At 43.6% G+C, this 230686-nt stretch carries 197 protein-coding genes and 6 tRNA genes (2 of these 203 running past the window's edge); 121 read left to right on the top strand and 82 right to left on the bottom strand.

Annotated features, from left to right (window positions below):
* The 8 genes from C6Y39_RS10840 to C6Y39_RS10875 form a co-directional block, all read left to right on the top strand.
* Positions 1–2112: the final stretch of an alpha-1,6-glucosidase domain-containing protein gene (locus tag C6Y39_RS10840; protein WP_167390649.1), read on the top strand. The gene continues 2217 nt to the left of window position 1, outside the view; only the last 2112 of its 4329 coding nucleotides appear in the window; the start codon falls outside the window, past its left edge; the stop codon is at positions 2110–2112.
* A gap of 177 nt (positions 2113–2289) precedes the next feature.
* Positions 2290–3150 (top strand): patatin-like phospholipase family protein, encoded by an 861-nt coding sequence (locus C6Y39_RS10845; protein WP_105931254.1) that lies wholly within the window; start codon positions 2290–2292, stop codon positions 3148–3150.
* A gap of 678 nt (positions 3151–3828) precedes the next feature.
* Positions 3829–4338: an RNA methyltransferase gene (locus C6Y39_RS10850; RefSeq protein WP_105931255.1), complete on the top strand. Its 510-nt coding sequence runs from the start codon at positions 3829–3831 to the stop codon at positions 4336–4338.
* Positions 4339–4416: 78 nt separating this feature from the next.
* Positions 4417–5340, top strand: a complete 924-nt coding sequence (locus tag C6Y39_RS10855; protein WP_240618868.1) for a PEP-CTERM/exosortase system-associated acyltransferase — start codon at positions 4417–4419, stop codon at positions 5338–5340.
* 132 nt (positions 5341–5472) lie between these two features.
* Entirely contained in the window at positions 5473–7416 is a 1944-nt protein-coding gene (locus tag C6Y39_RS10860; protein WP_240618869.1) for an alpha-amylase family protein, read from the top strand.
* A 181-nt stretch (positions 7417–7597) separates the two neighbouring features.
* The gene (locus C6Y39_RS10865; RefSeq protein WP_105931257.1) at positions 7598–9532 is read left to right on the top strand and encodes a glycoside hydrolase family 13 protein; all 1935 of its coding nucleotides are present in this window, start codon (positions 7598–7600) and stop codon (positions 9530–9532) included.
* A gap of 37 nt (positions 9533–9569) precedes the next feature.
* Positions 9570–11051 (top strand): MFS transporter, encoded by a 1482-nt coding sequence (locus C6Y39_RS10870; RefSeq protein WP_105931258.1) that lies wholly within the window; start codon positions 9570–9572, stop codon positions 11049–11051.
* A gap of 2 nt (positions 11052–11053) precedes the next feature.
* Positions 11054–12754, top strand: a complete 1701-nt coding sequence (locus tag C6Y39_RS10875) for an alpha-amylase family glycosyl hydrolase (protein ID WP_105931259.1) — start codon at positions 11054–11056, stop codon at positions 12752–12754.
* A 265-nt stretch (positions 12755–13019) separates the two neighbouring features.
* On the opposite strand, the gene C6Y39_RS10880 is transcribed toward C6Y39_RS10875, so the two are convergent.
* Positions 13020–14042: a LacI family DNA-binding transcriptional regulator gene (locus C6Y39_RS10880; RefSeq protein WP_105931260.1), complete on the bottom strand. Its 1023-nt coding sequence runs from the start codon at positions 14040–14042 to the stop codon at positions 13020–13022.
* A gap of 298 nt (positions 14043–14340) precedes the next feature.
* On the opposite strand from C6Y39_RS10880, the gene glnS reads away from it, so the two are divergent.
* Positions 14341–16008 (top strand): glutamine--tRNA ligase, encoded by a 1668-nt coding sequence (glnS, locus tag C6Y39_RS10885; protein WP_105931261.1) that lies wholly within the window; start codon positions 14341–14343, stop codon positions 16006–16008.
* 229 nt (positions 16009–16237) lie between these two features.
* Here the strand turns inward: glnS and C6Y39_RS10890 are convergent, their stop codons facing one another.
* A complete protein-coding gene (locus C6Y39_RS10890) occupies positions 16238–16981 on the bottom strand; it encodes a YciK family oxidoreductase (RefSeq protein ID WP_105931262.1) in 744 nt (247 codons plus the stop codon).
* A gap of 319 nt (positions 16982–17300) precedes the next feature.
* Here C6Y39_RS10890 and C6Y39_RS10895 point away from each other — a divergent pair, with 319 nt between their 5' ends.
* The 4 genes from C6Y39_RS10895 (at position 17301) to C6Y39_RS10910 (ending at position 24533) form a co-directional block, all read left to right on the top strand.
* Positions 17301–19898 (top strand): VolA/Pla-1 family phospholipase, encoded by a 2598-nt coding sequence (locus C6Y39_RS10895; RefSeq protein ID WP_105931263.1) that lies wholly within the window; start codon positions 17301–17303, stop codon positions 19896–19898.
* 242 nt (positions 19899–20140) lie between these two features.
* Positions 20141–22666 (top strand): acylase, encoded by a 2526-nt coding sequence (locus C6Y39_RS10900; RefSeq protein WP_105931264.1) that lies wholly within the window; start codon positions 20141–20143, stop codon positions 22664–22666.
* A gap of 117 nt (positions 22667–22783) precedes the next feature.
* Positions 22784–23806, top strand: coding sequence for a protease SohB (sohB, locus tag C6Y39_RS10905; RefSeq protein ID WP_105931265.1), 1023 nt, complete (start codon positions 22784–22786; stop codon positions 23804–23806).
* A 103-nt stretch (positions 23807–23909) separates the two neighbouring features.
* A complete protein-coding gene (locus C6Y39_RS10910) occupies positions 23910–24533 on the top strand; it encodes a TetR/AcrR family transcriptional regulator (protein ID WP_105931266.1) in 624 nt (207 codons plus the stop codon).
* A gap of 156 nt (positions 24534–24689) precedes the next feature.
* Here the strand turns inward: C6Y39_RS10910 and C6Y39_RS10915 are convergent, their stop codons facing one another.
* Entirely contained in the window at positions 24690–25025 is a 336-nt protein-coding gene (locus tag C6Y39_RS10915; RefSeq protein ID WP_105931267.1) for a hypothetical protein, read from the bottom strand.
* A gap of 231 nt (positions 25026–25256) precedes the next feature.
* Here C6Y39_RS10915 and C6Y39_RS10920 point away from each other — a divergent pair, with 231 nt between their 5' ends.
* Positions 25257–26018 carry a Nif3-like dinuclear metal center hexameric protein gene (locus C6Y39_RS10920; protein ID WP_105931268.1) on the top strand — a complete coding sequence of 254 codons (762 nt, stop codon included), beginning with the start codon at positions 25257–25259 and terminating at the stop codon, positions 26016–26018.
* A 15-nt stretch (positions 26019–26033) separates the two neighbouring features.
* The gene (locus C6Y39_RS10925; protein WP_105931269.1) at positions 26034–26777 is read left to right on the top strand and encodes a methyltransferase; all 744 of its coding nucleotides are present in this window, start codon (positions 26034–26036) and stop codon (positions 26775–26777) included.
* 106 nt (positions 26778–26883) lie between these two features.
* Here the strand turns inward: C6Y39_RS10925 and C6Y39_RS10930 are convergent, their stop codons facing one another.
* Both C6Y39_RS10930 and C6Y39_RS10935 read right to left on the bottom strand, forming a co-directional pair.
* Entirely contained in the window at positions 26884–27909 is a 1026-nt protein-coding gene (locus C6Y39_RS10930; protein ID WP_105931270.1) for a 2-hydroxyacid dehydrogenase, read from the bottom strand.
* A gap of 43 nt (positions 27910–27952) precedes the next feature.
* Complete coding sequence (locus C6Y39_RS10935; RefSeq protein ID WP_105931271.1) at positions 27953–28438, bottom strand: glutathione peroxidase; 486 nt, start codon at positions 28436–28438, stop codon at positions 27953–27955.
* 87 nt (positions 28439–28525) lie between these two features.
* Here C6Y39_RS10935 and C6Y39_RS10940 point away from each other — a divergent pair, with 87 nt between their 5' ends.
* A complete protein-coding gene (locus tag C6Y39_RS10940; RefSeq protein ID WP_105931272.1) occupies positions 28526–29401 on the top strand; it encodes an NAD(P)-dependent oxidoreductase in 876 nt (291 codons plus the stop codon).
* A gap of 74 nt (positions 29402–29475) precedes the next feature.
* Here C6Y39_RS10940 and C6Y39_RS10945 read toward each other — a convergent pair whose 3' ends face one another.
* Positions 29476–31059, bottom strand: coding sequence for a response regulator (locus C6Y39_RS10945; RefSeq protein WP_338065013.1), 1584 nt, complete (start codon positions 31057–31059; stop codon positions 29476–29478).
* A 256-nt stretch (positions 31060–31315) separates the two neighbouring features.
* Between C6Y39_RS10945 and C6Y39_RS10950 the strand changes: the two genes are divergently transcribed.
* The 4 genes from C6Y39_RS10950 to gmhB all read left to right on the top strand — a co-directional run bounded on the left by C6Y39_RS10950 (position 31316) and on the right by gmhB (position 35242).
* Positions 31316–32470, top strand: coding sequence for an acyl-CoA dehydrogenase family protein (locus C6Y39_RS10950; protein ID WP_105931274.1), 1155 nt, complete (start codon positions 31316–31318; stop codon positions 32468–32470).
* A 49-nt stretch (positions 32471–32519) separates the two neighbouring features.
* Positions 32520–33650, top strand: coding sequence for an enoyl-CoA hydratase/isomerase family protein (locus C6Y39_RS10955; RefSeq protein ID WP_105931275.1), 1131 nt, complete (start codon positions 32520–32522; stop codon positions 33648–33650).
* A gap of 156 nt (positions 33651–33806) precedes the next feature.
* Positions 33807–34682, top strand: coding sequence for a putative RNA methyltransferase (locus tag C6Y39_RS10960; protein ID WP_105931276.1), 876 nt, complete (start codon positions 33807–33809; stop codon positions 34680–34682).
* The gene (gene gmhB, locus C6Y39_RS10965) at positions 34679–35242 is read left to right on the top strand and encodes a D-glycero-beta-D-manno-heptose 1,7-bisphosphate 7-phosphatase (protein ID WP_105931277.1); all 564 of its coding nucleotides are present in this window, start codon (positions 34679–34681) and stop codon (positions 35240–35242) included. The genes C6Y39_RS10960 and gmhB overlap by 4 nt, the downstream gene beginning before the upstream one ends.
* A 108-nt stretch (positions 35243–35350) precedes the next feature.
* Here gmhB and C6Y39_RS10970 read toward each other — a convergent pair whose 3' ends face one another.
* A complete protein-coding gene (locus tag C6Y39_RS10970) occupies positions 35351–36877 on the bottom strand; it encodes a DUF3413 domain-containing protein (protein ID WP_105931278.1) in 1527 nt (508 codons plus the stop codon).
* An 8-nt stretch (positions 36878–36885) separates the two neighbouring features.
* Entirely contained in the window at positions 36886–37104 is a 219-nt protein-coding gene (locus C6Y39_RS10975; RefSeq protein ID WP_105931279.1) for a YejL family protein, read from the bottom strand.
* Between the two features lie 159 nt (positions 37105–37263).
* Between C6Y39_RS10975 and yejK the strand changes: the two genes are divergently transcribed.
* From yejK to C6Y39_RS10990, 3 genes are all read left to right on the top strand, one after another.
* Entirely contained in the window at positions 37264–38370 is a 1107-nt protein-coding gene (gene yejK / locus C6Y39_RS10980) for a nucleoid-associated protein YejK (protein WP_105931280.1), read from the top strand.
* A 66-nt stretch (positions 38371–38436) separates the two neighbouring features.
* Positions 38437–39312, top strand: coding sequence for a 6-carboxytetrahydropterin synthase (locus tag C6Y39_RS10985; protein WP_105931281.1), 876 nt, complete (start codon positions 38437–38439; stop codon positions 39310–39312).
* Positions 39313–39372: 60 nt separating this feature from the next.
* Complete coding sequence (locus C6Y39_RS10990; RefSeq protein ID WP_105931282.1) at positions 39373–40284, top strand: M23 family metallopeptidase; 912 nt, start codon at positions 39373–39375, stop codon at positions 40282–40284.
* 61 nt (positions 40285–40345) lie between these two features.
* Here C6Y39_RS10990 and C6Y39_RS10995 read toward each other — a convergent pair whose 3' ends face one another.
* A complete protein-coding gene (locus C6Y39_RS10995; RefSeq protein ID WP_105931477.1) occupies positions 40346–42157 on the bottom strand; it encodes a M61 family metallopeptidase in 1812 nt (603 codons plus the stop codon).
* A gap of 185 nt (positions 42158–42342) precedes the next feature.
* On the opposite strand from C6Y39_RS10995, the gene C6Y39_RS11000 reads away from it, so the two are divergent.
* The 4 genes from C6Y39_RS11000 to C6Y39_RS11015 all read left to right on the top strand — a co-directional run bounded on the left by C6Y39_RS11000 (position 42343) and on the right by C6Y39_RS11015 (position 45623).
* A complete protein-coding gene (locus C6Y39_RS11000) occupies positions 42343–43026 on the top strand; it encodes a PilZ domain-containing protein (RefSeq protein ID WP_105931283.1) in 684 nt (227 codons plus the stop codon).
* 69 nt (positions 43027–43095) lie between these two features.
* Entirely contained in the window at positions 43096–43557 is a 462-nt protein-coding gene (locus tag C6Y39_RS11005) for an Mpo1 family 2-hydroxy fatty acid dioxygenase (protein WP_105931284.1), read from the top strand.
* Between the two features lie 163 nt (positions 43558–43720).
* On the top strand, positions 43721–44794 hold the full coding sequence (locus C6Y39_RS11010) for a sensor histidine kinase (protein ID WP_105931285.1): 1074 nt from the start codon (positions 43721–43723) through the stop codon (positions 44792–44794).
* 1 nt (position 44795) lies between these two features.
* The gene (locus tag C6Y39_RS11015; RefSeq protein WP_105931286.1) at positions 44796–45623 is read left to right on the top strand and encodes a LytR/AlgR family response regulator transcription factor; all 828 of its coding nucleotides are present in this window, start codon (positions 44796–44798) and stop codon (positions 45621–45623) included.
* Between the two features lie 120 nt (positions 45624–45743).
* On the opposite strand, the gene C6Y39_RS11020 is transcribed toward C6Y39_RS11015, so the two are convergent.
* Positions 45744–46745 carry an ATP-dependent 6-phosphofructokinase gene (locus C6Y39_RS11020; RefSeq protein WP_105931287.1) on the bottom strand — a complete coding sequence of 334 codons (1002 nt, stop codon included), beginning with the start codon at positions 46743–46745 and terminating at the stop codon, positions 45744–45746.
* A 207-nt stretch (positions 46746–46952) separates the two neighbouring features.
* Here C6Y39_RS11020 and C6Y39_RS11025 point away from each other — a divergent pair, with 207 nt between their 5' ends.
* Complete coding sequence (locus C6Y39_RS11025) at positions 46953–47795, top strand: DUF6279 family lipoprotein (RefSeq protein ID WP_105931288.1); 843 nt, start codon at positions 46953–46955, stop codon at positions 47793–47795.
* A gap of 30 nt (positions 47796–47825) precedes the next feature.
* Here the strand turns inward: C6Y39_RS11025 and C6Y39_RS11030 are convergent, their stop codons facing one another.
* The 3 genes from C6Y39_RS11030 to C6Y39_RS11040 all read right to left on the bottom strand — a co-directional run bounded on the left by C6Y39_RS11030 (position 47826) and on the right by C6Y39_RS11040 (position 51799).
* Positions 47826–48620 (bottom strand): TIGR03915 family putative DNA repair protein, encoded by a 795-nt coding sequence (locus tag C6Y39_RS11030; protein WP_105931289.1) that lies wholly within the window; start codon positions 48618–48620, stop codon positions 47826–47828.
* A 50-nt stretch (positions 48621–48670) separates the two neighbouring features.
* Positions 48671–49912 carry a putative DNA modification/repair radical SAM protein gene (locus C6Y39_RS11035; RefSeq protein ID WP_105931290.1) on the bottom strand — a complete coding sequence of 414 codons (1242 nt, stop codon included), beginning with the start codon at positions 49910–49912 and terminating at the stop codon, positions 48671–48673.
* 246 nt (positions 49913–50158) lie between these two features.
* Entirely contained in the window at positions 50159–51799 is a 1641-nt protein-coding gene (locus tag C6Y39_RS11040) for a response regulator (RefSeq protein ID WP_105931291.1), read from the bottom strand.
* Between the two features lie 121 nt (positions 51800–51920).
* On the opposite strand from C6Y39_RS11040, the gene C6Y39_RS11045 reads away from it, so the two are divergent.
* From C6Y39_RS11045 to C6Y39_RS11055, 3 genes are all read left to right on the top strand, one after another.
* Entirely contained in the window at positions 51921–52475 is a 555-nt protein-coding gene (locus tag C6Y39_RS11045) for a VC2046/SO_2500 family protein (protein ID WP_105931292.1), read from the top strand.
* 157 nt (positions 52476–52632) lie between these two features.
* Entirely contained in the window at positions 52633–53628 is a 996-nt protein-coding gene (trhO, locus tag C6Y39_RS11050) for an oxygen-dependent tRNA uridine(34) hydroxylase TrhO (protein ID WP_105931293.1), read from the top strand.
* Positions 53629–53680: 52 nt separating this feature from the next.
* Entirely contained in the window at positions 53681–53929 is a 249-nt protein-coding gene (locus C6Y39_RS11055; RefSeq protein WP_105931294.1) for an EF-hand domain-containing protein, read from the top strand.
* 132 nt (positions 53930–54061) lie between these two features.
* Here C6Y39_RS11055 and C6Y39_RS11060 read toward each other — a convergent pair whose 3' ends face one another.
* From C6Y39_RS11060 to C6Y39_RS11075, 4 genes are all read right to left on the bottom strand, one after another.
* The gene (locus C6Y39_RS11060; protein ID WP_105931478.1) at positions 54062–54595 is read right to left on the bottom strand and encodes a hypothetical protein; all 534 of its coding nucleotides are present in this window, start codon (positions 54593–54595) and stop codon (positions 54062–54064) included.
* 235 nt (positions 54596–54830) lie between these two features.
* Positions 54831–56159 (bottom strand): DEAD/DEAH box helicase, encoded by a 1329-nt coding sequence (locus C6Y39_RS11065; RefSeq protein WP_105931295.1) that lies wholly within the window; start codon positions 56157–56159, stop codon positions 54831–54833.
* A 373-nt stretch (positions 56160–56532) separates the two neighbouring features.
* Entirely contained in the window at positions 56533–57186 is a 654-nt protein-coding gene (locus C6Y39_RS11070) for a CoA transferase subunit B (RefSeq protein WP_105931296.1), read from the bottom strand.
* Positions 57186–57893, bottom strand: a complete 708-nt coding sequence (locus C6Y39_RS11075; RefSeq protein WP_105931297.1) for a CoA transferase subunit A — start codon at positions 57891–57893, stop codon at positions 57186–57188. Before C6Y39_RS11075 ends, C6Y39_RS11070 begins: the two co-directional genes overlap by 1 nt.
* A gap of 120 nt (positions 57894–58013) precedes the next feature.
* Between C6Y39_RS11075 and C6Y39_RS11080 the strand changes: the two genes are divergently transcribed.
* The gene (locus tag C6Y39_RS11080) at positions 58014–58898 is read left to right on the top strand and encodes a LysR family transcriptional regulator (protein ID WP_105931298.1); all 885 of its coding nucleotides are present in this window, start codon (positions 58014–58016) and stop codon (positions 58896–58898) included.
* 43 nt (positions 58899–58941) lie between these two features.
* Here the strand turns inward: C6Y39_RS11080 and C6Y39_RS11085 are convergent, their stop codons facing one another.
* Both C6Y39_RS11085 and C6Y39_RS11090 read right to left on the bottom strand, forming a co-directional pair.
* Complete coding sequence (locus tag C6Y39_RS11085; RefSeq protein ID WP_105931299.1) at positions 58942–59700, bottom strand: hypothetical protein; 759 nt, start codon at positions 59698–59700, stop codon at positions 58942–58944.
* Between the two features lie 96 nt (positions 59701–59796).
* Positions 59797–60501, bottom strand: coding sequence for a sensor histidine kinase (locus C6Y39_RS11090; protein WP_105931300.1), 705 nt, complete (start codon positions 60499–60501; stop codon positions 59797–59799).
* Between the two features lie 211 nt (positions 60502–60712).
* Between C6Y39_RS11090 and cysB the strand changes: the two genes are divergently transcribed.
* On the top strand, positions 60713–61687 hold the full coding sequence (gene cysB / locus C6Y39_RS11095) for an HTH-type transcriptional regulator CysB (protein ID WP_105931301.1): 975 nt from the start codon (positions 60713–60715) through the stop codon (positions 61685–61687).
* Positions 61688–61805: 118 nt separating this feature from the next.
* On the opposite strand, the gene C6Y39_RS11100 is transcribed toward cysB, so the two are convergent.
* From C6Y39_RS11100 to pabB, 3 genes are all read right to left on the bottom strand, one after another.
* Positions 61806–63179 carry an L-serine ammonia-lyase gene (locus tag C6Y39_RS11100; RefSeq protein WP_105931302.1) on the bottom strand — a complete coding sequence of 458 codons (1374 nt, stop codon included), beginning with the start codon at positions 63177–63179 and terminating at the stop codon, positions 61806–61808.
* A 184-nt stretch (positions 63180–63363) separates the two neighbouring features.
* Positions 63364–63936, bottom strand: coding sequence for a CoA pyrophosphatase (locus C6Y39_RS11105; protein ID WP_105931303.1), 573 nt, complete (start codon positions 63934–63936; stop codon positions 63364–63366).
* 45 nt (positions 63937–63981) lie between these two features.
* On the bottom strand, positions 63982–65421 hold the full coding sequence (gene pabB / locus C6Y39_RS11110) for an aminodeoxychorismate synthase component I (RefSeq protein ID WP_105931304.1): 1440 nt from the start codon (positions 65419–65421) through the stop codon (positions 63982–63984).
* A 315-nt stretch (positions 65422–65736) separates the two neighbouring features.
* On the opposite strand from pabB, the gene C6Y39_RS11115 reads away from it, so the two are divergent.
* On the top strand, positions 65737–67266 hold the full coding sequence (locus C6Y39_RS11115; protein WP_105931305.1) for a fumarate hydratase: 1530 nt from the start codon (positions 65737–65739) through the stop codon (positions 67264–67266).
* 247 nt (positions 67267–67513) lie between these two features.
* Complete coding sequence (gene rmuC / locus C6Y39_RS11120; protein WP_105931306.1) at positions 67514–68803, top strand: DNA recombination protein RmuC; 1290 nt, start codon at positions 67514–67516, stop codon at positions 68801–68803.
* Positions 68804–68846: 43 nt separating this feature from the next.
* On the opposite strand, the gene C6Y39_RS11125 is transcribed toward rmuC, so the two are convergent.
* Positions 68847–72272 carry a S8 family serine peptidase gene (locus C6Y39_RS11125; protein WP_105931479.1) on the bottom strand — a complete coding sequence of 1142 codons (3426 nt, stop codon included), beginning with the start codon at positions 72270–72272 and terminating at the stop codon, positions 68847–68849.
* A gap of 524 nt (positions 72273–72796) precedes the next feature.
* On the opposite strand from C6Y39_RS11125, the gene C6Y39_RS11130 reads away from it, so the two are divergent.
* The 28 genes from C6Y39_RS11130 to rmf all read left to right on the top strand — a co-directional run bounded on the left by C6Y39_RS11130 (position 72797) and on the right by rmf (position 113087).
* Complete coding sequence (locus tag C6Y39_RS11130; RefSeq protein WP_105931307.1) at positions 72797–73984, top strand: thiamine pyrophosphate-dependent dehydrogenase E1 component subunit alpha; 1188 nt, start codon at positions 72797–72799, stop codon at positions 73982–73984.
* Positions 73984–74961, top strand: a complete 978-nt coding sequence (locus tag C6Y39_RS11135; protein WP_105931308.1) for an alpha-ketoacid dehydrogenase subunit beta — start codon at positions 73984–73986, stop codon at positions 74959–74961. Before C6Y39_RS11130 ends, C6Y39_RS11135 begins: the two co-directional genes overlap by 1 nt.
* A 17-nt stretch (positions 74962–74978) precedes the next feature.
* Entirely contained in the window at positions 74979–76655 is a 1677-nt protein-coding gene (locus C6Y39_RS11140) for a dihydrolipoyllysine-residue acetyltransferase (RefSeq protein ID WP_105931309.1), read from the top strand.
* 214 nt (positions 76656–76869) lie between these two features.
* Positions 76870–77760 (top strand): 23S rRNA (adenine(2030)-N(6))-methyltransferase RlmJ, encoded by an 891-nt coding sequence (locus C6Y39_RS11145; RefSeq protein WP_105931310.1) that lies wholly within the window; start codon positions 76870–76872, stop codon positions 77758–77760.
* A gap of 83 nt (positions 77761–77843) precedes the next feature.
* Entirely contained in the window at positions 77844–79718 is a 1875-nt protein-coding gene (locus tag C6Y39_RS11150; protein ID WP_105931311.1) for a protein kinase domain-containing protein, read from the top strand.
* On the top strand, positions 79711–80571 hold the full coding sequence (gene tesB, locus C6Y39_RS11155) for an acyl-CoA thioesterase II (protein WP_105931312.1): 861 nt from the start codon (positions 79711–79713) through the stop codon (positions 80569–80571). The genes C6Y39_RS11150 and tesB overlap by 8 nt, the downstream gene beginning before the upstream one ends.
* Positions 80572–80581: 10 nt before the next feature.
* Positions 80582–81106, top strand: a complete 525-nt coding sequence (locus C6Y39_RS11160) for a gamma carbonic anhydrase family protein (RefSeq protein ID WP_105931313.1) — start codon at positions 80582–80584, stop codon at positions 81104–81106.
* A 499-nt stretch (positions 81107–81605) separates the two neighbouring features.
* Positions 81606–82727: a pyridoxal-phosphate-dependent aminotransferase family protein gene (locus tag C6Y39_RS11165; protein WP_240618872.1), complete on the top strand. Its 1122-nt coding sequence runs from the start codon at positions 81606–81608 to the stop codon at positions 82725–82727.
* A 287-nt stretch (positions 82728–83014) separates the two neighbouring features.
* Positions 83015–83716 carry an SIMPL domain-containing protein gene (locus C6Y39_RS11170; RefSeq protein ID WP_105931315.1) on the top strand — a complete coding sequence of 234 codons (702 nt, stop codon included), beginning with the start codon at positions 83015–83017 and terminating at the stop codon, positions 83714–83716.
* 12 nt (positions 83717–83728) lie between these two features.
* Positions 83729–84184, top strand: coding sequence for a GAF domain-containing protein (locus C6Y39_RS11175; protein ID WP_105931316.1), 456 nt, complete (start codon positions 83729–83731; stop codon positions 84182–84184).
* Positions 84185–84186: 2 nt separating this feature from the next.
* Positions 84187–84477 (top strand): hypothetical protein, encoded by a 291-nt coding sequence (locus tag C6Y39_RS11180; protein ID WP_025255289.1) that lies wholly within the window; start codon positions 84187–84189, stop codon positions 84475–84477.
* A gap of 16 nt (positions 84478–84493) precedes the next feature.
* Positions 84494–85162 (top strand): RNA chaperone ProQ, encoded by a 669-nt coding sequence (proQ, locus tag C6Y39_RS11185; RefSeq protein WP_105931317.1) that lies wholly within the window; start codon positions 84494–84496, stop codon positions 85160–85162.
* A gap of 3 nt (positions 85163–85165) precedes the next feature.
* Complete coding sequence (prc, locus tag C6Y39_RS11190; RefSeq protein ID WP_105931318.1) at positions 85166–87208, top strand: carboxy terminal-processing peptidase; 2043 nt, start codon at positions 85166–85168, stop codon at positions 87206–87208.
* Positions 87209–87290: 82 nt separating this feature from the next.
* The gene (locus tag C6Y39_RS11195) at positions 87291–88625 is read left to right on the top strand and encodes a sodium-dependent transporter (RefSeq protein ID WP_105931319.1); all 1335 of its coding nucleotides are present in this window, start codon (positions 87291–87293) and stop codon (positions 88623–88625) included.
* A gap of 70 nt (positions 88626–88695) precedes the next feature.
* On the top strand, positions 88696–90171 hold the full coding sequence (gene nhaC, locus C6Y39_RS11200) for a Na+/H+ antiporter NhaC (protein ID WP_105931320.1): 1476 nt from the start codon (positions 88696–88698) through the stop codon (positions 90169–90171).
* A 47-nt stretch (positions 90172–90218) separates the two neighbouring features.
* Entirely contained in the window at positions 90219–92828 is a 2610-nt protein-coding gene (gene pepN / locus C6Y39_RS11205; protein WP_105931321.1) for an aminopeptidase N, read from the top strand.
* Positions 92815–93057, top strand: coding sequence for a DUF2835 family protein (locus C6Y39_RS11210; RefSeq protein WP_105931322.1), 243 nt, complete (start codon positions 92815–92817; stop codon positions 93055–93057). Before pepN ends, C6Y39_RS11210 begins: the two co-directional genes overlap by 14 nt.
* A gap of 332 nt (positions 93058–93389) precedes the next feature.
* A complete protein-coding gene (locus C6Y39_RS11215; RefSeq protein ID WP_105931323.1) occupies positions 93390–95450 on the top strand; it encodes a DUF1302 domain-containing protein in 2061 nt (686 codons plus the stop codon).
* A gap of 11 nt (positions 95451–95461) precedes the next feature.
* On the top strand, positions 95462–96829 hold the full coding sequence (locus C6Y39_RS11220) for a DUF1329 domain-containing protein (protein ID WP_105931324.1): 1368 nt from the start codon (positions 95462–95464) through the stop codon (positions 96827–96829).
* 79 nt (positions 96830–96908) lie between these two features.
* Complete coding sequence (locus tag C6Y39_RS11225) at positions 96909–97955, top strand: WD40/YVTN/BNR-like repeat-containing protein (protein WP_105931325.1); 1047 nt, start codon at positions 96909–96911, stop codon at positions 97953–97955.
* Positions 97956–97970: 15 nt separating this feature from the next.
* Positions 97971–100289 (top strand): efflux RND transporter permease subunit, encoded by a 2319-nt coding sequence (locus C6Y39_RS11230; protein ID WP_105931326.1) that lies wholly within the window; start codon positions 97971–97973, stop codon positions 100287–100289.
* A gap of 196 nt (positions 100290–100485) precedes the next feature.
* Positions 100486–105324 (top strand): NAD-glutamate dehydrogenase, encoded by a 4839-nt coding sequence (locus C6Y39_RS11235; protein ID WP_105931327.1) that lies wholly within the window; start codon positions 100486–100488, stop codon positions 105322–105324.
* 165 nt (positions 105325–105489) lie between these two features.
* Entirely contained in the window at positions 105490–106497 is a 1008-nt protein-coding gene (gene pyrD, locus C6Y39_RS11240) for a quinone-dependent dihydroorotate dehydrogenase (RefSeq protein WP_105931328.1), read from the top strand.
* Positions 106498–106571: 74 nt separating this feature from the next.
* A complete protein-coding gene (gene rlmKL / locus C6Y39_RS11245) occupies positions 106572–108671 on the top strand; it encodes a bifunctional 23S rRNA (guanine(2069)-N(7))-methyltransferase RlmK/23S rRNA (guanine(2445)-N(2))-methyltransferase RlmL (RefSeq protein ID WP_105931329.1) in 2100 nt (699 codons plus the stop codon).
* Complete coding sequence (locus C6Y39_RS11250; RefSeq protein ID WP_105931330.1) at positions 108668–108901, top strand: glutaredoxin family protein; 234 nt, start codon at positions 108668–108670, stop codon at positions 108899–108901. The genes rlmKL and C6Y39_RS11250 overlap by 4 nt, the downstream gene beginning before the upstream one ends.
* Positions 108898–110838: an ATP-binding cassette ATPase Uup gene (uup, locus tag C6Y39_RS11255; RefSeq protein WP_105931331.1), complete on the top strand. Its 1941-nt coding sequence runs from the start codon at positions 108898–108900 to the stop codon at positions 110836–110838. The genes C6Y39_RS11250 and uup overlap by 4 nt, the downstream gene beginning before the upstream one ends.
* A 12-nt stretch (positions 110839–110850) precedes the next feature.
* Positions 110851–112608 carry a DUF3466 family protein gene (locus C6Y39_RS11260; RefSeq protein WP_105931332.1) on the top strand — a complete coding sequence of 586 codons (1758 nt, stop codon included), beginning with the start codon at positions 110851–110853 and terminating at the stop codon, positions 112606–112608.
* Positions 112609–112910: 302 nt separating this feature from the next.
* Positions 112911–113087, top strand: coding sequence for a ribosome modulation factor (gene rmf / locus C6Y39_RS11265; protein WP_105931333.1), 177 nt, complete (start codon positions 112911–112913; stop codon positions 113085–113087).
* A gap of 103 nt (positions 113088–113190) precedes the next feature.
* Here the strand turns inward: rmf and fabA are convergent, their stop codons facing one another.
* On the bottom strand, positions 113191–113709 hold the full coding sequence (fabA, locus tag C6Y39_RS11270; protein ID WP_105931334.1) for a bifunctional 3-hydroxydecanoyl-ACP dehydratase/trans-2-decenoyl-ACP isomerase: 519 nt from the start codon (positions 113707–113709) through the stop codon (positions 113191–113193).
* A 206-nt stretch (positions 113710–113915) separates the two neighbouring features.
* Between fabA and C6Y39_RS11275 the strand changes: the two genes are divergently transcribed.
* The gene (locus C6Y39_RS11275) at positions 113916–114203 is read left to right on the top strand and encodes a hypothetical protein (protein ID WP_105931335.1); all 288 of its coding nucleotides are present in this window, start codon (positions 113916–113918) and stop codon (positions 114201–114203) included.
* Here C6Y39_RS11275 and C6Y39_RS11280 read toward each other — a convergent pair.
* On the bottom strand, positions 114200–115852 hold the full coding sequence (locus tag C6Y39_RS11280) for a cryptochrome/deoxyribodipyrimidine photo-lyase family protein (RefSeq protein ID WP_240618873.1): 1653 nt from the start codon (positions 115850–115852) through the stop codon (positions 114200–114202). The genes C6Y39_RS11275 and C6Y39_RS11280 overlap by 4 nt on opposite strands.
* Positions 115843–117150, bottom strand: coding sequence for a DASH family cryptochrome (locus tag C6Y39_RS11285; protein ID WP_105931336.1), 1308 nt, complete (start codon positions 117148–117150; stop codon positions 115843–115845). The genes C6Y39_RS11280 and C6Y39_RS11285 overlap by 10 nt, the downstream gene beginning before the upstream one ends.
* A 110-nt stretch (positions 117151–117260) precedes the next feature.
* Between C6Y39_RS11285 and C6Y39_RS11290 the strand changes: the two genes are divergently transcribed.
* The 7 genes from C6Y39_RS11290 to C6Y39_RS11320 all read left to right on the top strand — a co-directional run bounded on the left by C6Y39_RS11290 (position 117261) and on the right by C6Y39_RS11320 (position 126153).
* Complete coding sequence (locus C6Y39_RS11290) at positions 117261–118685, top strand: cryptochrome/photolyase family protein (RefSeq protein WP_105931337.1); 1425 nt, start codon at positions 117261–117263, stop codon at positions 118683–118685.
* A gap of 3 nt (positions 118686–118688) precedes the next feature.
* On the top strand, positions 118689–120227 hold the full coding sequence (locus C6Y39_RS11295; RefSeq protein WP_105931338.1) for a cryptochrome/photolyase family protein: 1539 nt from the start codon (positions 118689–118691) through the stop codon (positions 120225–120227).
* Entirely contained in the window at positions 120214–120360 is a 147-nt protein-coding gene (locus C6Y39_RS11300) for a DUF2256 domain-containing protein (protein WP_105931339.1), read from the top strand. The genes C6Y39_RS11295 and C6Y39_RS11300 overlap by 14 nt, the downstream gene beginning before the upstream one ends.
* A gap of 134 nt (positions 120361–120494) precedes the next feature.
* Complete coding sequence (locus C6Y39_RS11305) at positions 120495–121793, top strand: DUF2254 domain-containing protein (protein ID WP_105931480.1); 1299 nt, start codon at positions 120495–120497, stop codon at positions 121791–121793.
* Between the two features lie 80 nt (positions 121794–121873).
* A complete protein-coding gene (locus tag C6Y39_RS11310) occupies positions 121874–122626 on the top strand; it encodes a sporulation protein (RefSeq protein ID WP_105931340.1) in 753 nt (250 codons plus the stop codon).
* A 1742-nt stretch (positions 122627–124368) separates the two neighbouring features.
* A complete protein-coding gene (locus C6Y39_RS11315; protein ID WP_240618874.1) occupies positions 124369–125571 on the top strand; it encodes a tyrosine-type recombinase/integrase in 1203 nt (400 codons plus the stop codon).
* A 231-nt stretch (positions 125572–125802) separates the two neighbouring features.
* A complete protein-coding gene (locus C6Y39_RS11320) occupies positions 125803–126153 on the top strand; it encodes a hypothetical protein (RefSeq protein ID WP_105931341.1) in 351 nt (116 codons plus the stop codon).
* A gap of 30 nt (positions 126154–126183) precedes the next feature.
* Here the strand turns inward: C6Y39_RS11320 and C6Y39_RS11325 are convergent, their stop codons facing one another.
* Both C6Y39_RS11325 and C6Y39_RS11330 read right to left on the bottom strand, forming a co-directional pair.
* Positions 126184–126540, bottom strand: coding sequence for a diacylglycerol kinase (locus tag C6Y39_RS11325; RefSeq protein ID WP_105931342.1), 357 nt, complete (start codon positions 126538–126540; stop codon positions 126184–126186).
* 95 nt (positions 126541–126635) lie between these two features.
* On the bottom strand, positions 126636–127058 hold the full coding sequence (locus tag C6Y39_RS11330) for a universal stress protein (protein ID WP_105931343.1): 423 nt from the start codon (positions 127056–127058) through the stop codon (positions 126636–126638).
* 192 nt (positions 127059–127250) lie between these two features.
* Here C6Y39_RS11330 and C6Y39_RS11335 point away from each other — a divergent pair, with 192 nt between their 5' ends.
* Positions 127251–127724, top strand: a complete 474-nt coding sequence (locus C6Y39_RS11335; RefSeq protein ID WP_420808460.1) for a c-type cytochrome — start codon at positions 127251–127253, stop codon at positions 127722–127724.
* A gap of 71 nt (positions 127725–127795) precedes the next feature.
* On the opposite strand, the gene C6Y39_RS11340 is transcribed toward C6Y39_RS11335, so the two are convergent.
* A complete protein-coding gene (locus tag C6Y39_RS11340) occupies positions 127796–129427 on the bottom strand; it encodes an FMN-binding glutamate synthase family protein (RefSeq protein ID WP_105931344.1) in 1632 nt (543 codons plus the stop codon).
* Between the two features lie 355 nt (positions 129428–129782).
* Between C6Y39_RS11340 and C6Y39_RS11345 the strand changes: the two genes are divergently transcribed.
* The 3 genes from C6Y39_RS11345 (at position 129783) to bfr (C6Y39_RS11355) (ending at position 132431) form a co-directional block, all read left to right on the top strand.
* Positions 129783–131354, top strand: a complete 1572-nt coding sequence (locus tag C6Y39_RS11345; protein ID WP_105931345.1) for a cation:proton antiporter family protein — start codon at positions 129783–129785, stop codon at positions 131352–131354.
* Positions 131355–131487: 133 nt separating this feature from the next.
* A complete protein-coding gene (bfr, locus tag C6Y39_RS11350; RefSeq protein ID WP_105931346.1) occupies positions 131488–131964 on the top strand; it encodes a bacterioferritin in 477 nt (158 codons plus the stop codon).
* On the top strand, positions 131964–132431 hold the full coding sequence (bfr, locus tag C6Y39_RS11355; RefSeq protein WP_105931347.1) for a bacterioferritin: 468 nt from the start codon (positions 131964–131966) through the stop codon (positions 132429–132431). The genes bfr (C6Y39_RS11350) and bfr (C6Y39_RS11355) overlap by 1 nt, the downstream gene beginning before the upstream one ends.
* Positions 132432–132652: 221 nt before the next feature.
* Here bfr (C6Y39_RS11355) and C6Y39_RS11360 read toward each other — a convergent pair whose 3' ends face one another.
* Positions 132653–133132, bottom strand: coding sequence for a hypothetical protein (locus tag C6Y39_RS11360; protein ID WP_105931348.1), 480 nt, complete (start codon positions 133130–133132; stop codon positions 132653–132655).
* Positions 133133–133360: 228 nt separating this feature from the next.
* Here C6Y39_RS11360 and ccoN point away from each other — a divergent pair, with 228 nt between their 5' ends.
* The 12 genes from ccoN to C6Y39_RS11420 all read left to right on the top strand — a co-directional run bounded on the left by ccoN (position 133361) and on the right by C6Y39_RS11420 (position 144555).
* Positions 133361–134794: a cytochrome-c oxidase, cbb3-type subunit I gene (ccoN, locus tag C6Y39_RS11365; RefSeq protein ID WP_105931349.1), complete on the top strand. Its 1434-nt coding sequence runs from the start codon at positions 133361–133363 to the stop codon at positions 134792–134794.
* Between the two features lie 15 nt (positions 134795–134809).
* Entirely contained in the window at positions 134810–135415 is a 606-nt protein-coding gene (gene ccoO / locus C6Y39_RS11370) for a cytochrome-c oxidase, cbb3-type subunit II (protein WP_014949590.1), read from the top strand.
* Position 135416: 1 nt separating this feature from the next.
* Positions 135417–135578, top strand: coding sequence for a cbb3-type cytochrome oxidase subunit 3 (locus tag C6Y39_RS11375; protein ID WP_012518547.1), 162 nt, complete (start codon positions 135417–135419; stop codon positions 135576–135578).
* A 16-nt stretch (positions 135579–135594) separates the two neighbouring features.
* Entirely contained in the window at positions 135595–136548 is a 954-nt protein-coding gene (ccoP, locus tag C6Y39_RS11380) for a cytochrome-c oxidase, cbb3-type subunit III (RefSeq protein ID WP_105931350.1), read from the top strand.
* Positions 136549–136763: 215 nt separating this feature from the next.
* Entirely contained in the window at positions 136764–137243 is a 480-nt protein-coding gene (locus C6Y39_RS11385) for a FixH family protein (RefSeq protein ID WP_105931351.1), read from the top strand.
* Positions 137243–139672 carry a heavy metal translocating P-type ATPase gene (locus tag C6Y39_RS11390; RefSeq protein WP_105931352.1) on the top strand — a complete coding sequence of 810 codons (2430 nt, stop codon included), beginning with the start codon at positions 137243–137245 and terminating at the stop codon, positions 139670–139672. The genes C6Y39_RS11385 and C6Y39_RS11390 overlap by 1 nt, the downstream gene beginning before the upstream one ends.
* A 1-nt stretch (position 139673) precedes the next feature.
* Positions 139674–139904 carry a cbb3-type cytochrome oxidase assembly protein CcoS gene (ccoS, locus tag C6Y39_RS11395; protein ID WP_105931353.1) on the top strand — a complete coding sequence of 77 codons (231 nt, stop codon included), beginning with the start codon at positions 139674–139676 and terminating at the stop codon, positions 139902–139904.
* Entirely contained in the window at positions 139891–140550 is a 660-nt protein-coding gene (locus C6Y39_RS11400; protein WP_105931354.1) for a sulfite exporter TauE/SafE family protein, read from the top strand. The genes ccoS and C6Y39_RS11400 overlap by 14 nt, the downstream gene beginning before the upstream one ends.
* A gap of 46 nt (positions 140551–140596) precedes the next feature.
* The gene (gene fnr, locus C6Y39_RS11405; RefSeq protein ID WP_105931355.1) at positions 140597–141337 is read left to right on the top strand and encodes a fumarate/nitrate reduction transcriptional regulator Fnr; all 741 of its coding nucleotides are present in this window, start codon (positions 140597–140599) and stop codon (positions 141335–141337) included.
* A 235-nt stretch (positions 141338–141572) separates the two neighbouring features.
* Positions 141573–142502 (top strand): universal stress protein UspE, encoded by a 930-nt coding sequence (gene uspE / locus C6Y39_RS11410; RefSeq protein WP_105931356.1) that lies wholly within the window; start codon positions 141573–141575, stop codon positions 142500–142502.
* 73 nt (positions 142503–142575) lie between these two features.
* A complete protein-coding gene (gene ttcA, locus C6Y39_RS11415) occupies positions 142576–143529 on the top strand; it encodes a tRNA 2-thiocytidine(32) synthetase TtcA (protein WP_105931357.1) in 954 nt (317 codons plus the stop codon).
* A complete protein-coding gene (locus tag C6Y39_RS11420; RefSeq protein WP_105931358.1) occupies positions 143530–144555 on the top strand; it encodes a patatin-like phospholipase family protein in 1026 nt (341 codons plus the stop codon).
* 17 nt (positions 144556–144572) lie between these two features.
* Here the strand turns inward: C6Y39_RS11420 and C6Y39_RS11425 are convergent, their stop codons facing one another.
* The 22 genes from C6Y39_RS11425 to C6Y39_RS11530 all read right to left on the bottom strand — a co-directional run bounded on the left by C6Y39_RS11425 (position 144573) and on the right by C6Y39_RS11530 (position 161681).
* A complete protein-coding gene (locus tag C6Y39_RS11425) occupies positions 144573–145220 on the bottom strand; it encodes a DUF2987 domain-containing protein (RefSeq protein ID WP_105931359.1) in 648 nt (215 codons plus the stop codon).
* Complete coding sequence (locus tag C6Y39_RS11430) at positions 145217–146008, bottom strand: glucosaminidase domain-containing protein (RefSeq protein ID WP_105931483.1); 792 nt, start codon at positions 146006–146008, stop codon at positions 145217–145219. Before C6Y39_RS11430 ends, C6Y39_RS11425 begins: the two co-directional genes overlap by 4 nt.
* Positions 146001–146732, bottom strand: coding sequence for a stress protein (locus C6Y39_RS11435; RefSeq protein WP_105931360.1), 732 nt, complete (start codon positions 146730–146732; stop codon positions 146001–146003). The genes C6Y39_RS11430 and C6Y39_RS11435 overlap by 8 nt, the downstream gene beginning before the upstream one ends.
* Before the next feature lie 80 nt (positions 146733–146812).
* Positions 146813–147439, bottom strand: coding sequence for a LysE family translocator (locus C6Y39_RS11440; protein WP_105931361.1), 627 nt, complete (start codon positions 147437–147439; stop codon positions 146813–146815).
* 10 nt (positions 147440–147449) lie between these two features.
* Positions 147450–148175, bottom strand: a complete 726-nt coding sequence (gene cobB, locus C6Y39_RS11445; RefSeq protein WP_105931362.1) for a Sir2 family NAD+-dependent deacetylase — start codon at positions 148173–148175, stop codon at positions 147450–147452.
* Between the two features lie 86 nt (positions 148176–148261).
* Positions 148262–149098 (bottom strand): sulfurtransferase, encoded by an 837-nt coding sequence (locus C6Y39_RS11450; protein WP_105931363.1) that lies wholly within the window; start codon positions 149096–149098, stop codon positions 148262–148264.
* 150 nt (positions 149099–149248) lie between these two features.
* Positions 149249–149746 carry a thiol peroxidase gene (tpx, locus tag C6Y39_RS11455; RefSeq protein ID WP_105931364.1) on the bottom strand — a complete coding sequence of 166 codons (498 nt, stop codon included), beginning with the start codon at positions 149744–149746 and terminating at the stop codon, positions 149249–149251.
* 74 nt (positions 149747–149820) lie between these two features.
* The gene (locus tag C6Y39_RS11460; RefSeq protein WP_105931365.1) at positions 149821–150513 is read right to left on the bottom strand and encodes a tRNA-uridine aminocarboxypropyltransferase; all 693 of its coding nucleotides are present in this window, start codon (positions 150511–150513) and stop codon (positions 149821–149823) included.
* 114 nt (positions 150514–150627) lie between these two features.
* Positions 150628–150714: transfer RNA gene (locus tag C6Y39_RS11465), tRNA-Leu, on the bottom strand.
* 59 nt (positions 150715–150773) lie between these two features.
* Positions 150774–150847, bottom strand: a tRNA-Cys gene (locus C6Y39_RS11470).
* Positions 150848–150888: 41 nt separating this feature from the next.
* A tRNA-Gly gene (locus tag C6Y39_RS11475) sits at positions 150889–150964 on the bottom strand.
* Between the two features lie 169 nt (positions 150965–151133).
* Entirely contained in the window at positions 151134–151706 is a 573-nt protein-coding gene (gene pgsA, locus C6Y39_RS11480) for a CDP-diacylglycerol--glycerol-3-phosphate 3-phosphatidyltransferase (protein WP_105931366.1), read from the bottom strand.
* 124 nt (positions 151707–151830) lie between these two features.
* Positions 151831–153648 carry an excinuclease ABC subunit UvrC gene (gene uvrC / locus C6Y39_RS11485; protein WP_105931367.1) on the bottom strand — a complete coding sequence of 606 codons (1818 nt, stop codon included), beginning with the start codon at positions 153646–153648 and terminating at the stop codon, positions 151831–151833.
* Positions 153649–153679: 31 nt separating this feature from the next.
* Positions 153680–154324, bottom strand: coding sequence for a UvrY/SirA/GacA family response regulator transcription factor (gene uvrY, locus C6Y39_RS11490; RefSeq protein WP_105931368.1), 645 nt, complete (start codon positions 154322–154324; stop codon positions 153680–153682).
* A gap of 192 nt (positions 154325–154516) precedes the next feature.
* Entirely contained in the window at positions 154517–155254 is a 738-nt protein-coding gene (locus tag C6Y39_RS11495; RefSeq protein ID WP_105931484.1) for a pirin family protein, read from the bottom strand.
* Between the two features lie 169 nt (positions 155255–155423).
* Positions 155424–156914: an aminotransferase class I/II-fold pyridoxal phosphate-dependent enzyme gene (locus C6Y39_RS11500; RefSeq protein ID WP_105931485.1), complete on the bottom strand. Its 1491-nt coding sequence runs from the start codon at positions 156912–156914 to the stop codon at positions 155424–155426.
* A gap of 173 nt (positions 156915–157087) precedes the next feature.
* Positions 157088–159199: a 5-histidylcysteine sulfoxide synthase gene (gene ovoA / locus C6Y39_RS11505; protein ID WP_105931369.1), complete on the bottom strand. Its 2112-nt coding sequence runs from the start codon at positions 159197–159199 to the stop codon at positions 157088–157090.
* Between the two features lie 232 nt (positions 159200–159431).
* Complete coding sequence (locus tag C6Y39_RS11510) at positions 159432–159638, bottom strand: hypothetical protein (RefSeq protein WP_105931370.1); 207 nt, start codon at positions 159636–159638, stop codon at positions 159432–159434.
* 36 nt (positions 159639–159674) lie between these two features.
* A tRNA-Ser gene (locus C6Y39_RS11515) sits at positions 159675–159766 on the bottom strand.
* 318 nt (positions 159767–160084) lie between these two features.
* Positions 160085–160176, bottom strand: a tRNA-Ser gene (locus C6Y39_RS11520).
* A 138-nt stretch (positions 160177–160314) separates the two neighbouring features.
* Complete coding sequence (locus C6Y39_RS11525) at positions 160315–161169, bottom strand: DODA-type extradiol aromatic ring-opening family dioxygenase (RefSeq protein ID WP_105931371.1); 855 nt, start codon at positions 161167–161169, stop codon at positions 160315–160317.
* A 62-nt stretch (positions 161170–161231) separates the two neighbouring features.
* The gene (locus C6Y39_RS11530; protein WP_105931372.1) at positions 161232–161681 is read right to left on the bottom strand and encodes a DoxX family protein; all 450 of its coding nucleotides are present in this window, start codon (positions 161679–161681) and stop codon (positions 161232–161234) included.
* A gap of 165 nt (positions 161682–161846) precedes the next feature.
* Between C6Y39_RS11530 and C6Y39_RS11535 the strand changes: the two genes are divergently transcribed.
* Positions 161847–162752, top strand: coding sequence for a LysR family transcriptional regulator (locus tag C6Y39_RS11535; protein ID WP_105931373.1), 906 nt, complete (start codon positions 161847–161849; stop codon positions 162750–162752).
* A 30-nt stretch (positions 162753–162782) separates the two neighbouring features.
* Here C6Y39_RS11535 and C6Y39_RS11540 read toward each other — a convergent pair whose 3' ends face one another.
* The gene (locus tag C6Y39_RS11540; protein ID WP_105931374.1) at positions 162783–164249 is read right to left on the bottom strand and encodes a DUF3360 family protein; all 1467 of its coding nucleotides are present in this window, start codon (positions 164247–164249) and stop codon (positions 162783–162785) included.
* Between the two features lie 143 nt (positions 164250–164392).
* Positions 164393–164484: transfer RNA gene (locus C6Y39_RS11545), tRNA-Ser, on the bottom strand.
* Between the two features lie 239 nt (positions 164485–164723).
* Here C6Y39_RS11545 and C6Y39_RS11550 point away from each other — a divergent pair.
* The 6 genes from C6Y39_RS11550 to C6Y39_RS11575 all read left to right on the top strand — a co-directional run bounded on the left by C6Y39_RS11550 (position 164724) and on the right by C6Y39_RS11575 (position 167669).
* Positions 164724–165389 (top strand): Bax inhibitor-1/YccA family protein, encoded by a 666-nt coding sequence (locus C6Y39_RS11550; protein WP_014949619.1) that lies wholly within the window; start codon positions 164724–164726, stop codon positions 165387–165389.
* Positions 165390–165445: 56 nt separating this feature from the next.
* Complete coding sequence (gene tusD, locus C6Y39_RS11555; protein ID WP_105931375.1) at positions 165446–165835, top strand: sulfurtransferase complex subunit TusD; 390 nt, start codon at positions 165446–165448, stop codon at positions 165833–165835.
* A complete protein-coding gene (locus C6Y39_RS11560; RefSeq protein ID WP_105931376.1) occupies positions 165835–166203 on the top strand; it encodes a DsrE family protein in 369 nt (122 codons plus the stop codon). The genes tusD and C6Y39_RS11560 overlap by 1 nt, the downstream gene beginning before the upstream one ends.
* Complete coding sequence (locus tag C6Y39_RS11565; RefSeq protein WP_105931377.1) at positions 166203–166514, top strand: hypothetical protein; 312 nt, start codon at positions 166203–166205, stop codon at positions 166512–166514. The genes C6Y39_RS11560 and C6Y39_RS11565 overlap by 1 nt, the downstream gene beginning before the upstream one ends.
* Entirely contained in the window at positions 166511–166858 is a 348-nt protein-coding gene (locus tag C6Y39_RS11570; RefSeq protein WP_105931378.1) for a TusE/DsrC/DsvC family sulfur relay protein, read from the top strand. The genes C6Y39_RS11565 and C6Y39_RS11570 overlap by 4 nt, the downstream gene beginning before the upstream one ends.
* 373 nt (positions 166859–167231) lie before the next feature.
* Positions 167232–167669 (top strand): baeRF12 domain-containing protein, encoded by a 438-nt coding sequence (locus C6Y39_RS11575; protein WP_105931379.1) that lies wholly within the window; start codon positions 167232–167234, stop codon positions 167667–167669.
* Between the two features lie 127 nt (positions 167670–167796).
* Here C6Y39_RS11575 and C6Y39_RS11580 read toward each other — a convergent pair whose 3' ends face one another.
* From C6Y39_RS11580 to lrp, 7 genes are all read right to left on the bottom strand, one after another.
* A complete protein-coding gene (locus tag C6Y39_RS11580) occupies positions 167797–168501 on the bottom strand; it encodes an SOS response-associated peptidase family protein (protein WP_105931486.1) in 705 nt (234 codons plus the stop codon).
* 102 nt (positions 168502–168603) lie between these two features.
* Complete coding sequence (gene serS, locus C6Y39_RS11585) at positions 168604–169902, bottom strand: serine--tRNA ligase (RefSeq protein WP_105931380.1); 1299 nt, start codon at positions 169900–169902, stop codon at positions 168604–168606.
* 10 nt (positions 169903–169912) lie between these two features.
* Positions 169913–170296 carry a fluoride efflux transporter CrcB gene (gene crcB / locus C6Y39_RS11590; protein ID WP_105931381.1) on the bottom strand — a complete coding sequence of 128 codons (384 nt, stop codon included), beginning with the start codon at positions 170294–170296 and terminating at the stop codon, positions 169913–169915.
* A gap of 75 nt (positions 170297–170371) precedes the next feature.
* Complete coding sequence (locus C6Y39_RS11595; protein WP_105931382.1) at positions 170372–171679, bottom strand: replication-associated recombination protein A; 1308 nt, start codon at positions 171677–171679, stop codon at positions 170372–170374.
* Positions 171666–172412, bottom strand: a complete 747-nt coding sequence (lolA, locus tag C6Y39_RS11600) for an outer membrane lipoprotein periplasmic chaperone LolA (protein WP_105931383.1) — start codon at positions 172410–172412, stop codon at positions 171666–171668. Before lolA ends, C6Y39_RS11595 begins: the two co-directional genes overlap by 14 nt.
* A 16-nt stretch (positions 172413–172428) precedes the next feature.
* Positions 172429–175191, bottom strand: a complete 2763-nt coding sequence (locus C6Y39_RS19040) for a DNA translocase FtsK (protein WP_105931384.1) — start codon at positions 175189–175191, stop codon at positions 172429–172431.
* Positions 175192–175480: 289 nt separating this feature from the next.
* Complete coding sequence (gene lrp / locus C6Y39_RS11610) at positions 175481–175966, bottom strand: leucine-responsive transcriptional regulator Lrp (RefSeq protein ID WP_105931385.1); 486 nt, start codon at positions 175964–175966, stop codon at positions 175481–175483.
* A 184-nt stretch (positions 175967–176150) separates the two neighbouring features.
* Between lrp and ald the strand changes: the two genes are divergently transcribed.
* On the top strand, positions 176151–177284 hold the full coding sequence (gene ald / locus C6Y39_RS11615) for an alanine dehydrogenase (RefSeq protein ID WP_105931386.1): 1134 nt from the start codon (positions 176151–176153) through the stop codon (positions 177282–177284).
* 183 nt (positions 177285–177467) lie between these two features.
* Here ald and pyrF read toward each other — a convergent pair whose 3' ends face one another.
* The 10 genes from pyrF to gyrA form a co-directional block, all read right to left on the bottom strand.
* The gene (gene pyrF, locus C6Y39_RS11620; RefSeq protein WP_105931387.1) at positions 177468–178166 is read right to left on the bottom strand and encodes an orotidine-5'-phosphate decarboxylase; all 699 of its coding nucleotides are present in this window, start codon (positions 178164–178166) and stop codon (positions 177468–177470) included.
* Positions 178167–178172: 6 nt separating this feature from the next.
* A complete protein-coding gene (gene lapB / locus C6Y39_RS11625; RefSeq protein WP_105931388.1) occupies positions 178173–179342 on the bottom strand; it encodes a lipopolysaccharide assembly protein LapB in 1170 nt (389 codons plus the stop codon).
* On the bottom strand, positions 179342–179599 hold the full coding sequence (locus tag C6Y39_RS11630) for a LapA family protein (protein ID WP_105931487.1): 258 nt from the start codon (positions 179597–179599) through the stop codon (positions 179342–179344). The genes lapB and C6Y39_RS11630 overlap by 1 nt, the downstream gene beginning before the upstream one ends.
* Positions 179600–179681: 82 nt before the next feature.
* Positions 179682–182024, bottom strand: coding sequence for a PilZ domain-containing protein (locus C6Y39_RS11635; RefSeq protein WP_105931389.1), 2343 nt, complete (start codon positions 182022–182024; stop codon positions 179682–179684).
* Positions 182025–182221: 197 nt separating this feature from the next.
* Complete coding sequence (gene ihfB / locus C6Y39_RS11640; protein ID WP_014949641.1) at positions 182222–182509, bottom strand: integration host factor subunit beta; 288 nt, start codon at positions 182507–182509, stop codon at positions 182222–182224.
* Positions 182510–182585: 76 nt separating this feature from the next.
* On the bottom strand, positions 182586–184256 hold the full coding sequence (rpsA, locus tag C6Y39_RS11645) for a 30S ribosomal protein S1 (RefSeq protein WP_105931390.1): 1671 nt from the start codon (positions 184254–184256) through the stop codon (positions 182586–182588).
* Positions 184257–184375: 119 nt separating this feature from the next.
* A complete protein-coding gene (gene cmk, locus C6Y39_RS11650; protein ID WP_014976668.1) occupies positions 184376–185047 on the bottom strand; it encodes a (d)CMP kinase in 672 nt (223 codons plus the stop codon).
* A gap of 169 nt (positions 185048–185216) precedes the next feature.
* Positions 185217–186500: a 3-phosphoshikimate 1-carboxyvinyltransferase gene (aroA, locus tag C6Y39_RS11655; protein ID WP_105931488.1), complete on the bottom strand. Its 1284-nt coding sequence runs from the start codon at positions 186498–186500 to the stop codon at positions 185217–185219.
* A gap of 1 nt (position 186501) precedes the next feature.
* Entirely contained in the window at positions 186502–187587 is a 1086-nt protein-coding gene (gene serC / locus C6Y39_RS11660) for a 3-phosphoserine/phosphohydroxythreonine transaminase (RefSeq protein WP_105931391.1), read from the bottom strand.
* A 144-nt stretch (positions 187588–187731) separates the two neighbouring features.
* Complete coding sequence (gene gyrA, locus C6Y39_RS11665) at positions 187732–190446, bottom strand: DNA topoisomerase (ATP-hydrolyzing) subunit A (protein WP_105931392.1); 2715 nt, start codon at positions 190444–190446, stop codon at positions 187732–187734.
* 301 nt (positions 190447–190747) lie between these two features.
* Between gyrA and ubiG the strand changes: the two genes are divergently transcribed.
* The 5 genes from ubiG to C6Y39_RS11690 all read left to right on the top strand — a co-directional run bounded on the left by ubiG (position 190748) and on the right by C6Y39_RS11690 (position 196873).
* Positions 190748–191452, top strand: a complete 705-nt coding sequence (gene ubiG / locus C6Y39_RS11670) for a bifunctional 2-polyprenyl-6-hydroxyphenol methylase/3-demethylubiquinol 3-O-methyltransferase UbiG (RefSeq protein WP_105931393.1) — start codon at positions 190748–190750, stop codon at positions 191450–191452.
* Positions 191453–191998: 546 nt separating this feature from the next.
* Positions 191999–194320, top strand: a complete 2322-nt coding sequence (gene nrdA, locus C6Y39_RS11675) for a class 1a ribonucleoside-diphosphate reductase subunit alpha (protein WP_105931394.1) — start codon at positions 191999–192001, stop codon at positions 194318–194320.
* Positions 194321–194443: 123 nt separating this feature from the next.
* Positions 194444–195574: a class Ia ribonucleoside-diphosphate reductase subunit beta gene (gene nrdB / locus C6Y39_RS11680; RefSeq protein ID WP_105931395.1), complete on the top strand. Its 1131-nt coding sequence runs from the start codon at positions 194444–194446 to the stop codon at positions 195572–195574.
* Positions 195575–195586: 12 nt separating this feature from the next.
* On the top strand, positions 195587–195859 hold the full coding sequence (yfaE, locus tag C6Y39_RS11685) for a class I ribonucleotide reductase maintenance protein YfaE (RefSeq protein ID WP_105931396.1): 273 nt from the start codon (positions 195587–195589) through the stop codon (positions 195857–195859).
* A gap of 276 nt (positions 195860–196135) precedes the next feature.
* A complete protein-coding gene (locus C6Y39_RS11690) occupies positions 196136–196873 on the top strand; it encodes an SDR family oxidoreductase (protein ID WP_105931397.1) in 738 nt (245 codons plus the stop codon).
* A gap of 76 nt (positions 196874–196949) precedes the next feature.
* On the opposite strand, the gene C6Y39_RS11695 is transcribed toward C6Y39_RS11690, so the two are convergent.
* Positions 196950–197192, bottom strand: a complete 243-nt coding sequence (locus tag C6Y39_RS11695; protein ID WP_105931398.1) for a DUF2164 domain-containing protein — start codon at positions 197190–197192, stop codon at positions 196950–196952.
* A gap of 330 nt (positions 197193–197522) precedes the next feature.
* Here C6Y39_RS11695 and C6Y39_RS11700 point away from each other — a divergent pair, with 330 nt between their 5' ends.
* Positions 197523–197837, top strand: coding sequence for a hypothetical protein (locus C6Y39_RS11700; protein ID WP_105931399.1), 315 nt, complete (start codon positions 197523–197525; stop codon positions 197835–197837).
* Positions 197838–198140: 303 nt separating this feature from the next.
* On the top strand, positions 198141–199238 hold the full coding sequence (locus tag C6Y39_RS11705) for an NADH:flavin oxidoreductase (RefSeq protein WP_105931400.1): 1098 nt from the start codon (positions 198141–198143) through the stop codon (positions 199236–199238).
* A 40-nt stretch (positions 199239–199278) separates the two neighbouring features.
* Here the strand turns inward: C6Y39_RS11705 and C6Y39_RS11710 are convergent, their stop codons facing one another.
* The 5 genes from C6Y39_RS11710 to dapA form a co-directional block, all read right to left on the bottom strand.
* Complete coding sequence (locus C6Y39_RS11710) at positions 199279–201612, bottom strand: bifunctional diguanylate cyclase/phosphodiesterase (RefSeq protein WP_105931401.1); 2334 nt, start codon at positions 201610–201612, stop codon at positions 199279–199281.
* Positions 201613–201913: 301 nt separating this feature from the next.
* Positions 201914–202786, bottom strand: a complete 873-nt coding sequence (locus tag C6Y39_RS11715; RefSeq protein WP_105931402.1) for a DMT family transporter — start codon at positions 202784–202786, stop codon at positions 201914–201916.
* A gap of 325 nt (positions 202787–203111) precedes the next feature.
* A complete protein-coding gene (purC, locus tag C6Y39_RS11720) occupies positions 203112–203825 on the bottom strand; it encodes a phosphoribosylaminoimidazolesuccinocarboxamide synthase (protein ID WP_105931403.1) in 714 nt (237 codons plus the stop codon).
* 12 nt (positions 203826–203837) lie between these two features.
* Positions 203838–204941, bottom strand: coding sequence for an outer membrane protein assembly factor BamC (bamC, locus tag C6Y39_RS11725; RefSeq protein WP_105931404.1), 1104 nt, complete (start codon positions 204939–204941; stop codon positions 203838–203840).
* Positions 204942–204953: 12 nt separating this feature from the next.
* Complete coding sequence (dapA, locus tag C6Y39_RS11730; protein WP_105931405.1) at positions 204954–205838, bottom strand: 4-hydroxy-tetrahydrodipicolinate synthase; 885 nt, start codon at positions 205836–205838, stop codon at positions 204954–204956.
* A gap of 178 nt (positions 205839–206016) precedes the next feature.
* Between dapA and C6Y39_RS11735 the strand changes: the two genes are divergently transcribed.
* Positions 206017–206580, top strand: a complete 564-nt coding sequence (locus tag C6Y39_RS11735) for a glycine cleavage system transcriptional repressor (RefSeq protein WP_105931406.1) — start codon at positions 206017–206019, stop codon at positions 206578–206580.
* Positions 206558–207022 carry a thioredoxin-dependent thiol peroxidase gene (bcp, locus tag C6Y39_RS11740; RefSeq protein ID WP_105931407.1) on the top strand — a complete coding sequence of 155 codons (465 nt, stop codon included), beginning with the start codon at positions 206558–206560 and terminating at the stop codon, positions 207020–207022. Before C6Y39_RS11735 ends, bcp begins: the two co-directional genes overlap by 23 nt.
* Positions 207023–207144: 122 nt before the next feature.
* Here bcp and C6Y39_RS11745 read toward each other — a convergent pair whose 3' ends face one another.
* A complete protein-coding gene (locus C6Y39_RS11745) occupies positions 207145–208218 on the bottom strand; it encodes an AI-2E family transporter (RefSeq protein WP_105931408.1) in 1074 nt (357 codons plus the stop codon).
* Positions 208219–208544: 326 nt separating this feature from the next.
* On the opposite strand from C6Y39_RS11745, the gene bepA reads away from it, so the two are divergent.
* A complete protein-coding gene (gene bepA, locus C6Y39_RS11750; RefSeq protein ID WP_105931409.1) occupies positions 208545–210008 on the top strand; it encodes a beta-barrel assembly-enhancing protease in 1464 nt (487 codons plus the stop codon).
* 10 nt (positions 210009–210018) lie between these two features.
* Here the strand turns inward: bepA and C6Y39_RS11755 are convergent, their stop codons facing one another.
* A complete protein-coding gene (locus C6Y39_RS11755) occupies positions 210019–210531 on the bottom strand; it encodes a TlpA family protein disulfide reductase (RefSeq protein WP_105931410.1) in 513 nt (170 codons plus the stop codon).
* 231 nt (positions 210532–210762) lie between these two features.
* Here C6Y39_RS11755 and arsC point away from each other — a divergent pair, with 231 nt between their 5' ends.
* The 4 genes from arsC (at position 210763) to C6Y39_RS11775 (ending at position 214253) form a co-directional block, all read left to right on the top strand.
* Positions 210763–211116, top strand: a complete 354-nt coding sequence (gene arsC, locus C6Y39_RS11760; RefSeq protein WP_105931411.1) for an arsenate reductase (glutaredoxin) — start codon at positions 210763–210765, stop codon at positions 211114–211116.
* Positions 211116–211718 (top strand): NAD(P)H:quinone oxidoreductase, encoded by a 603-nt coding sequence (gene wrbA / locus C6Y39_RS11765; RefSeq protein ID WP_105931412.1) that lies wholly within the window; start codon positions 211116–211118, stop codon positions 211716–211718. The genes arsC and wrbA overlap by 1 nt, the downstream gene beginning before the upstream one ends.
* Before the next feature lie 50 nt (positions 211719–211768).
* Positions 211769–212191: a DUF2069 domain-containing protein gene (locus C6Y39_RS11770; protein ID WP_105931413.1), complete on the top strand. Its 423-nt coding sequence runs from the start codon at positions 211769–211771 to the stop codon at positions 212189–212191.
* A gap of 94 nt (positions 212192–212285) precedes the next feature.
* Positions 212286–214253, top strand: a complete 1968-nt coding sequence (locus tag C6Y39_RS11775; protein WP_105931414.1) for a hypothetical protein — start codon at positions 212286–212288, stop codon at positions 214251–214253.
* 74 nt (positions 214254–214327) lie between these two features.
* On the opposite strand, the gene hda is transcribed toward C6Y39_RS11775, so the two are convergent.
* Positions 214328–215071, bottom strand: a complete 744-nt coding sequence (gene hda / locus C6Y39_RS11780; protein ID WP_105931415.1) for a DnaA regulatory inactivator Hda — start codon at positions 215069–215071, stop codon at positions 214328–214330.
* Positions 215072–215077: 6 nt separating this feature from the next.
* Positions 215078–216517, bottom strand: coding sequence for a DUF2066 domain-containing protein (locus tag C6Y39_RS11785; protein WP_105931416.1), 1440 nt, complete (start codon positions 216515–216517; stop codon positions 215078–215080).
* A 301-nt stretch (positions 216518–216818) separates the two neighbouring features.
* Between C6Y39_RS11785 and purM the strand changes: the two genes are divergently transcribed.
* From purM to fadE, 4 genes are all read left to right on the top strand, one after another.
* Positions 216819–217859, top strand: coding sequence for a phosphoribosylformylglycinamidine cyclo-ligase (gene purM, locus C6Y39_RS11790; protein ID WP_105931417.1), 1041 nt, complete (start codon positions 216819–216821; stop codon positions 217857–217859).
* Positions 217856–218506: a phosphoribosylglycinamide formyltransferase gene (purN, locus tag C6Y39_RS11795; RefSeq protein WP_105931418.1), complete on the top strand. Its 651-nt coding sequence runs from the start codon at positions 217856–217858 to the stop codon at positions 218504–218506. The genes purM and purN overlap by 4 nt, the downstream gene beginning before the upstream one ends.
* Positions 218466–219212, top strand: coding sequence for a DUF3108 domain-containing protein (locus tag C6Y39_RS11800; RefSeq protein ID WP_240618876.1), 747 nt, complete (start codon positions 218466–218468; stop codon positions 219210–219212). The genes purN and C6Y39_RS11800 overlap by 41 nt, the downstream gene beginning before the upstream one ends.
* Positions 219213–219588: 376 nt before the next feature.
* Complete coding sequence (gene fadE, locus C6Y39_RS11805) at positions 219589–222051, top strand: acyl-CoA dehydrogenase FadE (RefSeq protein ID WP_105931420.1); 2463 nt, start codon at positions 219589–219591, stop codon at positions 222049–222051.
* A gap of 97 nt (positions 222052–222148) precedes the next feature.
* Here the strand turns inward: fadE and C6Y39_RS11810 are convergent, their stop codons facing one another.
* Entirely contained in the window at positions 222149–222784 is a 636-nt protein-coding gene (locus tag C6Y39_RS11810; protein ID WP_105931421.1) for a response regulator transcription factor, read from the bottom strand.
* A 173-nt stretch (positions 222785–222957) separates the two neighbouring features.
* Between C6Y39_RS11810 and cmoA the strand changes: the two genes are divergently transcribed.
* The 8 genes from cmoA to moeA form a co-directional block, all read left to right on the top strand.
* Positions 222958–223689: a carboxy-S-adenosyl-L-methionine synthase CmoA gene (gene cmoA, locus C6Y39_RS11815; RefSeq protein ID WP_105931422.1), complete on the top strand. Its 732-nt coding sequence runs from the start codon at positions 222958–222960 to the stop codon at positions 223687–223689.
* Positions 223690–223740: 51 nt separating this feature from the next.
* Positions 223741–224739, top strand: a complete 999-nt coding sequence (cmoB, locus tag C6Y39_RS11820; protein ID WP_105931489.1) for a tRNA 5-methoxyuridine(34)/uridine 5-oxyacetic acid(34) synthase CmoB — start codon at positions 223741–223743, stop codon at positions 224737–224739.
* 95 nt (positions 224740–224834) lie between these two features.
* Positions 224835–225707 (top strand): kinase, encoded by an 873-nt coding sequence (locus C6Y39_RS11825; protein WP_105931423.1) that lies wholly within the window; start codon positions 224835–224837, stop codon positions 225705–225707.
* A complete protein-coding gene (locus tag C6Y39_RS11830; RefSeq protein ID WP_105931424.1) occupies positions 225704–226513 on the top strand; it encodes an HAD-IIB family hydrolase in 810 nt (269 codons plus the stop codon). The genes C6Y39_RS11825 and C6Y39_RS11830 overlap by 4 nt, the downstream gene beginning before the upstream one ends.
* A 12-nt stretch (positions 226514–226525) precedes the next feature.
* Positions 226526–227749: a glycosyltransferase family protein gene (locus C6Y39_RS11835; protein ID WP_105931425.1), complete on the top strand. Its 1224-nt coding sequence runs from the start codon at positions 226526–226528 to the stop codon at positions 227747–227749.
* Positions 227750–227754: 5 nt separating this feature from the next.
* Entirely contained in the window at positions 227755–229509 is a 1755-nt protein-coding gene (locus C6Y39_RS11840; protein WP_105931426.1) for a sugar phosphorylase, read from the top strand.
* A gap of 80 nt (positions 229510–229589) precedes the next feature.
* A complete protein-coding gene (locus tag C6Y39_RS11845) occupies positions 229590–230270 on the top strand; it encodes a phosphoglycolate phosphatase (RefSeq protein ID WP_105931427.1) in 681 nt (226 codons plus the stop codon).
* 151 nt (positions 230271–230421) lie between these two features.
* Positions 230422–230686, top strand: partial view of a molybdopterin molybdotransferase MoeA gene (gene moeA / locus C6Y39_RS11850; RefSeq protein ID WP_105931428.1) — the 5' portion only. 956 nt of this gene lie beyond the right edge of the window; only the first 265 of its 1221 coding nucleotides appear in the window; the start codon lies at positions 230422–230424; its stop codon lies beyond the right edge, outside the window.

Below are 230686 nucleotides of genomic sequence, written 5' to 3' on the forward strand. Positions count from 1 at the left end.
GAAGACAACTACTTTTATGGTGAAGGTTGGACCAAAATAGACCGCGGTTACGAGCAGGCGAGTCAGTTGAATATGGCCGGTACTGAGATTGGAACCTACAACGATCGAATTCGTGAAGCAATTCGCCAAGGCGCTATCTTTAGGCCGGAAGATGAAGGGCTATTAAGCGCGCAAGACCGTGTAAAAATGGGCATGATCGGAACGTTAAGAGACTATGTTTTAGAGACGTCTTCCGGCAGTGCTGGCGCAACCAGTAACTTAGGCGGCTATGCGGAAGACCCTGCTGATATCATTAACTACGTGTCTAAACACGATAATGAAACACTGTGGGACCAATTAAATTATACGCTTCCACAAGATATCACCCTAGAACAGCGGGTTCGCGCACAAAACGTCGCAATGGGTATTAACCTTGTTTCTCAGGGTATTCCATTTCTACAGATGGGCGGCGACATGCTTCGCTCAAAATCAATGGACCGAAACACCTACGACTCGGGTGATTGGTTTAATTATGTGGATTTCACATACGAGACTAATAACTGGAATGTGGGCTTACCGTTAGCACAAGACAATGAAACCCGCTGGGAAGAAATGGGGGAATTCATATATAACCCGAATCGTGCAGCGTCCACGGCAGATATTATGTTTGCCTCTGATGTGTTTGCAGAATTGCTTAACATTCGAATGACGAGCCCACTGTTTAGGTTAACCACTGCAGAGGAGATTATCGACCGTATTGGTTTCCACAACATTGGTGCACGGCAACAACGTGGTCTTATTGCGATGAGTATCGATGACGGCATTTCTGACGATAGCGAAGAGCCGCGTCAAGACCTAGACACGATGAATGATGCGGTAATGGTACTGGTTAACACGGGTTACGAAGAGAAATCGATTACAGTTAACACAGCAACTGGCTTTTCCCTTCACGCTACACAAATGAACTCAGTTGATGCTGCGGTACGCGGTGCAACCTTCGTTGAGGGTGAAGACGGTAACGGTACCTTTACCGTACCTGCGCTTACCATTGCTGTATTTGTGAAACCGCAGTCTGGAGCTCAAGGTTATGGGCTGTCAGCGTATGCCACGTCTGGCGCACCAGATGTAGTACCTTACGGCGATACCCTTGCTTACCTTCGTGGAGACATGAACGGCTGGTCAACGGATGATGTATTTACTTATCAAGGTGACGGTGTATATACGGCTACTGCTGCGCTTGAAGGCGGTGTAACTTATGGGTTCAAGTTCGCGTCTGAAGATTGGAGTACCGTTAACTTTGGTGCGGCAGATGGTGAAGAAGGTGCGGTAATTGCGGGTGAAGAAAAGGTTCTTGCGCGCACTAATACCAATCTTTCATTTACGCCAGCAACGAGCGCAACATATTTGTTCACTGTTGACGCGTCTGACAGTGAAGCGCCGATCTTAATGATTGAGAACGAGGAGCCCTTCGTTGGCACACCTGTGTATCTTCGTGGTGCAATGAACGGTTGGGGGACAGACGAGGAGTTCACTTATCAAGGTGGTCGTATCTATACCTTTGCTCGAGATATTGAGCCTGGCACTTACGAGTTTAAAGTTGCATCTGAAGACTGGAGTACAGTAAATTTTGGTGCTGTATCTGCCGATGATGCCGATCGTAATTTAGCGCCAGGTCAAACTCTTGGATTGGCTGCGACTAACGATAACCTTGTTCTAAATATTGAAACGGCCGACCGCTATGTCTTTGTGTTCAATGTAACTGACACGGATGCACCGACAATAGGTGTGTTCAAAGAAGCGTTTTGGGGTGACACTCAAGTCTATATCCGCGGTGGCATGAACGGATGGGGTGCGGTCGATATGTTTGAATATCAAGAAGAAGGTGTCTACACAGCTAACATTGAGTTGAGCGCAGGTAGCATCGAGTTCAAAGTTGCTTCTGAAGATTGGTCGACGGTAAACCTGGGTAATCCTAATGATGCCGCGAGTAACGTTGTCACGCCTGGCGAGCCAAAAATACTTGGAGGAAGCAATAACAATCTTATGATTGAAATTCCAGAATCAGGCCTTTATGAGTTCATGGTCTCAGGGCCAGATGGCAATGCTCCCACGTTAACGGTTACTAAAAAATAATCGTCTAAAGTAACACAACGTCGGTTTTTACTAACCGATTTAATAAAAACCGCGACCTAGTTCGCGGTTTTTTTACAGCGCCTAATTTTTTGGCATATCTCTTGATTCTTTGAAAGTGTTTGGCGTATAAAGGTGGTCGTACCAGATGGTTGGCGTATTTCGTAAGGAGATGAAAACATGAAAAAGGCATTAGTAGTAGAAGGTGGCGCGATGCGGGGAATTTTTGCTGCTGGGGTGCTCGATAAGTTCATGGAGCATGATTATCACCCTTTCGATTTTACACTCGGGGTCTCAGCAGGAGCGACTAATCTTTCTACCTATGTTTCGAAAATGCATGGGCTAAGCAAGACAATCATCACTCAATACGCAACAAAACGTGAATTCTTTAGTCCGCTTCGTTTCATCAAAGGCGGCCATATGACAGATGTCCATTGGTTGTGGCACCATTCAAAGCAATCAATGAATATTCCCGCTCCCGGTGAAAAGAGCAGTATGCCGCTTTATGTGGGAATAACGAATGCTGAGACAGGCGAGTGCGAATATATTCAAGCTACCAAAGATAACGTAGATGATCTTATGGTGGCCTCTTGTGCACTACCTACCGCATACAGAGACGAAATTTCAATAAATGGCGTTCGCTATTTAGATGGTGGTGTGGCTGATGCGATCCCCGCAATTCAAGCATACAAGATGGGGGCGAGGGATATTACTGTGATCCTTTCTCAGCCTCTAGGCTTCACCAAACCCGAAGTAAAGTCCGTTTGGTTAATGCAGAAAATGTATGGAGACCAGCCTGCCATACTAGACAAGATGCTTCAGCGAGCCGCCATTTATAACGAAACCCTCGATTTTCTGAATAATCCACCTGAAGATTGTACGGTTCGGGTGATTGCACCCGATGAAGCGTTCTGTGTAAAGCGCTTAACAATGGATAAGAAAAAGCTACTAAGAGGTTATGGTCAAGGAAGGCGAATGGCTAGACGCTATCTTAAAGCCGTTAAAAATACAATTGACGCCAACACCCGTAAATTTGCATAACGGTATTTACTAAATGCATATGCGCGTGTGTATGCTTTTCGCAACATCTGCGCCTATATTTAGAAATAAAAGAGACAGTTCTGACTGTGATTTAGAAAATACAGCGATTACAGTAATTTACTGTGTTACAAATAGGCAACACTTTAATTTCTTACGACTCTCCATCTTCCCCTTCGTTTTAAGAATTAATAACTATAAAAAAGTTAATAAACGTTAAGTGTATTGATAATTTTCAATCTATGAGCAGTATCATTCCTATTCTCCGTTCTTAACTCGCTGAAATATCATAACTTTCACTTTTGTCTATGATGCATCTGTAAACTTTGCAGGTAATGTGCAATATTTTCACGGTTATGGTGCGCAAATTGCTACTATTTATTTGTCGATAGTTATAAAACATAATACACAAAAAGCTAAAGCGCATATCAGAAACGGTAAATAAGATTTCACCTATACTAAAAAAGATAAAAGTGAAATCGGCTCTATTTTGCTAAAATTTGCGGCTTTTTGAATGCAAAACAAGATGTTTTGATTGAATAAAAAATAGTCGACAACGAAAAGTCTCACATTGAAATGTATATTAATTAATACTTAAGGCTATTTTTTGCTTTCGCATATAGCAGCTACTTGTCGTTCGTGTCAGTATCCGAAAATAGAAAAAACAAATAAAAATAAAACGTGAATATAGCAAAACAAAAAATTTCAATCGGGCTTGTAAACCCGAAAAATCCGGTAAATGTAGCTTCGATATTGCGCGCGGCGGGGTGCTATGGTGTCGCCAGTGTTTTTTACACTGGTGAGCGTTATCGTTTTGCGAAAGACTTCAATGCGGACACAAAAGCGTTCCATAAGGTTATTCCTACTGTCGGCGTAGATTGCTTGCGTGATGTAGTACCTGAAGGCGCGTCAGTGGTAGCGGTTGAATTAGTCGAAGGCGCAACACCTTTACCTTCGTTCAATCACCCAGAAAATGCATTTTACTTGCTCGGTCCTGAAGACGGAAGTATTGGCGAAGACGTGCTGTCATGGTGTGACCATGTTGTATATGTGCCAACTTATTCCTGTATGAACTTGGCGGCAACAGCCAATGTCTTGCTTTATGACCGATTAGCAAAGTCTGAATATATAAGCGGGGATGCGCTTATCAGACAGAGTAGAGATACTAACAATAAAACCAAAATTAGATAGACGTTAACCAAAGGCTGTCGTTGCGACCAGGAAGTTACCCACAGGCCTAATAATAATATCCAATATCAGGGGAGCTTTGTGTTGAAAACAAGAGCAATGAACACGGTTCGTGCTTTAAATAGCACCGTGTCAGATAAACTGAGACAACTGCCACGGCAGTTTACGAGACTATTAACTCGTCCACTTTCACTTGAAGAAAGCATTTCCAATTTCTTCTTTAGCCGTTATGAACTCGTGATCGCTAACGAAGAGAATGAAAAGCAGGTAAGTTATAAAACCCGTCATAAAGTGTATTGTGAAGAAATGAAGTTTGAGAAACAAAATGCGACGGCGTTAGAAAAAGATAAGTACGATGATCGTGCCATTAATTGTTATATAAAGCACAGGCCTACAGGAGAGTGTGCGGGGACGATTAGATTAGTTTTACCTACAGAGGCTGGGCTTTCACTTCCTCTTGAAGAGAAATGTGCTGAAGCGTTTGAAAACGGAGCGTTGTTACCCTCTAATCTCGACCCTCAGACGGTATGTGAGATATCAAGGCTAGCTATCCCACGAGAGTTCAGAGTGCGTCAAATGCGTACAAAAATTTTGCCTGCTGAAAAGCTAGAAAAGATTAAAAAGAAAAAAAGCACGCCCTTTAACGTAGAGCATTTTCCTTACCTTTCCATCGCACTTTACTTAATGGCAACGAGTGTTTGCCAACACCTTGATGTTAAGCATGCTTACGTGCTTATGGAGCCGAAACTTGCCAGAAGGATGAAAGCGTTCGGGATTAACTTTAATCCAGTAGGGGATGCCGTAGATTTCAAGGGCAAACGTGTTCCATACAGAGTGGCACCTTCTGTCCTGATAACTGAATTAGCTAAACCTCTGCAAGGTTTTTACGAAGCCATACATAAAGGGCTTCATGCTAAGCTCCAAGCTATCAGTGAGGTTTCAACGCCAATTGTTCACTCAGTACAACATACGCAAAAACCTTTGCGTATAGCGCAAGCTGCCTAGTGCGCAGTTGACGTTAGTTCAAACGAGCCGCCCTTACAGGCGGCTTTTTTATGTTTGAATACGTATGCATGTTTTTTAACATACATTTAACGCGTATCCTGTTGGCATTGCTTATTTTTTACAGTGAATACTATGCCAAATACAAAGTTGGGTTTTTGTCTTAAGCCTTTGTCCGTTGCTATGCTTTCATTAGGTTTAGTTGCGTGTTCTGGGCCGTCATCTTCTGTAGGTAGTCAGAAGGTTGAGGGCACACAGAATCAGCCTTCAACATCAAGTCAAAGTCGTGATATGTCACCGGTTACAGATAACATTGACAGGCAAGGTAAGCCCGTTGTTTACCAAGTTTTTACACGATTATTTGGAAATACAAATTCAAATAACGAACCTTGGGGCACGATTGAAAAAAATGGCGTAGGCAAATTTAGTGATTTCACGCCACAAGCACTCAACGCCATAAAGTCCTTGGGCACAAGCCATATTTGGTATACCGGTGTGCCACACCATGCAGTTATTAACGACTACACAAAGTACGGCATATCAAATGATGACCCTGATGTTGTAAAAGGCCGCGCTGGCTCTCCCTATGCAGTTAAAGATTATTACAACGTAAATCCAGATCTTGCCGATAATCCCGAAAAGCGATTAGAAGAGTTTGAAGCGTTAATTGAAAGAACGCACGCTGCGGGAATGAAAGTGATCATAGACATTGTGCCTAACCATGTTGCCCGTGATTACCATTCGCTTTCAGCGCCAGAAGGTGTGAGCGATTTTGGCGCTAACGATGACACTAATGTGGAATATGCCCGAGACAATAACTTCTACTATGTGGTGGGTGAGGCTTTTCAGGTGCCCAAAGCTGAAGGTTACCAACCTTTGGGCGGTGAAGTTCATCCATTATCTGATGGTAAGTTCGATGAGTATCCAGCTAAGTGGACGGGCAATGGCGCTCGTGCGGCCCAGCCAGATATAAATGACTGGTATGAAACAGTAAAGGTAAATTATGGTGTTAAGCCAGACGGAACTTATGATTTCCCGATTTTGCCTGATGAATACAGCGAAAAAACGTACGAAGAGCACGCAGCGTTTTGGGACGGTAAAGATCTCCCAGACTCGTGGTACAAATTCAGAGATATCGCTCATTATTGGATTGATAAAGGGGTTGACGGCTTCCGTTACGATATGGCGGAAATGGTTCCGGTAGAGTTTTGGTCTTTCCTAAATAGCAGCATTAAGCAGAGGGCGCCTGATGCGTTTTTGCTGGCAGAAGTTTACCAGCCAGATAAATATCGCGCTTATATCCAAAAAGGAAAAATGGACTACCTTTACGATAAAGTAGGCTTCTACGATACATTGAAAGCTATCATGCAGGGCAAGGGCGAAGTCAGTGAACTGGTAGCTGTTCATAAGGAAATCAGTGATATTGCGCCACATATGCTGCACTTTTTGGAAAACCACGACGAACAACGTATTGCTAGCCCTGACTTTGCTGGAAGTGCTGAAAAAGGCAAGCCAGCGCTTGCGGTGAGTGCGCTTATTAGTAGTTCACCTACACTTCTTTATTTTGGTCAGGACGTGGGCGAAGACGGTAGCGAAGAAACAGGGTTTGGCGACCCAACACGCACATCAATTTTTGATTACGTGGGTGTTCCTGCCCATCAGCGTTTTATGAACGGTGGCAAATTTGATGGCGGGAAGTCGACCGAAAGTGAAAAAGAATTGCACAACTTCTACAAAGACGTGATGACTATTGCTGCCACTCATCCTGCAATTACAGGTAAATATCAGAGCCTTCATGCGCTGAATTTAGGCGTAAGCAACTCAAAGTATACTGAAAAGCAGTTTGCTTTCGCACGAGTTAAAGATGAGCATGGTTTGCTGGTAATCTCTAATTTCGATGAAAATCCTACCGGTTTAATCAACCTCATCGTTCCCTCAGATTTAGTTGATGGTAGAGATGAAAGTATTGAGGTTAAAGCCTTACTTTCCCATGACGCTATAAACTTAGAAAAAGATGGCGTTAACTATCAAACAACATTGTCACTAGATGGATTAGAAACCAAGGCTTTTGCCTTCTAAATTTTCCTTTATTTACTGACACAGTAATTAACGACTTGCTTAGACTTTGTATACGCGAGGCACCCTATATTTTTCTATGGAGTCTCGTGAATACGTATGCAGACCATTGGTCAGTCAGCGCTAGCAAGGTAGTATCTCGTCATTACTTTATCTTTAACGTATTTTTAACATCGGTGTTAATGTGTTTAAAACTAACCGCGTAAGCAATGCTATCCACCTTAAGCGTAAGAACCCTCTTTTACTGTTTCTAGGCTGTGCTTTGTCACTTCACACAGTCTCTGTTTTTGCATCACAGCAGGAAGATATTAACGTCTATCCGCCTAACTGGTGGGTAGGTATGCAGCGGCCTGAGGTAGAGCTGATGATTGCAGGAGAGGATGTAGCCGACGACAAGGTTTCTGTTGCCAAAGGTAGTGTCAGAATAACAAAGTCAACGGCACTTGATAGCAATAATTACCTGTTCGTTACATTAGATACTTCAGCTGCAAAAGCGCAAGAGCTTGTACTGACGTTAACCGATGATGACGGTAGCAAACGAGATATTCGTTACTCGTTGAAAATGCGTAAAGATGGGTCCGCTGAAAGAAAAGGTTTTGGCCCAGAAGACGCCATTTACTTAATTACGCCAGACCGCTTTGCCAATGGTAACCTAAACAATGACAACGTAGATGGTTATAAAGACAAGGCTGACAGATCGTTCAAAGGAGGCCGTCATGGTGGTGATATTAAAGGCATCGCAGAAAACCTCGACTATATAAAAGAGATGGGTTTTACTCAGATATGGACAATGCCAATGCTTGAAAATGCCATGGAGAAATACAGTTATCATGGTTATTCGACAACAGATTACTATAATATCGACCCACGCTTCGGCTCTAATCAAGAATTTATCGCGTTTAGTCAGAAAGCCGACGAGCATGGGATTGGCGTGATCATGGACATGGTGCTCAATCATATTGGAAGCAATCATGCTTGGATGGAGGATATGCCCTCATCTGATTGGATTAACAACCATGGTAAGTTCGTAGGCACTACACATAAAAGGGAGTCTCTTCACGACCCTCATGCTATAGAAAGCGATGTAAAGGGCTTTAGTGACGGTTGGTTTGTGCCCACCATGCCCGATTTGAACCAGCGCAATCAGCACCTGGCTAACTACCTTATCCAAAATGCCATTTGGTGGGTGGAAACGGCAAATCTTAGCGGTATTCGTGTAGATACTTATTCGTACCCTGATAAGGCATTTTTAAGTCAGTGGACTAATCGAATCATGGACGAGTATCCGAAATTCAATATTGTGGGAGAAGAGTGGTCAGTAAACCCGGCCATTACAGCCTATTGGCAAGCGGGAAGTCAGCGCCACGACAACTATGACAGTGCGCTGCCGTCTGTTATGGATTTTCCTTTACAGGCAGCAGTGGTCGAGGCACTGAATAACGATGAAAGCTGGAATTCTGGTTTTATAAGCGTGTACGAAACGTTAGCGAGCGATTTCTTATACGGCGACCCAAATAATCTTGTTATTTTTCCAGACAACCATGATATGAGCAGGATCTATACTCAGCTTGGGCATGATAAAGAAAAGTGGAATATGGCAATGACGCTCTTACTCACCACCCGCGGTATTCCGCAAGTATTCTATGGAACCGAAATTTTAATGGGTAACGAGGGAAGCGACGATCACGGCATCATTCGTTCTGATTTCCCGGGCGGGTGGCCATCAGACAGTGCAAAGAATGCCTTTACTGGTAAAGGGCTTTCGGATGACGAACGTTGGGCACAAGACCGTATTAAAGCCCTATTAGGACTTCGTCAATCTCATCCTGAATTATTTAAAGGCGAGTTGAAACACTATGCGCCTGTTGACGGTGTTTACACTTATTTTCGCGTAGCGAGTGAATCAACTGATTCTCTAGCCGAATCTCCAGCCGACTCTTCAGCCAAAAAGCTTATGGTTGTACTTAATAAGGAGCCTGTAGATTTAAAACTAACAAAATACGCAAAGATGTTCGGTGCCAATGCTTCATTAAGACGTGTAAGTGACGGTGAAATCTTCAAAGCGTCTGATACCATAAGCCTTCCGGCAATGTCGGCGAATGTTTTCATTGTGCAATAGCCGTATTAACCAAATAAAACTATAAAAAGAGCAACATATGCAAACAACTCAACCACGCCTTTCTTTTTGGCAAATATGGAACGTCAGCTTTGGCTTTCTGGGTGTTCAATTTGGGTTTGCACTGCAAAATGCAAACGTTAGTCGTATCTTGTCCGATTTGGGAGCAGACCTTCATTCTCTCTCTTTATTTTGGCTTGTAGCGCCAATTATGGGGTTGATAGTACAACCTATTGTAGGGTCGGCATCCGATAGAACATGGAATCGCCTCGGTCGACGCCGACCGTTTATCTTAGCCGGCGCTATTGCAGCCGTACTCGGTATGATCTTGCTACCGAACGCCCCCATTTTTGTCGCATTTTTAGCGCCTATGCTGATGGGAGCATTGATGGTTGCACTTATGGATGCATCGTTTAACGTTTGCTTTCAACCGTTTCGTTCGTTGGTATCGGACATGGTTCCGCCTTCACAACGCAACGTTGGGTATTCAATTCAGTCGCTACTTATCAACATTGGTGCGGTGATAGGCTCTATACTGCCTTTTGTGCTAACCAATGTAGTTGGTTTAGAAAATACTGCGCAAATGGGCGAGGTTGCGCCTTCTGTAGTGTGGGCATTTTATATCGGTGCCACTGTGCTGCTTGGTACGGTAATTTGGACGGTAGTTCGAACAAAAGAGTACGCACCAGAGGAATACAATCGTTACAAAGGGCTCACCGATGAGGAGCCAGTGCACAAAAAAATGCCAAAGGCCCCGTTAGGTCAGCGTTTAAGCGAATTTTTCCGCCTGGTGAAGGATATGCCAAAAACCATGAAGCAGCTTGCAGTTGTGCAGTTTTTCTCTTGGTTTGCACTTTTCATTATGTGGGTTTACACCACGCCTGCCATTACACAGCATATTTGGAATGTAGATAAGCAGTGGTTTGATCCAGCTTATATTGCTGCTGCCCCTATGGTTCCTGAAGCCATAATTATGGCCAAAGGTGCTGCTGGCGACTGGGTTGGGATCTTGTTCGCCGCATATTCAGTGTTTGCGGCCATCTTCTCTATATTTCTTGCCAAATTAGCTGATAAGTTCGGTCGCAAAACGGTGTATGCCAGTTCATTAGCCCTAGGCGGCCTTAGCTATGTAAGCTTCTTACTATTCCAAGACCTGACAATGGTGAACGTAAACTTATTAATCACTGAAGTTACAGTGCCTTTAGGCGCGGTAAAATTACTTATTCCTATGATAGGTGTGGGTATTGCGTGGGCAGCGATCCTCGCTATGCCTTACGCCATGTTAGCGGGTGCATTGCCTGCTAATAAAACCGGTGTGTATATGGGAATTTTTAATTTTACCGTTGCTGCGCCACAAATTGTGTCGGGTTTGACAGCGGGCTGGATTCTAAGCAGCGTATTTGATAACGATGCTAAATACATCATCGTTGTTGCGGGCGTTTCCATGTTGATTGGCGCTGCGTCAGTATTCTTTGTAAAGGAAGCTGACAAACAAGAACTCGAAGCAGCACAAGGAGCTTAATTATGACCCTTAATCGCACTGCAGTTGCCTTAGCTATTGCCGGAATATTTTGTACGGCATGCACTAGCACATCGGCCCCCAAAATTGGCAGTACTGAAAATGCCGACAATTTCGACGTTGTGGGTACGAGTAACCCGTTCGCGAGTGAAGCGGTTTATTTTGTAGTTACCGATAGATTTGTTGACGGTGACCCTAACAATAACCATGAAAGTCAGGGGGGGGAACACCCTACGTGGCAATTGCCGCTTGAGGGCCCTGATGGCAAAAAAGCCTATGTTGGCTATATGGGCGGAGATTTACAGGGTATTTTGAATAACGCCGACTATATAAAAGACATGGGATTCACCGCAGTATGGATGACGCCAGTACACGATAATCCAGACTATGCGTTTAACGGCGATGAGCCGATTACTTACGGTGGTGCATTTAAAGACGGCGGTAAAACCGGATATCACGGCTACTGGGCAACAAACTTTTATAAAGCTGACGAGCACTTAGTTAGCGACAATTTAAGTGTAAGTGACTATACCGCGAAAATGCGTGAGCATGGTCTTAAGTCGGTATTTGATATTATAGCGAACCACGGCACGCCAAGCTTCACCATGGAAAAAGACTTACCGGGCTATGGTGAAATTTATGATAAGGATGGAAACTTAGTTGCTGACCATCAAAATCTTGCACCTGAAGATTTAGACCCTAAAAACAATCCGCTACATAGCTTTTTTCATAACTATCCAGATTTAGTAAAACTTTCTAATTTAGATGATGAGAACCCGGCGGTACGCGACTATCTCATAAACAGTTATCTGTATTGGATTTCTCAAGGTGCAGATGCGTTTAGAATAGACACTATCAGGCATGTTCCTCATACGTTTTGGCGAGAGGCATCTGACCGTATTCGTGAGCAGTACCCTAATTTCTTTATGTTTGGGGAGGCATTCGATTACGAAGCCAATAATATTGCGCAGCATACCTTACCCAAAAATGGCGGTGTCAGCGTTCTCGACTTTCCGATGCAAAAAGCCATGGTACGTGTTTTTGAAAAGCCACTAGAGAGTAATTTTGCTGACCTAGAGAAGGTACTTCACCTTACTCACGGCCCTTATCACAATGTTTATGAACTCACCACCTTCTATGATAACCACGATATGGCGCGAATGAATGCTACTGATGAAGGCTTTATCAATGCCCATAATTGGTTGTTTACGGTTCGCGGTATTCCGGTGGTTTATATGGGGTCTGAAATAGGCTTTATGCGCGGAACCGCTGAACATGCAGGCAATCGCAACTATGTGGGTCAAGAGCGCCTCGACCAAGCGAAAGATAATACTATCCAACAGGCGCTAACAAAAATTGCTAATGTTCGCAAAAAGACAGTTTCGCTGCAGCGCGGTGTTCAAGTAAATATCGAACTTAACGGCCATCGAGCGGCATTTTATCGTGTAATAGATAACGAAGATGCTCAAGAGACAGCACTAGTATTACTGAATAAAGGTAATTCACTGGAATCCTTCGATATTAGTGAATTCATGCAGTCTGGAAAATGGGTAGAACAACTAACTGGACAGACACTGACCGTGGCAAGCAGCGCTTCGTTAAAGACTACTGTTAAGCCTAACGGTGTACAGGTATGGGTGCGTCAAGGGGAAGTGGACAACCCTGATTTACTTGAACAAATTAAGTATCAGTTGGCTCGTCAATAGACATATACTTAATACAGCAAGACGGAAATTGGTTAAATATTGGACGTTGACACAAGTGTGCTTTGAACACTGAGTATAAGTGATACTTTCAAGCCAACTAAGAAATGTAATAGCTACGCGCACTTAAGTTGAAATCTGAACCTCAAAAAAAGCCCCGAATATTAGTGTTCGGGGCTTTTTCGTTGAAATGAAATTTGCTGCTTATAAAGCTTTTACTCGCTACCACAAGATTGGCGAATAATGAAATTTGCTGCTTATAAAGCTTTTACTCGCTACCACAAGATTGGCGAATAATGACATCCGCGGGCATCAAATAATCCTGAACATCTTCATTGTTGATTGCTTTTAACAGGGTATTCACCAGTAACTCGCCAGCCAGTTTAGTATTTTGCTGAACGGTAGTAAGCGATGGAGTGGTGTAGGCAGACACAGCAATATTGTCGTAGCCAACTACTGCAACGTCATCAGGAACATTCACGTTGGCTTGTCTTAGCGCTCTTAATACGCCCATGGCGATAAGATCCGATGCGCAAACAAATGCATTGGGTAACTCACCGCTTTCAAGTAATGACTTTACGGCTTGAGAGCCTGCATCCTCAGTGGATATAGCGTCTCTTTGCACGCTTGTGCTACTCAGTCCGTGCTTTTTGAGGGCGTCAAAATAGCCGTTAAATCGCGCTTTAAATTCAGGCGCGTGCTCACCATTATCGCCGATAAAAGCAAATGAACGTTTACCTAACTTTATAAGGTGTTCAGTTATGCTTTGCCCGCCTTGGTAATTATCGCAACCAATACTAATCCCTGGGTGTGCTTCATCGGGCGCTCCCCAACGGACAAAGTGAGTGCCTTGTGATTCTAATTGAGCAACTTTGTTTTGATAATCAGTGTAGTCGCCATATCCCAGCAAAATAATGCCATCCGCCTTATTCGAATCCTCATATTCGGCGTGCCAATCGTCATCTAAGTTTTGGAACGAGACAAGTAAATCGTAATTGGCATGCGCGCAGGCCCGTGTGATGCTGCCTAGCATCGCTAAAAAAAACGGATTGATCATCGAATCATCGGACGTGGGATCTTCAAATAAGAGTAGGGCAATCGTGCTGCTCTTTTGTTTTCTCAAATTACTCGCGTTCTTGTCCACTTTGTAATTGAGTTCCCGGGCAATGCGCTGAACGCGATCGCGAGTTTCTTGGTTTACCAGCGGGCTATTATTTAATGCTCGCGATACGGTTGACTGCGAAACCCCTGCCAAATGGGCAATATCAAAAGAGGTTGCTTTTTCTTTCATAAACACCATTTTTTGCTGCTACGACAATGTTGTCGCAGATTTAGGTTACCACATTTTTCGAATAAGGCGTGTTTTTTGCGTCACAGACGCACAATTGCAACGCAAAGTTAATAAACCCTGAGTCTTTATCTATATCTTTGTTTATTTGGTTTAAAGATAAAACCAGTGGTTGACAGTTGGATCGTTCTTAATTCAACCACTTGTCAGGCTTCTTTAAAGAAAACATGGTTGAAGTAATTGTGAGAGTGTTATACTCGCAAAGATTTTGAAATATTACGTGCATAAGGGGAACAAGCGAATGGCCGAGACTGAAAACCGTCCGACCAATTTTATCCGTCAGATCATAGATAAAGACCTGGCTAGTGGCTTACACAATGCTATAAAAACTCGGTTTCCGCCCGAGCCAAATGGCTTTCTTCATATAGGCCATGCTAAGTCGATTTGCTTGAATTTTGGTATTGCACAAGACTATACAGGCACGTGCAACCTGCGCTTTGACGACACTAACCCTGCAAAAGAAGACATCACATTCGTCAATTCCATAAAAGAAGACGTTCAGTGGCTTGGCTTTACCTGGGATGGCGAAGCGCGCTATTCATCAAATTATTTTGACCAGCTGCACGCATATGCCGTTGAGCTTATAGAAAAAGGTTTGGCTTACGTAGATTTTTCAGCGCAAGACGTGATGCGCGAAATGCGCGGTACGCTTAAAGAGCCTGGTCAGAACAGCCCTTATCGCGATACAGACGTTGAAACGAACCTTCGTGAGTTTGCTAAAATGACGGCAGGGGAATATAAAGAAGGTGAGTGCAGTCTGCGTGCAAAGATAGACATGTCATCGCCGTTTATGTGCATGCGTGACCCGGTTATTTATCGCGTTAAACACGCTCACCATCACCAAACTGGTGATAAATGGTGCGTGTACCCGATGTATGACTTTACCCACTGTATTTCAGATGCCATTGAAGGCATTACGCATTCGTTGTGTACGCTAGAGTTCCAAGATAACCGCCGTCTCTATGACTGGGTTATTGAGAATATTAGTATTGACTGCACGCCGCGTCAGTATGAGTTTTCACGACTAAACCTTGAGTATACGGTTTTAAGTAAACGCCGCTTAATTCAGTTAGTAGAAGAGAATCATGTGAACGGTTGGGATGACCCGCGTATGCCAACCATTGCAGGTTTGCGCCGCCGTGGCTATACACCTGGCTCTATCGTTGAGTTTTGTAAGCGGATTGGTGTAACTAAAATGGATAACATGGTTGAAATGTCCATGTTAGAAGCCTGTATTCGCGACGACTTAAACACTAATGCTCCTCGTGCCATGGCCGTTCTAGACCCCATCAAGTTGGTTATCGAAAACTATGAGGAAGGCAAGACGGAAACACTGGTTGCGCCTAATCATCCAAATGATGAGAGTATGGGTACGCGTAACATTGGATTTAGCCGCGAAGTATACATCGAAGCGGAAGATTTTCGCGAGTCAGCGAATAAGAAATTCAAACGCTTAGTGCTGGACAAAGAAGTACGCCTTCGTAACGCATATGTAGTCAAAGCTAATCGAGTTGAAAAGGATGAAGCGGGTAACGTAACAACCGTTTACTGCACATACGACCCTGAGACGTTAGGTAAGGACCCAGCTGACGGACGCAAAGTGAAAGGCGTTATTCACTGGGTGGATGCGGCAACCGCGCAGGCGGCTGAGTTTAGGCTTTATGACCGCTTGTTTAACGTACCTAACCCTGCTGCGGAAGAAAACTTTACTGACGCGATTAACCCAGAATCCCTTGAACTTAAACAAGGTTGGGTTGAAGCTGGCTTAGCGAATAATGTTCCAGAAGTAGGTGCGTGGCAATTTGAGCGCACAGGTTATTTCTGCGTTGACAACGACAGTACTGAGGATAAACCTGTTTTTAACCGTACTGTTGGCCTTAGAGACACTTGGGCAAAAATAGGCGAGTAGAGCCGGCGAGTAGGTCAGGCGTGTAAGATTACGCATACGTTAAAAAAACCGCTTAAGTGCAAGCTTAAGCGGTTTTTTATTTGGCGAAAAACTAATTTCTGTTTTGGTTAAGTGAACAGTGTTTACTCAATCGCTTACCATCATATCTAGATAGAAAAGCCAACAGCCTTCTCACAGTTCAACGTATTTCGTGCTGCTAAACTACCTTGAAGATAATCCATTTCGCTGTTTACTTTGGCTGGCAATCAAGGGACTGACCGTTTACCTTTTTGCTTTCATCACCCATTAGGTATAAGTACATAGGCATGATATCCGCTGGCGTTTTGAGTGTTTCAGGGTTTTCTGCTGGAAAAGCCTGCGCGCGCATATGAGTACGAGTACCACCTGGGTTAATACAATTAAAGCGCAGCGATTTGTTTTGATATTCATCTGCTAGGGTTTGCATGACGCCTTCTGTTGCAAATTTTGATACGGCGTAGGTGCCCCAAAACGCGCGGCCTTTTCTGCCTACGCTGGATGTTGTGAAAATCACTGAAGCATTATCGGCTTTCTCTAACGCAGGTATAAGCGCCTGTGTCATATATACCATACCATTAAGGTTTATCTGCATGACGTCTTGCCATTCCTGTGCATCAATGTCTTTAAACGCACTTAAATGACCTAAAATCCCAGCATTGTGAAGTACACCGTCTAGTCGGCCAAACTGGTCAATGATAGTTTGTGTCATTTGCTGGTAATGCGAGGGTGTTGCACCTTTTATATCAAGTGGAACAATGGCAGGCTCTTGTCCGCCTGCAGCGACAATTTCATCGTACACAGCTTCAAGCTTAGACACGGTGCGGCCCAATAATATACAAATTGCGCCGTGAGCAGCATAAGTTTTAGCTGCTTGTGCGCCTATTCCATCGCCAGCGCCTGTAATTAGAATAACTTTGTCCCGTAATAAATCAGCCGGTGCGTTATAGTCGTTCATTGTAATCCTTGAAAAGGTTAATTTTATCGCGGTGATAAGGGTGGATGTACCCATCTCAAAAATAGGAGAGAGATCATACCCAGCCTGACTCACAAGTAAATCAATGAATGAAAATTTCTTCAAACGTAAAAAAAGTTAACAAAAGTAGTTAACAAAACTTTGCAAAGTTGCAACAAAGTCAATAAGATTGAGGTAGATACAACTGGTCTAACATGTTTAAAACCATTAATTACACCTGTAAAGAAAACGCACAGCAGGCTACTTTTAAAAGAATTAGGTTTTAAACACAGAATAACAACAATGCTTGTAGGGAGTAGAGATGAGAAAACTCGTATTAAGTTCCAGTGTGGCCCTTGCGCTGGGTCTAGCAGGCTGTGGTGGCTCCGATGAAACCCTTTCCGACATTCAGGCCGAAACAGAAGTTCAAACCCCATTTTCACGAATTGTTTTTGACCCAGCAGCAGGGAACCTAAATATTCCTAACGACCTGCTTATGCTTCCGGGCGATGACGGTTTCTTCGATTACACACTAAACATTCCGGTGGCTGACCCTACCGATTTTGCAGACCCGCAAAACGCACTTAACGTTTTAGACGGTTGGTCTACGCAACATCCATTCGTTATTAACGTGGAAACACCGCCTGGTACCTCGCTTGATGAAAGTACACTAGCAGCTGGCGTATTGTTGTTTGAAGCTACTCTTGGTCTTGACCAAAGCGATCCAGACTGTGCTCAGGTTACTACGCCATCAGCGGGTTGTAAGCTTGGTGACCAGCTTACCTTTGGTGTTGATTATGTGCTTAGTCTAGCGGACAGCAACACTATTACATTTGTTCCATTAAAGCCGCTCAAATCTGCACAAGGGTACATGCTTGTCATGACCACTGATTTGAAAGATTCCTCTGGCAAGTCTGTGCAAGGTTCAACAACCTGGGACTCTGTTAGACAAGACATTAACTCCAACCCTTTATCAAGCGATGCACAGCTTCAATTGCAGGGCCTAGTAAATTCATTAGTTAATCCGGTACTTGGCGCAGGTTATGACCGTGAAGACATTACTTACGTATCTGCCTTCACAACGCAGTCAATAGCTAACTCACTTGATACGATTAAAAAGGTGATGATTAGTCGATTTGCACAACTTGCTGCCGGTGGTGACCCATCTGCACCAACAGCACTACCAGCGATTACGGTTAGCGACGCTTCTGCAGCGCCAAATGCGATGGAAGCTCTCGGATTGGTTAACGAGACGGTTGTTGCAGGCGCGGTTGAATTGGGCAAGCAAGGCTTACCTGATAATATTCAAGCTGCTATTGACGCTACTGACTTTAGCCTGTTAGAGACATGTGCAGGTCTTGCCGGCACGGCTTCTGGTCAACTTGCGTCACAGTGGGGTGCACTAAATGAATTTGCAGTTGGCGTATCTACAGGTATTTTAGCGCAAGCGGGCCCTTTTTGTGCTGCGCAGCGTTATGAAGGTAACATCGCACTGCCTTATTTCTTAGGTGTACCAAGTGCTGAAAACCCATTAGCACCGGTAAATGAATTTTGGAAAGCAGCGTGCGATAGCGGCATAGTACTAGCTGGCGCACCGCAGGAACTTCTTGCAAATGCTGAGCCTGGCCCAAATGCAGCTATGTGTTCTTCGCTAGGACTTGCTGACGTTCGAATTAATGGCGAAATGCTTGATAACGCAAGAAACATTACTAAATTTAATCCGTATCCACAGCCGACCGGTGGAAACATGGGTACAGAAACGCTAGACGTTCAGGTAACGATCCCTGATCCGGCAATTGCAGGTGCATTAGGCTTCCCGATTAGTATGCCTGAAGCAGGTTGGCCTGTGGTTATTTTAGCTCACGGCATTACTAGTCAGAAAGAAGACATGCTTGCGATTACGGGCACACTGTCTTTGGCCGGTATAGCGTCTGTGGCAATCGACCAGCCATTACACGGTAGTCGTGGTTTTGATCTTGATGGCGACGGTAATGACGACCTAAATGCAACCACGGTAAGTGCTACTCACTATATGAACCTAGCGAGTCTGCCTACTGCACGCGATAACTTACGTCAAAGCGTGTCGGATTTACTTGGACTGCGCTTAGGTCTAAACGCCGTTGTAGATACCACTGCTGCACAGAACGTAAAGTTTGATATGTCTCGTGTTTCTATTATGGGTGTATCACTTGGTGCGATTACCGGCGGCAACTTCGCGGCAGTTGCTAACACGTCGATGGGTGGTGACTTAGCGGCACTTGACGGTATGTTTGCTGTGAGACAAGCTTCTCTTGAATCTCCGGGAGGCGGCGTGGCGCAATTCTTACTTGAATCTGCTGCTTTTGGCCCACTAATTAAAGGCTTATTGTTGTCCCAGGCATCTGAGGACTTTGTAGCACTGCTTAATCAGCTGTATGAAACAACTGACGTAAGTGAAGAGCAGCTTCGCGCAGCTGTTGCAATATTCGAAGATAACTTGACGCCAGAACAAGCGGCGGCTGTAAATGCGGTGTTTGCCGAGTTTGCTTTTGCTGCACAAACAGTTATGGATGCAGGTGACCCAACAAACTATGCACAGACGTTGGGTAGCACTACGCCAGTTCACATGATGACGGTAGTGGGTGACGGTAGCGCAGAGAACTTACCTGACCAGGTGATCCCAGTTTCAACCGCACTCCCGCTTTCGGGTCAACTTCCACTTGCTTCTACCATTGGTTTAGAACAAGTGACAACCACTCAAGGTCCGGGTACAGACCCAATCAGCGGTTTGGTACTGTTCAACAGCGGCGCACATGCATCTAGCTTAAGCCCAACAGCAAGCGCGGCAGTTACCACCGAGATGCAAAAAGAAGTGGCAGGCTATATTGCTTCTGATGCATTAGCGCTTCCAATTTCGGATGAGAGCGTTATAGCAAACTAAGAAGGTATTAGTTCTGTAAAATACAATGTAACAATTGCTTACATTTAATGTTGAAAAAGCCGGCTTTTGAAGCCGGCTTTTTTTTATAAAAATTATAATGTTGTTTGAATGTTTCATGTTGTTAATGTAGTGTGAAATTCAGGTCAGATCAGTATGATTCTTGATACTCGCTTCTCAGCATAGAAAGGTTATATATGCTCAAGAGAGAAAGGCCTTTTCATTTATTACAGGGATTCAATGCGATGATAAAAAAAAATACGTTAGCTACTAAACGAACGCTTATTGCGCTTTCTTTAGCGACGCTATTGGCGGCGTGTGGAGACAACGACAACGATTTCTCAAACGTAGAGCAACCAGCACCAACTCCGCCAACTACTCCAGACCCTACACCAGCACCAATACCAGCATTTTCGCCTGACGGTTCACTCTCAGCCGATATTACATGGACAACTTACGGAGTACCGCATGTTAGAGCGGATAATTTAGAGAGTATGGCGTACGGCGTTGGTTATGCTTTTGCTCGAGATAATCTTTGTGTATTGGCAGATCAAATACTGAAATACAACTCAGAACGGGCTAAGTATTATGGACCGGATCTAAACCCCGGTAGCGGTGACTCCGAGCACCTTATTAATGACTTCGGTTTTTTGACACTGGGCATACGAGAGCTGGCCGAAGAGAATTTGCCGAGACTTTCAGCGAACTCACGCGCTATGTTTCAGGGGTATACCGCGGGCTATAACCGTTATTTAAACGAAACACCAATTGAAGACCAAGACCAAAGTTGTGCCGGGCAGCCATGGGTAACTGAAATAGATAGTGTTGATCTTTTAACCTATTCATTGGGTGTGGCGCTTCTTCCAGGGGCGGCTAATTTCCTTGGGCCAATGTTTATTGCTGCACCTGAGGGGGAAAGTTACTTGCCTACACCTGCAGCATCAACAAGCGAGATCGCTGCTTCTGTTAATATTGCGCCAACGGTCGCTTTACCTGAAAGAAATCCCCAGGAAATGGGGTCAAATGGATGGGGGCTAGGCAGTGACAAGACAACCAACGGAAAAGGTATGGTTCTTGGAAACCCACATTTTCCCCATACCGGTAACCTTCGTTTCTGGAATTTTCATGCTCAAGTACCGGGTCATTTAAATGTTACAGGTGGCTCGTTAATGGGATTGCCAGGTGCAGTTAATATTGGGTTTAATGAGAACGTTGCATGGACACATACATTCTCTACAGCCGAGCATTTTGTGGTTTATCAACTCACTCTCGATGAAAACGATGAATCTGGTCTTACCCATGTTGTTGACGGTAATAGACGAACTATTTACGAAAAACCACTGCAAATAGATGTTGCTGTAGGTGGTGGGCAGACAATTAAGCTTAATAAAACGGCTTACTACACCAACTACGGTCCTATGATAGAGGTGCCGGGTAATTTTGATTGGACAGGGAACAACGCGTTTGCAATAAAAGATGCCAACTTACCTAATTTCGATATCGTTGATCATTGGCTTGCCATGAACATGGCAACATCAATGGATGAATTTAAGCAAGCGTTTAAAGATTATGATGGCGTTATTTTTAATAACACTATGGCGGCTTCTGCTGACGGTCAGGTTTTTTATATTGATGACTCAACCGTTCCAAATTTAACTGAAACAGCGATAGAGCAGCTCACAACAAATCCGTTGCTTATTCAAACTAAAGCGGCTGCAGGCTTCACGGTTTTACCTGGAAATATTTCTCAGTTTGATTTCGAAGGGCCCGTGCCTTATGAAGAAGCGCCAAAATACGAAGGTACTGACTCGGTACAAAACTCTAATGATAGCTATTGGCTAACTAATCTCGATTCGCCTATTGTAGTCAGTAACCCGCTTTTCGGTAACGTGAACAACCAACAATCACTGCGTTCGCGCATGGGTCAACAGTTTATTGAAAATGAAGCTGGCAGTGACGGTACTTTCACGCCGGAGGAAGTAGAAGGTTTGCTGCTTAATAACAGAAGCTATTTAGCAGAAAATATTTTGCCTTCGTTACTGTCGATATGTGCAGAACAAGGTGATACACCAGTCGATGTAGACGGTACCAGTGTGGATGTGTCACAAGCTTGCGCTGCACTTGAAGACTGGGATGGCACAATGAACCTGGCAAGCACAGGGGCACATGTATTCAGAGAGTTTGCTTTTCAATTTAATCAAGCGCCACAGTGGGAAACACCTTTCTCCCTCGATGCGCCTGTCAGCACGCCATCTGGCTTGGTTAAAAACGAAGTTACTCTTCAACATTTAGCAAGAGCAACTCAGGTTATCGAGCAAGCAGGTGTTGCTTTTGATGCTCCTTTAGGCGAGGTACAGTTTGTTGAACGCAGCCTACCAAACGGTGCACCATCAGGTATTAAGTTGCCATGGGCGGGCGCGCACAACATTGAGGGCGGCTTTAATGTGTTTGACGTCATTCGAAATAGAAACGGAACACTCCTTCCACGCCATACTTATGACCCGGTTAATAGCACTACCATCATGAGTGCTGAAGCAGAGGGTTACCACATAAATTATGGCACGAGTTGGGCTATGGTTATTAACTTTACGGACAATGGACCAAAAGGGCGCGGTATATTGACCTACTCACAATCACGTAAGTATGGCAGCGAGCATTTCTTGGACCAAACCGAGCTTTATTCTGAGCAGCCAACACTGAGAGACATCTTTTTCACGGAAGAAGAAATTGAAGCCAATAAGATTGAGCAGCTTACCCTATCGTCAGACTAGCGTGAGACTGGTATTATAGCGTAATGAAAACAGCGACTTTGCCGTTAATCGGTGAAGTCGCTATTTACGTAAATGTTGTGACGTAATGTTACCCGCTTATCTTACTAGGAGTAGAGTTTGGAGTTTTTGTACGAGTACGGTTTGTTTGTTGCCAAAGCAGCGACACTGGTCATTGCTTTTGTTGTAGTGGTATCAACCATTGTTGGCGTTGCAAGTAAGCAAAAACAAGGAAAAGGGCAGCTTGAAATCGTGTCTATTTCAGAGCAATTAAAAGACATCACTAACTACGCAAAGCAGGTGTTGTTAGATAAAAATGCACTGAAAAAGTTGGCGAAAGAACAGAAAAAAGAAGCTAAAGCAAAAAGTAAAGAAAAGGGCGACGATACCCCAAAGTCTCGACTATATGTGATTGACTTTAAAGGCTCTATGGATGCAAACGAGGTTGAACACTTACGGGAAGAAATTACGGCTATTTTATGCGTAGCTAATAAAGACGATGAAGTACTGGTTCGTCTAGAGAGCGGTGGTGGTGTTGTGCACGGATACGGCCTAGCGGCGTCACAACTCCAAAGAATTAAAGAAAAAGGGATAAAGCTGACAATAGCTGTAGATAAAGTGGCCGCTAGTGGTGGTTATATGATGGCGTGCGTAGCTGACAACCTTCTTGCCTCTCAATTTGCGTATATCGGAAGTATTGGCGTATTGGCTCAACTTCCAAATTTTAATAAGTTATTAAAGAAAAACGATATCGAGTTTGAACAGCACACTGCGGGCGAATTTAAGCGCACGCTAACGGTTTTTGGCGAAAACAACGATGAAGGCCGCGCAAAGTTCAAAGAGGAAATTGAAGAAATCCATGTGCTCTTCAAAGATTTTGTGCAAAGCCAGCGCCCAGATATGAACATCGACAAGGTGGCAACCGGTGAATACTGGCCAGGTATCAAGGCTAAAGCGCTTGGCTTAGTTGACGACATTACTACATCCGATGATTACATCCTTTCTCACTATCCTGCGCGAGAAATCTTTAGCGTTAAATATTCAGTGAAAAAGAACGTTGCAGAAAAACTTGGTATGTCGGCAGCAAATGTTGTTGAGCGTGTTTTTATGAAATCTATGAATAAAGCCCGTCACTGGTTTTAATGTTAAGCACACGTCTGCGACTGAAAAAACGGAATCTCGCCTTTTTTAGTCAGGCAGGCGTGGGTTAAGTTTTTCAACTTACAAAAAAGATAATAAGAAGAATATGGCACGGCATACGAAAACCGATATATTGGATGCGGCTGAATATTTGTTTTCTCAAAGCGGGTTTACACAAACCTCGATGCGAGAAATTACCGCCAGAGCTGAAGTGAACCTTGCATCCGTCAATTACCACTTTGGCAGCAAGAAAAACCTTATTCAAGCGGTTTTTAAGCGCTATTTCGACCAGCTTATGCCGGAAGTGAAATCCTGTTTAGCGTCGCTACCGCACATAGAGGGCGTGAAAGGCGTGGAGCAGCTACTTTATTCACTTATCCCACCGATGATAAACCTTAATACGCTATCTACTCAGGGCACAGCCACCTTTGTTAAGTTATTAGGGCGAGGGTATAACGAAACTCAGGGCCACTTGCGAAAGTTTTTAATGAATGATTATGGTGATTGTATTCGTGCGCTCGTTGACGCTATAAGGCGTTGCCTTCCGGAATTACCGGAGGAGGAGCTATTCTGGCGATTACATTTTGCAATGGGAAGTTTTGTGTTTTCTATGGCGTCGAGCCAAGCTTTAACAGAGATTGCAGAATCAGATTTTCATAAGCACGTTGATATTGAAGAAGTGATTCAGCACCTTGTTCCATTTGTGGCACAAGGGCTAGCTGGCAAGTAATACCACTCCGCTTAGACAATCAAACACTTGGGTATCAGCTGCTACTATTGTTTTACGGGTGGTTACCGATTAGGTGTTTTACGTAATGAGAAGCTGGCCATGCAACTACGCATTACGTAAATCCCTTTTGTTTGGAATTGCTTTTTATTTGTTAACCTAGCGAGGAAGGGTGGCGCCAGGTGCTTCTGCATTAAGTTTTTCTGCCCAAAAGTCTTTCACAGAAAATCCTGATTTCGTGGGGCTTGTGGCTTTTTTCTTCGCTGTGGTAGTCGCGGTAGTTGTATTTTTCTTCTTTGAAGTTTTCTCAGCAGAATTCCCGTGCTGTGATTCCAATGACGCTATCATCTCTTGAAGTTGTGCGAGTCGTACGTTCTTACCACCGTCTACGCTGTACCATCCACTTTTACTTTCGATATTAGGGCTTTTACCGTTAGCCTTCTTATAAGCGTCAGTGAAAGCTGCTAACACTGCATCTTTGTGTAAGTTTGTCATGCTTTTTTGCTCTTTAATTTGTTAACATAGTGAACGATTCAAAACCTATAAAAGCGCTGTCTTAAACTAGTATTGATGTAACGCTTCACGACAAATTACCCAAGCCGACAAGGTGAACATCTGCAAATTTATAAACTACTTGTGTTTGCCCATAAGCAGTAATTTTGAATACGTTCGCGTCTTTTTATAGCGCTTTTTGGCTATTTTGTCTAATTTTCAACCGGAGGACTTGTGTCTATTACCAATCTTGAACTACAGAATTACCTTGATGGCATGCTTAGGGTCAAAGAAATAAGTGATTATTGCCCTAACGGCTTACAGGTAGAAGGCGCACGCAATATAGAAACCATCATAACGGGCGTGACAGCATCGCAAGCGTTAGTTGATGCTGCTGTAGAAAAGAATGCGGACGCTATCATTGTCCACCATGGCTATTTTTGGAAAGGTGAATCTCAAGTTATTACTGGCATGAAAAAACGACGTCTCTCAGCGCTGCTTGCTAACGATATTAATCTATATGCCTATCACCTTCCATTAGACGTACACCCAGAATTCGGCAATAACCGTCAACTTGCAGCGCTTCTAGGAATTGAAAATGTGAGCGCGGTAAGTAGCGTTAAGCCGTTGGGCGTTGTTATGCAGGGAGACCTAGTAGAGTCGGTTGACGGTCACACCCTGCAATCGAAGTTAAAAAAGCTTCTAGGTCGAGAGATTTTAATTGAGGGCCCTGTCACTAAACCCATTTCAACTATTGCTTGGTGTACGGGAGGCGGACAAGGGTTTATCGAACAAGCCGTGGACCTTGGTGTAGACGCTTTTATTTCCGGCGAGGTATCCGAGCAGACGGTACATACTGCACGAGAAATGGGGATCACCTTTTTTGCCGCTGGCCACCATGCTACGGAACGCTATGGGGTGAAATCTTTAGGTGAGCATATAGCAGAACAATTTGACGTGACTGTTCAGTTCATTGATATCGATAATCCTGCGTGATGTAGAGTAAGGTATATGAACAACGATCGTATCTTTGATGGAATCGCTGAAAAATTTTCAAATAATATTTACGGTACAACAAAAGGAAAGCTAAGGCACACCTTACTCTGTGATGTGCTTTCGCCCTATGTTGCAAAACCGCTGCGCGTCATTGAGATAGGCGGCGGAACAGGGGTTATGTCTGCCCATTTAGCGTCAATGGGGCACACTGTTACGCTAACCGACGCATCTAAAGATGTGCTTGAACAAGCTGCTACTGTTCTTAGTGCATGTGACGGCATAACGATAAGACAGCAGTACCTGCAGGCTATAGAAGACTTTGCTGACTATGACTTGGTTGTGTGTCATGCAGTGCTTGAATGGCTTGACGCGCCTTTCGATGCAATAGACTATATTTTTAACAATATGAAGAGTGGGGCGTCTCTTAGTCTGAGCTTTTTCAACCAGGATGCAAACTTATTTGCGAATGCCATTTACGGTAACTTTGACTATATCGCCAAAGGCATGAAAGTGAAAAAGCAGGTTAGGCTTAATCCTAAAAAGCCATTAAGTGCTATGCGGGTAGTGGAGCACTGTGAGGCGCTTGGTTTTCAGGTGATAGAAAAAGCTGGAATTCGATGTTTTCATGACTATATGCGCGATATAAGCCATCAGAGCAGTAAGTTCGACGAATTACTGGCGCTAGAACGTCAATATCATAAAAAAGCACCTTATATGTGGCTTGGCAAATATTTCCAATTAATACTTAAAAAACCGTAATAATATGCCTTTTTCTTTTCTCAACCGCTTACTGTGTCAAGCAGCTTAGATTGGAAAAAGGCGCGATAAGTGAGTGTATAAATAAGCCATCAAAAGCGGCTATGGGTCAGAGCCTGTTGCCGCCATACATTATATTATCTAGCGTTATCTCTCCAATTTCATGGAGGGCTTCTTGAGTAAAAAAACCTTGGTGCCCGGTTATTAAAACATTGGGAAAGGTAGTAAGCCGCTGAAAAACATCATCCTGAATAATCTCCTGAGAATGATCGCTAAAGAAGAGTTCAGACTCGCGTTCGTAAACGTCTAAGCCTAGGTAGCCGATTTTCTTCGATTTTAGGCCCTTAATGACCGCTGCATCATCAAGTAACCCCCCTCGCGACGTGTTAATAAGCATGACACCGTCAGGCATCTTGGCAATGCTGTCAGCGTTTATAATGTGCTGGCTATGTTCATTGAGCGGGCAATGCAACGTAACAATCACGCTTTTTGATAGCAGCTCGTCGAGAGAGACATATTGAGCCCCCATGCAGATAACAGAAGAGTCCTGTGTTGGGTCAAAGCATAATACATTGCACCCAAATCCGAGCAATATTCGAATGACCGCTTTGCCTATTTTGCCCGTTCCAATAACGCCAACGTTTTTTTCATGAAGCGTAAAGCCCATTAAACCTTGTAAGTTAAAGTTACCCTCTCTAACCCGGTTATAGGCCTTGTGTGTTTTTCTGTTCAATGTAAGGATAAGCGCAAGCGTATGCTCTGCAACAGTTTCAGGGCTGTAAGCCGGTACACGACTCACACTGATCCCCATTTCAGCTGCCGCGTCCACATCCACATTGTTGTAGCCAGCACAACGAAGCGCTACGTGGCTTACATTATTTTGACTCAACGCTTTAATTGTAGCTTCGCTTACATCGTCATTTACAAATACCACAACGTCAGAGAATCCTTCACAACTTAATGCTGTAGAGGGGTTTAGCGGATGCTCAAAAAATGTTGCCTCTATGGGAGAGGTTAACGTCTCATTGCGTACATTGAGCAGTTCAGTAAAGACCTGCTTTTCATAAGGCCGAGTGCTAAAAAAAGCCACATTTCTGCTAGAGCCGTCGTCTAGCGATAAACCTTTTTGTGCCATATGCCTTAATCCTTAAGCAGGTAAATAAAGTTTTTTGGAGTGATCAGTCAACAGGTAAATGCTTAATAATATCAGCTTCGATTGCCGAAGGTTTGATGGTGGGCGCGTATCGTTTTAATACCTTGCCATCAGGGGTAACAAGAAATTTTGTGAAATTCCATTTTATACGCTTGGTTCCTAATAGGCCTGGCGCTTCTTTTTTCAATGACTCAAAAAGCGGATTTGCCTCAGGACCGTTCACAATAGTTTTTTGAAATAAAGGGAAAGACACACCAAAATTTAAACTACAAAACTCTGCAATATCTTCATCACTCCCTGGCTCTTGATGACCAAATTGATCACATGGAAACCCCAGTATTTCCAGACCTTTGTCTTTATACTTTTTGTAAAGTGCCTCTAACCCTTCATATTGCGGAGTAAACCCACATTTACTGGCGGTATTGACAATGAGCAACACTTTCCCTTTGTATTGTTCAAGGGTGATTTGTTCGCCGGTATTGCGGGTAATGTGATGCGAGTAGAGTTCCAAAGTAAATTCCTATGTTTTTGTTGTTGTTAAGTCTGTTACTCTTAAGTAATCAAAACATTGATGTTTATCTTCTAGAGTATATTTTGTATGAGTAATTTGAAAGTGAGTTTTTTAGGCTTGGGTGTTATGGGTTTTCCAATGGCCGGCCATTTAAGCAAAGCGGGTTACCCTGTGACTGTTTACAACCGAACGGCGCAAAAAGCCAAAGACTGGGTAACGACTTATAATTTAGATGGGGCACAAGTTAAGGCTTGTGAAACGGTTTCTCAGGCCTGCGAAGATGCATCCATTGTTTTTATGTGTGTAGGAAATGACAACGATGTGAAAGACGTTGCCTATCAAGCACTTAAAGTGATGAAACCAGGCAGCGTTCTTGTGGACCACACTACTGCATCGGCGGATGTAGCCAGAGAGCTTTACGCCGCTTGCACAGAAAAAAATATCGGCTTTCTTGATGCACCTGTTTCGGGAGGACAGGCAGGGGCCGAAAACGGTCAACTGACGGTAATGGTTGGTGGCGATCAAGAATTTTATGATAAAGCTGAGCCAGTAATGTCTCATTACGCTCGACATAGTCAGCTATTGGGCAAGAGCGGTAGCGGTCAATTAGCAAAAATGATGAATCAAATATGCATCGCGGGTATCGTTCAAGGGTTATCAGAAGCATTGCATTTTGGCCAAAGGGCCGGATTAGATTGTAATGCTGTAATTGATGTAATCAGTAAAGGCGCTGCGCAATCTTGGCAAATGGAAAACAGAGCCAGCACAATGCTAAGCAATACATTTGATTTTGGATTTGCGGTTGACTGGATGCGAAAGGATTTAGGCATTGCGCTAGATGAAGCGCGTAAAAATGGTTCAACGCTAGCTCTTACTGCACTTGTTGACCAATATTATGCCGATGTTCAAAAGTTAGGCGGTGGACGTTGGGATACCTCTAGCCTGTTAACACGCCTCAAATAATTTTACGCTGGTAGATATTTAAACGTTAACGCTGATCCTGGTTAACAATCAGGGTCGCGTTTTCATTGATAGCTTTAAATCGATTGCTCTTGACTAGAAAGAATAAGCTGTTCAAGACGGGCTTTATTAGTTTCATTTAATTTCATCGTCGATATCTTATCGATAAGCTGTTTTAGGTTAAATTTTCGATACACGCCCGTATCTGCCTCAATCATGCATTGAAGCAGGTTTAACCCAAATGCTGGCGTTTCTTCAGAGAGGTGAAACGCGTCATAGAAGTGCTTCATTGCGCTTGTGAAACTCCCTTCAATGAATAACTGGGTGCCGGTTTGGTTGATAGCAACGGCCTGTTCATGATTTAACCCTAAACGTTCCCCACCTGAAAATATGAGTTCATCATTCATGACTTGTTCAGAGATGACCTGTAACTCAGCGTTTTTTTGCTTAGCCATCAAAAGTAGTTCACCCGCTTTACGCTCGTCGCCTAAACCGTGATGGACTTTAGCTGCAATCACTAAAATCGAAGGCTCTGTTCTCAAATAGTTGTCGATGTGATCGCCTTCAAGCAGGTGCGCCGCTTTTTCTAAATCGTTCTCAATTACTGCGCCGAAGGCAAGGAGATAATCTCGCTTTTGAAGAATTTGTGGATCACCTTGGCTTCGCCCTGCTATACCTACTAGCTTACGGGCCTGAGACAAACTCTCTGTCCGATTTGTCTTTGGGGACTCTTCCGCTAACAAAAGATAAAATTCTGCGAGTTCGAAAGTAAAGTCAACGAACCTGTCTTTAGCGCTTCTATGCATTGCTCTTTTTTTCTGAAGTAAGTCAATGGCTTCTATGACTTTATCCTGCTTCTGAAAAGCCATAGTTTTTAATTTAGCTGCGGGAAGACTGAGCTCGCTAAAGTTGATTTCGTTTAAATATTTTTCTACATCTTCAAACGCACTTTGCTCGAAGGAAATGGATGCTAACCATTCAAAGGCTTTATCGCGAGCAAGACTTGAATTAACTAAATCGCTCAAATGGTTTTTGCAATCTGGCCACTGACCTGAAGCATACTGGCACTTAATTTTACCCCATTGAGCCCAAAGTACCTTTTCCGAACGGGTTAACACATCTTCATAAATGCTTAGTGCACGGCGAATTTCTCCGCACTCGACAAGAAGACGGGCGTAAAGTTTTCTGATGTCTCCAACAAGACGAGGTGGAATGCCTTCTTTTATCTTCGCTCTAATGATATTTACTGCTCGGTCTGGCTGTTTATTATCAAGCGAATGCAACGCGTTCTTTATAAAGTCTCGGTACGTTAAGTAGTGGTTAACTTGCCGGGTCAGGGATGCGATTGTATAGGGTTTTATAAGAAGGACATCAGGTTGCAGGTCCATGATACGACCAATGATTTGAGGGGAGCGATCTGAGGTTAAAAAGATAATGCCCGTGCTTGGACGAATAAACCCCGCCTCGCGAAGATTATGAACCCATTCTACACCGTTTTTGCCTTCACCGAGGTGGTAATCCATAAGCAACAACTCAAAGTTTTGCTTTTTTAGCGCGGCCTTGAGTTCAACACCTGTAGCAAAACTACTCACTTCTAAGTTTGCAATAGACATAAGGTGCCCTCGAAGTGCAGTTCGAGCGGTGGCATTATCCTCTACAATAGCAATTCTAAATTCCACGAGTACTTAGTGTGTGATGACAAAGTAGCTAGGTTATCAGTAGCGGCATAAAAGTGCATTAGCAAATAGACCAAGATTTTATGTCGATGGAGGCGATATCCAGTAGTGACCCTCTTTTCGTCACAAAATATTTACGTCCTTTGCGACAAATTTTAAAAGAATGTTTACCTTTACGTTTACGTAAGGGGTAGCTATTGGTTATTGTTATGGAAAAGCAAATCAATTGAAGGTATGACTCATGAATTTTGATTTAACAGACGACCAATTAGCCTTTGAAGAAACCGCCCGTCAATTCGCACAACAAGAGTTGGCGCCCAATGCAGCGATGTGGGACAGAGAACATTATTTTCCTGTTGAGGCAATTAAGAAATCAGGCGAGTTAGGATTCTGTGGTTTATACGCGCCAGAAAGCGCTGGTGGTCTAGGGCTTTCGCGCCTTGATTCTTCAATTATCTTCGAGCAGCTTGCGATGGGGTGCACGACAACCACCGCTATGCTTACTATTCACAACATGGCGACGTGGATGATTGCAACCTGGGGAACCGAAGAAGTAAAGAGCACATGGTGTGAAAAGCTGGTTTCTGGTGAAAAGCTCGCGTCTTATTGCCTTACAGAGCCTGGCGCTGGGTCTGACGCGGCGTCGCTTAAAACTAAAGCCGTTAAGGAAGGCGGTGAGTACGTTTTAAACGGTTCAAAAGTTTTTATCTCTGGCGCGGGTAGCACAGACGTATTGGTTGTTATGGCTCGTACCGGAGAAGATGGTCCCAAAGGGGTTTCTGCATTTGCTGTTCCTGCTGATGCAGCAGGCATTGAGTATGGCAAAGCAGAAGAGAAAATGGGCTGGAACGCGCAACCAACCCGTATGATAACGTTTGATAATGTGAAGCTTCATCCAAGTTGGCTATTAGGCGAAGAGGGCCAGGGTTTTAAAATGGCAATGCAAGGCTTGGACGGTGGCCGTATTAATATCGCAACTTGCTCAGTTGGGACCGCACAGCAAGCGTTAAATGTAGCGAGAGACTACATGAATGAGCGTGAACAATTTGGAAAGCCTATTGCTGGTTTTCAAGCGTTACAATTCAAGCTGGCTGACATGGCAACAGAACTTGTTGCTGCAAGACAAATGGTTCGGATGGCTGCATGTAAACTGGATAACGATGACGCTGATAAAACAACGTATTGCGCAATGGCGAAGCGCTTTGCAACAGATGTCGGTTTTAACGTATGTAACGACGCATTGCAGCTGCATGGCGGATATGGCTACATAAAAGAATATCCTCTAGAGCGTCATTTCAGAGATGTCCGAGTTCACCAGATATTGGAAGGCACTAACGAAATAATGCGGGTGATCATCGGTAGGCGTTTACTGTCTGACGAACGAAGCGTACTGTAAAACGCGTTTTTATTTATTTTTATAAACGGATTTCCTTATAGGAGTTGCAATGACAGATGCCGAATCAGTTGTGATCGTTGAAGAGATTAGTACGAAAACAGATGGCTTTAAAATAGGCCGGTTGACGTTGAATAAGCCAAAGGCATTAAATGCGTTAGATCTGGAAATGGCAGACCTTATGCTAAAAGCATTACAAAGGTGGCATACGAGAAGCGATATTGTTGCGGTAGTTATCGACTCGGCTGGCGAAAAGGCTTTTTGTGCTGGTGGTGACATCGTTTCCATGTACAAATCAATGGTTGAAGCTCAAGGACAAATTCCGGCATTCCTAGAAACGTTTTTCGAAACTGAATACACGTTAGACTTCACCATTCATCACTATAACAAGCCCATTATTGTATGGGGAAGTGGCATTGTGATGGGCGGCGGTATGGGTCTTCTCTGCGGTGCGAGCCATCGAGTTGTCACCGAAACATCTCGCCTGGCAATGCCTGAAATTACCATCGGACTTTACCCTGACGTTGGAGGAAGTTACTTTCTTCCTCGGCTACCAGGAAAATCAGGATTGTTTTTAGGGTTAACGGGTGGGCAGATGAATGGGACTGACGCTTGCTACGTTGGATTAGCTGATATTATGGTAAGTAGCGCTGAAAAGGATAATTTGTTCGAGCAGCTTGCAAATTATTCTTGGAACGATACTGATTTGGATAATTTAAGCGAGGCGGTGACCCATGTCCTGAGTGACCTTGCAGGGCCAGAAAATATCCCGCAAAGCAATATCGAACCCAATATGGCATTGATTAATGAACTGTGTAAAGGCGACAACGTTACTGAGGTTGTAAATGCGATTTTGTCATGTGACATGCAAGACAACAAGTGGCTATCAAAAGCTCAAGCGACATTAGCGAAAGGTTCTCCCATTACTATGCACCTAGTTTTTGAGCAGTGCGAGAGAGGTGGAGATATGACGCTAGCTGAATGCTTTAGAATGGAAGCTGACATGTCTTGTCGTTGCGGTGAGAGTGGTGAATTTCAAGAAGGTGTTAGGGCGCTCTTGATTGACAAAGACATGGCGCCCAAGTGGAAATATAAGCACGTAGAAGATGTTCCCCCGGGCGAGATTGAGCATCATTTCACTTCGCCTTGGACGAAAGAGAACCATCCGCTGGCGTCACTTTAAGTTTTATAAGTCTTAAAAGGTGCTTTAGCTCTATCGTGCCGACTAGGGCACCTTTTGCAATACAAGGTTCTGACGGAGCAATGGAACACTGTATTGCCGTCAAGGTACTGGATTTGGTATCCTAAGCGGCAAATTTCCTACAAGTAAGATCCTGCCATGTGGCACTGCCCACTTTGTAAATCCCCGATTTCCCTTGGTACTAAACAGATTATCTGCCCCAATCGCCATAGCTTCGATAAAGCAAAGTCTGGTTACGTAAATTTGTTGCCTGTTCAGTTTAAAAAATCAAAAGTACCAGGCGACGATAAGGACATGGTGAGAGCGCGAAGAGAATTTCACCAACTAAATGCTTACCTACCGCTAAAAGAAAGAATAATTTCGTTACTAGCGGATACCCTGGGCAAGGAAGGTACTCATTCTGTATCTATGGATGGTGAACGTAAATCAGGTTTCATTAATATCTACGATGCTGGCTGCGGTGAAGGCAGTTACTTAGATGCTGTTATCGACGGATTACTGGCTAAAGGCTTTTCAGTTAATGGCGCGGGTAGTGATATAGCTAAGATTGCCGTTGAACTTGCTGCCAAAGCATTTAAGCGAACACAATTTGTGGTAGCAAGTAGCTTTGACTTACCGCTTGTTGATGCTAGCCAAGACGTGATCATTCAGGTTTTCGCACCGGGGAGCAACGAGGAGTATCTAAGAGTACTAAGAGCCCAAGGCCTTCTGCTTACGGTGGACCCTGCTCCAAAGCATTTGTTTGAGCTAAAAACAAGGGTTTATGAGGATCCGAAACAACACAAGCTTGAAGAAGCGCCAAGGGAAGGGTTCACGAGATTACACAACGAGATATTCACTTTTTCTATTGAATTTAAAAGCCATGAGCAGGCCCTTGCGTTGATAAAAATGACGCCATTTTATTGGAAATTACCACAAGGAAAAATTAATGAGATTGTGAAAACGCTCACGTCGGTTTCCGCTGATTTTCATATTCAACTTTGGCAAAAACATAACAGCGAAGATGCTAAATGAACAGCCAATACAAGCAACCTGCGCTTTTTCTAGATAGGGACGGAGTGATCAACGTAGACCATGGTTATGTTGGAAAGTATGAGGATTTTGATTTTATAGAGGGAATTTTTGACGCGGTCCTTTTCTTCCAATCTAAAGGGTTTCTTCCTGTTGTCGTAACAAATCAAAGCGGTATTGCTCGTGGATATTATACTGAAACTGACTTTGAGGTACTTATGGAGCGGGTTCAAGACGACTTTTCAACTCATGGTATCCATTCATTACCTGTTTATTTTTGTCCACACCACCTTGATGGAACCATTCCTAAGTACGCAACAAAGTGCGCATGCAGAAAGCCAGCACCGGGAATGCTTTTATCGGCTGCACAAGATTTAGAAATAGACTTAGCTAACAGCGTGTTGGTTGGCGATAGCTGGCGGGATATACAGGCTGCTGATGCGGCAGGGCTCAAGCAAAGCTTTTTCCTAAGCAAAGACAATATTACAGGCGAACAGGAAGCACAGCTTTCGAAAGACCACACGGTGACAAGAATTGAGAGTCTAAAAGAGCTTATTACGTAAATGAGTGGTTATGCGTAACTTACGCTTAAGCTGAAAATTAAGCATTTTCAGTGAGATAGGATGTAAACTGCTGTGAGTAAAAGAATTACTGCACAGCAGCGTTAATCATTAATTTTGCGTTGAAAAGCGCGACAGGTGCTTTATTGCCTGACTCAGTAAGTCGACGTTTAACGGGTCTTTGCTACGTTTGCCCGTTGCCATGTCGCTGATTTCGTAACTTCCATTACTTAATACATCAGTGCGTTTGTTGTCGTGGAATACAACAATTCGTTCACCTGAGGTGCTCACCAACCAAGCCCTATTAGGGGACAATAGATTTTGGCCTGTCGAATAGTAGGTGGTGGGCGCGTTACATCCCAAGGCGCTGAGAATCGTTGGCGCTAAATCTTCGGTACTCGCTAACTTTGCGTCTAACTTAAGGGTGCTGTAAAGCACTCCCTTTCCATCTTCACTTCCAAATCCCGTAGCGACGATAATATCGTGGTTGCGTGCAAGCGTGCTCTTCACATAACTTGCTATATCTGCGCTTTGCATAAAAGCAATGTGAAGCCCTTGGTGATTATTCGTTATCGGCTGCTGGTAGCCTGAAAGTTGCGGTAGTGGCAGCGCATCATCACTATGAATAGAAACTGGCATACCTGATCCCAAGGGAAGTGCTAGCAGAACAGGGCGTTTTTGAGACAACGCGTCCTGATAGATCTCAGGTACCCCAAATAGGGTGGATACCATTAAACCTTCAATAGTGCTTGCTGTTGAGTAGTAGTTGGCCACTTGAAACAGGTTAGCTGAAGCAATTTCGCCAACATTGACGGTTTGCTCGTTGTCCGTCTGCACGACTACTGTTAAGTTTCTATTTGTCTCGATAGAACAATAAACAGGTTCTGCAGGATAAGTAATGTTATGGATATCTGGATTGAACTGTAGCTGCTTTCGTTCTTCATATGCTGCTAAATCTAAAAGACCATATCGCGACATCGTCGTCTTAGCAGTTGCCGGGTAAGATAGCGGAAACATGTTGTCTTGTTTAATAATTGGCTGATAAAGCCTAGCATCCGCCCAAACATGAATGGCGTGGCTAGTAACAAAACAACTGACGAAAAATGTAGTGACGGGTATTCCCACTTTATAGCGAGTAAAGCGCTCAACACGCTTCCAGATTGCGTTAGCTAGAACCAGTTGAAACCCAAGCCATACCACAAACAAAAGAAGTAGGAATGACCACTGCTGCCAGCTCTCGATTGCCATTGTCGATTGTGCTTCACTTCGCAGTAAATCGGCGGCGTGGAAGCTTATATGAAAGCCTGTGCGGTTAAAGAGGAGTGCATCGAATGCCAGAAGCGCAAGGCCTACTGCAGCGATAATTGAAGCACTTAACTTTATCACCCTTTGGTTATTGACTAGATAGCATAGCGGAAGAATAAAAATAACGAAGCCGAAGAAGGTCATAAATCCGATATGACCAAACCAATTGGCAAGAAGATATACTGTGCCGACACCTGTTCCAGGCATAGGAGATGAGAACACGAAAATTGAGGCAATAACAATGGCGATAATAATATTCGCCAAGGCAAACCAGTGCCCCCAATTGACCAGTTTAGTAACGCGCTGGCGACGAGGTGATTCGGCAAGTATCATGCTGTCCCTTAGCTGTTTTTTACGCTTTTCTTAAGAACATCGGCAAACTGCGATGCCATTTTTTCACGATTTTCAGGAGCTACCTGCGTGTTCAAAATATGCGTAATTACATTTCCTAACACCATAAGAGAAAGATCGCGGTTTGCACCAGCTTCCTCAAGCGTTAGAATGACGTTATTCATTAGCGCTTCGAATTCGTCGTTGTTATAGCGGCTTTGTTGGGGCATTGCTACGCCTCTTTTTTAAGATTTCTTTGATAAAAAGAATGGTTTTACACGTAAAATGATTATAATCGTTGTTTGAGTGAGTACAATCATTCATTCTTAAATCCCGCAATTCTTTGAATAATTCTGACACTTTTTAAGCAACAGGACACCTGATACTCTATGAGTGCACTGATTCATCACTTTGTTGTACATCGTTTGATTGTAAACAAAGAAGAGAAAATTGAAGCTATTCCCCGAGACAACTGCCTCGCAGTTACGCCCGAAATTGAGCTTCTTGCCCATCAAATCAATCACAGCTTTAACGCCAAACCAGGAAAAGGGGTGGGCCATTTCGTTAGTGAAGTTACTCGCGAAGCCAAAGTTGAGAACGAAGAGGGGGAAGCCGAGACGCAGAAAAGCACCGAGAATGTCGCTGAGTTTGCGGAAGGTCTAAGAGCGTATATGGATATTCAAAAAGCAGCGGGCGACAATGTAGAGGATGCTTTTCACGCGTTTTCGGTGTCAGCAACAAACCGTTTAGTACGCACGCTAGCTGAAACTGGAACCGTAGAGACGGGTTTTTTAATTTTCTGTCAGTACGAATATTTGGCTACGCAGTACCTCATGATTGCGTTGTTAAATACCCGGTCACATGTTGAAGTGACGAACTCTCTTGATTTATCTGCTCGCGAGCATTTAGATTTGGCGAAAATGCAGCTTGCCGTCCGATTCGATCTAACTCAATGGGATGTACAGCCAGAGCAACAGCGCTACGTTAGTTTTATTAAAGGTAGAATGGGTCGTAAAGTATCAGACTTCTTTATGCAGTTTGTTGGTTGCGAAGAACTGGTAGACGTTAAGCAGCAAAATAAACAACTTATTTCTTCTGTGGATGCATACTTAGCCAGTGAATCGTTAGACCCGCAAGAGCAGCATCAGCATAGAGAAGAAGTGAAATCGTACTTCAAAGAAAAAATTGATGCGGGTGAAAGCCTGTCAGTCGACGAGTTGGCTAACCGACTTCCACAAAACGAAGAAACGAGCAGCAACTTTTCTGCATTTACCCAATCAATGGAAGTTCCGCTTGAAAAAGAAATCCAGCCAGACCCAGCAGCGTTGAAACAGCTTGCTAAGTTTACAGGGCAAGGCGGCGGCATTTCGTTGAGTTTTGAGCGCAAACTTATGGGTGATAGGGTTTTCTATGACCCAGCAACCGATACGCTGACGATACGTGGAATTCCACCAAATTTAAAAGATCAGCTTAATCGCCAATCTTCAATGGACTAGTCGCTGCGAAACCGCGATAAAAAACGTATACTAGCTTTTAGAAAATAAACTCGATTCAAGGGTGTTATGCAATTATTTGTAAATGATTTGACAGTGATGGACTTCTCGTACCTTTGCCCAAAGCGCGGCATGGTTGGCGAAAGCTGGATTGTCGATGTGATTTTGGACGGTGAACTTAACGAAGAGAGCATGGTTCAAGACTTCGGTCATGTTAAAAAGAACTTAAAGCGATTGATTGACGAGTATGTTGATCATAAGTTACTCGTACCTGCAGAGTATGAAGGCTCAGAGGTGATCCATGAGGATGACTCAGAACAGGTTGAAACCCGTTTTACCTGCACAGATGGCCGTAGCATCATGCTTCATTGTCCTGCTGAAGCGTATGCGTTTGTGTATTCTGATGAAATTAATATGGATTCAGTGGGTGTTTATCTAAAAGAGGTTTTGGCTACGCATTTGCCGGAAAATGTTGAAAATATTACGCTTAATCTTCGGGAAGAGGTTATTACCTCACCTTATTATCACTACACCCACGGGCTAAAAAAGCATGACGGTAATTGTCAGCGCATCGCTCATGGCCATCGTTCTCGTATTGATATTATTTTAGACGGTAAAGTGTGCGTCGACAGCCAACAATACTGGGCTGAACGCTGGGAAGATATCTACATAGCAACCCGTGAAGACCAGATTGCCTACAATGACAGAAAATTAAAGGGCAAAGTAGAAAATCAAGAAGATTATCACTGCTTTGCCTATGAGTCTTCGCAGGGCTATTTCGAATTGCTAATTCCTAAATCAGATTGCGAAATTATTGAAACTGACTCTACGGTTGAATGTTTGGCACAGTATTTACTTGAAGAACAAAAGAAACGGACACCGGATGGGGTTTGTCAGGTGATTGCTTATGAAGGCGTAGGTAAGGGTGCTACCGTTAAAGGGTAGGAAGACCCCTTCAATCAGCGGCACGACGAGATAGCGACATAAGTGGGAAGGGAATTGGCTATGGAAATTACACGAACGCGAAACGCGAGTTTTAAATTACTTACTCGTGCTTTACTCTGCTCAATTGCGCTAAGTGTAGCGCCGCAAGTGAGTTTTGCTTCAGCAGGAATTAGCACTAGCGGCACCACTGCTAAACCTTTGCAACAACCAAACATAGATGTCACCCTCAACGGAAAGTTTACACAAGGCGCATTATTGCGCGGGCAAGCGCCAATTGGCGCACGTGTTTTCTTAAACGGGCAGAGCGTGCCCACCAACAAGGATGGCAAGTTTGTTGTTGGGTTTGAAAGAGAAGCCCCGCTAAAACAACGCCTCACTGTAGAATTAACCAGCGGTGAGAAGTGGGAGCGCCACATTACGCTAGAAAAGCGGGAATACAATATTCAGCGCATTGATGGATTAGAGCAAAAAATGGTGTCGCCACCTGCTGAAGTCACAGCACGTATTAAGCAAGATAATATCAATGTGGCGAATGCACGTAGCGGCAATTCTGATCTAGACGCGTTGTTTACAGGCTTTAAGTGGCCAGCAAACGGACGTATATCTGGCGTATATGGTAGTCAGCGCATTTTAAACGGCGTGCCTAAATGGCCTCATTACGGGCTTGATATAGCAAATGAAACAGGTACACCTGTGTATGCCCCTGTGGATGGCGTTGTAACAATGGCTGACGACCTGTACTACTCAGGAAACACGCTGATTATTGACCATGGAATGCGTGTGTTCTCAACCTTTTTACATCTGGATACCATCACGGTAGAAGTGGGAGATACAGTAAAGCAGGGTGAACAAATTGGCACTATTGGAACAACGGGCCGCTCTACCGGTCCCCATCTAGATTGGCGAATTAACCTTGGGAAAATGAGATTAGACCCGCAAACGGTTATATCTGGCTCTCCAGAAAAAGATTAAGCGAGTTCCATTCAGCTAGATACACGTTAAAAAGGCACCTTGTGGTGCCTTTTCTTTTAATTTACCGAGCTAACCATTTGCTGAGTTTCTGCTGATCGGTAATGGTAAAGTACGCCATGTCTGCGCGGGCTTTAACTACATCAAGGGGCAAGGTAAGGAGTCTGCCATCACGGATAAGGGTCATCTCTACCGTTGACGCCTGTGCATTATCTAAAAGACGTTGAAACTTTTGCGCATTCACAACGTGCCCATCAAGTGCAATAATCACATCGTTTAGCAGAATGCCTGCATCCATGGCTGCGAGCCCTTCAAAAACCTGTACTACCGTTAACCCAAAGCTTGCTGGTTTGAGCGTGGCGCCAAGCTGATTAATAACAGCAGGCTGCGACGTTAAACCACCTTTGTCGTCACTCGACACGCGAGGTCGAGTGTGAAAATCAACACCCATCTCGCTAACGAGGGAGGCTAGTGCTACGTCATCTGTTCCATAAACTACTTGGTCTAAATATGCTGACACATCAATATCAAAATGCGTTTTACATAAATCTTGTATAACGTTGTCAGGCGTGCCTTTTTCCTCTATTCCATAGTTTTGCCAGAGCAACTGCATGAGCATATCTAAGCTCACCTTATTGGCAGACTCTCTACGAAGCAATAAATCCAGTCCTAGAGCAATAATACCGCCTTTGGTGTAATAGCTGACGATATTATTCGTAGCGCTAGCATCTTGCTTATAAAACTTTGTCCATGCGTCAAAACTACTCTCTGCAGCGGTTTGTTTTAAACGCCCGGCATTTTGTAAAAGCCGACTTACGTTTTGCGCCACAATATCGAGGTACTTCTGTGGTTCGATAACGCCGGTTCTAGCAAGGGTTACATCGTCGTAAAAACTGGTAAAGCCCTCATATATCCACAGTTGATTGGTATAGGTTTCCTGTGACAAGTCCGGCTTGACCATGACATTGGGTTTAATTCGCTTTACATGCCATGTATGGAAAAACTCATGGCTACAAAGGCTTAAGAATGTAATATAGCTGTCTGTTTTTTTGCCAGTTTCGCCAACCTGTGGCAAGTCAAAACGTGGGTAGAGTAAAGCGGTAGAGTACTTATGTTCAAGACCTCCAAAACCATTGTCGGCAAGCAGCGTCATAAACAGATAATTGTCGATAGCCCGAGGGGCACCAAACAAATCAAGGTGATGTTTGCAAATCGGCGTTAAATCTTTAGCGATACGTTCATAGTCGATGTTGTTATTGCCAGAAAACAGTAAGGTGAATGAAACACCATCCACATTAAAGCAGTGAGTATCGGCAATACCTACATAAATAGGATGGTCAATAAACTCGTCGTAACTTTGTGCGACGAAGTGCCATTCAGAAGAAGATGCACTATCCGCCCGAGTGGGCATAGATGTATAAGCTTTCCAATCAGTGATATCTGGATCATTTTCATTAAGTTGAATATCGAGTTCACAGCGTGCATTTTCAAATTCAGACACGCTAAGAAACGCACTGGTACCATTGATAAACGCATACTGATCGTTCATAAATGCCGATCTGATTGACAAATCATTTGCATAAACAGAATACCTAATGGTGCATGGTTTTCCCTGTGTTTCTACACGCCATGTTTGCTTATCAAGCTTTACAAGCGGGAGCATGCTTAGATGTTCATTTTCACTATTTGCACCTGTGGTAACATTGATATCTATAATGCTCTTGGCAAAATCCCGCACCATGTAGCTGCCTGGGATCCAGCTTGGCAATGAAAGCTCAAGCATATTTTTACTGTGCTCGGGGATATCTAACGTAACGGTAAATTGATGTGCACGCCAATTTGCGATAGTTAACGTGTAATGAAGAACAGAAGGCATAAACGTCCAATAGGGTGAATAATTCGAACTCATTACTATACCAACCTAAGGCGCTTAGCCCAACAGATCTATAACTAACATTCTTTAACGATTATTAAGGCTCTTTCACATCACAGTGTTGATTAGTTTTTGTTTGATGCGTACATTGACCTTATTACTATTAATTCCAGCAATAACAAATACAAATGGCTGAAAAAATACAAAGCAGTGTATTGAGCGAAGAAAACTTAGATTCTTTACGAACGTTAGTGCCCGGCGATACAGTAGATTTACAAATTTCTATGCCGGCTGCGCCAAAGCGCGTAAAAACTGACTATATAGGTATGCTCATTGACGAGTGTTTGCTCTTTCATATTCCCACGTCTGCTAAGTGGATAACGGTAAGAGATGCACTCACTGTTGGCAACGATGTGGTCGTTCGCTCTGTACTTGAAGGCGATACCGGACAGGTTATTGCATTTAAAGTAAAAGTACTAAAGCTACTCTCAAAACCTTCAGGATTACTGGTTACAACCTTTCCAAAACGTATTGAAAGTATTGGACTTAGGTCAGTCAAACGTGCACAGCTTGGTGTGTCAGTTACGCTAGAAGCAGACGTGTATCCAAGCGATGAAAATGTGACAGGGATCATTATCGATTTGAGTGAAAAAGGGTCGAAAGTCGCGTTACAGGTGAAACCGAATTGGCCAATAATGATCGATGAATCTGAAGTTAAAATAAATTATTTGTTAGACGGTAAAGAAGTAGCTCTTACAGCTAAAGTAAAAAACCATAAGATAGAGAACGATGTGGTTTACTACGGGCTCGCCTTTACTTGTGATGAGAAACTGATAAAGACGCTGTTGTCGCGACACACACTTTTAGCTTAATAGTGTTGTAAAACGTGATAACGAGTGCGCTTTTAATAATGGTTATATAAGCAGGCTAGGGGGTTCTACATGAGAAGCATTGAGCGTTTACTAATGCAATACGGTGAAAGCCATCAAAATAAAACGAACGTCATTATTCACGCGATAGCGGTTCCGAGCATTTATTTTGTCTCAATAGGGCTGTTATGGAGCATACCTGTTCCCGACTTTATCGCACAATTTGATGTAACTTGGGCCCATATCATCGCCTTGCCTGTACTTTATTATTACTTCCTTCTTTCCGGGCCCATTGGGGCCGCAATGACCCTACTTACTATTTTATGTTTTGGTGCAATTAACACCCTTGAACATTTCAATATCACTGTGTGGTCGTTTTCACTTGTGTTGTTTGTGGTTATGTGGGCACTTCAATTTATCGGCCATCGTATTGAAGGTAAGAAGCCGTCTTTTTTTGATGATTTACGGTTTCTTCTAGTCGGCCCAGCTTGGTGGTGGGTTCACTGGCTAAAAAGAATGAATATTAGCTACTAAAGCCAACGGTGGTTTAACCTGATAATGCTCCTTATCTCGCTAAAAAATGTCTAATTTCAAGATTTTGCCCTGCGACCAGAAGCATAAGTGGCACGACCAAGCTGCTTGGGTGATAGCAATGCTTGCGTATAATCTTATTATAAGTTTTTAAACTGGTAATAATGTGAGTCGCTTTCAGCGTGTAATAGAAAGTAATGAACGATTATTTTGGACGTTGCACAGCGCGGGCTGGGCAGGGTTTGCGATAATTTATTACATTGGTTCATTTCTCCATGATGTAAGGCCTATATGGGTCTTCATTATTATGCTAAATGCCTATGCAGGGTGGTTGTTAACCATCCCTCTTCGATATATCTACCGTTGGGCAAGAAAGCAGTCGCCCCTCAACATGATCACTATCGTGATCGTTTCTTGCTATTTAATTGCGCTGCTGTGGGCTGTGGTAAAAAACATAAACTACTGGGAAATCTATAAACATGGATATCGCCCTGATGAATGGTATATGTATTTCACCAACACCATTAACTCTTTGATAATGGTAGGCTGTTGGAGTGGCGTGTATTTCGGCATCAAGAACTTTCAGATGCTCCAAAAAGAAAAACAAAATGCGCTTAAAGCAAGCACTATGGCGCACCAAGCGCATATAAAAATGCTACGCTACCAGCTTAATCCGCACTTTTTGTTTAATACGCTCAACGCTATATCAACACTTATACTTCTAAAGGAAAATGATACGGCAGAAGCGATGGTATCGCGCCTTAGCGACTTTTTGCGTTACTCTTTAGATAACGACCCGATAAAGCGAGTTCCATTAGGGCAGGAGATTAAGGCATTGCGCCTTTACTTAGAAATAGAAAAAGTGCGTTTCGACGACCGTTTAGAAGTACTTTGGGATATTGATGAAGGCTGTGAAAGTGCTCTCGTGCCAAGCATGATTTTACAGCCAATTATTGAAAATTCGATAAAACACGCCATATCTAAAATGGAAAACGGCGGTCGTATTTCAATAACTGCACGTACTTTTGGAAATGACCTACTGATGGACGTTGCCGATAATGGGCCTGGGGCGGACATTAAAGACGGCACGCTAAGTCGAGAGAACGGCGTGGGCTTAGCCAATATAAAAGAGCGTTTGCAATCCCTTTATCACCGTAATTTTGCATTCTCTATAGAACACAATCAGCCTTCTGGTGTGCGCGTAAGAATACGCATTCCGTATGAAGTTAAGGACGTATAACATGACAAAGCAAGTGATTAAAACCATTGTAGTGGACGACGAACCTTTAGCTCGAAAAGGGCTTCGTGCTAGGCTAGAGCGCCATGATGATGTCCAGGTGGTTGCCGAATGTCAAAACGGCCTTGAGGCGGTGAGCAGCATTTCTCAACATCGCCCTGATTTGGTGTTTTTAGATATACAAATGCCTGGTTTAAATGGTTTTCAAGTTATTCATAAACTTCGGGAATTAAAACAACCTATTCCTATGATCGTGTTCGTAACCGCCTATGATAGCTATGCTATTAAAGCGTTTGACGTTCATGCGCTTGACTACCTTTTAAAACCCGCAGACGACGAACGTTTAGGCGCTGCATTAGACAAAGTGCGTGAGTATTTTTCTACTCAGCATCAAGATGAGCAGTCGCAAAAGCTTGTAAGTTTGGTTGCTGAATTAACGGGTGATGATTGTGAAGAGATTCTCCGCAAACTTGCTAATGGTGAACCAGTAGAGACCAATCCATATCCTGATGTGCTCGCCATAAAAGATGGCTCGGAAGTAACGCGTGTTAATGTTCAAGACATACAGTGGATTGACGCTGCGGGTGACTATATGTGTGTTCATGCGCTAGACGGCATGCATATTATGCGAAAGACTATGAAAGAGTTGGAACAAGAACTTAACCCTCAGTTTTTCGTTCGCGTTCACCGCTCTGCGATTGCCAACATCCGATTCGTTAAAAAATTAGTCAGTCATATAAGCGGTGAGTATCATTTAATTCTTCAAAATGATACCGAGTTAAAGGTAAGCCGTAGCCATCGCGATAAAGTCAAAGCAGCGATGAAGATGTAAAGCGGCTCTATAACATTTGGTCTCGTTTTAGAAAGCCTTGTTTATAGTTAAACAAGGCTTTTTTATTTCTTTAAGTAATTCTGCTCGATGGGCATAGCATTTGTGTCATAAACCTATTCACTATTCACTGTACCTCTCATTCATTAGCGTACGCATCGCTTCTACACGTGCATCGTTCAAGGGTTTTGATGTTTCCCATGTTCTCGACAAGGGTACGGTAACGGGGTGCTGATTCACTTCACCTACCATGATGTTAGTAGCCTCACTTCCCACCAACTTTATAGCGTGTTCTCCTAGGGTTGTTGCCAGTAAGCGGTCTTGTGCCACCGGTGAGCCTCCGCGTTGAACGTGACCTAATGTGACGGGCCTTACATCGCTTATATCATGCTGCTGTAATGCTTCGGTTAACCCTGCTAAGCCATTGGGCCAGACGTTCTCTGCCACCACAATGATAAAGCTTACGGCACCCTTTAACGCTCGCTGTGCTTTGATCTGCGTTACCATTTTTTGTATCTCTGTCTCGGCAGATTCAAAAAACTCAGGTACAACCACGTAATCAGCGGCAGAGGAAAGGGCGGCGTTTAATGCTAAAAAGCCGGCATTACGACCCATAACTTCTACCAGGAAAATTCGCTCAAAAGCATCTGCGGTGTCCCGGACTTTATCGATTGAACTCATTGCTGTGTCAATAGCGGTAAAATAGCCAATAGTTGCATCTGTACCAGCAATATCATTATCTATCGTGCCGGGTATGCCTATGATTTGACCATCCCAATGTTCGCTTAATTTTGATGCTCCGCGAAACGAGCCATCACCACCAATGACGATAAGTGTGTCAATCTCCGCTTGTTTTAGGTTATCCGCTGCTTTCATCAGCCCCTCGCGGTTTTTAAACTCTTTACAGCGAGCGCTGTGTAAAATAGTACCGCCTTGTTGAATAAGATTGTGGGTCGAACCGAGAGAGAGGGAGACATGTTCCTGTTGCAGTAAGCCATTGTATCCATGTTGGTAACCTAACAACGTATATTCAGCTTTTTGACACGCAATAATGGCTGCCCGTATACACGCATTCATACCTGGCGCATCGCCACCAGACGTTAAAATTGCGACACGTTTTGACACATTAAAATCCTTCTTTTTACACCTAATATGGTTAAGGTAGCGTTAAGGGGTTGGCACGTAAAGTAAACATTTATAACAAGTGCCTAAGAACTTAAAACTCGTTTATATCTTAAGTGTAACGCTGCTAAATGGTTATTACTTTTAAATGTAAAAAACGAATAAGCGAATTTTCGGTAGAGAACGTAGTTAATAAAAAAGGATTGAATTATGCGCTTGCTGCTAGTTTTGTTTTCTGTAATTTTTCTCGCTTCATGTAGTTCCAAATTGGCCTACAACAACCTCGACTGGTGGGTCTATTGGTATTTGGACGACTACATAGAACTTAAGGGGGAGCAGGAAGAAAAATTTGATGATTATTTGCAAAACTGGTTGCGCTGGCACAAAACATCAGAGCTTGAGCGCTACAAAGCGCACCTCAGCGAGATCAAAAGTCAAATCAAAAACGGTAGATTAGATTCTGGCGCTGTGCAGGGGCATCTAGTTCAAGCGAGGGAGCATTGGGAGCGAGTTCGCGACCAAATAAGCCCTGAGTTGGTATCAATTGCAAAAACATTAGATGACGAACAAGTCGTATCTCTTTTTGCAGCACTTGAAAAAGACAACAAAGAGGAAGAAGAAGAGCGTCTTGAAACGCTTGCGAAATCAGAAGAAAAGCGTTTGGAAGAACGCATTGAGCGCATAGAGGAAACTATCGGTGAGCGAATAGGAAAGCTTAGCGACGAGCAAAAGCAAATTGTTGCTACTTACGCTAGCCAGTTTATTCCCACTGGTGAAGAATGGTTAAATTATCGTAGGGACATACAAAATGCTGCTAGAAAGCTGTTTGTAACACGCAAATTCAATAAGGGTTTTGAAACCGAACTTATTGCGTTAATGCAAAACCCAGATACGTATAAGAGCGATATCTATAAGCAAAGTAGTGAACACAATCAAGCCGTTACCGTTACGTTAATTTCTGAAATATTTACAACTCTGAGCGACAAGCAGCGAGATACGCTACTTAAAAATATTGATGAACTTATTGAAACAGTGGAAAACTTCAAAAAATAAGTATGCCTACACAAGCTCGTGCGTAGCTATTTAGTGCTTATTTCCATCAATAATCATTTTATACGCACGGGCACCCGACTGCTTAATCATGTCGTCTATCAACGAGGTTTCAGGCATGTTTTTCCAATATTTTTTGGGCATTTGATTAAGCATCGCATTCGTCTTAATGCGCGCTGGGTTAAATATGTTTGCGTAATAAGTAAGCCAGTATTTTTCGATACGATCATCATCAGGAACTGCACTTGGATCTGGATTATCCTCAAGAAGAAGTGTTTCGGTATCCCAATGAGCGCCACGGTAGGGAGTGAGGATAGACCAGCGCATGTTTTTAAACCGAGTTCGAAAGAAGTCGAGCTTAATCTCCAAACTGTAATGTTCGGGCTCGTACCACGCGACAAAATGTTCTTTACCCTCAATTTCGAGTTCCTTGAACCTAAGAAACGCACTCATTTTATACGCGTCACGTTTGACGGCTTTTACAAGCATATAGAGCTGTATTATATCTTCGTCAGTTTTTAGCTGAATAAGGTTTCTATTTTCATAAATCATCCGCCACAAAACGCGATAACACAAAGCAAAGCGTTTGGTATCACTATGACATAACGCATACTTAAATAGCACTAAAGCAGATTTGGGAATTGTGTGCTTTATTTGATGTTTGTTAGTAGCTCGGGTCTGCTCTTGATGACCAAACAGGTCGTCCTGTACCGACTGAACGTTTTGCCAGATAATATCCTCAGGAGGAATACCGTGTGCTAGACACTCCCTTGATGCTTCGCGCCATTCATCAAACCCAGGTACCGATGTAATTGCAACCGTCTTCATTCTGGCACTACCTTCGAAACTAAATTAGAAGCTGCTAACATAAATTTCATTTACCCACCAAATAACTCAAATTGCTTAGGCTGTTTAAATTGAAGTTCAAAATTATTGCTATCGAGTAAGTGAATGTTCGGTGAGTAGTCACCCACGCTGATGAACGGTTTTAACTTTTTCAAAGGCAGCCGCATTTTAGTAAGGTCTATCCAATTTAATTTGGTATGACGACGAATCGAGAGAATTTTTTGAACTGTACGAGCCCCAAGCCCTGGTACTCGCAACAAAAGCATTTTATCGGCTTTGTTTAAATCGATTGGAAATATATGGCGATTTCGCAATGCCCATGCGAGCTTGGGGTCGTGATCCATATCCAGCATTTCATCATGAACAATTTCATCGAGGGTAAACCCATAAAAACGCAGAAGCCAGTCAGCTTGATAGAGGCGATGTTCACGTATTAAAGGCGCTGGTTTCAAAGGTAAAACTTGTGAGGCGTCAGGTATGGGTGAAAATGCAGAGTAATAAACCCGACGTAGTTTTTGTTCGCTGTAGAGTTTAACGCTGGTTCCCAAAATAATTTTGTCATTCGAATCATCCGCACCAATGATCATTTGGGTCGACTGTCCACCAGGCGCAAAGCGAGGAGGGCGTTTGCCCGAGTGTGTTTTATCGACCTTATGTTCCGTTATTTTGTCTTTAAGCGTATTCATTGCCCCGTGAATCGCGCCAAGGTCTTTCTCTGGAGCATATTTGTTCAATGAAGGTTGGGTTGGCATCTCGACGTTTATACTTAATCTATCTGCATATAAACCGGCCTCAGCCTGTAATTCGGGCGAGGCGTTTGGAATGGTTTTAAGGTGTATGTAGCCCTTGAATCCGTGATCAAGACGTAGGGATTTAGCAATGCGCACCATACTTTCCATTGTTAAATCTGGTGAGCCAACAATACCGGAACTAAGAAATAAGCCTTCGATGTAGTTACGTTTATAAAAATTAAGGGTTAAATCTACCGTTTCCTTCACTGAGAAACGAGCACGTCGTACATTGCTAGATACTCTATTGATGCAATAATGGCAGTCGTAGATACAATAATTCGTCATTAATATTTTCAATAGCGATACACATCGTCCATCTGGGGTGAAACTATGGCATATACCTGAGCCACCAGTTAGCGAGCCTATACCGGTTTTATCCGTTTTACCTGCCTGACGCTTACCTGCTGAGCCGCTTGCACAGGACGCATCGTACTTAGCGGCGTCTGAGAGTATTTCGAGTTTTTGTATCAGTTTGTCATGCATTGCAGATTAAACTTCCTCTTTGCAAAAGCAGATGTAGTGATATTCCATCTAAACATTTTTTTATTTAAGAGATAACAACTCGCGTTATAACATGTATATATATACAGTACAAATGTGTTGTATTTATCTTTCGTTAAAACGATGGAAAAGCAGTAAAACCCGTTTAGCGAATGTTTAGTGATAGAGGTTGATAAGTGGGTTTAAGATTGTCGTAGTGAAATAAAAGGCAAGGGATTGATGAATAAACTAAAAACCGATGTATTGTGAGAGTTCGTCTCGAAGATTGACGTATTTCTCTTTATAGGGTGCTTTGAGCGTCATGTCGTCTATTAACTTAAATAAACGCTTACACTCATTGATCAAGTTTGCATCGGCTTTACCCTCTTTCACCGCTATTTGAAGAAGACATTGAAGTAGGTTGAGTGCAACACCGGTATTAACAGGTGCAAAGCCTTGAGCAAGAGCAAATGATGCCTTAGCTCGCTCATAGTCCTTTTCTTGGTAATGTTGAATACCCTCGCGATTAAACTGTTGATAGCTAGCTAGGCTTTTTTGCGCGTCTTGAGACTGTTTTCTTAGCATACTCGCACTATTTTGGTCGAGCTTATCGTCCCGTGATTCTAATAACGCGGTTAACTGAACTGCGTCATCGAACTCACCCAATTTAAACATTACATTTATACTATCAGGGATATATGCTGTAGGAACGTCAGTGTACTTTTCATCTAGTAAGTTTTGAGACAAGGCTAAATGTCGCTTTGCGTCTATTAACTTTCCATCTATCGCGCTTATTCTGGCGTTAACAATTTTTCCAAAGATACTTATGTCAAAGTCGCGGTCTATTTTTTGAAGATGTTCATCAAATTTTCCCCGCTGCAGTGTGAGAAGGGCTTCTTGTTGATACTTGTTGCGCTGTTTTTTATCTTCTGCAAATTCCGCAATATCTAAATAGCTTCTGATAATGCCGCACCAATGAAGGCTGTTTTTATGTACGGTACGTTTTGATAAATCCCAAATAGCTAAACTAGAGCTTGCCGCGAGTAGCAAATCCTCATTATCTCTGCCAATCTCGCAGGCTTTAAAATGCCTTGGCAGCGAATAGGGAGAGAGTTTAATTGCTTCCTTGATAGCCTCTAATGCTTTTTCACCAGATGTGATAGCTTGATAGGCCTGAGCAAGAATATCGTGTGCATCTGCATTAAATCTGTTGCGCTTGAGGGTTTTCTTAGCCACTGATATTGCTTTTTCGTAATCTTTCAATTGAAGGTAGGTTTTACCAATCGCGACTTGAGCCCAGAGCACAGGCTTTCCATCTATGTAGCTATTTAAGACATCAAGGGCTTTTTGAGGCTGTTCGATTCGCCAATATAACTCCACCAAGAGCTGCTCGCAGTGACCTTTATAGTGAGACGGCGCATCTAGGAGCGCTTCAATATGGTCGATAGCGCTATTGAGTTCTCCTTTATTAATCAGTGTATACGCTTCTTTTAAGAACTCGCGTTTTTGAAAAGCACGTACAATTCTAGATTTTAACTGTACCTGTGAAAAAGGTTTTATAAGAAAGTCATCTGGACGTCGCTCTATTGAGCCTAACACTATCGGTCGAGCGCTGTCGGCGCTAATTAAAATAAATACGGCCGTTGGACTAATGAGATTGCCCGTGCGCAGCTCCTCGATTAATTCATATCCATTTTTGTTGTCTGCGCCTAAATGAAGGTCACTGATGATGATATCGAATTTATGCTTTTTACAAAGTGATACCGCTTGTTCTGCTGACGATTTAGTGACCACGTCAGACACGCCCATAGAGTGCATTAACCCCTTAAGAAGAAGGAGGAAAGGTCGTTGATCTTCAACAATCAATACTTGTTTGTTGCTAAATTGCATTTCGCATCCGTGAATGAGCGCACCTAGGCCTAGTTGAAGTATATCTAATTTTAGAAAATAAGCTTAAGAAAAACATTATCTTGCCGAAAACATAAGTATACAAATTAAGTAATAAAAATGGATGCTACTAGACCCCCCCGCTGCTAACGACAATACGCCTATCGACCCCAGTATTTACTGGGAGCGAAGTGGGGTGCTTGCTCGTGCATCAGCGCAAGGCGCACTTTTTTCTTTATACCTTGCCATGCAGCAACACAGTGTTGCGGAGCCATTTCAAATTGAATCGGCAAGTTCAGGCTTAGAACAACAAAGTAGCGTAGAGGCACAACTTGCCTCATTAAATCATTACAGACGGCCGTCACTCGCTGCGAGCGAAAGTGAATGGAAAGCAATGCACGTTATGCCTTTGCTTGTTGCACAGGACTATGCCACAGCGCGATTGTACATGGCATTAAAACCCGCACCTTTAGCACAAACCAACGATGAAAAGCGTCTTCCCGATGACGTAATACACAACTGCAGCCTCGCTACGCAAAAAAGACTGAAAAAACAATATGCTAATTCAGTTAAAGAAGACAATACATTACTCTATGATATTCTCTCCTCACAACACGGTGAAATTGACTCTGCAAATCCTGAACACCTAAATTCAACGTCCTTTAGAAGTATGGCTTAGCACAACACCGTGAACCATAAATACTCAAAAAGCATTCATTAATACCCGTCCGCACAGATAATTACATCTGTCCTAGTTTTTAACCATTAGTTTTGTTATATTGCGCGCCGCATTTTTGCACTGGTCTTACGCTCCAATCAGCAAAGGTAAAAAAACTATGTCTAAATATATTGTTTGCGCAATGTATAAATTTGTTGCGCTTGAAAACTTCAAAGAAATTCGTCAACCGCTACTTGAAGCCATGGAAGCAAATGGCATCAAAGGCACTCTTCTTCTCGCTCACGAGGGTATAAACGGCACTGTGTCGGGCACCCGTGAAGGTATCGACGCTTTACTCGTTTATTTGAACAGTGATGAACGTATTAACCCAATTTCATTTAAAGAGTCACTTCACGACGAGCAGCCGTTCTACCGGACTAAAGTAAAGCTTAAAAAAGAAATTGTTACGATGGGTGTTGAGGGTATCGACCCGCGCCGAACTGTGGGTACGTATGTAAAACCTAAAGATTGGAACGCGCTAATTAGCGATCCGGACGTTACGGTTATTGACACACGAAACGGTTACGAAATTGAAATTGGTACGTTCAAAAACGCGATTGACCCAAAAACTGAAACTTTTCGCGAGTTTCCAGAATACGTAGCAAAAGAACTAGACCCGTCTAAAAATAAGAAAGTTGCAATGTTTTGCACTGGTGGTATCCGCTGTGAAAAATCTACCGCTTATTTGAAAGAACAGGGTTTTGAAGAGGTCTATCATTTAGAAGGCGGCATTCTACAGTATCTTGAAGATGTACCAAAAGAAGAGTCGCTGTGGGAAGGAGACTGTTTTGTATTTGATAACCGCGTAGCCGTTAATCATGACTTAGAGAAAAGTCATTACGAGCAGTGTTACGCATGTAGACTTCCTATCACGGAAGAAGACAAGCAAAGCGATAAATACGAGCCAGGAGTAAGCTGTCCTCATTGTTTTGGTACACATACTGAAGACCAAATTGCTCGATTTAGAGAGCGTGAAAAACAAGTTCAGTTGGCGAAAGAACGCCAACAGGAACACGTTGGAACTGAAGCGCGTTTAACCATGGAACAAAAACGTAAAGAAAAAGCGGAAGCTCAACGTTTACGCGCACTTAAGGCGAAAGAAAATCAGGCATAGACAGCCATAAAGAAGGGCGTTACACTCGTGTTATTGCAGTTGAAATTAAGGAATGCGAGTGAGCACTCAACTTTCAGAATCTAAAATTGAAGAAATTAGGAAGGACTTTAGCTTTTTCGATCGTGATGGCAATGGCCAAATCGATTTGCCAGAGTTCATCGAGCTTCTAACCGTTATTTCGCCAAAAACTAAAGCGAGCCACGTACAAGAGGGCTTCAAGATTATCGATAGTAATGACGACGGTTACATCGACTTTGAAGAATTTTTGGAGTGGTGGCAAGAAGGGTGGTGGGAGTACTAAGCCAAGGCTTACTGTTGCCATCATTTGCCAGAGGTTTCCTTACGCTCTTTTTAATGCGCAAGTGAAACTTAAAATCGTACACAGAACATAAACAAAAACGAGTGCTTTTTTAAAAGTACTCGTTTTTTTATGTTACCAATCAGCGCTGTATATCTTGTTAGCTTCTGCCGCTTCCACTTCTAATGGCGCTTTATCGTAACCATACTTCGCCATGTCAAAGAAATGTTGGGTAACCACTTTATCTAAGCTCGCTCTTTCAACTTGTAGTACATGCACTAGCTCATGGGCTAATTTTGGCCTGGTCAGTTCGAAGTCTAAACGAGCGTAAATAGAATAACCGAAAACTTGTGCATTGTTTGTGATGACTTCACCAACGAGTCCAACCGCCTCGCCGAATACTTTAAGGGCAAAATTGTCGTAAGGATAGGGGACATCGTCAACATAAACAATTCTAACTTTTTCAGGGTGTTTGATGCCGATTTCTTCCGCTAATGACCGTTCCTCGTTATTTAACGGTGTACCAATTTCAACCCCTTTCTCATCCGTTTCCTGCGCCCAATCTATATATTGGGGTAATAACACGCTCGCGATTATCTTTTCATAAAATAGTGCGGTAATAAGGATAATAGCAACCAACAATAACGACATAAATTTAAGTAGTTTGATGATTTCAAAATCCATTTATATGAGGCATCAATGCCTTAAAAGTCTCTGAGTTGTTTTAGTGGAGTAGTTAACTAAGTTAATTATTTTGAACGCGATGTACAGCATTTACTGGAGACGGATTACAGAAAAAGAGTGTAAAAAAATGTTCTGTAAAACTTGATGATATTCGGGCCATCGCTAAGCATAGAAGAACCATGCTTAGCGGTTACGAGCGTATAAGCCTCTTTTTACATCTCTACTCGTCGTCATCATCCGACTGGTTACTTCTTGGCTTACGTTTAACAGGAACCATGCCAATGTCTTCCCCCGACATGGTATCAACACGCTTTTTAACGCCACTTTTAGCTGGCTTCGCCGTTCGCTTTTTGCCGTTTGAAAGACCTGGTTTTTTCGAGACTTTTTTCTTGGGAGTAAAACCTTTGAAACTTGCTGAAAATTCATCGTGGGCTGAACATTCAAGTGCATATTGAAGATGGGATTTAAGCCCTTCAAAGCTGTTCCAATCTCTAGGACCGATTAACGAAAAGGCTTCACCTTTTTGTCCTGCACGGCCTGTACGCCCAATTCGGTGAATATATTCGTCGGCATTTTTAGGTAGGTCAAAGTTAACAACCAAACCTACTTTCGAAAGGTCTAAACCGCGAGAGGCAAGGTCTGTTGTAACTAGGATGCTATGTTGTCCGCGGGCAAATGCACTCATTACGGCGGCACGCTGGTTTTGCGGCATGTCACCACGAAGGGCAATTGCTTCCAACTTCTGTTCATTTAATAGGTTAGCAATCCTGTCCGTATCTTCGCGAGTTGCGGTAAAAACAATGGCTTGATTGTATGAACGTTTGCTTAATTCAAACTGTAAGATTTGATCTTTATTTTCAACGTTATCGGCAAAGAAACATTGCTGAACAATATCACCATGCTCTGCGGTAGAGTCTCCCACCGCTACCCGTACGGCTCCTTTGGTTAACTGAGTCGTCATGTGCTTGAGTTCGATATTGTCAAGCGTGGCAGAAAACAGCATTGTCTGGCGTTTTCTATGGTCAGCGTAGTCATTAATCATTTTTAACTGCGCTGAAAACCCTAAATCAAGCATTCGGTCTGCTTCGTCAAATATCAGCAATTCTAAACCGTTTAAATACATGCTCTTATCTAAAAGGTGGTCTGCAACACGACCAGCTGTACCGACGATAATATGCGGATTGCGGCGTAAAGCTTTTACCTGGTCGTTATAATTTTCACCGCCCACAATAAGCGAGCAAGTCAAATTTAAACCGGTACACATTGATTTAGCTTCAATGAATACCTGTTTAGCGAGCTCGCGGGTTGGCGCTAAAATTAACGCACGTGGATCTTGCTTACTTAATGCTTTCTGAGACATTAACCTGTTTATCGCAGGTACCAAAAAGGCGAAGGTTTTACCTGACCCGGTTTTAGAGGACGCAATAATATCCTTCCCCTGTATTGCGGGAAGCATGGTGCGCTCTTGAATTTCGGTTAGCGTCGAAATATTTTTTGTTTCGAGCTTTGAAATAATTTTGTGGTTTACAGGTAAATCAGAAACTAGCAAGAAGATACGGCCTTAATTAAATGATGGACCCGCATATTATCCCTTAATGCCCTGGTTAATGAAAGGCTTATTAGGTGGCACAATAGAGGGGAGCAACAGTAATTAGCGATTCTTCATTGAAGGTTCATTTTTGCAATAGCGTTTAAGATTATAATTCTAAAAAAGCTGAAGCCAATTAATTGTAATTTATGAAAATAGATAGAATGGCGGCATAGCCGCCATGTAAGATTAGAAGTCACATCAAGAAAACAGGTGACATGCTGTATACGCTTGTTAGCTATACATTATTGTTATGAAACCTCGTTTGCACCATCTACTAATCAGCCACACCTATTGTGTATTGAGTTGATGCAAGCAAAACCTATAGTGGTCGTTAAAACTTCATTTCAGGCACGTTTTCTGGAACAACAAGCTTTCCACCCGTTTTTTCTTTAATTTCGTCGACACTAACACCCGGTGCGCGCTCTTGAAGAACAAAAGCGCCGTTTTCAACGCTCAGTACTGCTAAGTCTGTAATGATACGCGTAATACAGTTCACACCCGTTAATGGAAGCGTACATTCACTAAGTAATTTGGGGTTACCGTGCTTATCTGTATGGGTCATAGTAACAATTATGTTTTTTGCACCGGCTACTAGGTCCATAGCACCGCCCATACCTTTCACCAATTTACCAGGGATCATCCAAGACGCAATATTTCCCGATACATCGACCTCGAAAGCACCAAGTACGGTGAAATCTACGTGACCACCTCGGATCATGGCAAAGCTTTCAGCACTGCTGAATATAGACGCGCCAGTTATGGCAGTAACTGTCTCTTTACCGGCGTTAATCATGTCAGCGTCTATTTCACTTTCTGTTGGATAGCGGCCCATTCCTAAAAGACCGTTTTCAGACTGAAGCATTACGCTAATATCATCAGGTACGTAGTTAGCAGCCAGGGTAGGGATGCCTATACCCAAATTAACATAATCACCATCTTTAAACTCTTGGGCCACGCGCATTGCTATCTGTTCTCTGCTAAGCATTACACTGTCTCCTTACTAACTACACGACGCTCAATACGCTTTTCGAACGTCCCTTTAATGACGCGATTTACATAAATGCCCGGAGTGTGGATTTCGCTAGGGGATAGTTCGCCAGGCTCTACAATCTCTTCTGCTTCTACTACCGTTATTTTGCCTGCGGTAGCCGCCATAGGGTTAAAATTTTGCGCAGTATGACGATAAACGCAGTTGCCATAAGTATCTGCTTTCCATGCTTTAACAATAGCAAAATCACCGGTAATAGCATGCTCAAGAATATAAGGGCGACCATTAAATTCTTTTACTTCCTTGCCTTCTCCCACAGGGGTGCCATAACCCGTTGCTGTATAAAAAGCTGGGATTCCTGCCCCTCCAGCGCGCATTTTCTCCGCTAGTGTGCCTTGAGGTGTTAGCTCTACTTCTAACTCTCCATTAAGCAACTGTTTTTCAAACAGTGCGTTTTCTCCAACGTAAGATGACACCATTTTAGCAATCTGCTTATCTTCAAGGAGTAGGCCTAGGCCAAAGCCATCTACGCCACAATTGTTCGATACAACCGTTAATCCTGTAGTGCCCATCTTTTTGATTTGACCTATTAGTCCTTCTGGAATTCCACAAAGACCAAAGCCGCCGGCAATGACGGTCATGCCGTTTTCTAAGCCGGACATCGCCTCATCGTAAGACGACACAACTTTGTTAAATCCTGCCATACTTCTTCTCCACTTTTTTTGTTAAAAATAAGTATCAGCATTGTTGCTACATTTGTAAAATCGAATTATTCTTACCATTAATAAATAAATTTTATTAATGGTTGGGTTTATTTTCATTCAATGGACGTGTCTTATCGCCAAATAAAAGCGTTTGTAGAAGTAGCGAAAATGTCTACTTTTGCCGAAGCAGCAGTCAATCTCCACCTTACTCAACCAGCTTTGTCATCCGCTATAAAGAAAATGGAGGAACAGCTTGGTGGGAAACTGTTTCTGCGAAATACTCGTAGTGTAAGCCTCACCCCAGAGGGCGAGGTTCTTTTTCCCAATGCGGTTCGGCTTTTACACGATTGGGACAACACCTTTTCAGATATTCAAAACTTATTTGCTATGGCGAAAGGGCATCTAACAATTTGCGCAATGCCTTCTTTTGCAGAGGCTCATTTACCTGAAATATTGTTTCAATTTCACCAACGAGCCCCCAATGTGAATTTACGAATCGTTGATGTGGTGATGGAACAAGTTATTCATGAGGTAACGACAGGGCGCTCTGAAATTGGGTTCTCGTTTGAGCCAGAGCGGAAGGACGGTTTAATTTTTGAACGTCTTTTTGATGATCAATTTGTTGTGGTGGTCAATGAAATACAGGCGTCTTTGCTCCCCGAGAAAGTCAAGTGGTTAGACTGCCTTAAACTCCCCCTTGTTATGATGAATAGAGGCTCTGCGGTGAGGCATTGGACGCAGACAAAACTAGCGTCCCATGGAGAACTTGACATTGTTGCAGAGACTGGGCAGTTATCAACGCTTGGCAAGCTTATTCAAAATGGACTAGGCATTTCCATCATGCCTTCCATATGTAAAAAGCAAATGGAAGGATTGGGATTAGTAGTCAAAGAGGTATCAGACGAACCACTGATAAAAAATATTGGTCTTATAAGAAATACTAGGAAGAGTCTTTCAACTCCTGCCCAGTCATTGTGGAACCTCGCTATTGCGCATTATGCTTAGATGACCAAACGCGCATAATATCGCCTATTTTTACACCAGCGCGTTACCACTTTTTCTTAGGCGCAAATAATTCGTCCAATTCGTCTCTTTCTTCTTCTTGTTTTCTAACACGGTCTTTTTCGTTGACGCTTTTCAAATTATTCTGAATTTCATTTAGCCATTCATTTAATGTTGCAAGCTTAGAAGTTGAGTAATCATCTTGCGGGTTTTGGTTTTCAAGCGCAGCTTTTGCTTTTTCGAAATATTGCCTCGCCGATCCAAGCATATTGGTTTGAAGTGCTGCGCGACCGCGCTTAATTAAGGTTTCAACATTTACTTTTACTTGCAAACGCTCAAGCTGCTTGTCTTCATCTGAAAACACTTTTGAATCAATTTGCCCTTTACTATGCTCAGAACGAAGCATGATGCGAAGCTTTTTCACCGACTGAATATATTGGATAATCATTTTGTCGTTATCCGGTAAGGTAAACTCATTCAGAGTGCCGCTGTTGTCAGAAAGCGCTGCTGTCATCGCTTGTTCGCTACTTACAATTCGTTGCTTTAAATCTGTGGTACTCGCTAATTCATTCATAGCTTTCAGTGCGTTGAGCATGCGATTATGCAAGATGCCCATTATTCTGGATGACACTGGCATGTTAATACTTGATGTAATAACTTTCTCAGTTTCATCAACAATAACGCGCTGTTTGGCTAATTCTGTTCTGCGTTCAGCTTCCTGTTTTTGACGATGTTGCTGCATTGCATTGATAAAGATCGCCGCGATGAGCAAAACAACAATTGAAATGATTATTATCACGTACATGCGTGTGTTTCCGTCTATGTTTTGTTTTTTTATAACGCCATTTCAATAACATTTATAGGCATTACTTTTTGAATTACATGCGTTTATTGCACAATACTACGGTATTTTTACTTCAAATACACTTCCACCGAGTGAACCGCCGTTAGAAAGTGCAATAGTACCTTCTTTATTATCCTGAGAATGTGCTCGAGCTATCAATTTAGCGAAGAACAAACCTAGCCCCGTACGGCCTTGGCTCAACTCGAAATCAGATAAGTCTTCATGACTTTTATCGAGCATAGATTGAGGGTATCCATGCCCGTCGTCCTCAATCATAATCACCAATTTATCGCTTTTATCTACTTTGGCCGAGATATGTATTTTTGACGTTCCGTATCTCATTGCATTGATAATGACATCATTTAACAATAAGTAAATAAGCTCACCATCTAGATACCAGCTTAGGTCTTCGTCGATAGTTATGGTAATCATTATTTTCTTTTGCTTTACATAAAGCGTATTTGAACCAACGACGTCTTCTACCAAATCTTTGATAAAGCTTTCATCTACTGTAATAGGTAAACTTTCTAATTCTGCTCGATAAAGCGAAAGAATTTGAACAAGGTTGGTATTTAATCTTGAGGCTTCGTAATGAACACGTGAAACTTGTTCCTGTGCTTCCACGTTTTCTGCTGACAGAGTTTCGCTTAACGACTCTATAGACTGTATGAGTAAAAACAGGGAGTTTTTCATATCGTGCACTGCAGCGGCGAGCACAGAGGAAAAGTCTATTGTGGATGGTACTTGCTTACTACTTGTCATAACCCTTGTAATGCCGCACATTGCTTTTTGTCTAACACATAATGTAGAACAATTCCGTTTAGAGCAAAGGAATACTACTTAAAATCGTAATAAAATGAACAAAATGCGACTTTATAATGCGATTTTTGTAATAGCAACTAGTAAAAATGAGTCGTTTTAGTTATAACGGTGAAAGAACAATGTCAGTTTTCTTTATAGAATCGGTGTAAATATGAAGCTTCAACAACTACGGTATATCGTAGAAGTCCTTAATAACAATTTAAATGTATCAGCAACTGCAGAGAGCTTGTATACCTCACAACCCGGTATTAGCAAGCAAGTTCGCATGCTGGAGGACGAGTTAGGCGTACAGATATTTGGCCGTAGCGGAAAGCACCTGACACACGTGACTGATGCCGGAAATGATGTTGTAAATATTGCCAGAGAAATTCTGGCAAAGGTTGAAAGTATAAAAGCTGTTGCAAGAGAGCATACCTTACCCGATCAGGGTAAGTTAAACATTGCAACAACACATACCCAAGCACGTTATGCACTTCCTGACGTTATACAAGGTTTTATGACGAAGTACCCAAAGGTTTCGCTTCATATGCATCAGGGCACTCCGTCTCAAATTAGTGATTTAGCCGCAAAAGGCGAGGCTGACTTTGCCATCGCCACCGAAGCACTTCATTTGTATAACGATTTGGTAATGTTGCCTTGTTACCATTGGAATCGCAGTGTGATTGTTAATAAAGATCATCCACTTTCTCAAAAAGGCACAATAGACATTTCTGATATCGCGAAATACCCGCTGGTTACTTACGTGTTTGGCTTCACAGGTCGCTCTGAATTAGATCAGGCGTTTGAGAGAGCAGGGCTAACGCCTAAGATAGTATTTACTGCGACAGATGCGGACGTTATAAAAACCTACGTACGACTCGGTGTTGGTATTGGCGTTATTGCATCAATGGCGGTGAGCGAAGATTTAGACGACGATTTAGTTAAAATTGACGCCAGTCACTTATTTGATTACAGCACCACAAAAATTGGTTTTAGAAAAGGGTCGTTCTTAAGAAGCTACATGTACGACTTTATTGAGCGCTTTGCTCCTCATCTGACCAAGGATAAAGTTGAAAAAGCGATGATGCTTAAAAACAATGAAGAAGTGGAAAAGATGTTCAAGGGCGTGACGTTACCAGTTAAATAATACCATTCCGCACAGAAAAGTGCCCACTCAGAAGGCGCTGGCAAGTTTCTTAGCGAAGCGTGGTAATGCAAACAAAAATGGGGCGTAGTTAAGCCCCATTTTTACTTTTGAATTTGCTCTAGCATTCAATGATATTGACAGCCAAGCCACCTCTGGCAGTTTCTTTATACTTTGTTTTCATATCGTTTCCTGTATCGCGCATGGTTTTAATTACCTTATCCAGCGATACCTTGTGTTCGCCTGTTCCTCGCAACGCAAGGCGAGACGCATTTATTGCTTTAATGGCGCCCATTGCATTTCTTTCTATACACGGTACCTGAACCAGGCCACCGACGGGGTCACAGGTCAGCCCTAGGTTATGCTCCATACCAATTTCTGCTGCATTTTCGACAGAAGCAGCAGTGCCGCCCATAATTTCAGCAAGCGCTCCCGCCGCCATAGAGCACGCTACACCTACTTCACCCTGACAGCCAACTTCAGCCCCGGATATTGACGCATTTTCTTTGTACAATATGCCAATGGCGCCTGCTGTTAAGAGAAAACGGCTGGCGACTTCTTCATCGACTGGGCGAATAAACTTATCAACATATTGGAGAACCGCTGGAATTATGCCAGCTGCGCCATTTGTAGGTGCAGTGACGACACGACCACCTGCAGCATTTTCTTCGTTAACTGCTAGTGCAAAAAGGTTTACCCAATCCATTGTTTGCATAGGATCGTTTGTGTGCTCAGTTTGGAGTCGGCGGTAAAGGCCCGGAGCGCGACGAACTACTTTTAGGCCGCCAGGAAGAATACCTTCGCTTTCGATTCCACGTTGTATACAGGCTTTCATCACAAGCCAAATATTGTGAAGTTGTTGCTTTACTTCGTGTTTAGGCCTAAAGGTTGATTCATTGCGCAACATAAGTGAGCTTATACTTAACCCGTTTGTTTTACACAAAGAAAGAAGTTCTTCAGCGGTTTTGAAAGGGAACGGAACAGAAGCTTGCAGGCTGGCTGCGTGTGCTTTGGTTGCATCGAAGTCTTCGTCTTTAATGATAAAGCCGCCGCCGATACTGTAATAGGTTTGTTGTTTTACCAGCTCATCTTGTGCGTAAGCGTAAAACGTCAGGGCATTAGCATGCTTAGGAAGCGTCTTTCGACGATGAAAAACTATCGCGTTTTTGCTTGGGAAGCGAACTAACTTTTCGCCGTTTAAGCACAGTTTCTCACTATTTCTTATTTCTTCTAGCTTTGATTCAATGGTATCCACATCGATTTCATCAGGAAGCTCACCAAGCAACCCCAAAATGACCGCTTTTCCCGTACCGTGGCCGATACCCGTCTGACCGAGTGAACCAAATAGTTCAACTTTTACGCTATCGACAGCGTCAAACTTCTCAGTATCTTGAGCGAGTTCAGCGACAAACTCAGCACCTGCTTTCATTGGACCTACCGTGTGTGAGCTTGAAGGGCCAATGCCCACACTGAACATATCAAATACGCTGATCATAAACTTCTAAAATTAAAACAAAGTAATAATGGGATCATGCATCTACGAGGTGAAAACCACAATACAGAAAAGCTAATAGGATGATTAGTTTTGCTAATACACTGTAAAGATAAATTTATAGCAAGGTAACCAAGGTCGTTCGACAAGAGGTAGAGGTGCTCCTAACGAGCATACGGTAGGACGCTTAAGGATGAATATGATGGGACAAATTCCTCAACATCGCTGCTGTCGCTCCCCAAATCATCCTGTTTTTCCATGGGATAAAATAAATAGGAAACGTTTTTTTATCACGGTGTGTGGTGTGAACTAAATGATTCTTTCTATCCAACACGTGTGAGAGAGGAACTTCAAACGCGCTTTCAACCTCGTTTTTATCAATAATTGGGGTGAAATCGGGGTTAACAAATCCGACAACAGGGGCTATTTCATAGCCACTAATGGTACGGTATTTTGGAAGCATGCCAACCACGTCAACGTTATTTGAGGGCAGCCCCACTTCTTCTTGTGCTTCTCGAAGGGCGGCATCAAAAAAAGAATTGTCAGTTTCATCAACGGCCCCGCCAGGGAAACTTACTTGGCCTGGATGGTGTCTTAGGTGGTGCGCTCGCTCGGTAAGTAAAAGTTGAAGAGAATCTCCATAATCAATTAACGGAATTAAGACCGCCGCAGGACGCCCGGTCTTCCTCAAAGGAAAGTCTGGTTCACTGTAGGTTTGTCTTAAATGATGAAATTGCGATAGAAATTCATTTCTCGTCATATATGTTCTTAACTCAATAACTTATCGACTTTAATTAGAACCCTTTTACCGATTTATTGACGCAAGTACGGGCAATATTTTTGATACTTTATCCAAGGTTTCTTGATATTCTTCACTTGGAACCGAATCTAAAACAATACCACCGCCGGCCCAGCAATGTAATTGATTCTTCTCTGCTAACACAGTTCTAATACAGATACTTGAGTCCATATCCTCTCGATATCCCATGTAAAAAATACTTCCACAGTAGATGTTCCGCCGATGAGGCTCTAACTCATCAATGACTTCCATCGCTCGTATCTTTGGAGCGCCAGTAATAGAACCGCCGGGAAACGCTGAAGCAAGAAGTTCAAGAGGGGATGCATTTTCATTGAGTTCACCTGTCACTGTGCTGACTAAATGATGAACGGCCTCGTAACTCTCTAATGCGAAAAGCGCGGGAACTTTCACTGTATTAGCTTTACAATGTTTAGAGATATCGTTTCGAAGAAGATCAACAATCATTAAGTTTTCTGAGCGATCTTTTTCTGCAGACAGAAGGCTTTGTGCACTTGCCTCGTCTTTGACTGCATCCTCAAAGCGCGGACGGGTTCCTTTAATCGGTTTTGTTTCAACAATACCGTCTTTTACTCTAAGAAAACGCTCTGGAGAAATAGACGCGATACAACCTTGTGGTAAGTTGTAAAACGCTGAAAACGGCGCTTGATTATGGTCGCGTAAATGACAGTATGCGTGCCACATGCTCCCCTCATAAGTCGCAGTAAATCTTTGCGCCATATTTACTTGATAACAATCACCCGCTCTCAAATACGCATTAATTTTCTCTAAACATTGCTCGTAATCATCCTTAGATAGATTTGATTCAAACGGAGAGGAAAGTTTGAAACCAAGAGGCTTACTTTTAGCCTTGTTGTTTAAAAACACCTCGGGCAGCGTTAGGTTATCAGCGGTACAGAAATATACATATCCGGTTTGCGTGTCCTCAATTAGCGAAGATGTATAAAGACCTACAGTAAAATCAGGTGTGCTGTAGTCATTCTTGGCAATAGCGGGTAACGTCTCGTAAAAACGGCCTGTATCATAGCCTGCCATCCCGGCGACACCCACGATAAAGGGAAGATGTTCAGTCTCAAAATTCGCATGTACCTCAACTGACTTAACGCGAGCGTGTAGGTGTTGTTCGACCGCTTCAAAAGGGCGTAGAGAAAGGGAAGTACGCTTAGACGATAACGCATCAATCAAACAAACCGTGTCACCTTTAGCTTCGATAATGGCTGAGGGGGCGAAGGCCATGATGTTAAAGCGGCCTTCACTTTTCGATGAGCCAGATGTATCAAATAAAATAGAGTAGGATTGCGTTGCAATGTGCGTAAATAATGCGTTTAGGATGGCTTCGCCTGCATTACTGTCTAACGACATTAAGTCTATTATTTGATGTTTAGTAAAGCGACTTACATTTACGTGGATTGAATCTGCGTGTGACATAAATTACTTAAATACTTCTAACTATAGATGCAGCGCTCGCTGCACAAATCGCTGGTTGAAATCTATTACTGAGTTTAAATCTATTACTGAATTGCCGACCACGCATTCCTGCACTACTAGCTATTTTTGCCTTTAGTTTAAATCTATTAAACTCGTCAACGTAGGCAAGGGTAACGATGCTTTAAACATTGTTTTAAAAAATAACTAGAATTCGCTCCAAGCGCATGGTTTTACATGGTGCGTTGTCTTTAGATGCGCTAGTATACGCTTTTTTAGCTAGCTAAGACCACGAAAGCCAAATAAAAAGAGGATGTCATGACCGTTATCCGTCAACAAGACTTCATTGACAGCATTGAAGATGCCCTTCAGTTCATTTCTTATTACCATCCCCTAGACTATGTAAAAGCAGTCGAAGAGGCCTATAACAAAGAGCAAAGCCAAGCTGCGAAAGATGCTATGGCGCAAATTCTTATCAATTCTCGTATGTCGGCAGAGGGCAAACGTCCGTTGTGCCAAGATACAGGTATTGTAACGTGTTTCGTTAAAGTAGGAATGGGTGTCTCGTGGGATAAAACTGATATGACCGTTCAAGAAATGGTTGATGAAGGTACCCGTCGTGCTTACTTAAATCCAGATAATCCATTACGTGCGTCAATCGTTGCCGACCCAGCTGGAGCTCGCAAAAATACAAAAGACAACACGCCTGCGGTTGTGCACATCGATATGGTAGCCGGTGAGAAAATCGAAGTAATGATTGCGGCAAAAGGCGGCGGTTCAGAAAACAAGTCGAAAATGGTAATGCTTAACCCAAGTGACGATATCGCTGACTGGGTTGTGAAAACTTTGCCATCAATGGGTGCAGGCTGGTGTCCACCTGGTATGTTGGGCATAGGTATTGGCGGCACTGCAGAAAAAGCAGCAGTGCTTGCTAAAGAAAGTCTTATGGACCCTGTAGATATTCAAGAGCTCATTGAACGTGGCCCTGAAACCACAGATGAAAAGCTTCGCTTAGAAATTTTTGAGCGCGTAAACAAATTAGGTATTGGCGCTCAGGGCCTTGGCGGCCTAACGACGGTTGTAGACGTCAAAATCAAATCATTGCCGACACACGCAGCGTCTAAACCAGTTGCGATGATCCCTAACTGTGCAGCTACACGTCACGCTCATTTCTATTTAGATGGTTCAGGCCCAGCAGAGCTAACACCACCTAAGCTAGAAGATTGGCCAGAGGTAACCTGGGAAGTGAGTGAAAACACTCGCCGCGTAAACCTTGATGAAGTCACCAAGGAAGACATCCAAGAGTGGAAAGTAGGCGAGACAGTATTGCTATCTGGTAAGATGCTTACCGGTCGTGATGCAGCGCATAAGCGTATTCAAACGATGATGGAAAATGGTGAAGGCTTGCCAGAAGGGGTAGACCTTACTAATCGTTTCATCTACTACGTAGGACCAGTTGACGCTGTCGGTGACGAAGTAGTAGGCCCAGCCGGACCTACAACGGCTACGCGTATGGATAAGTTTACCGACATGATGCTAGAGAAAACGGGCCTGATCGGGATGATTGGTAAAGCTGAGCGTGGACCAGCGACGGTTGATTCAATTGCAAAGCATAAAGCTGTTTATTTAATGGCGGTGGGCGGTGCAGCATACCTGGTTTCTAAAGCTATTAAGAAGTCACGTGTAGTGGCCTTTGAAGATTTAGGTATGGAAGCTATTTATGAATTTGATGTTGTTGATATGCCAGTAACTGTAGCGGTAGATAGCACAGGTGCCAATGCGCATAAAAATGGTCCTGCCATTTGGAAAGCGAAAATCGAAGAACTGGATGCGTCTCTTTCTAAATAGAAATCTGTGTCAGGAACTTTAGTCTTTCGACTTTGTATTGAAAGAGTCATCACCATCAGTGACTAAAGCTTCTGTTAAAAACTAAAAAACGGGTGCGCGAGCGCCCGTTTTTCGTTCTGGTTGTCATTTTAATCTGCGTTTTAGTCCATACTTTAACGTTTCCATCTCGCACATACTGTATGTGCATTGGTATATTTTCCTGTTTTTGTTTATAGTGCTGTACAAAACAACAGTATGAACGTGCACTATGTTAATCAATCTTATCTCCAACGAACCTATTTCCTTTTTAATCGCTTTTTTCAGTATTTGTGTTTTTGCCCTTTACTCATTTGTTCGCAGTCGCGCTAATTCATCAAAACTTGCTCAGAAAGCGCGAGATTGTGAGCATCTTCAAAATGCACTGAATAATGAGCGGGTTACTAACGCGAAGCTCCAAGCACAAAACGTTGCACATCAAGCAAGAATTCAGGCACTTCATGAGGCACATGAAGACAAATTAGCTGCGATGAACGCTTCTGAGCAGCGTTTGCAAACCCAGTTTGAAAACTTGGCAAACCGAATTTTTGAAGAAAAACAGCAACGATATACGCAACAAACGAAACACAACATAGAGGCTGTGCTGGCGCCGTTCAAAAATGAATTAGATGGGTTTAAACGACAAATCTCAGAACAACATATTCGTGAGGGTCAAGAGAGGGCATCACTTAAAACAGAAATACTAGGTCTTAAGGCCCTCAACCAAAAAATAACCGAAGAAGCGGCAGCGCTTACCAGTGCATTAAAAGGTGATAACAAGAAGCAAGGAAACTGGGGCGAAGTGGTTCTAGAGCGCATTCTTAAGGAATCGGGTTTACGTGAAGGGCACGAGTTTGAAACCCAGGTGTCTGCGACATCAGAGCAAGGCAAACGTTACCAGCCCGATGTAGTAGTGCATTTGCCTAATGATAAGGACGTAATAATTGACTCGAAGGTAAGTCTAGCCGCCTATGAACGCTACTATAACTGTGATGACGAATCTGAAAAGGCGCAATTTTTAAGTCAACATGTTGCTTCCATTAAAGGGCACATAAAAGGTCTTGGAACGAAAGACTATCAAACCTTAAAAGGCTTGAAAACGTTGGATTATGTGCTGCTTTTTATTCCAATAGAGCCTGCATTTCTTATCGCAGTAGAAGAAGAGCCTGAGTTAGTCACCATGGCCCTTAACCACAATATCATGCTAGTAAGCCCCACAAATTTATTGGTTGCACTTCGAACAATTAACAATATTTGGCAGTATGAGTATCAGAATCAAAATGCGCAGCTCATTGCTGAACAAGCGGCTAAACTCTATGACAAATTTGTTGGCTTTGTTTCTGACATGGAAAAAGTTGGGAAATCGATGGATTCAGCGCATGCAAGTTACGAACAAGCAATGAACAAATTAACGAATGGAAGAGGGAATATGGTGAGGCAAATTGAGAAATTTAGAGAGCTTGGCGTTCAGCCGAGTAAGCAAATGTCTCAACATATTAAACAGCTTTCTCAGGACGAATAAAAAAGGCCGCTTTCAAAGCGGCCTTTCAATATCATATAAAACGTTATGAACGTTTCATGCGTCTACGTAGGTAAACTGCAGGTGCTAGTAGCAAAGCAATCCAACCCATAGAACCACCGCTCGAATCGTTTGAAGGAGCAGGAGGAGGAGGCGCAGGCTGTTCGCTTGCTTCATCTGCTAAGTTGTTAATAGATACTGTAACTTCAGTCGCTTCAGAGACGTTACCAGCGGTATCAATCGCTACCACTTCCATCGTTACTGATTCGAAACCAGCATCGAAGTCAAGAAGTGTAGAATCTGCAACCGTGATCACACCCGTGCGTGAAACAGACAAAGCAATAGATGTTGAAGACTGAACGAAAATTTCCGAAACAGGGCTTGTAACACCATCTTCGTCGTTTGCTACGATCGTACCTACAACTGTGCCATTTTCCGCGTTTTCGTCAACGTTGAAGGTCTGGGCTTCCAGCGTTGGAGCGTTATCACCGTCACGCGCGATGCTTGCAACAACCGCACCGCTCTCGCCAAGGAAAGCGAAACCACCGTCACCTACACCGTTAAGGAAACCAACTTCGCCAGGAGCAAGTGATGCTACGGCTTCACCTGCGGCATCAGTTACTGTTGGCGTAGCAAGTAGTGGGAACGAGTAATTCTGAACGACTAAATCTTCATCGTAAGCCACTGATGGGAAGAAATCGAATGGACTGTCTTCCACGCGGAATGCAACAGTAGCATTAGCGGCACCAAGATCCGCGATAGTTAGGCCTAGGCCATCGATACAGCTTACCATCGACAACACATTGCTGCCCGGCTCATGGATTGTTCCAAACAATGAACCAGATAAAGCGCCAAACGGACGGGTAAATGTCACAACATCAGCATTATCACGGCCGAATGCAGAGTCATTTAAAGTTTGTGCAGTGAAATCGAATTGACCATCACCATCAACATCAACGTCCATGAACCATCCTGCCTGATGCAAAGAAGCAACTGGATCTCTCATGGTGATGTTAGTAAGTACAAGTGCCTCAGCTGAGCAGGTAGATGAAGGAACTTGAATGTACTCTAAAGACGTATTTACTATATCAAACTGCTTTTCAGCGTCTACACCACTATCAACCATAATTGGTACCATGGTCGTAGCGAAGTCAGTAACACCTGTATTTGTTACCGTGCGAATTACACCGTCCTCAGTAAGTTCACTACCGATAGTAGCTGAACCGTATGCCTTCGGTAGTACATGGTAAACAAGGTGCATAGACACGTCGTTTTGGTCTGTAAGCATTAATGCGCCGTCAAATTCAACATTTGTCAGCTCAACAGAACCCGCAGGCGTAGCAGCTACATCGCTAGTCAATGTCCATTCAGGTAGTTTAGCAGGGTCAATTGTTGCTGTTACATCAAACGTTACCGTTTGACCTGCCGGAACAGTAACAGAAGCTGGATACTCCATCGTAAGCGCTTCTGTTGCAGCATCGTTTTCGAAACGTGCTTGATCAGACAGCGAATACGTTTTTGGCTCAGAAGAGAAGTTTTTAACCGTTACAGTTTTTGTCACCGACGCTTCTTCGCTTAAACCAAGAAGACCGAAAACAAGCGCTGCTTGCTTGGTTGCACTGTCCCATGCTGCAGTTGTAGATTGAGATGCTTTTTCGACGTCAACAAGACCTGCGCCAATATAGCTTATTGGTGCAAGCTCAGCATCAGGATTTACACTGCGCGGCTCAAGCGTAACATCAAGATTTGCGTTATTCATCAAAGTAGCTTTGAGTTCAAACGCGTTGCGGCGAGGGAATGCTTCAGCAAGAAGAGAAAGCGCCCCTGCAGTAATAGGACTTGAGAAAGACGTACCGCTAATAGGCGACGTACCGTCCCCAGTTCCTACTAATGCTGTATCGATTGCCGTACCAGGTGCCGTAATTTCAGGCTTTAAAAGGCCATCAACTGATGGGCCGCGTGATGTAAATGTTGCAATCGCGCCAGCTTTTACAAATAGTTCTGACGAAAATGCATAAGTCGCAGTGTTCTCAGCAATTGCAGACTTTAAAGTATTGCCATCTTCAAAAGAAATCATAACTGAGTTGATGGTTACTTCCGACTCAGGTGTGCCACCCATCGTAAATGCACCATCACCAGCGACATTGTTAGCTACTACAACAAAATCAGCGCCAGCCGCTTGAGCATTAAGCACTTTAGTAGTGAACGCACAACCGCCACGATCAATCAGTGCAATTGAATCACTAAGATCTGTTGTGTAAGCAACACAACCAGTCGCATTAGTTTCTGCTTCTGCATAAACAATTGGCGTGGTGCTGTCGACTGAGAATTCAGGCTCTGGGTTGAAAGCTGCAGCAATCGCAGTAATTTCCTCATCGCCAAGCGTTGCAGATACTTCTGCTGATTCAACAGTAGGGTGAGTCATTGCACCCACAGACAGCGCATTAGTCGTTGTACTAGGGCCGCCTACGATAAAAGGTGTAGGACCATCGTTACCAGCAGAAATAGCAACAACAACACCTAATTCAACGGCTTTGTCGATAAGCTCGCCAACAGCACCGCCACGGTTTGTACCGAAATCACCACCTAGCGACATATTAATTACGTCTACACGGTCAGAGATATCGCCGTCACCATTGGGGTCCATTGATGCTTCTAGACCTGCTAGCTGAGCTGCACCTGGGCAAGACTGGTCGCACACAGTATATGCATATACTTGAGCGTCAGGCGCAACGCCTAGAACCGAGTGGGCAACATGCGTTCCGTGATTATTGTTATCCATCGGGTCAGGATCGCCGTTGAAGAAGTCGAAACCACCGATAACGTTACCAATTGGCCATGCAGGTGTGTCTGCTAAATCAGCAGTTGCCTCTGCGAAGGCTTCAGCAGTACCTGGACCACCCACTGCAGCGTGAGTATAATCAAGGCCTGAATCAAGAATAGCAACCCGTGTTCCCATCCCGCTTGCAACACCACCAGTTACAAGGCTTGTTGCGTTGATGTACTCTGCACTGTCTTCAATATGTAGTTCGGAATTGAAAACTTGTAAAACGCTATCTACAGTGTTCAGCTTCCTTATTTCTGCAATCGCCTCAGATGAACCATCAATAACCAAGCCTGCTACAAGATTCTTAGTTCGAGAAGTGATCGTAACATCAAGGTTAAGCGCTTCGATTTGGCGTTGTAGAAGATCGAGGCCAACATCTGTGTCAAGAGTAACGTCAGAGTTTAGATTGAAAGATGAAAGACCTTGCTCTTTCATCAAAGCGACTTCCGCGCGCGAGAGCGCGGTATTGCTTTTTGCTTTAACTAACCAAGTTGAGCCAGAAGCTTCAAGTTGTGAACTCTGAACGCTTGCTTCTTTAACTTGTGTTTTTAGAAGCGAACCTAAATCAACTCTGTCTGATGCGGCAGCAGAGGCTGATGCCGAAAGTGCTACAATAATTGCGGCGCTTAGATTTGTTTTTTTCATAATTATTCTCGTGTGAATAGTTCCCTGGAGTCCAGCGACTTATTGGATACGTATTAAAGGTCAATCGCCTATTTATAAACGTCCGTTGCGCTGTGACTATTTATTACTAGCACACTTTTCAACGTTTTGTAATGTATGTTTCTACAATATACAAATTACACATTTTGTTACATTTGTGACACGAGTTGATTATGAAAATTAACTAGACAAATTCATCAAAAACAGGTCGTTTATCAGCTTTAAAAGGTAATAAAATTACGTAATTAAACCAGTGTTCCCTCCGGCTATAACGATAGGATAAAACGGCCGCGCGAAATACTCATCCTAGGCGATTATCATTAAATTTACATAAGGTTTACTTTTTTAGGACGCTTATCCTTCTAAGTTCAATTTATTGAGTATGTCTATTTCACCGCTTTGTAAAAATGCATTTTAATAAGAAAGACGCTCCTGCAAATCTTCAACTAGCATATAGATACGCAAAAAAAGTCGCTATCAACCCTAATCTCTAAGGGGAACAAAACGTGAAAGACAGAAATCATTTGGCCGAAGTAAAAACAACAAACAAGGTCGAAATCATCGCAAAAGGGGTAGTTGATATCCCTATGCTTCAAATTCTCTCTGAAGAAGGCCAACTTCTTGAAAAGGCTGTTGAGCCAGAGCTAAGTAAAGAAGAAGCGTTAAAGATTTTTAACACTATGCATTACATACGAGTGTTGGACGAACGTATGGTGGGTGCGCAGCGTCAGGGACGTATCAGTTTCTATCTTGCCAGTACTGGTGAAGAAGCGGCCTCGGTAGCAAGCGCTGCAGCGCTATCTGACGATGACATGATTATGTCTCAGTATCGGGAGCAAGGTGCGTTGGCATACCGTGGTTACTCGACAGAGCAATTCATGAACCAAATGTTCAGCAATAAGGATGATCCTAATAAAGGACGTCAAATGCCGATTCATTATGGTGATAAACCTCTTAATTTTATGACTATCTCATCCCCCCTTGGTACTCAAATACCGCAGGCTTCTGGTTATGCCTATGGGCAAAAAATGTCAGGGAAAGATGTCGTAACGATTTGTTATTTCGGTGAAGGCGCTGCGTCTGAAGGTGATTTTCATGCAGGTCTAAATATGGCCGCTGTACTACATTGCCCCGTAATCTTTTTCTGCCGAAACAACGGCTACGCTATTTCAACACCTGCAGAGGAGCAATTTGCCGGAGACGGAATTGCATCACGCGGTCTTGGGTATGGCATTAAAACCATTCGCGTAGACGGTAACGACGTGCTTGCTATTTATGCAGCAACGAAAGATGCTCGTCGCATAGCCATAGAAGAAAAATGCCCTGTACTTATTGAAGCGATGACCTATCGTCTTGCTGCACATTCCACGTCAGACGACCCAACCGGATATCGCTCACGAGAAGAAGAAGATAAGTGGCGAGCAAAAGATCCTATCGCTCGAATGGCCCATTGGTTAGATAGCAAAGGTTGGTACGACGAAGATGAAAATCAAAAACGAGTAGACAAGGCAAGACAAGACGTGCTCGCCGCCATGAAAAGTTGTGAGAAAACGGATGTGTGTGCAATAGACGATATTGTGGAAGATGTTTACGACACACCACCGTGGCATTTGAAAGAGCAATTGAACGAACTGAAAGCGCATATCAAGAAATATCCTAAGATGTACCCTAAAACAGCAGGGAGAATAAAGTAATGGCTAAGATGAACCTACTACAAGCAATAAATAATGCGCTCATCACAGCCATGACCGAAGATGAAAAGGTAATGGTGTTTGGAGAAGATGTTGGCCACTTTGGCGGCGTTTTCCGTGCAACCAGTCATCTTCAAGAAAAGTTTGGCAAAGCTCGTTGCTTTAATACACCACTGACTGAGCAAGGAATTATCGGTTTTGCAAATGGCTTGGCCTCACAAGGTTCAGTGCCTGTAGCTGAAATACAATTTGGAGATTACATCTTCCCAGCGTTCGACCAAATCGTGAATGAAACCGCTAAATGGCGCTATCGTTCAGGTGGGCAGTTCGACGTAGGTACGCTGACCATACGTACGCCATATGGCGGCGGTATTGCTGGCGGCCACTATCACAGTCAATCACCTGAAGCATTTTTTGCTCATTGCCCTGGATTAAAGATAGTCATTCCAAGGGATCCATATCAGGCCAAAGGTTTGTTGCTCGCGTCAATACGCGATAAAAACCCAGTGCTATTTATGGAGCCAAAACGTTTATATCGTGCCTCTGTGTCTGAAGTGCCAGAAGAGGACTACGAGCTACCGCTCGGTAAAGCTGACATTGTTCAAGAGGGAAGCGACATTACTTTGCTAGGCTGGGGAGCACAGATAGAGATTCTACAAAAAGCGGCAGAAATGGCGCTAGAAGATGGTGTTTCTTGTGAAATCATTGATTTACGTAGCATTCTACCATGGGACGTAGAGTCGGTAATGCAGTCTGTTATGAAGACGGGTCGCTTACTGATAAACCATGAAGCACCTTTGACCGGCGGTTTCGCCAGTGAGATTGCTGCCACAATTCAGGAGCGTTGCTTTTTGTATCTAGAAGCGCCAATCGCAAGAGTATGTGGCCTAGATACACCCTATCCGTTGGCTCATGAAAAAGAATACATGCCAGATGAAACAAAGACGTATGAAGCCATTAAGCGTACGTTACATTACTAATTCCGGGAGACAATGATATGACGATTGAATTTATCTTACCGGACATCGGTGAAGGTATTGTGGAATGTGAACTGCTGGAATGGTTAGTCTCTGAAGGTGAGCACATTGAAGAAGATCAGCCTGTTGCAGAGGTAATGACGGACAAAGCGACAGTGCAAATACCTGCAATGCACGCAGGCGTAGTTAATAAATTACACTATGCTGTTGGTGATATTGCAAAAGTGCATGCGCCATTATTTTCAATGACGCCAGATGATGCTGATGTAAACGAAGAACCACAGGCAAAAGACCCCGAGAAGCCTACAGAGGCGACTACATCTGAGAAAGTGAAAATTGATGAGCTTCCGGTGGCGGCTGCTAGCGGCAAACACATAGAAGACTTTATTTTACCTGATATTGGTGAAGGTATTGTTGAGTGTGAGATTGTTAAATGGAATGTGGCAGAGGGCGATGTAATTGAAGAAGACCAAGCTGTTGTAGAAGTTATGACTGACAAAGCTGTGGTAGAGATCCCCGCTAAAAACGCAGGAACGGTTCACCGTCTTTATTATGCTCAGGGTGATATTGCCAAAGTACATAGCGCGTTGTTTGCACTTGAAGTCGAGGTCGATAGCAACACTACAGGCGATACTGAAGACAATACAGGTGAGGCGTCGCAATCAACGAGCGCAACAATAATACAAGAGCCGTCAAACGCTTCAAATAAGCAGTCAAATCAACTAACGTCGTCTAAGTTCAGTGACGGTGAGTTCGAACCACCCATTGCTATTGAAGGAAAAGTGCTTGCAAGCCCTGCGGTAAGACGTATTGCCAGAGAGCATAATATCGATCTCTCGGCGGTAAACGGTTCGGGAAAAAAGGGGCGCATCTTGAAAGCCGATGTGTTGGATATTCAGCAATCGGTAAAAACAGAGTCACTTTCTGAAAATTCAAACAAGCCTCTTACGAGCACAAACACAAACGAAAACCCCAGTGCGAGTAAAAAAGGTGAGATCAGAACAGAAAAGGTTCGCGGCATTCAGGCTGCCATGGCCAAGCAAATGTCTGCGTCGGTCTACACCATTCCTCACTTTACCGTAAGTGATGAACTTGTAATGGACAACCTTATGTCGCTTCGGAATTTGCTTAAACCTGAATTTGAAGCAAAAGGTGTCAAGCTAAGTTTCATGCCGTTTTTTGTGAAAGCGATGTCCCTTGCATTAAATGAATTCCCTGTTGTAAACAGTCAATTAAACGACGATGCTAGTGAGCTAAGTTATTATTCTGACCATAACATTGGTTTTGCTGTTGACTCTAAGATTGGATTGCTTGTGCCGAATATAAAACGTGTTCAAGACTTATCACTTTTAGATATTGCGGTTCAAATGCAGGACATTATTGAGCAGGCAAGGGCAGGGCGTGTATCGGGTGAACACTTGAAAGGCGGGACTATTAGCATTTCTAATATCGGCGCCATTGGTGGAATTACCGCCACCCCCGTTATTAACAAACCCGAAGCGGCAATTGTTGCACTAGGTAAAACGCAGAAATTACCTCGGTTTGATGACAGCGGCAACGTGAGTGCTCAACATATTATGGCGGTTAATTGGTCGGGTGATCATCGAATTATTGATGGCGCAACCATGGTTCGCTTCAATAATTTATGGATGAGTTATTTAATGCAGCCAGAAAAAATGTTGATGCATTTAAAATAGCTGAGTGAAGAATGTTGAATAGTTGGTGAAGATAAACATCTATGTGTTCGTCTTTGCCAACAAAATCGCTGAAGTGAATTTGCTTCGCCAGAGGCGAGGTTGAAACAAAAGGTCGGTACTTTTCAGTGTCGACCTTTTTTGTTTTATGTACCTAATAGCGCGTAGGCGTTATCATACCCGAAGTTAATGTTAAAAAGAATTTCACAGAGGTTTTGTGCTTAGTTATCAACACGCTTTCCACGCGGGCAATCACGCTGACGTTATCAAGCATTTATGCTGGATAGGCGTAATTAATTCATTAAAGAAAAAAGAAAAGCCCTTTACGCTTTTTGACACCCACGCAGGAGCAGGTGTTTACGACTTAACTGATGCAATGTCGGCAAAAAACAAAGAATATGAAACTGGTATTTCGCGCTTAACCAGCGAAGGCTTCAAGGTTCAGAACGCAAAAGCAGCATTACCCGTTCTTTTAGAGGATTACTTAGCGCTATGCGAACCATTCTTGGCAGACAATGCTTACCCTGGTTCTCCAATTATTAGTGTGAAAGCAAAACGTGAATCTGACTTTTTGCATCTCATGGAACTTCACCCTGGCGAGTTCGAAAAACTTGAGCGCAACATTGCGAAAATAGGGGCAAGGAACAATCACGTGCACAAGCGCGATGGTTATGAGGGATTGCGCGCATTAACGCCGCCAAAGCCTAACCGTGGTGCAATTTTAATCGATCCTCCCTATGAACGTGCTAGTGAATACAGTGACGTGATCAAAGGCGTAGAGCAAGTCTTCAAACGTTGGCAGCAGGCACAAATTGTTGTTTGGTACCCATTACTGTCAGAGCGGGCCGGAGCAAAGCACGGCGCAAGCGAAATCATGTGCGAAAAGCTGGCACAACTGGGTAAACCATGTTTCAAAGCGGAAATTTGTGTCGCTGAGAATACATCCGATGCAGGCATGTATGGGTCAGGGGTTTTTGTGCTAAATCCACCTTGGCAACTTGATGCCCAGCTTGAAAAGGCGCTTGACTATGTTGTTTCAAGACTCGGCTCAGTCGACGAGGGTATTAACGCCAGAGCGCGAGTTTCGTGGGTTATTGAAGATAATTAAACAGCTTTCGGAGCTAAAGGTAGCGTTTTGCTTGCTGCCTTCAACAACTAAACCCTATTGATGATTAGAACGAACAGAAAATAATGTCTCAACTCAAAGGTCTTAAGCACTTTTACATACCTGACGAACAGTCAATCTATCTTCTGTCTCACGCGGATGCAAAAAAGCTAAAAGACTGGGTAAACCTCTGTATCTCTCAGCTTGAAAGTTTAGGGTACGATGATATAGAACTTTTGGGGAAAGGCGCATTTGGCTTCGCATTCGCGGGCACTGCGCCCAACGGCGACGCTAGGGTATTTAAATTCTCACGGATAACATTACCTCAACATGTTCAAGACCGGCTTGAGGAGGAAGCATTTATGCTTTCTCACGTTAATCATGAATTCGTGCCGCGATTCATCGAATATCAACAAATTCGAAAACAATCAATTTTAGTTATGGGCCGTGCGCCTGGTGAAGACTTAGAAAAAGTTAGCCTAAAAACTGGTCCATTATCGCCACGGATCATTGTCAAGTTAGCAGTCCAAGTAGGAGAGCTGCTATCAAGCTTTCGTCAATACAGCGAAAATGGTGAAGTTAAACCTATTGTCCATGGAGACATTAAGCCATCTAACTTAGTATGGGACGAATCAACGGAGACTGTAGGTTTAATTGACTGGGGCTCATCGGTCTTCGCGCAGACGGATATAACAGGGCAGTATGTGGGCAACAATGTGATGGATTTGATGTCAGGTGAACTGCATCAAACCAACGCTAGGCTCGGCGATGTTTATTTTATTGGTGAGGAACAGCTCAACGGCGCACTCTCAAGCCCTCGTTTCGATGAACAAGGATTAGCGAGCACACTGTATGCGTTAGCATCTGGACAATCTTGTCGCTATGGAAGCAAAGTAATTACGCCGTCATCGCTAGGGCTTCCAAAAATGTTGGCAAATATATTGGAGTACATGCTCAGTGAAGATCCTGTAAAAAGAAGGCAGGGAGGAGATTACTTGTTTAATCATCTTCACGTATTTAAAAATATGGTATTTACCCATGACACGCCACACCAATACACGCCACTGATCCCAACATGGATAACCCGTAATCATGTCGATATTGAGACGGTTGTATACAGTTCTAGAAAATCTTATTTACGACAACAAGCACGACTTTCCGATTCCATAGATGAAAGAGACGTTGAAGAATTGCGGTATATCGACGACGCCCAATTTGATCGCTATTACAAAAATTACCTTCAAGGTATGGGCGATACGGAAAAGGCGTTTGTATCCGCTATCAGCAGGCTCGGTCGATATCCAGTTGTCGGAGGCATGGCTTTGCGCTGGGAGCCCGAAGGAGTATATGTGGACTCCAGTTTAAACTTATATGATGAATCGTTAAAAATGGCGTTCGAAATGGCCGTGAATAATGTAATCAACCTAGCAAGAGCCATCCACAAACCTGCCGTGTTTAAGTGCTGTATGTTTAATGCCAAGAACACGCTTCATATTGAACGACAGTCGGAATTAGTAGAATTTTTACCAGAACAGGGCATGTTTATACCCTACGAACTATCTAAAGTGTCGGCGCAAAAAGACCAAAGTAGAACGCATTCTTATTTCGAAGATGGTGATGACCCTGACGAGTTACTAAAACTACCGCAAATCATTATTGATACCATAATTGAGCTAAATTCAATTCATCACACGGGATGCATTATCTTTGAAGCATTACCTAAGCACTTAAAAATTCACAATTACTACACTTTACTCGATCACACACAAGAGGAACGCTTTAAAAGTTTGCTGGCCAAGCTAGTGGAGCAGATCCCAAGCATAAAAGGGCTAGGCATTTCCGGCTTTATGAAGTTACCCTATAAAGATACTCGGTTTTTCGAGCACAAAGCCAAGTTGCCTGAAAAGTATTACCCGCGAAACCCAAAAGCAGTTATTGAAGAGAACGCACAACATGTCTGAGATTAAATTATCATCACTTTTTGAATTAGAAACAGTGGAAGCTGGCATCTATCGCGGACAAAGCTGGGATTTAGGCTTCCGAGCTTTATTCGGCGGACAAGTGTTGGGCCAGGCATTGGCCGCTGCCTACGAAACCGTAGCTGATGACAGAGTCGCGCATTCATTTCACACGTATTTTTTATTGCCTGGTGATGCAAAAAAACCTGTCGTTTACGATGTTGAAATTGTGCGGGACGGTCGAAGCTTTTCGGCCCGACGAGTTAAAGCCATTCAAGATGGTAGAAATATTTTCTACATGACGGCTTCTTTTCAGGTTCCTCAGGAAGGGATGGAGCATCAAAACCCAACCATGCCAGAGGTACCACCACCAGAGGAAGTGCAGTCAGACATTGAGTTTTACGAAGCGAATTTCAATAAGATTGCTCGACCTATGCAAGAGGCGTTAAGCTACCATAAACCGGTAGATATTCGAACGTTTGATGCGGCTAATTCTTATCAGTCAACCAAACGTGAGCCTACGCGTTACATTTGGTTAAAAGCAAGAGATGACATGAATGCCCAGCTGTCTGTCCATCAAGCTGCACTTGCCTATGCGTCAGATTATCATTTTCTAAGTACGTCTTTGCAGCCTCATGGCGTGGCGGTAACCGATAAGTCTTTGCGTATCGCAACAATTGACCATGCTATGTGGTTTCATCGCCCAATTAACATGAATGAGTGGTTGTTATATGCAATGGAAAGTCCTTTTAGCGGCGGCTCTAGAGGCTTGGTCCGCGGGCAAATATTCAATCAAACTGGTGAACTCGTTGCATCAACCATGCAAGAAGGATTAATGAGAAAGGTAGACGAATAGGGAGACTTTTATGCGCTATAAATTAGGTTCAGCATCACCACAAGTAGACGATAGCGTTTTTATTGCGCCAGGCGCTCATGTTATCGGAAACACAGAACTCAAAGAAGGCGCCAGCGTGTGGTTTAACGCAGTTATTCGCGGCGACATGGACAAAATAACCATTGGAATGCACACAAACATTCAAGACGGCAGTGTGCTGCATACAGATTCAGGTATCCCACTAACTTTAGGAAATGGAGTAACGGTGGGTCACAAAGTTATGCTGCATGGCTGTGAAATTGGCGATTATTCGCTAGTGGGCATAAATGCCGTAGTACTTAATGGTGCGAAAATAGGTAAATACTGCATCATAGGCGCTAATGCACTCATTACAGAAAATATGGAAATTCCAGATTACAGCCTTGTTGTTGGTGCGCCTGGCAAAGTCATTCGAACAATGGATGAAACTGTGAAACCCAAATTAGAAGCTTCTGCAAAACATTATGTGGAAAACGCTAAAATGTATAAAACGTCCCTTGAGGTGATTGAAGCGTAACTGATGTGCGGTCAATTGCTTTTCGTACCCCATAAAAAATGCCCAGAACAATCGTTCCGGGCCTAGGGGAATGGCTCATTGCTGAGCCGTGCGCTAACTTTTACAGGAAGAGTTTAAGTAAAATCTACTAAACGAACAATGATTATAGGATAACTTTGTTTATTTTATAAACAATTTCATTGTGAATTTTATCTTACAGCGTAAAAAAATCCGCTACTAGTTTAGTATTTACTTTTATTTCAAAAGTTTAGCGCCTGGTCTGATGAGTGATTATTGATAAAGTTGTGGTTTTCAAAACCTATACCATCAATCTTTTCATCGTTACAAAGCGTCCTTTATTTTACAATCTAACTCTGACTAGACTTAGTCATTCACAGCATTTATCTTCACAACAGATGCTTGTCCCATTTTTATAACCTTGTAGTATGTCGATTGCGTCACTTCATAAGACGATAACAAATATTCTAACAAGGCCCTCTCATTTAAATAAGGATGGATTATGCATTCGTTTTCTACTTTTATTCCCCCTGAACGAACCTTGATGGGACCAGGACCATCCGATGTCAATCCCCGCATTCTAAATGCTATGTCTCGACCGACGCTTGGGCATTTAGACCCGCTATTCATAGCGTTAATGGATCAGACTAAGCAGTTACTTCAGTATGCGTTTAAAACTGAAAACGCCTTAACTATGCCAATTTCAGCGCCGGGCTCAGCAGGAATGGAAGCTTGCTTCGTTAATTTAGTGGAGCCGGGCGATAAAGTACTCGTTTGCATAAATGGGGTATTCGGTAATCGCATGGTCGAAAATGTAGAACGTTGCGGGGGTGAGGCCATCACCGTAAACAATACTTGGGGAGAACAAACTGACTTGAACCAAGTCGAGGACGCACTTAAAGCTAATCCTGATATCAAAGTTCTGGCTTTTGTGCATGCAGAGACTTCAACAGGTGTTCGAAACGAAGCAAAAGCGCTCTGTGAATTGGCGCAGAAATACGATTGTTTGAGCATCGTTGATGCAGTTACCTCCCTCGGAGGTATTGAGTTAGACGTAGACGGGTGGGGCATTGACGCTATTTATTCCGGCTCGCAAAAATGCTTGAGCTGTGTACCAGGTATATCACCTGTTTCCTTCAGTGACAAAGCGGTACATGTCATTCAAAATCGGAAAACAAAAGTGCAAAGCTGGTTTTTAGATATGAACTTAATTGTTGGCTATTGGGGGCAGGGCGCGAAACGTGCCTATCATCATACCGCCCCGGTAAACAGCATGTATGCCATGTACGAAGCTCTTCTTATATTAAAGGAAGAAGGTTTAGAAAACGCTTGGAAACGTCACTCTTCAGGTCATGAAAAACTCGCAACGGGTTTGAGTGAACTCGGTTTGGAACTTACTGTTGATAGCGCTTATCGCTTGCCGCAGCTTAATGTGGTGAAGATTCCAGACGGAGTAGATGATGCAGTCATCCGTAAACAACTACTTGAAGATTTCAATTTGGAAATAGGTGCGGGATTAGGTGAGCACGCTGGCAAAGTGTGGCGAATTGGGCTTATGGGTTATGCGTGTAAGCCGCGTAATATCGACCATTGTCTCGCTGCATTACGCACTGTACTTAAGTAAGGCAGGCCTAAATAAAACTTCGAATATAGTTTTAAAGTAACCGAATTGAACGCTCAGTCGTCATCTCGACTGGGCGTTCTAAAAACCACAAACCAAATAAGCTGACGTAGCCTTCTTGCCTCACTTCAGTCTTGCCTTATAAAAACTACATCTCGGCGAAGTTATATCTATTCTCTTTCCGGTTCAATGCTAGTATCTCGGCATTGTATAAATTCATAATCCATTCAGTAATAAACACGTACCCTTTGTGCAACGTACTCAAAAACACTATTAAGAAAGGAAATGCCATGAAAATACTCACGCTTACCAAAAAATTGGTGTTGGCTTCAATAATCGTTGCTCTATCCACCCCTTTACTTGCAACACAAGCAGCTCAGGATGCTGTCATTAATGTTCAAGGCGCAGGTGCAATAGACGTTACACCAAACGCCTATTCGGTAACACTCGTGGTTGAAGAAGAAGGTGATACGGTTGGCAAGCTAAATAGCCAGCTTGATGCAGATTTACGGTCTATTGTTAAGTTCCTGCTCAATCAAGGTATCGAAGAAAAACATATTCAGAGCATGCAAGTTCGTCTGCAACCGCGATATATCAATACACCACAAGGTCGTCAGCAATCGGGATTTACGCTCTCACGTGATATCAACGTGACATCTACTAACCTTGAAACTTACGATAAAATATTAGATGGCGTTCTTAAAAGAGGCGTTGATCGTATCCAACAATTTAATTTTATTGCTATCGGCGAAGCAGATGCGTATCAAAAAGCATTGATAGCTGCGGTCAAAGACGCAAAGCAACGTGCACACTTATTAGCAAAAGAATTAGAGGTTGAAGTTGGCGAAGTTGTTGCAATCTCAGAATCTGGTGGCAATATGCCGATTCCAGTAATGCGCGCTGAAGCGTTTGCCAAAGACATGTCGATGTCTTTGCCGGGGCAAGAACGGGTTGAGGCTCGCATTAATGTTTCATTTAAAATCGTTCAATAGCAGGAAAATCGTTTGAAAGAACAACAGTACAACCAGCTAGTTAGCCAAGCGAAGAGTTTGGTGTCTGGTGAACATGACCTGATTGCCAACATGGCCAATATCAGTGCGCTTCTGTTCAATAATCTTGAAGAAGTTAATTGGGCTGGTTTCTACCTTCATAAAGAAGAACAGTTGGTGTTAGGGCCGTTTCAAGGCCAACCCGCTTGTATCAGAATTCCTTTTGGCAAGGGTGTATGCGGCACGAGCGCCAGCACCAGAACAGTTCAGCGCATTGCTGATGTTCATCAATTTGATGGCCACATTGCGTGTGATGCTGCGTCGAACTCTGAAATTGTTATACCTCTGGTAAAAGACGACACGCTTATTGGTGTACTAGATATCGATAGCCCTGCATTTGATCGTTTCACTGCAGAAGACGAAAAAGGGCTTGTGGAAATTGCTCAAATTCTTATGGATTCGCAGAAATAATTATGAAATCCAGTGTTGATATTCACGTTGTTTTATCTACGTTTGAAGATATGGAAGATTTTCATGATGACCCAGATGAGGCATCTGAACGTTTAAATTTTATCTTACATGCTATTTATGACAACGCTGAAGAAGATATTGAAACACAGCGTTTAGAGCAAATTTTGCACTACGCATGGGAATCTTGGCAACAAGATAAGCATTTATTAGAAATAGATGACGACGAATTGCTTGATTGGGTTGACCACACGCTGGCAACTTGGGATGATGCAAGTAACGATGAAATCTCCTGAATAATTTAGAAAGTTAATGGAATCACCAGAGAAGTTTACCAATAGTAAGGAAGTAATAGCTTTCCTTGCAGAGACCTTTCCGAAATGCTTTAGCATTGAAGGCGAGGCCCGCCCACTTAAGATCGGTATTTTTCAAGATCTTGCCACTCGTTTAGAAGAAGAGGAACGCGTAAGCAAAACACTTCTTCGTTCTACGCTACGTCATTACACCAACAGCTGGCGCTATCTTCATAGCATCAAAGAAGGTGCTAATCGCGTAGATTTAGACGGCGTTGAAGGCGATGCTATTGAAAAAGAACACGCTGACCATGCGCAGCAGCAGTTAGAAGAAAGCAAAGCTAAAGCTGCTGAAAAGCGTAAAGCTAAGCTAGCTCAACAGCCCAAGCGCAAAGATAAACGCCAATTCAATCGTCCTAAGGGTGAAAAATCGGCGAATTCGGACCATGCTGACGCTAAACGCGGAACTAAACCGAAAAATAACAGACCAAACACTACACCACCTGCGAAATTGACGGACAGCGATTTACAGCAAGGTACACAAGTTACTGTTAAGCTAGGCAAAGCACCTATGCCAGCAGTAATAACTGAAGTTGCTAAAGATGGCGTTCACGTTCAATTAGACTCGGGTATGGTGGTTAAAGTAAACGCAGACGCTTTACGTTTGGCACGCTCCAAGAGGTCGTAAAATATGAGAGACATCCTTCGAATTTCCATCGCCAGTGCATTTCTTACCGTTGGGGTAGGTGCAGGCGCCGTTACATCAACGCCTGAGATAGACGAGCTTCCTATATTGCAACAGGAATCTCAGCACAGTGTTGCTGCAAAGCGAGTAAGTGCACTTTTCACAAGGGCGCACTACAAGGAAATATCGTTGGATGATGTACTCTCTGCTAGGGTTTACCAGCGCTTTATCGATTCATTAGATCACAATAAACAAGTACTGTTGTTGTCTGATGTAGTAGGTTTTGAGAAATACCGAACGTTATTCGATGACGCGCTGAGTAAAGGCAACCTTTCTGTAGCTTATGATATGTATAACGTAAGTGCGAAACGTCGTATTGAACGTTACGAGTTTGCACTATCGCTACTAGAAAAGGGCCCATTCGACTTCGAAAAGGAAGGCGATAAATTCTACTACGACAGAGAAGATGCGGAATGGCCTGCTAGCAAAGCTGAGCTTGATGAAATTTGGCGTCAGCGTGTTAAGTACGATGCGTTGAACCTAATTCTTGCCGATAAAACATGGGACGAAGCAAAAGAGCTTCTTACCAAACGTTACACGCGAGCGATTAAACGCACTAAGCAAGCAAAAAGCGAAGATGTTTTTCAAACCGCAATGAATGCGTTTGCGCGAACAATCGAAGCTCATACAAGTTATTTATCCCCCCGTAATGCAGAGCGTTTTCAAATGGACATGAATCTGTCATTTGAAGGTATAGGCGCTGTGCTACAGAGCGAAGACGATTATACCGTCATCAAAAGTGTTGTGCCTGGTGGCCCTGCTGATGAATCAGGAGCTATCAAGCCAGAAGATAAGATTGTGGGCGTTGCCCAAGACGATGAAGAGTTTGTTGACGTAATCGGCTGGCGTCTTGACGAAGTCGTTGAGTTAATAAAAGGTCCAAAGGGTAGTACCGTTCGCCTGCAGGTTGAGAAAGGCGCATCAGAATCCAAATCAACTTCAGTGGTCAGTCTTACACGCGATAAAATCAAGCTCGAGGATCGCGCCGCCAAATCTGAAGTATATGTGCCCGAAACAGGTCCTCATGCCGGAGAGCCTCTTGGCGTAATCACTATTCCAAGCTTTTATAATAATTTAAGCATGGATGTGGCAAAAGAAATCGAAAGCCTAAAAGCACAAAACGTAAAAGGGGTAATCGTGGATTTGCGTGGTAACGGCGGTGGTTCTCTCACAGAAGCTACGCTGCTCACTGGCTTATTCATAGAAAAAGGCCCGGTTGTGCAAATCCGCTACGGTCAAAGTAAAGTGAGCGTAAACCGCGATACTGACGGTGAAGTGGCGTACGATGGACCGCTTACCGTATTGGTTGATAGATATAGCGCGTCTGCCTCGGAAATCTTTGCAGCTGCTATGCAAGACTACAACCGAGCGTTAATTGTAGGTGAACAAACCTTTGGTAAAGGTACAGTTCAGCAGCATCGCGGCTTAGGTAAAATTTACGATCTTTACGATAACCCTTTAGGCAGTGTTCAATTCACTATAGCTAAGTTCTATCGTATTGACGGAGGAAGCACCCAGCATAAAGGGGTAATTCCTGACATTCTTTACCCGTCTGCGGTAGAGCCAGCAGAGTGGGGCGAATCCCAAGCGGAAAATGCGTTACCGTGGGATAGCATCAATCGTGCGAACTACACGACATTCGCAGATGGCACCGCAGCCTTGGACGTGTTAACGGCTAAACACAATAAGCGTATTCTTCAAGATCCAGAATTTTCTTACATTAATGACGATATTGAAGAGTATAAAAAGAACAAAGATAAGAATTTCATTTCTCTTGTGAAATCTGTACGTGAAGCCGAGAAAAAGGAAGCGGAAGAGAAATCCCTTGCTCGTGCTAACGAACGTTTACAGCGTATGGGCATGGAAACTGTGACAACATTGGACGACTTACCTGAAGATATGGAAGAATTGGATCCATTCTTAGATGAAGCGGCGAATATCACATTCGATATGATTGAAACAGGCCGTTACGCTATCACAAGAAATTAAGTGATTAGAAAAAAGGGCTGGTCTAGGGCCAGCCCTTTTTTTGTGTCTATAAATTATTAAAACAATAATAAAGGGAAATAACATGGCTATCAGAGGCGAATTTTCCTCTCGAATAGGGTTCGTGCTAGCAGCGGCAGGCTCAGCAGTTGGGCTAGGCAATATTTGGGGCTTTCCAACAAAGGTAGCAAGCAACGGCGGGGCAGCATTTGTACTTGTTTACTTATTACTTGCTTTTGTTCTTGCCTATCCTGTACTTATGGCAGAGCTTATTATAGGCCGCAGTACACGCTCAAATATGGTCGATGCGCTAGGAAAAATCTCGGGTAATTTCGCCGGCAGGCTTACGGGAATTTGGGGCTGCATCACCGTATCGCTCATCCTCGCGTTCTATGCGATTGTAGGCGGTTGGATGCTTGTTTACTTTGCCGATGCTGCAGTAAGTATGGTGGGATTGACCAGTGTGAGTGACTGGCTGCTTACACCATCAGTTACGCGTAACGTTGTTTTTTGCTTTTTATTCATGGGCTTAACTGCATTTATTGTGGTTGGCGGCGTAAAGTCGGGTATCGAAAAGTGGTCAGTACGTCTCATGCCCACTTTAGTTATCCTTATCCTTGCCTTAATCGTCTATGTCAGTATGCAGCCAGGCGCTGTAGAGGGGTGGTCAGCTTATCTAGTGCCTGATTTTTCCCGTGTATTAGACCCAGACCTTTTGATCAATGCAATGGGTCAAGCATTCTTCTCGATGTCGTTAGGTGTAGGTACTATGCTAGTCTACGGCTCATACTTAAGTAAGAATGAAAACCTACCGAGTATCGGGGCATCTGTAGCGCTAGTCGATATTGGGGTTGCGGTAATCGCTGGTATGCTAATCATTCCGGCGATGTACGTTGCACTAAACAATGGTGTTGAGATTTTTACACCAGAGGGTGCATTAATCCAGGGTGACACGCTTATATTTAAGGTGCTACCGGCGCTATTCGATACCATTGGCACTGTAGGATTATTTGTCGCTTTCACGTTTTTCGCTCTCATGGCAATAGCTGCAGTAACCTCTTCTATATCAATGCTGGAAGTACCTGTCGCTTACATGGTTGAAAGCAAGGGGCTACAACGCAAAAAAGCGGTTGTACTCATGTCTTCAATAATCTTTGCGCTAAGCTGCATTATCATATTGAACTTTGAAACTTTGTTCGGTTTTGTTATCGCTTTAACCACTGAGTATAGCCAGCCGCTTTTAGGTCTTGTGCTTTGTATCTTTGCTGGGTGGGTTTGGCGTAGAGACGCGATACTCGATGAACTAAAAGAAGGTGACGAGTTTGCGGAACACAGCGTTTTCTGGAAAATTTGGCCGTGGTATGTGCGCTTCGTGTGCCCGGTAATCATCGCCTTAATGTTCTATCGCTCAGTATTCTAAAGCGAGCAAAAAATAGCGAACAGCACGCTTTACGCGTAAAACGACAATAATAAGGTTTTTAAAAACGACAATGACGAATAAAGAAATAAAAACGCCGTCACTCCTCGATGCAATACTTCCTATCGTCGCCTTAGTGGTAATGATGGGGAGCGCGGTATATCTGTTTGCGGATAATTCTTCATATGGGCCAAACCAGATTGCGTTACTTCTGGCTATGGGTTTAGCCGCCATTATCGGCATGAAAAACGGCTATAGTTGGAAGACCATCGAAAAAGGGATTGTAGACGGCATCTCTATGTCTTTAGGTGCGTGCCTCATATTATTAGCGGTAGGCTCACTTATTGGTACATGGATGTTAGCTGGAACAGTACCTACTCTAATTTATTTTGGTTTAGAACTCCTCAATCCTTCTTTTTTCTATGCAGCTGCATGTCTTATCTGTGCTGTAGTGGCAATGAGTATTGGTAGTTCATGGACCACGGCAGCGACGGTAGGTGTAGCACTAATGGGCGTTTCTGCAGGCATGGAGATGTCGGCGGCTATTACTGCAGGTGCCGTCGTCTCTGGTGCTTACTTTGGCGATAAAATTTCACCATTATCAGAAACAACTAACTTGGCCCCAGCAGTTGCAGGAACCGATTTATTCGAACATATACGTTACATGCTATGGACCACAATCCCAAGCTTTGTAATTGCACTTATTCTATTCACCGTTCTTGGGTTTAGTGAAGTAGGCGAGGCGAAAGCTGAGCGCATTGAACAGATGCAGCTTTTACTCAACGAGTCTTTTGATTTAGGTTGGCACCTGCTTATCCCTCTTGTTGTATTACTTACTTTAGCAATCAAAAAAATGCCTGCATTCCCCGCGGTTTTCATAGGTGCATTGTTAGGTGGCATCTGGGCTGTGGTGTTTCAGTGGGACGTTGTCACGTCTATGGCAAGTAGCGATGACTCTGCAAGTATCGGTGCCCTTAAAGTCGTGTGGACGGCGCTATTTGACGGCGTAAGTTTCTCTACGCCTGATGAGAATTTGAACAGCTTATTATCCCGCGGCGGCATGTCATCTATGCTCAATACCATTTGGCTTATCATCTGTGCGATGTCTTTCGGTGCGGTACTTGAGCGTGTTGGGCTACTAAAGCGCGCCGTTTCTGCCATATTAATAGGCGCAAAATCAGCAGGTGATATGGTAAGCCGAACCATTCTTACCTGTTTTGGTACGAACTTAGTCACGGCCGATCAGTATATTTCAATTGTAATGCCTGGCCGCATGTACAAAGAGGAATTTAAAAAGCGAGGGTTAGACCAGCTTAACCTTTCTCGTAGTCTTGAAGACGGCGGTACACTTACATCTCCACTTATTCCTTGGAACACCTGTGGTGCCTACATGCACAGTGTTTTATTGGTAAACCCATTTGATTATGTATTCTATGCATTCTTTAACGTAATCAACCCGATCCTTGCTGTTGTGTACGCGTATTTAGGTATTAAGATTCTACGTATTACACCACCACACGTTGAAGTTAACAGTAAAGAAACGGTTTAACCAAACGTTCCAAATAAACCCACGTAGGCTTTCTTTTAGGAGGATCTATGTCAGTTCAAGCTAAACGCCGGGCGGATTATCAGCCGCCCGCTTTTTCGATAGCGACAGTTGACCTACATATTACGCTACATCCAACCCAAACTCAGGTTATCAGTACATTATCTGTCACACGTAATGGCAATCACGATAGCCCTTTAATCCTTGATGGCGATAACTTATCACTTAACACTATTGCCATTAACGGTAATGCTCTATCTGATGACGAGTACACAGTGTCAGATACGTTGTTAAGCATTTCCACTCATCTCGATGAATTTGTCTTAGAAATTACCAACACCATTGCCCCTGAGCAAAATAAAGCCCTTGAAGGCTTGTATTTATCGGGCGGCGCCTATTGCACACAGTGTGAAGCTGAAGGATTCCGTCGAATTACCTATTTTATGGACCGCCCCGATGTTTTATCGGTCTACACAGTGACGGTAGTTGCCGACAAATCAGTGCCGATGCTTTTGGCCAATGGCAACCCCGTGGACAAGGGCGAAGTAGACGAAAACACCCATTTCGTGAAATGGCATGACCCGCATCCAAAACCTTGTTATCTTTTTGCATTGGTTGCCGGTGATTTCGATTTACTTACCGACAGTTACACAACGACAAGCGGTAAAGAGGTTGCGCTAGAGTTGTATGTCGATAAAGGCAAAAAGTCTCAGGGCGTATTCGCGTTAGAATCGCTTAAGAGAGCAATGAAATGGGACGAAGATGTTTTCGGTCTAGAGTACGACTTAGATATTTATATGATAGTCGCTGTCGACTTCTTCAATATGGGAGCGATGGAAAACAAGGGCTTGAATGTCTTTAATAGCAAGTTTGTCCTAGCCGACCAAAAAAGCGCAACTGACGATGACTTTTTTAATGTGGAATCGGTTATCGCCCACGAGTATTTTCATAACTGGACGGGTAACCGAATCACGTGTCGCGATTGGTTCCAGCTAAGCCTTAAAGAAGGGCTGACGGTATTTAGGGACCAGCAGTTTAGCGCAGATATGACTTCGGCGTTAAGCAATCGCATAAAACATGTTCGCGTTATGCGAGAGCACCAGTTTGCTGAAGATGCCAGCGCGATGAGCCACCCAATTCGCCCTGAAGAAGTGATTGAAATGAATAACTTCTACACAGTAACAGTTTATGACAAAGGGGCAGAAGTTATTCGTATGTTCCATACGTTGCTAGGGCCAGAAGGCTTCAGGCGAGGTATGGATGAATATTTTAGACGGCATGACGGTCAGGCAGTCACGTGCGACGATTTTATATCGGCAATGCAATCAGCAACGGACTTGGATTTAACCCAGTTTTCACGCTGGTATAGCCAATCCGGCACGCCGATAATTACCGTTGAGCATTGCACTGAGTCTGCTGAAAACGGCATGTTTAAGCATACTTTCACGCTCTCTCAGCATACGCCAGCAACGTCTGACCAAAGCGAAAAGCAACCGCTGTATATTCCGGTTAACATCGAGATTATAGATAAACAGGGTAATACTTACACCGACAACGAATCGCTCATTCAAAACGGCATGATTGTTTTAAAAGATGCCTCCATGCGTTTTACAGTAAATGCTCAAAGTGCTGACCTGACGCCAGTAGTATTAGGAAACTTTTCAGCGCCAGCGAAAGTAGAGAACCCACTGGGGACAGACGCTCTACTTACCATTTTTAAACATTCAAAAGACCCGTTTAATCGTTGGGACGCAATGCAAACGCTTTACGATCGCTGTATCAAGCAATTAGAAGCGTCACCGGATGCTGAAATCAGCAACGATATCTGGAACGGTATTAAGCAAGCTATTGCCCAAGAACAAGATAATCTTGAACTGCTAGGTGAATGTCTAGTCATTCCTTCATTTGAGACACTGTGCCAGAGCAGAAGCAATATCAATGTGGCTGCACTTTCAAAGGCAAGAAAAGCGTTCTGTGACCAATATGCTCGTTCGTTAGAGCAAGAGTTATTGAACGTGTTCAACAATATCGAACAGAGTGCTTATAGTTACACGCAGGACGCGATAAACAAACGCCGCTGTAAAAATGTAGTGCTTGCACACCTAGCCAGGTTACCTCAACACGAAAGTATGGTAATTGCGCAGTTTGATAGCGCAGATAATATGACCGACACGCTAGGGGCACTAAGAAGCGCGCAGCACTGTAGTTCAGCAACTTTCGATAGCTTGATGGCTCAATTTGAAGAAACTTGGAATCATGATCCGCTTGTATTGGATAAATGGTTCGCGCTCCACGCTACGCAAAACCGTGACGATATATTTGCCACTATTACTATGTTGTGTGAGCACCCGCAGTTTGCAATGAGTAATCCGAATCGCGTTCGCTCCGTTATTGGAAGCTTTGCTTTTTACAATAGTGAAAAGTTTCACTCATTAGATGGCAGCGGATATAAATTTGTGACCGATTACTTGCTCAAACTTGATGCGGTCAACCCTCAAGTTGCAGCTCGCATAGTAACGCCTTTAACTCAATGGCAAGGTTTTGCTATCGAGCATCAACAACAAATGAAACAACAACTCGGTCGTTTATTAAATCATAAAGGGTTGAGCAAAGATGTCTTCGAAAAAGTAAGTAAAAGCCTTGCTTATGACAAGCACTAGCCCGACTGACTCGGTTTTTTATTTTTCTATAAACGCACCTTACAAACAATGTGAGGTGCTTTACATTCCTACTATGCCAGATGTTGTTATGGTAAGTGAATCAGGTCTGAGCGTTCAAGTGCCTACTAATCGTCTCAGACAGTTTGTTACGTCTGATGGCATCAAAGGTCGTTTTAGGATGGTCGTCGACGCTAACAAAAAAATTAAGTCTTTTGAAAGGCTCTCATAGAGCCTTTATATTTGAATAAAATCTATTACCTTAACTCATTACCTCTTAAACATCTTATTACGACGATAGGGGACTTTAGTATGCCCAAAGCCCTTAAAAAATCCGAAAAAACGATTTCCCCAAAAAATTCGTACAATTTTTCTGCAAGTTTATAAATGCCTTTTATACTCACAATAAAGCAATAACTATTTGATACGATTAATGTTGTAAATTTTGTTAACTGGTAGGATTAGTTCTTGCGGTTATGGCAAAATGATGTAATGATTTTGTTAATCGTTATGGTTGGTCATGATGTCACGTATTAAGTCACATCGACTTGGGAGTATAAAAATATGAAAAACGGGCCTAGCGCTTTTAAGATATCACCGGTAGCAGCGGGAGTTCTCTCACTGTTAGGTGCTGCTGCAGTACCAGCTCACGCTGCTAATTGGCAAGTAGGTGATGTAAGTATATCTTTAGATTCAACATTTACGTTAGCTACAAGCATTCGAACAGAGGCAAGAGATTACGACCTTATTGGTAACAGTAACCATCCTCAATTCGACTGGAGCGGTTACCATGCGGCTTTTAATCCTCTATACCCAAGCGGCGATGTCTGGGGATTAGCAGATGGCGCGTATTCAACAAATGGTGACCTTGGCAACCTTGCTCACGATCCAGGAGATGCCTTCGCAACTCAAGTTTCTGGCACGCACGAGTTAGATGTAAACTTCGGTGATTATGGTTTCTTCGCCCGTGGTTTTTGGTTCTATGACTTCGAGCAAATGGATGGCGACCGTCCTTATTCAAACCCAATAACGGGCAACCAATACGACCTATGTCAAGATCCTGAGGCTGAAGACCTTCTTTGTACCGACGTCCGTCTATACGATGCATTTTTCTATGGCGACTGGTGGATTGGCGATAAGCCACTTACACTTCGCGTCGGTCGACAGGTTATCAGTTGGGGTGAAAGTACTTTCATCCAACACGGTATCAACACCACTAATCCAGTTGACGTTACCCGCGCGCGTGCACCAGGTGCTGAATTACGTGAAGTATTTTTACCTGTTGGTATGGTTTACGCGTCTCTCGGTCTTTCTGACACGTTAAGTGTATCTGGTTACTACCAATACGAGTGGCAAGAAAGCTGGTTACCTGTTGCTGGTAGTTACTTTGCAACTAACGACTTCGCAGGCGAAGGCGGACAACGCAACAATATTCAGCTTGGCTTTAGTGGTAATCCAGACATCGACCTTGATCACCTCTTGTCTGCGCTTAATAGCTTCGGCGATGCACTTCGTTCAGGCGCTGATGCTGCAGCGCTTTCACAAGCATATCTAGCTTACCCAACCAAGGTAGCTATACGCGGTTTTAGTGATGAAGTTCGCAATGATGCTGACGACCAAGGGCAATACGGTCTTCGTTTGACGTGGTTCGCTGAAGACTTTAATGAGACTGAATTTAGTTTTTATCACATAAATTATCACAGCCAACGTCCACTTATTTCAGGCGTAACATCTGACTTTACTCAGGCGGGCATAGGTGCCGACTTAGCATTTATTGCGGCAAACGAGGTTACGCGGGATAATATTACCGACTTAAGAGCATTTACTAAGTCAGAGTTTTTCTTTCCTGAAGATATCAAACTATATGGTATGAGCTTTAACACCAACATCGGCACTACTGCTCTTGCTGGTGAGTTCGCTTACCGAGTCGATGAACCACTTCAAATCGATGACGTTGAGTTGCTTTATATGGGTATGCCTGAGCAGCTTGCTAATGCAGGTTTACGCCCAGATTTGGAAGGTATCTCACAGCTAAACAACATTGGTAGAGCAGTTGGCCCAGGCGAGACTGCTGAAGGCTTCCTATTCTCTGACACATGGCAAATGCAGTTTACTGCTTCTCATGTGTTCGGCCCCAAATTTGGTGCGGATAACTTTGTCTTCTTAGGCGAAGTGGGCTACGTAAATATCGTTGATATGCCTGATCCGGACGTAATCCGCTTGAATGCGCCGGGTACCGCACGTACTCCTTCGCTTGAGCCGCTTAATGGTAATTCTCGTGAAGGCTTGTTGAATGCTCTTTCAGACGGTCCTGAAACTAACCCGTTCGCCACTGATGATGCATGGGGTTATCGTTTACTGGCCGTTGCCGATTACAACTCAATCTATGCTGGTATGAACTTACGAGTTCGTGCAACGTTCTCTCACGATGTGGATGGTACAACACCAGATCCACTTTTCCTTTTCACTGAAGATGTTAAGTCTGCTGCTGTATCTTTCACATTTGACTATCTAAGTAAATGGTCTGCAACTGCGTCATACAGCGCCTTCTGGGGTGGTATTGGTACAACCAACGCACTTTCAGACAGGGACTTCGTTTCATTTAACATCAAATATGCAATCTAAGAGTGGTATTTATGATTAGAAAATTAGGAATTGTCGCTGCTGCATTGTCACTTGCATTATCAGGTACAAGTGCATTAGCAAAAGTGTCTGAAGCAGAAGCAAATAAACTGGGTAATGAACTTACACCCCTGGGTGCTGAAAAAGCAGGTAACGCTGATGGCAGCATCCCAGCTTGGACAGGTGGTATAACGTCTGCGCCAGCCGGATACACCGTTGGCGATCATCACCAAGATCCGTATCCAGATGACAAAGTGCTTTTTGAAATAACGGCACAAAATTATAAAGAGTATGCTGAGTACTTGTCTGAGGGTCAGAAGAAGCTATTTGAAACTTACCCAGATACATTCCGTATGCCGGTGTACCAAACTCGACGCTCTGCGTCTAACCCTCAATCCATCTACGATGCAACTAAAGTAAATGCTACCAGAGCTGAGTTGCTTGATGATGGTAATGGTATTAAAGGTGCTGTGCTAGGTATTCCGTTCCCTGTTCCACAGAATGGATTAGAGGCAATCTGGAACCACATTCTTCGTTATCGTGGCGAAGCGGTACAACGTAATGGTGGTCAGGCTGCCGTTACTACCGGCGGTGATTACAATGTCATTGGTTTTGATGAGCAATTGCTAATCAAGTATGCCGAAGAAAGTGCGACGCCTGAGAAGCTAACCGAAGACAACATTTTGTTTATGTTTAAGCAAAAGGTAACTAAGCCTGCGCGTCTTGCTGGTACTGCACTGCTTGTACACGAAACCGTTGACCAAGTTAAAGAGCCGCGTAAAGCATGGACATACAACACGGGTCAACGTCGTGTTCGTTTAGCTCCTAACATTGCATACGATACGCCAGGAACAGCGGCTGACGGTTTAAGAACTACCGATGATTTCGATATGTTCAACGGTTCTCCAAACCGCTATGACTGGAAACTGGTTGGCAAACAAGAAATGTTCGTTGCTTATAACAACTACGCACTTCATTCAGACAATGCCTCTTACGAAAGCATTCTGACGCCTAACCACGTTAATCCAGATCTCACACGCTGGGAGAAGCACCGTGTTTGGGTTGTCGAAGCAACGCTTAAAGAAGGTTTCCGTCATATTTATCAAAAACGTGTTTTCTTCATAGATGAAGACAGCTGGCAAATTCAAGTTGCTGATATGTATGATAATCGTGGCGAACTCTACCGTGTTGGTGTAGCTTATGGTGTGAACTACTACGAAGTTCCAACACAGTGGTCAACGCTTGATGCGTATTACGATTTGAACTCTCGTCGTTACTTGGCAATAGGCCTTGATAACGAAGAGGAAATGTACGACTTTACCGTACGCCCTCTAGACGTAGAATTCACGCCTCAAGCGTTACGACGAGAAGGTATGCGCTAATCGCCTTACACAACAAACGGTTGGCAATTGCCAACCGTTTTTGTATACAGACAATTATAAATAGGGGGAATGGTTAATTATGAAAAAAACCATTGCAGCGTGCATTGCCGCCACATTCGCAGTGAATTACTCAACCACTGCATTCGCCGAAGAAGCATTCATGGCATCATTGGTAGAGCAATCTGTTCTTTTGGACATAGACGCTGATTCATTTGTCGTTATTGTCGGTGAACGCGGTCATATATTAGTGTCAGAAGATGGCAATACGTTTAGTCAGAAAAACGTACCTACACATTCAACGCTAACGGCAACTACCGTTGTGGGAAACCACGTTTGGGCAGTTGGTCACGACGCCGTTATTCTGCACTCTGCAGACAAGGGCGAAACGTGGGAGATTCAAAACTATCAGCCTGAACTACAGCGTCCATTTTTAGATGTTTTGTTTTTTGATGAGCAACATGGCATTGCAACCGGTGCTTATGGCTTGTTCTATCGTACGCAAGATGGCGGAAAGTCTTGGAATGCAGAAAGGCATGCTAGTCTTTTGGATCCTATGGACCAAGAGTATCTAGAAGATATTAGAAAGGAAGACGAGACCTTTTATCAGCAGGAATTAGAGTCAATTCTTCCACATTTAAATCGCGTCACGCTTGATGGAAATACGTTATACATGGCGGGCGAGGCTGGCTTATTAGCAAAAAGCACTAACATGGGAGAGTCATGGGAGCGCTATTATGTTGATTACACGGGGTCATTTTTTGATATCAAACCGTTAGATGAGAATACAGTGTTAGCGGTAGGTTTGCGCGGAAACATTTTCGTTAATCGAAATGCTGGCGAATGGGAATATGTTCAAACATGCTCTAACAGTACGCTCAATTCTATTTTAGTAGGCTCTGGTTCGACAGTATATGCCCTAGGAAATAATGGCATGATGATAACTGCACAGCGCCCGCTACCAACCAGTATGCGTGACCCTTATGCTAACCCTTCCGATTGTGTAGCGGATGAAGGAATTGTTGCTTCTCAAATTAAAGATAAAGCAGCGCTTCTAAACGCAACGCAATTTAACGGCGAAACAATTGCTGTTACCGCGAATGGCATTAAAACGTTGAATTTAAAATAGGGCAGTATAATAACAATGACCCATTTTCTAGAAAAATTAGTTTTTGGTAACCGCAAAATAGTGGTGGTCTTATTTGCCATTGCTACGGTTTTTCTTGGCTACCAAGCTTCTCACATGCGTTTAGACGCAGGATTCGAAAAAAACATCCCGTTAAATCATGAGTACATGAAAACCTATATTGAGCACCGTCAGGACTTTGGTGGTGCAAACAATATTTTAGTTTCTGTCTGTGATAAAAACGATAATATTTACAATCAGAACTTTTTTGATACGCTCAAGAATGTTCACGACCAGCTTTTCTTTATAAATGGTGTAAATCGTTCGCTGGTCATTTCGTTGTTTTCACCCTCTACTCGCTTTACAGAAATCGTTGAGGGCGGATTTGCCGGCGGCCCGGTGATACCGGCTGACTTCAATTCATCAAATCCTGAAGCATTGGAACTAGTTGCTGCCAATGTAGAAAAAGCTAACATTGTTGGTAGACAAGTGGCTAGCGATTACAGCTGTGCAATGGTTACGGCTCAACTATTAGATATTGACCCTCAGACTGGCGAGCCATTAGATACGCTAGCATTAGCGGCTGAGCTCGAAGAGCAGCTTCGTGGCCAATATGAAAATGAAAACACGTCTATCCATATCATCGGCTTCGCGAAGATGATAGGTGACGTGGCAGATGGTGCAAAAGACGTTCTACTGTTCTTCGCCATTGCTATCGCTATTACGGCAGTAATGGTGTATTTCTTCTCGCGCAGCGTTATGCTTACATTGCTTCCTTTAGTATGCTCAATAATCGCAGTTGTCTGGCAGTTAGGCCTTCTAACTTCTATTGGTTTCGGTATGGATCCCATGTCGATTCTTGTGCCATTCCTTGTATTTGCCATTGGTGTGAGCCACGGCGTGCAAATGATCAATGCAGTTGAAAAGCAGGCTGTCACAGGCATCGGCGCTAAGCGCGCATCTATGGCGGCCTTCAGGAATTTGTTAGTACCTGGCGGTATTGCATTACTTTCTGACACGGTAGGCTTCATGACGCTGCTTGTTATCGATATTGGTATCATCCGAGAACTTGCTATTACAGCAAGTATGGGGGTAGCTGTAATAATCCTGACTAACTTGTTACTTCTTCCTGTGCTAATGAGCTTCTTGAAGCTTGACCAAAAGTATGTAGAAAAATTTGTAGGCAAGGAAAATACAAATTCTCGATTTTGGGAAGTTATTGCAGCCTGTTCACGGAAGAAGCCAGCAGCGATTATTCTTGCGGTAACAGCCATTCTATTTGTTTTCGGTCACTTCCAGGCCCAAAATATGAAAATAGGCGATCTTCATGCTGGTGCACCTGCGCTACATGAGACATCTCGCTACAACCAAGACACGTTCCTTATCACAGACAAGTACGAAGTAACGGTTGATTATATTTCCATACTGGTAGAGACCACCCCGGAAGCGTGTACATCGCACAGCGTAATGAAAGCTATGGATGATTTTCAGTGGAAAATGGAGAACGTGCAGGGCGTACAGTCGGCCGTGTCTCTTGCCTCTGTTGCAAAAATTGTCAACGCTGGTTACAACGAAGGGAATGTGAAGTGGCAAGTACTTCCGCGCAACCAACAAACGTTAGTGCAAGCTATTTCTCGCGTACCTACCTCATCGGGTTTGTTGAACGGTGACTGTTCGGTGATGCCCATCATTTTGTTTATGGAAGATCACAAGGCAGAAACCATCTCTCGCGTGGTTGATGCGGTCAAAACATATCGCGACGAGTATCAGACTGATGACATGAAATTTAGTCTGGCGTCTGGTCCAGTAGGCGTGATGGCAGCGACCAATGAAGCAGTAAGCGCAGCTCAAGACCCAATGATGCTTTACGTATTCGGCGCGGTTATCGCACTATGTCTTATCAGCTTCCGCTCTATTCGCGCTACGCTGGTTGTCGTTATTCCACTTTACGTGGTTTCGGTGTTGGCCCAAGCGCTAATGACATACCTGCAAATAGGTCTCACCGTATCTACATTACCGGTAATCGCACTTGGCGTGGGTATTGGCGTTGACTATGGTATTTATATTCTCTCTACCAAGAGCCTAATGCTGAAAAAAGGCGCGACCGTTCAAGAGGCCTATTTTGCAGCTCTGAAAGAGCGTGGCAGCGCAGTGTTATTTACTGGCATAACGCTAGCAATTGGCGTGAGCACGTGGGTGTTCTCTTCCCTGAAGTTCCAAATGGACATGGGTATATTGCTTACATTCATGTTCGTTGTGAACATGCTTGGTGCAATAATTGTACTGCCTGCGCTTGCACGATTCTTGTGGTGGAATAAAAACGACCCTGGTGCATAAAATATTTTTGCATAGCTAAGCATAAAAAAGGGCCTTTTGGCCCTTTTTTTTGTGTGTTTTCTGCATAGTTATCTATGCTGTTAATATAAGGTTAAAAATGGGCTTTCATTAGCGTCATTTATTAGAGAAAATAGTTTGGTACTCGACACTTATACCAAGTTGGATTGGTATTACGACATTCAAAAAAGGTTAACAAATGACAGTCACCTCACAGCGACACTCAGTACTGCTAGACAACGTATTTGCACTTATCGACAAGAAAGTAGATACCAAGCAGAAGTCTCTTGTGCAGCAATTCGGACGTCTGTTGTATAAAAATATTTCTAGCGATGACTTAGAAAACCGAAACGACAGCGACCTTTATGGTGCAACACTCAGCTTATGGAATGGTCTAGCAAAATTTGACAATAATGCGCCCTATATACGCGTTTTCAATCCGGAAATAGCGAAACACGGCTGGCATTCAAGCCACACTATCGTCGAGATTATCGTCTCTGACATGCCGTTTTTGGTTGACTCAGTGCGCATGTTGCTAAACAAATTAAACATTACTGCGCACTTGTTTCTCCACAGCCCTATTGGTATCAAGCGAGACAGCACGAATAAAGTGCAGGCATTTGTTGAGCCTGGAAAATCTATAGAAGGCGCTAAGAAAGAAACGGTTATTTTTATAGAGATTGATACACAGACATCAAAAAAGGATATTGATGCGTTAACCAAAGAGCTTCATTCAGTTGTCGATGAGGTGTCGTTAGCGGTACAAGACTGGCAGGGGATGACCAACACCTTGCAGGATGTTATTAAAAATAACGCTAAATTTAATTGGCCGGTATCAGCAGAAGCGAAAAACCAAACAAAAGCTTATCTTGAGTGGCTGGGCGATCATAACTTCACCATGATGGGTTACCGTTATTATGACGTCAAAGCGATTGAAGGTGACCATAGATGGATACCTCAAAACGACACGAGCCTGGGTTTGTTGAAAAACTCGATTAACGACCGCGAGCGCTTGTTGTCTCGTTTACCTGCTTCTGCAAGAGCCGAAGCATTAAGCAAAAACCCCCTAATATTAACGAAGACTAATTCTCGTGCTCGTGTGCATCGTCCAGCCTATATGGATTATGTGGGCGTGAAGGTATTTAATAAAGACGGGCAAGTTGTAGGTGAACATCGCTTCTTAGGCTTATATTCAGCATCGTTTTACAATAACAGCGTAACTCAACTACCGATTTTACGAGAGAAGATTAAACGTATTTGTGAACTATCGGGTTTTGAGCCCGGCACGCATGCTTACAAAGCGTTCGCAAACATTATTGAAACCTATCCTCGTGACGAGCTGCTTCAGACTCCTGCTGAAGAGCTAGCGCAAATCGTGATGGGTATCTTTCAAATGCAAGAAAGAGGTATCTCTCGCTTGTTCATCCGTAAAGATATCTTTGGGCGCTTTTTCTCATGCATGGTGTTTGTACCAAGAGAGCGCTATAACACCCAGTTAAGAAAAGAGACGCAAGCGCTTTTAAAGGCATCACTGGGTGCGACGGAAGAAGTAGAGTTCACGACATTTTTCTCAGAGTCTGTGTATGCACGCACGCACTACATTGCAAGAGTCAACGATAACAACGCGGAATTCGATGTGAAGGAAATAGAGCAAAATATAATTGAGTTGACCAAAACGTGGAACGACAGACTAGCGTCTTCAATTTCTGCTGCGCACGGAGAGGCATCGGGCAAAGCGCTTGAGCGTAAATACAATAACGCGTTTTCTCGAAGCTATATGGAGCACAACCTCCCGTCGGCAGCGCTTGTCGATATCGGCAAGTTAGAGATGCTTGACGACAATCACACCCTAGACATGCTGTTCTATCGCCCTCAAGAAGAAGACGCTGACAGCCAAGTGGTTAAGCTTAAACTTTTCCATCGCGCTGAACCTATCCATTTGTCTGACGTACTGCCCATGCTAGAGAACTTTGGGTTACGCGTAATCGATGAAAGCCCTTATAAAATAACGTGTTCAGAGGGTGAGCGTAACTGGGTGATGGACTTCACCATGCTTCACAAAAGCGGCCAGCATTTCGACATGGAGAAGGCTCAACTGTTGTTCCAAGACGCCTTCGCTAAAGTGTGGACCAAGACACTAGAGGATGACGCTTTCAACCGCCTAATTCTTGGTGCAAACATGACAGGCCGAAAAGTTACAATATTACGTGCCTATGCAAAATACATGCGTCAGACAGGCAGTTCGTTCAGCCGAGATTATATTGCCAACACGCTATCAAACTACCCAAATATCGCCCGTTTACTGGTTGATTTCTTTGACCTTCGCTTCAACCCTAAGAAAAAGCGTAACGTGAAGAAGGAAGAAGCGCTGCTAGAAGATATCAAGGCGCAGTTGGATAATGTAAGCAATGTGGATGATGACCGTATTATCCGCCGTTATCTTGACATGATGTCAGCGACCTTGCGTACTAACTTCTATCAACCTGATGACGCTGGCAACGAAAAGTCTTATGTTTCGTTTAAAATGCTGCCAGAGCTTATTCCTGAGATGCCGCTTCCGCTGCCGAAGTTCGAAATATTCGTCTATAGCCCACGTGTAGAGGGTGTGCATTTACGAGGCGGTAAAGTTGCGCGTGGTGGTTTGCGTTGGTCAGACCGGCAGGAAGATTTTAGAACGGAAGTACTAGGGCTAGTTAAGGCGCAGCAGGTTAAAAATACGGTTATCGTACCGGTTGGCGCAAAAGGTGGGTTTGTTTGTAAAAACTTACCGGTAGGCGAAGGGCGTGCAGCTATTCAGGCAGAAGGTCAAGCCTGTTACCGCATTTTCATTACTAGTTTACTTGATATTACCGATAACATTGTCAATGGCGAGATAGTACCGCCTAAAGATGTGGTTCGCCTTGATGATGACGACCCGTATTTGGTTGTAGCTGCAGATAAAGGCACTGCAACTTTCTCTGACATTGCCAACGGTATTGCAGAAGAATTTGGTTTTTGGCTAGGTGATGCATTCGCATCTGGCGGAAGTATAGGTTACGACCATAAAAAAATGGGCATAACCGCTCGCGGCGGCTGGGAATCTGTCAAGCGTCACTTCAGAGAAATTGGCATCGACTGTCAATCCACAGATTTTACGTGTGTAGGTGTAGGTGACATGGCTGGTGACGTATTCGGTAACGGTATGTTGCTTTCAGAGCACACGCGATTAATCGCAGCATTTAACCATTTACATATTTTCTTTGACCCTAGCCCTGATGCAGCAGCGAGCTATAAAGAACGTCAGCGCCTGTTTGAAAATCCAAGCCTTAGCTGGGAAGACTACGACAGTAAGCTCATCTCAAAGGGCGGTGGTGTGTTTAGCCGTGCGTCTAAGTCAATTAAGCTTACGCCTGAAATGAAGAAGTGGTTGGGTACCCGTCAGCTAACGATGACACCAAATGAGCTTATTCACAATATATTGAAAATGCCTGTCGACCTTCTTTGGAATGGCGGTATCGGTACGTATATTAAGAGCAAAAAAGAATCTCACTCAGATGTTGGCGATCGTGCCAACGATGACTTACGAGTTAATGGTCGTGACGTTCAAGCCAAAATTGTAGGCGAGGGCGGTAACCTAGGCTTAACGCAACTGGGACGAATTGAGTATGCCTCCAATGGCGGCCGGGTTAACACTGACTTTATCGACAACGTGGGTGGTGTGGACTGTTCTGATAATGAAGTAAATATCAAAATCTTACTTAACAGCCTAGTGAACGACGGTGAGTTGACACTCAAGCAACGTAATAAATTACTTTACGATATGACCGACGATGTAAGTCGCATTGTACTCGAGGACTGCTATCGTCAAACTCAGTCAATCTCTATCACGGAGCTTGCTGGTGTTAAACAACTTAAAGAGCAGCTGCGCTTTATTCACGGTCTTGAGCGAGAAGGGCAACTAAATCGTGAACTGGAATTTATCCCAAGCGATGATGAAATTTCAGATCGCGTGGCTTCAGATCAAGGGTTGACTCGTCCAGAGCTAAGCGTACTCATCGCCTACGGTAAGATGGTGTTGAAAGACGCGCTTAATATTCCTGAAATTACTGATAACCCTTATCATGGAAAGTTACTTGTAGAAGCGTTCCCATCAATCCTTCGCGAAAAATTTGCTACGCACATGCAGCAGCATCCACTTCGAAGCGAGATTATTGCCACTAAGTTAACTAATAACATGGTTAATGATATGGGTCTTAATTTTGTTTTCAGAATGCAGGAAGAGACAGGCGCAAGTGTTAGCGAAATCGCAGATGCCTACGCGATTGTGCATGGTATTTTCAATATGAAAACGCTGTGGGCTCGCATTGAAGAGCTCGATAATATTATCCCTGCGAAGTTGCAGCTTAAGATGCTAGATGAGGCCCGTAGGATCATGCGCCGCGCTGCACGTTGGTATATACGCCACGGTAACAAAGCGCAGAGCATTGAAGAAGCCATCGCTAGCTATCGCGGAACGTTTGACACTCTGTCGAAAAACCTACAACACTACCTTGTTGAAAGTGAATATGTGCAGCTTGAAGCAGCTACTCAAAGATACATAGATAAAGGTGTCCCACAAGACATCGCGTATCAAGTGGCAAGCTTCTCAAACATGTTCTCAAGCTTCGACTTGGCGCAGATTGTAGAAGCGGACAAACACGATACCGATGTTGTTGCTAAGCTTTACTATCAATTAGGTTCTCGTTTAGAGCTGCATTGGTTCCTAGATCAAATTAACAATCAAGCGGTAAGCAACCATTGGCAAGCACTTGCACGTGCATCTTACCGTGAGGAGTTAGATTGGCAGCAGCGTTCAATTGCCGCGAACCTGTTGGCATCACGTGAAGATATCAGTGATGCTGACCAAATTTTAGATGAATGGATTGAAAGTAATCAGGTACTGCTTAAGCGTTGGTATCACATGATGTCAGAGTTTAAGACGAGTACAACTCACGAATTTGCTAAATTTTCTGTTGCTTTACGTGAATTGATGCTTTTAAGCGTGAAGTCTAACCATTAGAATACACGCACCTTAATAATTTAAGCCCTGTTTATCAGGGCTTTTTATTGGCCGAGTGATCGTTGTTGTATAATTTAGTTCCAGTGTTAGGATCAACATTCTTAACGCAAACCTATCAATGTTAGCGATCAACAGACCCTTAATAAGCGAGCGTTAAAATTAGCCATGCAATCTTTAGTGCAAAAATTCTTACTTCAGTGCGAACCTGAAAAAAGTCACGATTTCACCATTAACTGGTTAAACAAGACACAACACACACCGCTGAAATGGATGTACAGCACTCCCACAATCAAAAAACCAGTGACCGTCGCTGGAATGACCTTCGATAATCCAGTGGGACTTGCAGCAGGACTTGATAAAAACGGCGACTGCATCGATGCTTTTGCCAGTATGGGATTTGGTTTTGTTGAAATTGGTACGGTTACGCCGCGCCCTCAACCTGGAAATCCTAAACCTCGCTTGTTTCGAATTCCTGAAAAGCACGCCATTATCAATCGCATGGGCTTTAATAACAAAGGCGTTGATCATCTCGTTGAACAGGTGAAAAAGGCGGAGTTTAAAGGGCCTATTGGCATCAATATTGGTAAAAACAAAGATACTGAAGAAGCTAACGCCCTCGACGACTATCTAATATGCCTCAATAAGGTATACCCTTACGCCAGCTATGTGACTATAAATATTTCTTCGCCAAATACGCCAGGTCTTAGAAACCTTCAATACGGTGAAGCTCTTGATAAATTATTGGTAGGTCTCAAAGCAGCGCAAGAAACGCTGACACAAACTCACGGGAAATACGTACCGCTTTTTATTAAAATCGCGCCTGATTTAAGTGATGTTGAAATCGACAGCATTGCGGCATCTCTTTTAGACAGTAAAATGGACGGCGTAATTGCGACAAACACAACACTTTCCCGAGAAGCCGTTACTGGGCTGAAACATGCGGATGAAATGGGTGGTTTGAGTGGTTCAGTAATGACTGACATGAGCCTTGAAGTTACGCGTAAATTGAACAAAGCGCTTGACCGCGCGATTCCGATAATAGGCGTAGGCGGAATAGATTCACCTACGACGGCCCAAGAAAGGCTCAATGCTGGCGCATCTCTCGTTCAAATCTATTCGGCTTTTATTTATCAAGGTCCGAACCTCGTTAAACGCATCGTAAACGCGTTATAATACATCTGAAAAAATAATCTCTTGTGTGCATGCTCAATTGTAAAAAAGCATGCACACCCAAAACAGGTAATTGAATGAATACTATTCTGGTTACGACCAGTCGCGGTCTTGACGAACTATTAAAGCAAGAAGTGCTGAACCTATGCCCTGATGCACAAATTAAACAAGGGCCTGGCACTATACAGTTTGAAGGGTCAAAAGAAGATGCTTATAAACTTTGCTTGTGGTCGCGACTAGCAAACCGCGTAATCTGGGTGCTTGCGTCTGGTAAAGCAGGGGATGCTGAAGCCCTGTACAACACAGCGATGGGCATCGATTGGCAAATGCAGATGGATTCACGTCATACTTTATCTGTACAGTTTATCGGTACTAATTTTGCGATTAAAAACACACAGTTTGGCGCAGTGCGCGTTAAAGATGCGATTGTTGACTCGTTTGTTGAGCAAGGTTTACCTCGCCCTTCAGTAGAACGCAAAACGCCTGATATTTCTGTTTACGCAAGACTTCATCGCGATAACGTGATCATAGGAATTGACTTGGCTGGTGCCAGTCTCCACCAGCGTGCTTACAGGCAAGAAACCGGTGATGCACCACTAAAAGAACACATCGCAAGTGCAATGCTAATGCGCAGTGGTTGGACAGAAAATACAAGTGCGCCATTGGTTGATTTAATGTGTGGCTCAGGCACCATCGCTATTGAGGCCGCATATATTGCCCGAAATATCGCACCGGGTATTAAGCGCTCTTATTGGGGTTTTACTAAGTGGTTAGGCCATGAAGAAAAACTCTGGGAAGCATTGCTCGAAAACGCAATTACGGTTCAAAAACCAAGCTGTGAAGGTGGCATTTACGCCGGTGACTTTAGCCGTAAGATGGTTGCTATTGCCAAAGCCAATGCAGATTTTGCCGGCGTGTTTAGTGATATATCATTTTCTCAGCAAGATGCAACGAAGTCATCACCACCAGTAGCAACGCCCGGCTACGTAGTATCAAACCCTCCGTATGGCGAACGTCTTGGTGAACTTACCTCGCTTATTCCGCTTTTCAGTGATTGGGGCAAGCGTTTTAAAGAAGCATGGAAGGGATGGCACGTTTCACTGCTAAGCAGTAATCGTGACTTACTTCGCGTATTAAAACTTCGTGCAACTAAAGACTACGCCATGAATAATGGTAAGTTAGAATGTCGTCTTGCTAACTACGTGCTAGATGAAGATAACACGGTGCAGTTCAGCGAAGATGCTGACAATCACGAATTTGCTAATCGCTTGAAGAAAAACCTCAAGCGTATGAAAGGCTGGATAAAAAGCGCAAACACAAACTGTTATCGCATCTACGATGCCGATCTGCCGGATTATAATGTAGCGGTAGATCGATACGATGATTGGCTTGTAGTGCAAGAGTATGCGCCACCAAAAACCGTATCGGAAGACAAAGCCCGAAAACGCCTTCAGGAAGTCCTTCTTCATTTACCCGCGGTGACAGGCGTGTCGCCCAAAAAGATTGCATTAAAAGTCCGTGCCCAACAAAAAGGCACTAAGCAGTACGAAAAAATTAATCAGTCTGGCGACATGATGGAAGTGTATGAAAATGGCGCGCGTTTCTTAGTAAACCTAACAGATTATTTAGATACCGGCCTTTTCCTAGACCATCGCAATACTCGTCAAAAAGTAAAAGCGATGTCAGAGGGTAAGGACGTACTAAACCTTTTTTCTTACACAGGCAGCGTGTCAGTATTTGCAGCAATGGGTGGCGCTAAATCAGTCACTACGGTTGATATGTCAAATACTTACCTAGAGTGGGCAAAGAAAAACGTAGCGCTTAACAAGCTTACCGGTCCACACGCGTTTATCCAGGCAGACTGCACAACGTGGCTCAACAGCCATAAAGGTAAATACGACTTAATTTTTATCGACCCACCATCATTTTCAAATTCAAAGCGCATGCAGAATACGTGGGATGTGCAGCGCGATCACGTAAAAATGCTTAGCGATGCTAAGGCGTGTTTAAAAGCGCAAGGGACGATTATTTTTTCCAATAATAAGCGTGGCTTTAAGTTGGACGAGCCGGCAATAAGCGCACTTGGTCTCTCTGTGAAAAATATCACTAATGAAACTATTCCTGAAGATTTTGCCCGTAAAGGTAAAATTCATCAGTGCTGGATACTAGCATCGTGAAGATTTATTTTTACACCGGTCCTCATTGCAGTTTATGTGATTTAGCCGATGTGGAGATAGCGCGCACGTCTATGTCTTCATCGTTAACGATAGAAAAGATTAATATCCGTCAAAGCACGGAGCTTTACCACCTATATGGCGCTCGTATTCCGGTGCTGAAGCGAGATGACAATAATAAGGAAATCGGTTGGCCTTTCACCACAGCCGATTTAGAGGAGTTTCTTCAGTGAGCATTTTGCAGTTAAAAAACATCACTGTTATTTATGGAAATCCGCCGCTTTTAGACGGCGTCGAACTTGTTGTTCAACCGAAAGAGCGGGTGTGTCTCGTTGGCCGTAACGGCAGTGGAAAGTCTACCTTAATGAAGGTCATCGCTGGCGATATTATTGCTGATGACGGCCAGAGGATAATTGAGAGTAATACGGTTATTGCCCGTTTAGAGCAGGATCCTCCACAGACCACAGATGTTACGCTTTTCGATTACGTTGCAGAAGGTCTATCTGACGTTGGGGAAACGCTGAAAGCCTATTTTCATCAAACCCGTATCGTCGGTGAAGACCCTAGTGAAGCTAACTTAAATAAGCTTCAACGTTTACAAGAACAACTTGAAGCGCGCGATGCATGGCAGTTTGAACAGCAAATAGAACAAACACTAACGATGCTCAAGCTAGATCCAGAGATTTCGCTATCAACGTTATCTGGAGGATGGCGTAGAAAAGCGGCACTAGCGCGAGCTCTTGTTCGTCAACCAGACCTACTGCTTCTAGACGAGCCTACTAACCACCTTGATATTGAAATGATACGATGGCTTGAGTCAAGCTTAAGCAATTATCAAGGTGCCATTGTATTTGTCAGCCATGACCGTGCTTTTATACGCGCAATGGCCACACGAATTATTGACCTCGACCGAGGCTCTGTTACCAGCTATCCCGGAAATTACGAAACTTACCTAGAGAAAAAACAACAAGATTTAGAGGTTGAAGCGTCTCAAAACGCTGAGTTTGATAAAAAGTTAGCGCAAGAAGAAGTTTGGATTCGTCAGGGTATCAAAGCTCGCCGTACACGCAATGAAGGGCGAGTGCGAGCCCTCAAAAAACTGCGTGAGGAGCGTAAAGCAAGACGTGCAGTGCAGGGTAATGCTGTGGTTAACCAACATCAAGGCGCACGTTCAGGCAAGATGGTATTTGAGGTAAAAGACCTCAGCTACAGCATTGAAGGTAAGCCTATTGTCAAAGGCCTAAACCTTAATGTGCTGCGTGGTGATAAGCTTGCACTTATCGGCCCGAACGGTAGCGGTAAAAGTACACTAATCAAGTTACTATTAGGTGAGTTACAGCCCGATGCTGGCAACTGCAAGCAAGGCACGAATTTAGAGGTTGCGTATTTCGACCAGCACCGACATGGCTTGGATTTAGAACAGACCGTGATCGATGCCGTGGGCGATGGGAAAAGAGATTTGATGGTTAACGGCCACCCGCGCCACGTTATCAGCTATCTTCAAGACTATCTTTTTACACCTGAGCGTGTAAATGCGCCGGTAAAATCCCTATCTGGCGGAGAAAAGAACCGTTTGATGTTAGCTAAGCTTATGCTAAAGCCGAGTAATGTTTTGGTACTCGATGAGCCAACTAACGATCTTGATGTTGAAACGCTGGAAATGCTGGAAACCTTGCTCAATGAATATACCGGCACTGTTCTGTTAGTGAGTCACGATAGGGAATTTGTTGATAATGTTGCTAATAGTAGCGTGGTTTTTGAAGGCCATGGCGTGCTTAGAGAGTTCATTGGGGGTTTCACTGACGTAGAAAACTGGTATAAAGACCAACAGGAAAAGCGTCAGCAAATCGAAAAAGAAGAAAAAGCCAAAGTAAAGAATGAAACTAATTCAACTTCGGGGAGTCCTAGTGCTAAGTCTGCCCCCCGTAAGACGAAAAAGCTATCATACAAAGACCAGCGAGAGCTTGAGTCTCTTCCCAAAGAATTAGAAACGTTAGAGGAAGAACTTGAAGCCATGCAGGAAAAGGTTAACGACCCGGATTTCTTCAAACAAGATAGTGACACTACCGCCAAGGCTCTAGCCGAATTAGCGGATAAAGAAGAATTACTTTCCCAGAAATATGCGCGCTGGGATGAACTAGAAAGTATGCTGGAAGATAATCAGCAGTAAATAGGATTTTAAATGAAACGAACTCAGCTTGCCGCCGCCGTTCTGTTGGCAACAGGAAGTGTTTCGGCATTCGCCGCGACCTATTCCGTGACGCCTCTTCCTTTACAGGATACCGCTAGAAATAATTTCGCTCGCTCTATCGATAACTCGGGGAAAATGCTGTCTGTTGTACAGCTTGAGTACAATCCACCTGTCGATGTGGAGCAGCTTGAGAACGACACCACCTTTTTCGACCAGTTTGGTGAAAGTTTAGATAGTGAAGAGGATGCTAGGCAGGGCGTTTTTAGCGATGTTGATTATCAAACAATCGTTAGCTTCCTTTTGCAAAATACGGCCGCAATCCAAGGCCAGAAACTCGCGTCCTTTAGAACCTACGTCACCGACACGCAAGATATTTCGCTCGTACCAGGCTTAGATGAAGTAACGGATAAGTTTGACGACTATACGCAGTCAGTAGAAGTCACTGGCCGAGACAGTTTAAACGGTAACTTCATTGTTGGCGATTCGACTGGCTTAGTTGTTTTAGACTCATATGAGAATGAAGCTGGCGAAACTATTAACTACACGTATTCTGAATCGGCACAACAGGGGTTTGTTCAAGCGTCAGGTGTTACTAAAGTCCTTCCCGCGGTTGACACCACTGCTGGCGGTTTTTCTTCAGCCCGAGCAGTAAACGCAAACCTTCAGGTAGCGGGGTTTAGTACCGTAAGCTTTAGCGACGATGTGGATGGGGCAATTGAAACGTGTGCAGATGACGAACTCCGAGGCGATCAGTCTGAAGGGCGTTGTTTATTTACCGTATACAATGGCGATTTTGCAGTACCAAGAATTTCAAGCTATTTCATAAATACTTCGTCGAATTATTTACCTGGTTTCGTTTTACGTTCTGAAGTGAACGCTACCATTTGGCAAATCGACGTTAATGGTGATGTGATTAGCACAGAAACGTATCCACTGCTTTTTGAGCCAGATGAAAACGACGAGCTTCATTACTTTACTTATGCCTATGATATCAATAGTCAAGGTATAGCTGTGGGTGAGGGACTTACGGGTGACAGAGTAACTATTACTCGCCCAAATCAGTCAGGGTTATCTGAAAGTGAGCGGGTCGCGACAGTCTTTAGAGACGGTGAGACGATTGAGCTTCTTCCAAGAGAAGAAAACCTGCTTAGCCAAGCCATCGCAATAAACGATGAGAATTGGGTGACGGGCGCGGTGCTTCGCTCTCAGAGTGATATCGCACGCTCTCGGTTATTTGTTTACAATCTAGACACGCAAGAGCAGCATTATCCATCAGGTTTTTTCTCAAGTGCCGGCGTGACGGCGAACGCAATTAACAATAACAATATCGTTGTTGGTAAAGCTGATGTTGACGCAACAAGTGATACCCTAAGAGAAACCGCTGCGTTTATGTATAACATTGATACTGAAGAATTCATTGACCTCAATGATCTCGTATCTTGTGACAACAATTATGAACTGCTAGAAGCGGTTGATATAAACGATAACAACGAGATAATTGCGAACGCACGTATAAAGACGACGAGTAAATACGTTACTGGCAACGATATTATTAACACAGACGGTGAAACTACTGAAATTGACTCAATTGTCGCAGTAAAGCTATCGCCTATTGCTAATGGCTCTATCGACGAGTGTGAAGTACCAGAAGACGAGCAACCCTTTGAACGCAGTGGCGCTTCCACGGGCTGGTTTGCATTGTTCGGCTTGCTCACCGCAGCATTTATACGCAGACGTTTTAAAAAATAGAAGAATAACTGTTTAACATTTATTCTGACATTATGAAGCCACAATCTTGTGGCTTTTTTTATACCTAAAAATTGTAACAAGTGACATATTTATGCATAAAAAATGTAACATAAATTTCATCGAAACTTCATTTGTTTAAATAAAGTCAAGCCCTTTAATTTTTTATTTTTCTTGAACCATTTTGATAATTGCACTATCAAAGTAGTGTACGCAAAAACTTTTCCGGCACTATCAACCGAAATGATGTAGAGCGCTCGAGAAAATGATTTGTTGTACATTCAACAAACAAAAGAGGCTAATCAATGAAAAGACAAAAAAGAGATAAACTGACACGCGCACATGCAAAAGGCTATCAAGCTGGTATTAGCGGTCGCTCGAAGGAATTATGTCCATTTCAGCAAAACGATGCTCGTTCACAATGGTTAGGTGGATGGCGCGAGGCAGTAGAAGATAGACACTTAGGTCTAAGTGTTAAATAACACTTCTCTTTTATGAACTGATTATGCAAAAAGGAAAGCCCCTGAAAAGGGGCTTTTTTTGTTTTTGACGTATCGCCTTCAAAACAATTAGCAGCTTTAAATACTAGAAGTTTGATGTATCTTGGAATAGCCCAACTTTTAAATCCTTTGCCACATAGATTTCTCGGCCATCGACTTCTACCGAACCGTCAGCCATTCCCATGAACAGCTTACGCTTAATAACGCGTTTCATAGTAATCTTGTAGGTTACTTTTTTAGCCGTCGGTAATATCTGACCTGTAAATTTGACTTCACCTACACCCAGTGCGCGCCCCTTACCAGGACCTCCGCTCCAACCTAAGAAAAAACCAACAAGTTGCCACATCGCATCTAAACCAAGGCAGCCTGGCATTACTGGGTCTCCAGGGAAGTGACAGTCAAAAAACCATAGATCAGGAGTTATATCCAATTCAGCGACAATTTCGCCTTTACCGTGTTCGCCACCGTCTTCGGTAATCGACACGACGCGATCCATCATAAGCATATTTGGTGCGGGAAGTTGACTGTTACCAGGACCGAACATTTCCCCACGGCTGCATGCTAGTAAATCTTCTTTATTAAAACTATTTTTGTTCTCTGACATTCCCAACTCGATGTTGTTATTAAAATGATGTTGCTAATCTAGCGAACACTTGTAAGCTAAACAACTCTGAACAGTGATTTTTCTGAAGAAAAACGCGTGTTACTATAGCTTTAGTTATCAGGCTAGAACAAATATCGCACTAATAGCGTGATATTTATACAGCAATTGTCTTTAGATCTACAATAACGTAATTTCGTGTGAAAACTATGACAGAACAAACAACAAAAACGCCCAATAAAAGTAGTTCGACAGATAAGGCAAAAGCAAACGCCGATAAACAGCGTCGTTTTAGAGAAAGACAGAAAGAAGCAGGTAAAAAGCTGGTTAGGGGTTATGTTAGTCCGGAAGCTAAAGCGTGTTACGACGAAATTCGTGATAAAACCGGATGGACAGATAGCGAAGCCATGTCAAATGCTATGCGATTAATGTATGCCGCTTACAAATGCGGTCAAATAAAGTTGCTCAACGAGTGGCTTAGAAAAAATAATCGTTAGGCATTTTTATTCGCCTTGGCTTTCAGCCATGTTCGACTAGGGCTGTTTTGCATTGTATGTCGCTGAACTATACGCCTCGCTTCTTTAAGCACATCATCCCGTTCTCGGTAGTCCCATAAACGCTTTGCCGTGGCTCGATTGTTTTCTGAGATATCAATAATAGGAGCAACGTAATCCTTGCCAAGCTCAAAATCTAGCATGACCGCCTCAAGTGGTGGAAGCAGATAAGGCGCGTGCACAGCATCATCTGGCAGCGCTGAAAGCTCTGGTATCCACTTTTTGATGAACACGCCGTCAGGGTCCAGTTTTTTTGATTGTGTAACAGGATTATATAGCCGAACAGTATGGATGCCGGTCACACTCGCCTGCATCTGAATTTGTGGATAGTGAATACCCGGTTCAAAATCTAAAAACTGAGTCGCCAAGTAGTGAGCAGCCTTTAGCCAGTGTACGTTTAAATGGTGACATAGAAAGCTGGTAACCATAGCGCGCATTCGAAAATTGAGATATCCCGTATGCTTTAACGCGCGCATACACGCATCTACAAGAGGATAACCGGTTTGCCCGATGCTCCAATAATAGAAACGCCGTTCCGCTTCCGGACCGTCGATATAAGGAAAGGTTTCGTATGCGCTATTCATTGGTCGCCATTCAATACTGCATTCACTCTCAAACTTTTGAATGAAGTGGCAATGCCAATGGAGCCTAGAGGTGAGGGCAGAAAGTGCGCGGCTCCATCGCTTTTTTTCTTCTTGGGAAAGGGATTTTTTTAATTGCCTTTGTAACTGTACGCTTTGATAGGCCTGCTTAATTGAAATGTTGCCCCATGCTAAATAAGGGCTCAAGCGTGTACATGCACGTCTTGCATGTTCGGGCTTTGAAATATGCTGATGGTAAAACTGACCCCGATGATTGAAAAAATCTTTCAGCACCTGCCAAGCACGACGTTCTCCGCCTGGCTGCATACCCTCGCTACATATTTGCGTTTCATCTTGCACGACATTGGTTGGTTCGTGCTCGCCTTCATCAAAGTTGCCAACGTGAGAACTATACGATGCCAATAGCGTACCAAGTGTTTGTTCAGCGATGTCTATTCTTTTATTGGCTCGCCAGTCTATCCAATTCACATGATTAATGTCGAAATCAAAGGTTGGCTCAGCAAAATGACGTTCCCAGTTTATCTTCCACTCTGACCGGTGTGGCAATCCGCGTATGACAGCACCATAAGATGACTCAATAAACGGTATTCTTTTTTCATTCAAATACTTAAACACCAGCTTATCGCGGTTATGCGTAACCTTTAGGCCAATTTCTTGGTAACTTCTAACCAAAGAAATAGAGAAAAATTGAGAAATATACTCAAGAGCTTCCACGACTTCTGAATGTAGCGAGAGGACTGTGATATTTTCTGGTAGCTGTCGGTTTATATCGTCAAGACTTTGTTGGACGAAGCGCCAGTGGCGCTCACTCATGTGGGGGTCTCTTAAAAGTGAAGGCTCCCAGCAGTACAACAGCAGTACACGCTCATTGGCCATCGCTGCTCGAAAGAGCGGTTCGTGGTCTCGTAAGCGCAAATCTCTTTTAAGCCATACTACCGTTACCGCTTGTTTACTACTTGATGTCGGCTTAGAAAAAGCAACTACAGCCACTTGTTACGAAAAGTGCCGTCTGGATCGTAAGTGTCAGTTTGCTTCTGCAAGTTAAACTGCCTATGACCACGGGGGTCGCTCCCAACACCCGCAAGATATAGCCAGTTTCCCCAGTTGCTACCTACATCAAAATCGACGAGTTGATGCTCAAACCATGCTGCACCATAGCGCCAATCTTGACGAAGTTCGTGCACAAAGCAGCTCGCAACTAATTGACGTCCTCGATTTGACATGTAGCCGGTCTCAGCAAGCTGACGCATACAGGCGTCTACAATAGGATAACCTGTTTTACCTTCACACCAACGAGTAAAGGTTTCTGGATCGTGTTTGGTTGAAGGCGTTTCACCTTGGATCCCACTGAAGCGAAACCACTTAGGCCCATACTTACACTGCAACCAATGAAAAAATTCACGCCATAAGAGCTCAAAGTAAATCCAGTAGGTGGAGTCATTTTTTTCAATAGTTTGTTCAAATTCTTTAACTTGCCTAACTACTTCGCGAGCAGATAAGGAGCCGTTCGCTAACCACGCAGAGAGTTTAGTGCTATGCTCCCATGTATCCAGCGCATTTCGTGTTTCTTTATAGGTTGCGGCCGCATGCCAATCAAAAAGGTAGCGATTCAAGTGAGAAAGCGCAGCTTTCTCGCCACCAACAAAAGTGTGGCTTGGCGAAGCGGGCAATTCTACGTTTATCTCAAAGCGATATTGCTGCTCAACTTCGGGGGCATAAGGGCTCGGCAACTGTGATATCTTTTTAGCCACTGGTAGCGGTTCACAGTGCTTTTCTACTTTTCTGCGAAATGGACTAAATACATCAGGCATATCTTCAATCGAAAAAGGAAAACTATTAACGTCGAAAAGGCCGTAAGTTGCGGTTTCTATCACCGTTAATCTATCAAAGAAGCGTTTTACGGTATTAAGTTGAGCAGTTTCGTTATAACCGCAATGCTGACTTACACCTAAGTGGGTATAGTCACCGGCTCTAAGAAGGTTAACTAAACAGTCGGCTGTTTTACCTCTCAACACCACTAGTTTATGACCATATTTATTAAGTGATTGCTCTAAATCGCTTAGGGTCTGAAGTAGAAATGTATGCCTGTGTTCACCCATTGGCGAAAAGCCAAATTCGTTGGGAAGAATATGTTGTTCATCCAATATATAGGCAAATGTTATCTCTGATACTTCTTCACAAAGCTTTTGTATCGCCGGTTGGTCGTGAAGTCTTAGGTCGTGTCGAAACCAAAACAAACCTCTGCGAACATCGTTTGTATGTTCACTTTCTCGCTGGTTATTTATCATACTAATTTGTCACGCTTTTTCGTTTTTTGTCGGATCCAGAATCTAAAATCGTACGTACACCTAACACTACGAAAATAATTCAAATTAAGTGCAGTGAAAAAGGAAAAAAAGTGACCGTTCCTACAAGCATCATGTGGTTCCGACAAGACCTTCGCGTAAAAGATAACCCCGCGTTAAATGCAGCCTGTGATATGGGCAAAATCGTTCCTATTTATATCTATGATGATAATGCGCCTGACGGCAGGCTTCCTGGCGGTGCAAGCCAGTGGTGGCTTCATCATTCACTTGAGTCGTTGAACAAGCGACTAAACGGTCACTTACAGATATTCAAAGGCGACCCGCAAACTATTATTCCTAGGTTGATGAAGACGTTCGACGCGACCTCTATTTTTTGGAACCGCTGTTACGAGCCATGGCAGATAAACCGTGATAAAGCACTCAAAAAGCATCTTATCGACGAGGGTTTTGAGGCACATAGCTGCAATGGTAGTTTATTGTGGGAACCTATGAAGGTTCTGAAAAAAGACGGTACGCCGTACCGCGTTTTCACTCCCTATTACAAAAATGGCTGTTTACAAGTTGAAGAACCGCGCTACCCCAAAGCACCTCCAGCACGAATTACCTACGCTGACGTGAAAAGTGAAGGTGACCAATTAGCATCATTGGCATTATTGCCTAGCATCAAGTGGGATGAGACTATCGCCAAAGAATGGTCACCAGGAGAAGATGGCGCCGCTGATAACTTATCTGACTTTATCGAGAACTCTGCTAGAAAATATAAAGATGGTCGCGACATTCCATCTGCACGCGGCACGTCACGCCTATCTCCGCATCTACATTTTGGTGAAGTATCGCCCAATCAAGTTTGGTACGCCATTAAAGATAAGTTTGGTAATAATGAAGATAAAAGTATCGAAACCTATTTAAGCGAATTGGGTTGGCGTGAGTTCAGCTACTATCTACTGTTTCACTTTCCTACGCTTCCAAATAAAAACTTCAACGATAAGTTCGATAAGTTTCCTTGGCGCACTGATGCTAAAGCATTAAAAGCATGGCAAAAAGGAAAGACGGGGATACCCATCGTCGATGCAGGCATGAGAGAATTATGGCAAACGGGCTATATGCATAATCGCATACGCATGGTTGTTGGGTCATTTTTGGTGAAAAACTTATTGCTTGACTGGCACGAAGGTGAGCGCTGGTTTTGGGATACCTTGTTAGATGCTGATTTAGCGAGCAACAGTGCGGGATGGCAATGGGTAGCAGGGTCTGGAGCAGACGCTGCACCTTACTTCAGAGTATTTAACCCTGTGTTACAAGGTGAAAAATTCGATAAAAAGGGCACCTATGTGCGTAAATATTGCCCTGAGCTTAATGGTTTATCAGATAAATATATTCATAAACCTTGGGAAGCACCTTCAGCCATTTTGAAAGACGCGGGAATTGAATTAGGAAAGCATTATCCGAAACCCATTGTCGATTTAAAAGCATCCCGCCAGCGTGCCTTAGATGCGTTTCAGGAAATAAAAGAGTAGGGTATGGCATCACTAATTTTAGTTTTAGGCGACCAGCTTACTGACACCTTGCCCGCCATCGCTAATGCGCGTAAAACGAAAGACACGATTTTAATGGCAGAAGTGCGCGAAGAAGCCACTTACGTTAAGCACCACAAGAAGAAAATTGCTTTTTTATTTAGTGCTATGCGTCACTTTGCGAAGCATTTGCGGGATAGCAACTATAACGTTAACTATGTTTATTATGACGATGAAGAGAACAAGGGCAGTTTACTGGAGCAAGTAAAGCATTCACTTGCATCGCAAAGTTTCACTGACGTTAAAGTTACGTCGCCAGGTGAATACCGGCTACTTAAAAGTATGGAGCAGTGGCAAAGTGTACTTGGCATTCCGGTAACCATTTGTGAAGACAACCGCTTTTTAGCAACGCCTGAAGAATTTAGTTCATGGGCTGAGGGTAAAAAGCAGCTTAGAATGGAGTTCTTTTATCGTGAAATGCGGCGCAAACATAATGTGTTAATGGATGGAAAAAATCCAATAGGCGGAAAATGGAACTATGACGCGCAAAACCGTGAATCTATGCCTGAGACACATCAAGTACCCAAGCACACCGTATTTAAACCAGATGACATTTCCTCCGAAGTCATTGAGCTCGTTAAAAACAATTTCGAAGGGCATTTCGGCGAAATTGAAGATTTTCATTTTGCGGTTACCCGTGAGGATGCGCTAGCCGTACTCAATACTTTCATAGACGAACGCTTACCTAACTTTGGCCAGTACCAAGACGCTATGGTTGAAGGTAAGCCCTGGCTATATCACTCGCACATTGGTTTCTACTTAAACTGTGGTTTGCTAACCCCCAGTGAAGCTATTCAGGCTGCTGAACAAGCGTATCACGCAGGGCAGGTTCCTTTAAATTCGGCCGAAGGCTTTATTCGTCAAATTCTGGGTTGGCGGGAATACGTACGCGGATTCTACTGGCACTTCATGCCGGGCTTAAAAACTGATAACTATTTTAATAACAGCCGGGCTCTTCCTTCGTTTTTCTGGGACGGACAAACCAATATGAACTGTATGCGTCAGTGCATAAAAGAGACCCAGAAAAACGCGTATGCCCATCATATTCAACGACTGATGGTTATAGGGAACTTTAGTCTGCTTACTGAGTTGAGTCCTGAAGAAGTTCAGGCATGGTATTTATTGGTCTACGCCGATGCTTATGAATGGGTTGAACTACCCAATGTAGCGGGCATGATTTTGTATAGCGATGGCGGTAATTTAGCAAGTAAGCCCTATGTGGCTAGCGGTAGCTACATCAATAAAATGAGTAACTACTGCAAAAACTGCGGATATCAAGTTTCGAAAAAAACGGGGCCAAAAGCGTGCCCCTTCAATTATCTATACTGGCACTTTATTGATAAGCAAAAAGAAAAGCTTAGCAATAATCATCGTATGGCCATGATCTATAAAACCTATGGACGGATGAAAGAAGAGAATATAGAAACAATGAAACAGGACGCTGCAATCTTTTTGTCAAAGTTAACCAAAAATGAAGAAGTCTGATCTACCGACGAAAATGTGTCCCGTCTGCCAAAGGCCGTTCACATGGCGAAAAAAATGGGAAAAGAATTGGGAAAATGTGCGTTACTGTTCTAAGCGCTGCGCTGGCAACAAGCGCAGCGCACAATCATCCTAGAAAGCAGAACTAAATCCTTAGGCAATAAAATTAAAACCAGTGAAAACGGTTTAGGTCGCCTATTAACGCAGGTTAATCATTTACCTGCACACATCCGTATAAACATGGATAAAACAAATAACAAGGAGTGTGTTGTGGAAGCACCTATCACCGTTGATCGATTGCGTTTCCTAATATACAGCTTTAAAGAGAAGCTTTGGGTTAAACCACTGGGCTTTTGTATGTTATCGCTAATAGTTGTATTTGTGGCAAAGATTGCCGATGGCACATCACTTGCCGAGCATATACCCGAAATTAAAGCAGAATCTGTCGAAACGTTACTGTCTATAATGGCATCTAGCATGATGGTCATCGCGACCTTTTCCGCAGGAACCATGGTCAATGCTTACGCCTCGGCAAGCCAATCCTCCACACCTCGTTCACTTAGTTTAATTATTTCTGATGACGTGTCGCAAAATGCGCTTTCTGTTTTTATTGGTGCCTTTATTTATAGTGCAGTTGCCCTTACCGCAATAAGTCATACATTTTTTAATGAAGCAGGGCTCTTCATCTTGTTTTGCTTAACGTGCTTGACTTTTGCGATGGTAATTCTAACGTTCATTCGATGGGTTGATAGCGTTGCGCGGCTGGGTCGTGTGGGCTCTACAATATTAAAGGTCGAAAAAGCTACACAAAGGGCAATCGAAAACCGAATTAAATCGCCCTGCCTAGGGGCCGTTCCTTCAGGGGAAGTGTCACAATCAAAAATTAAAGGGCAGGGGACACACCCTGTTTTCAGTCAGCGAGTAGGGTATATTCAACTTATCGATATAGCGCGAATTCAGCAATGGGCCAGTGAAAACGACGCTTTTGTTATTGTAAATATGCTTCCGGGAGAATTCGTTACTCCCGATAAGGTACTTGCCTACGTAAATAGGAAAGATGATGTAGAGAGTATCGAACAGGCATATACAATTTCGGAGGAACGGTCCTTCGAAGCTGATCCTCGATTTGGTTTTGTGGTGCTAGCGGAAATCGCTTCGCGAGCACTTTCACCAGCAATCAATGATCATGGTACAGCCATTAGTATTATTAGCAGTGTTACCAGACTATTACTATTGTGGAAAAACTCTGAAACCACACTACCGGCCGAAGATGAACTTAAGAGAGAGGATTATCAGTACGACCGTGTATCAGTACCAGAATTATCCATTCAAGACTTATTTGACGACGCTTATACCAGCATTAGCCGAGATGGTGCTGCTAATATAGAAGTCGCTATTCACATTCAAAAGTCACTCAATGCTATTAGCAATTGTTTTGATAAAAGTAGTGGTTTTAGCGAATCAGCTACACATTTTGCAACACAAAGCTTTAAAAGAAGTGAGCAGGCTTTAGCTTTCTCAGACGATATTGAGAGACTTAGAAAGTGTATCAATCAAAGTTCAGATTAATGAATCCTTACAATCTCATAGTTGTGCTTTATGTGTGATGCTAATATGTTTACCCGTTAGTAAAACGTAAGGAGATTCATATGTTTAAGCAAATTTTGGCCAGCGTGGGGATTGGCAAGGCTAAAGTCGATACTCTGTTGCTTTCAGACAGTTTACAGGCAGGGAAACCATTTGATATTGAAGTTGTCATCCAAGGCGGAGACGTCGAACAACAGCTTCAGGGATTAGAGTTTGCCGTTATGGCGAGCGCTAAAACTGAAGCTGATTTAGGCGACAATGAAGTCAAATACAATAAGAGTGTCATTCTGCAAAGTTGGAGCCAATCGTTTAATTTAACGATACAACCAGGCGAAACCGTCACTAAACAGCTCACATTAGATTTGCATCCAGAAGTACCCGCAACTTATTTATTTGGTCATCAAATTGGCAAGGTATGGTTGCAAACAGGGTTAGATATTAAGTCTGGTTTAGACGCTAGTGATAAGGATAGCCTGACTATAGTGCCGTCTAAAACTCAATTAGCGGTATTGAAATTCATTTCTGACAGCGGATATCGATTATTCAAATCTGATATAGAATTTGGTCGAGTCCGCGCTCATGATTTCGTTTCACATTTACCTTGTTATCAAGAGTACGAATTCAAACCAGAATCGCGAAGCTTATTCGGTGCTAGAGAGCTAGAGGTTACCTTTGTTGATAATGGCACTGAAACTGGTGTGTTAATTGAAATCGATCGAGCTTTTTTAGGTGATGGCTATAAAAGCATCTCTATACCAAATAACTGCAGTACTTCTGAATCAGTCCGTCATTATATCGAGCCACTTCTAGGCTAAATTCATGACAAAGAGCCGAGTAACTTAATCTTTATTCGGCTTTATATGCTTAGTTATTCAGTATGATTTGTTTATCAGCTTATACGTCACCAACCGAAGAAATCTTCAAATAACGCTTAGACATTTTGCTTCGATACACTAATCATGTTCACTAAAACTTAGAGAAAAACTGACTTTTTTACACATAAATATATCTACAACTTAATACTCTTACGATTTAATTACTGTTATTGGCTAAGTTATATTTAGGATATTCAATATAATTAATTGCAGGCTGATAATTCACATATCAGTAAAGCGTCAAACAAAATCTTCGTGTCTACGTGCTTCCAAATAGTGAAAAGATAATCGTGCGCTACGTGAATGAAATCAAAAAATCAGGGTAATCATACTGCAGATTTCACGTAGCGTACGATTATGTTTATTACGCCTAAATCAAATCATCTGAGCGGTTTTAAATTAAAAACACCGATGTAAGTTAGATGTTCACGCACAAGCCTTAAACCAAACACAGCGCCAACACAGCAGCCACGCATAAAAGTCTGTAAGTAATCACAGCCAACAAACCAACCGAAAAGAGCGACATCATCGCCCTAATCGTCCATATACTTAATTACGCATAATGTATATTATGTTAAATTGACTATGTAATTAAGCAATAGAACTGAGGTGTTATTCGAAACCAGTGGTTAGAGATTGTTTATTGATAAATATAGCGAGTTCATTGGAAAAAAATGTTTAATGCTCTTCTATTTAAATTTAAAGTCTCAAAATAGATAAGCTTCTATTCAATCGTTGTATATATAATTTCAGCACTCTACTTTCTTAAAATTAGTACTCTATGGTGATGTAACTAGTAATTGATAATTTAGCGGTTTGCATTATTTATTTTATCAACTCAATGGACCTTAATATGACGTCGATAAAATACTAAATAGCATTCCTGAAAAACAAAAATCCCTGAAATAATATGTAGCCTCGGTTATTTAAAATACCAGTATTTAGCAGATATCGTATTTATAAAGGTGAAACTTCAAAATCGTGGGTTATTTAAAATAGCTTCTTCATTAGAATTCAGTTTGTTCATGGTCGATGACAAAATTTACTGTTAGCATAATTAAAAACTGTTATATCGAGAGCGGCCTTGGTGTTAACTCCTATGAAAAATTGTTTATGGCATATCGGTCACCTATCCCACATATTCTCCGCTAACGGCTTTACTATTATGATCATGCACGAAGGGCGAATAAGAACATTGCCTATTAACATATAGCAAACACTCGTACAAACGCCTTAGTGTTTTGCCTATTAAGAATAGAGAGTGTTGTTTTAAAAGTGAAAATGAGCGTATATTTTTTAGGCGTCGCTACGTGAAATCTGAACAAACAATAGAGGTATTGCCTTGCACATTTCACGTAGCGCGCGATGTGAAATAGCCAGAAATTGTGAAAATCTAGCTAATGGATGCGTTTATTTATCGGCTATCGACAACGAAAATACCAATACTGTTTAATTATACAGTTGTATGGTAGAGTGCAGGCAATAAACGAAGACAAGTAGCGAAACATCACAAGGAAGGTCAATAGCACTAGGTCGCATCTTAAAGACTTTGCAGTTATTCACGCATGATAATTACAGTTATCATGCGTGAATATCTTTATAAATCAGTGCTATACAATGTTTATTCAAATAATTATTGTAGCTTAATTGTCGTTATCATTACTGTCAGTAAAGGCTTATTAATGTCCTCTAAACAAAATACTTCACGATTTTTACCGCAAAAGTCGACGAGTACGCCCAGTAGTAATGTTTACCCACATGACAAAGATAACACCATTACACAGCACGAAGAAACTTTGGAATTTAGGTATACGGGCAACAACAGTACTCTCAAATTGAATACTAAACTAATCACACCTGGTGACGCGTCTTCAGCGCATAACTTTGAACATTATTACAATGACATTTTTACTAGACTGCCGTATAACACGCAACGAGCTTATATTAGTGATTACAATGAGTTTGCTATTTTTTGCAGACAATCTGGTATGCAAGGTTTTACTAATGACTTCGCCCACAATGAAACATGTATCAAGCAGTACGTAGATGAGTTATGCCGTTCTCCCCTCGCCTACAGAACTATCAAGCGTCGCCTTTCTGCTCTCAGTAAATTTCTTGGGGTTGCAAAACTTCCAAATCCAATTATACGCTCAGCGTATCTGAGAGACTTTATTCGCTTGTCCCTTATAGAGAATCGAAAATATCGTTTGTCTCACAAGCAAGCAGTACCACTTACTATTGAAATGCTAGAACAGATTAATAACGCCATCATTCCTGATTCTCTTTTAGAGTTGAGAGACATCGCCATCATTAATCTAATGTTTGATGCATTGTTACGCGCAGATGAATTAGTTCGGGTTTGTGTGGATCACATATCTGCTCGTAATAATACCTTGCTTGTTATTTCTTCTAAAAGTGATCAATCAGGTCAAGGCCAATACAGGTTCGTTTCTTCAAGTACTATTTCTATGATTCAAGAATATATTAACGAAGCCAATCTTGACCCTAAAACAAAAATGCCTAGGGAGCTAACAGACCTGCGCGGTTTACATAAAGGTATTCTTTTTCGACGCCTTACAAATCACAAAACGGCGCTTTTACCGTTTGATGAGAATATTCCTAGGCACATGGCGAACGTATTAAATTACTCCAGTGTTTATAGAATTTGGCAGCGAATAGCACTTCGTGCAGGAATAACAGACAATATTACGCCTCACAGTGGGCGCGTTGGCGGTGCAGTCTCACTTGCGGAAGATGGTGCATCTCTTCCGGAACTTCAGCTTGCTGGCGGATGGCAATCACCAGAGATGCCGGGGCACTATACCAAACAAGCGAACGTAAAACGCGGAGGTATGGCGAAGCTGTCAGCTAAAAGAAAACGATGATAGCGCATTTATTCAAAGACTTACGCTTCTTTCTTAAAGTTATTGCGTTACGCGTAACCCAACCCTACTCAAACATCTCTGGCTCGCCCCTCTTATTCTTACTCATTATCCTATTATTGAACCCAAATTCGCATAAGTACCGTACCTAAATAATGATATTGATGCGCATCAGCGTGTGGGAGCTTACACGCTAATGTGATGCGTTGATGCTTTTAAATAAAGGAGTTTTACATGAGCAGTGGAATTGATACCAAGCACGGAAAATTACTTGCAGAATTGGTCGTCCCATCTTCTTCTTGGCATATCCAACCGGAAAAACAAGACCCTTTCAAAACGAAAGAGGCTGCGGTGGACTATTTAAATTCACATAACGAACCTCTTTATCTTCATGTTCCACTAGCACAGTCTGAAGATTTCGTTCGAATATGCGTCACTTCTCGTGACGATGATGTGGTGTTCACTATAAAAGACATTAGCAATGGCGGCGAGACCTCACTTCACTATTCTCATATCAAAAATCTAGACAGTACAATTCGTACTTTAGTTGATGAGTGTTGTGATAAAAAGATAAAGGCACTTTAGGTTTACGTTGATGAAGTTTCGTTTAACCATTTACAATAAAATAGTTAGCCAAACAAATGCGGCCAGTAACAGGCTAACCAATACTGCTGCAGAGCCAATGTCCTTTGCTCGGCCTATGAGTAGATGAATATCTGTTGATACATGATCACAGAGCTTTTCAACAGCGGTATTGAGAAGCTCTGTTATTAATACAACGCATAGCGACATTATCATGAGTATACGTTCTACGTTGGTAACATCAGCATAGACTGCGAACGGAACAAGAATTAGCATCGCGAAAATTTCTTGTCTTACTGCTGCTTCACTTGCAAACGCTGCTCTTAAACCTTTTATCGAATAATAAGTAGCGTAAAGAACCCGTGATAGCCCCTTCCGTTTTACAATCATCGTTCAAACTCACAAAAATAGTTAAGCTATCGAACGTTCATTACAACTACATGACGGAAAGCATCTTTTGGGTTCAAACAACCTTCCCTTTCTATTTAGACCTTAACTGCAAGCACATCAGTTTTCACTCCGTGTAATACTGCGTTTGCTGTAGAGCCTAATAACAAGCGAAGTCCACTTTGCCCATGAGTGCCCACAACGATAAGGTCAGCATTTATTTTTTCTGCCATGTGATGTATTTCATCGGCGGGCGAACCGATTTCTACATTTACGTGGCTATACGGAATATCGTGCTTTGACGCAACGTCTTTTAACTGCCTTAATGCTTGTTCCCTTACTTCTTCTGAAAAATCTCGCTCTAAAAACAATCCATAGGGTTCCATATTTGTTTGGGGATAAGCAACATAAAGTAGATGAATTTTATGACTATTACCGGCTACAGCAATAGCCTTTTCAACAACCAACTCGTAGTCAGAGTAAACGTCGATCGGTACAAGAATAGTGTCGTAGCTTTGCATGGAGTTTCTCCTTGGTTTTTATGAGAAAGCACTAAAGTTCAGTTATACCTTCACAATAATTACCCCGATAGTAATCCTATGAATCTAGTTTAATATTGCGCTAGGTCAATATTTGTTCGGTTAGATAGGCCATACTAATTAGTATGGCAATTAAGGCATATTGAAATATTCACACGTTTACCGGAGAAGTTGATGATGAGAATTACAGCATTACTACTAGCTACACTTCTGCTTTTCGCTTGCGAACAAGGAGCAAATTCACCAAGAGGATTTAGCCTTCCCGAAGGTAATATCAAACAAGGCTATCAAGTTTTCAAAAAGTATCAGTGTCAAGATTGCCATCGAATAGCTGGAGAAGAAGAGCCGGAAAACGCTCAGTATCTATTGGCAAAACCAATACCGTTAGGCGGTAGCAGTGGTCGAATTAAGACGTATGGAGAACTTGTAACCAGTATTATTAATCCGTCTCATAAGCTCACACCTCGTCAACCAGCAAGCTTTACGAGCGAAGACGGGGTATCGTTGATGCGAGTAGTGAACGATGAACTCACGGTATCAGAATTAATAGATTTAGTTGCATATTTACAACCTAAATATAAAGTTACGCCCTACAGAACGAGTGATTACCGTCTCTATCAATTACGCATTCCTGACAAGACAGAATAAGTTGCAGTAAAAAGCCCCATCACTTCCGTTGGGGCTTTAGTTCATACGTTTATTATATATCGCTAATACAACTAGGAAACCGCCTTTGTTTCTTCTTCAATCTCGGCCAACAAACTGCAGGGCATGAAACTCTTAGCATTGGCTTCCTGTAGGTGGAGTTTAAATCGGTCAGGCACCTCGTCAGTTAGAAAACTACCCGCTTTAACGAGCGGAAAAATTTCATCGTAGCGCGCTACGTGGCATTGATTTACCCTTCTAAAGATGTGAGTTCGGTTTAACTCAGTCGTGCTCACATGCCCAGTAGAAGAAAGGATATCCATCAACGCAAGCACGGTTTTTTTGTGGAATCGATAAACCCTTTCATATTTATCTTCGACATTTAGCCCCTTGGCGAGCTTGGGATCTTGCGTCGCAACCCCGGTTGGGCACCTGTTTGTATTGCACGACAGTGATTGTACACAGCCTAGTGCCAGCATCATTCCTCTGGCGCTATTGCATATGTCAGCCCCTAGACTAAGATTTTTAGCCAACTGAAAAGCGGTAATAATCTTGCCCGAAGCAATAATTTTTATTTTGCCTCTTAGTCCAAAGCCCGTAAGACAGTCATCAACAAACGCCAGCGCCTCGCGAAGGGGAAATCCGATAGAATTTGAATACTCTAGAGGGGCCGCTCCAGTGCCTCCTTCACCACCATCGACGGTAATGAAATCGGGTGTAACCCCCTTCTCTACCATGGCTTTACACATAGCTATAAATTCACTTTTTCTTCCTAAGGCAAGCTTAATACCGATGGGTTTAAAGTTACTGAGTTCTCTTAACTGCGTGATAAAATCAATCATTTCCAATGGTGTTGAAAAAGCTTTGTGTCTGGGCGGTGAATCAACCTGCGTGCCGGGTTCAACGCCTCTTATCTCAGCAATCTCTGGGGTATTTTTATATGCTGGCAAGATACCACCATGTCCAGGCTTTGCACCTTGACTAAGCTTAATTTCAATCATTTTAACGCTTTCAAGATTGGCTTTTTCTTGAAATAAATCCGCATCAAAGCCGCCATCCTCAGTTCTACAACCGAAATAACCCGTCCCTATTTGCCAGACAATATCGCCGCCATTCTCTAAGTGATAAGGCGTTAAACCTCCCTCGCCCGTATTGTGATAAAACCCACCTTTAGCCGCGCCTTTATTGAGCGCGAGAATGGCGTTTTTTGATAAACTCCCGAAACTCATCGCGCTGATATTTAATACACTTGCTCGATAAGGTTTCTTACAATGCGGGCCCCCTACCGTAATTCGGGGGTCTTCGTCCATATCCTCTACTTCTCGTGCAGACAGCGAATGGCCAATCCATTCGTATCCATCTTTGTAAGTGTCTAACTGTGTACCGAAAGGTACGGTTTCTCTACTATTTTTTGCACGCTGATAAACAATAGAGCGAAACATTCTGGAAATTGGTGCTCCACCGGTATCTGTTTCAATGATGTATTGCTGTATATAAGGCCTAAGGCCTTCGACAGTCCATCGAACGCGGCCGATTAGTGGGAAGTTCTTGAGGATTGCATGCTTATTTTGAAACGCATCATATAGCCCAAATATTAATAAAGTAATGGAGAGCAAAAGGAACCACCAAACTGGTGCCCACAGTACTCCAATAATTACGTTAAAAGCCACAAGTAGTAAGAGTACCGTTAATATAGTAAATCGCATTCAAATTCCTTCTTTAATTCGGCATGCCTCAGCACATATTATGCTCACTGCAGTCATCAATACACTAAAACAAGCGAACCAGTTTTATATTTGCGTTAATTCACTGAAATATAGCGACAATCTATTACCATAGGACGAACTCAACATGGTTACGCGTATCCCTCAATTGTCGCTTTTTCTGTTTTTTTAGCTGCGAAAACAGATTATTACGTGCTAGTCTAAGGTCTGCATTTAAAGAAGAAACCTTAAGCTATTTAGCTGGTTTTACAAAACCTCAAGACATCGTTTGGTGCTAGATATTATAACCTTATCTTAGAATAACGGATTTTACGTTCAACATTTTGAAAGGTAATTCATGGAGTATGCATTTCTTCTCTTCGCATTTGTGTGCGGCTTAACAGTTAAACTCATTGGCATTCCTCCTCTTGTCGGCTATCTCGTTGCCGGTTTTTTACTTAATTTTGCAGGTTATACGTTAACCGAAGATTTAACCCAAATCGCTAATTTAGGCATTACGATTATGCTTTTCACTATTGGGTTAAAACTCAATATCAGGGATTTAAGCCGACGGGAGGTTTGGGCTGGAAGCGTAACCCACACACTTGTTTGGGTGGGCATTATTACGTGTTGTGTTTATCTCTTAGGCGCCGTTGCAGCAAAATTCGTCGATGGACTAAGCTGGAAGAGCGCGGCACTTATTGCCTTTGCGCTGAGTTTTAGTAGTACAGTATGCGTTGTCAAAGTTTTAGAGGAAAGCGGTGAAAGCAAAACTCGCCATGGTCGTTTGGCCATTGGTATTTTAGTAATGCAGGATGTGTTCGCAGTTGTCTTCCTTGTGGTAGCAACTGGCAAACTTCCTTCCATATGGGCGTTAGCCTTGCTAGCTTTGTTTCCAGCGATGCCCCTAATTAAAAAGATGCTAAATAAGTCTGGACACGGAGAGTTACTTCCGCTCACTGGATTTATTTTGGCGCTAGGTGGCTACCACGTATTTGAACTCGTTAATATAAAGGGTGATTTGGGTGCGCTAATTTTTGGCATAATGCTGGCTCAACACGAAAAAGCATCAGAACTTGCAAAGTCGCTGCTAAGCTTTAAAGACCTTTTATTAATTGGTTTTTTCTTAACCATCGGACTCACCGCGCTACCTGATCTCGGCATGATTACCCTTGCGTTTATTTTCTGTTTATTCATTCCTTTGAAAGCAGCGCTCTTTTTTGGCCTATTTACGTCGTTACGATTGCGCGGAAGAACAGCCTATTTAAGCAGTTTAGTACTATCTAACTACAGCGAGTTTGGGCTTATTGTGGGTGCTTTAGCAGTGTCATTAGGGCTAATCGCTAATACATGGTTGGTCGTAATTGCTCTTGCTGTTTCTATCTCGTTCGTTATTACCAGTGTGCTCTATCGAAATTCTCATTCTCAATACCACAGTAACAAACACGTGATAAAACGTTTTGAGAAGGAAGAACGTTTAAAAGAAGATGTTTATCCAACATTAAATAACGCAGAGTTTTTAGTTTTGGGCATGGGGCGAGTTGGGCGAGGAGCGTTTAATGCGTTGTCAAAACTAAGCGACGTTAATGTGTGGGGCATGGATGCTGACAGACAGAAAATAAAAGAAATGTCATCTGAAGGATATAATGTAATTTGTGGTGATGGCGAAGACGTAGACTTATGGGACAACCTAGATTTAAAGTCCGTTCAGTTAGTGCTGCTGGCACTGCCTTCTATACAAGACTCCATCAACATTACTCGTCAGCTCAAAAATGCTGGGTATACCGGAAAAGTAGCGGCCATTGCCCGCTATGAAGATGAAGTGTCACACCTGCTAGAGAACGGCGTTGATAAAGTGTTCAATTTCTTTACCGAAGCAGGGCTTGGTTTTGCTGAAGAGAGTTTAGCTTATGCCCAAACGCAACACTAATGCGGTTCTAAATGCGAACAATGGATGAATTGAGAAACGTTATCGTTTGTAAATATATGTTTTAAAAGGTTTTTTTGACAAAGAGCCAAAATGAGGCTACACTTCACGCAAATAGTTTAAAAGGGTTTTCACAATGCAAGGTGATAAACAAGTCGTTGCAAAATTGAACGAAGTACTAACAAGTGAACTTACTTCGATAAATCAATACTTTCTGCACGCTCGTATGTTCAAAAACTGGGGTTTTTCAGAACTCAACGAAAAGAACTATAAGAAATCCATTAAGGATATGAAGCAAGCCGACGATCTTATCGAACGTATTCTCTTTCTAGAAGGTCTGCCTAACCTACAAGCACTGGGCAAGCTTTATATCGGTGAAGACACCGCTGAAATGCTATCTTGCGACGCACGTTTTCAAAAAGAGCAGCTTCCTCTCCTTCGTGACGCTATCGCGCTGTGCGAGGAAAAACAAGATTATGTGTCTCGAGATCTTCTTGAAGAACTGCTTGAATACGAAGAAGAACATTTAGACTGGATTGAGACGCAAGAATACCAAATTGATGCGATGGGTATTGAAAACTATCTACAAGCGCAAGTAATGGGAGATGACTAATGAAAGGTAACAAAGCAATCATCGATGGCTTAAATGAACTACTCTCTTATGAGTTAGCCGCCATGGATCAGTACTTCATTCACTCTCAGATGTATCTTGATTGGGGCTTAAACAAGCTTTATGAGCGTATCGACCACGAATTTGACGATGAACGTGGGCACGCAACCAAGCTAATTGAGCGTATGCTGTTTTTAGAAGGTACGCCTGACATGACGAAGCGTACTGGCTTCAAAGTGGGCAAAGATGTACCTGAGATGCTTGAAAGCGATTTACGGGTTGAATATGAAGTAGACGCAAAGTTGCGCGAAGTAATTGCGCTTTGCGAAACCGAGAAAGACTATGTAACCCGCGACATGCTTATCGTGCTATTAGACGATACAGAAATGGACCATGCCCATTGGCTAGAGCAGCAATTGGGTCTTATTAAACGCTTAGGCTTACCAAACTACTTGCAATCACAAATGTAGGTAATGCGCTAGCATTAATAAAATATAACGGCTGCCACATCGGTGGCCGTTTTTATTACAATTCTATTCACTCATCATTACTGCGCACTATTGTTATGTTTCGTTAACTGTTGACGCGTTTAATGTGAATCGACTCACACTGTAACTGGTTTGCTAGCCATTTGTTATCTCTGCCAAATTCTTGCTCAATATCGGGTTCTCAAAAATGTGTCTGATAACCGTTAATATTGGGTAACAAAGTATAGGTAGTTTGGGCTTTCCTTATCTTTAATGTTGAGCCGCAGTTGCCATTTCATTACCGGTTCGCTGCACCCTCCCAGCATAAACCAACCAGACCACACGCCATTAGCGTTGTCATCTAGCAATACAGGTATCTTACCCATATACATGTTTACCCCTTCAATCCAGGCACTCTCGATTTCCTGATTTTCAGGAATTAAAATTTTCAACGTTACCGACTCTTCAGGTTCAGGCATGGTTGAGAATGTGGCAATGGCCAACTCGCCATCAATTAAGAATTCGCAAGTTTCGTTGACAAAATTGCAGCTGTTTCCTATTCCATTAATGAGGACGTTTTCGTTCAACGCTGATGATTGAAATTCATGCGCGAGATAAACACACACTGCTACTACGATGATGGCGACCAACGGCAGTTGAGAATGTAAATGTTTTGATCGTTTATTGTTATGATTATTTAGCATTTCTTAAATTTTGTATATTTCTTCATTGACGGAGATCAAGCTTAGGTAGTTTATGGTATCTTTTTGTAATTAAAAACCTTATCATCCGCGTACCAACTGGCTTGGAGACAATAATTATTACTCTTTCCGAGCTCGGTGTGAAGCGTTATTCCTTGCTGATACACGTCTCGACCGCACTATTCCGGCAGTTGGAGACCATAGTTCATTTGAAGTGGAAGATTCATTAAAATGAGTGAAATAAGCCAAGCACAACCTGACTACAATTATAAAGTAGTTAGGCAATTTACCATCATGACCATAGTCTGGGGTATTGTAGGTATGGGCCTAGGGGTATTTATTGCCGCGCAACTATTTGCACCTATGCTTAACTTCGATACACCATGGCTAACATTCTCACGTTTGCGCCCGTTGCACACTAATGCCGTTATATTTGCCTTCGGCGGCTGTGCGCTATTTGCAACGTCGTACTACATCGTTCAGCGTACCTGCCAGGTAAGACTGTTCAGTGACAAGCTTGCCGCGTTTACCTTCTGGGGTTGGCAGGCCGTTATCGTTTTAGCTGTTATTACTCTGCCTATGGGTTTAACTAGCTCAAAAGAATACGCTGAACTAGAATGGCCAATTGATATCCTATTGGCACTGGTTTGGGTCGCTTATATCATCAACTTCTTCGGAACCCTAGTAATCCGTAAAGTGTCGCACATTTATGTAGCGAACTGGTTCTTAGGTGCGTTCATGCTAACTGTTGCAATTCTTCATATTGGTAACAGCATGGCTATTCCGGTGTCTTTCACTAAATCGTATTCACTGTATGCAGGCGCCGTAGATGCGATGATGCAGTGGTGGTACGGCCATAACGCGGTAGGTTTCTTCCTGACTGCGGGCTTCCTTGGTATGATGTATTACTTCGTGCCTAAGCAAGCTGGTCGCCCGGTTTATTCATACAGACTTTCAATTGTTCACTTTTGGGCACTTATTTCTCTGTATATCTGGGCTGGTCCACACCACCTTCACTACACTGCCCTACCAGACTGGACTCAGTCACTAGGTATGGTGATGTCTATTATCTTATTCGTTCCATCTTGGGGTGGTATGATTAACGGTATCATGACGCTATCTGGCGCGTGGCATAAGCTTCGCACTGACCCAGTACTGCGTTTCCTAATTGTTTCATTGTCTTTCTACGGTATGTCTACCTTCGAAGGTCCAATGATGGCAATTAAAACCGTTAACGCTCTATCTCACTACACTGACTGGACAATTGGTCACGTACACTCTGGTGCACTAGGTTGGGTTGCAATGGTTTCAATTGGTTCAATTTACCACTTAATTCCAGTGCTATTCGGTCAGCGTGCAATGTATAGCACCAAGCTAGTTAACGTGCATTTCTGGTTCGCAACTATCGGTGTTGTTCTATACATCGTAGCAATGTGGATGTCTGGTGTACTTCAGGGTCTAATGTGGCGTGCAGTAAACGCTGACGGTACGTTAACCTATAGCTTTGTTGAGTCATTAGAAGCGTCTAAGCCGTTCTATGTGGTTCGTTTCATTGGTGGTTGTTTCGTGGTAGCGGGTATGCTTGTTATGGCATACAACACATGGAAAACCGTTCGTGCACCTAAAGGCAGTATCGCTGCAGATCCAGCGACTCAGCCAGCGTAGTAAAGGAGACGAATAATGAAAAACGCACATGAGTTAATTGAAAAGAATGTCGGTCTGTTAACGGTATTAATTCTTATCGCTATCAGCTTTGGTGCCATGGTGCAAATTACGCCGTTGATGTTTCAACAGCAAACCATGGAACCGGTAACAGGCTTACGTCCATATACCGCGCTTGAGCTTGAAGGCCGTGACATTTACATCCGTGAAGGTTGTGTAGGTTGTCACAGCCAGATGATTCGTCCATTCCGCGCAGAAACCGAACGTTATGGTCACTACAGCGTTGCTGGTGAGTCAGTATGGGAACACCCTTTCCTTTGGGGTTCTAAGCGTACTGGACCTGACTTAGCACGCGTTGGTGGTCGTTACAGCGATGAATGGCACCGAGTTCACCTGCTTAATCCTCGTAACGTAGTACCAGAGTCGAATATGCCAGGGTTTCCTTGGCTTGCGGAAAACACGCTAAATGGCGAGTTAACAGCTGAAAAAATGGAAGTATTCCGTGGCTTTGGCGTTCCGTATACCGACGAAGATATCGCGGGTGCGAAAGCGGCAGTACAGGGTAAAACGGAAATGCAGGCCCTTATTGCTTACCTTCAGTCTCTTGGCACACATTTGAAATAATATGGATCAAGGAATTGTAGGCAGCATTTTTACTGTCATCGTCTTTGTAAGCTTCATCGGTGTTGTGTGGTGGGCGTTTAGCGGCCGCAACAAGAAGAAATTCGATGAAGCTGCAAACTTACCGTTTGCAGACGAAGAAAAAGAAAAATCAAAAGAAGATTAGCAGGAGTCTCGAACTCATGAGTATGTTTTGGACAATTTGGATTTCAGTGATAACCCTAGGGTTGATCATTGGTTGCTACTTCCTTCTGCGCTGGTGCCTGTCTAACAAGACCGGCGTAGCTGAAGGCGAGTCAATGGGGCACGAATTTGATGGTATTGAGGAGTTGAATAATCAACTTCCTCGCTGGTGGACAATTATGTTCTACATGACCATCGTTTGGGGCTTTTTATATCTAGCGCTTTATCCTGGCCTAGGTGCATATGAAGGTATTTTGGGTTGGAAGAGTTCAAACCAGAATATCCAATCGCTAGAAGAGTCTGTTCAAGCGCGTATCGACGCAAAAGAGCAAGGCTACTTGGTTGAGTATGACCGTGAATTGGATTTTGCTGCTGAGAAGTTCGATCCGATCTTTGAAGCGTATGCGAAAGTTCCAGTTGAAGAGCTGGCAAAAGACCCAGAGGCAAATAAAGTAGGTCAGCGTTTATTCCTACAAAATTGCTCTCAGTGTCACGGTTCTGATGCACGTGGTCAAAATGGCGGCTTCCCTAACCTAACCGATAACGATTGGTTATACGGCGGTTCAGGTGCGAAAATCGTTGAAACCCTTACGCTTGGTCGTAAAGCAGCAATGCCAGCATGGCTTGATGCGATGGGTGAAGACGGTATCGAAGAAGTGGTTAACTACGTACTTAGCCTAAGCGGTCGCGATGTGGACCCTCAGCTTGCAGAAGCGGGTAAAGCGCGTTTCGCAGCATGTGCGGCATGTCATGGTATGGATGGTAAAGGTAACCAAATGCTTGGGGCACCAAACCTTACCGATAATATCTGGCTTTACGGCGGCAGCCACAGAGCAGTTACAGAAACGCTTACTTATGGTCGTAACGGTGTAATGCCTTCATTCAAGAAAACCTTGGGTGAAGACAAAATTCACGTTGTTGCAGCGTACGTTTACAGCCTTTCAAATGATTAATGATTTAAATCATTAAATATCTTAGAAAGCCTCGTTACTACGAGGCTTTTTTTATGAGAAAATACAGCGATATACAAAGTGCTGTAGCGAGTGAAATTCAGACACTTTTATCTAATATTACTGACACTCTATTTATGGGTATTGCTAACAGTGAAGCGTTTTAGGCAGTATTTATAAATATGTTGTTAGCGAATTAATCAAGAGTAAAAATTCTAATGAATAGACCCTGGTATAAAGAGTTCTGGCCTTGGTTCTTAATTGCCGTTCCAGTTATTACCCTGATCATGGGCGGTGTGTTGCTCAATCTTGCAATATCTACAGAAGATAGTCTGGTAATCGACGACTATTACAAAGAAGGTAAAGCAATCAACGCCAGCCTAGACAAAGAAGCCGTTGCAAAGCGTTTAAACATAACGACGGACTTGACTATTACAGATGGCAGCATTGCCCTTGAATTTCACTCAGGTATTCCACAAGACGGAAACGCCGTTAAACTCAGTTTTTATCACGTGACGCTTGAAGATCGTGACGTAAGCGTATTGCTAAGTCGTGATGCCAACGGAATTTATCGCGGTTTTGTAGAAGAAAGTTTAGATGGTAAATGGCGTGTATCGCTAACACCAATTGACGAAAGCTGGAAAATTCAAAACACGATCTACCTTCCCCATGAGGGAAAAATAAAATTTAACCCGTAATGGCAGAGCACGATTGTTACCATTGTGGCTTGCCCATAGCAAACCACGACGAGGATAAGTTTAAAACGGTTATTTTAGGTCAGCAGCGCGACATGTGTTGCCCGGGCTGTTTGGCAGTGGCCGAAGCTATCGTATCGAATGGCCTTGAAGACTATTACCAGTTCAGAACTGAACCTGCTCAAAAGTCTGACGACGGCATTTTAGAAACCCTCGATAAACTTAAGGTGTATGACGACCCCTCCCTGCAGGAGGAATTTGTTTTCGATGAAGGTCAAGATAAGCAGATACAGCTGACCCTTGAAGGTATAACTTGTGCGGCCTGTGGTTGGTTAATTGAAAAACAACTTTCTAAAGTAGAAGGCATAAAGCAAGTTGCGGTCAACGTTCAAGAGCGTCGCGCGCTAGTTACTTGGTCGCCACTGCAAATCAAGCTTAGCCAAATTCTTTCTACGCTGAAAAGAATAGGCTATGTAGGCTCGCCGTTTCATCCTGATGAACACGAGGCCAGCTATAAACGTGAGCAAAAAACCTTTCTGAAAAAGCTAGGGCTAGCGGGCATTATGACCATGCAGGTCATGATGTTAATGACAGGTCTCTACTTTGACTGGTTTGGTGCCATTGAGTTAGAAACCAGACAATATTTTTACTGGGTTGCGCTGACGCTAACAACCCCTGTTGTACTGTATTCTGGCAGCACTTTTTATATTGGAGCTGCCAAAGCGTTAAGCGCAAAAACGGTTAATATGGACGTTCCGGTCACGCTCGCCATTTTCGGTACTTACATTGCCGGAATACGCTCTACGGTTCTTGAACAAGGCGAAGTGTATTTTGAGTCTATCTGTATGTTCATTTTCCTGCTGTTACTCAGCCGGTTTTTGGAACATCGTAGTCGGCATCGCGCTGCGCAGATCTCCGCTAATATGATGCAATATGTCCCGGTTTCAGCCACGAAGTTAATGTCAGATGGCAGCGTTACCGAATGCTTAGCAAAACAACTACGAATAAACGACGTAGTACTGGTTAAACCCGGAGAGACAATTCCTATCGATGGCGTAGTAACCGAAGGTCATGCATCGGTTGACGAATCTATGCTTACCGGCGAGTTTAACCCCGTACGCAAAGAGAACAATAGCGTTGTCTACGGCGGTACGGTGTGTCAAGACGGCAGCCTCACCATCATCGTAACCCAAACCCTCAAAAACGCATTGGTAAACCAAATCGTCAGGCTCCAAGCAAGTGCAATGGCTAGCAAGCCAAAAGCTGCGCAAATAGCGGATAATTTTTCTCGATACTTTGTTACGGCCGTGCTGATGATCTCAGCGTTAACCTATGGATTTTGGTCGTACCAAGGTAGCGACGATGCCTTTTGGATAACCATATCAGTGCTCGTTGCAACCTGCCCTTGTGCACTAGGTTTAGCCACACCATCAGCACTCACCTGTGCTATGGCAAAACTTAACAAGCAGGGTATTTTGCTTAAACGCGCCGATGCCTTAGAGCAAATTACGGGCATTGATACCATTGCACTAGATAAAACAGGCACACTTACGCAAGGCAAATTCACCATTTCAAATGCTTGGTATGCTGACGGCGTAGATAGTGACACTGCTCTCTCTATCGCACGCGCCCTCGAGTCGCGCTCTGAGCATCCCATAGCGAAAGCGTTCACAGAGAATAATACTCTTGACGATGATAACGCATCCGATCACACAGTCTATAAAGTAGTCAATTTTACTGTAGCGCCCGGGGGCGGAATAAGTGGTGAAATCAATGACACCTTGTTTTCAATGGGCTCTGCTGCGTTTTGCGTTCACGAGTCACAGCAAGAATTCATTGAAGACTACCCTTCAGCTAACGTCTATCTCACTGTTAAAGGCCGTATTATGGCAGCGTTTGAAGTGCGAGATACGCTTCGTGCAGATACACAAGAAACCCTCGATATATTGGCAAAAAGCCATACGCTTATAGTTTTAAGTGGTGATACACAACAAAATGTGGACTCACTAACTGCGTCATTGCCAATCGAAACAGCCAAAGGTGGGCTTACACCAGAACTTAAATACGAAGCTGTTCAAGCTATGCAGCAAGCGGGGGCAAAAGTAATGATGATGGGGGACGGTATTAACGACGCACCTGTTCTTGCCAGTGCAGACGTGGCAATAGCGGTTGGCAATGCTACCGATGTTGCTAAGACAGCAGCAGATGTTATTTTGCTTGGCGACCAACTTTTATCTGTTCCAACGCTTATAAGCACTTCTCATCAAGTGAAGAAGAAAATAAGACAGAACATAGGCTGGTCTGTAGGATACAACGTTTTGATTCTGCCCTTCGCCGTGTCTGGGCTACTTTCGCCGTGGATGGCTGTTGTAGGTATGTCGTTAAGCAGTATTATTGTCGTTACAAACTCAACGCGACTTTTGAGCAAATAGCATGAGCATTATTTACGTATTAATTCCAATCGCCATCATTATTGTTGCTGTCGCAATTGTAATTTTCTTTTGGGCGGTAAAGACCAATCAGTTTGAGGATTTAGACCGACAAGGCTACAGCATTCTTTTCGATGATGATTTGTCACCTGAAGAAAAAAAATTAGCAGAACAGCGCAAGCAGCTACAAGAGAGCAAGGCAATGAAGAACAAAGAAGATAATGGACGGGATTAACTACTTCTCTGCTTTTCTTATCGGCTTGGCGGGCGGTGTTCATTGTGTGGGAATGTGTGGAGGGATCGTTGCGGCGCTCAGAATGGTCTCGCCAAAAGGCGCATCCGCTGCACCCTATACACTCGCTTACAACATGGGCCGGATTGCCAGCTATACGATTGCCGGTGCAATCACTGGCGCATTAGGAAAAATTGCGTCAGATTTCGTTCCGCTTGCCAGCTATGTCCTATCTCTTTTTAGCGGTGTTATGTTACTTTTACTCGCTTGTTATTTAGGGAAATGGTGGACAGGTCTAACCCTTTTAGAAAGCGCAGGTAAAGGTCTATTTTCCAAACTTCAGCCTCTCTCTAAGCGGTTTTTACCGTTCAAAACCCCATTTAGCGCAATACCTTATGGCTTTATTTGGGGTTGGTTACCCTGCGGGCTTGTGTATTCAACCCTAACCTGGTCATTGGCCGCAGGCAACGCGTTACAAGGCGCGGGTATTATGTTTTTCTTTGGGTTGGGAACCTTACCCACCCTGCTTGCCGCCAGCGCAGGTAGTCAATATCTAGTGAGTACTTTTCAGCAAAGCGGCGTAAGGCAACTTATCGCAAGTATAATGGCTATCTATGCTATTTATCTTATTCAGGGCGCAATCCTATAAAAAAATAGGTATTATTGTCGTGTATAAATTATAAAGAGCAGGTTTTATGAGCAAAGGAAGCCAATTTTCAATTCACTGTCAGAACTGCAGTTTCAGCCATCTCTGTCTACCCGTTGCATTAAACAAGACAGAAATTGAGTCTTTAGACGACATAATTGAGCGTAAAAAACCACTGCATAAAGGCGATACGCTTATTAAGACTGGTGATACATTTCGTTCGCTCTTTGCCGTAAGAACCGGTTCTTTCAAGTCGTTCGTTACCAACTCTGAAGGTGAGGAGCAAATTACAGGTTTTCATTTTCCCGGCGACATTATCGGCTTCGATGCGCTACGCGAAAATAAGCACCAGAGCTACACTTCTGCATTAGAAACAGCGATGGTCTGTGAACTTCCCTATGAAACGTTAGATGAAATGTCGGTTCAGTTTCCGAAACTGCGACATCAGATAATGAGCTTCATGAGTGCAGAGATAAAGCAGGATCACGACATGATCATGCTTCTCAATAAACGAACAGCAGAAGAACGCTTACTCTACTTTATCTCTCACCTATCGCAACGATTTGAGGAGCGAGGCTTTTCTCATCGTGAGTTTCATTTAACGATGACACGAAATGAGATTGGCAATTATCTGGGTTTAACGATAGAAACCATAAGCCGCCTGTTAAGTCGTTTCCAAAAAGAAAGCATTATAAAGGTAGATGGTAAACTCATTACCATTCTAGATTTTGCATTGTTAGAGAATAAGCTGTCTGCCCTTAACGGCCCAAGTGTTGTATGTAGCGGCTAAGTTGTCTCTTCGTTCAAATTGTTTAAGAACGCGCGCTATGCGCGTTTTTTATTACCTTTATTTTTTATTGTCCCAAGCACCCATAAATCGCCACACTAAAAATGGCAGAGCGAGTTGTAAAATTCTTGACCCAAAACAACACGTTTTTTCAAATGTCGTTTATAGTTAGTGAAGGTGAACTAGAAAAATAGCGTTATTTATCGTCACATCAAGCTGTGTGCTTACTGGGGGTGTTATGATTGAATATAAACGAATTCTTGCCGTGGTAGATGCTGAACGGGACAACCAACCTGCTTTAAGTCGTGCTTATGAACTCGCGTCAAAAACAGGTGCGACAGTGACCGCAATGATGGTGGTCTACGATCTATCTTATGATATGACCACCATGCTAAGCCCAGATGAGCGCGAAGCCATGCGCGATGCAGTAACCAAAGAGCAAGGCAAGTGGCTTTGTGAACAACTTAAGAAACAAGGCTTTGCCGATACCGATATTGTAGTTGAGTGGAACAACCGTGCCTTTGAGTCAATTATTTACTACACGCTTAACAACCAAATTGATCTAGTGGTAAAAGCGACAAAGAACCACGATGATTTGGCCTCTGTCATTTTCACACCAACAGACTGGCATTTAATGCGTAAGTGCCCTCGCCCAGTGTTATTTGTTAAAGAGCATGATTGGCCAGAAGGTGGTGAGATCATCGCAGCCGTAAATGTAGGAAGTGAAGACGACGAGCATGCTGCGCTTAATGACAAGCTTACAATTATTGCAAACGATTATGCGGCCTTATTGAAAGGAAATGTGAATTTAGTCAACAGCTATCCTTCTACCCCACTAAACATTGCGATAGAAGTTCCGGAGTTCGACCCCGATACCTATCATGATGCGGTTAAAAATCACCATCAATCCGAAATGCGTCGCCATGCCCAAAAATATGGCATCTCGGAAGAGAGATGCATTGTACAAGAAGGTTTGCCTGAAAAAGTTATTCCCCACGTCGCCAAAACCATCGACGCTGAACTTGTTATCATAGGCACTGTAGGCCGCGTAGGTATTTCAGCCGCGCTTATCGGAAATACAGCAGAGCATGTGATCGACGAACTTAACTGTGACGTTTTGGCTATTAAGCCAGATGGCTTTGTTCCACCGCTAAAGGTACAAAATTAACGACACAACCATGGTTTAAAAAAGGCGCTTTATTGTATAATGCTTGCTTTATCACAAACCAAGCTAGTGAATTATGAGTTTAGGCACAAGCAGCGTTGAGGCATCTGCATTGAACGCTGCACAAAGTAAGCAGAAGTACAACTTCAACAAACTTCAAAAACGTCTTCGTCGCAACGTGGGTAAAGCCATTGCCGACTTTGGCATGATTGAGAATAATGACAAGGTGATGGTGTGTCTATCTGGTGGCAAAGACAGCTACACCATGCTCGATATTTTGATGTTTTTAAAGAAGATTGCGCCTATTCACTTCGATATCGTTGCGGTAAATCTTGACCAAAAACAGCCCGGTTTTCCAGAGCACATTTTGCCGGCTTATCTGGACGAAATTGGTGTTGAGTATAAAATCGTTGAAGAAGACACTTACTCAATTGTAAAAGATAAAATTCCCGAGGGAAAAACAACCTGTTCGCTGTGCTCACGGTTACGTCGGGGCATTTTATATAGAACGGCTAAAGAACTTGGCGCAACTAAAATTGCGCTAGGTCACCACCGTGATGACATGCTAGAAACCTTTTTCCTCAACATGTTTCATGGTGGCAAACTTAAATCTATGCCCCCTAAATTGGTCAGCGATAACGGCGAGCACATCGTTATTCGCCCTTTAGCATACTGCACTGAAAAAGATATTGAAAAATATTCTCAGGCAGCAGCGTTTCCTATTATTCCTTGTAACCTTTGCGGCTCTCAAGAAAACCTGCAGCGTCAAAACATTAAAGCAATGCTTCAAGACTGGAATCGCAGGTTTCCTGGTCGTATCGAATCGATGTTTAGGGCACTTCAAAATGTGGCCCCCTCTCATTTAATAGACAGCAATCTTCACGACTTTAAATCTATTACAACCCAAGACGGACCCGTTGAAGATGGCGACATAGGCTTTGATCAACCTTCTTTTTCCACTGAAAATACATCCTCGTTAAGTGATGATGAGCACACTATTGAAGTGGTAAATATTATGGAACCCAGATAAATGAAAATTGGACTTGCGTTAGGTGCCGGTGCTGCCAGGGGGTGGACGCACATAGGTATTATTCAAGCTTTAGAAAAGTTAGGCGTTAAAATTGACGTGGTAGCAGGATGCTCTATAGGTGCGTATGTTGGCGCCGCCTACGCAAGTGGTAAGCTGGAAGGGCTTAAAGAATGGGCATGCTCTCTTAGCGATTGGCAAGTACTTGCCTTGATGGGTGTTGGCCTAAGACGCGGCGGTATTGCAAGCGGTCAAAAGGTGTTTGATAAGCTAGCAAATGAGTTTTGTGAATCTTCATACGAGGCAATGCAAAAGCCGTTTGCTACAGTCGCTACCGATCTTTATACCGGCCGTGAAGTGATATTTAATTCTGGTCCTATCGGCAATACCATTCAGGCATCTTGTGCAATACCTGCGCTTTTTTCGCCCGTGCCCCACGGCGACCGTTGGTTAGTTGATGGTGCTGTTGTTAACCCGGTACCTGTTAACCTATGTCGACAGTTAGGCGCAGACTTTGTGATTGCTGTTAATCTAAATGCCGATTTTCGCCCTATTCGTCTTGAAAAGTTGAGACAAGATCACGAAGAGAATGAACGTAAAACCGAGGACTTCTTTACAAAGAGTCAAAATGTTTTGCGTCAGTGGTTTTCTCCAGACAACAAAGATGAAAAATCACCTGAAACCAACAATAATAAACTGGATTTAAACGCAACTGATAACGTGGAAAGAGAAGACGGTGTTGCGTCTGAAGTCATTGAAAAAGTTGAGGAGGAATTCACTGAAGTACCAGCAAAGGTAAATAAACGAAATCCTCCAGGTATTATGAGCGTGATGAGCAGTTCTCTTGAAATACTCCAGGCCCGCGTCACTCGCTCTCGATTGGCAGGCGATCCGCCTGACATCCTCATTGAACCGCAGCTCACTGACGTTGGCATCATGGAATTTCACAGGGCCGAAGAGCTATGCGCGAAAGGCGAAGAGACTATCGCGCGTTTAGCCGAGCAAATTAGGTATCAATTATTGACGTAGATAGAAATCGTCAACACTTAGCTTGATGCCATTGCAGTAATACGAAGTGGCGCATGAGGCAACGTTAAACCTTTTGCGTCATCTATCCAATCTTGCTCAATCTGCAGAACACCATTATTTATTTGCACACCCTGAGGCGTTATAAAGTCTAGATTCTTATCATCAAACTGAATCATAAGGCCTTTGACTGAAGGCATCATAAAAGATAGGAAACTTCCCATTTCATTAAAGAAGGCTTCATACTGCTCATATAAAAAAGTAAGCTCTTCTTTTTTGTAATACTGCTTCAGGTATTCGGGCTTAGTCTCAAGTTGCACCGACATATCGCACACATTTGCTCGCTCGACTAAGTCAATTCTCACTAACGCGTTAGCTAGTTTGAGAGCTCTCTCCGTCGGAACAGTAAAACGTCCTTCGTCGCTGACCTCTAACTCCATGGTTTTTTTGTCCGTGACGATAGATGCCGCATTAACTCCACATAAACGTCCTTCGCCAACTCGGACAAAACCGAAAGCAAACTGGAGTGCTTGCGTGTCTTCATTATCTAATTTTTTTACATGGCTATAGAAACGGCTGTACTCAACGTCAATCGTTTCAGCAACAACCTGTGTACTGCTAAAACCAATGACAAAAGATGATGCTAAAAATAGTGCCGCGCGTATCATTCGGATAAAAACTCCTCGTTAAATCGGATCATAGTTTGAAGCTCTTCAACATAAGCGGCTCCGCGCTCAGAGTAATTCATCAGCCCCTCGGCCAACGCCACTCCCGTGATAGGTATTTGGTTTGCACGCAATCTACTGCGTATTTCTCTTAAATCAGCATAAGCATCGTGACGATTCAGATTGCGCATATAGGTATATGTTGCTCTAGATAAGTTATTGAACTTAGCGACTTCATGAGAAGCGCCGTCATTCCTGCGATTTGGAACAAAACCACACCCTTTTGAAAAGCACCACAAACCAAAGAAGTTATAGCCTTTTCTTGCGAAGCGACTTGTTCCCCATGCCGACTCATTCGCAGCTTGAACTAAAACCAATTCGACGGGTAACACGTCTATTTTTTGCAGCAAGGCGGGTAGTTTTACTTTGAGTGGCTGCGTTGATTTAACGCGATACTCTTCCTCAAGCCACGCCAATCTGTCTAAATCATCTTTTGAAAGTGGCTCGTCTACCAATGCTTTCCTGTAAAGGGTCTGCACATAATGCCTAAGCGTCAGAAGATAAGCATTTTGCTTTTCTACCTCAGGTCTTAGGTAATTGAAGAACGCTTCCTTTTTCTCTTTTACATCCGTATAGGCAGAGAAATCAGGCACTGGTTTGTTGTCTTTTACCGTTTGCGGAACATCAAGAATATCCGGCTCGTCCTTTGTAAAGATGATGGCGTTAATAACAATTACCGCCAAAACCCCTAACGTAATAAGGACAATTTTAAACGTTTCTCGCTTATGCATCAAAGCTTGACTCATTCACATCATTTACAGATGCTTCCGTGCCCACTCCTTGCTCGCCAATCAATTCCTGATAGAGCAATCCCATCATACTAAAATAGAAAGGTAACACCCAAATTAAAGACAGACCAAAGGTGAGCGGCACCGACGCGAACAGTAGAAAGAACACACCGAAGATACTCGCAATTTGCGACCAGTAAGCGTTAAACACGCGGCAAGATAAAATGATGGCGCTTATAGGCGTTAGTTTCCTATCGGCCACTAACATCAGCGAAAACGATGAGGCTAAGTAAAAATACACGCCCGGTAAAATGAGTAGCATCATCCCTAACTGAAAAAGAATGCTATTCACTAACTGCGTTAACGCTAACAACAAAACGAGGGGAAAAAACTGAAATACAGTAAAAACAGATGTTTTGATGCCCCGCGCGACGAACACGCCCATCATATACAAACCGCTTAGCAGCGGAGCAACAATGCAAATCGCCACAATTTCTATAATAGACTGGTGCTCAAAAACGTAAGTTCCATCATCGTTTATAGTGATGTATTGCTGTGCAAATACGCCCAACACAACGAATGTTAAAAACAACACCACGCTACCTTGTAATAGCGAAGAAAAATTTGCTTTTGTTAACCCAGCAGCGCGGCGCAATAAGCCCTTGATATCGAAGTGATACTGTTTCGCTAACGTATTGTTTAATCGGTCAGTGTTTACGTCTTTCACACAACTCTCTTAATTTCTGGAAATCTTCGGGATTATATCAATTCGCGTAAACAAATGCCTGCCTGTATGCTAAACAAGAGTTAACCCAGTACCAGCTTTGCCGCTAAACCGACAAGTAATACGCCCATTGCCCGGTCTAGCCAATACCCTTTTTTACCAATAAGTTCAGCGACTCTACTCGTGCTTAAAAGGTAAGAGAGAAAGCAGAACCAAAGCCCTGTCGCTATAGCCAAATAAATACCATAGCCTAGCTTTACGGCAAAAGGAGTATCGATGCTGATGATTGCTGTAAAAAGAGAAAGAAAGAAGAGTGTTGCCTTTGGGTTGAGCCCATTGGTTAAAAATCCCATCCACACCGCACGTTTAGCTGAAATTTGCGTGCTCTTCTTTTCAAATGAAGGGCTTTCATCCTGCTTCACCGGCCCACTTTTAAGCGCGCCAAAAGCGAGATAAAGCAAATATGCGGCAGCTGCATAGCTAAAGGTGGTAAATAACCAAGGTGTCGTAGCGATAACTACGCTTAGCCCCACAAGGGAATAGGCCACATGCAGCAATATCGCTAAACCGATCCCCACGCTAGTATACAGCGCGATGCGTCTTCCGTACGCTACGCTGTTTCGCACCACTACAGCAAAATCAGGCCCTGGGCTTGCCACTGCTACAAGGTGTACAAGTGCAATGGTAAGGAATTCGTTCATATACTGCATCTTGCGCCTCCTACAGCGCGTATTTTGAAATTAAGTCGTCTACCCATCGGGGAACGATATGTGACGCTGGACCGGTTAACGATTCATCGAATAAGGCATTTGTTGCGCCCGGTGCTAAATTCGCTTCAATGGTGTGAGCACCGCTTTCTTTTGCAATCTGAACAAAACCTGCCGCAGGGTATACATTGCCCGATGTGCCAATAGCAACAAATAAATCTGCGTTGGCTAATGCACTGTATATTTCATCCATATACAGGGGCATTTCACCAAACCACACAATATCCGGCCTTAATGTGACGCGATTACAGCATGGGCATTTCGAGGTATGGTCAAAACTATCGCGCCATTCAAACGTTTCCTGAGAAATAGCGCATCGGGCTGACAGCAGTTCACCGTGCATGTGATAAACATTTTTGTTTCCGCCACGCTCATGAAGATCGTCTACGTTCTGCGTAACCAGCATTACATTATCACCGAATATGGTTTCAAGCTTTGCAAGCGCCATATGAGCGGCATTCGGCTTAACATCGTCTTGCTGGAGCTGAGCGCGCCGAGCATTGTAGAAACGATAAACCAAACCGGGGTTTCGCTCGAACGCTTCAGGCGTGGCAACGTCTTCCACACGGTGGTTCTCCCAAAGGCCGTCATTGTCTCTAAATGTTTTGAGCCCTGACTCAGCGGAAATACCTGCGCCCGTAAGTACAACTATTTTTGGTAGCGTGTTTTTAGTGTTCATAAACGTGATTCAAACGTGAGATATGCGAGCAGATTTGTTTTAACCTTACCCCAAGTTAAAACAAATAACAGCCATCGCACACAGCTTTATTTTGTATGGTCGTTAACAACAGGAAATTGTATATCGGCGCCCCACTCAGACCATGAACCATCGTAAATTGACACTTGAGTAGCTCCACACATCAAGGCAGCTACACCAACAATACACGCGGTAACACCCGAACCACAGGTACAGATAATAGGCTTGTCTAAATTGATATTTGCTTGCTCAAAAACCTTTTTGAGTTCTTCCTTGGCAAGGAAATGGCCGTTTTTTAGAAGTGTATCGAATGGAACATTATATGCGCCGGGCATGTGTCCCGACCTCACGCCTTGACGAGGCTCTGGCACCTCACCTTTGAAACGAAGCGAATTACGAGCATCAACTAACTGCGCGTCGGTATTTAATGCCTGAAGAACAGCGCTGGAATTTGCAAACCAGCCTGGGCGAGGCGTGGCCTGATAGGTTAATTTTCCATATTGCTGCTGTTCAGAAATAGGAAGACCTGCGTTTTCCCAAGCGGGTTGCCCACCATCTAATAAATAAACGTCTTGATGACCAATAGCTTTTAACATCCACCACACGCGTGGCGCGCTGTACATGCCACGTGTATCATAAACTGCTATTGGTGTATCAGCCGTAATACCTTGATTGCCCAAATAAATTGCAAAAGCATCTGCAGATGGCATGCTATGAGGAAATCCTGTGGTGTGATCGCTACCGTCTCCATCTAAATCAATGTCGACAGATGCTGGCAACACCATCGCGTTTCGCGCGTCAGGCGTTTTAGAAACGGGGTCGTCCATCAGTGCCCGCACAAGCGTAACAGGCTTTTGCTGCATAATGTTGGCTAAATCACCCACTGAAATTAACGCCGACGTCATAGCATTCTCCTTAATGACACCCACCGGAGCGGGTGTCTCTTTTTATACCGGCCTTAGTAAGCAATAAACCTAGCGCCAAAAACCGGACTACTATTAGCGATATTGTCTAATATCAAAAAGCACTGACTTAACCATTATCGCTAAGAAACGTTAACCCAATGCAGCAATGGCTGCTTCGTAGTTAGGTTCTTCAGTTGTCTCTGCAACCTGCTCTGTGTAAATCACCTTGCCTTCTGTATCGATAACCACTACTGAGCGAGAAAGAAGGCCTGTTAGAGGCGCAGATTCGAAGGTCACGCCGTAATCGTCGCCAAAGCTTGAACGGAATGTAGAACCGGTAAGTACGTTTTCGATACCTTCTGCACCACAAAAACGGCCAGCGGCAAACGGTAAGTCAGCAGAAACACAAATTACTGTAGTATTGTCTAGCTTCGACGCTTCCTCATTGAATTTACGTACTGACGTTGCACAGGTACCCGTGTCAATCGACGGAAAGATATTTAGAACTACGTTTTTACCTGCTAGTTCAGACAGTGTCACTTCGCCCAAATCTGCTTTGACAAGGGTAAATGCTGGTGCACTTGATCCCACTTCTGGTAGTTGACCCTTAGTTTTAACTTCATTACCTTGAAAAGTAACAGATGCCATTGGCTTTCTCCGTGATTAATTGAATTAAAATAGTGGATGTAAAACAACAGTTTCGCAAATTAAAGTGACGGTTTTTAAACGCTATCTTTAACCTGCGCTTCGGCAAACGCAAGCTTGTGCTGCAAATGAGGCTTACCTTTTAAATATTCCCGTCTAAACACACTAAAATAATGCGCTAATGTTTGTGCTCCTTCCTTTTGATTGGCTAGAGCTAAAACGCTAATGCCAACCTCAGCGGTACAATGTTGAAAATCATGTGTAGATTCTCGCAGCAAATAGTCTGAAGCCGCATCCATGCTTACGCCTAACACAGGAAAATTATGTAAATAAGGGCTCTTGGCAAACATTTTTTTTGCTTCACGCCATGTTCCATCCAAGAAGATAAATAGTAACGTTTTGCCCGTATTCAATGGCGGCGTATCAATACAGCGTTCAATTGCCGCATATTCGTGTGGAAATACCACAATGGGAAAGTATTTTTCGTCACCAAGGATGCGCATCAGCTCGTCATCAGGCTTGGTGCGCTTCCATAAAAATGCGTGGTTATCTCTCACAACATCCGCAATTAAGCGCCCTGTATTGGTGGGCTTGTAGTATTCACCTTTGTACATCAGAAATAAAACTGCCACGTCAGTGCCAGCTTTAGGCTTGTAAGTGCAAATACAATTTTGCGTTGGTAGCAGACACGCATCACAACGAACTACTTTGCTACCACGGGCGTGAAATGGACGTTCAGAACGAGATAGTTCGTCTAAACGAAGTGACATAATGGAATTCAAGTTAATGCGTCTTTGCCAAATTTTTTACGGATTTTATCATAGTAAAATGGATAAAAGAGGTTGATGAGCAAAGTTTAAAGTTGGAAAGACTAAGATAGCAAATGGTGCCCGGGGCCGGACTTGAACCGGCACGCTGTTACCAGCGAGGGATTTTAAATCCCTTGTGTCTACCAATTTCACCACCCGGGCATCGGGTTGCTTTTCAGCAAAGGTGTCAGGCGTAGAACCTGATGCTGCGTTGCAGCTTATGGAGGCGGAACCCGGAGTCGAACCGAGATAGACGGATTTGCAATCCGCTGCATAGCCATTCTGCCATTCCGCCAGATGCGTCTGGCGCGTGATTAAAACATCTCTTTGAGAGATTGGAGCGGGAAACGAGATTCGAACTCGCGACCCCGACCTTGGCAAGGTCGTGCTCTACCAACTGAGCTATTCCCGCATGTCTTAATCGACCATTTCGTTTGGTTGATGTCCTCTCGAAATGTGGGGTGCATTCTACCTACCCATTCAAAACTGTCAACACAAAAAAGTGTTTAAATTGAGATAAATGCGGTTTTTTATGATCGTTTGCTATTTTTTTATTCACTTTGATTAAACCGCGATCAATTTCACTTTATCGCATTACCGCGAAGGTGTGGCCAAGCTGCTTTTGTATAAACAACCATTGACCAAATTGACAACACTGCGGCGAAATATAAAAGAATATAACCCAAAGAAACCCAGTAGATTGGAAAGCCCATGAATGTCTCAAGACCCGATAAAAGCCCTATTAAGGCTAACATTTGCGCAGTGGTTTTTGCTTTGCCTATAAAAGATACTTGAACAGCATCCCTTACACCGTTTGAGCCCATCCATTCTCGCAGTGCTGAAACATAAATTTCACGAACCAGTAGCGCTATCGACGGCAATGTTATCCAGAGGGTTGCATAACTATGTGTGATCATGAGAAGTGCTGCGCCCACAATCAACTTGTCTGCCACTGGATCTAGAAACGCACCAAAAGGCGTGGATTGCTCAAGTTTTCTCGCTAGATAACCATCGAACCAGTCTGTGATGGCAGCTAGCCAAAAAATAAAAGCACCTGCTTCATGCGCCCAACGCCAATCGAGGAAATAAACAGTGACAAAAACAGGAATAAGAATTACTCGAAACAAAGTAATACAGTTTGGAACAGTCCACATAAAAAATACGTCTCAGTGTTATATGCCTCTATGGGCGTTTAGCGCGATCGCCTAGATGCTTGGCACCTTTCATTCTCATTACACATTACCTTAAATTGCAATGCATTGCTTGTTAGTCATTCATTTATTGATGCAGATGGTCATAAATCGTATCAGCCAACTCAGGGCTAATTCCAGGCACGCTCGCAATTTCGTCTTTGCTCGCTTTTTTGAGGCCTTGTAAACCTCCCATGTACTTGAGTAAAGACTGCCTGCGCTTCGCGCCTATACCAGGGATACTTTCCAGACTAGAGGTTGTTTTAACCTTTTGACGTCGATTGCGATGCCCTGTAATGGCAAAGCGGTGAGACTCATCGCGAATGTGCTGGATGAGATGTAACCCAGGAGAATGGCTGTCCATAGGAAGTACTTGGTGACTACCTGCAAGAATCAACGTTTCCAAACCAGGCTTACGTGTTGTGCCTTTAGCTACGCCTAAGAGCATAGGCTTTTTATCATGAGGCCAGTCTTCAAAAAACTGTTCCGCTTGGGCAAGCTGCCCCTTACCACCATCAATCAAAATCAGATCCGGAATTTTTTGCACTTCCTTAACTGACTTGTAGCGGCGTTTCAGCGCCTGTGCCATGGCAGCATAATCGTCACCTGGTGTAATGCCTTCAATGTTGTATCTGCGGTAGTCACTTTTTAGTGGCCCCTCGCGATTAAACACCACACAGGAAGCGACCGTCTGTTGCCCAGAGGTATGTGATATATCAAAACACTCCATACGTTGTAAGGGCGTTTCTACTTCCAAGGACGCTTCTAAATCGAGATAGCGGGCGAAGACTGACTTCTGCTGGCTATATTGTGCCTCAAGGGCTGTTTGCGCGTTTGATTGGGCGAGCTGAAGGTACTTTCGTTTTTCTTCTCTGGCACCTTTGAAGAAGTGTACTTTATGCCCCGCTTCGCTGGCCAATACTTCAGCTATCGCGCTCTCATCGCTTAGGGTATTGCTTAACACAATTTGCTTGGGAATAACTTTATTGCCTGCCAGATAGAACTGTAAAAAGAAGGACTCGAACACTTCTTGCTCATCAGCGATGTTAGGTACTTTCGGAAAATAAGCCTTACTACCCAATAATTGGCCTTCGCGAATGAACATGACTTGAATACAGGCCATATTGCCTTTAAAGGCAAAGCCGAATACGTCCATTTCATCTTGTGTACCGGCCACCCACTGACGTTCTTGAACTTTTCTAAGCGCGTTTATCTGGTCGCGATAACGCGCGGCCGCTTCGAAGTTTAAGGCTTCACTGGCTTTTTCCATCTTATCCACCAGCTCGCCAATCACTTGCTGGTTTTTTCCTTTTAAAAACAAGCGGGCGAAATTTACTTGCTCTTTATATTCCTCATCACTCACATAACCTTCAACACAAGGTGCACTGCACCGCTGCATTTGATATTGGAGGCAAGGTCTGCTTCGCGCGCGATAGTAGCTATCCTCACACTGACGTACAGGAAATATACGCTGCATTGAGCGCAAGCTCTCCCTGACAGACCAAGCACTAGGATAAGGACCAAAATATTCGCCTTTCTTTTTCTGAGGACCGCGATGAAAAGAAAGCCGCGGATGCTCATGATCTGACAAGAAGATAAACGGATAGGATTTATCATCACGCATTACTACGTTGTAACGCGGCTTGTATTTCTTGATGAAGTTGTTTTCGAGTAAGAACGCTTCGGTTTCACTGTTAACAACAGTAACGTCCATGTTCGCAATCTGGCTGACTAACGAACGGGTTTTAGCATTGTCTAAGTTTGTACGAAAATAACTCGACACACGCTTTTTGAGGTTTTTGGCCTTTCCTACGTAAATAACCTCTTCCTGGTTGTTGTACATGCGGTACACACCAGGCTGAGAGGTTAAGTTCTTAAGAAATGCTGCTGAATCGAATGCAGACATAATTACTTTAACATTGCGTGCTTTGCGACGCTTAAAAGGTATTAGGGTTGATAAGCTTGTGACGGTAAGCTAAATGGGTTAACTCTACGTCTGAACTCACACCTAATTTTTGAAACATTCTGTAGCGATATGTATTAACAGTTTTGGAGTTAATACATAGCTCTCGAGCTATATCTGGCACTTTGTGACCTTCGGTTAATCGCATGGCAATAGTAAGTTCTCTACTCGATAACTCATCAAATGGATTATCCGAACTGGGCAGCAGTTTACCTATAGCGATACTATTAGCCACTTCGCTATCAATGTATTTCTGCCCAGCCGCTACTTTTCTTATAGCGAGAATAACTTCATCAGGCTCAGCGTCTTTCGTTAGAAAGCCGAAGGCACCGGCATCCATAACCTGCATAGGTATCGGACTCTCTTTGTGCATAGACACACAAATGACCCGCGTATTTTCAGACATTCGAACAATTCTTTTTGTCGCTTCGAGCCCGCCTATACCAGGCATGTTCACGTCCATGAGTACCACATCCGGCGCATTTTTTCGGCACCACTGTACCGCGTCTTCACCATTTTTCGCTTCCGCGATAATAGTGAAATCATTAACGTCTTCCAGAATTCGGCGTATCCCTGTTCTGACCAAATCGTGGTCGTCTGCTAGGATTATTTTTATCACTCTAGTATCTCACTGACTTCAGTTTTATAGATATCTGGTTTCGAGGCCGTTAAATCAGTCAACTGTCATCGATAACAATTAACATTACGGGCCTCTCACCATAACCAAGTCATCATACCACGAGATATAGATTCGTGAAGTGTAGATACACAATTTGAAACTAAATTATTGATCTGAATTGCTTTTGGGTAATCAAACTGGCAAGTCGAACCAAAGTGCCACTGCATTTTCAATTGCTTCTATTGAAAAAGAATCGTGTTCATATATACCTATTGCGTCTCCAGCTCCTAGATTAATAGACTCAGACTCAACTGTGCTTTGGGATGAAACCCTCATATTGCCAGATATCACATGCAGATAACCTTTACGTGACTTAACTGCACTTCGCCATGTTTCATTTGCATTAAGCGTTAACCGGGATATCTCAGCGTTTTGCTTTATCTTTAACGACCCTTCTCTACCGTCACTGCTCACAAGCAGTTCTAGTGGCCCGTCTTGATTCAAAGCGCCGTGGTTATTTTTACCAAAGGTTTTTTGCGCATAGCTTGGTTTCCCTCCTTTTTCATCTGGCACAATCCATATTTGTAAAAAGTTGACCGCTTCATTGTCTGACGGATTGAACTCTGAATGCATGATTCCGCTTCCTGCACTCATTACCTGCACGTCGCCAGCTGGCACCGTGTACTCATTTCCAGTGCTGTCCTTGTGTTTCAACGCACCACTCACCACATAAGAAATGATTTCCATATCTCTGTGCCCATGTGTCTCAAACCCTCTGCCTGGTTGCACTACATCATCGTTAATAACACGCAGTACCGAAAAGCCCATGTGGTTTGCGTCATAGTAGTGGCCAAATGAGAAGCTGTGTTGACTCTTCAGCCAACCGAAGTCCACCTGCCCTCGTTCATTTGCGCGTCTCAAATAAATCATTACCTTTTCCTCTTGAATCACTAATGGTAAGGCGTACGTTTTCTTTTTTAATACATCGTCCAAAAACTACGCTTACTCTGATATCGATTATTTTAAATTCCAATAACTAGAAATAAAATGTCAGATAATTGAGCTTTTCGTTCTATAAATAAGGATATGAGAGGTGACGTTATATAGATTCAGTAGCAAAGCATAGACGTAGTAATGCTTCTTCTATTAAGGCTGGATGACAAGCTAAATTGAGTCGAATGTGATCTGGCGACCCAAAAGGGGCACCATCATTCCCAATAACGCCTCGGTCAATACATGCCTCAACGGTATTAGCTGGAGAATAATGCCGTTCACGCATACGCTGATGACTTGCATCGGCTTTGCCATAGGAGCTCGATTGATTTGATTCGTGCTTTTGACTTTCACCATCGGTCTCATTAGCAAACAAGGGCGATGATTCAGTACGTGTTGCGCTAAACGTTTTTAGATTTAACCATAGAAAATATCCGGCACGTCCCATCGTAAATTCAACCGAAATCCCATAGTGTTGGAAAAAGCGTTTAACCAACTTTCTATTGAAACTCAGCGCACCTTTTACTTCGTCTAGCCAAGTGCTACCTTCGCCATAGGCAGAAATTAGCGCAACCTTGCCTAGGTTACTTGCATTAAGATGATTATTGTTAATTGCTTCTGCAAAGGTTTCTCTGGTTTTTTTATGCTTTATCACAGCATAAGACGCACCAGGAATGCTGGCTAAATTAAATGCCTTTGAAACGCTGTTTAGATGTATCGCTCTTGGTAGTGTAAAAGGCCCGGCGTTTGACTTCGTATCAATATTGTTTTTGTTAGCGTGTTTTTGAAGTTCAAGACCAAACATCGAGATAATTGATGGCTCATCTACCGAGTTAAAGGCAAATTCACTGTGTACTTCATCGGTTATCAACAAAATATCGTGTTGCGAACAAAACTCAAAAATCGCGTTCTGCTCATCAAGAGTAAATACGGTGCCAGTTGGATTATTCGGGTGGCATATCACAAAGGCTGTCGCCGATTTATCAAGTGAAGATAAATCTACACTTTTTCTCATAGCGAGATCGCTACTGTCTTCATGACCTTGCTGATTATTTGTCTCTGCGTTTATCGAATTTTGATGACTAGGATCCACGTTGAGAGCAGCGCTGGTATCTATGGATGATTCTGTACATCGAATATAAACAGGCTGTAAGCCGTTGCGTTTTATGGACGATGTGAGTGGTTCGTAGGTAGGCGTTAGCACCATGACTTTATCGCCAGCTCGACAAAATGTACGAAGCGCCACATCTACAGCACTAATAACGCTTGCCACATCAACAATGTCTGTGCTTTCAATTTTGTAACGATAGCGAGATGGACTGCTGCGCTCATACCACGCCGCCACCGCCTCACCGATATCACAAGACTGATAACCATAGGTACTGCGCAGATTATTGCTAATCGCACTGATTATGCTATCACAAGGTGGAATGTCCATATCGGCTATCCACATTGGGATAGGACTTACATCAGATGAGGCATCTTCTGCAGGATTATTTAAAGGAATATTAAACCGGTGGAAAATGGCAGAATACTTTAATCGGGTTTTATCTCGCTTCAAATGAGAAGGTGAATGCCATACATCCTTAAAAGGCATAAATTCACTTTGTAGCGACGAAAACAAGGAAAACTGTTTCAACCCATGGTCCACGCTATCACTTCCCTTTCTCACTGCTAGTGTGGATGCGAGTTAGTTAACTGAGCCAAAGCAATTTTCAAGCGAATTGACCCAGAATTTAACGTCGCATCCCGACTAGCGTTTTTGCTTCTCTAATCTAGCTTTTCAAACACATTGAACTCTGAGAGTGTATGTTGATACTTACGCTTAGTTTCTCGTATAACAAAGGGGATCTCGGTTGGCTCTCCCACGCGTTTAAAGCCATCACCCAATGCATCTTCTAGCGCCTGGGTTGAACTTAAGGTCTCGCCGTTTTCATCCTTATAGCCACCTAGCCACTCACTTCGCTCGGTATATTCTTCAAGCCAAGTAAAAGGACTAGCTATAATTAACAAGCCCCCCTTATTTAGTCGCGTAGCCATGTCTTTCAACACCTTCCTTGGGCTGTACACTCTATCAATCAGGTTACCCATGAAAATGAGGTCGTACCCAGTAAATTGAGGCTTCAAGTTGCACGCATCACCTTGTGCAAACGCAACATTTTTTGCACACTCGGCGAGGCCTAATGAAGAAAGCTTACGCGCCTTAAATGACGTCAACTCACCTTCTTCTATTAGGTTATAGCGAATTTCGCCCCGCTCTTGCATATCAAATGCGGTTTTAATAAAGCGCGCCGAGAAATCTATACCGTCAACATGGTTGAAGTGCTTGGCTAATTCAAATGATGAACGACCTACCGCACACCCCAAATCAAGGGCTTTGGCATTTGGTCTTCCTTGCATAGCGTTAATGCAAAACAGTGCACTTGCTTTAGCAAAGTTAGGTACGTTGTAATATTCATCCCCATAATGAAATTCACTGTACTGTGAAACCTGCGTATCGCTTTCATAATCAAAATCGTTCACTGCTATTACTCGCTTCCCTTGAACATATCGAAAACCTGCGTGCTGAAAGAAATGTCGTCTAAATGCATAACGGCTGTCTTTCATCGCCTCGTTACCTGTAGAAATCCAGCTCCCCCCCTTGAAAAGATTGTGCTTATTATCAAAGGTAGGTGTAGTGAAATCATCGTAAAGAGGATGAACTTTGAAACCTTCAAAGGGGTAAATTGGTGTTTCAGTCCACTGCCAAACATTGCCAACTACATCATAAAATTCGCCAGAACGGTTTACCGTAACGGGCTCGCTCGACGCATACTTTTGAAGCGCGATATTAAATCCATCAGCGTACACCGCTTGCGTTACGCCCGCCTGTTGACGAAGCGCTAACCACTCATTTTCAGTAGGCAGACGAATAAGCTCACCGGTCAACTCGCTTTTATAATTGCAAAAGGCTTTCGCCTCGTGATAATTCACGTCGACTGGCCAGTCTAAAGGTAACGGGTGCTCTTCTAACATGCTTCGGTAAGCAAAGCTGTCCCCCTTCTTTATCCAAAACACAGGGTGCTGCGCTTTTGTATATTCACGCCATTTGTTGCCTTCGTCTTCCCAGTATTTGGCGTTGTTATAACCGCCATCTTGCACAAAGGCTAAAAACTCACCATTGCTCACCAAAAACTTAGAGGCACCGAACTCATTCACCGATTCGGCCTGATAACCATATTCGTTATCCCAACCGTAATACTCACTGTCCCACGACTTTTCGTTTACAACATCTTGCGATGGCACAGTAATCAAATCATTAACCTGCAGTTGCTCAATGTCTGTTGTCATATCTCGACACACTGGCCATTCGCTCTTAGGGCGAACAGATTCAATGGGCAGTTGACGTATGAGCACAGATGACGTTTCTAAATGGATGCGCTCGTGTTCAATCCCCATTACCACAGGCCACATAGGGTTATCCCAATCGATGGGCATAGTAAACGACATGGTATCAATTAAATCACAAACTAATGTGCGAACTTGATTCCGGTATTGTCGAACCTCCTCTACGCTGGGCCACTCATAATTAGCGTCGTTAAGATCGTCCCAGCTCATTTCATCCACACCGATGGCAAAAAGAGATTCAAATTTTGGATTGATCCGCTCGTTAATTGCCTTGGACAACACTAATTTATTAATAAAAAAAGTAGCCGTGTGGCCGAAATAGAAAATTAATGGGTGACGAAGCTTTTCGGGTCGTTGAAAGAATACTTCGTCGCTAGTTAGGCAAGAGAAAAGTGATTCATAGGTATCAAAAGAATCGAGAAAATAAGCTTTGATTTCTTTTCTTTTTTGCTCAACCGTTCCTTCCCTAAGGTTGAGTGTGGGCATTGCCTGCATAATGTCCTCTCGTATTATTTTTATGTACTACCAACTGCACAAAAATAGTTTTGCGTGTATAGAAGCAGGAAAGCCTCATGTAAGCAGCGTGAATTCAGTTGATTGCATATCTATTTATTAGTAGCAGCTTTTTATGAATAAAGCGCGACACATCTAGATTTTCTTTGAAATGTTCTGTAATTACCTAATATAGACAAGATGAGATCAGAAAATATTTCATAAAAACGAGTCGTCATATCATGATGAACACAGTCACTTTGGCGCAGATTGGTGTTTTACTGTATTCACTCAAGTAGTAACTACCGGCAGGACTATTGGGCTTATCACTCGTCATATTGAGTATGTAATAAGCAAATGAAAGTGGGCCATGACTTGAAACCATGGTGGTATTTGTACTCATCATTACAAGCCACGTATTAAAAGTTTCTATTTGACCCATAAAAAAACCCGCAACAGTGTGCGGGTTTTCGTAATATGGCGGAGAGTGAGGGATTCGAACCCCCGGTGGGTTTGACCCCACGTCTGATTTCAAGTCAGGTGCATTAAACCGGGCTCTGCCAACTCTCCTGAAGTAATGGGTATATTAATGATTTAAATGTCTCTGTAAAGCACTAATTTCAATTAAATCAATCAACTGGTGAAATATTGGCCTTTCGTTTTTTGGCCATAACTTCAAGAACAACGACATGACCTTTCTGCTTGATTATCATTTAAACAACGTTTTCGCAAAGCGATATGCAACGTATGTTGCGGGCGTTAATTTGCGTACCATTAAGTTTAGCGTACTCGTGCATCCGTAATTTCAAGCATCAATAGTTTTCAATTAGTTGACGAGTGAATTTCAAACATAAAAAAACCCGCAACAGTGTGCGGGTTTTCGTAATATGGCGGAGAGTGAGGGATTCGAACCCCCGGTGGGTTTGACCCCACGTCTGATTTCAAGTCAGGTGCATTAAACCGAGCTCTGCCAACTCTCCTCAAGTGCTGCGTATCTTAATGATTTAACCAAGGGTGTAAAGCACTAATTTGAACTTTCACGTTCAAGCGAACAATTGATGAACGATATGTTTAATAATTGACAAATATAAGCCGGTTCAAGAAAAAAGACGACACATTTACAGGGTATTTTGCCACAGGAACATGCTTGCAGGCTTGGTTAGCAAAGTTAACGATATTGCTTTGTCTGATGCCCTATTGTTTAAACCGTAACACACATGTAAGGGTAACAGGTGCTCTTCCCTAGGATGTGCATATAGGGCGTAAGGCCCTTTAAACCACTCTATCAATTTTCCCTTTCGCTCGCTTTCGCTGTAAGCACTAGAATGCACAGTATCTTGTAACCAAGCGTTAAAATTACGTGCTCTTTTTAGCGCAACGTCGGAGTTATCGAAAAAGCCCTTCATATTGTGAAAAGAAGACCCTGACCCCAACACTAAAATCCGATCTATGGATTGATGAGCTGCCAGTATATCCCTTAACGCTTCACCAAGTGCAACATGCTTTGCAGCGTTTAGGTCTGCTGCAAGCGAAAGCTGAACGACGGGAATATCTGCATCCGGGTACATAATGCTAAGCGGAATAAACATCCCGTGATCAAAGCCACGTGTTCCATTCCCGCTTGCATTAATTCCCTTTTTATTTAGACCGTCTACGATTGATGTAGCTAGGCTAGGCTCCCCTATCGCGTCATATCGAATTGAATATGCCTCTTCAGGGAACCCGTAATAGTCGTAAATTAGCGTTGGATAAGCGTTTGTTGTTACGTTGATTTCACGGCTCTCCCAATGTGCGCTTACCACAACTATTGCATTTGGCTTTGGTATTTCTTCTGAAAGCGCGGTTAGAGCGTCAATCATTTCTCTATGGTAATTAGGACGCGCTGCCGCCTCACTTGATTGCATCTCAAGAAGCGGAAGCGGACCTCCGCCATGAGAAATATACGCCGTTGTAATTTGTGTGGAGCCCATCATCGATATAGTCCTTATAGACGTGAATTTTGGTCAGTTTTAGTAACGCTTATTTTTAACTCTATTCACTTTGTCAATTTATTGCTGATAAGACCATCAACAGAAAACTTGCCACCACCCTGAATAGTCAAAGCAGCTGTAGCAGCTAGTAGTGCAAGCGCAAATTCATAACCGTTATTGCTCATAAATAAGCCATTTGATGCATGAACGCTAAATATCGCTACCACCATTGTAAATGCACTCACTAATGCTGCAGGACGGGTAAGCGCCCCCAAAATAAGTGCTAGCCCACCAAAGAATTCTGCACTCCCCGCAAGTAGTGCCATTAAAAAGCCTGGGGCTAGACCGATACTTTCCATCCATTGGCCTGTGCTCTCAAGACCGTAGCCACCGAACCACGCAAAGAGCTTTTGCGCACCATGGGCGGTTAGAATAATGCCCACAGGTACACGCAGCACTAGGCTAGAAACACTGTTGTTAGACGTGAAAATGTTTGCGATAAATTGATTGTTCATTGTCGTATCCTCAAATATTAAGCATTAGATGTGACCAGCGACCGACTCACTTTTAACCACGCGGCCCGCTAACCCTATACCGTTAGAATAGTTACCAACAACTATTGAATAAAGCGACAAAATATAGAATGATTACCAACATAATATTGTTAATCATCAAGAATTATGGATAAGTTATCTCTGCTGAAAACATTTAGTGTTGTTGCGAATGAAGGAAGCTTTACAAGGGCAGCACAGAAGCTCGATACGTCTAATCAGCTGGTAAGTAAATATATCGCTGAGCTTGAAAAACAACTTGATACCCGACTATTTAATCGCACCACGCGAAAAATACATCTTACAGAAGCGGGCCAGCAGTGCTTGCAACATGCAAATCATATTCTTGAAAGCGTAAATGATATGGAGAGTCAACTCGGACAGTTAAGTTCTGAGGCAAAAGGTTTATTGCACGTGAGTGCACCAGTTTCATTTTCCACGTTACATTTAGCTGGAGCGCTTAGCGCATTTCAGCAGGCACATCCAAACGTTTCTATAAATTTGCAATTAAATGATAGAAAAATTGATGTGATAGATGAGGGGTTCGATGTTGCTTTGCGAGCTGGAAACCTCACTAGCTCATCGCTTATTGCTAAGAAGATCACTTCCATCAAACTCGCGCTGTGTGCCTCTCCTGCTTATCTTCAAAAATATGGCACACCAAGCCACCCAAAAGATCTTAAACCTGAACACTATCTCGAATATTCTTATGTGAACTATGATAACGAAGCGTCAACGCTCATTGCAGCCCTCAAGGCGAACGCGCAAAAAGTAACGCCCAAGCTAACGGCTAATAATGGTGAGGTACTGACAAATGTTGCCAAGCAAGGAGAAGGCTACGTTTTGCAGCCTACATTCATTGCTGGAGAAGCCTTAAGTAAGGGCGAACTCATATCAATACTCGAAGACTATGTCCCTCAGTCTATTTCTTTGTATGCGGTTTACCCACATCGAAAGCTCATATCAAATAAATTAAGGGTTTTCATAGACTTTCTCTGCGAATATTTTAAAGATACGCCCTATTGGGACCAGTAAATATGGTTACGCATAACCTTTTCACCATCTTTATTGCCTAAATGTTTCCATTATTGCTGGCACACCAGGGAACATGCCGATTAATGCCATTACGGTACAAAGCACTAAAAACGTGATGCCGGGGATCAGCCAACGGCCCGCTTTACCAAGTTCACCAGCTCTATCCTTACAACCGACCAGACCTAAATTGTCTAACAGCATAGTGAATGACCAGCCAAACACCGGATTCACCAAAACTGATGAGATAACCACGAGAGCCGCTGACTGGGTCGTCTTGCCTTCACGCGTCATTTGCATACCGGCTTCCATTAGTGGCAAGAACACCCCAACAATAAGTGCTACGCAAAGCACCGGCGGCCAAATTGCTAAATCCATGGGATAACCCCAAAGTGCCGCTATAACGCATAAAAAGCCAGTAACTAACGCTCCACCGGGTATGGGTCTACGCGCGATTGAAGCCGGAATAATGTAGGTCCCCCACGACGATGAGATGTTCCCCCCTCCCAGAAGGCTTCCCACTGCCTGACGACTAGATGCAGCAATCATGGTGTCATCTATATTCATGTGAGCCCGTTCACTTTTTTTCGGGTAGCTAAGCTTTTGGAACACCTGATGACCTAAGAAATCTGGCGACCACATAGACACAGCCAGCACGGCAAAAGGCAGCACAGCAATGAAATGCGACCAGTCTGGCAGGCCGAGTTTCCAACCTGTGTCTTCCCCCCACCAATAAGCAGGGTTCAAATTGGGCATACCCGGCGACGTTGTGAACTCAAATGGCGCACCGAAGGAAAACGCAATGACCGCCGCCATCACCGCACCAAGCGGAATGGCTAGCCAGCGCTTTTGAATATGCTCTAACCACGCGTACATTAAAATAGTAGCAATGATCACCACAAAGGCTAAGTAAGCCATATCAAAGCTTTCTGCCCACGCAAAGAGTTTCTTTACCTGCCCCGTAATGCCGATAAAACCTAAATATAACAGCAGCCCACCGCATACGCCGTTACTGGTCAACTTGGCAAGCACACTGCCGCCTTTTGTTATTCCTAAAACAAAGCCAAATAGACCTATAAGAAGCCCGAGCGCCATGGGGTGACCACCAGATGCCACGATAAGAGGTACCAGTGGCAACAGCGGCCCGTGCGTACCTGCTAAGTTGGCTGACGGATTCAAAAAACCGGAAATCAGAACGACGAACAAAACTGCAGCTATAAGTAACTCAAAACGCACGTTTTCAATAACAAACTCAGGAGATAGCCCTAGCGGTGCTGCGAATGCACCTACTACGGCGGCAACCATAACGATTTTTCCTATGGTCGCCGCCATTCCTGGCACAAAGTCTTCCCACTCAACGCGGTAGTCTTTACCAGGCAGGTTTAACCGCCAACGTTTTGGAGAAAGTATTTGAAGCTCGTGATTGAGATAGTCGTCTCTTGATTGAAAACTACTACTGGGTTTATGAAGATTTTGATAAGAAGAACTTTCTTGTGACACATAACACCTTTAGATTGCGCGAAGAAAAGCGCAAGCCTAAACATGTAAACGGGATGTAACAATGCGACTGTGGTCTTATACTAAAGTTTAGCAAGATGAACAGGCATAAAAAAACCCGCAGCAATGTGCGGGTTTTCATAATATGGCGGAGAGTGAGGGATTCGAACCCCCGGTGGGTTTGACCCCACGTCTGATTTCAAGTCAGGTGCATTAAACCGGGCTCTGCCAACTCTCCTGAAGTGCTGCGTATCTTAATGATATTTTTATGACTGTAAAGCGAAAAATTAAAAAATTTGTCTAAGTGCCGAGAATTCAATCAAATAGACCGTTTAGCACGTGTAAGAGATGCTTTTATATTCACCTGACACCATTTTCATCTGAAACTACTTGAAAATGGGAACTAAAACCCATACAACATACACTAAATAATTGTGTACCATTTTGGTCATATCATAAGTCCTGTTGGAGGAAACAATGGATCAACGTTCGATGTATTCAAGTGCATCTCAACCATCGGTATTGCAGACGAACAAGGTTCTACGCAACACCTATATGCTGCTTGCGATGACACTGGCGTTTAGTGCGGTTTGTGCTGGTATAGCAATGGCAGTAGGCATTTCTCCTATGATGTCTCTTGTTATGACTATCGGCGCTTTTATTACGTTATTTGTAGTTCAGAAAAAAGCTGATTCAGCATCAGGTATTTACTGGGTATTTGCATTCACAGGTTTAATGGGTGCATCTCTAGGTTACACGCTTAATTTCTATTTGGGTGTAGCCGGTCCTGGTCTAATCATGGAAGCATTAGGTGCGACAGCACTTGTCTTCTTCGCGCTTTCTGGCTACGCGCTAACTACTAAGAAAGACTTCTCGTTTATGGGCGGCTTCTTGGTTGTAGGTTTAGTTGTAGTGCTTGTTGCTGCAATTGCGAACATCTTTTTCGCAGTACCTGCGGTAAGCTTAGCAATCAGTGCAGCGATTGTGTTTATTATGTCAGGTTTCATCTTGTTTGATACCAGCCGTATCATCCACGGTGGTGAAACAAACTACATTCGCGCTACAGTTTCGCTATACTTGAACATATACAACTTGTTCACGTCTATCCTTCACCTTCTAGGTGCATTTGGCGGCGACGATTAATTTAGCGTTAAAGGTTGAAAAGATAAACACCCCTTAACCGGGGTGTTTTTATTTGTATGGCAGAATATTCAATACTTATCACATCATCACCTTTTCAAGGCGATACAGCATTACGCGCCCTCGCCTTTGCACAAGGTGTAATCGATAATGGTGATGTAATAAACAACGTTTTCTTTTATAGCGAAGGTGTACACCACACTAATAACTTAATGCTAAAGACGGGCGACGAACTCTTCGCATTTGATGGCTGGAAGGCACTAGCGACTGAGCACAAAGTAAAATTACTCGTGTGCATTACCGCCGCCGTTAAACGAGGCATTGTTAGTGAGTTAGAGGCGAAAGAGAATGGGTTGTCTCAAGCCAACTTAACCGCGCCTTTCGAGCAAGCTGGCTTGGGCGAGTTTTTCACTGCGCTCCACGAGTGTAACAGGCTGGTACAATTCTAATGGCTCAACTACTTATTAGGTTTACGCAAAGCCCCTTTTCTAATGCGAAAAGCCAAGACGGTTTAGATTTCGCCCTCGCTGCAACAAACTACGGGCACGAAGTAAAGGTGATCTTTGAAAACCAAGGCGTGCTTCAGCTTGTTAAATCAGCGTCAATTAAAGGGCTTAAGAATCATACTAAGCGCTTAGCCAGTATGCCCTTTTTCGATATAGAAGAATGCTTTGTATGTAAAACAAGTGCAGACAATTACGATATTGACCATGTTCTTGCAAATACCGATTTGTTTGAGGAACTTGAGTGTGAGTGGATAAATGCAGCTGAAAAACTTGCCCTTATACAAAGCGTTGACCATGTGGTGACCTTCTAATGCTTATTACCATCTCAACCCCAACACTCTCCATTGCAGATAAACAGCTTATAACGACTGCCGTTAAACAATCAGGCGCAGATATAAGTGTTGTGTGTGTAAGCGACGGCGTATATGCCCCTACAATCGAAAGCGCGTTTATTGAAAAATTAACAAATAGCGGCAAAGAAGAATCACCGTTCAGTTTGGCATTTGTCGATAGCGATGCATCTTCACGAGGCGCTAAGCTGCCGGATTACGCTTCACCTATCACTCCTAGAGAATTAGCAGCCTTGTCAGCAAAACACATACACTGGATTACTCTTTCATGACGCAAGAAACTTATAGCTTTAATTATAAGGGCAAAGAAATTCCTACAGACAAAGCCGGGTATTTGCTCGACTATACGCTGTGGGAAGAAGGAATGGTTGAGCCACTGGCGCAAGAAGAGAACATTGAATTAACTGAAGCGCATTGGGAAGTAGTTCGTTTTGTTCGCGCATTTTATGAAGAATATGAAACCAGCCCAGCGATCCGCGCCCTTGTAAAAGCCATGGCCAATAAATTTGGCCCAGAGAAAGGTAATAGCCGCTACCTGCAGCGACTGTTTAAAAAAGGCCCAGCTAAGCAAGCCACCAAACTTGCTGGATTGCCCAAACCTGCGAAGTGTTTATAACGCTTTATTTAAAAAGGTTTTTAACAATGTTTTGGCGTCATAGTTGAAGCGCTAGCAATAACCGCTAGCCTCCCGCTTTAAACGCTTGTTGCTTTATCTCTCTTATCCTTCAAAGCGTAACATCTACTGCTAGTTTTTAAACAAGCGCTCTATTAAGAAAAAACCAAAGTCTAATTAGCGTGGTAACAATAGCCAGCCTTCGTTAGGCCCTTTCAAGCGCGCATTATTGATGTTTTTTTTGGTATTGGTGCTGATATTGCAACAACTCCTTTACATTAGCGTTTTATTTGCTGTTTCAGGCACATTTTTCATACTTGCCTTTGCAAAACACCAGAAACGTGAATGTTTTACATAAATGGACATAGGAGGCTGTATGACAGTTCAAAAACACTACGTAATCGTTGCCAACCACGACAACGCTATTGCTTACACCTATACCAATCATGGAACCGCGCTTGTTGAAGTTAAAAAGTGGCATAACGAGTTTAGTGACGCCAGTGATCAAGATATCTACACCGACAGGCCAGGAAGGCAGTCGGCTCCTGCGTCGCAAGTACTCGGCGTGGACAGTATGAATCGAAAAGACGCAGCTGAACTTGAAGATGAGCGCTTCGCCAGTGATATTGCAGACTGGCTAGATAGCGAGCGTAAAAGAGGTGCGCTAGGTTCAATAGATATTATTAGCGGACCAGGTTTTCTGGGAAAACTCAGGAATGAAATGTCATCCTCGTGTACCGACGTTGTCGATAAAGAAGTAACGAAGAATGTTTTAGGTGCCGATGAGGAAACTCTACTTTCTTATCTTAGATAGCACTCCCCTTAATAAATAGATAAATACAGGCGGCTGTCGCAGACTGAGCCGCCTGCCTTACACATAATGAAAAATTTGTGCCTTGATAGATTCTTGCACTGGGCCACTATTGCGTTAATAAAAAACGCTACCAGGCCTTAAGTAATTGCGTGTCTCCTATTGCCTCTGCACTTTTAAACGTCTTTACAGGGGTAACCTCAAGGTCGGTATAAATACGAGGGTTATTCAAAATATACTCTACCTCATTATTTAATGAGCCTTTTGTGTCAGCGGTTAACCACGCATTAATAACATGGCTATCATGAGGAAGAAAACAGGGAATAGATTTTTCATGGTACTGGCTAAAGCCTTCGATAGGTGGCCGCGTCACAACCGCACAGGAAAACAGCCCATTGCTAAAGCGCCGGTATACTGCGCCAATGAGCAATGCTCCGCTTGTGGGCTTCATTAAATAATGTGCTTTTCCTTTTCCAACTGGGTTCGACTCCCCTACCGCTGTTGCTACAACCACTGCTCGCCGCTCTCGGATGAACTTCCCCCAATAAGGGCTATCTAGATTGCGAGCGTTAAACGTGGTTCTATCGCCAATTTGCAGTGTGTCACCAACGGGCTTGGCGTCAAACCACCATGTTGCATCTATCGTGCTATCACCAGACACGATTAAGTTGGTAATTTGCTTTTCAGGCGCTTTACCAAATGCAGGATAAAAGTTAATAACGTTGCTTGAGGAGTACTCGTCAACAAAAAGCGGAATGGTTTGCGTAAGCCCTACTTCTTCAAGTAGTGCTATAACGTCAGGTGAGTCAGTAATACGTTGTATAAATCCGCAGATTGGACAATATCCTAGCGCTCGAATGGTTAAAAAAATCCGGCATTTCACAATACCGGATTTCAAAATAACTTTTAATAACGCTTCGTGTCAAACAAGGGGATACTAAGCCGTCGCCTTGATAACCTCTTGCCCTGCCATGTAAGGTACTAGCGCTTTTGGAATAGTAACGCTTCCGTCTGCCTGCTGGTTATTCTCTAAGATAGCAACGAGCGTACGCCCTACAGCCAAACCAGAACCATTCAGTGTATGTAGCAATTCAGGTTTATTGGTTTCAGGGTTGCGGAACCGTGCTTGCATACGTCGCGCTTGGAAATCCAGCATGTTTGAACACGAAGAAATTTCACGGTATGTATTTTGCGCAGGTAGCCATACTTCAAGGTCATAGGTTTTACACGCGCCAAAGCCCATATCACCCGTGCATAACAGCATTTTACGATACGGCAACTCTAGCTTTTGCAGAATAACTTCGGCGTGACCTGTAAGTGCTTCAAGTGCGTCAAAGCTATCTTCTGGCTTAACTAGCTGCACAAGTTCTACCTTGTCGAACTGATGCTGACGGATAAGGCCTCGAGTGTCACGTCCGTACGAACCGGCCTCTGAGCGGAAGCAAGGCGTGTGCGCCGTCATTTTCACTGGCAATGTTTTCGCATCTAAAATTTCATCACGAGCGATGTTTGTCAGCGGTACTTCTGCCGTTGGAATAAGGCTTAGCCCCTGCCCCTCTTCTGTTGCTGGTTTTGTGTGGAAAAGATCTTCACCAAATTTAGGCAACTGGCCTGTGCCGTATAAGCTGTCTGCATTAACCAAATAAGGCACATACATTTCTTGGTAGCCATGCTCTTGCGTATGGGTATCTAGCATAAATTGAGCAATAGCACGGTTCAAGCGAGCGATATCACCGCGCATGACAACAAAGCGACTGCCCGTAAGCTTACTGGCGGTTGCGAAATCTAAGCCGTTGTTCAAGCCTTCAGCAACATCTACGTGATCTTTTACTTCAAAATCAAACGTACGCGGCTCGCCCCAACGAGAAATCTCAACGTTGTGGTTTTCGTTTTCACCTTCCGGCACCGACTCATGTGGTAAATTAGGAATGCCTTGCGTAAAGGTATTAATTTCTTCTAACAGTTCGCTAAGCTCTGCTTTAGCGGCATCAAGCTCGTCACCAAGCTTACCCACTTCTGCGAGAAGCGGCGCAATATCTTCACCTTGCGCTTTTGCTTTACCAATGGATTTACTTCGTACGTTTCGCTCGTTTTGCAGATCCTGTGTTCTGGACTGAAGTGTTTTTCTTTTTTCTTCAAGCGAACTGAAAGCTGCTACATCGAGGTTAAAACCACGGGCAGCCAATCGCTTAGCTGTTTGTTCTATATCGCTTCGCAAACACTTTGGATCTAACATGTGTTTCTAATTATCCTTTCATTAATTGAATGGCTAGCCAACCTGCTATAAGGCAAGCGCCAACGTTAAGAAATACATTCGCTGCGGCTTTAAGCCACAACCCGTTTTCTAATAAAGTTAAGGTTTCAACGGAAAATGTTGAGAATGTGGTAAAGGCACCTAATAACCCTACACCGATAAGCGCTCGGTATGGGGATTCGCTTAAATCATGACGTTCGATAAAACCGTACAGCAATGCGAGTGCAAACGACCCGACCACATTCACCGCTAGTGTACCAAACGGCATGTGTTTTCCAAATAAGGAATCAACACTTGTAGTAACAAAATAGCGTAAACAGGCTCCAGTTGCCCCGCCAGCGGCAATAAAACAATACAAAGTTAACCCTTGAGGCACGAAAAACTCCCTAGCGCGTTCTTTTTATAAGCTATTTGATATTACTTGAAATCATTGAGGTGCACGTGTGCAACTTTACCTTTTATTGTTACTTCTCGCATTAAGTGAGTCGAGAAATTCACGCTTCGCTTTTAGGGCTTTTTCTAAACCACGCTCATTGGGGTTGTATAAGCGAGTACCGGTAAGGCTCTCAGGAAAGTAGGACTCACCTGCGGCGAATGCATTTGGCTCGTTGTGCGCATAACGGTAACCATCGCCGTGGCCTAGCTCTTTCATAAGCCCTGTTGGCGCATTTCGCAAATGCATAGGAACCGGCGCATCTGAGGTCTTGCGCGCCAGTGCTTTTGCTTCGTTAAACGCCATATAAACCGCATTACTTTTTGCTGCTAATGCGCAATATACTGCAGCTTGGGCAATAGCGCGTTCACCCTCTGCGGGCCCTACGCGGTGAAACGTATCCCAGGCATTGATACATAGCTGCATCGCCCTTGGGTCGGCGTTACCAATATCTTCCGACGCAATAGCCAGAAGCCGTCTTCCCACATATAACGCGTCACCGCCACCATCGAGAATTCTTGCGTACCAGTAAAGCGCAGCGTCAGGATCTGAGCCTCTCACGGATTTATGAAAGGCTGAAATCAGGTCATAAAAGGTATCGCCCTTGTTGTCGTAGCTCGCCACTTTCTCGCCCACAGCATGTTCAACATCGCTAACGGTAATGTCGTTAGCGCTTGTGAAATCTGCAGCTAGCTCCAAATAAGTAAGAAGACGGCGGGCATCACCACCGCTTAAATCTATAAGGGCGTTTCTGGCTGTTTCATCAATGCCAAGAGCCCTGTCGCCCAGTCCTTTTTCAGTATCGACTAGCGCCCTATCAATTAACTTTGACAGCGCGTGTTGTTCCAGCGTCTTTAACACATACACACGCACCCGAGATAACAAGGCTTTGTTTAGTTCAAATGAAGGGTTTTCTGTTGTTGCGCCTATGAAGGTGACAACACCTGATTCAACAAACGGGAGAAAGGCGTCCTGCTGACTTTTATTAAACCGGTGAACTTCGTCAACAAAAAGCAGCGTTCGCTGATTATAACGGGCATTATCTTCAGCCGTTTCCATAGCCGCTCTAATGTCTTTAACTCCGGAAGTAACCGCCGAAATACGTAATACAGACGCATTAGTGTACTGAGCGATAAGCTCCGCAAGCGTCGTTTTTCCGGTGCCTGGAGGCCCCCATAAAATCATTGAGTGGCAGTGCCCTGCCTCTAACATTTTACGAAGTGGTTTGCCATCTCCCAGCAGATGCTCTTGCCCGCTATATTGCGCAATGGTAACGGGGCGCATGCGCGCCGCCAACGGCGCGAAGTCTTGATTAACGCTGGTCATCAACTATAAAGCTATCTGGGATATCTACTGAAAATGTATCGGCAGGAATAGGAAAACGGGTTTCAATATTATTGAATACTAAGGTGCTTACCTGTTGTTGAGCATCTAGCATATTGAGCGAAGCCAGTTCGTTATCTTGGTTGAAAGACAGCGTGAGAGTAACGATTTGCCCCCCTTCTTCTTTAGGCGTGATTTGATAACTTTGCATCACCGTATCGTTATTGATCTCGCTTGCCGAAGTGTTGGTAGGTACACCATTGTTCATTTGGCTGATAGAAAACTTTGACCACGTCGCTTCATCTGTAGATGTAAGCAAAACGATAGGGTTATCCTTAATCGCATTGTCTTGAGATAGCACCGTCACCTGCTCTACGAAGGTATCCACATTCCAAACTGCATCTCCATCGGCTACCAGCAATGTTTCATCAGGAAATGTCGTTTCCCAGCGAAGCTTATTGGGACGGGTCATGGTAAGCGTGCCTTGGGCCTCATGCACTACGTTTTGCTGTGCATCAACCACCGTCTGAGTAAAATTAGCACGGAACTGTTTCATGTTGCTCAATCGCGACTGCAGCGATGAACTTACTGAGTCATTGATACTTTCTTTTTGCGCTATAGCTGTGGTGTCTACGCTGCTACTAGTAGCTAATTCTGCCGATGCGTTGGCAGCATTTATCGTTAGGCCGCCAGCGGTTAGTGCACTTATAAAATAAACCGAAACTGCTTTATTCATTTATTCAATCCATTCGTTATTCTTTGTGGGGCGGCGGTGCAAGTACCTCACGGTTCCCATTATGCCCCTGTGCACTTACGACACCACTCATTTCCATTTGTTCAACAAGTCGCGCAGCGCGATTGTAACCAATTCTAAATTTACGCTGCACGCTAGAGACACTAGCTCGGCGGGTTTCAGTGACAAAAGCTACAGCTTCGTCATAAAAAGCATCAAACTCCTGATCTTCGCCTTCAGGCTGTTCACCAGGAAGTAAAACTTCTGCCGATGCCTCACCATTTAAGATTTCGTCAATGTATTCGGGTTCACCGCGTTTTTGCCAGTCAGCTACTACAGCATGTACTTCATGGTCGTCCACAAACGCACCGTGCACTCGGGTAGGCACCGGACTTCCCGGCGGCAGATACAGCATATCTCCCATACCTAACAGAGTTTCAGCGCCCTGTTGGTCCAAAATGGTTCGTGAATCAATTTTGCTCGATACCTGAAACGCACAACGGGTTGGAATATTCGCTTTAATCAGACCTGTAATAACATCTACAGACGGACGCTGTGTGGCAAGAATAAGGTGTATGCCCGCAGCACGTGCTTTCTGTGCGATACGTGCAATGAGTTCCTCAACTTTTTTACCCACTATCATCATCATGTCGGCAAATTCATCAACAACGACTACAATAGCGGGAAGCTTACCTAAGTCTGGTGCTTCGGCATCCATGCTTTCTTCATTCTTCCAAAGCGGGTCTTTAATTGGCGTACCGTTGGCAATAGCCTCTTCAACTTTTGCGTTATAGCCTTTAAGGTTACGAACACCAAGGGCGCTCATAAGTCGATAACGGCGTTCCATTTCACCCACACACCAACGAAGTGCATTAGCAGCCTCTTTCATGTCTGTAACCACTTCCGACAATAAATGGGGAATGCCTTCATATACAGACAGTTCAAGCATTTTAGGGTCAATCATGATCATGCGCACGTCTTCTGGCGTGCTCTTATACAACAAGCTCAGTATCATCACGTTTACGCCCACTGATTTACCTGAACCGGTCGTACCTGCCACCAATAGATGAGGCATTTTTGCCAGATCAACGACAACGGGTTGCCCTGAGATATCTGCACCCAGCACCATCGTTAACGGCGATTTGTTTGATTGGAACGTGTCGCAACTAATCACTTCGCTCAAGCGAACCATTTCTCGCTTTTTATTAGGAAGTTCTAGGCCGATAACTGATTTACCCGGAATAACTTCAACAACGCGTACTGAGATTGCTGACATAGCGCGGGCCAGGTCTTTTGAAAGGCCAGTAATTTTGCTCACTTTTACACCAGGGGCCAAATCAAGTTCGAAGCGAGTGATTACTGGGCCGGGATAAACCCCGACGACTGTTGCCTCAATATTAAAATCAGCAAGTTTTTCTTCAACAAGCCGTGAAATCCCTTCAATCTCTTCAGGAGTGAGCGGGTTTTCGTGCTTATCTGCGCGCTCTAGTAAATCAAAAGATGGCATGGGTGGTAGATTCGGATCCACCTCTTCTGCTCTGGGCTTTACTGGTTTTGCTCCTAGCGCAGCGGGAGCGAAATTCTGTGCTTGAGGCTGAAGCGGAGTTGAAATCGATTCTGCTTGCTCTTCTTGCGCTGCATTAGATGTGCTACTAGCAGAGGATGTTGGCTTTGTGCCTGTTTCATAGGGCAAATCCTCATCAAACTCTTCTAACTCGTCAAAATTAATGTGCGGGCTTTGCTGAGTAGCCGTCCCTTGCGAATGTTCAGCAAGTGTACTTTCCGCACTTACTTCATCCTCATGAGATTTGCCAAACCCGACTTTATCTTTAACAGAGTCAGCAACAGCATTTTTAAAACCTGACAATGAGAATGCAGACTTTTTAGTGTCCTGTGTGTTTTCAGCTTGTTCGTCAATATCACGTTTCGTATCGCTAGTTTTGTCGGGAGCTGTATTACTCGCTTCGTTATTTGTGTCGTATGTGTAAAACGGAGGCTCGTCGTCTATGTCGCTACTACCGAAGGTTGGCTCACTGCGCTTTACAGCTGCGGGCTTAGCGTACACTTTCTGTGTGTTAGTGTCTGTTGCTAACGGTTCTGCGCGCATACTTGTAATATCTAACGCTGCGGTTTCGTCACCGTTTTGTTGAGAGGATTTGTTGGAAAGGGCCAAGCGCGGCATTTCCAACGCTAAAAGGCTCTGCGGAGCAGAAAGTGTTTTACGCCCTAACCAAAGCGTGCCCTCGCCCAGCCTGTCGATGATGGTTAACCAACTAATACCTGTTAGTAGCGTAAAACCGGTACAGAAAAAGCACAGTAGTAAAAGAATTGTACCTGCCGTATTAAAATACGGCACAAGCGCTGAACTAATAACGTCGCCGACAAAGCCGCCAGCTGAAAAATTGTAAATATCGTCGAAGTTAATACTAGCAATACCCGTTGCGCCTAGGGCCATCAGCAAACCGCCTATGATGCGCAGCCCGATGGTGAGGTAATCAAACTCGTCCAGCTCTTTGATATGCTGAAACAAAAACCACCCTAAAAAGGCGGCTCCGAAAGGCAAAAGATAAGCTAAAAAACCAAAAGAAAAGAGCAGAAGATCAGCTACCCACGCTCCGGTTGCTCCAACCCAGTTGTGTACGTCTAATTGCAACCCAGCCTGACTCCAACCTGGGTCTCCTGGATGAAAAGATGCTAGTGCCAGCAATAAAAAGAAGGCGAAAACACAGGCGATAATCATGCCTGCTTCCCACACTCGCTGAACCCCTGTTAATCGCGCCATAACCCTAAAAAACCTTCAAATTCCGTCGCATTTACTACAGCTATTATTATCACATGTTTTGTTACACGCTTTTCGCATGAGATATGCGCTAATAGCAGCAAAGAGCTTAGCAAACTCCTTGCAATTCCTAGATAATTTTTATTTTATGCAAGACACTAAAACCGCAAAAACAACTACTTTCCGGTTCCCTGCCCTACCGTTTGTCACTTCTCTCTTTCCTTTGAAAAGTCTTAAACACTGTATTTTTGCACAGCCTACCATAAAATCACTCAATTGAGCCACGCTTTCATTACTTCAAATTAATGCGAAGTGACGATGTACTTTTTACCTCTTCCATCACGACATAGGTACGCGACTCGCTCACTCCTGGTAATCGTAATAGCGTATCGCCTAACAGTTTTCGGTAACTTCCCATATCCGCTACACGCGCCTTTAACAGAAAATCAAAATCTCCCGATACCAAATGACATTCCTGTATATCGTCATGCAGTTTCACCGCAGCAGAAAATTCTGCAAAGATATCGACAGATGTCTTGGTCAAGGTTATCTCTACAAACACCAGCATAGCGGCACCTAGCTTCTCGGGGTCAACAATGGCGTGATAACCTTTGATATAGCCTTGTGACTCCAGCCTTTTTACTCTCTCTAGGCACGGGCTGGGGCTTAAACCTACCTCTTTAGCAAGCTCAACATTCGATATACGCCCGTTTTTCTGGAGTTGTACGAGAATATTCCTGTCTATTCGGTCAAGGTGTTTTGGGGTCTTTACCAACATATAATGTATTTCATAACTGAGGATATACAGAATTATATTCTATAAAAGAATATTCTTCAGCAGATAGTTCGTTTTTTTATGGCGTATACTCGCCGAATATCGTGTTGGGCAATGTCACCCACAGCTATAAATTGAAATTCAACCAGAGCCGCATAGAAGCTCACTTTAAAATTGAGGACGATACATGATAGTTGGTGTACCAAAAGAAATTAAAAACCATGAGTACCGTGTTGGCTTAACACCTGCAGCGGTAAAAGAATTTGTTACCCATGGCCACAGTGTTTTAGTTGAAACTAACGCGGGCGATGCTATTGGTTTCACCGACGATTTGTATATCGAGGCGGGCGCTTCAATTGCAGCTACAGCCGAGCAGGTGTTTGCAGAAGCAGAAATGATTGTAAAAGTAAAAGAGCCACAACCTAACGAGTGTAAAATGCTGCGTAAGGGTCAAACGCTTTATACCTACCTACACCTTGCCCCAGACCCCACACAAACTAAGCTTCTCGTGGAATCAGGTGCAACATGTATTGCATATGAAACCGTAACTGACGAACGTAATGGGCTACCGCTACTTGCACCTATGAGTGAAGTTGCTGGTCGCATGTCTGTTCAAGCCGGTGCACATTATTTAGAAAAAGCGCACGGCGGTAGCGGCACGCTTCTTGGTGGTGTACCAGGCGTAGCGCCGGGTAAAGTATTGGTTATCGGTGGTGGTGTTGTGGGTACTAACGCCGCGAAAATGGCACTGGGTCTCGGCGCTGATGTAACCATCTTAGATCGTTCTCTTCCACGCCTTCGTCAGCTAGACGATATTTTCAACGGTCAGGTAAAAACAGTATACTCAACTGTTGATGCTATTGAGCACTATTCTTCAAAAGCTGATCTTGTTGTTGGCGCAGTACTTATTCCTGGTGCCGCGGCACCGAAGCTGCTTACTCGCGAACAAATTAAGGCAATGAAACCTGGCTCAGTACTTGTTGACGTTGCGATTGACCAAGGTGGCTGTTTTGAAACCTCTAAAGCCACTACTCATCAAGACCCAGTTTACATTGTTGATGATGTGGTACACTACTGTGTTGCGAACATGCCAGGTGGCGTTGCGCGCACCTCGACAATGGCACTTAACAACGCTACATTGCCATTCGGCTTAGCCCTTGCAAACAAAGGCCCAGCGAAAGCCATGCTTGAAGACAAGCACTTGCTTAACGGCCTAAATGTTCACGAGGGTAAAGTAACCTACAAGGCAGTCGTTGATGCACTAGGTGAAGAACTAGGTTTAACGTATACGCCTGCTGAAGTTGCACTTAAAGGCGAATAAGTTAGTTTCAATAGGGTGAGTTGAGGGCAGTACACTTTCCACCCACCCTATCAATAAAAAAGCTCGGCATGTGATTATCACAGCCGAGCTTTTTTTGATTTCGCTAGTTCATTTTGCGCTTTAGCCTTTAGAAAACAATGTTAGCTAGCTGAACTACATAAAGGCATTGTGTTGGTAGTAATATCAACCTTCTAACGAAGCGTTTACCGCTTTTAGCACAGCAATAGGGTCTTCTGCTTTTGTGATAGGTCGCCCCATAACTAAATAGCTCACGCCCGCTTTCATTGCATCAGGAGGTGTCATAACCCGCTTTTGATCGCCTGCGTCTGCGCCTACTGGGCGAATACCCGGTGTCACTAGAAGAAAGTCGTCGCTATGTTTCTCACGTAGCGCGCTTGCTTCTTGCGCCGAACAAACAATGCCGTCTAACCCTGCTTTTTCTGTAAGAGCAGCCAGGCGCAAAACTTGTTGCTCTGGTGTTACACCGCTTACCACATCAGCAAGCTGCGCCTCGTCCATGCTGGTAAGTACGGTAACCGCAATAAGCTTAGTTTGAGGGTTAGTGCTTGTTGCAATGGCTTCTTTCGCCGCTTGCATCATTGGCACCCCGCCAGAAGCATGCACGTTTACCATCCATACACCCAGCTCCGCCGCTGCTTTACATGCTTTGGCAACCGTATTGGGGATATCGTGAAATTTCAAATCGAGAAAAACATCATAGCCTTTGGCGATAAGCGCCTTCACAAACTCTGGCCCGAATAAGGTGAACATTTCTTTGCCCACTTTTAGCTTACACAAGCTTGGATCTAGTTTGTCTACAAACGCCAAGGCAGTGTCTTTATTGTCATAATCTAAAGCAACAATAACGCGTGGGTCATGCATGTCTTTTTATTCTCCGTCTAGCCCTTTAATTGGTTTCACTACGCCCCATTTTTTACAGCTCGGGCAAAGCCAGTATAATTTTCGACCTGAAAATCCACAGCTTCCACAGCGGTATTTTGGCCGTTGCAGCATTTGTTTTTCTACTAATTCTTTTAACAGCCGCAGACTATCAGCTGTGGTTTTATCTGTTAGCTGATCAATATAAAGCCCCATTAGGGTTTTGAAACCCCGCATGGTAGGACGCTTTCTAAGTTGTTCTAACAAATACTCGGCGGCTTGAAGCGTTTCGCCACGCTTCATTAAAATATCAACCATAGCCAAGTACGAGGTAGCGCACTCTTGCCAGTGGGCTTCTAAGTTCTTTTGAAAACTGTCCCAGTCATCAGTTTCTTCGGCTATTTTTTCAAGGCTAGGAACCGCCTCGCTAAACCAATTAATGTCACGTTCTGCGACTTGAGTAAAATAGGCGTTAGCGTCTGTATAGCGCTGCTGTTCTAAAGCAATATCGCCTAGCATTAACCACGGCCTTACAGCGTGTTCATCTGCATTTACGGCTTTTTGAAGAAGCGTTAACGCTGCACCTTGGCTATCATTTTTAAGCTCTACAGCTGCCTGCTCACAATAAAAGTGAGCCAGTCGCTCGCACACGTCATCATTATCACCATGGCACTGGACCATCCGCTCAGCTAACTCTATGGCGCGCTCCCATTCTTTCGTAGTCTGGTAGATGCTAAATAGTTGTTGTTGTGCAACAAGATAATGCTTTTCGCTGTTAAGCAACTGAAGGAATGCATTTTCAGCACGTTCTAAAAAACCTGCTTGTGTATAGTCATGACCAAGCTCTCTGAGGGCGTTCTCACGCTGAGCTGGCTGAAGTTCGTCTCTACTTACTAAATTCTGATGCACCTTTATCGCACGGTCGATTTCACCGCGATGGCGGAAAAAGCTACCCATTGCGATGTGGGTTTCCACCGTATCGCTATTCACGTTAATCATTTTAATTAACGTGTCTACGGCCTTATCAGGCTGATCTGAAAGAAGAAAGTTCAGGCCTTTATAATAATGTTTTGATAGGATACTAGACTGCTTTCGTTGGGCTTGGCGGACACTATTTCGTCCCATTATCCAGCCATAACCTGCCGCAACAGGCAAAAGAAGAAACAGCAGTTCGAGCATTAGTGTTCTTGTTCCAAACTCTGTATTTTTGATTGAGCACTCATCAGCTGTACCCTCAATTTAAGCCAGCTTAACAGCATGATAAGAATGCCAACGCCTACGCCGATTGATAAGGTTATTGCAATGAGGGTCGATAGACGTAAATTAGCTTGAGCTATCAAATAATTTACTGTCACTTGTGCTTCATTTTGCGAGCCAATAACAAACGCAATGGAAAGCAGCGCCAGAATGATAAGAAACGTTAGGATCCCTTTCAACACTAAACCCTTTTTATTGATTTATTTACAAGAATAGCAAAATGCGAAAAGAGATTACACAAAAAGCGTAGCAGAATTGCGTTTAAGCAGCCCCTTCTTCCTGCAGTTCTCGTCGTTCTGGTTTAGCGATGAGGTTGTCGATAACTAGATCGTGATGCAACGCCGACATGTTAGTAATGAAAATGCAATGCGTATAGCCCGCTTGCATGGTTTCAAGCTTTCCATACATAGCTTTGTCTATTTTAGACAATTGGGCTAAACGCTTTTTGGTTAATGGAGTAATAGCGCCATGACACCGAATGGCAGTTACATCTGTAGCACTTAACTGTATTTTCCCATCATCAAGCTGTGACTTGATCTGGGTTCGCAACTTAGAAAAAAGGAAATCTCGCTCTTTTATATACACCAGCCTGTTATCACTTTTTCTTACACAATGTACTACAAGTGCCTGGTTGGACGTTTCTTTAAACATACCCTCAAGAATTCGAGACTTTGGCTTTGCTTGGCCTTTGTCAGCAAAGAAACCGTGCAGCGGAATGATATTTTGTGTTCGCGAAAACGGATAAAGATCGTCAGATGAATCACTTTGGTAAACGGTTTTCAACCTGTCCAACGTAAATCGGTTCATTACACAAAGTACCGCTAAGGAAGGCATATGGCGGACGGCAAGTTCCCATATAAAACGGTGCGTTAAACGCTGAATCCGCGCAATATCTCTCATTTTGAAATAGGCCGTGTTTTCTTCAACCATGCTATCAACACTAGACCCAACCTTGGCTTTCCTCGTGTCCTCTACTAGACAAAGTCTAGCGACACCGGTACTTGCTTGATAATGAACAAGCTTATACTTCTCGCCTTTAATTTTTAATTCTGGAACCGATACACGAACTTCTTTTTGTAATTCACTGTTCGGTGCCACAATCAATTTCATGCCGCTGGCGCTTAAATCTGCCACACGAGCATCGAGAGAAGAGAGTAAACCGACTTTAATTGACGCTGGTTTATCGATGACGTAGCGAGTCTCTGAGCGCCTGTCTAAGTCTTCTTCCATCACATAGTCAATCCGCCAGTTATTTCCACTGGCCTTGAGCGATTTAGATAGAGGTTTGAAGTCACATTTAGCGGAAAGTGTTAAATTAGTCAGGTAAGAAGAGACATCTTTGCAATACAACACGTGAGATATCTGAGCCAGTTGTTCGAACTCTTTATTGGCGATATCGTGGATTGCAAAGGCTTTTTGCTTATCTTCTCTGCTTACTGCATCAAGACGACAATGAGTACATATAAAGTCGCCGCTTTTCGCGAGCAAATAAACCAGCGCATTCAGTTGTTTGAGCGCTAGCAACTGGCGATGGGTTGCAGTTATTTGGACGTTTCCACTTTTTGTTTTGATGTTTCCCTGGAAAACATACGCCTCATTGTATTTGCGCAATTCCTCTACTAGCGTTACGAAAATGGGCTTGTCTTGCAGGCTCGCCAATAACTTTTCCGCATTGTTATGCTCTACATTGGCCTTTGTAAAAAGTGCAATGACGGGTTTCAGCGATTTTTTCTCAGGTGCTAAAAAAACAGGTAACCAAGGGCTATTTTCCAATATTCGGTCACGCTCTAGCTCCTGCATTGCGCGTTCTATTTCTAAATCCCGTTGAAGCGGCTGCTTGTAGGCCGTTACCGCGACATAACGTTTTAACAATGCGATAAATTCTTTGTCTACATCATTTTTAAAGGTGAACGAGGTTTCATACTTTCCAAGGTGCTTATTATACTTAACCGTCTCTAACTCTAGCGTTATCTCAGTAGGTTCTTTAGTGAGACCCTTAACCTCAGGAATGGTGAAAGTTAGCACATCACCGGTAGATGCATTAGGGGGCCTTTTTGTCTCAAGGGTTATTTCCCTGTGCGACATCGAACTAATTGAGCAATGCCGCCCTTTTTCAAATTCTGGAGAAGAAATAGTGAAATTAGGTCGAATGGCTATGTCTTCACCAAAATCAATATCCGTAAATGATTGACTCTCGACATTGAAGGCGTCAACAATTTTCTTAAATTGCTCTTTCTTTATCTGATTTTGATAGAAGTCCGAGTTCATTACTGACTCAAACACACCTACCGTATACCTGTCTTGATAAAGCGAGGTTTCATTTTTAAGTATCAGTGCGCCCACTTTATCAAGGCGCATTTGGACCCCGAAATGTTTAAATTTCATCACGGGAAATTGGGCGAACGCTGAGTTATCTGCAGGCGCGTCTGTAAGTGAGGTCAGCCTTACCACTTCCTCTTTTACTACCTTTCGGACACTGCTTGGAAGGCGCTTCGAAAATTTGTTTATCCCTTCTAACAACTTATTTTGCTGTTCGTAAGGAATTAAAGCGCGAATTAGCGGCTGGTATTGTTTTATTATTGCTTGTTCATCGCCGGCTGACATTGCTTCATGAATACCGTTTATTGTTATCAGAACAATATATAACCCTATTCAACTTGGGGTCAATAGGTATTAAAAATTAAACGTAAGTATATAGACCTAATGGTTTGTCAGTGATACAAAACCCTTCACCTCCACCACTTACTCATAAAAAACGAGCAGACACAAAAAAGCCGCTTAACAGCGGCTTTTAAATTGCGTTATGCGATTGAGGCATCTACCCGTTCGCGAAGTTCTTTTCCTGGCTTGAAGTGAGGTACATATTTACCATCAAGTTTCACTGTTTCACCCGTTTTAGGGTTTCTACCCACGCGAGGTGCGCGATAGTGAAGAGAAAAACTACCAAAACCTCTAATTTCAATACGTTCACCCTTTTGGAGGGTTTGCGCCATTTGCTCTAGAAGTTCTTTGATTGCCAGTTCGAGTTCTTTCGCCGGAATATGACGCGCTTGATCCGCGAGCCGTTCAATTAATTCAGACTTGGTCATGCTTAACCTCATTGTCAATATTATTGTTTAAACAGCTATCGCGAATTGGGTGTGCATGTGCACACCCACAAAAGCATTATTCGCCTTTAGCAGCTTTAAATGCTTCTGCCATCGCGTTAGCGAAACCAACATCTTCTTGCTGGTTAACTTTATCGATAGCTTCTTTTTCGTCAGCCTGATCTTTCGCTCTAACAGATAGGTTAACAGTGCGGTTCTTACGGTCAACGCCCATGAACTTCGCTTCGATGCTATCACCAACACTTGCTACTTCTGTTGCGTCTTCAACACGCTCTACAGCAAGATCTGCAACGCGGATGTAGCCGTCAACTTCTTCAGCTAGGTTTACAGTAACGCCTTTCGCATCAACTGCTGTTACTGTACCAGTAACGATAGCACCTTTCTTGTTATCTGTCAGATACTTGTTGAAAGGATCTTCTTCGATTTGCTTAACGCCAAGAGAGATACGCTCACGCTCTGGGTCGACTTGTAGTACAACTGCAGAGATTTCGTCGCCTTTCTTGTAGTCACGAACCGCGTCTTCACCAGACTTGTTCCAGCTAATGTCAGAAAGGTGAACTAGACCGTCGATGCCGCCGTCAAGACCGATGAAGATACCGAAGTCAGTGATTGACTTGATCTTACCAGATACTTTGTCACCTTTTTCGTGTGACTCAGCAAATGTTTCCCAAGGGTTAGCAATACACTGCTTAAGACCTAGAGAAATACGACGACGCTCTTCGTCAATTTCAAGAACCATTACATCTACAGTGTCACCTAGGTTAACAACTTTAGATGGGTGAATGTTCTTGTTAGTCCAATCCATTTCAGAAACGTGTACAAGACCTTCAACGCCGTCTTCGATTTCAACGAAGCAGCCGTAATCAGTAAGGTTAGTAACCTGACCGTTGATCTTAGTACCTTCTGGGTAACGAGACGCAATTTCTTGCCATGGATCGTTGCCCATTTGCTTCATACCAAGAGAAACACGCTGCTTCTCTTTGTCGAACTTAAGTACTTTAACGTTGATTTCGTCGCCAACATTCACGATTTCACTTGGGTGCTTAACGCGCTTCCAAGCCATATCAGTGATGTGTAGAAGACCGTCTACGCCACCAAGGTCAACGAACGCACCGTAGTCGGTAAGGTTCTTAACGATACCCTTGATTTCATGACCTTCTTCAAGGTTAGCAAGTAGTGATTCACGCTCTTGGCTGCTTTCAGCTTCGATAACTGCACGACGAGAAACAACAACGTTGTTGCGCTTAGCATCTAGCTTGATAACTTTAAACTCAAGCTCTTTGCCTTCAAGGTGCGTAGTGTCGCGTACTGGACGTACGTCAACAAGAGAACCAGGAAGGAACGCGCGTACACTGTTAACTTCAACAGTGAAACCGCCTTTAACTTTACCGTTGATAACGCCTTTGATAGTGACTTTATCTTCGTAAGCTTTTTCCAGCTCAACCCACGCTTCGTGACGCTTGGCTTTTTCACGAGAAAGAATAGTTTCACCGAAACCATCTTCTACTGCGTCTAGCGCTACATCTACTTCATCACCAATAGCGATTTCAAGCTCGCCTTCAGCGTTTTTAAATTGGTCAGCTGGGATAGCACTTTCTGATTTCAAGCCTGCGTCAACAAGAACGATATCTTTATCGATAGAAACAACAGTACCTTTTACAATTGAACCAGGACGTGTTTCTAGTTCTTGTAAGCTTTCTTCAAAAAGTTGTGCAAAATTTTCAGTCATAAGTCTCAAATAAACTTTTAAGTTGATATCCACGCTTCTTATCCGGATAACGCGGGGTTATTAAATTTAGTCGCCACTCCCTGTAGCAACACTGCTTTGGATGCGATCAGCTCTCGTCATTAAAGGCGTGAGGAAATAATATCCATCGCTTTTTCAAAGACTTGGTCTATATCCAAGTCTGTTGAATCTATAATTACAGCATCTTGCGCCGGTACCAATGGTGCGACTGCACGTTGTGTATCGCGCTCGTCTCTGGCTTTGATATCGGTCAAAAGGCGCGCAATATTAACATCCATGCCCTTTGCTTTCAACTGGCTATAACGACGCTCAGCACGAGCCTCTGCGCTAGCTGTAAGGAAAATCTTTACAGGCGCATCGGGGAATACTACGGTTCCCATGTCGCGACCATCTGCTACCAAGCCAGGGTCTTGTTGAAAAGCACGTTGTCTGCGAAGCAAAGCTTCACGAACACGAGGCAAAGCGGCGACTTTGGATGCTACCGCTCCGACTTCTTCAGTACGAATGTCATCAGTGACATCTTCGCCTTCTAGGATAATACGGGTAGTATCGCCATTCGTCTCGAAACTCACATCAAGACCGGTTGCTAGAGGAACAACACATTCTTCATCATCACACGGTAGGTCGTGGTGAAGTGCGGCAACTGCTAAAACGCGGTAAATCGCACCGCTATCTAGAAAATGCCACCCTAATTTTTTTGCTAACAAGCTACTTAATGTACCTTTGCCAGCGCCACTTGGACCGTCAACCGTGACTACGGGTGTGGAATGCATACCTGCTCCATCATTTAAATTACTAAAAAATCGCGCGTAATTATACGCTTTAGCACGGGATAAGCAATGCCACCTATACTAGGTGGCATTGAACATTAGGATAAATCTGATACAGATCAACATGAATGCAGTGAATAAAAAACAATCGCTGCACTACTTTAGGGTCGCCTTATGCGTTATAGAGTGTTTTAAAACGCGTAAAGTAATCAGGGAAAGTTTTTCGAGTGCATCCCGGGTCATTAATTGTGACTGGTGTATCGCTAAGCGCTACCAGAGAGAAGCACATGGCGATGCGGTGATCATTATATGTATCTATTTCTGCATGCTTCAGCGAGTCCGTCGGCCATACTTTAATATAGTCGTGGCCTTCTTCTACCTTTGCGCCCAACTTCTGTAGTTCCGTTGCCATAGCAGCAAGTCGATCGGTTTCTTTTACACGCCAATTATAGATATTGGTCATGGTTGTTGGGCCTTCAGCAAATAGTGCTGTGGTCGCAATAGTCATAGCCGCATCAGGAATGTGATTCATATCCATATCGACACCTTTAAGCGGTGCACCGGTTATTTCCACATATTCGTCGTTCCACACAACCTTTGCACCCATTGCCTCAAGCACGTCAGCAAAGCGGATATCGCCTTGAATACTGTTCTGGCCTATTCCGGTTACGCGTACCGTTCCACCTTTAATAGCACCAGCTGCAAGGAAGTAAGATGCAGACGAAGCATCGCCTTCTACCATGAATTTACCCGGCGACACGTACTTTGCACTGCCCGAAACCGTAAACGTTTGATAGTTATCATTCTCAACCGTAACGCCAAACTTCGCCATGGTGTCTAGCGTGATGTCGATATAGGGCTTAGAGACTAACTCACCTTTGATACGAATCGTAACATCGCCAGAAAAAAGCGGAGCCGCCATAAGAAGCGCTGTTAGAAACTGACTGGAAACACTTCCATCTACAGACATCTCACCGCCACTTAATGTTTTACCCTTAATTTGCAGCGGCGGATAACCGTCGTTTTTTAAATAGGTAACGTCGGCGTTGGCTTCGCGCAATGCATCGACTAAGTCTCCAATGGGACGCTCTTCCATACGCGGCTCGCCAGTTAGCACGGTATCAACATTACTCGCAGCGAGCGCGGCACATAAAGGTCGCATTGCCGTACCGGCATTACCTAGAAAAAGTTCTAGCGGTTCAGCCACGTCAAATGCGCCGCCATTGCCTTGCACGACACACTGGGTTTTGTCATCACTGAGGCGGTAGCTAACGCCTAGCTTCGTGAGGGCATTAAGCATGTGTTCAATGTCTTCACTGTCAAGCAGGTTAGTCAGCTCCGTTTCGCCTTCTGCTAACGCCGCAAGTAGCAAAGCGCGATTAGACAGACTCTTTGAACCAGGTACATTGACCTCTCCCGATACTTTTGCAATCGGGTCTAATGTTAACTGTTCCATTTTATCCATTCACTCTTTCAAATTCGCGCATAAACTCAACAAGCGCAACAATACCTTCAACTGGCATTGCGTTATAAATACTGGCACGCATGCCCCCTACCGAACGATGGCCTTTTAATGCAAGCAAACCAGCGTCTTGTGACTGTTGAAGAAATAGTTTATCTAAGTCAGGGTTAGCTAAATGGAACGGTACGTTCATTTTCGAACGGTTGTCGGGGTGTACCTTACTTGAATAAAAGTCAGAACTATCAATCGCAGAATATAGTAACGCTGCTTTTTCGGCGTTGCGTTTTGCCATAGCATCAACGCCGCCCATATCTTTAAGCCATTCAAATACAAGACCCGCCAAATACCAAGAAAAAGTAGGCGGTGTGTTGTACATAGAGTCTGATTTGGCTGCCAGCGCGTAATCAAAGATAGAAGGCGTTTCTTTTCGTGCCTTGCCAACAAGGTCATCACGCACAATAACTACAGATAAGCCGCTAGGACCAATATTTTTCTGTGCGCCGGCATAAATGACACCGTGTTTTGCGACGTCTAATGGTTGCGACAAAATAGTTGACGACATATCCGATACCAGAGGAACATCACCAGACTCTGGTAACCAATCGAAGGCAATACCATCAACCGTTTCGTTTGGGCAGAAGTGATAATATGCAGCAGACTGGTCGATATCGCTTAATTGAGGCTCTGCGATATAATGAAGGCCGTCTTTTTCAGATACCTCACCAACAACAACAGCATTGTTGTATTTGTTGGCTTCATCTACTGCACCTTTTGACCAAGAACCACTTACCAGATGAAGACTGGTATCGTTGGCATTTGACAAGTTTAGCGGTACTGCCGCAAACTGCCCACGACCGCCACCATGTGTGAAAAGTACGTGGTAGTTGTTCGGAATGGATAGCAGGTCGCGCAAGTCTTGCTCTGCCTTAGCTGCTATTTCAATGAAATCTTTACCGCGGTGGCTCACTTCCATAACAGAGCAGCCTAGATCGCGCCAATTCGTAAATTCTGCTTGAGCCTTTAGCATCACTTCTTTAGGAAGCATGGCTGGACCCGCACTAAAGTTAAAAACCTCTTTCATCGCGTTGTTCAACACCTGTAGATAATTACCATTTAACTCACGAGCACCTTTATATTCCGTGAGCCATTAGGCAAACAAGCGGCAAAAGCCGCTTGTTTAAAAGAACACTGATAATGCGCAAGGCACGTTGCTCGCGCATTACCCCTACTCTTCTGTCGTTGAGCCATCACCGTCTTGTGCGGTGTTATCTTGCTCTTGAACAGCAGTTTCTGCTTGTTCTGGCGCGTCATCAAGAATTATTGGGTTACCGTCCTCATCTAATTCTTGTAACTCGGCAACTTCTTCAATTCGCTGCAACCCAACAACGTGCTCGCCTTCAACTGTACGTATTAAGCGAACGCCTTGTGTGTTACGGCCTACTACCGACACTTCACCAACACGGGTTCGTACCAGTGTGCCTTGGTCACTAATAAGCATTATTTCGTTGCTTTCGTCAACCTGTACCGCCCCTACAACTTTCCCGTTGCGCTCAGATACCTTAATCGACACAACACCTTGCGTTGCGCGACTCTTCGCTGGGTAATCTTCTAACGGCGTACGTTTACCGAAACCATTTTCTGTCGCTGTCAGGATGGGTCCGTCGCCCTTAGGTACAATAAGTGAAACCACTTTTTGACCATCTTGTAGACGAATACCGCGAACACCTGTTGCAGTTCGTCCCATAGGACGAAGCGCTAGTAACTCTTCACCTGTTTCTGGATCGCGCTTGACTTCACCGGTTTCGCTATCGCGAAGCTTTTCGTTAAAGCGAACTACTTTACCCGCATCAGAGAACAGCATGATATCGTCATCACCATGAGTGATATCAACACCAATCAACTCGTCGCCGTCATTCAGATTTACTGCAATAATACCGCTTGAGCGAGGGCGAGAATATAAGCTTAGGTCAGTCTTTTTAACTGTACCGTTTGCCGTTGCCATCAATACAAACTTGCCTTCTTCAAATTCTTTAATTGGAAGAATGGCGGTAATTCGCTCGTTATCTTCTAAAGGAAGAATGTTTACAATTGGGCGTCCACGTGCGTTGCGGCTAGCAAACGGCAGTTGATAAACCTTCAGCCAATATAAGCGTCCCCGTGTAGAGAAGCACAAAATGTGATCGTGAGTGTTAGCCACTAACAATTTTTCGATGATGTCTTCATCTTTCATCTTAGTGGCAGACTTACCACGACCGCCTCGACGCTGTGCTTCGTAATCCGATAGCTTTTGATACTTCACATAACCTTCGCGAGAAAGAGTTACAACAACATCTTCCTGCTCAATTAAATCTTCAATATCAATATCGTGGCTTGCAGCGGTAATTTCTGTACGACGCTCGTCGCCAAACTCGTCACGTATTTTTTCAAGCTCTTCTTTAATTACTTCCATCAAACGCTCTGGGCTATTTAAAATGTGAAGTAATTCGGCAATAAGCTCTAGAAGCTGCTTGTATTCTTCTAGGATCTTCTCGTGCTCTAGACCTGTTAGCTTGTGTAGACGCAGGTCAAGGATCGCTTGAGCTTGCTGTTCAGTCAGATAGTATTTGCCATCACGGATACCGAATTCAGGCATTAGCCAATCTGGACGAGCAGCATCATCGCCAGCGCGTTCTAGCATTTGGGCTACGTCACCTAGGTCCCAACCTTGTGCAACAAGCGATTTCTTCGCATCTGCAGGGCTTTGCGACGCTTTGATCAACTCAATAATTGGGTCAATGTTAGCAAGAGCGATAGCTAAACCTTCAAGGATGTGAGCACGGTCACGGGCTTTGCGTAATTCAAAGACAGTACGGCGTGTCACCACTTCACGGCGGTGAAGGATGAAACACTCTAAGGTTTCTTTTAGGTTGAATACCTTAGGCTGACCATTGTCCAGCGCAACCATGTTGATACCAAAGACCGTTTGTAGCTGGGTATTGGCATATAAATGATTGAGCAGCACTTCTGCAGATTCGTTGCGTTTAACTTCAACAACAATACGCATACCGTCTTTATCAGACTCATCGCGCAGTGCTGAAACGCCTTCGATACGTTTTTCCTTTACAAGCTCGGCAATCTTTTCAATAAGACGTGCTTTGTTCACCTGATAAGGTATTTCGTTAACGATGATGGTTTCTTTGCCGTTAGCGTCAGTTTCAATGTCTGCTTTAGCACGAAGATATATTTTGCCACGACCGGTACGGTAGGCATCTTCTATACCCTTGCGACCACTGATCATCGCCGCCGTTGGGAAGTCAGGGCCCGGTATGTAAGTCATTAGGTCATCAATCGTAATTGATGGGTCTTGAATCAATGCAATACAGCCGTTAACAACTTCAGTAAGGTTATGCGGCGGAATATTCGTCGCCATACCTACCGCGATACCCGAAGAGCCGTTTATAAGCAGATTAGGTACTTTTGTAGGCAATACTTCAGGGATAAATTCTGTACCGTCATAGTTAGGTACGAAATCTACGGTTTCTTTATCCAAATCAGCAAGAAGTTCGTGGGCAATTTTTGCCATACGAACCTCGGTATAACGCATTGCAGCGGCTGAGTCGCCGTCAACCGAGCCAAAGTTACCCTGCCCGTCTACCAACATATAACGGAGAGAGAAAGGCTGCGCCATACGAACAATGGTATCGTAAACTGCGGAATCACCATGAGGGTGATATTTACCTATTACGTCACCTACCACACGGGCAGATTTTTTGTATGGCTTGTTAAAGTCATTTTTCAGTTCGTTCATTGCGAACAGCACGCGACGGTGCACTGGCTTCAAGCCATCTCTTACATCAGGCAAGGCTCGCCCGACAATAACGCTCATCGCGTAATCAAGGTATGAGTTCTTTAACTCTTCCTCAATATTAACGGGGAGGATTTCTTTAGCGTTATCAGACATAAACTGCTTAATCCCTTTATTTTGGTTTGTTCTGCGTTATCCAGCGCCTTGCATCACATCATTGTGGAAGCAAGACTGGGCGCGCACTCTTGTTATTATGTGGGTCATAATCGTTGTTTGAGTGTACCACTTGATGACAGATTTATGTAGCGGTTAATTACGCTTATTAAGCAACAAAAAGACAAGCGATTATTTTTCACTCACCCATTGATATAAAAACACTAAATCTATTTAAAAACAGTGAAACACGCGCCTGATTTGCGATATCTTAAAAAGAGATAGTTTAAGGATCGTTTTACTCATGACGAATGTAGATCAACAAGAAATCAATAAATTTTCTGAACTCGCCTCTCGATGGTGGGATCCTGAAGGTGAATTTAAACCTCTCCACTTGATTAACCCCCTGCGCTTAGATTTCATTAATCAGCACAGCGAAGGACTTTTTGACAAAAAAGTTATCGATATTGGCTGTGGAGGCGGTATTTTAGCCGAATCTATGGCGCGTGCTGGCGCAACGGTTACCGGTTTAGATATGGCAGAAGCGTCATTAGAAGTTGCTAAATTACATGGCTTGGAGTCTGGAGTAAAAGTAGACTACGTTTGTTCAACGGCTGAAGACTTTGCTCAAGATAATGCTGGTACGTTCGATGTCGTAACTTGTATGGAAATGCTAGAACACGTGCCTGACCCCGCATCTGTCGTTATGGCCTGCGCGAAGTTAGTCAAACCTGGTGGCCATGTTTTTTTCTCGACGTTAAACAGAAATATAAAATCCTACCTGATGGGTATCGTTGGCGCTGAGTATGTTCTTAAACTCGTTCCAAAAGGTACGCACGATCACAGTAAGTTTATAAAACCTTCAGAGCTCATGGCGATGACCGATCAAGCAGGTTTGCTCCCCCGTGACATGACAGGGCTTCACATGGACCCTATCTCTCAAGGTTTTTATCTTTCGTCTAATAATGTAGACGTAAACTACTTACTATATACAGTGGCGCAAAATTAAATTAACACTATATATTGGGTTGCGGCGATATTTTAAACACCATATATCGTGTTTTTATAAAAATTGAATCTTAAGAATAAATTAATTTTTACGTTAAAGAATCTAATTAAAATGCTTGCAATCCCGATATTTAATGCTTGTAGAACCCTAAAAAGTTAGTTGTTACTAACATAAATTCCATGCCAGTTTGAGTGCTTGAAATACCACCAGATATTGGGTTGCATTACGGTTAAAACCTCACTATCTTGTGTTTGATTCAGCAAGCGATCCCAGCCCATTTTTGGGATCGCCAGATCGCAGCTTTAAATATGCAGGTGAACGAACTCATCTGTCTGTTGCGACAACAAGCTCGCTGGAAAAAAGCAGTAAACGAATTTAACAAGCAGTCTTTACTTCAAACTTTAGAGGTTTTGGTCTAGGCCGCTTTTGTGTGGGCTGTTATTTGGCGTGAGTCAATGTAAATAGCAGTAATTCATACAATAATTAAAATTAAAATGGGCAACACATAGCCCCGCATCAAGCGCTAACAGAAAAACGGCCAGTAACATGAACAACAACTTATTTGTTACCAAACGCAACGGTGAAAAAGAAACCATCGACTTAGAGAAAATTCATAAAGTCGTTACTTGGGCAGCCAAAGGCCTCAATAACGTTTCAGTTTCACAAGTTGAAATAAAAGCACAGATCCAGTTTTACGACGGCATAAACACAAGTGAGATCCACGAAACCTTGATTAAATCAGCGGCGGACTTGATCTCAACTGACGCGCCGGATTATCAATACCTCGCTGCGCGCCTAGCCATTTTTCATCTACGCAAAAAGGCATATGGCCAGTTTGAACCACCTTCGCTGCTTACGCATGTAGGTAAAATGGTAGATATGGGCAAGTACGACAAGCACTTGCTTGAAGACTACACGGCTGAAGAATTTGCGGAAATGGATTCGTACATCGACCATTGGCGCGATATGAACTTTAGTTATGCGGCAGTAAAGCAGCTTGAAGGTAAGTACTTAGTACAAAACCGTGTTACTGGTGAAATTTACGAAAGCGCACAGTTTTTGTATATGTTAGTGGCGGCATGCCTTTTCGCAAATTATGACAAAACCACGCGTATGGATTATATCCGTCGTTTCTATGATGCTGCTTCAACGTTCAAACTGTCGCTACCTACCCCTATCATGGCCGGTGTGCGCACGCCAACTCGTCAGTTTAGTTCATGCGTACTCATCGAGACGGGCGATAGCCTAGACTCAATTAACGCAACGGCAAGCGCTATTGTTAAATACGTAAGTCAGCGTGCTGGTATCGGCGTAAATGCAGGTCGCATTCGTGCACTTGGTAGCCCTATCCGCGGTGGTGAAGCATTCCATACTGGCTGTATCCCGTTTTACAAATACTTCCAGACAGCCGTTAAAAGCTGTTCACAAGGCGGTGTTCGTGGTGGTGCAGCAACACTCTTCTACCCGATTTGGCATATGGAAGTCGAATCTTTATTGGTTCTTAAAAACAACCGTGGTGTAGAAGAAAACCGTGTACGTCACTTAGACTATGGCGTTCAGTTTAATAAACTGATGTACCAACGTATGATGAAAGACGGCTACATTTCATTGTTTAGCCCGTCTGATGTGCCTGGTCTTTATGATGCATTCTTTGCCGACCAAGAGAAGTTCGAAGAGCTTTACGTTAAATATGAAAACGACGACAGCATCCGCAAAAAGCAGATTAAAGCTATGGAACTGTTCAGCCTGTTCATGCAAGAGCGTGCAAGTACAGGTCGTATTTATCTTCAAAACGTTGATCACTGTAATACGCACAGCCCATTCAACCCAGAAGTGGCGCCAGTACGTCAAAGCAACCTTTGTCTTGAAATCGCGCTTCCTACTAAGCCGCTACAGCATGTTAATGACGAAAACGGTGAAATTGCATTGTGTACGCTTTCTGCATTCAATCTGGGCGCAATTAAGTCACTAGATGAGTTTGAAGAACTTGCCGATCTTGCTGTCCGTGCACTTGATAACCTTCTCGACTATCAGGACTACCCTGTCCCGGCGGCATATAGTGCTACTATGGGGCGTCGTACATTAGGCGTTGGTGTTATCAACTTTGCTTACTACCTTGCTAAAAACGGCGTTAAATATTCAGATCACAGTGCGAATGGTCTGGTTCACCGTACATTTGAAGCAATGCAGTACTACTTATTAAAAGCGTCGAACAATCTTGCGAAAGAAAAAGGTGCGTGTCCTAAGTTCAACGAAACCACCTATTCGCAAGGTATTTTGCCAATCGACAGCTACAAGAAAGATCTTGATAGTGTGTGTAATGAACCGCTTCATTACGACTGGGATGCGCTTCGTGAAGAAATTAACACTCACGGCTTGCGTAACTCTACGCTGTCAGCATTGATGCCATCAGAGACATCTTCACAGATTTCTAACGCGACGAACGGTATTGAGCCACCACGTGGATTCATCAGTATCAAGTCGAGTAAAGATGGTGTGCTTAAGCAAGTAGTACCCGAGTACGAAACTTTAAGAGACCAATATGAGCTACTTTGGGATATTCCTTCAAACGATGGTTACCTACAACTTGTTGGTATCATGCAGAAGTTTATCGACCAAACTATCTCAGCGAATACAAACTATGACCCAAGCCGTTATGAAGGTAACAAGGTGCCAATGAAGCTTCTGCTCAAAGACCTTCTTACCACTTACAAGCTTGGTGTTAAGACACTTTATTATCACAATACTCGCGATGGTGCATCAGACACCTCAGCGCTAGACGCAAAAGCAAGCGAGCCTATGCCACGCCAAGAAGAGGTGGTTGTAGAGGAAGATGATGATTGTGCAGGCGGCGCGTGTAAAATTTAATACGCGCTCACCTGTTTAAGTGGCAAGTGTATAAAAAGATATTACCGCACTTGCCCTTAACGTTTCGCAGCAAGAACACAAACAATAATACGCGTTAATCATTAAGTTTTTAGTTAGGCTATCATGAAATACACTACGTTTAATCAGCAAAGTACTAATCCATTGATCGAACCGATGTTTTTCGGCAACCCCGTAAACGTTGCACGTTACGATCAACAAAAACATGCCATTTTCGAAAAGCTTATTGAGAAACAAATTAGCTTTTTTTGGCGTCCTGAAGAAGTTGATGTTTCTCGTGACCGCGTTGATTTTCAGAAGTTAACCGATCCAGAAAAACATATCTTTATATCAAACCTTAAGTATCAGACTCTTCTGGATTCGGTACAAGGCCGCAGTCCAAACATTGCATTTTTGCCCATTATCTCGCTACCTGAGCTAGAAACCTGGGTTGAAACATGGTCTTTCTTTGAAACAATCCACTCTCGTTCATACACGCATATTCTTCGGAACTTGTTTTCAGACCCGAGTGAAATTTTTGAAGATATCGTAGTGAATGACGAGATTAAGCGCCGCGCTGCTGATATCTCTAAGTACTACGACGACCTCATTTTTGCCACTCAGCTATGGCAAACGCAGGGTGAAGGCATTCATACCGTTAACGGTACTGCCTACACGGTTAGCATGTACGAGCTCAAAAAGAAGCTGTTTCTATGCATGAACTCGGTAAACGCACTTGAAGCTATCCGTTTCTATGTGTCTTTTGCTTGTACCTTTGCATTTGCTGAACGTAAGTTGATGGAAGGTAATTCAAAGATCATTCGTTTGATAGCCCGTGATGAAAACCTTCATCTCTCATCAACACAGCATATTCTTAATCTTTGGGCTAAGAGTAAAGACGACCCAGAAATGGCACAAATTGCAGAAGAGTGTAAAGACGAAGCTCGTGCTATTTTCATGAATGCCGTTGAGCAAGAAAAGCAATGGGCAGATTACCTGTTTCAGAACGGTTCAATGATTGGACTTAACAAAGAGATCCTTTGCCAGTATGTTGAATACATTGCTAACCAGCGCATGTCTGCTATAGGCCTAGATGCGCCGTTTGATATCAGCAGTAATCCACTACCTTGGATGAATAACTACCTGAATTCAGACAACGTTCAAGTTGCTCCTCAAGAATCTGAAATTAGCTCTTACCTTGTTGGTCAGATTGACTCAGCGGTAAGCGAAGACGACTTTGCCGATTTTGAGCTGTAAAATTACAGCTTGATGAGTAGTAATGAAAAATCCGTCCGCATCGACGTGGTCGATGTGGGCGCGATTCATGCCCCTTCTGATAAAACCATTCTAAGCGCCCTTGAGGCAGCGGACGTTCATATTCACTACCACTGTCGTGAAGGGTTTTGTGGTGCGTGCCGAAGTAAGCTTATAGAAGGCGAAGTTGAGTATACTACCGACCCCCTTGCTTTCATTGACGACGACGAAATTCTTCCCTGCTGCTGCGTTGCCAAATGCCCTTTAACCATTAAAGTTCCTCTTTAGGTCTCTATTCTATAGGTCTCTAATATCTAGGCCCTAATTTCGTAAACAAAGCGCATCTCGCTTTTTGGCGTTCTCTAAAGCAGCTTTATTTACCGTTATCACATGTAAAGATTTTGGATTAACGATCCCAACTTTAAACGCCTCTTTTTACTGGTCCTCCTCCCTTTTAATTAAGCAGTAGCTCTCTCACTTTCCCGCTATCAATTTCTAATGAAAGTAATCCACTTCAACATCTGTACGTAGGAACTGTCACTAATCAAACGTAAGGAAAATGTTATGAGTGAAGTATCTGGAAAAGTTGTGATTATTACTGGCGCGAGCAGCGGGCTTGGAGAGGCCACTGCGAAAATGCTTGCAGGCAAAGGCGCCAAATTAGTGCTTGGTGCCCGTCGTGAGGAGCGTCTTAGGAAACTCGTTGACGATATTGAGTCATCTGGTGGCGTGGCAACTTACAAGACCGTAGATGTCACGAAAAAGGAAGAGGTACAAGCACTCGCAGATGCAGCAATTGAAGCTTACGGACGAATTGATGTCTTAGTGAATAACGCAGGTCTCATGCCTCTTGCACCACTGGATGAATTGAAAGTTGAAGAATGGGAGCAAATGATAGACGTAAACATCAAAGGCGTCATGTACGGCGTTGCTGCAGTGCTAAAACCAATGCGTGAACAAGAAAGTGGCCACATCATCAACCTATCATCGGTTGCGGGCCATGTGGTATTTCCCGGTGCTACTGTTTATTGCGCAACGAAGTTTGCAGTAAAAGCGATTAGTGAAGGTATTAGAAAAGAATCTAATGGCCAGATTCGCTCTACGAATATCTCGCCAGGTGCCGTCGCGACTGAACTGACTGACCATATCTCTCACAAAGATTCCAAGCAAATGGCGGACGATATGTATGACGATGCCATAGATGCAGATGCTATTGCCCGCGCGGTGACCTTTGCAATCGAACAACCTGGTGATGTTGATATAAACGAAATGATTATCAGGCCTACTAATCAGGAGCTATAGTGCTGCCTTTTGTTGACTAGCACTAGTCAATCATTGAATAGCAAGGTCTGCTCTATGCAGGCTTTGTTCTTCTTTACTACTGTACCTTTTCAATCGCATACAATTCTTCATCAATCATCTGTAGACGAGTAGCTACAACGGCTCTCGCATCAAATACCCCTTTGTTGTAAAACGATGCACCTATTTCTTTACCAATGAAATCAAGAAGAAACTCGCCATCAAACTGACCGAGATCCACCCCCAATTCATTATCAAAATATCGTTGCAACTTGGCGACTAATGCTTCTTTTTCCTCTCGTGTAAACTCAATATCACTCATAATCACTCCTCGACATTATTTCTAAACTTCACCGTCCTTTGCTATTACTCAAAGCTTCGCGTTCGGTAACCGTATGCGACCCAAGCAATGTCAACGTTAACATGACAATCATGATAACTTCAGATCTTTAAGCCAAAAATTTCGTTTTGGTACAGGTTTCGCATTACTTTTTCCACATCAGTATTTTTAATTTCATACATTAATTAAAAATTGTTTTAAATACCGGGCCTAAATGCGCTCGAACTGAAAGCGTCACTGCTCTAGATTCATGAGTAACATGATTGACTACGTTGAAGATGCAGGGCTTTTAAGTAACTTGAGAGGTGAACAATGAAAATTTTACCCATTCTAGGTATTGCAACCGCTATATCGTTAAATAGCTTACCCGCTACCGCCAATCCAACCAACCCGCATGAGGGTAAATCACTACCACCAGGTATAGAAAAAAAATATGAGCGGACAGGAGAACTACCGCCAGGTTGGGAAAAAAAGTTAGCCGTTGGCAAACGTCTAGACCGTGATATTTACGGCCATGCTCGCGTTGTTGTGCCATTAGATAACGACGGCTTAATTACCGTTCGTATTGAAAACAAAGTGGTAAGACTTATTCAAGCCACAAGAGAAATAGTTGAAATCTTAGATTAACATTGATGATTTTTTATCAAGGGCGCCGCATCGTGCGCCCGATAGTTCATTTTTACTTATTATTTACTATCAACATTAGAAAATTGACTTAGCCCTCCTCCCAAGTAGTATCGACTGCTATCAAAGCTCTTTTTAGTTTCTCGAATTGGCTTTAATACTTTTAGCACAACATGCGATAAAGCAATAAGTCTGCTACAAATAAAACGCTTTCCGCGTCGAATCAATGTTGTCAACGCTAAGACCTAAAAGCCCCTATGGGACTTTATAAAATCTTAAACACGAATTAATAATCAGGAATAGATAATGGCAGCAAACGCTCTGTTTAAACCTTATTCACAAGGTAATCTTTCACTAACTAATCGTATTGTAATGGCGCCGATGACGCGTCAATTTTCTCCCAACGGCATTCCAACGGCTGATGTTGCAGCGTACTACAAACGTCGGGCACAAGGTGGAACAGGCCTTATCATTACTGAAGGAACAACGGTTAACGATAAAGTCGCAACGATGGACAAAAACATCCCTCAATTTCATGGAGAAGAAGCGCTATTAGGTTGGAAACATGTCGTTGATGAAGTGCATAGCGCGGGTGGAAAAATAATGCCTCAATTGTGGCATGTTGGTATGGCTCGTGTTGCAGAAAAAGCGCCCTACCCTGAACTTCCAAGTGCAGGGCCTTCTGGTCTCTTCAAGCCAGGTAAGCAAGGCGCCGAGCCTATGACTGTTGAGCATATTGAATCTGTAATTGCAGCATTCGCTCAGGCTGCTTCTGACGCAAAAGCCATTGGCATGGACGGAATAGAAATACACGGCGCTCATGGTTATCTTGTTGACCAATTTTTCTGGGAAGGCACAAACCAACGTACTGACAGTTGGGGTGGCAGCATGGAAAACCGTGGCCGTTTTGCTGTTGAGATTATCAAAGCTATTCGAAGCGCAACTTCGCCCGACTTCCCAATCGTACTTCGTTATTCACAATGGAAACAACAAGACTACACCGCGCGTTTAGCACAATCACCGCAAGAACTAGAGAAATTTCTGACTCCATTGAATGAGGCTGGCGTCGATATATTCCATTGTTCTCAGCGACGCTATTGGGAAAATGAATTTGAAGGTAGCGAGTTAAATCTTGCGGGTTGGACGAAAAAGCTAACTGGAAAACCTACCATAACCGTTGGTTCGGTGGGACTGAATGATGATTTCTTCGGTGCCTTCAAAGGTCAAGGCTCAGATACTCGTTCCGTTGACGATCTGCTTGAACGTCTAAACGCTGAGGAGTTTGATTTAGTTGCTGTGGGTAGAGCGCTGCTTCAAGACCCTAATTGGGCGAATAAGATAAAAGAAAACCGAACCGAAGCGCTTGAAACATATTCGGGCAAATCGCTTGCAACGCTCTCTTAAACGCTTTGGCAAGTTTATGACTAGCGCAACGGCTGTTGCGCTAGTGTGCTATAAGAAAAGACTCGAAATCAGCCTCGGATAGTGGTCGAGCAATCAGATAACCTTGCGCGTAATCACACCCCATACGCTTTAAGATGTCATACTGCTCCTGCGTTTCCACACCTTCTGCCACCACGCTAATTCCAAGCTTTTTAGCTAGCACGATGATGGCCTCGCACAGTACTTTATCGTTGCTCACGTCCGTCATAGACTTTACAAAGCTTTTGTCTATTTTGATGTAATCGGTAGGGAATTTCTTAAGATAGGAAATAGACGAGAAGCCTGTACCAAAGTCATCAAGTGCGATATCGACACCAGCCTGCCTAAATTCAAACAGCTTTTTGGACACCATATCATTCGCTTCCATTAGCAAGTTTTCCGTAACCTCTAAAAGAATGGAGCGCGCTGATATGCCTCTATCCAACAGCAAATTCAGCCACTCAGTGATATTCGACTCGGCGTTAAAATATTGGCTCGGTGATGTATTAATACTTATTTGTAGTTCGCTACAAAAGCGCGACTTCCAATGCTTGATATTCCTGCACACTTCATCGAAAACCCAATTACTAATTTCAATAATAAGTCCCGACTCTTCGGCAAGTGGAATGAATTCGTCTGGCGGGATCCTACCTTTTTCTGGATGCTGCCATCTTAACAATGCCTCAGCTTTCACAACCTTTTTACTGTCAAAGTTACAGATAGGTTGATACTCAATAAACAACTCCTTGTTCTTTACGGCGTAACGCAGGTCATTGAGTAACGTGATCCTTTTAATGGCCGCCGTCTGCATTTCATGCGTGTAATACTGATAACTATTTTTTCCTTTACCCTTGGCGCCATACATTGCCTGATCAGCATTCTTCAATAGGTTCGTCACATCACGACCATCATCAGGGTAGATAGTAATTCCTAAACTTGCGCTAGAGTGAACTCTTTGAGGGTCTAACATATATGGTTTAGCAATAGCATCAAGTATCTTTTGAACGACAGCTTCGACGGAGCTCAATCCAGAAATACCGTTGAGTATAATAATGAACTCATCGCCACCTAGCCGAGATACAGTATCTTTTGCTCGCAGCGCTTTTTTAATACGTTCTGCGCACTCGACCAGTAATTTATCACCAAGATCGTGGCCAAGTGCGTCATTAATATCTTTAAAGTTGTCCAAATCTAGAAAAATTACTGCGACTTTCTCTCCATCACGGTCAGCCGAAACCATGGCAAGTTGCAGGTGATCTAGCATTAAATTACGATTAGGTAAGCCAGTTAACACATCGAAATTAGCCTGCTTCCAGATAAGCGCTTTAGCCAACTCTCTTTCCACAGCAATACTTGCGATATGTGCAAACTGCCCAATTAAAATGATCTCTTCGGACGACGGAACGGCTTTTTCTTTATGATAGATGGCGAACGTTCCGATAACTTGACCTTTAGAGTCTTGAATGGGTTGTGACCAACATGAGCCTACGCCAGCTTTCACCGCCAGGCCCTTCCATGAAGCCCAAAAGGGATGCGTGCTGATATCTTCTACAATTGTCAGCGTGTTGGTTGCTGCGGCATTTCCACAGGAACCAACTCCAACACCTATCTCAACGCCATTAATAGCTTCGTTATAAAAATCAGGCAGTGACGGCGCAGCCCCTTTTTTAAGCTTGCCATCCTCTAACAATAAAATGCTGCATATCTGTTCTGAAAATTCATTTTCAATGGCATACACAATGTCGTTGAGCACATCTTGCAAAGACACTGCATTAACTACTTTTTCGAGTATGGCACTTCTCACACGCGTTATTTTTTGCGTACGTGCAAGACGACGCTGATACTCTTCCAACTGATTAGACAATTCAGTAACCTGTTGCCGCTGAAGCTCTGATTCGACGAGTTTTCCTAAATTGCCCAATTGCTCAATGCTTGTTTCATCAAACTGTTTTGCTTCAGTATCAAAAACACACAATGCTCCAACGGGTTGGCCTTCTGCCATAAGTTGGACCCCAGCATAAAAACGAATATGTGGGCAGCCAGTTACGTAAGGGTGATTTCTAAAACGTTCGTCATTGCAGGTATCATGAACGACCAGTACTTCTTTTTGTGCGATAGTGTGAGCGCAAAATGAAAGTTCACGGGCGCTTTCACCCAAATCAAGATTAACTGAAGACTTAATCCACTGCCTTTCTGCGTCAATAAAGGTAATTGTCGCGAAGTGACATCCAAAGATACTTGACGCTAAACGGGTTAATCGATCAAAGCGTTCTTCCGGCAAGGTGTCGAGTAACCCCAGTCGTTCTACCGCTTTAACTCTTTCATCATCGTTTAAAATGGGTGGGGGTAATTGCAAAACCTACTCCTTCGCAAAGGGAACGCCCGCCGTCAATGTTTAGCGTTTATACCCATGGGTATTATCCTATGTTCATGTCGGAGAGTATTCTCTATTCAATGCTCTTAAACGCCAGCACAGAAAAGTACTCATATATCAAAAATTTGAACAATTAGATTTTTCACGTTTATTAAGAAAAATCCTATTCACTAGAGTATCACTCAAAAACGCTTCAAGTATTTGCCATTAGTATAATAGCTTTTTAATATACAGCCAGAAAAAGGAAAGTATAAACGCCTAACGATAGCGAGACGTTTTATCACTATTTTCTAATTACGAGAGAAATGCCGCCTAGCGTAATGATAGAAGCGATCACTATTTGCATGGTCAACGCCTCGCCTAAGACTATCCATCCCATAAGTGAAGCGAGTACGGGAACACTCAACTGCACCGTGGCCGCGGTTGTCGATTTAACGAGCGGCAAAGCGCTGTACCAAATTGCATAGCCGCACCCTGATGCAAAAATGCCCGAAGCGAGCGCATAATAAATTCCGGCTTTATCTTGCGTAAACTCACCAGAATTTAGGTACGAAGCAACCAGTATAGGAATACAAAATAAAGCAGCATAAATGAAGTTGCCCGACGTAGACATAAGCGCAGACGCACTTTTTTTACCTAACAGAGAATATACTCCCCACGCAACACCAGCGGTCGTCATTATAACACCTGACATTAATGATGGCGCTGAAGCGCCGGGAAGAAGTAGGATGATCAACCCCGCAAACGCTAACACAAAACCAAGCCATTGCAGTTTCTTAAATCGCTCTCCCTTGAACAGGCCCACTGATATCATTGTAAGTTGAACAGCACCGAACAGTAACAAGGCCCCAGTGCCGGTAGACATAGAAATATATGCGTATGAGAAACATATTGCATAAACAAACAAGGAGACACCACCAAGCACACTGGCATTGTTGTTTAGGTCATGCCAAAATTTTATTGGTGTCTCAACGTTGCTCTTTCGGCTTTGTGATATTAACGAGAGCACGACTAAAGCTATAGCACCGCTCATTAAACGCAATACAGTAAAGCTGGCAGGGTCTATCGACGTATTGGCAAGTGCCATTCGGCACAACAGTGAGTTGGCCGCAAAGGCAATCATAGCCACAGTCACTAACGATAAAGTCTTAAACACAGATTCATTCCTTAATACGCTCTCATTTTTCTTTATCCACAATAGCTTATTCAGATATAGCGATGGAAGCAGGTTGTTTAACGTCACATCCTGTGTGCCTTCAAATTACTAGGGAGATGCTAAATCGTTATGTCCGTGCTCTCTATTATACCACCTCGATATAAACCCACTGTACCTGCTTTAACACGCAGCGATTACGAACATTTTAACTCTCGCTGAGTTCGTAGGGATCTATGCGGACTGGTATAACTTATTCGTAAAACCGGAATAAAAAAGAGGACCTTTTGGTCCTCTTTTTGAAAATTAACTGAAGAAGTTGTTCCAGTTATAGCGATAAGCCTAAACGTTCTGCCACTTCTATATAGGTCTCTACGACAGAGCCTAAGCCTTGTCTGAATCTGTCTTTGTCCATCTTCTTACGGGTTTCTTTATCCCATAGTCGACAGCCATCTGGCGTGAATTCATCACCTAAAACAATATTGCCATCTTTATCAACGCCAAACTCTAGTTTGTAGTCTACAAGTAACATACCCGCTTCATCAAACAGCGCTTTCAGCACGCTGTTCACTTTGAACGTTAATGCTTTCATCTCAGCAATTTGAGACTCTGTGGCCCAGCCAAACGATAAAATATGGTAATCATTAACCATAGGGTCGTGCAGCGCATCGTTTTTAAGGAAAAACTCGAAAATAGGTGGATTCAGTTCTTTACCTTCCTCAACACCTAGTCGGCGAACCAATGAACCCGCAGACAAGTTTCTCACCACACACTCAACGGGGATCATGTCGAGCTTTTTAACTAAAGACTCAGTATCAGACACCAGTGCTTCAACTTGCGTTGCAATACCAGCCTCTTCAAGCTTCGTCATAATAAAGTGATTAAACTTATTATTCACTTCACCCTTGCGATCTAACTGCTCAATTTTTTCACCGTCAAACGCCGAAGTGTCGTTTCTAAAGTGAAGGATCAATTTATCGCTATCATCAGTGTAATAAACAGTTTTTGCTTTACCGCGGTAAAGCTCGTCGCGTTTTTCCATTCTCAGTCTCAGTTATATATCAAGATTATCTTCTGACATGACCTCAGCGAAAGCGCTGTAAAGGTCGGAAACCTGATTTGCTTCAAACGGCACGCTTTCATTATTCATGAAAGTCACTGATGTGCGATCTGCACCCGCTTTTGCAACTTTCAAGCGATAATCGCCCTTCTTAAGGAGTTGATCATCACCTGAGAATAAACCATCCCACCAGCTACCTTGATCTCCATTATAGGTGACAAAGAGCAAGCCGTTAGATTTATCTAAATCTTTTACATCAAAACCAAGTTTACGCAGCACAAGCAACATTCTAGGCCACGCTACGTCATATTGCGCCTCAACAATGTAAGCGGCGTCGCCGTCGTCATTGAAGCCCATCTCAGTTTGAATACCCTGACGTATACGCGCAATGCGTCGAGTTTCAGCCAATTGAATTTGGTACTCGTAATGACCAATCACTTGATTAAGCACCTCGACTTCTTCCCGACGTTCTTCCATAGAGGATACTTCGGCAATCACGTCGCCATTCAAGGTTTGCATGTAATCTTTAAGGTCTACCGTAAGCGCAGCACTTCGTCCGTGTGGTTTTACGTCTAGTTTAAACTCGAAACGCTCACCTATTTCACTTTCTTCATCAGTAAAACTGTACCAGGGACCATCGATTTCTTTTTTAATCACTATCCAGTCAGTAACCAGCACTTTTTCTTCAGGGCTGAATTTATCAACACCAATACCCTGCTCGTCCAAGAAGCTTAATAGTGAATTCCAAATAGCTTGGCTTAACGGCTGACTGTCATCGACTTGGTCAAACCAAATCGTGGCTGAACTTTTACCTTCTTCAACATGTGAGCCAGTCACAAGGGGCAAAACTAAGGCGGGCGAGCGTATCATCAGCGACTTGCCAACAAGATCAGCATCAGCATTCTCGCCTAATGCAGGTACTTCGAATTCCCGTGAGAATGTAGGCTTTTCTAGATCAGAAGGTACTTCTAACGATTTCTCTTCTTTCGTTTTTAAATATTCGTAGCTGCCCGACGCGGTCTTTCTATCTATTTGGCTTGAACAACCTGCAAGTGCAACCATCGCTACTGAACTTGCTATAGCCAGCGTTCTTTTCATCTGTGTTCCTTATTAACCAGAAATCAATGCGTATTTTTTTAGTAGTTCTTCGATACGTTTTTGGCTTGATAGTTCCGGTAAAACCATTGGTAAGCGCATAACAGCACTTTCCATCATGCCCATTTTATATAACGCCCACTTAGGCATTACTGGATTTGGCTCTATAAATAGTTCGCTGTGTAGCAACTTGATTGTTTCATCAATGTCGCGACACTTGTCAAAATCTTTAGCAAGCGCTGCTTCACACATTTGCGCAATGGCTTTAGGTACAATATTCGCCGTCACTGATATAACGCCGTGACCACCTTCACGCATAAATTCGCAGCTGGTGCCGTCGTCGCCGCTTAACAATACAAAATCATCCGGTACAAGAGGCTGCGTTGCTTTAAGACGTTCAATACTGCCAGTTGCGTCTTTCAAACCAACAATATTCGAATGCGCAGATAATGTGGCAACGGTTTCAGGCAACATATCAGCTACTGTGCGGCCGGGTACATTGTACAAAATAACGGGTAAATCACTGGCGTCTGCAATCGCATTGAAGTGAGCAACCATACCGGCTTGCTGAGGCTTGTTGTAATAAGGTACCACGCTTAAAAAGCCGTCAATACCTGTTGAACCTAGCTGTTCCGTGAGGAATATTGCTTCTGCAGTAGAGTTTGCACCGCTACCAGCGATAACAGGTATTGCACCTGACGCCATAGCAACAGTCTCTTTGACTACATTTATATGCTCATCAAAAGGTAACGTTGCCGACTCACCAGTAGTACCAACTGACACTATACCGTGAGTGCCCTGCTCTACATGAAACTTCACAAGTTTCTCTAAAGACTTGTAATCAATATCGCCGTTTTCGAGCATCGGCGTGACGAGTGCTACGTAACTACCAGTAAACATAATCTCTCCGCAAAATGTGAGCGCACATGGTAAATATGTCAGTGCTTAAACACAAGTAATAGCGCATGTAAAATGACAAGAATTTGACAATATCTTATTCAAAGGCAACAAAAATGCACTGACTTCTAAAAAAACTCTGTGCTAACATCCCGTCATTGTTACCATTGAAGTGAAGTAGATGTCGAAACACCAACTTATCGTCACCATTCTAGGTACAGACAATACAGGCATATTAAGTGAAATTGCTACAACAGTATCAGAAGCGCAGTGCAATATTCTTGATAGTCGACAAGCCATCTATGGCAAAGAATTCTCTTTGACCATGATTATTGAAGGGACACAAAGCGCAATTACCAAGGCGGAGTGTTTTCTACCAGCTCTGTTCCAGCGACTTAATTTGCTATCGATGATGAAGCGAACAAGTCACCATGAAAAACAGAACTTAGCCCATCTTTTTAACGTTGAATTTAGTGGTGAAGATGCTGCGGGTCTTATTAAGTCTGTAACAGGCTTTTTTGCAGAACGACACGCCATGATAAGCGCATTTCGGCAGCGCACTTTTAAGGATAAAGTAACCGGTAAGGACAATATGCGATGTAAATTCGTGGTCTCTCTTCCTTCCGATGAAAACGTGGACAGTTTAGAAACTGATCTAATGGCCCTGTTTGCTTCGTTAAACGTGACGGGCAAAGTAGTAGACAAACAGAAAAAGGATCCCAATGAAAACGTTACAAGCTGGTGATAATGCGCCGCAATTCTCATTGCAGAACCAAGATGATCAAACCGTTTCCCTTAGCGATTTCAAGGGCAAAAAAGTATTAGTGTATTTTTACCCTAAAGCCATGACGCCAGGATGCACTGTTCAGGCACAGGGTTTACGAGATGTAAACCAAGAACTCCAAGATAAAAATGTGGTTGTTCTTGGGATTAGTCCTGATGCGGTTAAACGTCTTCCAAAGTTTATCGAGAAAGAAAACCTGAACTTTACGCTGCTTTCTGACGAAGATCACGCCGTTGCAGACGCGTTTGGCGTATGGGGCCCTAAAAAATTCATGGGCAAAGAATATGATGGCATTCACCGTCTAACATTCTTGATTGATGAAAATGGCGTTGTGGAACACGTATTTAATAAATTTAAAACAAAAGACCACCACACCGTGGTTTTAGATTACTTAAATAGCTAAGACCACTTGGCAAGATATTCAAAAAAGCCTCGGGCGTTTAAAACGCCCGAGGCTTTTTTATTTGTCATCACATTGCCATCATCACCACAATCTTCATGGCACTTGAAGCAACTGTGACAACGTTATTCAGCATGTTCGGGTATGACAACTGGATTACTCGACCAAGCCGTTATCACGGCCTTAACCAGCGTGGCCAATGGAATAGCGAAAAACACGCCCCAAAAACCCCACAAACCACCGAACACTAATACCGCAACAATAATATAAAGGGGATGCAAACTTACAGCTTCAGAGAAAAGCAGCGGCACTAATAGGTTGCCGTCTAATGCCTGAATAATGCCGTAGGCTATCATTAAATACCAAAACTCTGGGGATATTCCCCATTGAAACATCGCTACCACCGCCACGGGAATGGTTACCACAGCCGCGCCGATGTAGGGAATAAGTACAGAAAAGCCAACCAACACGCCAAGTAGTATTGCATAGCGCAAATCCATCAACACAAACGTGACGCAACTTACTGCACCGACAATAATGATCTCAATGACTTTACCGCGAATATAGTTAGCAATTTGCGCGTTCATCTCGTGACCAACCTGGGTGATTAGCCGGCGCTCTTTTGGTAGCAAACGAGATATGCTCTCTAAGAAGAAAAGCTTATCTTTCAACATGAAAAATACCATTAAAGGCACGAGTATCATGTATACAAGCAGCGCAGCAAAGTTGGCAATGTTACTAAACGATGCGGAAATAAGGGTTTCGCCCACTTCAACAAGCTTTTCGTTAAGCCCTTCCATCATTTGATGTATTTGATATACCTGCACATAGTCAGGATATTTTTCAGGTAGCGTTAATATCCACTCTTGGGCCTTTTGCCAAATAAGCGGGGTCTCTTGGATAAGATTAACGCTTTGTTTTGATATGATGGGCACTAAACCGATAAGCGTAAAAATAGTGATGGTAATAAAACCTAACATCACGATCCCGCAAGCAACGGTTCTTCCTACGCCAATATTTACCAGTCTGCAAACCGGCCAGTCTAGTAAATAGGCAATCACTGCCGCTACCAGCACCGGCATGATTAATCCACCCCATAACAGCAAGACGGCCGTAGTTAAGAGAATAAGAATTAGCAGCATCGCTGCATCAGGATCGGAAAATTTGCGTCGGTACCAACGACCAAAAACGCTAATCATATAAACGCCCAGAAATTACTAAGAATAGGACACGCATCATAGTTGATAGCACTAGCAGTTAGCAATAAGGAGAACTTAAGAATCTTTGAAAATCAAACTGGTATGATGATTTTATCGTATGTATTGTTGGGTACTCAGCTGTTTTTAAGTAAATATTGTTAAAAGAAACAGAGTTTGCTTTAAATAACATAGTATAAGCGAGTCAACTTCGGCATTATGTCTATCCAAGATGAATGCATGTAAGAAAAAATAAAATTTGAAACTGTTTAGCAACTTAGCGCTCTAAGCGTTATGCAGTATTAAACGTGTACAATGATTGTAGGTTCATGAGAAAAAAGTTTTCAGCATCTTTGTTTGCCCTTTCCTTCATGCTCACTTCGAGCTTAACGGCTGTTGCACAAGATGCCAAATACAGCAATAAAAACGCGCTTCCTGAAATTGGCGTTGTTGCCTCAGATGCCATATCACTCGATAAAGAGATGATTGTGGGCGACGCCGTCATGCGTCAAATGCGCGGACAAAGCCCTGTTATATCAGACCCTGTGTTGGACGAATACCTACAGGATTTAGGAAACCGTTTAGTTGTTCATGCCGACAATGCTAAATTTCCCTTTGAATTTTTTTGGGTGAACAATGATGCGATTAACGCGTTCGCATTTTTTGGCGGACACATTGGCGTTCATACCGGATTGATGCGACGAGCAGAAAATGAAAGCGAATTAGCCTCTGTGCTAGCACACGAAATTTCGCACGTTACTCAAAGACACATAGCCCGGCGTATGCAGGCGCAGCAGCGTTCATCACCGCTGGCGTTGGCGTCACTTATTGGTGGTGTGCTTATTGCCATGGCTAATCCAGAAGCAGGTATTGCAGCAATGCAGGCCGGCTCTGCAGCATCTGCTCAGCTACAAATTGATTATACCCGAACCAATGAGCAAGAAGCCGACCGAATTGGTATTTCCATGTTAGCTAGAGCAGGCTTTGACCCTACTGCTGCCGCTTCATTCTTTTCTACCATGGCCGAAGAGTACCGCATGGTCTCACGACCGCCTGCGCGCCTTCTTACGCACCCATTAACGGAAACACGTATTGCTGATGCAAGAAGTAGAGCTGGAGACTACCCGCGCAGATATCTCCCAATTAATAAGCAATTTGAATTGGCCAAAGCACGTATCAAAGCCCGTTATTCATTCAAAGCCGATTACGCGGTTGAGTATTTTGAAGCCGCAGTGCAACAAAACGTTCAGCGTAGCAAAGAAGCATCGCTTTATGGGCTGGCACTGGCCTACATGCGTGAAGAACAGACCGAGAAAGCTAAAAACATAATGGACGAGCTTATTGCAGGTGATAGCAATAACCTTTTCTATCTTGACGCTTTGACCGACATTTATATTTCACTCGGTGAACCGCTTAAAGCTGTTGAATTACTGAGCCCGCACGTTACGCATAACCCTAGAAATCAAGTGTTGGCACTTAATCAAGCGAATGCATATATCAGTGCGCAAAAATACGACGATGCAATTTCCTTGCTTAAAGACTTTTTACTTGTAAAGAAAGATTATCAAATTGCGCATCAATTAATGAGCGAAGCGTATCAGAAGTCCAAGCGCTTTTCTCAAATGCATCAGAGCAAAGCTGAAGTCTATGCCCTCTACGGCGCCTATAACCGTGCTGTGGATGAGTTACAGTATGCCTATAACTTTGCTGGCGAAGACCATTTAGAAAAGCAACGAATAAGGGCACGAATAAAGCAGTTTAGAGACCAGGAAGAAAGGCTAGAAAGGCTTTAGCGCCTTTCCCTTATTCATTGGCGCCTTTGAGTGTTTCGAGCCGCTGTTTTAAGTGAGCAGCGGTTAACTCTCCCATAATGGTATCAATTACCTTCCCGTCTGGCCCAATGATAAATGTGGCTGGCAAGTAAGGTGGCTTTTTCATCGGCAGTTTCGTGTCCTGTGAACTGACGATAACAGGAATGGTAATATTAAACTCCTTTGTCATTTCAGCCAGTTCGCTTGCAGATTTTGGGTCGTAATTAATCGCAAAAAGTTGCGTTTTTTCTGGCAACGATGAATTGAAAATCGCTAATTCGGGCATTTCACGAAGGCATGGCGCGCACCAGGGGGCGAAATAATTTACGACTATCCACTGCCCCTCTAACCCTTTCCAGCGATATGTTTTTCCATCTAAAGTTTCAAAATCGTGCTGAAGGTATTGATAGGTAAATAAACCGGCGAGAGCTGCACACGCAATTAATAGCGTAAAGAGGAAGAGTCTGGCTTTCGCAACAGTGGATTGGGTGTCTGACGCACTCATATTAGGTTCTTATTCGTTTAATAGCGCTACCTGTAAATATAGTGCCAGATTCCATTTTTTATCTCTATTCTAATTTTAACCAACCAACGTGCGTCGATAACTCACCTTTCCCTATTTCCGTTTGTAGAAATTTGCACGCTCTATGCCACTTAACGGTAAACTGCTTGATATTCTTTGGCAAAAACGCAATAGTTCGCGCCAATTCAAAGGATCACTCAAATAGGAGCATCTATGACGGCCATTACGATTATCCATAACCCGCGCTGCTCAAAGAGCAGACAAACCCTTTCTCTTTTGCAAGAGCAAGGCATCTCGCCCGTTATCGTTGAGTATTTAAAGCACCCTCTCTCAGTGCAAGAACTAAAAGATATATTTAAAAAACTTAACGTTGAATCGGTTAGAGAGATGATGCGTACAAAAGAAAGCGAATATAAAGACGCCAATTTGGGTGACAGCACAGTAAATGACGATGCGTTATTCGAGGCAATGTCATCAACACCAAAGTTGATAGAACGTCCAATCGTTGTTAACGGTGATAGTGCGCGAATTGGCCGTCCACCCGAATCAGTCTTGGAAATACTATAGTGCATCCTATACTCGTTCTTTATTACAGCCGCCATGGCAGCACTAAGCGACTGGCCGATGCCATCGCACAAGGTGTTTCTTCTGAGGATATGCCGGTTATAGTGCGCACAGTGAAGCGTATTCACGACGCACAGGATGAGGAGACCGAGGCGAACGCGTCAGATATGGTTCCAGAAGTCACGCTTCAAGAACTTGAACAGTGTAGCGGCCTGGCGTTAGGTAGTCCTACACGTTTTGGCAATATGGCTGCGCCTGTAAAACACTTTTTAGATTCGACCAGCAGTCAATGGTTAAAAGGTTCGCTTATAAATAAGCCTGCATGTGTATTTACGTCTTCTTCATCTATGCATGGCGGCCAGGAATCTACGCTTCTTTCAATGATGATCCCGCTTATGCATCATGGCATGGTGATTTGCGGTTTGCCTTACAGCGAGCCGGAATTGCACAGCACCACAACGGGCGGTTCGCCCTATGGTGTAACGCATGTGGCACATTCAGGGCAAACAACACCTGAAAGGCTCAGCGCAGATGAAAAAGCATTATGCCTTGCGCAGGGCAAGCGTCTGGCCATGCTGGCGAAAAAGCTTGAGCAAAAAACCTAATAGCGAAATTTTAAAGACAATTTGAAACACAATTTCATCGGAGAATTAACATGGCATCAGATACGCGTTTTTTTCGCTATCTAGCACTCGTCAGTCACACTGGGCTTATTGTTTGGATAACATTATGGCAATTTACGTTTACTAAAATGCATACGTACTCGCCACTATTTATTGCCCTATTTTACATTTTGCCTTTATTGTTACCTTATTGGGGCGTATTAAAGGGTAAGCCATATACACATGCGTGGGCCAACTTTGTCGTACTTTTTTATCTTATTCACGGTTGTACTGTAGCCTATGCTGTTCCCGATGAACGTTGGTATGCTGTGGTAGAAATACTGCTGTGTACGGGTATGTTCGTTGGCTGTGCCGCATTTGCAAGAAAACGTGGCAGAGAGCTTGGCTTAGGTATTAAAAAGCTAAAAGACGAAATGGAAGAAGAAAAAGCGCGCTTTGAGCAGGGCTCGCAGTAATACCCAGAAATAATGCTCAGAAATAGCACTCAGAAATAATGCCCGGTAATGAGTAAGTGCGGGCCTACAGTGTTGAATTTTACGAGGGGTTAAAATGAAGTGCAAAGTGCCAGTGTTAGTGTGGCTTTTAGTACCATTAACGTTTCTTACCGCCTGTGGCGGATCAGGTTCTAACGATAATGCCCCACCTTCAACGCCCACAGCTCCGTTATCGATAAACATTTTAGGCGCTGAGAGTGCGATAGCGGGTGATTCCGTCGATTTTGCTGTATCAGCCCCAGCGGGTGCAGAGATAAGCAGTATAGAATGGCAAGTTGCAGGCCTCTCACAACAACCGCTCAACGCGCATACGCAAGCAATTGGCTTTGACGCCCTTTCTGCCGGTAGCTACGACATAACGGTTAACGCTGAGCTTGTAAATGGTTCTCGGTTGACTGACAGTATCACGCTACAGGTCGCCGAAAATAACGCACCACTAGCCGCCTTACGCCTCGGGCATGAAGCCTCTGAGGGCGGTCGAGTTTCCTTGCGTGTAGATACAGTAAACGCAGGTAACTTAGCGATCACTGCCATTGAATGGCGTCAGAAGTCCGGACCATCAGTGAGTCAATTTACCTATGATGATGGCGATTACTCTCACTCAATTTATTTTCAAGCGCCTAACGTCAATAGCGATAGCGTAATAGAAATAGAAAGTACCGTTATGTTGTCTAATGGCGAGGCGCTTTCGGACACAGCGCAAGTACTTGTAAAAAATATTGATATCAACAACAACGGATTTTTTGTAGACGACGAAACAGGTCTTCCCGAAACCGTTAGCGCCCACATGATGCCCTATCGCACAAACAGCCCCTACGCCGAGGCGCTAAAAGCGTGTGTTTACAATAATCAGGTGGCAAATAGCTGCTCGTTTTCAAGCTTACCACTGATCGGCCAGGTAACTGAAAACCCAACCATAGACGATATTTTAGATAGAACGTATGTGTCTCACCCTTGGATGGGTGATGCTTTCAAAGACTTTTTGGAAACTTCAGCCACCCAAGAGGATATGCTGAAGCTTTTTCGAGCAACAACGGCCGTGGTTATCTCATACGATATTCGCCCCTCGTTTTATTGGGTGGCTACGGGCGCTATTTATCTGGACGGGAATAATTTTTGGCGAACACCCCAAGAACGGGATACGTTGAATACGCGCCCGGATTATAGAAGTGGTTTCGGTAACGAACTCGACTTTACTACAACGTGGCGCTACGTAAAAAATGGTGAATATTATTTTCCAATTATCAGCACATCAAATGTAGCCCAACGGCAGCCTAGAAACGGAGCTGATGTTGAGGCAGCGTTGAGCTACCTGTTGTATCATGAACTCGCGCACGCCAACGACTTTTTTGACTATACCGAGTGGCAACAATTAAGTGATAGCGCAAGCCCGCTTTCGTCTTATGATGACCGCTCTCCAATTTCAACAGGGTTGACGTCTGCCCTGCCTCTTACTTCTTCCCAACTTCACGCACTGGCGGACGTAAGGTTCGGTGGGGCTACAGCATCAAATGCGCAGCGCAATTACACTGCTCAACAAGTTGCCAATTGGTTCGGGGACGATGGTGCGGTAGATTTCTATGCTTACTTCACCGAACGCGAAGACCTTGCTATGCTCTTTGAACGCTTTATGATGCTGTACCGCTTGAGCGCCGAAGCAGACGTTGGCGTATTTACACGGGATACGCTAGACGATGGCACTTTTGTACCGACCTGGGCGCAGCGCAATCGCATAAGTGATGACAATGTCACCATGCGCCTCGACTACGTAGCAAGTAGATTGTTGCCTGATTTGGACGTTCCTACCATTCAGGCTTCATTGCCTGCTCCTTTCATGCTCCCTACTAACATCACTTGGCGTGACTCTGCATCTAGTGTGAACCCAGATGAACAAGCAGCAGGAGTTAGCGTATTGATTAATGCTGCCGAAGCAATAATTGACGTAGACAAAGAGAATACCATGACGGTTAGTGAAGAATTCAAAACTACATCACGACTCAGCGACAGAAATGGGCATCGGTAAGGTATTGTTTATTGAACGAGTTTGTTGCGTTTCAGTTGGTTGATGAAAGTGTCGGTAATATAGCCTTTAAAGGGTCACTGTTCACCGAGATCCAATTCTCGCTTAACCATAGCAACTGAAAGACGCTTTTGTTCTTGCAAAGAACGTGTGTCTAATCGTGCCAGTAACGACATCAAGCTTTTTAAATCTCGTTCACTGTGATGTAAAAGAAACTGTCGCGCTTGTTTAGAAAGTTTCAATCCGCGTTCTTCCGCACGAAGGCGAACCGCCTCTTCTCGCCCAGCATCATCGAGTTGGTTCACATGATATATCACACCCCAAGCAAGGCGGGACCGCAGGTCGGGAAGTATAAACGCAGGGTTAGACGGGCCGAGGTGACTAGTGCATATAACCAATGCGCGCTTGGTTTCGACAACCCTGTTGAGCAAGTCAAATAGTGCTTCTTCCCACACCATATCACCGGAAATTGCGTGAATATTATCGAGCGCGATGAGTGAGAGGTTTTCAAGCCCCTCAAAAATGTCGTGTGACCATGACTGGTAATCATTCAAATTTAGATAGAGGTGACTTACTGCTTTATCGGCCAATTGATGACACGTGGCGAACAGCAAATGACTTTTACCAGTAGCACTGCTTCCTAATAGAGTGAGCAAGGGTAACTGAAGTGACGATAATGGCCCTAACTCGTTAGACTCCCGCCAATCTGGAAGCCCAGCGGCGATCTGCTCAAGTATCGAAACCACTTCTTCATTGCCCGTATTAACGAAACTATCGAAGTTCTCGTCAACGGGTAGCGTTACTGGCAAAGGCAGTTGCATGCTAAATTAGTTACTCCAATAGAAACTGTGCCCTTCAACGGTTTGTCCGTACGTATCAGTAACAGGACGAAGTTTACTCTCAAGTTTTATACTGTTGAGTAAATCGTCATAGGTGCCAATTAGTGTCAATGAATAAGTGGCCACAGTGCCTGATTGCTCAATTAACGACGCGTTTTCGATAACGCTTAAACTGTTGAGATAATCGGTTGCGGAGGCATAGCTGCTTATTGATCCAATGTTAGCGATCGATACATTTACCACTTCACGCTCTGACGCCTCAATGCCAACGATGGCATAAAGAGAAGATAGGTAATTTGAGTAAGCATCAATGAGTTGACTGCCTAATGCTTCGGGAGAATCCCCATAAATACTGCCGTAACTGACCTTGCCACCGCCTATGAACACCCAATCAAGTGCGTATTCACCTTCGCTAGCACGTTTCGCATAATCAGCAAATTCATCCATGGTAAATGGAAGGGTTGTGTTGCTGCTAGAATCAATCAGTGAAGGCGTCACGCTATCCGACGGCTCGCTTGGAGTCTTTTCTTGTAACGTGTTGTACTGAGTGGCCTGCTGATCTTGCATGGGGTTTATTTCGCTACTAAATCCGTCTTGCCCGCCTGCTGAAGGCTTCGAACCACCTGCTGAAGGCTCCGAAGATTTAGCCCCCTGCTCATCGCTTTGTGTTTCATCAAGAAGCACATCATCTAGTGATTCAACAGTTCCCGATGGCACAACATTTTCAGGTAGGTCTGGTATTGCACTGGCGTCATTGCGATATACGCGAGCCCCTATGATGTTATCTACGCTGTAACGAGCGGACGCCTTGCGCAATGGACCGGCGAAACGCCCCCATACGTCAAAAGAAGAAATATTCACACTGTCGGTGAGATCCATAAGCGGCAAACTAAGGGGAACGCCTCGCTCTTTTGCCGTTTGTTTAAGGGCGCGCTGTAGTTCAGTATCTAGTGACTCATCTAAAATGACTCTGGCGTCGTTATCGTCTTCTTTGGCCAGCCACACTATAGTCTCTGGACGCCTGTCACCCCAAAGTGGAAGCATTTCTCTTTGCAGTAATTCGTTAAGCTTTGGTTGGTCAAATTCTGCGACGTAGTAAGTTTTGCCGTTCTCGAAAGAAAAACGGTAAGAGCGAAGCAAAGACTGAGGTGACGTTAGCGCAGCACGAACGCCGGCATTTTCCAATACACGTGTACTTCCAGACATTTTCACGAGTACTTGCTGCAATGCCTTTTTCTGGGCAGCTTGTTGGGTTCGCTGAGATTGGTCTTCTACCTGAATCTGCGCTTCGTTCACCACAACCCGCTGAGCAGCCAGTGCAGAACTTGTATAGCTCAGCAATGCAATCAATGAAAGACTTACAATATATTTAGAACGTGTTCTCTTTATGTTGGTCCCACTGATATTGCGTTTTACTGCCGTTAACATTGACACTCCATACTCTCTCAAATCAAATCCTTACCTAGCTAACCCGCCATTAATCGACTATACCGCTGCGCGATAAAACGATTTAACTGCCGCACTGCATACCTCTGCCTTTGAGGTGAAACATTTTATAAAGCAAGATGTTCACCAAAAGTAGCGTTCTATTGTCTTTTATATTGCATTTAATTTCATCCATAAAATAAAAAAGATCAAAAAGCACATAAAATAGCCGTCACAAATTGGACTTGTGCCGACTTGCTGGTAGAATCCGCGGTTTTCTACCTCTTAGTTTCAGGGCCCAACCGTGAGCGAAAATAAAACCTCTTTAAGTTACAAAGATGCAGGCGTAGATATCGATGCAGGTAATCAACTTGTTGAACGCATTAAATCTGTTACCAAGAAAACCCATAGACCAGAAGTAAAAGGTAATTTGGGCGGCTTTGGTGCTTTATGCGAACTGCCTACTAAATATAAAAAGCCGCTACTTGTTTCGGGTACAGATGGCGTGGGTACAAAACTAAGAGTAGCAATGGATGCAAATCGTCACGATGGCGTTGGTATCGACTTAGTAGCTATGTGTGTAAACGACCTGATTGTACAAGGTGCAGAGCCTCTGTTTTTCCTAGACTACTATGCCACTGGTAAGCTCGATGTGGATGTTGCAGCGTCTGTGGTAACAGGTATTGGCGCAGGCTGTGAGCAAGCAGGTTGCGCGCTAATTGGTGGTGAAACCGCAGAAATGCCGGGCATGTATCACGACGGCGACTATGACATTGCCGGTTTTTGCGTCGGTGTCGTTGAAGCCGACAACGTTATTGACGGAACCAATGTCAAACCTGGTCAAAAACTGATTGCCCTTGGTTCATCGGGTCCGCACTCAAACGGCTATTCATTAGTAAGAAAAATTATTGAAGTAAGCGGCGCAGACGTTAATGCAGATTTAAGTGGCAAGCCAATTATTGATCACTTATTAGCGCCAACACGCATTTATGTTAAGTCAGTATTAGCGCTACTTGAAGAAGTAAAGGTAAGTGCTATTTCACACATTACTGGCGGTGGTTTTTGGGAAAATATCCCTCGCGTGCTGCCTGAAGATGCGAAAGTGGTTATTGATGAAAGCACGTGGACATGGCCTGAAATTTTCTCTTGGTTACAAGAAAACGGAAACGTTACGCGTCATGAAATGTATCGCACCTTTAACTGTGGCGTGGGCCTAGTTATCGTTGTTGACGAGACAGATACAGACCAGGCATTGGATATTCTGAAGCAGCACGGTGAAAATGCGTGGGTTATTGGCGATATCGCAGCTAAAGACGGCGATGAGCAAGTAGAGATCAACGCGTGAGTAATCCTGTAACCAAACTATGTGTGCTTATTTCTGGAAACGGAAGTAATTTACAAGCAATTATTGACGAGATAACGGCTGGGCGTCTCAACGCCCAAATAAGTGGTGTTATCAGCAACAGACCGAATGCTTACGGGTTAGAGCGTGCTAAAGAAGCTGGGATCGAAGCGGTATGCTTAGATCACACTACCTTCGACTCCAGAGAGTCTTACGACGAAGCCCTCAAAGCCCAAATTAATGCTTTTGGTGCCGACTGCGTAGTGCTTGCAGGCTTCATGCGTATATTAACGCCAGAATTTGTAGACAGCTTCACTGGAAAATTAGTGAACATTCACCCATCTTTGTTGCCGAAGTACAAAGGATTGAATACGCATCAGAGAGCTATTGACAATGGCGACGAAGAACACGGTGTAAGCGTGCACTTTGTTACGCCAGAACTTGATGGTGGCCCAGTTATCATTCAAAGTCGCGTACCGGTGTTTGAAGAAGACACCGCCAGCGATTTGGCTGAGCGTGTTCAGGAACAAGAACGCCGCATTTATCCGCTTGTGCTATCTTGGTTTAGTGCCGGTCGACTTTCGATGCGAAACAATAAGGCAGTTTTAGATGAGCAAGAACTTCCAGAATCTGGTTATGCAAACGACTAAACCTCTCGGGCTGAGTTTTCTTTTGGCTATATCGCTGAATGTAGCCGCCGCCCAGACAGACAGTACTGCACAATTACCACTTCAGCCCTATAAAGCGACCTATACCGCTTATAAGTGGGGCGACGATGTCGGTGAAGCAAACATAGAGCTTTCTGAATTAGGCAATCAGCAATATTCGCTTATTTATACGTCTAAAGTGTCTAAATTCTTTTTGTCGGACAAGCGCAGTGAACATTCTATTTTCACTATAGATGATAATACGGTTGTTCCCTCTGAGTACTACTATAATCGCTCAGGCACCGGTCCGGATAAAGAATTGAAAGTAACGTTTAGCCATCATGGCGACGGTAAAATTTCAGTCGAAAACGGCGACACGTTTGAATGGAACGGCGAGTTCGATAACCAAATTTACCGAATCGACCTCGCTAAACGCTTAGCGCAAGGTGAAACATCGCTAGACTATAATTTTGTGAACTATCGTGGCGAGCTAAGGCACTACGGCGTTCAAGTTGTAGACGAAGAAGTGCTGTCTTTACCGTATGGCAAAATAGAAACAGTGAAGGTAAAGCTTATTCGAGAATCGAAAACGAGAGAAACGTTTGCTTGGTTTGCACCATCACTCAACTACACGCTTGTTAGACTGCAACAGTTTAAAGAAGGTGACGAACAAGGCGATATTAAACTCAGATCGTTCGAAATGCAGTAACCTGACTTGATGAGTGGCCTTTGCTGCCCTCGAACCCTCGTTGCCTTTTACATTCAATACAAAAACGCGCCGTTACTTCCCAGTCGGCGCGTTTTTTTTCGCTGAAGCCATGTCACCAAAATGGTAATGTGGCCCTATAACAATAATTCATAAAGTTAAAAGAATTTATAACTATACTTAGTTAAGGTCCTCGGTTAAAGCCTACTATTTATCACGTTGTTAATAGAATATTCATGTAAAAATCTTGATCTTTGCACTGTTAAATAATAGGTTTACAGCATGCTGGTCTGACCTCGATATTTGCTAAGACAAAACGGTGATTGGTAGAGTGATTAAAATGACTAGCGTAACGTTCAACGCCTTTCAGGAGTGAAGTATGGCAGATTTTATATGGTTTTTACTGGTTGTTCTGACACTAGCGGTTGCTAGCTATCAGCGTACCAGTTTGGTAACGGCAGTTGCCATGGGCGCAGGTGTTATGATTTTAGGCACCCTTTTCGGTGACATCGGCCTGCTTGGTTGGGTAGTGTTTCTTGCTTTAACGCTGCCATTCACACTTGCAAATATCAGACAGCAGCACATCTCTAAGAAGCTGCTTGCCTTCTACCGCAAAGTTATGCCAGAAATGTCGAGCACAGAGCAAGAAGCTATCGACGCTGGTACCGTATGGTGGGACGGCGATATCTTCAGCGGTAAACCAGACTGGGACAAATTACATCGTATCCCCAAAGGTCGACTGACTGCCGAAGAACAAGCTTTTCTAGACGGTCCATGTGACGAAGTTTGCTCTATGGTTGACGAGTGGCAAATTAACCATAAAGATCAGGATCTTCCTCCTGAAATTTGGCAGTTCTTGAAAGAACACAAGTTTTTCGCCATGATCATCAAAAAAGAGTACGGCGGTCTTGAGTTTTCAGCGTACGCACAATCACGTGTATTACAAAAACTTGCAGGCGTAAGCGCGGTACTATCTAGCACTGTTGGTGTTCCAAACTCTTTAGGGCCTGGCGAACTTCTTCAGCACTACGGAACAAAAGAACAGCAAGACCATTATCTTCCGCGCCTTGCCGCTGGTGAAGAAATTCCTTGTTTCGCTTTGACTGGGCCTGAAGCAGGCTCGGATGCTGGCGCAATACCTGATGTTGGTGTTGTGTGTAAAGGCGAATGGGAAGGTGAAGAAGTGTTGGGCATGCGCTTAACATTCAGCAAGCGTTACATTACCCTTGCTCCTGTAGCTACGGTCATCGGCCTTGCGTTCAAACTTCAAGACCCTGATGGTCTATTAGGTGACGATAAAGAGCCAGGCATTACCTGCGCACTTATTCCAAGAGACACTAAAGGTCTAGAAATTGGCCGTCGTCACTTCCCTCTTAATACCCCTTTCCAAAATGGTCCGATCAAAGGTGAAGAAATATTCGTACCTATCGACTTCATCATTGGTGGCCCTAAAATGGCAGGCCGCGGTTGGCGCATGCTTATGGAGTGTTTGTCTGTTGGTCGTTGCATTACACTTCCCTCTTCGGCAGCAGGTGGCGCGAAATCAGTATCACTTGCTACCGGTGCCTATGCGCGCATTCGCCGTCAATTCCGTATGCCGGTAGGCCATATGGAAGGTGTTGAAGAAATGCTAGCCCGTATTGGTGGTAATGCTTACCTGATGGACGGTGTAACGCGCTTTTCAACTGTTGGTGTTGATCTTGGCGAGAAACCTTCTGTAATCTCAGCAATCTGTAAGTACCACTTAACCGAGAAAATGCGTCAAGTAATCAACGACTCGATGGATGTTCACGGCGGTAAAGGCGTAATGCTTGGGCCAAATAACTACCTTGGCCGCGGTTATCAGGGTGTCCCCATTTCTATTACGGTTGAGGGTGCAAACATTCTAACCCGTAATATGATGATATTCGGTCAAGGCGCAATGCGCTGCCACCCTTTCGTGCTTAAAGAAATTCAGGCTGCGTCTATTGAAGACAAAAAAGAAGCGCTGCAAGCGTTTGATAAAGCCGTATTTGGCCATATTGGCTTTGCTGTAGCTAACACAGTTCGCAGCATCTGGTTCTCGTTAACTAATGGCGCATTTAGCAGTGCACCTTTTACCGATGAAACGGCTCGTTATTACAAGCTGCTTCAAGGCTACAGCGCTAACTTAGCACTGTTAACTGATGTTTCTATGGGCGTACTTGGGGGCGATTTAAAGCGTCGTGAACGATTGTCAGCACGTTTAGGTGACATCCTAAGTGGTCTTTACATGGGCAGCACAACGCTTAAGCGTTTCGACGAAGATGGTCGTTTGAAAGAAGATTTGCCACTTCTTCATTGGGCAATGCAAACCACATTGCATGACATTGAGACGGCAATTGACGATTTCTTAGCGAACTTCCCTAATCGTGCTATTGCTGCGGCAATGCGTGTGATGGTTATCCCGTTTGGTCGTCGTATTGGCAAGCCTTCTGATAAAACAGAGCACGCCATTGCTCAAATGCTTCAAACACCGTCAACAGCGCGTAGTCGTTTAGGCTATGGTCAGTACCTAAGCCGTGAAGATGGAAGCTTATTCGGCGACCTAGAACAGACGCTTGACGATGTATTGGCGAGTGAACCTATCTTTGAGCGCATCTGCAAGCACAAGAAAGCTAAACTTCCATTCACTCGTTTAGACGTGCTGGCTGACGAAGCACTTGCAGAAGAAGTTATTAACGAAGATGAAGCGGCCCTGCTTCGTAAAACAGAAGCTGGCAGACTTCGCACCATCAACGTTGATGATTTTGACCATGAAGAGTTAGTAGCGAAAATAAACTCTTCAACTGCTACTAAGAAGCGAGGTGGAAAAGCTGCTTAGTTTAACGCTTAAGACCAAAGGCCGCATTAGCGGCCTTTTTTCGTAAAACAAAAAAACCGGGTCAATAACCCGGTTTTTTTAGTACGCAACGTTTGGCTTAGCTTAGCTGAAGTTTGTCCATAAGCAGCACTGCCTGTGTACGCGTGTTAATTTCTAACTTACGTAAAATTGCACTGATGTGCGCTTTTATTGTTGCTTCTGTAACATTCATTTCATGAGCAATTTGCTTATTCATAAGCCCTGCTCGCAAGTAAGAAAGCACCTGAATTTGCTTAGGTGTTAGCTCGCGGAAGCGCTGAAGCAGCAATTTAAGCTCGTCATCGACCTTTTCCAACTGTTCTTCCATGCCTTGTGGAAGCCATTTCTTACCGCCGATCATATCAACGATGGCTTGGGCAATTTCGCGGGTTTCAGACACTTTCGGAATAAAACCTTGAGCACCCAAACTCATTACTTGTGCAACTACCTCAACAGTGTCGCTTCCTGAGATAACCCCAACTGGAATGGACGGATATTGCTCACGGAGCGTAATAAGACCGTTGAAATATTCGCCGCCAGGCATATTTAGGTCGAGAAGCACTAATTCTATGCCATCGAACTCTTTAAGCTTTGACACTGCATCATCTAAGCTTCCGGCTTGAATTATTTGCGCATTCTCAAAGTAAGGCTCCAATGCGCCGCTCAGTGCCTCGCGAAACAATGGATGATCATCTGCTACTAGAATTCTCGTCATTAGCGTTACTACTTCCTTATTCTCATTATGTCCATAGATTAATACTTTAGAATAGTTACGAAAAGCCCTAATCTACAAAAACACGTAATTTATGACTAATTTAGTGTTTTTCATTGGCATTTGCGCGTCAAACGGTAAAATTGCGCCTCAAATTAGGCAAGTGAAGACAATCAGTGAAGAAGCACGACAATATATACGCTAAGGCACTCAGTAAAGTAGACGACTTTAAGTTTGACGAGTCTGTCGTTGATGTTTTTCCCGACATGATTCAACGTTCTGTGCCAGGATATGAAACCATCGTCCATACTATCGGAGAACTGGCTAAAGTCGCGGTAACGCCTAACTCGATGGTTTATGATCTCGGATGTAGCCTTGGTGCTGCAAGCTTATCGGTGTCAAGAGCGGTTAACGCTGCGTCATGCAAAATAATCGGTGTCGATGCGTCAGAAGCGATGGTTGAGCGCTGCAAGCGTGTTGTGCAGACGTTTACACTTCCGAATCCTATACACATCCAACATGATTTTGCACAAAATATTGATATTCAAAACGCCTCATTGGTTATTATGAACTTCACCCTCCAGTTTATTCCACCCGCCGATCGTGAAGCTCTTCTTCAACGCATTTTCGATGGCTTGAACCCTGGTGGTATGCTCGTGTTGTCTGAGAAAATTCGCCACCCTTCCCTCGCCGGTAATGAGTTGCTTGTAGACTTGCACCATCAGTTCAAGCGAGATAATGGATACAGTGAATTAGAGGTAAGCCAAAAGCGAGCGGCACTGGAAAAAGTCATGCTCACTGATACGTTCAATGAACATGAAACGCGCTTGAAAAAGGTCGGCTTTTCCGATGTTGTCATGTGGTACAAGTGCTATAACTTCACATCAATGGTTGCCATAAAAGCTTAAGTGCTGCCAATAGTCCTCAAGCAAAGCTTCAATAAATATATAGAGATAACCATGACTAAACTTGAACAGATTTGGTTTAACGAGTGTTATAAGTCGTTAATAGACAGCCCACTTTCACACTGGCTACAGACGCTACCTTCGTTAATGGATTCATGGCAGCGAACGGCTAAACACGGAGAGTTTGACAAGTGGTGTCGGTTACTAAACAAACTTCCAAAGACATCGCCTAGCCACATTGACCTTACATCGTCCGTTTCCATTGGTAGTCATGGCGATGTTGATGAATACACGAAGAAACAGATAGAAGGTCTTTTGAAGCAATTTATGCCGTGGAGGAAAGGTCCCTTTCACCTCCATGATATACATATCGATACAGAATGGCGTTCTGACTGGAAGTGGGATCGTGTATCACCACACATTGCATCGCTTAAAAACAGAAGTGTATTGGATGTTGGCTGTGGTAGTGGTTATCACATGTGGCGTATGCTCGGTGAAGGCGCAAGCAGAGTTATTGGTGTCGATCCCACACAACTGTTTCTCATTCAATTTCACGCAATAAAACACTTTGTTCGTAACACCGATGCACCTTGTGAAAATATACACTTCCTTCCCATGGGCATTGAGGGCATGCAACCACTTAAAGCCTTCGACACGGTTTTTTCTATGGGCGTGTTATACCATCGAAAAGACCCAATAGCTTTTTTACAACAATTAAAGGACCAATTGCGAAAAGGCGGAGAGCTCGTTCTTGAAACGCTAGTAGTAGACGGTGATGAGAATACGGTGCTGATGGCCGGGGAACGCTACGCTCAAATGAGGAATGTATGGTTCTTGCCAAGTACGGACGCTCTTTCTGTATGGTTAAGCCGGTTGGGATTTGAAAACATCCGTGTCGTAGATGTTAATCACACTACGCTTGACGAACAGCGGTCAACACCTTGGATGGACACCCAATCTTTGAAAGATTTTCTCGATCCGGAAGATATTACTCGCACCATAGAGGGTTACCCTGCACCACAACGAGCCGTTATTGTTGCAAACAAGAAGTAGAAACTAACATCCATATTCAATAACGCTATTGGCACAATTGTTGTTACCTCACTTACTATTGAAAGTGTGAATTCTGCATTGATTGAGGTAACAATATGGATATACATGGCTTTTTAACTACGCATCAATTGCCAAGTAGTTATGCAGAAATTGCACAACAATGGTTCAAACCATTATGCGAACGGCTAATTGAGCACCAAAAAGGGGCAAGCAGCCCCCTTATTGTTGGCATTAATGGTAGCCAAGGTTCTGGGAAATCTACGCTAACCAGTTTTATTGAAGCCTACCTCTCGTCTGTTCATGGAAAACGGGTAGTTTCGCTGTCTATCGACGATTTCTATTTTGACCAAAGCCAACGAAACGCGCTCGCGATAAAAGTCCATCCGCTTCTGAAGACCCGAGGCGTGCCGGGAACACATGACGTTACTTTGGCGCTAAATACATTTCGTAGTTTAGATAAAGGCGCGCGATCGCTGCTTCCTCGTTTTAATAAAGCAACGGATAACCCCTTCCCTCAAGAACAATGGCCTGTCATAGAAGTTAAACCTGACTTCATCATACTTGAGGGCTGGTGCGTGGGTGCCATCCCACAGTCGAATTCCGAAATTAAAAAGCCAATCAACCACTTAGAAGAAGTTGAAGACCCTTTAGCAATCTGGCGTTCCTTTGTAAACACAGAACTTGCTGGTGATTACCAAACGTTATTCGAGAAAATCGACTATCGTATTATGCTAAAAGCACCTAGCTTTGATTGTGTGTATCAATGGAGGCTAGAACAAGAACATAAACTTGCAGCCAAAGCCTTGAAAGAAAGAGACGGGGTAATGTCTGACGAAGAAGTGGCAAACTTTGTGCAACACTACCAGCGCATCACGGAGCACGCGTTGCAGTACTTGCCTGAAAAGTGCGACACGGTGTTCTACCTTGATGAAAAAAGAACAATAACTGAACAGGACGTAAAACAATGACGAAAACGCTTGTTTTCACCGATATGGACGGCACGCTGTTAGACCACCATACCTACTCTTTTGAGGCGGCGAAACCGGCTTTGACGGCATTAGAAGAAAAAGATATCCCCGTTATACCCACTACCAGTAAGACATTTGCAGAGCTACAACCATTGCGGGAGAAGATTGGTCTTGATGGGCCATTCATTATTGAAAATGGCGCCGCTGTTTTTATTCCGCACGGTTTCTTCAAGCAAAAGCCCACTGGCACAATTTGGATTGATGGCTACTGGTGCAAAGCATTTATTTCCAATAAAAACTACTGGATTAAACTGCTGGAAAAAATGGGTAGTGAGTTTGACGGCAAGTACAAACAGTTTTCTAAAATGTCGGTCCAAGAAATCCAAGATTGCACAGGGTTAGACGAACTATCAGCATCGCTCGCTGCAAAGCGTCAGTTTGGCGAACCTGTTTTATGGCTTGGCACGGACGAAGAGAAAGAACGCTTTCTAAAAGTTGTCAAAGACCGAGGCGCATTTCCTCTGGAAGGCGGCCGCTTTATCCATATTTCAGGTAATTGTGATAAAGGCCAAGCACTTAAGTGGCTGGCCAACGAATACCAAAAACAACATATTACGAAAGTTAAAACAATCGCCCTTGGCGACGGTAAAAACGACGTAGCGATGCTTGAAGCAGCGCACGTTCCAATCCGCATTTTATCACCGGTAAATCCTCCACCTGCAGTAAAAAAAGAAGAGGTCTATACCAGCACCCTAACCGGCCCTGAAGGCTGGAACGAAATGCTTACTCAATTATTATCCCTATGATCAGGAGGACACATGGCTGATTTTTATCAAAATGGTGTGGTTACTACGTTACATAACTTGGCTCGTCGTCCCACCGAAGAGCTTGAAGCCGAACTGCTACAGTTTTCTCAAAAGCGCCCAATGGCACTTATTCTTCCTTCACTTTTTTCTGAACTAGAAGGTGACGCACTTCCCCATATTGTCAATGAGTTAACAAACGTTCCCTATTTGTCAGAGATTGTTATTGGCCTTGACCGTGCAAATCAAGATCAGTACAAACACGCACTTAAGTTTTTTGGCAAACTGCCTCAGCACCACAGAATACTTTGGAATGATGGACCGCGACTTAAAGCGCTAGACGAGGAGCTTCAGGCACAGGGCTTAGCGCCAAAAGAGTTAGGTAAAGGCCGTAATGTATGGTACTGCATGGGCTATGTACTCGCGTCAAACCGCGCCGAATCGGTAGCACTGCACGATTGCGATATTGTTACCTACAACAAAGACCTGTTGGCAAAGCTTATCTACCCTGTCGCAAATCCAATGTTTAACTACGAGTTTTGTAAAGGTTATTACGCCCGCGTAGCTAATGGCAAAATTAACGGCCGTGTATCTCGTCTTCTTGTTACGCCACTATTGCGCGCCCTTAAGCGCATCATGGGTGACAATGAATACTTAGAGTTTATGGACAGTTTTCGCTATCCACTGGCCGGTGAGTTCTCGTTTAGACGCGATGTATTAAACGATATTCGCATTCCAAGCGACTGGGGTTTGGAAATTGGTGTACTTTCAGAGATGCACCGCAACTATTCACACAATCGTCTTTGTCAGGCCGATATTTGCGATATCTATGATCACAAGCATCAAGATCTTTCGCTTAATAACGACCAAGGCGGCTTATCTAAAATGTCTATAGACATTACGAAAGCGATATTCCGTAAATTGGCGACCCAAGGCTACACGTTCAGCAATGAAATGTTCCGCTCTATCAAAGCGACCTATTTCCGTATTGCGCTAGACTTTATTGAAACCTATCACAACGATGCAGTTATGAACGGCTTGAACTTAGACATTCACAGTGAAGAAAAAGCGGTCGAGATGTTTGCCAGCAATATTATGAAAGCGGGTCAAAACTTCTTAGAAAATCCTATGGAAACGCCCTTTATTCCAAGTTGGAATCGCGTGACCAGTGCGGTACCCGATATTTTAGAAAGATTGTTAGAAGCGGTTGAAGCTGATACTGCAGAATTTATGGAGTAAGTAATATGGCATGGGAGCACCTCCATGACAAAGTAAAGCACCATTTAGAAAGCATTTATGCCGATGTAGCGCTAGACGTCTCGTATGAGACGCTAGCCACTCAGTTATTAAATACGATAGGTATTCAACAACAAACCGACATAGCTTCCCCTAAATCGCACCATAACTACTGGGATGAAGACGACATTGTCATGATCACCTATGGTGATAGCATTATTGACGAAAACGAACGCCCTCTTGTTACGCTGAACAAGTTTTTGCATCGTTATTGCAAGAACACCGTAAATAACGTGCATATCCTCCCTTTCTTTCCCTATAGCTCGGACGATGGATTCTCGGTTATCGATTATTCAACAGTAAATGAAGCACTAGGTACTTGGGATGATATTGAAGCCATAGCTAAAGACTATGGCCTCATGACAGACTTAGTGATAAATCACTGTTCAGCACGAAGCGCTTGGTTCGATAATTTTATAAAAGGCCAAGGGCCTGGGTCTGATTTTTTCTTTACAGCGGACCCAGCTGATGACTTGTCTATGGTGACACGTCCACGAGTGTCCCCTCTACTGCGCGAAACAGAGACAGCAGAGGGAACCAAGCATGTTTGGTGTACCTTTAGTCACGATCAGGTAGATTTTGATTTTAGAAATCCAAAGGTACTTTTAGCGTTCATCGACATTATCAAACTTTACATTGATAAGGGCGCCAAAATATTTCGTTTAGATGCGGTGGCATTTTTATGGAAAATTGTCGGCACTAGCTGCATTAACCTGTTTCAAACCCACGAAGTCATCCGTTTGATAAGAACGTTGATAGAGCATGTTGACCCGTCAATCATAATCATTACTGAAACTAATATTCCTAACAGGGAAAACCTCACCTATTTCGGTAATGCAAACGAAGCCCATGCTATCTATAATTTTTCCCTTCCCCCACTGCTGGTTAATACGCTGGTTAGCGGAGACTGCACCTATCTTAAAAACTGGATGATGAGTATGCCACCCGCTCAAAACGGTACCGCATATTTCAACTTTATAGCTTCGCATGATGGGATTGGTCTTCGACCCGCTGAGGGTTTGCTAAGCGATGAGGAAATATCTGATTTAGTTCACGCTATGCAGCATTTTGGTGGAAAGGTATCGTGGCGCGCCTCTGAGCACGGTCAACAGAAACCATACGAAATCAACATCACCTTGTTTGATGCGCTTCAAGGCACGATAAAAGGCCCTGACAAATATCAGGTCGACCGCTTTATTTGCGCTCATGCCATTATGTTGGGCATGGAGGGAATTCCTGGTATCTATATTCATAGCTTATTGGGTACCTCTAATGACTATGAAAAAGTGGCTAATACCGGGCAAAATCGCTCTATCAATAGGAAGCGCTGGCACTTTGATGAACTAGAGGCATTGCTAGATTCTCCGTTCTCTCAGCATCACAAAGTCTTGACCCGTATTTCTCAATTGATCCGCATCCGTAAAGCGCAGCCAGCATTTCACCCCAATGCAACGCAGTTTACGCTACAGTTAGGAAACCAAATCTTCGGCTACTGGCGTCAGAGTTTAGACCGGAAACAAAGCATATTCTGCATTAGCAATATCAGTGATGAAGAGCAAACGATTCTGTTATCCGATATTAACTTAATAGGCACTGATAATTGGATAGATCTCATCACTCGCGATGAAATAGCGCTTTCAAGCGGTTTTTTACAAATGAAACCATACCAAGTTCTTTGGATCAGTAACCAAGATTTTGAATAAATCAACTGACTAACTTTTATACCGCGGTAAGGATACTGCGGTGTTATGATTAACGTCTCATTTCAAAATGCACATTTGCCATGCGCGATATTAATACATTTTTATTTGACCTTGACGGCACATTGGTAGATTCGGCACCGGATTTGGCGACATCGTTAAACCTCACGCTTGCTGAATTAGGCGAAGCTCAATTCTCCTTACCTGAGATTAGAGGCTGGGTGGGCAATGGCGCAAAAATGCTTGTGCATAGAGGGCTATCTGGCAGCCATGAGGTTGATAATTCTATTCCAGAGACTTACCTAAACAACGCGCTTGAGGTCTTCCTTCGTCACTATGAAAAATATGTTTGTGACGCTTCAACCCTCTATCCTAATGTAAGCGATACCTTGCACACGCTAAAACAAAATGGATTTAATCTCGCTCTGGTAACAAACAAGCCGAAAGCATTTGTTCCCGCTATTCTCGAAAGTTTCAGCATTAATCACTTATTCGACCTATGTATTGGTGGCGACTCACTTGAAGAAAAGAAGCCGTCTCCGCTTCCCCTTTTACACGTATGTGAAGTGCTTAACGTGTCACCCTCTCAATGCGTGATGGTAGGAGATTCTAAAAACGATATTCTTGCAGCTAAAGCGGCCAATATGAAAAGTATTGGCCTTACTTATGGCTACAATTATGGGCAAGACATTTCAATTTTCCATCCTGACTGGGTGATTGATGACATCGGCAAAATATTGGACATTTTAAGCCTGAGTCATTAACGCACTGAACGTTTAACAACTTTTCAAAAATTTACCGAGCAAACGTCGCCATTAGCCAGCTGACTATATTTAATTTCACACGTTAACTTTTGGTATAAAGCGTTTTTTTCTGTAATATCCGCCTGTTAAACAATTTCATGGAGTTTTTGGTATGTCATCTAAATGGCTTTCGCTAGAAGAAGCCCTCACAAAAGCGTTGGACGCTGCCAAAGCAATAACCGACGTTGAACAAGTGAGTATTTTTGACGCACATAATCGCATTTTGGCGCAAGATGTTGTTGCAAATGTAGACGTACCACCATGGGATAATTCTGCGATGGACGGTTATGCCGTTAACACTGAAGAACTGGAACAAACGGCTGCATTAAAGCTGGAAGTACAGGGTGTTATTACTGCAGGCATGCGCGCAGATACTC

This window comes from Alteromonas gracilis (assembly GCF_002993325.1).
In the GTDB taxonomy this organism is placed as follows: Bacteria; Pseudomonadota; Gammaproteobacteria; order Enterobacterales; family Alteromonadaceae; genus Alteromonas; species Alteromonas gracilis.

Bases quoted from the DNA above. Each gene is read 5' to 3' on its own strand.
- bamC (WP_105931404.1), bottom strand. From the start codon at position 204,941: ATGAAAAGAACGCTGGCTATAGCAAGTTCAGTAGCGATGGTTGCACTT.
- C6Y39_RS11430 (WP_105931483.1), bottom strand. From the start codon at position 146,008: ATGCATAAGCGAGAAACGTTTAAAATTGTCCTTATTACGTTAGGGGTT.
- C6Y39_RS11040 (WP_105931291.1), bottom strand. From the start codon at position 51,799: ATGCAATTTAGCAACAAACAAGTATTGATTGTTGAAGATCAACGACCT.
- ovoA (WP_105931369.1), bottom strand. From the start codon at position 159,199: ATGCAGGCAATGCCCACACTCAACCTTAGGGAAGGAACGGTTGAGCAA.
- C6Y39_RS11170 (WP_105931315.1), top strand. From the start codon at position 83,015: ATGAAAATACTCACGCTTACCAAAAAATTGGTGTTGGCTTCAATAATC.
- lapB (WP_105931388.1), bottom strand. From the start codon at position 179,342: ATGCTCGAACTGCTGTTTCTTCTTTTGCCTGTTGCGGCAGGTTATGGC.
- C6Y39_RS11745 (WP_105931408.1), bottom strand. From the start codon at position 208,218: ATGATTAGCGTTTTTGGTCGTTGGTACCGACGCAAATTTTCCGATCCT.
- C6Y39_RS11000 (WP_105931283.1), top strand. From the start codon at position 42,343: ATGGCTGAAAAAATACAAAGCAGTGTATTGAGCGAAGAAAACTTAGAT.
- C6Y39_RS10970 (WP_105931278.1), bottom strand. From the start codon at position 36,877: ATGATACTTGCCGAATCACCTCGTCGCCAGCGCGTTACTAAACTGGTC.
- C6Y39_RS11025 (WP_105931288.1), top strand. From the start codon at position 46,953: ATGCGCTTGCTGCTAGTTTTGTTTTCTGTAATTTTTCTCGCTTCATGT.
- nrdB (WP_105931395.1), top strand. From the start codon at position 194,444: ATGAAATACACTACGTTTAATCAGCAAAGTACTAATCCATTGATCGAA.
- lrp (WP_105931385.1), bottom strand. From the start codon at position 175,966: ATGTTGGTAAAGACCCCAAAACACCTTGACCGAATAGACAGGAATATT.
- C6Y39_RS11360 (WP_105931348.1), bottom strand. From the start codon at position 133,132: ATGCTAAATAATCATAACAATAAACGATCAAAACATTTACATTCTCAA.
- C6Y39_RS10955 (WP_105931275.1), top strand. From the start codon at position 32,520: ATGACAGATGCCGAATCAGTTGTGATCGTTGAAGAGATTAGTACGAAA.
- C6Y39_RS11595 (WP_105931382.1), bottom strand. From the start codon at position 171,679: ATGACCAGCGTTAATCAAGACTTCGCGCCGTTGGCGGCGCGCATGCGC.
- fabA (WP_105931334.1), bottom strand. From the start codon at position 113,709: ATGTCAGAGAACAAAAATAGTTTTAATAAAGAAGATTTACTAGCATGC.
- tpx (WP_105931364.1), bottom strand. From the start codon at position 149,746: ATGGCATCTGTTACTTTTCAAGGTAATGAAGTTAAAACTAAGGGTCAA.
- C6Y39_RS11315 (WP_240618874.1), top strand. From the start codon at position 124,369: ATGTCCTCTAAACAAAATACTTCACGATTTTTACCGCAAAAGTCGACG.
- C6Y39_RS11320 (WP_105931341.1), top strand. From the start codon at position 125,803: ATGAGCAGTGGAATTGATACCAAGCACGGAAAATTACTTGCAGAATTG.
- dapA (WP_105931405.1), bottom strand. From the start codon at position 205,838: ATGTTTACTGGTAGTTACGTAGCACTCGTCACGCCGATGCTCGAAAAC.
- C6Y39_RS11180 (WP_025255289.1), top strand. From the start codon at position 84,187: ATGAAATCCAGTGTTGATATTCACGTTGTTTTATCTACGTTTGAAGAT.
- C6Y39_RS10875 (WP_105931259.1), top strand. From the start codon at position 11,054: ATGACCCTTAATCGCACTGCAGTTGCCTTAGCTATTGCCGGAATATTT.
- C6Y39_RS11495 (WP_105931484.1), bottom strand. From the start codon at position 155,254: ATGATTTATTTGAGACGCGCAAATGAACGAGGGCAGGTGGACTTCGGT.
- C6Y39_RS11440 (WP_105931361.1), bottom strand. From the start codon at position 147,439: ATGCAGTATATGAACGAATTCCTTACCATTGCACTTGTACACCTTGTA.
- C6Y39_RS11575 (WP_105931379.1), top strand. From the start codon at position 167,232: ATGACAGTTCAAAAACACTACGTAATCGTTGCCAACCACGACAACGCT.
- C6Y39_RS11330 (WP_105931343.1), bottom strand. From the start codon at position 127,058: ATGCAAAGCTACGACACTATTCTTGTACCGATCGACGTTTACTCTGAC.
- ald (WP_105931386.1), top strand. From the start codon at position 176,151: ATGATAGTTGGTGTACCAAAAGAAATTAAAAACCATGAGTACCGTGTT.
- C6Y39_RS10900 (WP_105931264.1), top strand. From the start codon at position 20,141: ATGATAAAAAAAAATACGTTAGCTACTAAACGAACGCTTATTGCGCTT.
- C6Y39_RS11500 (WP_105931485.1), bottom strand. From the start codon at position 156,914: ATGCCTTTTAAGGATGTATGGCATTCACCTTCTCATTTGAAGCGAGAT.
- C6Y39_RS11070 (WP_105931296.1), bottom strand. From the start codon at position 57,186: ATGCTTAGCAGAGAACAGATAGCAATGCGCGTGGCCCAAGAGTTTAAA.
- C6Y39_RS11535 (WP_105931373.1), top strand. From the start codon at position 161,847: ATGGATAAGTTATCTCTGCTGAAAACATTTAGTGTTGTTGCGAATGAA.
- ubiG (WP_105931393.1), top strand. From the start codon at position 190,748: ATGACGAATGTAGATCAACAAGAAATCAATAAATTTTCTGAACTCGCC.
- uvrC (WP_105931367.1), bottom strand. From the start codon at position 153,648: ATGTCTGCATTCGATTCAGCAGCATTTCTTAAGAACTTAACCTCTCAG.
- nhaC (WP_105931320.1), top strand. From the start codon at position 88,696: ATGACGAATAAAGAAATAAAAACGCCGTCACTCCTCGATGCAATACTT.
- C6Y39_RS11635 (WP_105931389.1), bottom strand. From the start codon at position 182,024: ATGTCAGCCGGCGATGAACAAGCAATAATAAAACAATACCAGCCGCTA.
- C6Y39_RS11115 (WP_105931305.1), top strand. From the start codon at position 65,737: ATGACCGTTATCCGTCAACAAGACTTCATTGACAGCATTGAAGATGCC.
- glnS (WP_105931261.1), top strand. From the start codon at position 14,341: ATGGCCGAGACTGAAAACCGTCCGACCAATTTTATCCGTCAGATCATA.
- C6Y39_RS11385 (WP_105931351.1), top strand. From the start codon at position 136,764: ATGAATAGACCCTGGTATAAAGAGTTCTGGCCTTGGTTCTTAATTGCC.
- bfr (WP_105931347.1), top strand. From the start codon at position 131,964: ATGAAAGGTAACAAAGCAATCATCGATGGCTTAAATGAACTACTCTCT.
- C6Y39_RS11090 (WP_105931300.1), bottom strand. From the start codon at position 60,501: ATGACAAGTAGTAAGCAAGTACCATCCACAATAGACTTTTCCTCTGTG.
- cmoB (WP_105931489.1), top strand. From the start codon at position 223,741: ATGACTAAACTTGAACAGATTTGGTTTAACGAGTGTTATAAGTCGTTA.
- C6Y39_RS11420 (WP_105931358.1), top strand. From the start codon at position 143,530: ATGAAAATTGGACTTGCGTTAGGTGCCGGTGCTGCCAGGGGGTGGACG.
- C6Y39_RS10985 (WP_105931281.1), top strand. From the start codon at position 38,437: ATGCAATTATTTGTAAATGATTTGACAGTGATGGACTTCTCGTACCTT.
- C6Y39_RS10990 (WP_105931282.1), top strand. From the start codon at position 39,373: ATGGAAATTACACGAACGCGAAACGCGAGTTTTAAATTACTTACTCGT.
- C6Y39_RS11565 (WP_105931377.1), top strand. From the start codon at position 166,203: ATGCTTATTACCATCTCAACCCCAACACTCTCCATTGCAGATAAACAG.
- C6Y39_RS11300 (WP_105931339.1), top strand. From the start codon at position 120,214: ATGAAGAAGTCTGATCTACCGACGAAAATGTGTCCCGTCTGCCAAAGG.
- proQ (WP_105931317.1), top strand. From the start codon at position 84,494: ATGGAATCACCAGAGAAGTTTACCAATAGTAAGGAAGTAATAGCTTTC.
- C6Y39_RS11450 (WP_105931363.1), bottom strand. From the start codon at position 149,098: ATGACGTCGGCGTTAATTTCAGTGGGTGATTTAGCCAACATTATGCAG.
- C6Y39_RS11165 (WP_240618872.1), top strand. From the start codon at position 81,606: ATGCATTCGTTTTCTACTTTTATTCCCCCTGAACGAACCTTGATGGGA.
- C6Y39_RS11210 (WP_105931322.1), top strand. From the start codon at position 92,815: ATGACAAGCACTAGCCCGACTGACTCGGTTTTTTATTTTTCTATAAAC.
- ccoO (WP_014949590.1), top strand. From the start codon at position 134,810: ATGAAAAACGCACATGAGTTAATTGAAAAGAATGTCGGTCTGTTAACG.
- pabB (WP_105931304.1), bottom strand. From the start codon at position 65,421: ATGTCACACGCAGATTCAATCCACGTAAATGTAAGTCGCTTTACTAAA.
- C6Y39_RS11140 (WP_105931309.1), top strand. From the start codon at position 74,979: ATGACGATTGAATTTATCTTACCGGACATCGGTGAAGGTATTGTGGAA.
- serS (WP_105931380.1), bottom strand. From the start codon at position 169,902: ATGTTAGATCCAAAGTGTTTGCGAAGCGATATAGAACAAACAGCTAAG.
- C6Y39_RS11560 (WP_105931376.1), top strand. From the start codon at position 165,835: ATGGCTCAACTACTTATTAGGTTTACGCAAAGCCCCTTTTCTAATGCG.
- cmk (WP_014976668.1), bottom strand. From the start codon at position 185,047: ATGCATTCCACACCCGTAGTCACGGTTGACGGTCCAAGTGGCGCTGGC.
- nrdA (WP_105931394.1), top strand. From the start codon at position 191,999: ATGAACAACAACTTATTTGTTACCAAACGCAACGGTGAAAAAGAAACC.
- C6Y39_RS11530 (WP_105931372.1), bottom strand. From the start codon at position 161,681: ATGAACAATCAATTTATCGCAAACATTTTCACGTCTAACAACAGTGTT.
- C6Y39_RS10870 (WP_105931258.1), top strand. From the start codon at position 9,570: ATGCAAACAACTCAACCACGCCTTTCTTTTTGGCAAATATGGAACGTC.
- serC (WP_105931391.1), bottom strand. From the start codon at position 187,587: ATGAAAGAGGTTTTTAACTTTAGTGCGGGTCCAGCCATGCTTCCTAAA.
- C6Y39_RS11075 (WP_105931297.1), bottom strand. From the start codon at position 57,893: ATGGCAGGATTTAACAAAGTTGTGTCGTCTTACGATGAGGCGATGTCC.
- C6Y39_RS10930 (WP_105931270.1), bottom strand. From the start codon at position 27,909: ATGGCACAAAAAGGTTTATCGCTAGACGACGGCTCTAGCAGAAATGTG.
- C6Y39_RS11045 (WP_105931292.1), top strand. From the start codon at position 51,921: ATGCTACTAGACCCCCCCGCTGCTAACGACAATACGCCTATCGACCCC.
- ccoN (WP_105931349.1), top strand. From the start codon at position 133,361: ATGAGTGAAATAAGCCAAGCACAACCTGACTACAATTATAAAGTAGTT.
- C6Y39_RS11735 (WP_105931406.1), top strand. From the start codon at position 206,017: ATGTCGAAACACCAACTTATCGTCACCATTCTAGGTACAGACAATACA.
- tusD (WP_105931375.1), top strand. From the start codon at position 165,446: ATGGCAGAATATTCAATACTTATCACATCATCACCTTTTCAAGGCGAT.
- ihfB (WP_014949641.1), bottom strand. From the start codon at position 182,509: ATGACCAAGTCTGAATTAATTGAACGGCTCGCGGATCAAGCGCGTCAT.
- C6Y39_RS11525 (WP_105931371.1), bottom strand. From the start codon at position 161,169: ATGATGGGCTCCACACAAATTACAACGGCGTATATTTCTCATGGCGGA.
- prc (WP_105931318.1), top strand. From the start codon at position 85,166: ATGAGAGACATCCTTCGAATTTCCATCGCCAGTGCATTTCTTACCGTT.
- yfaE (WP_105931396.1), top strand. From the start codon at position 195,587: ATGAGTAGTAATGAAAAATCCGTCCGCATCGACGTGGTCGATGTGGGC.
- C6Y39_RS10860 (WP_240618869.1), top strand. From the start codon at position 5,473: ATGCCAAATACAAAGTTGGGTTTTTGTCTTAAGCCTTTGTCCGTTGCT.
- bepA (WP_105931409.1), top strand. From the start codon at position 208,545: ATGAGAAAAAAGTTTTCAGCATCTTTGTTTGCCCTTTCCTTCATGCTC.
- C6Y39_RS11695 (WP_105931398.1), bottom strand. From the start codon at position 197,192: ATGAGTGATATTGAGTTTACACGAGAGGAAAAAGAAGCATTAGTCGCC.
- C6Y39_RS11550 (WP_014949619.1), top strand. From the start codon at position 164,724: ATGGATCAACGTTCGATGTATTCAAGTGCATCTCAACCATCGGTATTG.
- rpsA (WP_105931390.1), bottom strand. From the start codon at position 184,256: ATGACTGAAAATTTTGCACAACTTTTTGAAGAAAGCTTACAAGAACTA.
- gmhB (WP_105931277.1), top strand. From the start codon at position 34,679: ATGAACAGCCAATACAAGCAACCTGCGCTTTTTCTAGATAGGGACGGA.
- C6Y39_RS11160 (WP_105931313.1), top strand. From the start codon at position 80,582: ATGCGCTATAAATTAGGTTCAGCATCACCACAAGTAGACGATAGCGTT.
- C6Y39_RS11285 (WP_105931336.1), bottom strand. From the start codon at position 117,150: ATGATAAATAACCAGCGAGAAAGTGAACATACAAACGATGTTCGCAGA.
- C6Y39_RS10845 (WP_105931254.1), top strand. From the start codon at position 2,290: ATGAAAAAGGCATTAGTAGTAGAAGGTGGCGCGATGCGGGGAATTTTT.
- C6Y39_RS11835 (WP_105931425.1), top strand. From the start codon at position 226,526: ATGGCTGATTTTTATCAAAATGGTGTGGTTACTACGTTACATAACTTG.
- C6Y39_RS11125 (WP_105931479.1), bottom strand. From the start codon at position 72,272: ATGAAAAAAACAAATCTAAGCGCCGCAATTATTGTAGCACTTTCGGCA.
- C6Y39_RS11400 (WP_105931354.1), top strand. From the start codon at position 139,891: ATGGACGGGATTAACTACTTCTCTGCTTTTCTTATCGGCTTGGCGGGC.
- C6Y39_RS11295 (WP_105931338.1), top strand. From the start codon at position 118,689: ATGGCATCACTAATTTTAGTTTTAGGCGACCAGCTTACTGACACCTTG.
- trhO (WP_105931293.1), top strand. From the start codon at position 52,633: ATGTCTAAATATATTGTTTGCGCAATGTATAAATTTGTTGCGCTTGAA.
- C6Y39_RS10890 (WP_105931262.1), bottom strand. From the start codon at position 16,981: ATGAACGACTATAACGCACCGGCTGATTTATTACGGGACAAAGTTATT.
- C6Y39_RS10915 (WP_105931267.1), bottom strand. From the start codon at position 25,025: ATGACAAACTTACACAAAGATGCAGTGTTAGCAGCTTTCACTGACGCT.
- aroA (WP_105931488.1), bottom strand. From the start codon at position 186,500: ATGGAACAGTTAACATTAGACCCGATTGCAAAAGTATCGGGAGAGGTC.
- tesB (WP_105931312.1), top strand. From the start codon at position 79,711: ATGTCTGAGATTAAATTATCATCACTTTTTGAATTAGAAACAGTGGAA.
- C6Y39_RS11195 (WP_105931319.1), top strand. From the start codon at position 87,291: ATGGCTATCAGAGGCGAATTTTCCTCTCGAATAGGGTTCGTGCTAGCA.
- C6Y39_RS11775 (WP_105931414.1), top strand. From the start codon at position 212,286: ATGAAGTGCAAAGTGCCAGTGTTAGTGTGGCTTTTAGTACCATTAACG.
- C6Y39_RS11030 (WP_105931289.1), bottom strand. From the start codon at position 48,620: ATGAAGACGGTTGCAATTACATCGGTACCTGGGTTTGATGAATGGCGC.
- pyrD (WP_105931328.1), top strand. From the start codon at position 105,490: ATGCAATCTTTAGTGCAAAAATTCTTACTTCAGTGCGAACCTGAAAAA.
- purC (WP_105931403.1), bottom strand. From the start codon at position 203,825: ATGGAAAAACGCGACGAGCTTTACCGCGGTAAAGCAAAAACTGTTTAT.
- cobB (WP_105931362.1), bottom strand. From the start codon at position 148,175: ATGAACACTAAAAACACGCTACCAAAAATAGTTGTACTTACGGGCGCA.
- C6Y39_RS10925 (WP_105931269.1), top strand. From the start codon at position 26,034: ATGAACAACGATCGTATCTTTGATGGAATCGCTGAAAAATTTTCAAAT.
- uspE (WP_105931356.1), top strand. From the start codon at position 141,573: ATGATTGAATATAAACGAATTCTTGCCGTGGTAGATGCTGAACGGGAC.
- C6Y39_RS11825 (WP_105931423.1), top strand. From the start codon at position 224,835: ATGGATATACATGGCTTTTTAACTACGCATCAATTGCCAAGTAGTTAT.
- yejK (WP_105931280.1), top strand. From the start codon at position 37,264: ATGAGTGCACTGATTCATCACTTTGTTGTACATCGTTTGATTGTAAAC.
- C6Y39_RS19040 (WP_105931384.1), bottom strand. From the start codon at position 175,191: ATGGCGCGATTAACAGGGGTTCAGCGAGTGTGGGAAGCAGGCATGATT.
- pgsA (WP_105931366.1), bottom strand. From the start codon at position 151,706: ATGTGGACTGTTCCAAACTGTATTACTTTGTTTCGAGTAATTCTTATT.
- C6Y39_RS11800 (WP_240618876.1), top strand. From the start codon at position 218,466: ATGAGCAAGAACTTCCAGAATCTGGTTATGCAAACGACTAAACCTCTC.
- hda (WP_105931415.1), bottom strand. From the start codon at position 215,071: ATGCAACTGCCTTTGCCAGTAACGCTACCCGTTGACGAGAACTTCGAT.
- C6Y39_RS10895 (WP_105931263.1), top strand. From the start codon at position 17,301: ATGAGAAAACTCGTATTAAGTTCCAGTGTGGCCCTTGCGCTGGGTCTA.
- C6Y39_RS11340 (WP_105931344.1), bottom strand. From the start codon at position 129,427: ATGCGATTTACTATATTAACGGTACTCTTACTACTTGTGGCTTTTAAC.
- C6Y39_RS11035 (WP_105931290.1), bottom strand. From the start codon at position 49,912: ATGCATGACAAACTGATACAAAAACTCGAAATACTCTCAGACGCCGCT.
- C6Y39_RS11755 (WP_105931410.1), bottom strand. From the start codon at position 210,531: ATGAGTGCGTCAGACACCCAATCCACTGTTGCGAAAGCCAGACTCTTC.
- C6Y39_RS11150 (WP_105931311.1), top strand. From the start codon at position 77,844: ATGTCTCAACTCAAAGGTCTTAAGCACTTTTACATACCTGACGAACAG.
- C6Y39_RS11055 (WP_105931294.1), top strand. From the start codon at position 53,681: ATGCGAGTGAGCACTCAACTTTCAGAATCTAAAATTGAAGAAATTAGG.
- C6Y39_RS10950 (WP_105931274.1), top strand. From the start codon at position 31,316: ATGAATTTTGATTTAACAGACGACCAATTAGCCTTTGAAGAAACCGCC.
- C6Y39_RS11700 (WP_105931399.1), top strand. From the start codon at position 197,523: ATGAAAATTTTACCCATTCTAGGTATTGCAACCGCTATATCGTTAAAT.
- C6Y39_RS10960 (WP_105931276.1), top strand. From the start codon at position 33,807: ATGTGGCACTGCCCACTTTGTAAATCCCCGATTTCCCTTGGTACTAAA.
- rlmKL (WP_105931329.1), top strand. From the start codon at position 106,572: ATGAATACTATTCTGGTTACGACCAGTCGCGGTCTTGACGAACTATTA.
- C6Y39_RS11105 (WP_105931303.1), bottom strand. From the start codon at position 63,936: ATGACGAGAAATGAATTTCTATCGCAATTTCATCATTTAAGACAAACC.
- bcp (WP_105931407.1), top strand. From the start codon at position 206,558: ATGAAAACGTTACAAGCTGGTGATAATGCGCCGCAATTCTCATTGCAG.
- C6Y39_RS11085 (WP_105931299.1), bottom strand. From the start codon at position 59,700: ATGTACGTGATAATAATCATTTCAATTGTTGTTTTGCTCATCGCGGCG.
- C6Y39_RS11785 (WP_105931416.1), bottom strand. From the start codon at position 216,517: ATGTTAACGGCAGTAAAACGCAATATCAGTGGGACCAACATAAAGAGA.
- C6Y39_RS11510 (WP_105931370.1), bottom strand. From the start codon at position 159,638: ATGGGTCAAATAGAAACTTTTAATACGTGGCTTGTAATGATGAGTACA.
- ttcA (WP_105931357.1), top strand. From the start codon at position 142,576: ATGAGTTTAGGCACAAGCAGCGTTGAGGCATCTGCATTGAACGCTGCA.
- C6Y39_RS10940 (WP_105931272.1), top strand. From the start codon at position 28,526: ATGAGTAATTTGAAAGTGAGTTTTTTAGGCTTGGGTGTTATGGGTTTT.
- C6Y39_RS11375 (WP_012518547.1), top strand. From the start codon at position 135,417: ATGGATCAAGGAATTGTAGGCAGCATTTTTACTGTCATCGTCTTTGTA.
- pyrF (WP_105931387.1), bottom strand. From the start codon at position 178,166: ATGCATGACCCACGCGTTATTGTTGCTTTAGATTATGACAATAAAGAC.
- C6Y39_RS11225 (WP_105931325.1), top strand. From the start codon at position 96,909: ATGAAAAAAACCATTGCAGCGTGCATTGCCGCCACATTCGCAGTGAAT.
- bfr (WP_105931346.1), top strand. From the start codon at position 131,488: ATGCAAGGTGATAAACAAGTCGTTGCAAAATTGAACGAAGTACTAACA.
- ccoS (WP_105931353.1), top strand. From the start codon at position 139,674: ATGAGCATTATTTACGTATTAATTCCAATCGCCATCATTATTGTTGCT.
- C6Y39_RS11845 (WP_105931427.1), top strand. From the start codon at position 229,590: ATGCGCGATATTAATACATTTTTATTTGACCTTGACGGCACATTGGTA.
- rmuC (WP_105931306.1), top strand. From the start codon at position 67,514: ATGTTAATCAATCTTATCTCCAACGAACCTATTTCCTTTTTAATCGCT.
- C6Y39_RS10975 (WP_105931279.1), bottom strand. From the start codon at position 37,104: ATGCCCCAACAAAGCCGCTATAACAACGACGAATTCGAAGCGCTAATG.
- C6Y39_RS10995 (WP_105931477.1), bottom strand. From the start codon at position 42,157: ATGCCTTCTGTTCTTCATTACACGTTAACTATCGCAAATTGGCGTGCA.
- ccoP (WP_105931350.1), top strand. From the start codon at position 135,595: ATGAGTATGTTTTGGACAATTTGGATTTCAGTGATAACCCTAGGGTTG.
- C6Y39_RS11235 (WP_105931327.1), top strand. From the start codon at position 100,486: ATGACAGTCACCTCACAGCGACACTCAGTACTGCTAGACAACGTATTT.
- C6Y39_RS11325 (WP_105931342.1), bottom strand. From the start codon at position 126,540: ATGATTGTAAAACGGAAGGGGCTATCACGGGTTCTTTACGCTACTTAT.
- C6Y39_RS11460 (WP_105931365.1), bottom strand. From the start codon at position 150,513: ATGTCACTTCGTTTAGACGAACTATCTCGTTCTGAACGTCCATTTCAC.
- C6Y39_RS10880 (WP_105931260.1), bottom strand. From the start codon at position 14,042: ATGAAAGAAAAAGCAACCTCTTTTGATATTGCCCATTTGGCAGGGGTT.
- C6Y39_RS11100 (WP_105931302.1), bottom strand. From the start codon at position 63,179: ATGATCAGCGTATTTGATATGTTCAGTGTGGGCATTGGCCCTTCAAGC.
- C6Y39_RS11690 (WP_105931397.1), top strand. From the start codon at position 196,136: ATGAGTGAAGTATCTGGAAAAGTTGTGATTATTACTGGCGCGAGCAGC.
- C6Y39_RS11830 (WP_105931424.1), top strand. From the start codon at position 225,704: ATGACGAAAACGCTTGTTTTCACCGATATGGACGGCACGCTGTTAGAC.
- fadE (WP_105931420.1), top strand. From the start codon at position 219,589: ATGGCAGATTTTATATGGTTTTTACTGGTTGTTCTGACACTAGCGGTT.
- pepN (WP_105931321.1), top strand. From the start codon at position 90,219: ATGTCAGTTCAAGCTAAACGCCGGGCGGATTATCAGCCGCCCGCTTTT.
- C6Y39_RS11810 (WP_105931421.1), bottom strand. From the start codon at position 222,784: ATGACGAGAATTCTAGTAGCAGATGATCATCCATTGTTTCGCGAGGCA.
- C6Y39_RS11220 (WP_105931324.1), top strand. From the start codon at position 95,462: ATGATTAGAAAATTAGGAATTGTCGCTGCTGCATTGTCACTTGCATTA.
- rmf (WP_105931333.1), top strand. From the start codon at position 112,911: ATGAAAAGACAAAAAAGAGATAAACTGACACGCGCACATGCAAAAGGC.
- C6Y39_RS11425 (WP_105931359.1), bottom strand. From the start codon at position 145,220: ATGATACGCGCGGCACTATTTTTAGCATCATCTTTTGTCATTGGTTTT.
- C6Y39_RS11335 (WP_420808460.1), top strand. From the start codon at position 127,251: ATGATGAGAATTACAGCATTACTACTAGCTACACTTCTGCTTTTCGCT.
- C6Y39_RS11310 (WP_105931340.1), top strand. From the start codon at position 121,874: ATGTTTAAGCAAATTTTGGCCAGCGTGGGGATTGGCAAGGCTAAAGTC.
- C6Y39_RS11080 (WP_105931298.1), top strand. From the start codon at position 58,014: ATGGACGTGTCTTATCGCCAAATAAAAGCGTTTGTAGAAGTAGCGAAA.
- C6Y39_RS11345 (WP_105931345.1), top strand. From the start codon at position 129,783: ATGGAGTATGCATTTCTTCTCTTCGCATTTGTGTGCGGCTTAACAGTT.
- C6Y39_RS11260 (WP_105931332.1), top strand. From the start codon at position 110,851: ATGAAACGAACTCAGCTTGCCGCCGCCGTTCTGTTGGCAACAGGAAGT.
- C6Y39_RS11230 (WP_105931326.1), top strand. From the start codon at position 97,971: ATGACCCATTTTCTAGAAAAATTAGTTTTTGGTAACCGCAAAATAGTG.
- C6Y39_RS11840 (WP_105931426.1), top strand. From the start codon at position 227,755: ATGGCATGGGAGCACCTCCATGACAAAGTAAAGCACCATTTAGAAAGC.
- arsC (WP_105931411.1), top strand. From the start codon at position 210,763: ATGACGGCCATTACGATTATCCATAACCCGCGCTGCTCAAAGAGCAGA.
- C6Y39_RS10910 (WP_105931266.1), top strand. From the start codon at position 23,910: ATGGCACGGCATACGAAAACCGATATATTGGATGCGGCTGAATATTTG.
- C6Y39_RS11570 (WP_105931378.1), top strand. From the start codon at position 166,511: ATGACGCAAGAAACTTATAGCTTTAATTATAAGGGCAAAGAAATTCCT.
- C6Y39_RS11135 (WP_105931308.1), top strand. From the start codon at position 73,984: ATGGCTAAGATGAACCTACTACAAGCAATAAATAATGCGCTCATCACA.
- C6Y39_RS11390 (WP_105931352.1), top strand. From the start codon at position 137,243: ATGGCAGAGCACGATTGTTACCATTGTGGCTTGCCCATAGCAAACCAC.
- C6Y39_RS11215 (WP_105931323.1), top strand. From the start codon at position 93,390: ATGAAAAACGGGCCTAGCGCTTTTAAGATATCACCGGTAGCAGCGGGA.
- C6Y39_RS11275 (WP_105931335.1), top strand. From the start codon at position 113,916: ATGACAGAACAAACAACAAAAACGCCCAATAAAAGTAGTTCGACAGAT.
- lolA (WP_105931383.1), bottom strand. From the start codon at position 172,412: ATGAATAAAGCAGTTTCGGTTTATTTTATAAGTGCACTAACCGCTGGC.
- cysB (WP_105931301.1), top strand. From the start codon at position 60,713: ATGAAGCTTCAACAACTACGGTATATCGTAGAAGTCCTTAATAACAAT.
- C6Y39_RS11005 (WP_105931284.1), top strand. From the start codon at position 43,096: ATGAGAAGCATTGAGCGTTTACTAATGCAATACGGTGAAAGCCATCAA.
- C6Y39_RS11705 (WP_105931400.1), top strand. From the start codon at position 198,141: ATGGCAGCAAACGCTCTGTTTAAACCTTATTCACAAGGTAATCTTTCA.
- C6Y39_RS11015 (WP_105931286.1), top strand. From the start codon at position 44,796: ATGACAAAGCAAGTGATTAAAACCATTGTAGTGGACGACGAACCTTTA.
- fnr (WP_105931355.1), top strand. From the start codon at position 140,597: ATGAGCAAAGGAAGCCAATTTTCAATTCACTGTCAGAACTGCAGTTTC.
- C6Y39_RS11770 (WP_105931413.1), top strand. From the start codon at position 211,769: ATGGCATCAGATACGCGTTTTTTTCGCTATCTAGCACTCGTCAGTCAC.
- gyrA (WP_105931392.1), bottom strand. From the start codon at position 190,446: ATGTCTGATAACGCTAAAGAAATCCTCCCCGTTAATATTGAGGAAGAG.